The 164,517-nt window shown below is 50.4% G+C and carries 203 protein-coding genes, 4 pseudogenes and 1 riboswitch (1 of these 208 only partly in view); of the genes and pseudogenes, 35 read left to right on the forward strand and 172 right to left on the reverse strand.

The features are described 5' to 3' along the window. The 10 genes from NFS31_RS02035 to NFS31_RS02080 all read right to left on the reverse strand — a co-directional run. Positions 1-474 carry the 5' end (the start) of a DNA polymerase III subunit beta gene (locus NFS31_RS02035; protein ID WP_251491101.1) on the reverse strand. Its footprint begins 579 nt before the window's first position, so only the first 474 of its 1,053 coding nucleotides appear in the window; the start codon lies at positions 472-474; the stop codon falls past the left edge of the window. Then, positions 464-994 carry a Holliday junction resolvase RecU gene (locus NFS31_RS02040; RefSeq protein ID WP_331482424.1) on the reverse strand — a complete coding sequence of 177 codons (531 nt, stop codon included), beginning with the start codon at positions 992-994 and terminating at the stop codon, positions 464-466. The genes NFS31_RS02035 and NFS31_RS02040 overlap by 11 nt, the downstream gene beginning before the upstream one ends. Then, positions 987-1,259, reverse strand: a complete 273-nt coding sequence (locus NFS31_RS02045) for a hypothetical protein (RefSeq protein ID WP_160258690.1) — start codon at positions 1,257-1,259, stop codon at positions 987-989. Before NFS31_RS02045 ends, NFS31_RS02040 begins: the two co-directional genes overlap by 8 nt. A 59-nt stretch (positions 1,260-1,318) precedes the next feature. Continuing rightward, a complete protein-coding gene (locus NFS31_RS02050; RefSeq protein WP_160258611.1) occupies positions 1,319-2,371 on the reverse strand; it encodes a DUF5131 family protein in 1,053 nt (350 codons plus the stop codon). Further along, positions 2,368-2,604: a hypothetical protein gene (locus tag NFS31_RS02055; protein WP_160258610.1), complete on the reverse strand. Its 237-nt coding sequence runs from the start codon at positions 2,602-2,604 to the stop codon at positions 2,368-2,370. The genes NFS31_RS02050 and NFS31_RS02055 overlap by 4 nt, the downstream gene beginning before the upstream one ends. Next, complete coding sequence (locus tag NFS31_RS02060; RefSeq protein ID WP_160258609.1) at positions 2,597-2,797, reverse strand: hypothetical protein; 201 nt, start codon at positions 2,795-2,797, stop codon at positions 2,597-2,599. Before NFS31_RS02060 ends, NFS31_RS02055 begins: the two co-directional genes overlap by 8 nt. A 6-nt stretch (positions 2,798-2,803) precedes the next feature. Further along, positions 2,804-4,984: a PcfJ domain-containing protein gene (locus tag NFS31_RS02065; protein WP_160258608.1), complete on the reverse strand. Its 2,181-nt coding sequence runs from the start codon at positions 4,982-4,984 to the stop codon at positions 2,804-2,806. Positions 4,985-4,997: 13 nt separating this feature from the next. Continuing rightward, complete coding sequence (locus NFS31_RS02070) at positions 4,998-5,714, reverse strand: Cas9 inhibitor AcrIIA9 family protein (RefSeq protein WP_251491106.1); 717 nt, start codon at positions 5,712-5,714, stop codon at positions 4,998-5,000. Between the two features lie 289 nt (positions 5,715-6,003). Further along, complete coding sequence (locus tag NFS31_RS02075; protein WP_160258606.1) at positions 6,004-6,846, reverse strand: N-6 DNA methylase; 843 nt, start codon at positions 6,844-6,846, stop codon at positions 6,004-6,006. Continuing rightward, the gene (locus NFS31_RS02080) at positions 6,843-7,166 is read right to left on the reverse strand and encodes a hypothetical protein (RefSeq protein ID WP_120485136.1); all 324 of its coding nucleotides are present in this window, start codon (positions 7,164-7,166) and stop codon (positions 6,843-6,845) included. Before NFS31_RS02080 ends, NFS31_RS02075 begins: the two co-directional genes overlap by 4 nt. A 171-nt stretch (positions 7,167-7,337) precedes the next feature. On the opposite strand from NFS31_RS02080, the gene NFS31_RS02085 reads away from it, so the two are divergent. Continuing rightward, positions 7,338-7,565, forward strand: coding sequence for a helix-turn-helix domain-containing protein (locus NFS31_RS02085; RefSeq protein ID WP_120485137.1), 228 nt, complete (start codon positions 7,338-7,340; stop codon positions 7,563-7,565). Here NFS31_RS02085 and NFS31_RS02090 read toward each other — a convergent pair. From NFS31_RS02090 to NFS31_RS02155, 14 genes are all read right to left on the reverse strand, one after another. Next, on the reverse strand, positions 7,562-8,074 hold the full coding sequence (locus NFS31_RS02090) for a GIY-YIG nuclease family protein (protein WP_251491108.1): 513 nt from the start codon (positions 8,072-8,074) through the stop codon (positions 7,562-7,564). The two genes, NFS31_RS02085 and NFS31_RS02090, sit on opposite strands and share 4 nt — an antisense overlap. A gap of 24 nt (positions 8,075-8,098) precedes the next feature. Beyond that, a complete protein-coding gene (locus NFS31_RS02095; protein WP_251491110.1) occupies positions 8,099-8,728 on the reverse strand; it encodes a replicative helicase loader/inhibitor in 630 nt (209 codons plus the stop codon). Further along, the gene (locus NFS31_RS02100) at positions 8,725-9,528 is read right to left on the reverse strand and encodes a phage replisome organizer N-terminal domain-containing protein (RefSeq protein ID WP_251491111.1); all 804 of its coding nucleotides are present in this window, start codon (positions 9,526-9,528) and stop codon (positions 8,725-8,727) included. The genes NFS31_RS02095 and NFS31_RS02100 overlap by 4 nt, the downstream gene beginning before the upstream one ends. A gap of 45 nt (positions 9,529-9,573) precedes the next feature. Next, entirely contained in the window at positions 9,574-13,446 is a 3,873-nt protein-coding gene (locus NFS31_RS02105; protein ID WP_251491114.1) for an AAA family ATPase, read from the reverse strand. Next, positions 13,446-14,363: a hypothetical protein gene (locus tag NFS31_RS02110; RefSeq protein ID WP_251491116.1), complete on the reverse strand. Its 918-nt coding sequence runs from the start codon at positions 14,361-14,363 to the stop codon at positions 13,446-13,448. The genes NFS31_RS02105 and NFS31_RS02110 overlap by 1 nt, the downstream gene beginning before the upstream one ends. A 379-nt stretch (positions 14,364-14,742) precedes the next feature. Then, positions 14,743-14,901 (reverse strand): hypothetical protein, encoded by a 159-nt coding sequence (locus NFS31_RS02115; protein WP_251491118.1) that lies wholly within the window; start codon positions 14,899-14,901, stop codon positions 14,743-14,745. Between the two features lie 11 nt (positions 14,902-14,912). Continuing rightward, positions 14,913-15,116 carry a hypothetical protein gene (locus NFS31_RS02120; RefSeq protein WP_251491120.1) on the reverse strand — a complete coding sequence of 68 codons (204 nt, stop codon included), beginning with the start codon at positions 15,114-15,116 and terminating at the stop codon, positions 14,913-14,915. Positions 15,117-15,439: 323 nt separating this feature from the next. Next, entirely contained in the window at positions 15,440-15,595 is a 156-nt protein-coding gene (locus NFS31_RS02125) for a hypothetical protein (RefSeq protein WP_160258600.1), read from the reverse strand. Position 15,596: 1 nt separating this feature from the next. After that, positions 15,597-15,767, reverse strand: coding sequence for a hypothetical protein (locus NFS31_RS02130; RefSeq protein WP_160258599.1), 171 nt, complete (start codon positions 15,765-15,767; stop codon positions 15,597-15,599). Between the two features lie 22 nt (positions 15,768-15,789). Further along, on the reverse strand, positions 15,790-16,035 hold the full coding sequence (locus NFS31_RS02135) for a DNA-binding protein (protein WP_251491122.1): 246 nt from the start codon (positions 16,033-16,035) through the stop codon (positions 15,790-15,792). Beyond that, entirely contained in the window at positions 16,036-16,326 is a 291-nt protein-coding gene (locus tag NFS31_RS02140) for a hypothetical protein (RefSeq protein WP_160258598.1), read from the reverse strand. It abuts the gene before it with no gap. A gap of 3 nt (positions 16,327-16,329) precedes the next feature. Then, entirely contained in the window at positions 16,330-16,755 is a 426-nt protein-coding gene (locus tag NFS31_RS02145) for a helix-turn-helix domain-containing protein (protein WP_160258597.1), read from the reverse strand. A 10-nt stretch (positions 16,756-16,765) separates the two neighbouring features. Beyond that, positions 16,766-17,245, reverse strand: a complete 480-nt coding sequence (locus tag NFS31_RS02150) for a helix-turn-helix domain-containing protein (RefSeq protein ID WP_160258596.1) — start codon at positions 17,243-17,245, stop codon at positions 16,766-16,768. Positions 17,246-17,289: 44 nt separating this feature from the next. Next, a complete protein-coding gene (locus NFS31_RS02155) occupies positions 17,290-17,499 on the reverse strand; it encodes a helix-turn-helix transcriptional regulator (protein WP_160258595.1) in 210 nt (69 codons plus the stop codon). A 127-nt stretch (positions 17,500-17,626) separates the two neighbouring features. Between NFS31_RS02155 and NFS31_RS02160 the strand changes: the two genes are divergently transcribed. Beyond that, complete coding sequence (locus NFS31_RS02160; RefSeq protein ID WP_160258594.1) at positions 17,627-18,508, forward strand: helix-turn-helix transcriptional regulator; 882 nt, start codon at positions 17,627-17,629, stop codon at positions 18,506-18,508. A gap of 114 nt (positions 18,509-18,622) precedes the next feature. Then, complete coding sequence (locus tag NFS31_RS02165) at positions 18,623-20,002, forward strand: site-specific integrase (RefSeq protein WP_160258593.1); 1,380 nt, start codon at positions 18,623-18,625, stop codon at positions 20,000-20,002. 132 nt (positions 20,003-20,134) lie between these two features. On the opposite strand, the gene NFS31_RS02170 is transcribed toward NFS31_RS02165, so the two are convergent. The 3 genes from NFS31_RS02170 to NFS31_RS27325 form a co-directional block, all read right to left on the reverse strand. Continuing rightward, positions 20,135-20,392 (reverse strand): hypothetical protein, encoded by a 258-nt coding sequence (locus NFS31_RS02170; protein WP_160258592.1) that lies wholly within the window; start codon positions 20,390-20,392, stop codon positions 20,135-20,137. 107 nt (positions 20,393-20,499) lie between these two features. Continuing rightward, positions 20,500-22,041, reverse strand: coding sequence for a glutamine-hydrolyzing GMP synthase (guaA, locus tag NFS31_RS02175; RefSeq protein WP_251491124.1), 1,542 nt, complete (start codon positions 22,039-22,041; stop codon positions 20,500-20,502). 33 nt (positions 22,042-22,074) lie between these two features. Further along, entirely contained in the window at positions 22,075-22,191 is a 117-nt protein-coding gene (locus NFS31_RS27325; RefSeq protein WP_334303040.1) for a DUF6783 domain-containing protein, read from the reverse strand. Between NFS31_RS27325 and NFS31_RS27330 the strand changes: the two genes are divergently transcribed. Then, positions 22,141-22,305: a DUF6783 domain-containing protein gene (locus NFS31_RS27330; RefSeq protein WP_416389420.1), complete on the forward strand. Its 165-nt coding sequence runs from the start codon at positions 22,141-22,143 to the stop codon at positions 22,303-22,305. The genes NFS31_RS27325 and NFS31_RS27330 overlap by 51 nt on opposite strands. 739 nt (positions 22,306-23,044) lie before the next feature. On the opposite strand, the gene uvrA is transcribed toward NFS31_RS27330, so the two are convergent. The 9 genes from uvrA to moaC form a co-directional block, all read right to left on the reverse strand. Then, positions 23,045-25,888, reverse strand: coding sequence for an excinuclease ABC subunit UvrA (gene uvrA, locus NFS31_RS02180; protein WP_251491126.1), 2,844 nt, complete (start codon positions 25,886-25,888; stop codon positions 23,045-23,047). Positions 25,889-26,286: 398 nt separating this feature from the next. After that, positions 26,287-29,430: a hybrid sensor histidine kinase/response regulator gene (locus NFS31_RS02185; RefSeq protein WP_251491128.1), complete on the reverse strand. Its 3,144-nt coding sequence runs from the start codon at positions 29,428-29,430 to the stop codon at positions 26,287-26,289. Between the two features lie 101 nt (positions 29,431-29,531). Then, the gene (locus tag NFS31_RS02190; protein WP_331482427.1) at positions 29,532-31,817 is read right to left on the reverse strand and encodes an excinuclease ABC subunit UvrA; all 2,286 of its coding nucleotides are present in this window, start codon (positions 31,815-31,817) and stop codon (positions 29,532-29,534) included. A gap of 255 nt (positions 31,818-32,072) precedes the next feature. Further along, positions 32,073-32,663, reverse strand: a complete 591-nt coding sequence (locus tag NFS31_RS02195) for a TetR/AcrR family transcriptional regulator (RefSeq protein ID WP_251491130.1) — start codon at positions 32,661-32,663, stop codon at positions 32,073-32,075. A gap of 237 nt (positions 32,664-32,900) precedes the next feature. After that, positions 32,901-33,083, reverse strand: a complete 183-nt coding sequence (locus NFS31_RS27335; RefSeq protein ID WP_465223427.1) for a DUF6783 domain-containing protein — start codon at positions 33,081-33,083, stop codon at positions 32,901-32,903. 130 nt (positions 33,084-33,213) lie between these two features. Then, positions 33,214-33,711, reverse strand: a complete 498-nt coding sequence (locus NFS31_RS02200; protein ID WP_251491132.1) for a MogA/MoaB family molybdenum cofactor biosynthesis protein — start codon at positions 33,709-33,711, stop codon at positions 33,214-33,216. Between the two features lie 52 nt (positions 33,712-33,763). Next, a complete protein-coding gene (locus tag NFS31_RS02205) occupies positions 33,764-34,195 on the reverse strand; it encodes an MOSC domain-containing protein (protein ID WP_251491134.1) in 432 nt (143 codons plus the stop codon). A 230-nt stretch (positions 34,196-34,425) separates the two neighbouring features. Beyond that, a complete protein-coding gene (moaA, locus tag NFS31_RS02210; RefSeq protein ID WP_251491136.1) occupies positions 34,426-35,406 on the reverse strand; it encodes a GTP 3',8-cyclase MoaA in 981 nt (326 codons plus the stop codon). Further along, positions 35,403-35,879, reverse strand: a complete 477-nt coding sequence (gene moaC, locus NFS31_RS02215; protein ID WP_251491138.1) for a cyclic pyranopterin monophosphate synthase MoaC — start codon at positions 35,877-35,879, stop codon at positions 35,403-35,405. The genes moaA and moaC overlap by 4 nt, the downstream gene beginning before the upstream one ends. Positions 35,880-36,091: 212 nt before the next feature. Between moaC and NFS31_RS02220 the strand changes: the two genes are divergently transcribed. After that, positions 36,092-37,009 carry a trans-4-hydroxy-L-proline dehydratase activase gene (locus NFS31_RS02220; protein WP_251491140.1) on the forward strand — a complete coding sequence of 306 codons (918 nt, stop codon included), beginning with the start codon at positions 36,092-36,094 and terminating at the stop codon, positions 37,007-37,009. 79 nt (positions 37,010-37,088) lie between these two features. Next, positions 37,089-39,446 carry a trans-4-hydroxy-L-proline dehydratase gene (gene hypD / locus NFS31_RS02225; protein ID WP_251491468.1) on the forward strand — a complete coding sequence of 786 codons (2,358 nt, stop codon included), beginning with the start codon at positions 37,089-37,091 and terminating at the stop codon, positions 39,444-39,446. 245 nt (positions 39,447-39,691) lie between these two features. Here the strand turns inward: hypD and NFS31_RS26825 are convergent, their stop codons facing one another. Further along, on the reverse strand, positions 39,692-39,814 hold the full coding sequence (locus tag NFS31_RS26825) for a hypothetical protein (RefSeq protein ID WP_275563867.1): 123 nt from the start codon (positions 39,812-39,814) through the stop codon (positions 39,692-39,694). 101 nt (positions 39,815-39,915) lie between these two features. Continuing rightward, the gene (locus NFS31_RS02230; protein WP_251491142.1) at positions 39,916-41,280 is read right to left on the reverse strand and encodes an MATE family efflux transporter; all 1,365 of its coding nucleotides are present in this window, start codon (positions 41,278-41,280) and stop codon (positions 39,916-39,918) included. Between the two features lie 515 nt (positions 41,281-41,795). Here NFS31_RS02230 and NFS31_RS02235 point away from each other — a divergent pair. The 3 genes from NFS31_RS02235 to NFS31_RS02245 all read left to right on the forward strand — a co-directional run bounded on the left by NFS31_RS02235 (position 41,796) and on the right by NFS31_RS02245 (position 45,147). After that, positions 41,796-43,082 carry a 2-hydroxycarboxylate transporter family protein gene (locus NFS31_RS02235; RefSeq protein ID WP_251491144.1) on the forward strand — a complete coding sequence of 429 codons (1,287 nt, stop codon included), beginning with the start codon at positions 41,796-41,798 and terminating at the stop codon, positions 43,080-43,082. A 175-nt stretch (positions 43,083-43,257) separates the two neighbouring features. After that, entirely contained in the window at positions 43,258-44,334 is a 1,077-nt protein-coding gene (eutH, locus tag NFS31_RS02240) for an ethanolamine utilization protein EutH (RefSeq protein WP_251491146.1), read from the forward strand. 78 nt (positions 44,335-44,412) lie between these two features. Further along, positions 44,413-45,147 (forward strand): flavodoxin, encoded by a 735-nt coding sequence (locus NFS31_RS02245; protein WP_251491148.1) that lies wholly within the window; start codon positions 44,413-44,415, stop codon positions 45,145-45,147. On the opposite strand, the gene NFS31_RS02250 is transcribed toward NFS31_RS02245, so the two are convergent. From NFS31_RS02250 to NFS31_RS27345, 8 genes are all read right to left on the reverse strand, one after another. Continuing rightward, positions 45,062-45,565 carry a GreA/GreB family elongation factor gene (locus NFS31_RS02250; RefSeq protein ID WP_251491149.1) on the reverse strand — a complete coding sequence of 168 codons (504 nt, stop codon included), beginning with the start codon at positions 45,563-45,565 and terminating at the stop codon, positions 45,062-45,064. The two genes, NFS31_RS02245 and NFS31_RS02250, sit on opposite strands and share 86 nt — an antisense overlap. A 67-nt stretch (positions 45,566-45,632) precedes the next feature. Beyond that, a complete protein-coding gene (gene glmM, locus NFS31_RS02255) occupies positions 45,633-46,985 on the reverse strand; it encodes a phosphoglucosamine mutase (RefSeq protein ID WP_251491151.1) in 1,353 nt (450 codons plus the stop codon). A gap of 122 nt (positions 46,986-47,107) precedes the next feature. Then, positions 47,108-47,977, reverse strand: coding sequence for a dTDP-4-dehydrorhamnose reductase (rfbD, locus tag NFS31_RS02260; RefSeq protein ID WP_251491153.1), 870 nt, complete (start codon positions 47,975-47,977; stop codon positions 47,108-47,110). Next, a complete protein-coding gene (rfbB, locus tag NFS31_RS02265) occupies positions 47,974-48,999 on the reverse strand; it encodes a dTDP-glucose 4,6-dehydratase (RefSeq protein WP_251491156.1) in 1,026 nt (341 codons plus the stop codon). The genes rfbD and rfbB overlap by 4 nt, the downstream gene beginning before the upstream one ends. Before the next feature lie 73 nt (positions 49,000-49,072). Then, positions 49,073-49,966, reverse strand: coding sequence for a glucose-1-phosphate thymidylyltransferase RfbA (rfbA, locus tag NFS31_RS02270; protein ID WP_251491159.1), 894 nt, complete (start codon positions 49,964-49,966; stop codon positions 49,073-49,075). A 360-nt stretch (positions 49,967-50,326) separates the two neighbouring features. Beyond that, the gene (gene srtB / locus NFS31_RS02275) at positions 50,327-50,980 is read right to left on the reverse strand and encodes a class B sortase (protein WP_251491162.1); all 654 of its coding nucleotides are present in this window, start codon (positions 50,978-50,980) and stop codon (positions 50,327-50,329) included. Between the two features lie 276 nt (positions 50,981-51,256). Then, complete coding sequence (locus NFS31_RS02280; protein WP_251491165.1) at positions 51,257-51,745, reverse strand: deoxycytidylate deaminase; 489 nt, start codon at positions 51,743-51,745, stop codon at positions 51,257-51,259. Next, positions 51,729-51,845: a hypothetical protein gene (locus NFS31_RS27345; protein WP_334303039.1), complete on the reverse strand. Its 117-nt coding sequence runs from the start codon at positions 51,843-51,845 to the stop codon at positions 51,729-51,731. The genes NFS31_RS02280 and NFS31_RS27345 overlap by 17 nt, the downstream gene beginning before the upstream one ends. A gap of 627 nt (positions 51,846-52,472) precedes the next feature. Here NFS31_RS27345 and NFS31_RS02290 point away from each other — a divergent pair. After that, complete coding sequence (locus tag NFS31_RS02290) at positions 52,473-53,552, forward strand: hypothetical protein (RefSeq protein ID WP_251491168.1); 1,080 nt, start codon at positions 52,473-52,475, stop codon at positions 53,550-53,552. A gap of 316 nt (positions 53,553-53,868) precedes the next feature. Here the strand turns inward: NFS31_RS02290 and NFS31_RS02295 are convergent, their stop codons facing one another. From NFS31_RS02295 to NFS31_RS02550, 52 genes and pseudogenes are all read right to left on the reverse strand, one after another. After that, entirely contained in the window at positions 53,869-54,048 is a 180-nt protein-coding gene (locus NFS31_RS02295) for a hypothetical protein (protein ID WP_251491170.1), read from the reverse strand. A gap of 89 nt (positions 54,049-54,137) precedes the next feature. Next, a complete protein-coding gene (locus NFS31_RS02300; protein WP_251491173.1) occupies positions 54,138-54,944 on the reverse strand; it encodes a putative hydro-lyase in 807 nt (268 codons plus the stop codon). A 106-nt stretch (positions 54,945-55,050) separates the two neighbouring features. Next, a complete protein-coding gene (locus tag NFS31_RS02305) occupies positions 55,051-56,148 on the reverse strand; it encodes a 5-oxoprolinase subunit C family protein (RefSeq protein ID WP_251491175.1) in 1,098 nt (365 codons plus the stop codon). A gap of 2 nt (positions 56,149-56,150) precedes the next feature. Next, positions 56,151-56,879 carry a 5-oxoprolinase subunit PxpB gene (gene pxpB / locus NFS31_RS02310; RefSeq protein WP_251491179.1) on the reverse strand — a complete coding sequence of 243 codons (729 nt, stop codon included), beginning with the start codon at positions 56,877-56,879 and terminating at the stop codon, positions 56,151-56,153. Between the two features lie 17 nt (positions 56,880-56,896). Then, positions 56,897-58,123 (reverse strand): NRAMP family divalent metal transporter, encoded by a 1,227-nt coding sequence (locus NFS31_RS02315; RefSeq protein ID WP_160225731.1) that lies wholly within the window; start codon positions 58,121-58,123, stop codon positions 56,897-56,899. Positions 58,124-58,140: 17 nt separating this feature from the next. Next, positions 58,141-58,899, reverse strand: a complete 759-nt coding sequence (locus NFS31_RS02320) for a LamB/YcsF family protein (RefSeq protein WP_251491472.1) — start codon at positions 58,897-58,899, stop codon at positions 58,141-58,143. A gap of 347 nt (positions 58,900-59,246) precedes the next feature. Then, complete coding sequence (locus NFS31_RS02325) at positions 59,247-60,599, reverse strand: sigma-54-dependent transcriptional regulator (protein WP_251491182.1); 1,353 nt, start codon at positions 60,597-60,599, stop codon at positions 59,247-59,249. A 35-nt stretch (positions 60,600-60,634) separates the two neighbouring features. Continuing rightward, positions 60,635-61,966, reverse strand: coding sequence for a sensor histidine kinase (locus NFS31_RS02330; RefSeq protein WP_251491474.1), 1,332 nt, complete (start codon positions 61,964-61,966; stop codon positions 60,635-60,637). Then, positions 61,959-63,395 (reverse strand): sodium:solute symporter family protein, encoded by a 1,437-nt coding sequence (locus tag NFS31_RS02335; RefSeq protein ID WP_251491185.1) that lies wholly within the window; start codon positions 63,393-63,395, stop codon positions 61,959-61,961. Before NFS31_RS02335 ends, NFS31_RS02330 begins: the two co-directional genes overlap by 8 nt. A gap of 365 nt (positions 63,396-63,760) precedes the next feature. Further along, positions 63,761-64,495 (reverse strand): annotated as a pseudogene (truA, locus tag NFS31_RS02340) (tRNA pseudouridine(38-40) synthase TruA); the annotation flags it as partial. A 140-nt stretch (positions 64,496-64,635) separates the two neighbouring features. After that, positions 64,636-65,433: an energy-coupling factor transporter transmembrane component T family protein gene (locus tag NFS31_RS02345; protein WP_251491193.1), complete on the reverse strand. Its 798-nt coding sequence runs from the start codon at positions 65,431-65,433 to the stop codon at positions 64,636-64,638. After that, on the reverse strand, positions 65,430-66,296 hold the full coding sequence (locus NFS31_RS02350; RefSeq protein WP_251491476.1) for an energy-coupling factor transporter ATPase: 867 nt from the start codon (positions 66,294-66,296) through the stop codon (positions 65,430-65,432). Before NFS31_RS02350 ends, NFS31_RS02345 begins: the two co-directional genes overlap by 4 nt. After that, positions 66,296-67,207, reverse strand: a complete 912-nt coding sequence (locus NFS31_RS02355; protein WP_251491196.1) for an energy-coupling factor transporter ATPase — start codon at positions 67,205-67,207, stop codon at positions 66,296-66,298. The genes NFS31_RS02350 and NFS31_RS02355 overlap by 1 nt, the downstream gene beginning before the upstream one ends. Positions 67,208-67,789: 582 nt before the next feature. After that, a complete protein-coding gene (locus tag NFS31_RS02360; RefSeq protein WP_251491200.1) occupies positions 67,790-68,722 on the reverse strand; it encodes a hypothetical protein in 933 nt (310 codons plus the stop codon). Between the two features lie 107 nt (positions 68,723-68,829). Next, positions 68,830-69,294: a hypothetical protein gene (locus NFS31_RS02365; RefSeq protein ID WP_251491204.1), complete on the reverse strand. Its 465-nt coding sequence runs from the start codon at positions 69,292-69,294 to the stop codon at positions 68,830-68,832. Positions 69,295-69,298: 4 nt separating this feature from the next. Beyond that, positions 69,299-69,835, reverse strand: coding sequence for a hypothetical protein (locus NFS31_RS02370; RefSeq protein WP_251491206.1), 537 nt, complete (start codon positions 69,833-69,835; stop codon positions 69,299-69,301). 202 nt (positions 69,836-70,037) lie between these two features. Next, positions 70,038-70,631, reverse strand: a pseudogene (locus NFS31_RS02375) (IS66 family transposase); the annotation flags it as partial. A gap of 845 nt (positions 70,632-71,476) precedes the next feature. Then, positions 71,477-72,532 (reverse strand): N-acetylmuramoyl-L-alanine amidase family protein, encoded by a 1,056-nt coding sequence (locus NFS31_RS02380; RefSeq protein ID WP_251491208.1) that lies wholly within the window; start codon positions 72,530-72,532, stop codon positions 71,477-71,479. 16 nt (positions 72,533-72,548) lie between these two features. Continuing rightward, on the reverse strand, positions 72,549-73,787 hold the full coding sequence (locus NFS31_RS02385; protein ID WP_251491210.1) for an N-acetylmuramoyl-L-alanine amidase family protein: 1,239 nt from the start codon (positions 73,785-73,787) through the stop codon (positions 72,549-72,551). Between the two features lie 253 nt (positions 73,788-74,040). Then, positions 74,041-74,577 carry a bL17 family ribosomal protein gene (locus NFS31_RS02390; RefSeq protein ID WP_251491212.1) on the reverse strand — a complete coding sequence of 179 codons (537 nt, stop codon included), beginning with the start codon at positions 74,575-74,577 and terminating at the stop codon, positions 74,041-74,043. 274 nt (positions 74,578-74,851) lie between these two features. Continuing rightward, entirely contained in the window at positions 74,852-75,814 is a 963-nt protein-coding gene (locus NFS31_RS02395) for a DNA-directed RNA polymerase subunit alpha (RefSeq protein ID WP_160225744.1), read from the reverse strand. 179 nt (positions 75,815-75,993) lie between these two features. Then, a complete protein-coding gene (gene rpsD, locus NFS31_RS02400) occupies positions 75,994-76,587 on the reverse strand; it encodes a 30S ribosomal protein S4 (protein ID WP_160225745.1) in 594 nt (197 codons plus the stop codon). An 18-nt stretch (positions 76,588-76,605) separates the two neighbouring features. Beyond that, a complete protein-coding gene (gene rpsK / locus NFS31_RS02405; protein WP_160225746.1) occupies positions 76,606-77,007 on the reverse strand; it encodes a 30S ribosomal protein S11 in 402 nt (133 codons plus the stop codon). Positions 77,008-77,096: 89 nt separating this feature from the next. Next, a complete protein-coding gene (rpsM, locus tag NFS31_RS02410; RefSeq protein WP_160225747.1) occupies positions 77,097-77,465 on the reverse strand; it encodes a 30S ribosomal protein S13 in 369 nt (122 codons plus the stop codon). 127 nt (positions 77,466-77,592) lie between these two features. Next, positions 77,593-77,706: a 50S ribosomal protein L36 gene (gene rpmJ / locus NFS31_RS02415; protein ID WP_160225748.1), complete on the reverse strand. Its 114-nt coding sequence runs from the start codon at positions 77,704-77,706 to the stop codon at positions 77,593-77,595. Between the two features lie 193 nt (positions 77,707-77,899). Further along, entirely contained in the window at positions 77,900-78,118 is a 219-nt protein-coding gene (gene infA / locus NFS31_RS02420; protein ID WP_160225749.1) for a translation initiation factor IF-1, read from the reverse strand. A 6-nt stretch (positions 78,119-78,124) separates the two neighbouring features. Continuing rightward, positions 78,125-78,409, reverse strand: coding sequence for a KOW domain-containing RNA-binding protein (locus tag NFS31_RS02425; protein ID WP_251491214.1), 285 nt, complete (start codon positions 78,407-78,409; stop codon positions 78,125-78,127). 64 nt (positions 78,410-78,473) lie between these two features. Continuing rightward, positions 78,474-79,232 (reverse strand): type I methionyl aminopeptidase, encoded by a 759-nt coding sequence (map, locus tag NFS31_RS02430; RefSeq protein WP_251491216.1) that lies wholly within the window; start codon positions 79,230-79,232, stop codon positions 78,474-78,476. Positions 79,233-79,236: 4 nt separating this feature from the next. Further along, entirely contained in the window at positions 79,237-79,881 is a 645-nt protein-coding gene (locus tag NFS31_RS02435) for an adenylate kinase (protein WP_251491218.1), read from the reverse strand. Between the two features lie 257 nt (positions 79,882-80,138). Then, complete coding sequence (gene secY / locus NFS31_RS02440; protein WP_251491220.1) at positions 80,139-81,455, reverse strand: preprotein translocase subunit SecY; 1,317 nt, start codon at positions 81,453-81,455, stop codon at positions 80,139-80,141. A gap of 1 nt (position 81,456) precedes the next feature. Continuing rightward, positions 81,457-81,897: a 50S ribosomal protein L15 gene (gene rplO / locus NFS31_RS02445; protein WP_160225754.1), complete on the reverse strand. Its 441-nt coding sequence runs from the start codon at positions 81,895-81,897 to the stop codon at positions 81,457-81,459. Positions 81,898-81,918: 21 nt separating this feature from the next. After that, the gene (gene rpmD, locus NFS31_RS02450) at positions 81,919-82,101 is read right to left on the reverse strand and encodes a 50S ribosomal protein L30 (RefSeq protein WP_160225755.1); all 183 of its coding nucleotides are present in this window, start codon (positions 82,099-82,101) and stop codon (positions 81,919-81,921) included. Between the two features lie 15 nt (positions 82,102-82,116). Continuing rightward, a complete protein-coding gene (gene rpsE, locus NFS31_RS02455; RefSeq protein WP_251491222.1) occupies positions 82,117-82,626 on the reverse strand; it encodes a 30S ribosomal protein S5 in 510 nt (169 codons plus the stop codon). Between the two features lie 19 nt (positions 82,627-82,645). Continuing rightward, positions 82,646-83,014 carry a 50S ribosomal protein L18 gene (rplR, locus tag NFS31_RS02460; protein WP_160225757.1) on the reverse strand — a complete coding sequence of 123 codons (369 nt, stop codon included), beginning with the start codon at positions 83,012-83,014 and terminating at the stop codon, positions 82,646-82,648. A 17-nt stretch (positions 83,015-83,031) separates the two neighbouring features. Further along, on the reverse strand, positions 83,032-83,574 hold the full coding sequence (gene rplF / locus NFS31_RS02465) for a 50S ribosomal protein L6 (protein ID WP_251491224.1): 543 nt from the start codon (positions 83,572-83,574) through the stop codon (positions 83,032-83,034). 61 nt (positions 83,575-83,635) lie between these two features. Continuing rightward, entirely contained in the window at positions 83,636-84,037 is a 402-nt protein-coding gene (rpsH, locus tag NFS31_RS02470) for a 30S ribosomal protein S8 (RefSeq protein ID WP_251491227.1), read from the reverse strand. Between the two features lie 97 nt (positions 84,038-84,134). Beyond that, entirely contained in the window at positions 84,135-84,320 is a 186-nt protein-coding gene (locus NFS31_RS02475) for a type Z 30S ribosomal protein S14 (RefSeq protein ID WP_008396318.1), read from the reverse strand. 15 nt (positions 84,321-84,335) lie between these two features. Next, positions 84,336-84,875, reverse strand: a complete 540-nt coding sequence (gene rplE / locus NFS31_RS02480) for a 50S ribosomal protein L5 (protein WP_160225760.1) — start codon at positions 84,873-84,875, stop codon at positions 84,336-84,338. Positions 84,876-84,898: 23 nt separating this feature from the next. After that, positions 84,899-85,204: a 50S ribosomal protein L24 gene (rplX, locus tag NFS31_RS02485; protein ID WP_251491229.1), complete on the reverse strand. Its 306-nt coding sequence runs from the start codon at positions 85,202-85,204 to the stop codon at positions 84,899-84,901. Positions 85,205-85,216: 12 nt separating this feature from the next. Beyond that, positions 85,217-85,585 carry a 50S ribosomal protein L14 gene (rplN, locus tag NFS31_RS02490; RefSeq protein ID WP_160225762.1) on the reverse strand — a complete coding sequence of 123 codons (369 nt, stop codon included), beginning with the start codon at positions 85,583-85,585 and terminating at the stop codon, positions 85,217-85,219. Between the two features lie 27 nt (positions 85,586-85,612). Beyond that, entirely contained in the window at positions 85,613-85,867 is a 255-nt protein-coding gene (gene rpsQ / locus NFS31_RS02495; protein ID WP_160225763.1) for a 30S ribosomal protein S17, read from the reverse strand. 78 nt (positions 85,868-85,945) lie between these two features. Beyond that, entirely contained in the window at positions 85,946-86,146 is a 201-nt protein-coding gene (rpmC, locus tag NFS31_RS02500) for a 50S ribosomal protein L29 (RefSeq protein WP_251491231.1), read from the reverse strand. Continuing rightward, positions 86,136-86,573, reverse strand: a complete 438-nt coding sequence (rplP, locus tag NFS31_RS02505) for a 50S ribosomal protein L16 (RefSeq protein WP_251491234.1) — start codon at positions 86,571-86,573, stop codon at positions 86,136-86,138. Before rplP ends, rpmC begins: the two co-directional genes overlap by 11 nt. Next, positions 86,573-87,229 carry a 30S ribosomal protein S3 gene (gene rpsC / locus NFS31_RS02510; RefSeq protein WP_251491237.1) on the reverse strand — a complete coding sequence of 219 codons (657 nt, stop codon included), beginning with the start codon at positions 87,227-87,229 and terminating at the stop codon, positions 86,573-86,575. The genes rplP and rpsC overlap by 1 nt, the downstream gene beginning before the upstream one ends. An 11-nt stretch (positions 87,230-87,240) precedes the next feature. Continuing rightward, positions 87,241-87,627: a 50S ribosomal protein L22 gene (rplV, locus tag NFS31_RS02515; protein ID WP_251491240.1), complete on the reverse strand. Its 387-nt coding sequence runs from the start codon at positions 87,625-87,627 to the stop codon at positions 87,241-87,243. A gap of 30 nt (positions 87,628-87,657) precedes the next feature. Beyond that, positions 87,658-87,939, reverse strand: a complete 282-nt coding sequence (gene rpsS, locus NFS31_RS02520) for a 30S ribosomal protein S19 (protein WP_160225768.1) — start codon at positions 87,937-87,939, stop codon at positions 87,658-87,660. Between the two features lie 17 nt (positions 87,940-87,956). Further along, positions 87,957-88,796, reverse strand: a complete 840-nt coding sequence (gene rplB, locus NFS31_RS02525; protein WP_251491242.1) for a 50S ribosomal protein L2 — start codon at positions 88,794-88,796, stop codon at positions 87,957-87,959. Positions 88,797-88,889: 93 nt separating this feature from the next. After that, positions 88,890-89,189 carry a 50S ribosomal protein L23 gene (rplW, locus tag NFS31_RS02530; RefSeq protein WP_160225770.1) on the reverse strand — a complete coding sequence of 100 codons (300 nt, stop codon included), beginning with the start codon at positions 89,187-89,189 and terminating at the stop codon, positions 88,890-88,892. Further along, the gene (rplD, locus tag NFS31_RS02535) at positions 89,189-89,809 is read right to left on the reverse strand and encodes a 50S ribosomal protein L4 (RefSeq protein ID WP_160225771.1); all 621 of its coding nucleotides are present in this window, start codon (positions 89,807-89,809) and stop codon (positions 89,189-89,191) included. The genes rplW and rplD overlap by 1 nt, the downstream gene beginning before the upstream one ends. A gap of 29 nt (positions 89,810-89,838) precedes the next feature. Continuing rightward, positions 89,839-90,474, reverse strand: coding sequence for a 50S ribosomal protein L3 (gene rplC / locus NFS31_RS02540; protein WP_251491244.1), 636 nt, complete (start codon positions 90,472-90,474; stop codon positions 89,839-89,841). 153 nt (positions 90,475-90,627) lie between these two features. After that, positions 90,628-90,945, reverse strand: a complete 318-nt coding sequence (rpsJ, locus tag NFS31_RS02545; protein ID WP_251491246.1) for a 30S ribosomal protein S10 — start codon at positions 90,943-90,945, stop codon at positions 90,628-90,630. A 523-nt stretch (positions 90,946-91,468) separates the two neighbouring features. Beyond that, positions 91,469-92,863 carry a PspC-like choline-binding domain-containing protein gene (locus NFS31_RS02550; protein WP_251491248.1) on the reverse strand — a complete coding sequence of 465 codons (1,395 nt, stop codon included), beginning with the start codon at positions 92,861-92,863 and terminating at the stop codon, positions 91,469-91,471. Positions 92,864-93,051: 188 nt separating this feature from the next. On the opposite strand from NFS31_RS02550, the gene NFS31_RS02555 reads away from it, so the two are divergent. Next, positions 93,052-93,915 (forward strand): class I SAM-dependent methyltransferase, encoded by an 864-nt coding sequence (locus NFS31_RS02555; RefSeq protein ID WP_251491250.1) that lies wholly within the window; start codon positions 93,052-93,054, stop codon positions 93,913-93,915. A 58-nt stretch (positions 93,916-93,973) separates the two neighbouring features. On the opposite strand, the gene NFS31_RS02560 is transcribed toward NFS31_RS02555, so the two are convergent. The 5 genes and pseudogenes from NFS31_RS02560 to NFS31_RS02580 all read right to left on the reverse strand — a co-directional run bounded on the left by NFS31_RS02560 (position 93,974) and on the right by NFS31_RS02580 (position 99,611). Continuing rightward, on the reverse strand, positions 93,974-95,209 hold the full coding sequence (locus NFS31_RS02560; protein WP_251491252.1) for a S8 family peptidase: 1,236 nt from the start codon (positions 95,207-95,209) through the stop codon (positions 93,974-93,976). Positions 95,210-95,273: 64 nt separating this feature from the next. Continuing rightward, a complete protein-coding gene (locus NFS31_RS02565) occupies positions 95,274-97,382 on the reverse strand; it encodes an alpha-amylase (RefSeq protein WP_251491254.1) in 2,109 nt (702 codons plus the stop codon). 87 nt (positions 97,383-97,469) lie between these two features. Beyond that, positions 97,470-98,231 (reverse strand): exodeoxyribonuclease III, encoded by a 762-nt coding sequence (locus NFS31_RS02570; protein ID WP_251491258.1) that lies wholly within the window; start codon positions 98,229-98,231, stop codon positions 97,470-97,472. A gap of 266 nt (positions 98,232-98,497) precedes the next feature. Further along, positions 98,498-98,920, reverse strand: a pseudogene (locus NFS31_RS02575) (glycosyl hydrolase family 18 protein); the annotation flags it as partial. A 103-nt stretch (positions 98,921-99,023) separates the two neighbouring features. Next, entirely contained in the window at positions 99,024-99,611 is a 588-nt protein-coding gene (locus tag NFS31_RS02580) for an ORF6N domain-containing protein (protein WP_251491260.1), read from the reverse strand. Between the two features lie 264 nt (positions 99,612-99,875). On the opposite strand from NFS31_RS02580, the gene NFS31_RS02585 reads away from it, so the two are divergent. After that, complete coding sequence (locus tag NFS31_RS02585) at positions 99,876-100,166, forward strand: helix-turn-helix domain-containing protein (RefSeq protein WP_251491263.1); 291 nt, start codon at positions 99,876-99,878, stop codon at positions 100,164-100,166. 126 nt (positions 100,167-100,292) lie between these two features. Here the strand turns inward: NFS31_RS02585 and NFS31_RS02590 are convergent, their stop codons facing one another. Further along, a complete protein-coding gene (locus NFS31_RS02590; protein WP_251491266.1) occupies positions 100,293-100,460 on the reverse strand; it encodes a hypothetical protein in 168 nt (55 codons plus the stop codon). Between the two features lie 88 nt (positions 100,461-100,548). Continuing rightward, positions 100,549-100,767, reverse strand: coding sequence for a helix-turn-helix domain-containing protein (locus NFS31_RS02595; RefSeq protein ID WP_251491269.1), 219 nt, complete (start codon positions 100,765-100,767; stop codon positions 100,549-100,551). A 140-nt stretch (positions 100,768-100,907) separates the two neighbouring features. Here NFS31_RS02595 and NFS31_RS02600 point away from each other — a divergent pair, with 140 nt between their 5' ends. Genes NFS31_RS02600 through NFS31_RS02610 form a run of 3 tightly spaced genes read left to right on the forward strand, consistent with a single transcriptional unit; the run spans position 100,908 to position 101,664 of the window. Next, positions 100,908-101,135, forward strand: coding sequence for a hypothetical protein (locus NFS31_RS02600; protein WP_251491272.1), 228 nt, complete (start codon positions 100,908-100,910; stop codon positions 101,133-101,135). A gap of 46 nt (positions 101,136-101,181) precedes the next feature. Beyond that, positions 101,182-101,406 carry a hypothetical protein gene (locus NFS31_RS02605; protein WP_251491275.1) on the forward strand — a complete coding sequence of 75 codons (225 nt, stop codon included), beginning with the start codon at positions 101,182-101,184 and terminating at the stop codon, positions 101,404-101,406. A gap of 51 nt (positions 101,407-101,457) precedes the next feature. Next, on the forward strand, positions 101,458-101,664 hold the full coding sequence (locus NFS31_RS02610; RefSeq protein WP_251491277.1) for a hypothetical protein: 207 nt from the start codon (positions 101,458-101,460) through the stop codon (positions 101,662-101,664). Between the two features lie 19 nt (positions 101,665-101,683). On the opposite strand, the gene NFS31_RS02615 is transcribed toward NFS31_RS02610, so the two are convergent. The 47 genes from NFS31_RS02615 to NFS31_RS02845 all read right to left on the reverse strand — a co-directional run bounded on the left by NFS31_RS02615 (position 101,684) and on the right by NFS31_RS02845 (position 135,968). Beyond that, entirely contained in the window at positions 101,684-103,015 is a 1,332-nt protein-coding gene (locus NFS31_RS02615) for a phage tail tip lysozyme (protein ID WP_251491279.1), read from the reverse strand. A gap of 64 nt (positions 103,016-103,079) precedes the next feature. Beyond that, positions 103,080-103,301, reverse strand: coding sequence for a hypothetical protein (locus NFS31_RS02620; RefSeq protein ID WP_251491282.1), 222 nt, complete (start codon positions 103,299-103,301; stop codon positions 103,080-103,082). Between the two features lie 90 nt (positions 103,302-103,391). Next, positions 103,392-103,739, reverse strand: a complete 348-nt coding sequence (locus NFS31_RS02625) for a hypothetical protein (protein WP_251491285.1) — start codon at positions 103,737-103,739, stop codon at positions 103,392-103,394. Positions 103,740-103,764: 25 nt separating this feature from the next. Continuing rightward, entirely contained in the window at positions 103,765-104,049 is a 285-nt protein-coding gene (locus NFS31_RS02630) for a hypothetical protein (protein ID WP_251491288.1), read from the reverse strand. Between the two features lie 36 nt (positions 104,050-104,085). Next, positions 104,086-105,114, reverse strand: a complete 1,029-nt coding sequence (locus NFS31_RS02635) for a hypothetical protein (RefSeq protein ID WP_251491291.1) — start codon at positions 105,112-105,114, stop codon at positions 104,086-104,088. Positions 105,115-105,118: 4 nt separating this feature from the next. Then, positions 105,119-105,544, reverse strand: coding sequence for a hypothetical protein (locus NFS31_RS02640; protein ID WP_251491294.1), 426 nt, complete (start codon positions 105,542-105,544; stop codon positions 105,119-105,121). Positions 105,545-105,557: 13 nt separating this feature from the next. Continuing rightward, positions 105,558-105,950 carry a phage tail protein gene (locus NFS31_RS02645; protein ID WP_251491297.1) on the reverse strand — a complete coding sequence of 131 codons (393 nt, stop codon included), beginning with the start codon at positions 105,948-105,950 and terminating at the stop codon, positions 105,558-105,560. Positions 105,951-105,969: 19 nt separating this feature from the next. Then, a complete protein-coding gene (locus NFS31_RS02650; RefSeq protein WP_251491300.1) occupies positions 105,970-107,055 on the reverse strand; it encodes a phage tail protein in 1,086 nt (361 codons plus the stop codon). After that, positions 107,039-108,205 (reverse strand): baseplate J/gp47 family protein, encoded by a 1,167-nt coding sequence (locus tag NFS31_RS02655; RefSeq protein ID WP_251491303.1) that lies wholly within the window; start codon positions 108,203-108,205, stop codon positions 107,039-107,041. Before NFS31_RS02655 ends, NFS31_RS02650 begins: the two co-directional genes overlap by 17 nt. Before the next feature lies 1 nt (position 108,206). Then, a complete protein-coding gene (locus NFS31_RS02660) occupies positions 108,207-108,506 on the reverse strand; it encodes a GPW/gp25 family protein (RefSeq protein WP_251491306.1) in 300 nt (99 codons plus the stop codon). A 45-nt stretch (positions 108,507-108,551) separates the two neighbouring features. Continuing rightward, positions 108,552-108,947, reverse strand: a complete 396-nt coding sequence (locus tag NFS31_RS02665) for a phage tail protein (protein WP_251491309.1) — start codon at positions 108,945-108,947, stop codon at positions 108,552-108,554. Further along, positions 108,948-109,352 (reverse strand): hypothetical protein, encoded by a 405-nt coding sequence (locus NFS31_RS02670; RefSeq protein WP_251491311.1) that lies wholly within the window; start codon positions 109,350-109,352, stop codon positions 108,948-108,950. Positions 109,353-109,354: 2 nt separating this feature from the next. Further along, positions 109,355-110,584 (reverse strand): LysM peptidoglycan-binding domain-containing protein, encoded by a 1,230-nt coding sequence (locus NFS31_RS02675; RefSeq protein WP_251491314.1) that lies wholly within the window; start codon positions 110,582-110,584, stop codon positions 109,355-109,357. A gap of 3 nt (positions 110,585-110,587) precedes the next feature. Further along, positions 110,588-110,791, reverse strand: a complete 204-nt coding sequence (locus NFS31_RS02680; protein WP_251491316.1) for a tail protein X — start codon at positions 110,789-110,791, stop codon at positions 110,588-110,590. Next, positions 110,791-114,117, reverse strand: coding sequence for a phage tail tape measure protein (locus NFS31_RS02685; RefSeq protein ID WP_251491318.1), 3,327 nt, complete (start codon positions 114,115-114,117; stop codon positions 110,791-110,793). Before NFS31_RS02685 ends, NFS31_RS02680 begins: the two co-directional genes overlap by 1 nt. Before the next feature lie 174 nt (positions 114,118-114,291). Beyond that, positions 114,292-114,612 carry a phage tail assembly protein gene (locus tag NFS31_RS02690; RefSeq protein WP_251491320.1) on the reverse strand — a complete coding sequence of 107 codons (321 nt, stop codon included), beginning with the start codon at positions 114,610-114,612 and terminating at the stop codon, positions 114,292-114,294. A 13-nt stretch (positions 114,613-114,625) separates the two neighbouring features. Beyond that, positions 114,626-115,144, reverse strand: a complete 519-nt coding sequence (locus tag NFS31_RS02695) for a phage major tail tube protein (protein ID WP_251491322.1) — start codon at positions 115,142-115,144, stop codon at positions 114,626-114,628. Further along, positions 115,137-116,591 (reverse strand): phage tail sheath family protein, encoded by a 1,455-nt coding sequence (locus tag NFS31_RS02700; protein WP_251491324.1) that lies wholly within the window; start codon positions 116,589-116,591, stop codon positions 115,137-115,139. Before NFS31_RS02700 ends, NFS31_RS02695 begins: the two co-directional genes overlap by 8 nt. After that, entirely contained in the window at positions 116,584-116,850 is a 267-nt protein-coding gene (locus NFS31_RS02705; RefSeq protein ID WP_251491326.1) for a hypothetical protein, read from the reverse strand. The genes NFS31_RS02700 and NFS31_RS02705 overlap by 8 nt, the downstream gene beginning before the upstream one ends. Positions 116,851-116,862: 12 nt before the next feature. Next, positions 116,863-117,333 carry a hypothetical protein gene (locus NFS31_RS02710; RefSeq protein WP_251491328.1) on the reverse strand — a complete coding sequence of 157 codons (471 nt, stop codon included), beginning with the start codon at positions 117,331-117,333 and terminating at the stop codon, positions 116,863-116,865. Continuing rightward, positions 117,330-117,917 (reverse strand): phage tail protein, encoded by a 588-nt coding sequence (locus tag NFS31_RS02715; RefSeq protein WP_251491330.1) that lies wholly within the window; start codon positions 117,915-117,917, stop codon positions 117,330-117,332. The genes NFS31_RS02710 and NFS31_RS02715 overlap by 4 nt, the downstream gene beginning before the upstream one ends. Continuing rightward, positions 117,914-118,246, reverse strand: coding sequence for a hypothetical protein (locus tag NFS31_RS02720; protein ID WP_251491332.1), 333 nt, complete (start codon positions 118,244-118,246; stop codon positions 117,914-117,916). Before NFS31_RS02720 ends, NFS31_RS02715 begins: the two co-directional genes overlap by 4 nt. A 33-nt stretch (positions 118,247-118,279) precedes the next feature. Further along, positions 118,280-118,657, reverse strand: a complete 378-nt coding sequence (locus tag NFS31_RS02725; protein WP_251491334.1) for a DUF2190 family protein — start codon at positions 118,655-118,657, stop codon at positions 118,280-118,282. Between the two features lie 13 nt (positions 118,658-118,670). Then, positions 118,671-120,233 carry a phage major capsid protein gene (locus NFS31_RS02730; RefSeq protein ID WP_251491336.1) on the reverse strand — a complete coding sequence of 521 codons (1,563 nt, stop codon included), beginning with the start codon at positions 120,231-120,233 and terminating at the stop codon, positions 118,671-118,673. A gap of 1 nt (position 120,234) precedes the next feature. Continuing rightward, positions 120,235-120,855 carry an HK97 family phage prohead protease gene (locus NFS31_RS02735; protein WP_331482438.1) on the reverse strand — a complete coding sequence of 207 codons (621 nt, stop codon included), beginning with the start codon at positions 120,853-120,855 and terminating at the stop codon, positions 120,235-120,237. Then, positions 120,800-122,296 carry a phage portal protein gene (locus NFS31_RS02740; RefSeq protein ID WP_160306213.1) on the reverse strand — a complete coding sequence of 499 codons (1,497 nt, stop codon included), beginning with the start codon at positions 122,294-122,296 and terminating at the stop codon, positions 120,800-120,802. The genes NFS31_RS02735 and NFS31_RS02740 overlap by 56 nt, the downstream gene beginning before the upstream one ends. A gap of 7 nt (positions 122,297-122,303) precedes the next feature. After that, on the reverse strand, positions 122,304-122,546 hold the full coding sequence (locus tag NFS31_RS02745; RefSeq protein WP_251491338.1) for a peptidylprolyl isomerase: 243 nt from the start codon (positions 122,544-122,546) through the stop codon (positions 122,304-122,306). 9 nt (positions 122,547-122,555) lie between these two features. Next, the gene (locus tag NFS31_RS02750; protein WP_251491340.1) at positions 122,556-124,382 is read right to left on the reverse strand and encodes a terminase gpA endonuclease subunit; all 1,827 of its coding nucleotides are present in this window, start codon (positions 124,380-124,382) and stop codon (positions 122,556-122,558) included. 30 nt (positions 124,383-124,412) lie between these two features. Then, entirely contained in the window at positions 124,413-124,964 is a 552-nt protein-coding gene (locus tag NFS31_RS02755) for a DNA-packaging protein (RefSeq protein WP_160306215.1), read from the reverse strand. A gap of 325 nt (positions 124,965-125,289) precedes the next feature. Then, on the reverse strand, positions 125,290-125,487 hold the full coding sequence (locus NFS31_RS02760; protein WP_251491342.1) for a chemotaxis protein: 198 nt from the start codon (positions 125,485-125,487) through the stop codon (positions 125,290-125,292). A 550-nt stretch (positions 125,488-126,037) separates the two neighbouring features. Beyond that, on the reverse strand, positions 126,038-126,445 hold the full coding sequence (locus NFS31_RS02765; RefSeq protein ID WP_251491344.1) for a hypothetical protein: 408 nt from the start codon (positions 126,443-126,445) through the stop codon (positions 126,038-126,040). 13 nt (positions 126,446-126,458) lie between these two features. Continuing rightward, positions 126,459-126,749: a hypothetical protein gene (locus tag NFS31_RS02770; protein ID WP_251491346.1), complete on the reverse strand. Its 291-nt coding sequence runs from the start codon at positions 126,747-126,749 to the stop codon at positions 126,459-126,461. Between the two features lie 171 nt (positions 126,750-126,920). After that, on the reverse strand, positions 126,921-127,496 hold the full coding sequence (locus NFS31_RS02775; protein ID WP_251491349.1) for a hypothetical protein: 576 nt from the start codon (positions 127,494-127,496) through the stop codon (positions 126,921-126,923). Then, the gene (locus NFS31_RS02780; protein WP_251491351.1) at positions 127,497-127,904 is read right to left on the reverse strand and encodes a hypothetical protein; all 408 of its coding nucleotides are present in this window, start codon (positions 127,902-127,904) and stop codon (positions 127,497-127,499) included. Continuing rightward, positions 127,870-128,079, reverse strand: coding sequence for a hypothetical protein (locus tag NFS31_RS02785; protein WP_251491353.1), 210 nt, complete (start codon positions 128,077-128,079; stop codon positions 127,870-127,872). Before NFS31_RS02785 ends, NFS31_RS02780 begins: the two co-directional genes overlap by 35 nt. A 172-nt stretch (positions 128,080-128,251) precedes the next feature. Then, on the reverse strand, positions 128,252-128,455 hold the full coding sequence (locus tag NFS31_RS02790; RefSeq protein ID WP_251491355.1) for a hypothetical protein: 204 nt from the start codon (positions 128,453-128,455) through the stop codon (positions 128,252-128,254). Between the two features lie 109 nt (positions 128,456-128,564). Further along, positions 128,565-128,750 carry a hypothetical protein gene (locus tag NFS31_RS02795; protein ID WP_251491357.1) on the reverse strand — a complete coding sequence of 62 codons (186 nt, stop codon included), beginning with the start codon at positions 128,748-128,750 and terminating at the stop codon, positions 128,565-128,567. Positions 128,751-128,761: 11 nt separating this feature from the next. Then, positions 128,762-129,565, reverse strand: coding sequence for a DNA adenine methylase (locus NFS31_RS02800; RefSeq protein ID WP_251491358.1), 804 nt, complete (start codon positions 129,563-129,565; stop codon positions 128,762-128,764). 103 nt (positions 129,566-129,668) lie between these two features. Then, entirely contained in the window at positions 129,669-130,820 is a 1,152-nt protein-coding gene (locus tag NFS31_RS02805; protein WP_251491360.1) for a hypothetical protein, read from the reverse strand. Continuing rightward, positions 130,817-131,857, reverse strand: a complete 1,041-nt coding sequence (locus tag NFS31_RS02810; RefSeq protein WP_251491362.1) for a hypothetical protein — start codon at positions 131,855-131,857, stop codon at positions 130,817-130,819. Before NFS31_RS02810 ends, NFS31_RS02805 begins: the two co-directional genes overlap by 4 nt. Before the next feature lie 177 nt (positions 131,858-132,034). Continuing rightward, positions 132,035-132,775, reverse strand: coding sequence for a hypothetical protein (locus NFS31_RS02815; protein ID WP_251491364.1), 741 nt, complete (start codon positions 132,773-132,775; stop codon positions 132,035-132,037). A 61-nt stretch (positions 132,776-132,836) separates the two neighbouring features. Further along, complete coding sequence (locus NFS31_RS02820) at positions 132,837-133,277, reverse strand: hypothetical protein (RefSeq protein WP_251491366.1); 441 nt, start codon at positions 133,275-133,277, stop codon at positions 132,837-132,839. Further along, a complete protein-coding gene (locus NFS31_RS02825; protein WP_251491369.1) occupies positions 133,261-133,986 on the reverse strand; it encodes a putative HNHc nuclease in 726 nt (241 codons plus the stop codon). The genes NFS31_RS02820 and NFS31_RS02825 overlap by 17 nt, the downstream gene beginning before the upstream one ends. Positions 133,987-133,988: 2 nt before the next feature. Next, on the reverse strand, positions 133,989-134,579 hold the full coding sequence (locus NFS31_RS02830) for a hypothetical protein (RefSeq protein WP_251491372.1): 591 nt from the start codon (positions 134,577-134,579) through the stop codon (positions 133,989-133,991). Positions 134,580-134,671: 92 nt separating this feature from the next. Then, a complete protein-coding gene (locus tag NFS31_RS02835) occupies positions 134,672-135,034 on the reverse strand; it encodes a hypothetical protein (RefSeq protein WP_251491376.1) in 363 nt (120 codons plus the stop codon). 289 nt (positions 135,035-135,323) lie between these two features. Then, positions 135,324-135,497 (reverse strand): hypothetical protein, encoded by a 174-nt coding sequence (locus NFS31_RS02840; protein ID WP_251491378.1) that lies wholly within the window; start codon positions 135,495-135,497, stop codon positions 135,324-135,326. Between the two features lie 57 nt (positions 135,498-135,554). Then, the gene (locus tag NFS31_RS02845; protein ID WP_251491381.1) at positions 135,555-135,968 is read right to left on the reverse strand and encodes a hypothetical protein; all 414 of its coding nucleotides are present in this window, start codon (positions 135,966-135,968) and stop codon (positions 135,555-135,557) included. A gap of 154 nt (positions 135,969-136,122) precedes the next feature. Here NFS31_RS02845 and NFS31_RS28180 point away from each other — a divergent pair, with 154 nt between their 5' ends. Beyond that, complete coding sequence (locus NFS31_RS28180; protein WP_416389422.1) at positions 136,123-136,299, forward strand: helix-turn-helix domain-containing protein; 177 nt, start codon at positions 136,123-136,125, stop codon at positions 136,297-136,299. Here NFS31_RS28180 and NFS31_RS02850 read toward each other — a convergent pair. The 4 genes from NFS31_RS02850 to NFS31_RS02865 all read right to left on the reverse strand — a co-directional run bounded on the left by NFS31_RS02850 (position 136,232) and on the right by NFS31_RS02865 (position 137,993). Then, positions 136,232-136,453 (reverse strand): helix-turn-helix transcriptional regulator, encoded by a 222-nt coding sequence (locus NFS31_RS02850; RefSeq protein WP_251491385.1) that lies wholly within the window; start codon positions 136,451-136,453, stop codon positions 136,232-136,234. The two genes, NFS31_RS28180 and NFS31_RS02850, sit on opposite strands and share 68 nt — an antisense overlap. A gap of 610 nt (positions 136,454-137,063) precedes the next feature. Further along, positions 137,064-137,360: a glycerol-3-phosphate dehydrogenase/oxidase gene (locus tag NFS31_RS02855; RefSeq protein WP_251491388.1), complete on the reverse strand. Its 297-nt coding sequence runs from the start codon at positions 137,358-137,360 to the stop codon at positions 137,064-137,066. Positions 137,361-137,405: 45 nt separating this feature from the next. After that, the gene (locus NFS31_RS02860) at positions 137,406-137,567 is read right to left on the reverse strand and encodes a hypothetical protein (protein WP_251491391.1); all 162 of its coding nucleotides are present in this window, start codon (positions 137,565-137,567) and stop codon (positions 137,406-137,408) included. A gap of 147 nt (positions 137,568-137,714) precedes the next feature. Beyond that, positions 137,715-137,993, reverse strand: a complete 279-nt coding sequence (locus NFS31_RS02865; RefSeq protein WP_251491394.1) for a hypothetical protein — start codon at positions 137,991-137,993, stop codon at positions 137,715-137,717. A gap of 72 nt (positions 137,994-138,065) precedes the next feature. On the opposite strand from NFS31_RS02865, the gene NFS31_RS02870 reads away from it, so the two are divergent. Beyond that, positions 138,066-138,443 carry a hypothetical protein gene (locus tag NFS31_RS02870; RefSeq protein WP_251491397.1) on the forward strand — a complete coding sequence of 126 codons (378 nt, stop codon included), beginning with the start codon at positions 138,066-138,068 and terminating at the stop codon, positions 138,441-138,443. Between the two features lie 409 nt (positions 138,444-138,852). Here NFS31_RS02870 and NFS31_RS02875 read toward each other — a convergent pair whose 3' ends face one another. The 3 genes from NFS31_RS02875 to NFS31_RS02885 all read right to left on the reverse strand — a co-directional run bounded on the left by NFS31_RS02875 (position 138,853) and on the right by NFS31_RS02885 (position 139,695). Further along, on the reverse strand, positions 138,853-139,113 hold the full coding sequence (locus tag NFS31_RS02875) for a hypothetical protein (RefSeq protein WP_251491400.1): 261 nt from the start codon (positions 139,111-139,113) through the stop codon (positions 138,853-138,855). A 50-nt stretch (positions 139,114-139,163) separates the two neighbouring features. Next, positions 139,164-139,403 (reverse strand): hypothetical protein, encoded by a 240-nt coding sequence (locus NFS31_RS02880; RefSeq protein WP_251491403.1) that lies wholly within the window; start codon positions 139,401-139,403, stop codon positions 139,164-139,166. A 121-nt stretch (positions 139,404-139,524) separates the two neighbouring features. After that, positions 139,525-139,695, reverse strand: coding sequence for a hypothetical protein (locus tag NFS31_RS02885; RefSeq protein ID WP_251491406.1), 171 nt, complete (start codon positions 139,693-139,695; stop codon positions 139,525-139,527). A 122-nt stretch (positions 139,696-139,817) separates the two neighbouring features. Between NFS31_RS02885 and NFS31_RS02890 the strand changes: the two genes are divergently transcribed. Then, positions 139,818-140,162, forward strand: coding sequence for a helix-turn-helix domain-containing protein (locus NFS31_RS02890; protein ID WP_251491409.1), 345 nt, complete (start codon positions 139,818-139,820; stop codon positions 140,160-140,162). 388 nt (positions 140,163-140,550) lie between these two features. Here the strand turns inward: NFS31_RS02890 and NFS31_RS26830 are convergent, their stop codons facing one another. After that, positions 140,551-140,685: a hypothetical protein gene (locus NFS31_RS26830; protein ID WP_275563868.1), complete on the reverse strand. Its 135-nt coding sequence runs from the start codon at positions 140,683-140,685 to the stop codon at positions 140,551-140,553. An 86-nt stretch (positions 140,686-140,771) separates the two neighbouring features. On the opposite strand from NFS31_RS26830, the gene NFS31_RS02895 reads away from it, so the two are divergent. Both NFS31_RS02895 and NFS31_RS02900 read left to right on the forward strand, forming a co-directional pair. Then, complete coding sequence (locus tag NFS31_RS02895; protein WP_251491412.1) at positions 140,772-141,134, forward strand: hypothetical protein; 363 nt, start codon at positions 140,772-140,774, stop codon at positions 141,132-141,134. A gap of 256 nt (positions 141,135-141,390) precedes the next feature. Continuing rightward, positions 141,391-141,756, forward strand: coding sequence for a helix-turn-helix domain-containing protein (locus tag NFS31_RS02900; RefSeq protein ID WP_251491415.1), 366 nt, complete (start codon positions 141,391-141,393; stop codon positions 141,754-141,756). A gap of 16 nt (positions 141,757-141,772) precedes the next feature. On the opposite strand, the gene NFS31_RS02905 is transcribed toward NFS31_RS02900, so the two are convergent. Further along, positions 141,773-141,925, reverse strand: coding sequence for a hypothetical protein (locus NFS31_RS02905; RefSeq protein ID WP_251491423.1), 153 nt, complete (start codon positions 141,923-141,925; stop codon positions 141,773-141,775). A 329-nt stretch (positions 141,926-142,254) separates the two neighbouring features. Between NFS31_RS02905 and NFS31_RS02910 the strand changes: the two genes are divergently transcribed. The 5 genes from NFS31_RS02910 to NFS31_RS02930 all read left to right on the forward strand — a co-directional run bounded on the left by NFS31_RS02910 (position 142,255) and on the right by NFS31_RS02930 (position 146,295). Next, the gene (locus NFS31_RS02910; RefSeq protein WP_251491425.1) at positions 142,255-142,431 is read left to right on the forward strand and encodes a type II toxin-antitoxin system HicA family toxin; all 177 of its coding nucleotides are present in this window, start codon (positions 142,255-142,257) and stop codon (positions 142,429-142,431) included. Positions 142,432-142,465: 34 nt separating this feature from the next. After that, entirely contained in the window at positions 142,466-142,843 is a 378-nt protein-coding gene (locus NFS31_RS02915; RefSeq protein WP_160304401.1) for a type II toxin-antitoxin system HicB family antitoxin, read from the forward strand. Between the two features lie 323 nt (positions 142,844-143,166). Next, the gene (locus NFS31_RS02920) at positions 143,167-143,973 is read left to right on the forward strand and encodes a S24 family peptidase (protein ID WP_251491427.1); all 807 of its coding nucleotides are present in this window, start codon (positions 143,167-143,169) and stop codon (positions 143,971-143,973) included. Positions 143,974-144,022: 49 nt separating this feature from the next. Continuing rightward, positions 144,023-144,568, forward strand: coding sequence for a Uma2 family endonuclease (locus tag NFS31_RS02925; protein WP_160304403.1), 546 nt, complete (start codon positions 144,023-144,025; stop codon positions 144,566-144,568). Positions 144,569-144,714: 146 nt separating this feature from the next. After that, positions 144,715-146,295, forward strand: coding sequence for a recombinase family protein (locus tag NFS31_RS02930; RefSeq protein ID WP_251491429.1), 1,581 nt, complete (start codon positions 144,715-144,717; stop codon positions 146,293-146,295). 201 nt (positions 146,296-146,496) lie between these two features. Here NFS31_RS02930 and NFS31_RS02935 read toward each other — a convergent pair whose 3' ends face one another. The 9 genes and pseudogenes from NFS31_RS02935 to NFS31_RS28185 form a co-directional block, all read right to left on the reverse strand. Further along, positions 146,497-147,270, reverse strand: coding sequence for a LysM peptidoglycan-binding domain-containing protein (locus NFS31_RS02935; protein ID WP_251491431.1), 774 nt, complete (start codon positions 147,268-147,270; stop codon positions 146,497-146,499). 206 nt (positions 147,271-147,476) lie between these two features. After that, positions 147,477-148,124 (reverse strand): endonuclease III domain-containing protein, encoded by a 648-nt coding sequence (locus NFS31_RS02940; protein WP_251491433.1) that lies wholly within the window; start codon positions 148,122-148,124, stop codon positions 147,477-147,479. A gap of 88 nt (positions 148,125-148,212) precedes the next feature. Next, a complete protein-coding gene (locus tag NFS31_RS02945; RefSeq protein ID WP_251491435.1) occupies positions 148,213-149,136 on the reverse strand; it encodes an NYN domain-containing protein in 924 nt (307 codons plus the stop codon). A gap of 320 nt (positions 149,137-149,456) precedes the next feature. After that, positions 149,457-151,316: an amylosucrase gene (locus NFS31_RS02950; protein WP_251491484.1), complete on the reverse strand. Its 1,860-nt coding sequence runs from the start codon at positions 151,314-151,316 to the stop codon at positions 149,457-149,459. 99 nt (positions 151,317-151,415) lie between these two features. Continuing rightward, positions 151,416-152,492, reverse strand: coding sequence for an ABC transporter ATP-binding protein (locus tag NFS31_RS02955; RefSeq protein WP_251491437.1), 1,077 nt, complete (start codon positions 152,490-152,492; stop codon positions 151,416-151,418). Next, positions 152,492-153,526: a FecCD family ABC transporter permease gene (locus tag NFS31_RS02960; RefSeq protein ID WP_251491439.1), complete on the reverse strand. Its 1,035-nt coding sequence runs from the start codon at positions 153,524-153,526 to the stop codon at positions 152,492-152,494. The genes NFS31_RS02955 and NFS31_RS02960 overlap by 1 nt, the downstream gene beginning before the upstream one ends. Before the next feature lie 16 nt (positions 153,527-153,542). Further along, complete coding sequence (locus tag NFS31_RS02965) at positions 153,543-154,739, reverse strand: ABC transporter substrate-binding protein (protein WP_251491441.1); 1,197 nt, start codon at positions 154,737-154,739, stop codon at positions 153,543-153,545. A gap of 5 nt (positions 154,740-154,744) precedes the next feature. Next, positions 154,745-155,812: a sirohydrochlorin cobaltochelatase gene (locus tag NFS31_RS02970; RefSeq protein WP_251491443.1), complete on the reverse strand. Its 1,068-nt coding sequence runs from the start codon at positions 155,810-155,812 to the stop codon at positions 154,745-154,747. A gap of 337 nt (positions 155,813-156,149) precedes the next feature. Further along, a riboswitch (cobalamin riboswitch) is annotated at positions 156,150-156,355 on the reverse strand. 656 nt (positions 156,356-157,011) lie between these two features. Next, positions 157,012-157,158 (reverse strand): annotated as a pseudogene (locus tag NFS31_RS28185) (tyrosine-type recombinase/integrase); the annotation flags it as partial. Between the two features lie 421 nt (positions 157,159-157,579). Between NFS31_RS28185 and NFS31_RS02975 the strand changes: the two are divergent. The 6 genes from NFS31_RS02975 to NFS31_RS03000 all read left to right on the forward strand — a co-directional run bounded on the left by NFS31_RS02975 (position 157,580) and on the right by NFS31_RS03000 (position 161,197). Further along, positions 157,580-158,269: a replication initiator protein A gene (locus tag NFS31_RS02975; RefSeq protein ID WP_251491445.1), complete on the forward strand. Its 690-nt coding sequence runs from the start codon at positions 157,580-157,582 to the stop codon at positions 158,267-158,269. Between the two features lie 9 nt (positions 158,270-158,278). Then, complete coding sequence (locus tag NFS31_RS02980; protein WP_251491447.1) at positions 158,279-158,566, forward strand: DUF6017 domain-containing protein; 288 nt, start codon at positions 158,279-158,281, stop codon at positions 158,564-158,566. Between the two features lie 50 nt (positions 158,567-158,616). Beyond that, positions 158,617-159,075, forward strand: coding sequence for a DUF3846 domain-containing protein (locus NFS31_RS02985; protein WP_251491449.1), 459 nt, complete (start codon positions 158,617-158,619; stop codon positions 159,073-159,075). An 80-nt stretch (positions 159,076-159,155) separates the two neighbouring features. Beyond that, positions 159,156-159,842: a PcfB family protein gene (locus tag NFS31_RS02990; RefSeq protein ID WP_251491451.1), complete on the forward strand. Its 687-nt coding sequence runs from the start codon at positions 159,156-159,158 to the stop codon at positions 159,840-159,842. Continuing rightward, positions 159,839-160,177, forward strand: a complete 339-nt coding sequence (locus tag NFS31_RS02995) for a plasmid mobilization protein (protein WP_120390482.1) — start codon at positions 159,839-159,841, stop codon at positions 160,175-160,177. Before NFS31_RS02990 ends, NFS31_RS02995 begins: the two co-directional genes overlap by 4 nt. 66 nt (positions 160,178-160,243) lie before the next feature. After that, positions 160,244-161,197: a DUF3991 and toprim domain-containing protein gene (locus NFS31_RS03000; protein ID WP_251491453.1), complete on the forward strand. Its 954-nt coding sequence runs from the start codon at positions 160,244-160,246 to the stop codon at positions 161,195-161,197. Between the two features lie 2 nt (positions 161,198-161,199). On the opposite strand, the gene NFS31_RS03005 is transcribed toward NFS31_RS03000, so the two are convergent. Continuing rightward, positions 161,200-161,442: a helix-turn-helix domain-containing protein gene (locus NFS31_RS03005; RefSeq protein WP_010815304.1), complete on the reverse strand. Its 243-nt coding sequence runs from the start codon at positions 161,440-161,442 to the stop codon at positions 161,200-161,202. Positions 161,443-161,553: 111 nt separating this feature from the next. Here NFS31_RS03005 and NFS31_RS03010 point away from each other — a divergent pair, with 111 nt between their 5' ends. Continuing rightward, positions 161,554-162,966, forward strand: a complete 1,413-nt coding sequence (locus tag NFS31_RS03010; protein WP_251491455.1) for a relaxase/mobilization nuclease domain-containing protein — start codon at positions 161,554-161,556, stop codon at positions 162,964-162,966. Between the two features lie 35 nt (positions 162,967-163,001). Here NFS31_RS03010 and NFS31_RS03015 read toward each other — a convergent pair whose 3' ends face one another. After that, entirely contained in the window at positions 163,002-163,220 is a 219-nt protein-coding gene (locus NFS31_RS03015) for a helix-turn-helix domain-containing protein (RefSeq protein WP_010815302.1), read from the reverse strand. Positions 163,221-163,366: 146 nt separating this feature from the next. On the opposite strand from NFS31_RS03015, the gene NFS31_RS03020 reads away from it, so the two are divergent. The 3 genes from NFS31_RS03020 (at position 163,367) to NFS31_RS03030 (ending at position 164,211) form a co-directional block, all read left to right on the forward strand. Continuing rightward, positions 163,367-163,783 carry a hypothetical protein gene (locus NFS31_RS03020; RefSeq protein ID WP_251491457.1) on the forward strand — a complete coding sequence of 139 codons (417 nt, stop codon included), beginning with the start codon at positions 163,367-163,369 and terminating at the stop codon, positions 163,781-163,783. 69 nt (positions 163,784-163,852) lie between these two features. After that, positions 163,853-164,041 carry a hypothetical protein gene (locus NFS31_RS03025; RefSeq protein ID WP_251491460.1) on the forward strand — a complete coding sequence of 63 codons (189 nt, stop codon included), beginning with the start codon at positions 163,853-163,855 and terminating at the stop codon, positions 164,039-164,041. Further along, entirely contained in the window at positions 164,023-164,211 is a 189-nt protein-coding gene (locus tag NFS31_RS03030; protein WP_251491462.1) for a SymE family type I addiction module toxin, read from the forward strand. The genes NFS31_RS03025 and NFS31_RS03030 overlap by 19 nt, the downstream gene beginning before the upstream one ends. The last annotated feature ends 306 nt before the right edge of the window (positions 164,212-164,517 follow it).

Below are 164,517 nucleotides of genomic sequence, written 5' to 3' on the forward strand. Positions count from 1 at the left end.
TTTTCCTTCTTTAGCTTCTAGGTATAACGCTGTCATTGTTGTGTTTGTGCTTTTCTGCGGAATTGCATACAGCACATGAGCCATTGCCCCTTTCAGTTCTGTTGCTGGGATCTGGGCTTTCCCTCCGCCTTCGGGCGTATGCTCTGCAGAGTAGGGATAGGATTCTGCCGGAAAACTCTGGTATGAATTTTTGATTTTTCCCGTTTTTATAGTAATGACATTTTTCTGATTTTCTGTAATGCTGATCTCGCCTTCCGGCAAATTCTTTATCAGATCAAAAGCCTTCGCCGGGATAATAAAGGATTCCCCCTCCAAAGCTCCTATTTTGGCCTTGACTGTCATTTCACCATTGCCGGCAATCATTTTATCCCCGCATACGCAAATCCCCTGCAAAGCGGCTATATTGCTGCTTTTTGGCACAACGCTTTTTAATTTATCAATCTTCCTCGCAAGCTCTGACTTTTCAATCTGCATCCACTTCCACTCCTTCCAAAATCAATAATATACCCCGATACTGTTTTAACTTAAAAGGCTCCAGATCCTCTATCTGCATATATTTCCTTCCATACCGGCTTTTCATATCACAGAACACATTCCAAGGAACCCGGAAGAAGTCCCGGAACCCCATTGAAACCATAACAAAGCATCTGGCTCCCATCCTCTGAAAATCATTCAAATTCTGGCGCTGCGTTTCTGTAATAACCGATTCTTGTATCCTGTCTTTGTCCGTATGCTTCGCTTCAAAAATAATTGCTTTGCCGTCACACAGCACCCCTTTGTAATCCGGTTGTGCCTGTTTTACGAAACAGGCTATATACCTCCCTAGCTTTCGATCTCCATAGGGTTGCAAAGGACGCATTGGCTCTGGTGTTTTTTCGATAATCGCCACATTCTTTTCACGATAGTAACTACATGAAGCACTCAACATATTTTCAAACATAGCCCCTGCCACATTGGAACGCTTTCCTGAAATCTGTCTGTTTATATCATTCAAAGAATCCACCTTCCTCCGCATACTTTCTGACCTTATCCACAGTGGCCGGGCCAACTCCGGGGATAACACCTGGAGTTGCCAGCGATTCCAAAAATTTTTTCAGGCTTCCGCCCTTTTTAGCTGCATTTCGCCCTTCGCTCCTTGCTTTCTCAACCCGATCCTCCACATAATGAACCAACTGCTCATCCGTCATTTTGCGCATTTTGACCGCTTTCTCATGAATCTGACTTTCATCCTGAGTTCTGCGGCAATTTCTTTTTTTCATTCTCCTTACCTTCCTTTCCTGTCTGGCGGCTCTCTGTACTGCCAGAGCTGCCGTTGTATCTATGTATCCTTCTCTGTTTCTCCAGAGCATGCTGCTTCCTCCTTAAATGCCGCCAATTCTGGCATCTGTATTTCATATCTCCGACACATTTCCAGAAAACAGTTCCAGCACATAAAAGCAAACTGTTTGGGCTGTTCTCCCCGCTGTGTTCTTACGGATAAAGCTGCCATCTCACTTTTCTTTCCAAAAGTTTTGCAAACACAGCAGGTATCATACAGTTTCTTTTTCATTTTGGGACTTACCGCTTTGGCTTGGAGCTGTGGAGGGAATTCTCTACGCATATTTTTTTCTCCAACTATTGGAATTAAGCTGTCCTTCATGAATACAGGTATTTGAAACTTATCGCAATGTTTCAATATTTTATCTATCCATTCATTCTTTGGAATTATCTTTGTCTTATTTCTTCCGGTTTCTGCCCCTATAATTACCCACTTGCCCGCTGGACAAAGGATGTGTTCATCAAATAGTCGCAAGTCCTCAAGTAAGGGCTCAACACTCACAAAATTATTTTTATCGCCGTATTTGCTGGCCCAACCTTCGCTATCATTGTTGGTGTACGAAAATCCATACCACATATTCCTTGCAGCCGGAAGCATCCCTTTGTCCTCAAGTTCCCAATATCTTTTTGGGTTTTTTGTTAAAAACAGATAATTATGTATGGGATATTTCTGACAAATACCAAAAATCTCACTGATCCATTCATCTGGTACCCACTCTCCGAATATATCCGCCATAGCTCCAACAAAAATGTTATTTCCCATTTTCAGTTTCTCTAAAGTATTAAAGCGGTACCGATGAAGCGTTGGTTCAAAGCCAAAAGGATAGACCAAAGAATTCCCTGTTTCAGACAGCATAGCCTGATCCAAAATATACAGGTTCTTCCCATCTGGCGTCTGCTGGAGCCGATAGTCATTGACTGCCGCTTTATTCCGCTTAATGTCCCCCGAGAATCTCACTGACATTTTCCTGGCATAGCAATATGGGCACCCATGCAGGCATCCTGTTATAGGATTCCATGTGTGATCACACCATTCAATTCCGGACCGATTCATAAGCAGCCCTCCCTCGCAAAACCCAATTCCCTATCTTCCTTCCACTCAATTCCAGCAAAAGTGAGTTTCTGTCCGCACTGATCGCAATATCGTGGCTGATAGAGCGGACCAGCATTTAATACATGATTGCATCTGGGACAATGATGGTTCTCATGTTCTGTTATAACAAATCCATATTTCAAATAAGTGATTTTCCTTGCTATTGGCTTTCTTGCCTTTCTCTTTTTAACCATCTGTGGCTTCCTCCCAATATTCAATTACATATTCTTTCTGTGCGTTATTCCTGCCGGCCTGTTCAGGAACTACCCTGTGTGTGATTTTGGCAGCGTATCCGCACTTTAAAAGAAGTGCCGCTATCTGCAGGCGGTCGTCTTCATTCCATTGTACAGATCCTTTTCTTATGCTTCTAATCATTTGCCTTGCCATATAAAATTACCCTGCCTTTCTATGTTTCCTGACTTTACTGTGCCCCTGAACAGAATCCTGCATCTTCTTTTCAAAAACTTTCACAAAAGCTTTTACGTCCGGCGGCATATCACAATTATGAAGCCCTCTGCACTGAATAACCCTATTGTCCCTATACTCTAATGTAAAATATGATTCCCCCGGAGCTTCTGCCTTTCTGACGAAAAAAATATTGGTTTCCCCGCTTGCCACCCGGCTCACATATCCGCCTACACAATGGTGCAAGGCTTCCCCCTCTGCTTTAATTTCATCTCCGTTTTTAGGAACCATCAGAATCAATCCTTTCCCTTTAATAGAAAAAGCATCTGTCCCCTCATTCTTTTTAAAGATTTCCTCTATGGCCTTTTGTGTTTGCTCCATCCGCTTCCTAGCAAGGGTTTCCTGTCTTTTTCTTTCTGCGGCTGCTCTCTTATTCTGCAATGCCTGATATTCTTTTGCCGTTCTGTCATGAACCTTTTTGAAATTGGTGGGCATATAGATAAACAAGTTATCTAAATCATATTTCAATGCTTTGCACCAATCGAGATATTCCAGCCAATCCCTTGCCATGTTGCGCTTTCTTTCAACACGGGGATCTTCACGTTCCCGGTATCTCATACACGCATAATTGCCACATCCAAAGCTATCTCCCAACGGATACCGTTCACTTTCTTTTCCGATATATTTCACCAATTTGTGAAGTGACACTTTTCGATTTGCCTGTTTCAACAGGTCTGTATTGCACTCAAAGGTTTCATAGTATTCCCTCAGCTGATCCGGTTTTAATTGTAAGCCTATTGTTTGGGCCACCTGAAGCAAGCGTAATTCATCATAGTTGCCATCAATGGACTGCAAAATTTTAGTATTCACCTTATTCAGACCTAAAATTTTATAAATCGTTCCACCTTTCATATTGATTTTTCCGGTAGCTCCATGATATGTAGCGTTGATGATTCCCTTTGCCAGCTGGTTAAGCCCCATCTTGCAGATCCATTCTAATTCCGGGAACTCCAGGAAACGCTGGATGCCGCGCTCATATACAAGTGATATGGTCGGCATATTTTTAGAAAGCGTTTCCAGGGCGGAATATTTCATAGGGGTATGCTCCCATGCCTGTGGTAAATTCCCCGGATATAAAATACATTCTGCACAGGCAATTTTACCTTCATCATGGCACCAGCGCGTTTTTCCAGACTGCTTAAATACTGCGTACTCATACGGATCGCACTTTGGCTTTCCATCCGGAAAGGAGTAAAACTGTCTGGCATATTCCTTTATCCCCTGGGAAACACGCTTATGTCTAATCGTCTGTTCTGGATATTTATGAATCTCACGATAAACATGAAAATACCGCCAGATAAATCCTTCTTTTGTAGGATCTACATATGCAACCCATCTTTCATCCGTAATGCGGTAAGGGAGTTTTCCTTTGGCTTTTATGGTGACCTTGCTTCCACAGAAAGGGCATATTCCTTTTTCATTATTCCTCAAACGAATATCTTTCCTGTTTACCCGACCGATTTTACCGCAATGTGTACATTCGCATTGAGCAACCCCTTTTTCAATCTCCTGGTAAATAAGGTATCTGCTAAAACTCATAGCAGAATCAAAAGCCCATGACCGGAATTCTTCTGGCTCCTGTTTGACCGGATCCATTACCGCATCAATTAAATCTGTTTCTTTTTTATGCTTTGCAGCCAGTCTTATGGCTTTTACTTTTTCCTGGAATCTATGAACCGCATCCCACGGAACTGTTCCATCTTCCTGCCTTGTGTATTCTTTAAAAAATGTTGAGATAAGCTCCTGTTCCTCATTGGAACGAATAAAAATAAGCTCCTTTCGTACAAAGCAATTTTTTTCCTTATCCCACGTTGATTCATATACATTAAATTCGTTCATCATGGAAAAGGATGCCGTAAGCCACTTGACTTTTTCCACTCTCAAATCCTGAGTTATATAATCTTCGTGAGAGAGAAATGTTCTGAAAGCTGCTCCCTCCTTCCCCTTTGCAATGTCTGAAATTTTATAAAAAGTCAGAATTAGTATTCTGTTATCCTCAACCATTTGCGCCGTTACAATATGGCGCATTCCTTTCAGCCGTCCGGCAATCTCTATCATATCTTCACTGGCTTTTTCCCTTGCGATTGCAGATAATTTCCGTTTTTCCATACGAGCCGCCCCCTTACATACCCATCATGGAAAACATATCCATCTGGCCTTCCAAATCTTTATTGTTTCTTCGGGTTCGTTTTTCCTCCGCATTTTCTGCAGGAGCAGGAGATTTTCCCTTTTCCTGTGCTGCCTTATTTTCAGATTTAGGCTTGCCGGTACTGGCCTTTGATTTTGCAGCCCGTTCCGCCGCTTTCTTCTTTGCTTCTTCTGCTTTTTTAGCCTTTTCCGCTTCTTCCGCCTTATCGTCTTTATGGTAATAATCTTCAGCCCATTCATAAACCACTTCGTCACGGACAGCCGCACAATTTCCATTTGCCTGCTTCCTGGCAAGAGAATATACATAACTCAAACATTTCTCCCAAGTTTTATGCTTCTGCAGAATATCCTCCGATAAACCTTTATCATCTTCACACCGGCCCATAAGATATTTAATAATCGGATCCGCAAATGACTTATCCTTGGCATTTTTCAATTCATCTTTGAGCTTTTTTATCGCTCTTTCTTTTACAGCCGCAGCATTTTCAGAAATCTCCGCTGGTGCTGAATGCGTATGCTCCGCTTCCCCAGTTGCACCTTTGTTTCCCTCCGGCTCCCCGTCTTCTTCTGGTATTGATGGTTTATTTTCAGGAGATTCCTCCTGTTCTTCGTAAGTCAATTTTTCCTCTCCGGAAAGATTACTGCCCTTTTCCAGAGATTCATATTCCTTTGTCAATCGCTCATTTGTCACATCAAAAAGCGTATCCCCATCCGAATCATAAAATGCCGTAACCTTATCCCGCCGAAGCACTTTGTATATAACACCGCCTACTTCCAGATCGCATCCCTTGTCAGCCGCTTTGTACCCTATTTTGAAATACTCCTTGACAACTGCGCCCCATTCCGGCCCATATTCATTGCCAGCCTCAGCTTCTTCCGAGAAATGTTTAATCTCCCTTCTTGCCTTAATTCCTTCCCTAGCTTTCTGCCAGGTTTCGGACTGCAGGGCTTTCTTGCTTTCTTCTGACAAGCTGCTGTTTTCAATTCCGCTGATTCCCATATTCAACCTCCTGTTCTTTGAAATCGAAAAACATAAAATAACGCTCTTTTTCCACTGTTTTTTGAGTGGTTCCGGTTCCACTGATATTTTTCAAAAGGCTGAACGCCCTTCTGAAATGCCATACTTCGCTAAAATAAAGTGGTGTATACCAAAACTCCTGCCCCTCTTTCTCTATGGGCATAAGCGGCGATCCCACTATCGGATTTGTCATTGTGTTTGCAATGACGATATATCCGGGACACCCCAAAAGAGAAAGCTGTATATAAGCCATCATGCCAACCACCCGATCAATATCCTGACCAACAAAAAGCACATGATTGTGATAATATACATTCTGGTGCCGCAGCGTATGGACTGCCGCTATCATCATGGCCCCGCCGCCTATACATGGATCGCATATAGAAATCCAACCATCTTTCTCAATCGCTTTCTGGCAATCCCCCATTGTCATTTCAGACATAAGCTGGCAAATATTGTACGGCGTAAAAAACTGCCCTTTCCAATGGTTTCCCAGCTCTAAAGTCATGTACAACTCACCGAGGAAGTCCTGATCGGGTTTTGCCTCTAACTCTTCCACCAGAATGGCGAATAATTGTGCAGGCTTTTCCACACCGCCCAGGCGCTTTATGCACTCTGCATATTCCTTTTCGCGGTTCTCATGCCGCTTCGGTGACTTATCCACGGCATTTGCTATCGAGCAGGCCATAACCGTAATTACATCAGACCAAACCTCCCATGGCTGGCGGGAATAACATAACTCCCGGATGATTTTTACAAATTCCCCTTTGCTCCCCTGAAAGCTTCTTTTTGCATGCCTTTTCATGCCCGTATCTCCTGGCTTAAAAATTTATCAGCCATATTCTCTACTTTTTCCCAGGCTTCTTTTCCGCTAAGTGTTTCCAATAACTCCAAAACAAAATTCCTCTTTCTTAAACCTCCGTTCTCCCTTGCCTGTGTCATAAGATAATCAAACAGTTTATTTTGACTATCTGCATTCAGATAATCGAATTTCAGCAACATCCTGGTAAATGCATTTTCCCAGTAAGCCTCTTTCCGGTCTTCTGGAACCCCTTGCAACACCATTTCGGTAATCTGCTTTTTTCTTTCCTCCACCCCTGTGAACTGAATAATATTATTTTTCATTGCAATTCCTCCATCCGTCACAAAATAACGTGTTGCGTTTTCTTTTCTCCCTCAACATATCACAAATAACGCTATTCGTCAACACAAAAATAACGAATAGAGAGATTTTTTTCTTTTATTGCTTGACTAAATTCTTTTACACGTTATAATATAACGGAAGGGAGGTGCTCCATGCTCAAGTCAAAATTAAAGGTTTTACTTGCCATGCATGACATGAACCAAAAGCAACTTGCAGAGCTTACCGGGGTTAGACCTCAAACAATCACCAACATTGTGAATAATAAAATCAAGCAGATTCCAGTAGAAGCATTGGATTCTATCTGTGAAGTTCTTAATTGTGATGTGTGTGATGTATTTGAGCATATCCCCAACCCCAATCCTGAAAAGGCGGAGAATTAAAGTTCTCCGCTTTTTAATTTTAAGTACAACCATTCTGGAGTGATATTCAGCAACTTCAAACCATTACAAACCATATCCAGAAAAAATCTCCCTGTTTCTCCCAGTTCTATTGGCTCAATATGTTGCAAGAGCTTCTGTGCCATATCCGGGCTTATACACTGTTGAAATGCCTTCTCTTTATCGTTGAAACTCCCAATTTCAGTGTTATATCCTGTAAATGCGGTTCCAAAACGAATGATATACCACGCTTCCAGCAAGTCTATGATTTTGGATACTTCCTGCCTGACTTTTAACGATTTCATGTTAAAATCCTTAGAATCAATATCAAACAAAATATCAAAAGAGAATTTGTTTCCAGAATCATAATCTTTCTGCATATCCTCAATTTCTTTCCCCGCCTGGAATTTATATTTATGGGCTTCAATTCTCTTTTGCAGTTCCATACTCTTGCCAATGTAACTTTTGCCATTGCTTTTATTTTTAATCAAGTAAATCCCTATATCTCCCATATGTCCTCCTGAATAAATGCTTTTCTATGCCCTCCTTCCGGTTCCCATTGACTGATAGAGTTCCTCCAAAAGTTTGTTGATATGTTCCGGGGCTGCTCTTACCACGCTTTCGGGCGCCTGATTTTCTTTGCTCTCAATTTGGCGGACAGGCGGTGTATGGCTTTCAATCATCCGGGTTCTTTCATTTCGCACAAATTCCGGAATCTGTGTCTGCCTCTTTTCTTCTTTCACCATTCCTTCATACATTCGCTGAAAATGCGCCCGGTCTGCCACCGGATTATCGCTGCTGCACAAATTCTGAAACCCCATCCGGCGAACAGCAACCTCCGTCATTCGAGTCATTGAGGCCAGCGCTTCTTCCTCCCGGTAGCGGCCATACTTCCGGATAGCCCTCTGCACTTCTTCCCATGCCTCCCCCCAGTCAGTCACCATCGGAGATAGTCTGGCCGTACACTTTTCCCGAATTTCTGCAATACTGGGAGGAAACGGGGATGTGCCTATATGTTCCCAAACCGCATTTTCTACCACGGCGGATTCCAGATCCCCCAGCATCCGGTACCAGACTTTCATGGCATACTTATCGGGCAGAACGTTGGAATTGGGATAGGCTGCTTTTAATGCCAACGCAACTGTTTCAAACTCCTGATCAGTCACTCATTCCACCCCCTGATTGATTCCGCATATTGTTCTGTTGTCATGTTCCGGGCATTGTTACCGACAGCCCTTTTTCCTCCCTTGTCCTGCTCTCTCGCCAGCCAGGAGTTTATAAATCTGCCAATGCCTCGCTTGGTTTTCCGCTTTGTCGGATTCGTCATGAGCCACCCTTTCATACCCCTCATTGCTTGCAGTATATCTACCGCTGGATACAGTTCAGCAAATGCATCAATATCACGCTGAAAAATCAAGTGTTCTGCGCCTGTATTCAGAGGGAGCGTTATGATGGGTGGTTCCTCCGGTCCGGAGTTTAGCTCCGGGCAAATATCTTTTTCTTTCTCTTTCTCTGTGTCTTTCTCTATATCTTTATCTATATCTATATCTGTGTTACCACTTTGTAACAGCGGCGTTACATCTGTGTTACTTTGTAACGCTTTTTTCTCTCTATACCGTCTTACTCTGGCCGCAGATTCGCTCTCAGAGCCAACCATTTCATCGCACTGAAGAAGCAAAAATTCATCTTCTCCCATCACCCGAATTAAACCCTGGCGCTCCAAAAATGATAATGTTACTTTCACATTTTCCGGATCTTCATCAAGTTCTAATGCCAGTTCTTCCGGGAAGGTATCTTCCACTCCTTCAAAAAACAGTTTATTGCCCTGCTTTACCGCAGCCAGAAGCATTTTAAGGTAAATGACGGTATATGTATCACCTCCCGCAATTTTTCTTAGCTTTTTGATTTCTTTCTGCTTGAAAAATCCTTCTTTGAGCTGAATCCAGTAATATCTTTTTTCTGCCAATACAATTACCTCCTGCCCGGAGGGGGATAACCCTCCGGTTATCCCTTAATAAATTACCTTGCTCCCATGTTCCGTCTTCACCACGTCAAGGTTCTGCAGGAATCGAGCCTTCATAGTCGGATCATGGGTAATTGCCATGATTTTAATATTCCCATACCGTTCCTGAATCGTTTCCAGAGCGTCACAATATGCCTGAATGCCATCCGCATCCAAAAACGGCGGTTCATCAATGAACAACATGCCAAACTGGACACCTGCGGTTGTAGCTTTAATTTCCGCCAAGGCAAGTATAACCGAGAGGGAAGACTTCACTTTCTCGCCGCCGGACTTTGACAGGTAGGGAAGGCTGCTCTTTCCGTATTCCTCAATGAAAATATCCAGAGTAACCACTTCTTTTTTGCTGTTGCTTTTTAATATCTTCTCTGTTACAAAGTCCACACCAAGCTGTCCGCCGGTCATCTGTCCCAGGATATTATTGGCCGTGTTTGACAGCTTCGGAAGAATTGTCCGGATAATCTGATGGGGGATTCCGTCCTGGCTGAAGGAAAGTTTCAAAGCGTCATAATCTGCCGCATCCTCGGCCATATCCGCGATTTCCTCCTGAATAGCAGCTATTCCCTGCCGCATTCTCTGAATTTCACGGATCCTCTGTTCAAAACCACCGATTTTCACCTGAATTTCTTTGGCCTTCCTATCAAGACTGTCAATCTCTGTCTGAATATCCTTTACCTGCCGCTCTGCTTCCACAACCCCGACAGCAGCCTCCTTTTCCTTGCCGGCCTGTTCCCGTTTTCCTGTAAGTTCCGCTTCAAGCAACTGAATTTCCTCCGACAGCTCCTTTGCTCTCCGCTCCGCATTGGTACGCCTCTCACGAATAACCGGAATTTCATTTTCTTTCTGAAGCCAGATTTTCAGTCCTTCCATCTGGTTCCGTATCTTTTCATGCTCCAGATAACTTTCTGCATACTTCCCTCTCTCTGATTCTGCCTCCAAAGCCCTGGATTTCAATTCTGAAAGGTTTTTTTCGGTGTTGCCTATATTAAGTTGTATCCCTTCAATCCGAGCCTTAATTAAGGCAATCTGGCTTTCCTGGCGTTCCAGTTCTCTCAGCTTTTCCGTGTAAATTTCCAGAGAACCGCACTCTCCCCGCAGCGCATCCAGCTTTTCTTCCGAAAAATCCAATTCCCGGATCTCAGCCTCTGCCGCTTCAACATCTTTCTCAAGAGATTCCAGGGCTTTAGTACGTTCTTCCGCCAGAATTTTCAACTTTTCCGGATATAACGCAAGCTCTGCCTTTGCTTGTAGAGCATCCGCCAGAAATCTGCATGAGGCTTTTTCCATATCAACACATCCGGAATTATCCAGCAGCTCCATGCGCTTATTCAGAGAATTCTTTTCTGCCAGAAGCGCTCTCTCCTGTTCGTTAAAATATGCCTTTTTACTATCAAGTGCCCACGCGCAGCGGCTCCTTTTATCCTGCAGATCTGCAGCCTTTCGGGAAAGGGCATACATGGAATCAAGCAGCTTTTTCTTTTCCTGGTATTCTGCCGCTTTGCTTTTGATTTCTTCCTGGTCTTCCTGGGATTCAATGGACTTCAAACGGCTTTGGTACTCTGTAAGCGTCTGCCGATAATCCGCAATTACCTTTTCCACTTCGGATATTTGCCCATTTATCCTGTCAAGTTCCGCTGATCTGGCTTCATAAACAGCGGTTCCCTCAATCAACCCCTTTTCCTGTTCCACCAGCGAACGGTATTTCCTGGCATTTTCCAGAATCACACTTTCTTCCGCCAAACTCACATCACATGCCTGTACTGTAGCGTCCTCAGCTGTTTTTCCGCTCTCTGCAATCCGTTTTTTATTTTCCAAAGAGGAAATATCCACCATAATGGCATGATAACGTTCCTCCGCTGCCCTTGTGGTTCCCAGGTGAAGGTTCGCGTTTTGCAGCTCCAGCTTCTTAATCTGGACTGAACCCTCTACCCCTCGCAGGTCTTCCCTGGCCTCTGCCAGTTCTTCATCCGGCTTTCCAAAGGCAAGAATATTATCTGACTGGACTTTAATAGTCTGCTTCTTCCCGGCGATCCGCCGATTATAATCCGCCGCCTGGTCCTTTGCTTTTTCTTCCATACTGCCATAGATACCCAGCCCCAAAAGATTTGACAGAATTACCATGCGTTCCTCTTTTTTGGCCTGCAGAAACAATCCATACTGATCCTGCATAATAAGGGCGCAGCTCTTAAAAGTCATGCTGTCAACACCGATCAGCCGCTCAATGTCTGCCTGTGTATCATTAAACTTTTCCTGTGAACGATCTTCCCATTCTCCGGCCACCAGCTCCGCAAGGTTCAAAGTCCCTTTCCCGGATTTGGCCCTTGTTCTGGTTATGCGGTACACCTTATCACCGATGGAAAAAGTGAATGAGATGTACCCGGAGCGCACCCCTTCATCATTTCTCAACCACGGAACCTTTACCGATGTGCTTTTTCCTTCCCTGGGTTCCTCATAAATACAATCAATAATTGCATCCATAAAGAGGGAAGACTTTCCGGCTCCGTTCTGACCGTTTATGGTACAGAATTGAATATCCTCAAAAGAGAATTTTTCTTCAGCATATGCCCGGTAGTTTTTTACTTCGATTTCAATGGGTACAAACATCCCGGAGAAAGCTGCTCCGGTTTCTGCCGCCATTGCTTCAGCGATAATCGGCCGCGCTTTCAGTATCAGCCGCTCAATATCCTCCCGATCCATCCCCTTTTCTTCCAGATATGCTTTCAAATTTGCTTCCGGATCTGTTTCCTGTGACAAATCGGTTCGATCTGCAGATGCCTCTATTCTTTCCGGCGCAATACCGGACACCCAGAAAGCCCCGTCTTCATACAATGCTTTTTCCAGCAGGGCAGCATTGAAAGCCTTTTGCTTCTCAGCAGAGCATTCATATAATACCCGGACAATCTTATTTGCCACGGCACCATTCCAGCGCCAGTAGTTCATGGCCACCTCATCCACATGCCCGTAAATAATTGCCGTAATGTCAGTGTCAGTAAATTGAAATGTGATAAATTCACGATATGGAGTCTTTACAAATTCAGAATCACTAAAAACCATACCCTCATGGCCAAATGCCCTCCGTTCGGCATGATGAATCCAAAAGCCCCGTTCCTGCCCCTCGTCATTGAAATTATTGGCATTGATAGAACCGGAATAATATACATTGTCAAATCCAGACACTAACTGCGGACGATGTATATGCCCTAAAGTCACCAAATCATAATGAGAAGCGGATAAAGCCTCCGGCGGTATAATTGGCTCAAACTGAGTAAGAAGCTGTGACTGGCCGCTCTCCGTGTTACACCCTGGCACCGTATAATGCGCCATTAAAACCGCTGGACGATCCCCCCGGCAGTGCGCCCGGAGTCCCATCACAATTTTGCCAAGTTCCTGAGAAAACACTTCATTTTCTTCCTCTTTTCCCAATCCGGGAAACTTCGCCCGATACACGCCTCTGTCAAATCCCGGAAGAACGGCAATATCCGCGTATTCTGTCTGAATCACTTCCGGATTGATAACAATATGGACATTATAGAAGCTGGAAAAATGAGCTTCCAGAACTTTAAACTGGCCCTCCCCGTCATGGTTTGGAGTACCTTTCATGATAACCACATGACCGGAAACAGCGGCCAGACGGGTAATAATTTCAATCGCTGTTATCACTTCATCACAGCAGCGGTCGCTCCATGTTTTCCCGGTGTGAAAAATGTCCCCCGGCACCAGCACCAGCTCCGGGCGCTCCTGCTCCGCACGTTCCGCCATAAATTCAAGGCATCGTCTTGTGTCCAGGGAGCGGAGATTAACTCCCTCCCTTTCTGGCCCTTTAAAATTGCCAATATGCCAATCTCCTGAATGAATAATCTTCATTATCTCTGTCCCCCTCTCTGTTCACTCTTAACAATACGCTGGCACTTATAGCAAAGTGGCCGCCCAAAATTTTCACAGGAATATTTCCACACCTCTTTTGTTACAACAACGCCACACTTATCACAGCAAAAATCCGCTGCGCGGTCTGCTTCTGTCATTACCCGGCTTGCCCCTTGTGGCTGTGGCTGGCTCTGCTGCCGCTGTGCCGGCTTCCGATCTGTCGGCTGATGTGATTCTGTTGTCGTTTCCTTCTGTGGCTGCCCTGTTTCCTGCACATCTGCAGGAATTTCATCCTCTACCGGAGGAATGGAAAGCGTTTGCACAATTGGCATGGTATTCCCAAACAGATTTCCCACACTGTGCAGCGCTTGTTGTAATAATATCTGCTTAATCATTGGATCGTTATAATCCGGTGAGAAGGAAGTTCTTGCCACTGCAAAGGGCTTTTTCAGTTCATCAATAGTGTAAGTACCCTTAATGCCCAAAAGGTCCCTGATAACCCTCAGGATAGCTCCTGTGGCAGCTTTCTGCGGAGCATTGGCCCGTAACTGTGTCATGGCATCAAGCAGGCTGTTCTCGATATATTTCCCTCTTTCCTGTTCAACCACCATATATAATTTGATAGGGTATCCCTTGTCATTTGTCTGTCCAGTGTCCACCCACTTCCCTGGATACTTTTTGGAAGCCTCTGCAGCTGCTTTGTAATCTAAAATCCCTCTTTCTGCCTTTTCTTCGTAAGCCAGACGATACTTCTTTTCCTCTGTGGCCAAATCAATCACTTTGAAATTATTGCTGGTTCTCACACTTCCATCAGGAAGCCGGATCGCCCCGAATGCGCTTGCCTTCCATGTGTTTTCATCCATCTTTGTTACATCGCCGGCACCAGGACCAAACTGAATTCCTGCTTCCGTTGCCAACCTCTGCAGAAACGGTTTTGTCAGGGAGTACAAATCTTCCCACCGATTATTACCAAGGCTCCGGGAACCCACCTTAAAAATCTGTGACGCCCGTTCATCCGTGTCCACATAAAGCAGGGAAACACTCATTTTGTAAAAGGGATTGATCTGCTGAGTTTCCACAAACGGAATCGCAAGATTGTAGTTATTCCTCTGAGCGAGGACATTCTGAATTGATAAATCACTCACTTTTTTCAACCTCCATATTGATTTATTTGCATTTCCATGCTACAATATGGTTGCTTGGGGAGTGTTCTGGCAAATTGCCGAACGCTCTTTTTCCATATTTCGCATGTTCATTGCCACTAATTTCACGCTCCTTTACATAGCGCCTGTGTTTTTACCCCCCCACACACAAGGAATAGCAGTTGAGGTAGCTGTCATATGTAACCATATCCATCAAAGTCATACCCTCTGAATCCCCCACAATAGCATCCAGGCTGATGGTCTTAATTCTGCGATCCGCCTTTTTAAGCTCATTGCCGATATAAGAACGCATTGTCTGTTTCGCTATTGTGGAAAACTATACTCATGCAGTTCACTTCTTGTATGCCATGACTTGACCGCCTTCAAGTAGCCTATGGCAGCCACATCATAATACTCTGAAAGGTTATAATTACTGATCCGGAAAAACCAATCAATTACCCAGTGATTTTCTTCCGCAAACTTTTGTTCCTCCTGTGTCAGCGGTGTAAGTTTCTGATAAACTCTCATATGTAACACCCCCGTAAAATAATTTCTGAATCCACCCAAACACCTTATATATCCCATAAAACACAAACGGTATCACGAGATATTCCCCGCCGTAGGCTTTGTATCCCCTTTGGATAAATGCCTGCTCTATGGACCACACGGAATACAAATATGTCAGGGCAATCGCTCCAAACAGTCTGATTACATGCGGTGCCGCTTTCTTAATGAATCGTCGGGCCGCCTGCCATTTGCTCTTTCGCACTTTGGACAGATATACCCGGACTTTGGAATCTTCTGCAAGACACCGACATTCCATGATAATCCACACCTTACACACCGCGCCTTCATCCGACACCAGCCGTTTCCTCTTTATCAATCCGGTTAAGTTCCCGGACAATGGCAAGGATAAGGTCTTCTTCATCAATACAGTGCCAAGAAATAGGGGCTTTGGAATTATCCAGAGCTGCCAGTATTCGCTCCGCTTTTTTCCTGTTCTCCATCTCATACCTCTAACCTTTCCAGGGGCCAGTTGAACGTAAACTGATCGCTCCCTGCCTCCTTCTTATAAAAACTTTCCCTGCGCTCTGCTTCCCGCTTCGCTTCTTCTTCACAATCACAGTGCTCTCCAGGATCCAGACGAGCGCCGCATTTTTCGCATTGATACCGGTACATTCCGCACCTTCCTTCCATCGTTTTAATCAATCCCACATCTGGAGTCAAAATACCGCTTCGGTACCCGTCCGGCAGGATATTCTTCAATCAGCCGGCCAGAAGCAATCAGCTCTTTTCTCAGGCTCCGCATAATGTCATACGCCTTTGACTGCTTCACCCCCAGGAGATTCATCACATCCTCTACCGTGTAATAGTTCCTGTTCTCTTTGGTAAGCACTCGTATAACCCCATTCCTTCCCGGAGCAATCGGAGCAGCTTGTGCTTTCACTTAAATCTCTCCTTTCTCCACAAATACCATCACTTCACCTTCCGTAACATACGCATGACAAATGTCAATGCTGGAAAACATACCAATAATTTTCTTTATTTCCTCGTCCGCAGCTTCTCTGGTGAATTCCCCCATTTCGGCAATCAAATCCACCATTCCAATAAGCTGTTCTTTAAGATTTCCGCAAAGCCGTATACACTTTTCCAGATTGTCATATGGATGTTCTGGATCGTAAGCAGCCCTGCAGGATCGCAAGTACAAATCAAAAAAGTAATTGTACTTCTCTACCACGCTTTACTTTCCCTCCTTTGACAAATCCTTTTTCAGCAAATCATCTACGGTAATACCAAAAAATTCTGACACGTTTATTAAACCTTGGTTACTCAATTCGGCAGCGCCGCTTTCATATTTGCCCATATGGGCCTTGCTTATTTTGAGCAGCCTTGCCATATCACCTTGACTGAAATGCTCTCTATTTCGGAGATACTTCAAATTACGGGCAAGCATGGAACCTTGCGGCCGCAAATCCTTCAGGAGCAGGTCATCAATACTTACCGAAAAATACTCTGCTATTTTTATCAGATTTTTCAGTGATGGCTCCCGATCTCCGCTTTCATAAAGTCCTACTGCTGATTGTGTCAGCCCAATAACCTCCGCCATTTCTCCTTGTGTCAGTCCCCATTTCTTCCTAAGGAGTGACAAATTAGTATTCAGATACACTACAGTCCTCCTATTCCAGATTCTTTTCTGTCCATGCTTTTAAACTTTGTGCAATGGTAGAAATTTCATCAAGCGTTTCCAGAACCCTCTTTAATGACGGTTTTTCATCCTCGCTTATCACTCCGTCCTCGGTTATGTTCAAAAGAAGGTCTTTTGTTTCCTCCGCCTTTCTCAAAGTTGCCATAGCTCTTACTGTTATCCGATCCAAATCAGTTACTTCCAAAACCGGAACATGCTCGCCCAAAGGACACATTTCTCTGCAATAGAGATTCTTCAATTCTGGAGCCCGGTATAAATCCGCCATTCTCAGAATGTTATCCGGCGGAATACACTTTGTAATTCCCAGTTCATAATCCTGAAGCTGACTGGCTGAAATATGTAACTGCTCCGCAGCGTACTCCTTTGAAAAGAACTTCTCATTGTACTCTGCTGCCCTTAATCTGGCCTGACAGAATGGATTATCTGCTGCTTTTGTTGGACGTCGTCCCATTTAATATTTCACCTCCTTATGCTACAATTTTACAAAATACTACATTACGGCGAGTTTTGAGGCAAAAAAATATCAGGAAATAGCTTTTCCAGAGAAATCCCGTAGTAACTGCTGATTTTACAAGCTAATTTCATGCTGGGATTTCTGTGCCCAAGTTCCAATTTGCTTACATACTTCTGTGTAACTCCCAGATTGAGCGCTACTTCCTGCTGTGTTTTGCTCCCTCTAGCCTCAATAAGCTCTTTTCTTGTCAATATCTCACCTCCATTCGCCTTTATGTAGTAATTCTATACTACTTTTTGGCGATTGTCAAGTATAATTCGCCACTTAGTTCCTTTTATTTTACTCCTAGTTGTAGTATGATATATAAGGAGGTATTTTATGAACAGAATTGCAACCGAACGCAAGCGTCTGGATCTCACTCAAGAAGAATTAGCTGAAAAGCTGAATATTTCCCAAAAGTCAATAAGCAAATACGAAACCGGAGCCCGTAAGCCATCTTTTGAAACTTTGACGGAAATGGCGAAACTATTCAATGTTTCTACGGATTATCTATTAGGAATATCCGATTCAAGAACAGGAAATAGTGGGCTATTTGCCGACACGCCTTTCCCCAGAAGAACTATTGGCAGCGCTATCAGACTATGGATAGGAAAAACCGGCTTCGGTGATGATGAAATTGCTGAAATGCTTGGAATTTCAGAGGAATTATTAAAGAGCTATTATTCAGGTGAAAGTATGCCATTGGAAACGCTGGTGAAATTATCAGAAATATGCGAGGTTTCAACGGATTGTTTGCTTGGCCTGCGAGAAAAGACCAGGCCGAAACAAGATGGAGCATACCCATTCCGATTTGACCCGGAGATCTCCCGGCGTCTGAAAGACCAAATGCAGCGGATGGGAGAAAGCTATTCCCAAATAGCCGCTGCCATAGGAATTGAGGAAGAAGAAATGTTTGATTTTCTGGAATACGGCTTTGTTCCCCATATCTCTGTTTTTGCCCAGATAGTGGAGCATTTTCTGGTATCCTCTGACTTCCTACTCAACAGAACAGGCAGCACTATAACCATACAGGAAGATGAAGAAGAACTTTTGCTCTCATACCGAGCACTTAACTCCAAAAGCAAAACAATGGCTCTTTCACGAATTTACGAACTGGAAAGGGAAGAAGAATCCTTAGTTGCAGCTAAGAATCGTTACCTGGACAGAGAGGGAAAATCCTTGCCTTCGAGTGGTACCGGAGGCGGCACAATGGTGGGTTAAAAAAAATAGCACGTTTGTCGATTCAGGCAGTATAAGATAAAACCATGTGTTTTAACAGTACAATTTGACAGCGGGCGGCCATTGTGCCGCCTTTTATTTTAGGAGTGTGATCGCATGCCCGTATATAAGGACAAAAAACGGAATACCTGGTACTGCCAGTTTTATTATAAGGACTGGACCGGGAAAAGCAAACAAAAGCGGAAGCGTGGATTTTCCACCCAAAGAGAAGCAAAGGAATGGGAGCGCAATTTTCTCAACACTCTGCAGACGAATTCCGATATTACATTCGCTGCCCTGGTAAACAACTATATGGAGGATCTGGCAACACGTCTGAAGCCTACCACTATGGAAACCAAAAGGAGTATTATTGAAGATAAGCTGCTTCCCTACTTCAAAGATATGAAAATATGTGATATAGATGAACTGGCTGTCCGCCGCTGGCAGAACGAATTGCTGGATTACCGGAACGATAAAGGCAAACCTTTTTCCGATACCTATTTAAAAACCATCAATAATCAGCTTTCGGCCATACTGAATTATGCTATAGTCTATTATAAGCTGGCAAAGAATCCCTGCAGAGCAGTAGGCTCCATTGGCAAGTCAAACGCTTCCGCAATGCAGATCTGGACTCTCGATCAGTTTGAACAGTTCATTGGATATGAAAAAAAGGCAGCCGGCCGGCTGGCTTTCAATGTCCTGTTCTGGTCCGGCATCCGGGAGGGGGAGCTTCTGGCGCTTACCAGAAACGATTTCATTCACAGCGGCACCGATGAATACCGCCTCAATGTCAATAAAAATTTCGAGGTTGTAAAGGGAACTCAATATATTCTTACCCCAAAAACAGATTCCAGCAACCGCTGTATCACAATCCCCCAGTTTCTATACTATGAAGCGGTACACTATTTTGATTCCCTCTATGAACCAGATCCGGAGGAACGCCTTTTTTATTTCACAAAAAGTTATCTGCTGAATGAAATCAAACGAGTGGCAAAAGCTGCCGGACTTAATCCCATAAGAATCCATGACCTCAGGCACTCCCATGCCTCTCTACTGATCGAGATGGGCTTTAATATCCTGATGGTATCGCAGCGCTTAGGCCATGAAAAGGTTGAGACAACCTGGCAGACCTATGCACATCTGTATCCGGACAAAGAAAAAATGCTGGCCGCCCAGTTGGATACTGTGAAAGTACAGGGCATTACCGCCAACTTGACCATCGAAGATCGGCTTGCGGAATTCATGGCTCAGTTCCAAAGCCATCTGAAGGAGCAGCCGGCTCTTATTGACATAAACAGCGAGGAAATTATCCGATGGGATCCGGAAAAAAGAGAGAAGGCCACCGTTACCGCGGCGGAATTCGAGCAGGAGGCCCAGCTTGACGAAGGAATTGAAGCCGGCCTTGCCTCAGCAGAAATCTTCCAGGCCGGATACCTTGAACTGTGTGGCATAGTCTATTTCCTTGCCAGCCGGGGGCTGCCAGCGAAATTTCTTTAATACTTGCAAAATCCAAAGGCATAGTATATAATGAACGTAGAAAGAGCACCCACTCCAAAGCGGATGCTCCCAAGCGAGATTATCTACCTCTCAATGAGAGGTGCCTCTCCTGTGGACCAGACAGGAGGGGCATTATTTTTTTCGCCTGTTCTTCCTATCTCTGTCGAGAAAGGCAAGCAACGCCACAATCAAGCTGCCAAAGGACATTAACAGAGCCAATATCCCTATGAAAATCGAGATGATCTCATAAGCCGTCATAAACGCCACCTCCCTTCCTATGTATTCCGGCATGCCGGTTTCATTGGCTCGGGAGGCTACCACCCTGTCATGGGTACTCTTCCATGAGAGAATTATAACAGAGATCTGCAGAATTGGCAACCAGGCTTTCATGCTCCTGGCTCTATGCTGGCTCTGAAAAATAATGTCATAATAATGTCACGGCACAAAGAAAAAGCCCGGAAAGCCGCATAAACACTGGCTTTCCAGACTTTAGAGCGTTATTCGAACTCAATCGTAGCCGGCGGCTTCCCCGTGCAGTCATACAGCACTCGGTTCACGCCCTTCACCTCATTTACGATCCGGCTGCTGACCTTCCCCAGCACCTCCCAGGGCAGGCGGGCGGCTTCTGCTGTCATGAAATCGGAAGTCAGAACCGCGCGCAGCGCAACCGCATAGTCATATGTCCTGACATCGCCCATGCAGCCCACGGAGCGCATATTGGTGAGCGCTGCAAAATACTGTCCCAGGTCCTTTGCAATCCCGGCCTTATCGATCTCTTCGCGGTAAATCGCATCCGCATCCTGTACAATACGCACCTTTTCCGCTGTTATCTCTCCGATTATGCGGACACCCAGCCCCGGGCCCGGGAAGGGCTGGCGGTAGACCAGATTCTCCGGAATTCCGAGCTCCAGCCCGGCTTTCCTCACCTCATCCTTAAACAGCATCCTCAAAGGCTCAATAATCTCTTTAAAATCCACATGCTCGGGCAGGCCGCCGACATTGTGGTGGGACTTGATCACTGCTGATTTTCCCAGGCCGGACTCTATCACATCCGGATAGATCGTGCCCTGTACAAAGAAATCGACTGCGCCGATCTTCTTTGCCTCCTCCTCAAAGACGCGGATAAACTCCTCGCCAATAATCTTTCTCTTCTGCTCCGGATCCGTCACTCCCGCCAGCTTTTTGTAGAAGCGCTCCTGCGCGTTCACGCGGATGAAATTCAGATGGTAGGGGCCGGACGACCCGAATACGGCCTCCACCTCATCGCCTTCATTTTTGCGGAGCAGGCCGTGATCAACAAACACGCATGTGAGCTGCTCGCCGATTGCCCTGGCCATCAAAACGCCGGCTACGGAGGAATCCACGCCGCCGGAAAGCGCCAAAAGGGCGCGTCCATTTCCTACCTTTTCGCGGATAGACTGTATCGAGCTCTCCACAAATGCATCCATCTTCCAGTCGCCGGAGCAGCCGCAGATATTGTATACAAAATTCGAGAGCATCTTTGCGCCTTCAACGGTATGCATCACCTCCGGATGGGCCTGAATCCCGTACAGGGCTCTTGCTTCATCCTCCATGCCTGCAATCGGGCAGACCGGCGTATGGCTCGTCGTGCGAAAGCCATCCGGCGCTTTGGCGATATAATCTGTATGGCTCATCCAGCAGATCGTCTTTGGCGATACGCCCTCGTAAAGCCTGGACTGCGTATCCACCTCCACCTCTGTCTTCCCGTACTCGCTGACCGGCGCGGTCTCTACTTTACCGTCTAACAGATAAGCCATGAGCTGTGCGCCGTAGCAGATACCTAAAACAGGAATACCCATATTAAAAATATCTTTGGAGCATCTCGGCGAATCTTCTTTATAAACGCTGTTGGGACCGCCTGTAAAAATAATTCCCTTTGGATTCATTTCCTTAATCGCCTCTAATGGCATGCTGTACGGATGCACTTCGCAATACACGCCGCATTCCCTTACTCTTCTGGCGATGAGCTGATTATACTGGCCTCCAAAATCTAATACGATAATCTTTTCCCTTTCCACAAGTATTCCTCCTGCGCACTTTTCAAAACATTGTCATCCTGCAAGCTGACGGCTCTCTTTAAGGCCCGGAAAGCAAAGACGCCTAGAGCGTGTTTGAAAATTCATTCCTGGCATCTGCACGCCCCACTTCGCGGTATATTTGTGCCAAATTCACTTAACGTAGCCCACTACGCCGCGTTCATTTGGCACAAATCTCCCACAAAGTGGCACGCACAGCTACCAGAAAGCAATTTTCAAACACGCTCTAGTACAGCATTGCATTAATTCACGAGTAAACAGCACTCGCTATCCGCGCCCTCTGCACGCCTGCGAAGCTAGCTGTAGGCTCCACTACGCCGTCGCTTCGCAGACGTACAGATGACACGAATATCAAGCGATTTTACTCGTTAATTTATGCAACACTGTACTAGTATAAATGATTTTAATTAGCTTTATGTTATTCTGTCGAAAGAACAGGTACATCACTATGCCCAAGATATTTTATATCATAAAGTTATTTGAAATCACTTATACTAGAGCGTTGCTTAAATTTCAGTGAATACATTGCTTGATATCGGTGTCATCTGTGCGTCTGCGAAGCGACGGCGTAGTGGCGCCTACGTCTAGCTTCGCAGGCGTGCAGAGGGCGCTGATAGCGAGTGATTTATTCACTGGAATTTAGGCAATGCTGTACTAGTACAGCATTTTTTAAATAACCGGACTATAAAAACACTATATCTATAGGTGTTTTCGGCTATAATAAAGTCCAGTTAATTAGTGAACGATGTACTAGTACAGCATAAATTAAGTTCCTGATACATTCGTTTTCAGCAAGGCTTGATTTATCAACATTTATGGCTGTTCTCATGAGTCAGAAACTTATTATTCGATGTACTAGTTAAAAGGCCCGCCGCCTTCTTCCTGCTCATATCCTGTCATCAACAGGCTGTTTAGCGTCTCCCGCCTGTTCTTCTGTCAGCATGATTTTATTATAAAATATCAGAGGCATAATAACAAGCCATTTTTAACTGGATTCCTGCGCGCGTTCCAGATAACGCTTCACATACTGCCCCGTATATGAGGCCGGGTTTTCCGCCACTTCCTCCGGCGTTCCCTTTGCGATGACCGTGCCTCCCTGATCGCCGCCTTCCGGCCCGATGTCGATGATATAGTCTGCTGTCTTGATCACGTCCAGGTTGTGCTCAATGACCAGCACCGTGTTTCCTCCGTCGGACAGCCGCCTCAGTATCTCGATCAGCTTGTGGACATCCGCAAAGTGCAGGCCCGTGGTCGGCTCGTCCAGGATATAGATGGTTTTCCCGGTTCCCCGCTTGCTCAGCTCCGTCGCCAGCTTGATGCGCTGCGCCTCGCCGCCGGACAGCTCCGTGGACGGCTGGCCTAACCGGATATAGGAAAGCCCCACGTCGTAAAGCGTCTCGATCTTCCGGTGGATGGAGGGGATATTCTCAAAAAAGTGCAGTGCTTCTTCGACGGTCATATTCAGCACGTCATAGATGCTTTTTCCTTTGTATTTGACCTCCAGCGTTTCGCGGTTATAGCGTTTTCCGCCGCAGACCTCGCAGGGCACATAGATATCCGGTAGAAAATGCATCTCGATCTTGATGATGCCGTCCCCGGCGCAGGCTTCGCAGCGGCCGCCTTTTTTATTAAAGCTGAAGCGGCCCTTATTATAGCCTTTTGCCTTTGCGTCCGTGGAGGCGGCAAAGAGATCACGGATCAGATCAAACGCGCCGGTATACGTCGCCGGGTTCGAGCGGGGCGTGCGGCCAATAGGCGACTGATCGATGGCAATCACCTTGTCAAGCTGCTCAGTCCCCTCTATGCCCTTGTGCTTTCCCGGTATGGTATGGGCGCGGTTCAGCTTCTTAGCCAGGGCCTTGTAGAGTATCTCATTTACCAGGGAGCTCTTTCCGGAGCCTGACACGCCGGTCACACAGGTCATCACCCCAAGAGGGATGTCCACATTGATGTTTTTTAAATTGTTTTCCGCCGCCCCGCGCACCTTGAGCCAGCCGGCCGGCTTTCTCCTCTTTTCCGGGATCGGAATCCGGATGCGGCCGCTTAGGTAAGCCCCTGTCACTGACTCTTCACACTGCATGATCTCCTCTGCCGTTCCCACAGCCACCACCCTGCCGCCGTGTTCACCGGCTCCGGGGCCGATATCGACGATACAGTCCGCGGCGAGCATGGTGTCCTCGTCGTGCTCCACGACCAGCACGGAATTCCCCAAATCCCGCAGATGCATCAGGGTCTGCAAAAGCTTGTCATTATCCCTCTGATGCAGGCCGATGCTCGGCTCGTCGAGAATATACGCCACGCCCACCAGTCCGGATCCAATCTGCGTTGCCAGACGGATCCGCTGCGCCTCGCCGCCGGAGAGCGTGCCTGTGGCCCGCGAAAGGGAGAGATACTCCAGGCCGACGTTGATAAGAAATGACACTCTGGCGCGGATCTCCTTTAAAATCGGCGCTCCGATCGCCTCCTGCATGGGCGTCAGAGTCAAGTCGTCCATGAATTCACGGAATTTCACGATCGACATATTCGTCGCCTGAAAGATATTCTTGTCTCCCACTGTTACTGCCAGGGATTCCTTTTTCAGACGCTGTCCCTTACACGTCGCGCAGGGCGTAATCCGCATAAAGGTTTCATATTCCGCCTTCATCGTCTCTGAAAACGTCTCCCTGTATTTGCGGTTCATGCTCTGGATCAAACCCTCAAAGGAAATGTCATAGACGCCCTCGCCGCGCTGTCCCTTATACCGCACTTTTACGGATCTGCCGTTCGTCCCGTGCAGCAGGACATCGTGGATCTCCTGCGGGTAATCCTGGAACGGCGTGTCCAGATCAAAGCGGTACTCCTCAGCCAGAGCCGCGAGGATCGCTCCGGTAAAGCTTCCCTTGTCTGTACATGACTGCCACCCCATAGCCGTGATGGCTCCCTGGCTGATGCTTAAGCTCTTGTCCGGGATCAGCAGATCTTCGTCAAACTCCATCTTATACCCCAGTCCAAAGCAGTCCGGGCACGCGCCAAACGGGTTATTAAACGAAAAGCTTCTCGGCTCCACCTCGTCCACGCTGATCCCGCAGTCCGGGCAGGAGAAATTCTGGCTGAAGGTGAGCGGCTCGCCGCCGGACACATCGACGGTCATCAGTCCGTTTGTCAGGCCCATAACCGTCTCAATCGAGTCGGAAAGGCGTTTTTCAATGCCCTCCTTGACCACGATTCGATCCACCACGATCTCGATATTATGCTTTATATTCTTGTCCAGGGAAATGGTTTCCGTCAGCTCGTATAAGTTTCCGTCAATCCGCACACGGACGTAGCCGCTCTTTTTTGCCTGCTCCAGCACCTTTTCATGACGCCCTTTCCTTCCCCGCACCATGGGGGCCAGAAGCTGCAGCCTCGTCTTCTCCGGCATGGCCATAATCTGATCCACCATCTGATCCACGGTCTGCCGGCGGATCTCGCGCCCGCATTTGGGACAGTGCGGTATCCCGATCCGCGCGTAGAGAAGGCGCATGTAATCATAGATCTCCGTCACTGTCCCCACCGTCGAACGCGGGTTCCGGTTTGTCGATTTCTGATCAATGGAAATAGCGGGGGACAATCCCTCTATGCTCTCCACGTCCGGCTTCTCCATCTGTCCCAGAAACTGCCTTGCGTAGGAGGAGAGAGATTCCATATAGCGTCTCTGCCCTTCCGCATAGATCGTGTCAAACGCAAGGGAGGACTTTCCCGAACCGGATAAGCCGGTCAGAACGACCAGCTCATCCCTTGGGATATTCAGAGAAATGTTCTTTAGGTTGTGCTCATTCGCACCACGTATTTTGATATACTGCTTTGCCATCGCATTCGCTCCTGTAACCGCGGTCAGACTGCCAGACTATAAGCAGGAACGCGGCCTTCTGCACCAATTCATTCTCAAAGATTGACTGTGTACATTAGTATATCACATCTCATATATTTTTGCAAACATTTGTTCGTTTTGTTTTCAACTGATCATGGCCTAAAGTAACAGTTCAGACAGGTCAGCGCACCTGCTGCGCTGACCGTACGAAAACGCGGCGGCAGCAGACATCTGCCCCATCGCGAAGCGATTTTCATGGGCAGATGCCGTAACAGTTCAGGTTGTCTGAACTGTTACAGCCTAAAAGATGCGTGAACCGTAATCAGCGCTTATTTCAGAGCATCCATGAAACAACTTTCTAAAGGACTCTCAGACAAAACTCCCGGCCTTAAGCCCTCTCACTTCAATATCTGATCCAATGTCCAGAACAGCTTTTTAACATCAATCGGTTTGGATATATGGCCGTTCATCCCGCACCGCATGGCCTCCTGCTTATCTTCCTCAAATGCATTCGCTGTCATGGCAATAATCGGAATGGAAGCCAGAGCCCCGTTCTTCAATTTACGGATCTCCCGGGTCGCCTCATAGCCGTTCATGACCGGCATCTGCACATCCATGAGCACTAACTGATAGTATCCCGGACGGGACCTTTTTACCTTCTCAACCGCAATCTGCCCGTTATCCGCTACTTCGACAGAAAATCCTGCGTCCTCCAGGAGCACTGTGGCGATCTCCTGGTTCAATGCCACATCCTCTGTCAGCAGGATGCGCCCTGTATGGGCTTTCTGCTCATTCTCGGGCGCCTCTTCCTCTGCCTTATCATCCGCATGTATGACAGAATGCAGGCAGCTACGCAGCTCTGACAAAAACAGCGGCTTGCTGCAGAACGCCGTCACTCCGGCCTCCCTGCCCTCTTTTTCAATGTCAAACCAGTCATAGGCCGTCAGGACAATGATTGGCACATCCTCGCCCATCTCCTTGCGGATCCTCCGCGTCACTTCAATGCCGTTCATATCCGGGAGCATCCAGTCGATCACATATACACTGTAGTTATCCTTACGCATAGCCGCCTGGCGCGTGCGCAGAACCGCTTCTTTGCCGGATAAGGTCCATTCCGCGCGCAGGCCGATCTGCTGAAGCATATAGGACACGCTGTCGCAGGTATTAAAATCGTCGTCCACCACCAGCGCCCGGCAGTTTTTAAGCTCCGGTATGTCCACCGGCTCCTTTTCCCCGGAATCCAGCCGCAGGGTTAAGTAAACCGTAAACTCCGTGCCCACGCCCTGCTCGCTCTTTACATCAATGGCGCCGTTCATCATGTCCACGATATTTTTCGTGATCGCCATCCCGAGCCCGGTTCCCTGAATCTTGCTGATTGTAGAGTTCTTCTCCCGCTCAAACGGCTCAAAAATATGGGATACGAATTCCCGGCTCATGCCGATGCCAGTATCCTTGATATGAAATTCATAATTTGCATATCCCGCCGACGCTCCGGCTTTCTCAATGATCCGGACCGTGATAATGCCCCCGGCCTTTGTGTACTTCACGGCATTGCTCAAAAGGTTTAAGAGCACCTGGTTCAGCCGCAGCTTGTCGCAGTAAATATTCTCATTCATCACATCCACTGCGTCCATATACAGCTCAAGCTGCTTGGCATGGATCTCCGCCAGCAGGATATTGCGCAGCCCGTGCAGAATGTCCGGCAGCCTGCACGGCTTCTCCTCCAGATGCATCTTGCCGCTCTCGATACGGCTCATATCCAGAATATCATTAATAAGGCTCAGCAGGTGATTGCCGGACGCCATGATTTTTTCCAGATACTCTCTTACCTGTTCCGTCTGATCGATATGCGTAATTGCCAGCGCCGTAAAACCGACGATAGCATTCATCGGCGTTCGGATGTCGTGCGACATGTTGGAAAGAAATACGCTCTTGGCCCGGCTGGCTCTGTTTGCCTGCAAAAGCGCATCCTCCAGCAGGTTCTTTTTCTCCATCTCATCGCGGATTTCCCTGTCCACGCTGCGAAATCCCAGGACTGCGCCGTGATCCCCGTCCCACACGCCCGCCCGCACTGCCTTGAGCTGGTAGTAGACCGTCCCGCTGTCCGTCGTAATGCGGTAATTCACATAATCCGTCTTCTTTTCCACCAGCTCTTTTCTGAGGCGCTCGAGAGAGGCGAACTGCCGCAGCGTTTCCTGATCCTCTGCATGCACATGTTTTTCTATGTAACATCCCATGCTCTCTTCCAGGGAAATGTCTCCTTTGAACGAAATCTCACGCCCGCAGCTCTTGCTGTCGTTACTGCGGATCATCCGCCCTCTGCCCGAATCGAGATCAAAAAAGCAGACCACGCTGTAATCAATGCTCAGCGCCTGTACAAGCTCCATCTGGCGTCTCTCATTTTTTTCCTCTTCAAGCTTCTGCGCCGTACAGTCCAAAAGGAAGCGCTGGTAAAACAGCTTCCCATTTTCCCTTAAGAGCTTAACATTGCCCATCACATGCAGGATCTCCCCGGTTCTGTGACGCACGCGGTATTCCACGCTGACGCTGTCTCCCTCCTCCTGCAGCTCGCGGATCGCGTCCTGAAGCTCCTGTCTGTCCTCGTCCAGGACAGATGACGCGATCAGGAAAAATCCCTGATCCATCAGTTCATTCTGGGATTCATAACCCAGAATGTGCAGGGCGGCCCTGTTTACGCTGAGAATCTCGGAGCCGTCGAGGCTGTGGCAGATCACGCCGCAGTCCATGGTGGTAAAGATTGTCTCCAGCGTCCGGCTTTTCTGGATAATCTCCTGCTTATAGATGCGCTCCTGCGTCACATCAACCGCAATGCCCACGGTTCCCATCACGCTTCCGTCAGGATTATAGAGCGGGGACTTATACGTGGTGAGCATCCTTAAGCCCTCTCCGGTCACAATCGTCTCTTCCGTCACAACCGTCTGCCCTGTTTCCATAACCTTTTGTTCTGACTCTCTGCAGACCGGATCATCCTCCTCGACATCCCAGATATATGCGTGGCCGCGCCCTTCCACCTGTTCCCTGGTCTTATTCACGCTTTTACAGAAACTGGCGTTCACCTTTTCATGAATGCCGTCCTTATCCTTAAACCAGATGAGGTTTGGGCTGTTGTTAATGGCCGTCTCCAGAAAATGGCTGGCCTCCCAGAAATCCCTGCTCGTTTTCAGGGCCTGCTGCCATCTCAGAAAGCGGAAGCGCAGCTCCTCTTCAGACATCGGAAGCGTCCACACATCCTTTATCTCCGGCAGAGCGCCTGCCAGCAGCGGGATCTGGGCCTTATCCGCGAGCACAATCAGCTCCGCCTCCCCCTTCTTGGATGAACGCAGCGCCCCGAGCGTTTTCTCCACATCCATATCCTGTAACTCCGCCAGGATCACATCCGCTCCCGACGCCAGCGCTTCATCCGGTTCATCGCTTTCAGAAAACTCATGCGTAAAATGTTCAAGCGGCGGCATTTCCTTTATTATTTCAGCCATGCGCCGTTCATGGCCTGTCAAATAAATACGAATATGGCAATGATACATGAATCCGTTCCCCCCTGTGTGTTACAGATGATTAGTATAAATTTGCGAATAAATACATCCCTTTTTGCAGGCCGTAACTGCTCCTGTCACAAAAACTGCTGTTACAGGCCCTGCCTTAAATATTCTCCTGTCACGCTGCCTTCTGCCTCCAATGCGCCTTTTGGCGTCCCCGCATATAAAAGCCTCCCTCCGGCATTCCCGCCGCCAGGCCCCAGCTCAATCAGATAGTCCGCATCCTTCATCACATCCAGGCTGTGTTCGATGATAAACAGCGTATTACCCCGTTCCGCCATCTCATTAAACAGCTTCATCAGACGGCGGATATCGTCCAGATGAAGGCCGTCCGTGGGCTCGTCGAGGATAAAAATCCGCCCCTGCTCCTCAAGCCGCCCCGCCAGCTTTACACGCTGCAGCTCGCCCCCGGATAAGGTAGTCATGGACTGATTCAGATGGAGGTAGCCAAGCCCGACCTTTAAAAGAGTCTCCAGCTTTTTCACAAGCGGCTCGCCCTCAAAAAAGCGCGCCGCCCGGCGGACCGTCATATCCATCACCTCCGCGATATTCTTTTCCTTATACCGGTACTGCAGAACTTCCTGTGAATACCGGGTTCCCCCGCAGACCTCGCAGACCGTCTCGATCGCGTCCATGTAGGCCATATCGGACACGATCACGCCCTTTCCCTGGCAGGCGGGGCAGCCGCCTTTTGAATTAAAGCTGAAATACGCCTGAGCCACATGGTTTTCCTTTGCAAACAGGCTCCGTATCTCATCGGCAATGTCGAGATAGGTGGCCGGCGTGGAGCGCAGGTTGATCCCGATATCCTTCTGCCGGATGGAAATCACCTCCTCCGGACAGCGGCTCTGAAAATATTCCATCAGGGAGCTTTTCCCTGAGCCCGCCACGCCCGCGATCACGGTTATGACTCCCAGCGGCAGATCCACGGAAACCTGCTTTAAATTGTGCAGCGAAGCCCCTTCCAGATGGAACCATCCGGACGGCCTGCGCAGTTCTTCCTTAAACGGCAGACGCGTCCGCAGCATACGCCCGGTAAGCGTATCGGAGCGCAGAAGCTCATCATAACTGCCCTCAAACATGATCCTGCCCCCGTTCATGCCCGCTTCGGGTCCCATATCCACTATATGATCCGCCAAAGCGATCACTTCCCGGTGATGCTCTACAATCATAACCGTATTTCCATGATTTTTCAACTTAATCAGAGAATTTTTCAGATTTTGAATATCGCGTGAATGAAGTCCCACGCTCGGCTCATCCAGGACATACATCATATCCGTCAGCGGCGAGTTAATATACCTGGCAATTTTAATGCGCTGCGCCTCTCCGCCTGACAGGGTATCCGTCCCCCGGCTCAGGGACAGGTAACCAAGCCCAATCTCAATCAGGGCGTCAAGACGTTTTAAAATCTCCCTCTTCAAATCCACGGCCAGCGGATCCTCAATTCCCCGGATAAAGGCCGCCGCGTCCGGAATCGGAAGATCCGCCGCCTCGCAGATATTCAGGCCGCTTATCCGGCAGCTCCGGATCCGCTCGTTGAGCCTGGCCCCCTTACAGTCCGGGCAGGTAAAGACGCTGACAATCCGGTCCAGCTCCTTTTTGTGAAGCTGACCCTCTTTAGAATTGATAATGCTCCTGTACATCCTGGGATAGATCCCCTCATACTTCGCCGACTTCGGCCAGTTTGCGGGCGGGTTCTTCAGCCTTATCTGGGGAGAATATAAAAACAGCTCCATCTCCTCATCCGAATAATCGCGTATCTTTTTATCCAGATCAAAAAGGCCGCTGTAGGCGTAGCGCTTCCATCTCCACGCCCCTGTGGTAAAGGCCGGCCATTTGATCACGCCCTCGTCATTTAAGCACTTGTCAAAATCCACCAGCTTATGGATATCCAGCTCCGTCACGGTCCCCAGCCCCTCGCAGCGCCCGCACTTCCCGTTCGGATGGTTAAAGGAAAAGCTGTCCGAATACCCCACAAACGGCTTCCCCACCCTCGAAAACAGGAGGCGCAGCAGCGCGTAAATATCCGTGTACGTCCCCACCGTCGAGCGTGAATTCGCCGTCGGTTTCTTCTGATCAATTACAATCGTTACCGGAAGATTCTCAACCCGCTCCACCTCCGGCCTTCCGTATTTGGGAAGAAACTGCTGGATAAAGCTGGGAAACGTAGCGTTCAGCTCCCGCCTCGACTCTGCCGCAATCGTATCCAGGCACAGGGAAGATTTCCCGGATCCGGAAACACCGGTAAACACCGTGATCTTCTTTTTCGGTATGCGCAAGGATACATTCTTTAAATTATTCTCGCTCGCATTCGTAATCTCAATGTACGCCTGATTTTCCGTCCCCATCACCTTTCTCTTTCCCCGTTTCTTCATTAAAATATGCCGCGTGCAGCTCCGTAAAAAGGATCCCCCTGTCCGGGATCGGGCAGGGAAGGTTACTTCCCCTGCTCTCTGCGCCGGGCGTCCGTCAGCTTGCTGACATATTTCCTTTAGACGCCCGTGTGCAAAAAAAGAATCCTGCCCTGCAGGATTCTCCGCCTTCTGGCGCGCCGGCGCTTGAAACAGGCCCGCCGGACGCCGGGCCCATACATCCTCATCAACACTCACTGGCATTTGCGCAGCGACGTATCAGGCCCGCCCCGTCCCCCGGACGCCGCCGAAAATCAGGGGCATGGTTCTCCTCGTATACTCTCCCAAAGAATAATTCCCGTTGGAGATACAATAATCATAGATAATCGCCCTCTCACAGAGCGTGTACAGCCTGGCAACCTCATAGTAGGGGAGCTCCCTTGTGATCTGCCCCCTTCTCTGGCCCTCATCCACCAACTGGTTTATCATTTTGTAATAAAAGCGGTTCTGATCCAGCAGGTGCTTATCCCCTTTGGTCACCACCTGGGAGGAGTAAAGGGAGGCCAGAAGACCGACCGGAATCTCCTCTCCTATCATATCATGAATACTATAGCAAAGGAATAAAAGCTTTTCATAACTGTCCATCTCCGGATCCAGCGTCTGAATCACTTCTTCATATTTTGCGTCAAATATCTCAGGCAGAGAGGATAAAAGTTCATCCTTCCCGCTGTAATAGTGATAGAAACTCCCTTTTGAGGTTCCTGACTGGAGGATGATCTCATCAATCGTCGTATCTTCATATCCCTTTTCATGGAACAGCTTCCATGCCACACGGGCAATTCTGGCCTTTGTCTCACTTCCTTTTGCCATCTGTTTTTCCCTCGTTTCATCAAAAATGTGCCTGACTTCTATTGTATCATTAAATTGGAACGAAGTAAAGGCAAAGGTTGGATTCTTATTTGCGGTCTTGGTTGCGGGAATTACGTCATGTTTATATTTTGGCCATGGTTTAAGTGTGGGAAGGCCGCCATGGACGTATGCCGAAAATAGCGCATCCTTATATATGATATCAGGCGATCTCAGGGATAAATGATGCCTGCCGTCCTCTTACCCAGAGCGTGTTTGAAAATTGCTTTCTGGTAGCTGTGCGTGCCACTTTGTGGGAGATTTGTGCCAAATGAACGCGGCGCAGCGGGCTGCGTTAAGTGAATTGGGCACAAATATACCGCGAAGTGGGGCGTGCAGATGCCAGGAATGAATTTTCAAACACGCTCTAGTACAGTATTGCATTAATTCGCGAGTAAACAGCACTCGCTATCCGCGCCCTCTGCACGCCTGCAAAGCTAGCCGTAGACACCACTATGCCGTCGCTTCGCAGACGCACAGATGACACGAATATCAATCGCTTTTTACTTGCAAATTAATGCAACGCTGTACTAGCGCACTCCCCCGCCTCCCCCAGAAGGATTTCCAGCCCATGCCGTAATTCCGGCAGAATATATTCCAGACACTCGCGGACCGCCTTGGGGCTTCCCGGCAGGTTCACGATCAGGGAGCGCCCCCGGATCCCGCTGGCAGCCCTTGTCAGCATGGCGCGTCTTGTAAACTGCATACTGTACGCCCGCATCGCCTCCGGAATTCCGGGAACCATCCGCTCGGCGGCGGCGGCTGTGGCCTCTGGCATCACATCCCGGGGAGAACAGCCCGTCCCTCCGGTAGTCAGCACCAAATCTGCTCTCCCCTCATCACAGATCCGTATCATCGCATCGCGGAGCATCGCAAAATCATCCGGAAGGAGCTCCCTCTGAACCACCTCATAGCCCGACGCGGTCACAATCTCCTCTATCACCGGCCCGCTTACATCCTCCCGCTGTCCCGCATACCCGGAATCGCTGGAAGTAATAATTGCAACTCTCATATCCTGGCTCTCCTTATAATATTTCAATTTTCCTGAATCCATAGACCGCGCATTACTTAACAATCTCCAGCATATCCCCTTCTCTTATCGTCCCCCCGCTGATCACTCTGCTGAATACCCCCTCCCGGGGCATGATGCAATCTCCCATGGCCTGGAATATCGCGCACCCGTGATGGCATTCCTTCCCGATCTGCGTCAGTTCCAAAATCACGTCATTGCACTGGAAGCGCGTCCCGATCGGAAGCGTCTTAAAGTCGATCCCTTCCACGACCAGATTCTCCCCGAACGCGCCGTCCTCCACCTGCGCGCCGCGCTTCCTGAATTCCTCGATCCTGTCATGGGACAGCAAACTCACCTGGCGGAGCCATTTCCCCGCGTGGGCGTCGCCCTCGATGCCAAAGTCCTCGATAAACCTTGCCTCATGGACATTTTTTTTCTGAACTCCCTTTATATCGCTTGTACAGACTGCAATTACCTTTCCCATTTTTCCCTCCTGCTTTCTTTTTGCCTGCTGCGCCAGCCCCGGTAACCGGAACTGAGCCTCTTTCATGTTCTTTTTATTCTATCAGAGTCAACACCCCCGCTGCAGGCAACGGAGCGTCAAGCTTGCAGCGCTGCAGAGCAGCGGGGTATTTGACCCTCGCGGCAGTCGCCAAATGTGCATGCAAGCATGCCCACCTGGCTCGTTGCTCGCGGGAATAAATCCCCTGACGGTCAGCCGCCTATCTGCGACATGCCGCGGCGCTCTGCGCCCGCCGTCCGCGCGCAGCCTCCGAAATCGTGTCCTGACGGCTTGGCGCGCAGGGCTTTTTCGATGGCGGCTTTCAGCTCTTCTTCACTGCACCCGGCCGCCAGAAGGGGCTTTAGCTCCACGCCTGTATCGTACTGGAGGCAGGTCTTTAAAAAGCCTTCGGCAGTCAGGCGCACCCTGTTGCACTCAGAACAGAATTTGTGGGTGACTGCGCTGATAAAGCCGACCCGCCCGCAAAAGCCTTCGGCGGCGTAATATTTACAGGGGCCGTTTCCCTTTACGTCGCTGCACGGCGTTAAGGCGCCCAGATGCGCTTCCAGAAATTCCTTCAGCTCGTTTTCACTGATAAAGGGAAATTGGCTTCCGAGCCCGATAGGCATCATTTCAATAAAACGGACGTGGATCGGCTGGCTCTTTGCAAGCTGCAGCAGCTCCAAAATCCCCTGTTCACGCGGATCCCCCATCGGGACGCAGTTGATTTTAAGGGAAATCCGGTTCTTTAACGCAGCCTGGCGGATACCCCGTATCACACGCTCCGCCTCGTCGCGCCTGGTGATCGCGCGGTAGCGGGCCGGATCCAGGGTGTCGAGGCTCACGGTTACGGCGTCGAGCCCGGCGTCGGCCAGGCTGTCGTACATCTCCTCCAGAAGGACTCCGTTCGTGGTGAGCGTGATATTTTCAATGCCCGGCGTCTGGCGGATGCGGGCAATTAAGTCTGTGACGCCCCGCCGCACCAGCGGCTCCCCGCCGGTTATTTTTACCTTTTTAAGCCCCATGCCGGCCAGGACGCTGACAATCCGCAGGATCTCCCCAAAGCGCAGGATCCGATCGTGCGCAATGCTCTCCACCCCTTCCTCGGGCATACAGTACCGGCACCTTAAATTACACCGGTCCGTCACGGAAATGCGGATATAGTCAATGGTTCTGCCCATGCCGTCCGTCATCTCGCAAAATCCCCGCTTTTCCCACCTGATTTTGTTTCCAGATGTATTTCATTCATCTCCATGCGCTTATCAATGGCCTTACACATATCGTAGATTGTCAGAAGCGTGACGCTCACTCCCGTGAGGGCTTCCATCTCCACGCCGGTCTTTCCCTCCGCTGTCGCGGCGCAGATGACCTTGATCTCCATCTCTTCCTTATTAACCTCAAATTCAATGCTGCACTTGGAAATAAACAGCGTATGGCACATGGGTATCAGGCCGGCCGTCTGCTTGACCGCCATGATTCCCGCCACCCTGGCCACGCCCAGGACGTCGCCCTTTTTTACGGTCCCGGCCATGACCGCTTTCATCACAGCCTCATTCACGCGGATCTTTCCCGTGGCTACTGCAGTGCGGGTGGTGACATCCTTATCCCCCACATCCACCATCACGGCGTTTCCCTTTGTATCAAAATGAGTCAATTTCTTTTCCATGAATTTTCCTCGCTTTTTTAATAGTCCTGTTTAAAAATCACTTTATTTTTTTCATATTATATCGCTTATCGTTCTGGCTGTCATCTCTTTTTAGGAAAGTTTTGATTTCTTTATATTTTTTTCAAATTTCTATTGTATTTCAGAGCAATTTGTAGTATTATAGACTCATAACTAGAACGTAGTCTAGTTTTCAAAAAAGGGGGGCGGGGATTATGGAGCATCCTTATGTATTTAACATTCAGAAATTTTCCATCCACGATGGGGATGGCATCAGAACCAGTATATTTTTTAAAGGATGCCCGTTATCCTGCCTGTGGTGTCATAACCCGGAAAGCCAGCGGCGTCCAAAGGAGCTGATGGTCTTCCATGACCGCTGTACGCTCTGCGGAGAATGTGTAAAGCGCTGCCCCGCGCAGGCGATCTCGCTTACGCAGGATAAGGTTGTCCTGGACCGCGATGCGTGTACGGCCTGCGGCGTCTGTACCGACTGGTGCTTAAACAATGCCAGGGAGATCGCCGGCAGGGAGTATACGGTGCAGGAGCTGGTAAAGGAGGCCGAAAAGGATCGGATGTTCTATGAGAGCTCCGGCGGCGGCATTACCCTTTCCGGCGGCGAGGTGATGATTCAGGACATGGATTTCATCGAAAAGCTGTGCCGCATTTTACACGACAAGGGCTACAGCGTGAATATTGACACCTGCGGCTATGCGCCTTACGGGAATTTCAAACGGATCCTGCCGTTTGTCGATACGTTTTTGTACGACATCAAGGCCATGGATCCTGAGATACATAAGCATTTCATGGGCGTTGACAACGCGCTCATTTTAGAGAACTTAAAGAAGCTGAATGAGGACGGCGCTTCGATCAGCATCCGCATCCCAACCATCGATGGGGTCAATGCCGACGAAGCTTTTATGAACCAGGTTATTGATTTCCTGCGGGAGAACAACATCCGCGTAAAACAGGTCAATCTTCTGCCCTACCACAATACGGGCAACCACAAATACGGGAAACTTGACAGAGCCTGCGACGAAGAGAATATACTGAAGACGCCGGACAAAGAGCGTATGGAGCTGTTCAAAAATATGTTTATGCAACATGGTTTCAATCATACAAAAATAGGAGGGTAAAAACATGGCAAACGAAACAAGCTGTTGCTGCGGTGGAAGCGGCTATGAAAAGGATTACACCGGCAATCAGGAACGCGGTATGAACGAGCGTATCAGAAGGCTCAGAAAAATAAGCACGACCACCCAGCCCCACATCTATATCGAGCGCGCTGTGCTGGAAACAGAGGCTTATAAGATGTATGAGGGCTCTGTCTCCGTTCCCGAGCTGCGCGCCCTGGTATTAAAGCATTTCTTCACCAACAAGACCATCAGCATTGACGACGGCGAGCTGATCGTGGGTGAGAAGGGCGACGGCCCGCAGTCCGCTCCCACATTCCCGGAGCTGTGCTGCCATACACTGGAAGACATGCACAACATGAACGATCGCAAGATCGTGAATTTCTCTGTAACCGAAGAGGACTTAAAGATTCAGGAAGAGATGATCATTCCCTTCTGGGAGAATCGTTCCACGCGCCACAAGATCTTAAACAGCATGACCGATGAGTGGAAAGAGGCTTATGCGGCCGGTATTTTCACGGAGTTCATGGAGCAGCGCGGACCGGGCCACACGGTTGGCTCTGAGAATATCTTCAAGCAGGGCTACCTGGATTATCAGAATGAGATCAAAGAGGCTATCGCGAACCTGGATTTCATGAACGATCCCGAAGCGCTGGAGAAGAAGAATCAGTTAAACGCCATGAGCATCTGCTGTGACGCCATCATGATTTTAGGAAAGCGCTACGGCGATCTGGCCAGAAAGATGGCGGCGGAATGCACAGATGAGCAGAGAAAGAAAGAGCTTTTACAGATCGCCGCCAACTGCGACGTCGTTCCGGCTCACAAACCCCAGACCTATTACCAGGCGATCCAGCACTACTGGTTCACCCATCTGGCTGTTACCACGGAATTAAATCCCTGGGACGCTTATTCACCGGGACATTTTGATCAGCACTTAGGCCCGTTCTACGCAAAAGATGTGGAAGACGGCGTTATCACAAGAGACGAAGCGCTTGAGCTGATGGAATGCTTATGGGTGAAATTCTACAACCAGCCGGCTCCGCCGAAGGTAGGCATCACCTTAAAGGAGAGCTCCACCTACACAGACTTTGCCAACATCAACACCGGCGGCGTGACACCGGACGGCAAGGACGGCGTAAATGACGTGTCCTATATCATTCTTGACTGCATGGATGAGATGAGGCTGGTTCAGCCCAACTCCAACGTACAGATCAGCCGCAAGAACCCGCAGAAGTTCTTAAAGAGAGCCTGCGAGATCGCGCGCGAAGGATGGGGCCAGCCCTGCTTCTACAATACGGAAGCCATCATCCAGGAGCTCATGAACGCAGGAAAGACCCTGGAAGACGCCCGCAAAGGCGGTTCCTCAGGCTGCGTTGAGACCGGCGCATTCGGAAACGAGGCTTATATCCTTCAGGGATACTTCAACCTGCCCAAGATTTTCGAGCTCACCCTGTTTAACGGCGTGGATCAGATGACCGGCAAGCAGTTAGGCCTTCAGACCGGCGACGCAAGGGATTTCAAGACCTTTGACGAGTTATGGGACGCTTATACAAAGCAGATCAACTACTTCCTTGACATCAAGGTAAGAGGCTCCAATGTGATCGAGCAGATCTTTGCGAAATATATGCCGGTTCCGTTCCTGTCCATCCTGACCAATGACTGTATCGCCAAAGGCAGGGACTACAACGCAGGCGGCGCGCGCTACAACACCAGCGTTATCCAGGGCGTGGGCACAGGCACCATCTCCGACTGCCTGTCCGCTGTAAAATACAATGTATATGACCACAAGAAATTCACCATGGCTGAGCTTCTGGACGCGCTGAAAGCCAACTTTGTCGGCTATGAGTCCATCCGCAACCTGGTTCTTAATAAGACGCCGAAATACGGCAATGACGACGACTACGCAGATGAGCTGATGCAGAAAGTCTTCAACTACTATGTTGACAACGTATCCGCAAGACCCAATATGAGAGGCGGCTCCTACCGCGTTGACATGCTTCCGACTACCTGCCATGTTTACTTCGGCAGCGTCATGATCGCGAGCGCCAACGGACGTCTGGCTGAGAAGCCCGTATCAGAGGGTATCTCTCCGGAGAAGGGCGCTGATGTGAATGGGCCGACCGCTGTTATTAAGTCCTGCGCGAAGATGGATCACTTAAAGACCGGCGGCACCCTGCTGAACCAGAAGTTCACACCTGATGTCCTGGAGGGCGAGGAAGGTATTGACAACCTGGCTAACTATGTACGCGCTTACTTTAATATGGACGGACATCATGTGCAGTTTAACGTTGTAAACCGCGAGCTGCTGCTCGAAGCGCAGAAGAATCCGGAGGAGTACAAGGATCTGATTGTGCGCGTGGCCGGATACAGCGACCATTTCCGGAATCTGGATAAACCGCTTCAGGATGAGATTATTGAGCGTACGGAGCAGAGTTTTTAGGAAAAATGTTCTGAAGGCTTAAGCTAAGGATATCTGATTTTATACCTCTTATGACAAAGCAGGGGAGTATGCCTCTCATGCTTATATCATAAGAGGTATTATATTTCTGATAATTGAATGCACGCCATCCTGTAACATAAAGGATTTTTCTTAAAAAAGCCTGCCGGACGGCAGGCTTCACATGTAAAAATGTTAATCATTTTTGAGCGGAGGCTGTTGATACAGTTTTCTGTTGATTTCGTTTTTTAGGATCTCAATCTCACTTTTGCAGCTTCTGCGCCGCCGCTTTCTAATTGACGTTCGATCCGCTCAACTATCGTAAGCTGGTCAAAAAAGACACTGTTTAATTCTTTTTCATCTGATGGCATCGCGTCTCACCTCTTTCCTCATTAAATAAAGATTGCCGTTATACTTACTTGTATTATACATACCATAGCGTAACCTGCGGCTGCAATCAAATTCCAATCTCTCAACTGCTGCGCCCTACCAAGCTGCGCTTCGCCCACCTTCCGCTGCGGTAACGGGAATAGGAAATGAGGCTGCCGACAAGCCAGCCGATGGGAATCGACCACCAGATCGCCCCGGGGCCCATCCGGCTTGCCAGCGTATACGCTACCGCAACCCTGCAGAACAGGTTCCCAAGCGAGCTCAGCATGAAGAATCCCATATCTCCCGCTCCCCGTAAAAGCCCGTTGCTCACAAATAAAATGCCCATCAGTATGTAAAAGGATGACACGGTACGCATATAGGACATCCCGTAGCCGATGGCATCCACATTTGTGTCGGAGTCCATGAACAGGTTTAATAAATTCGGGCCGAACAGGAAGATAAGCGTTGTCAGCGCCAAGCTGAATACCACGACCATAAAGAGGCTGGCTTTGTAGCCTTCCCTGACCCGTTCCTGCTTCCCGGCCCCGATATTCTGGGCTGTATAGCTGGACATGGCGTTGGAAAAGTTCATATTCGGCAGCATAGCCAGGCTGTCGATCTTGGTCGCCGCCGTGTAGCCCGCAATAAAGAGGGCGCCATAGCTGTTTACAAGCCCCTGCATAAGCAGCATGCTAAAGGAGACGATCGACTGCTGAATCATGGAGGGCACTCCCACGCGGGCGATCCGTTTCACAGCGGAAAAATCAAACAGCCTCGCGTTCAGCTCCGGCGCGTCCTCCTCGTCCGGCAGTTTCTTTAACCGGATTAACAAAATCAGAAACGACAGGCCCGCGCAAATGCCCTGCGCGATCAGAGTCGCCCAGGCCACGCCTGCCACCCCCATCTGGTAGCGGATGACAAACAGCAGATCCAGCGCAATATTAGCCAGTGTCGAAAACATCAGAAAATAAAGCGGCGTTTTGCTGTCTCCCAGCGCATTATATATTCCATTCAGGGTATTATAAATAAACAGGAACACTGCTCCGCAGAAATAAATCTGCAGATACGTCCTGGAATCTGCCATTATATTAGCCGGCGTTTTCAGAAGCCTTAAAATCGCTGGCGAGAGAAGTCCCCCTGCGATCATAATGGCAAGGCTTAAGAAGAACTGCCCGAGCAGGGCCGTTGATATCGTGACCTTCATCTCACGGATCCGGTTCGCGCCGAAAAGCTGTGAGATCACTACATTACAGCCCATCGACAGGCCCGCCGCCAGCGCCACGGCCAGAAATACCACCGGAAAAGAGGCCCCCACCGCCGCCAGCGCCTCTGCGCCGACGAAATTGCCGACCACGATTGAATCTACCATATTATAAAGCTGCTGGAAAAGATTTCCCAGAAGCATGGGCAGAGAAAAGAAAAATAAAAGCTTAAGCGGCCTTCCTTCCGTCAGGTTTTTAATCATAATTGTCCTTCCTCCTTTTCTGAAATAGCGGTTTGGAAATGCAGTTTTGGAACTTTGGGCGGAAATATGTGAATCTTATAATTATAATGCGGACGGACGGAAAACACAAGCGGGAAAATTTTTTATGCTGTGGGCGGCCCTCTCACGGTGTAACCGTTCAGACAACCTGAACTGTTACCTCACGGTTACTGTTCACACGCCGGCCAATCCGAGGTGTTTTTGTGAGTGCAGCGCAGCGAAAGTCACCGACAGCGGGTCCCCTTGGGTCAAACCCGGGAGCAGCAGCGCCAAGCTGCATTTTTTGCAGTTTGTGTGCATCGCGAAGCGTGTTACCGGGCACAGCCCGGCAGGGGTGCGAACAGTAACCTCTCACGAATCCCCCTTCACGAATAATCCCCCCATTTACAAACCAACTGCTGGAAATACCCGAGACTCTATGCTATGATAAAGAAAACAAACCGCAGTTCATCCCCCATTTTACTGCGGCAACAATATTTCACGAAAGGAATGATACGATGACAGGGAATTTTAAAACCAGGATATGGGCGGCAAATGTAGCGGGGTTCCCGCTTCCCGTCTATCTGGGCGTCCTGATCCTTGTGATAGCGTGTATGTATGCAGACTGCCTCCCGGCCGGGCTGGTCGGCGGCATCATTGTCTTGATGGTCGTGGGCGAAGGGCTGAACGCGATCGGCAATTCGCTGCCGGTGGTACGCACCTACTTAGGCGGCTCGGTGATCTGTATCCTGGGCGCGGCGGCGATTCAGGCGGCAGGGCTGATTCCGGCGCAGACGCAGGATATTCTGAACCATTTCGTAAACCAGCAGGGCTTTCTGGTCTTTTATATATCCGCCCTGATCACGGGAAGCCTGTTTAATATTGACCGCAATCTTCTTCTGCGGGCCACGGTCCGGCTGCTTCCGACAGCCGTTGTCTCCCTGGCCGCCGGAGTCATTCTGGCGGGGATTCTGGGAATGTTTATGGGCAATTCCTTTTTGGAGGGCATTCTGTATATCGGGATCCCCATGACCAGCGGCGGGATGACGGCAGGCTCGGTCCCGCTGTCCGCCATGTACTCCTCTGTCCTTGGCACGGACGCGGGGCAGATCCTCACAAGGATTGCGCCGGCCACGGTGCTCGGTAACTGCGTGGCCATCGTGCTGGGCGCTCTGGCCAACAATGTGGGAGAAAAACGTCCTGAGCTGACCGGCCACGGGCGTCTGGTGAATGACGGGACAAAACCGCCTGCAAGGCCGGCCATGAAACCGTCCCTGTCCCTCTTATGCACCGGGCTGATCATTTCCCTGGCGTTTTATGAACTGGGAGCTCTCTTTCACCGCTTCATCTCCCTGGTTCCTACTTATGCCTGGATGATCATTGCCGTGGTCATCGTCAAGGGCACGGGCATTATGTCCGAGCAGCTTGAGGAGGCGGCCCGCCAGTGGGGACAGCTTGCCATCCATAGCTGGACTGCCGCGGCCTTAACCGGGATCGGGGCCACACTGATTGATCTGAAGAGCATCCTGCGCGATATTACCCCGTTTTACCTCCTGACCGTCGTCCTGGTCGTCCTTGCCATTACGCTGACCGCCTCGCTGGTGGGCAGGAAAGTGGGATTTTACCCGCTTGAATCAGCGATTGCGGCCGGGATGTGCACCACCAATATGGGCGGTTCCGGCAACGTGGCGGTGCTCAGCAGCGCAAAGCGGATGGAGCTTCTCCCCTTCGCGCAGATCGTGACGCGCTCCTGCGGGGCGCTGATGCTGACGCTCGGCGGAGTTCTGGTGCAGTTGATGCTTTGAGGCTTTGAAGGATGGCGGCTTTAAAGGCTGACAGTTTATACAGAAGAGAATACTGCGGATTATACCGTCTGCAAATCCCCGTAACATACAGATAATGCCGAAGATTTGCAGACGCCGGAGAAGGAACCGTCCATGCTGTCTGAGCGGCCGGAACGCAGGATATTGAGGAAAGATTATGAATGTATTTGTTATTTTGATGCTTGTATTTGCCGCGCTGGGCCTTCTCGATGAAATACTGGGCGGCAGGCTGGGCTTTATGCCTGATTTTGAGAAGGGCCTTTCCACGATGGGCGGCCTTGCCATGTCTACGGTCGGCTTTTACGCGATCGGCATTTCTTATGTGCAGAGCCATGCGGAGGCGTTCGCAGCCGCCGCAGAACATATGCCTTTTGATCCGTCTCTTATTGTGGGATGTCTCCTGGCGCCTGATATGGGGGCCATGGGCATTGCGCAGAAGCTGGCGGCTTCGGCTTCGATCGCCATCTTTACCGGTTCCATGGTTTCCGGCGGGCTGGGGGCCACAGTCGGGTATCAGCTCCCCGTCTTCCTGGCCGCTGTCAAAAAGGAAGAGATCCCGGAGCTGATGCGGGGTTTTATTTTTGGGCTTATTATGCTGCCCTTCGGCCTCGCGGCAGGTGGCCTGATGCTCGGCCTGACTGCATCCGAGCTGTCTGTCAATATGATTCCGGTGCTGGCGCTCTGCGCGGTTCTGATTGCCGCCTTTCTTCTGATCCCCGCGCAGACCACCCGGTTTCTGATTATCCTGGGAAATGGGATCCGGATCCTCAGCTTCCTGTTTTTCGGCATTGCGATATTCAGCGTCTTTGTCCCCAGGTATGCGGTCGTGGACAGCGCTCTGGTAACGGAAATGCTTGATATGGTTCTCCGCATGGTCATCGTCGCCTGCGGCGGGCTTGTCATGTCCCACATTGCCCTTGACAAGCTCAGGCGGCCGATTGAGGCCATCGGGCGCTTTCTCGGCGTGAACAATGAGTCTGTGGTGGGACTATTCCTGAGCTGTACCCAGAGCCTTGCCATGCTGCCGCTCTTTACAAAAATGGATCGCAGAGGGCGGATCTTAAACGCGGCCTTTTCAGTGGCAGGCGCGTATGTAGTCGGCGGCCAGATGGCTTTCGTGGCCTCTCTTATACCGCCTAAGGCGCTGACGGCTTATATGGCCAATAAAATGATCTCAGGTATATTAGCTGTGGCGCTTGCGGTTTTTTGTGATAAAAGGCAGAGCTTATCGTAGAGCGTGTCTGAAAATTCATTGCTGGCTGGATAGAACACTGGTCCATCCGGACAGTATTATGGAGGCCCTGAATGGGAAGTGGAATGGCAGTGGCTGGACGGAAACGAAGACGGCATTGCAGAATGCTATGCGTTTGACAGAGAGGGATGGATGTATGCGGATACGGCCACACCAGACGGTTATACCGTAAACACAGATGGGGCATGGGCTGTAAACGGCGCGGCGCAGACAATGGCAGTGCCTGCCGGATACGCCGGAACAATGGCGCAGACACCGCAGGCGAACACGGATGGAAAGCGGATCCTGATCGCGTATTTCTCTCATACCGGTACGACACAGGAAACCGCAAAGGAGATCCAGGCGGCAGCCGGAGGCGATCTGTTTGAGATCACGGTAACCAATCCGTACCCTTCAAGCTACCAGAGCGCCGTTGACCGGGCCTGCAGGGAATTGGATCAAAACGCCAGGCCGGAGCTGTCCTCCCGCGTAGAACATATGGAAAACTACGATGTGATCCTGCTGGGCTACCCGATACGGTGGCATACAGCGCCTATGGCAGTTGATACGTTCCTTGAATCCTATGATCTGAACGGAAAGACAGTGCTTCCCTTCTGCACCAGCGGAGGCAGCAGCATTGAAGAAAGCATACCGGACATCCGCAGCCTTGGACAGAGCCGCGGGGCATCGGTTGGAAACGGGCTGACGGAATTCTGCGGCCGGGAGCAGTTTAATAGCTCCGGATGCGGTCATTTTCATCTTCGCCCGTTTTTTCAATCGTTTTTATCACCACCGTATACCCGGCCTTATCGCTGATCCGGACCTGGACGCGATCCCCGGCGCGGTGTCCCTTAATCGCCTTTCCAAGAGGCGATTCGATACTGATCAGCCCTTTCAGAGAGTTTCCCCGGATGCTGGTGACAAGGCGGTAGGTTTCCTCCTCCTCCTCGTCCTCAAAGTAGAGAGTCACCGTGTCGTTGAGGCCGATCTCGTCCGGCGCGGACTCGTCCGATACCACTCTGGCGTGCTTTAACATGTTTTCCAGATAACGGATCCGGCTCTCATTGCGGTTCTTGTCCTTTTTTGCGGCGTAGTATTCAAAATTTTCGCTTAAGTCCCCCTGCGCCCGGGCCTCCTTGACGGCCTCGATGGCTTCCCTGCGCACTACCAGCTTACGGTGGTCGATCTCTTCCTGTATCTTCTTTATATCGCTCTGCGTCAACTGTTCTCTCATCCTGTCACCCCATTAAATATCCAAACGCCATGCCGCGGCAGATACCTCCGCCGCGGCGCAAAAAGCATTACAGAATATGTCCCTTTGCCTTCATCACGTCAATCACCTGATCCACATATTTCTCGCACACGGCGTCGGTCTCGGCCTCTACCATCACGCGTATCACCGGCTCTGTGCCGCTCTGGCGAAGCAGGATGCGGCCTGTGTCGCCGAGGGCGTCCGCAACCTTCTGAACCTCGGCCTGAACGTCCTTATCCTCCTGGGCCTCAGCCTTGCTCTTTACCTTTACATTCTTAAGCACCTGCGGGTAAATCTCAATTTCAGAGGCCAGCTTTCCAAGCGTCTGCTTCTTCTCCAGGATCACTTCCATCACCTTCAGAGAGGTGAGGATCCCGTCTCCTGTGGTGGCGTTTTTGCTGAAAATGATGTGCCCTGACTGCTCTCCGCCCAGGCAATGGCCGTTCTGGGCCATATTTTCATACACGTATTTGTCGCCGACCGCGGTCTTTTCATAGGCGATGCCCTCTCTCTCCAGCGCCTTGTAGAGGCCGAAATTGGACATAATGGTGGTGACGATCGTATTGTTCACCAGCGTTCCCTGCTCCTTCATGTATTTGCCGCAGATGTACATGATCTTGTCGCCGTCCACCAGCTCGCCCTTCTCGTCCACGGCCAGGCAGCGATCCGCGTCTCCGTCATACGCAAAGCCCACGTCAAGCCGTTTTTCCTTTACAAACTGCATCAGCCTGCCGATATGGGTGGATCCGCAGTTCGTATTGATATTCAGGCCGTCGGGCTGGTTGCTGAGCACATAGGTCTCCGCGCCCAGGGCGTCAAATACATTCTTGGCAATGGAAAAGGAGCTGCCGTTCGCGCAGTCCAGGCCGACCCGCATATTTTTGAAGGAACGGGTGGCAATGGAAATCAGGTAGCCGATGTAGCGGTTCCGGCCCGCTGAGAAATCCACCGTGCATCCGATGTGATCCCGCTTTGCAAACGGAATCTCCCCGATTTCGCCGTCCAGATAGCTCTCAATCTTTTCGATCACCTCTTCCTCCAGCTTTTCGCCCCGCTCATTGATGACCTTGATGCCATTGTCATAATACGGGTTATGGCTGGCGGAAATCATGATTCCGCACTCAAAGCCCTCGGTGCGCACCACATACGATACGCTGGGCGTGGTCGTCACATGCAGGAGATATACGTCCGCGCCGGACGCGGTCAGCCCGGACACCAGAGAATACTCAAACATATAGCTGCTTCGTCTCGTATCCTTGCCGATCACGACGCGGCAGCGGTGATCCCCCGCCTTCTGCCCGTAATACCAGCCCAGGAAACGTCCTACCTTATACGCGTGCTCCACCGTTAAATCCACGTTTGCTTCTCCGCGGAAGCCGTCCGTGCCAAAATATTTTCCCATCCGTTCCATCCTCTCCTCGCTAAAATTTCCCTGAATTTAAATCATTCAATCGTTCACATAAAGGCTAATGTACCGATGCGTTCCTGCTTCACCAAATCAACGCAACGCGCCGGCATGCCAGGTTATTTGTTCTCTCCCGCTATTTCCTCTAAATACCGCCTCAGGGCGTCCTGCCACGGCGGAAGCCGCTTAAAGCCCTTTTCCTCCAGCTTATCCTTGCTGATGCGGCTGTTCATCGGCCGCCTGGCCTGGCCCGGGTACATGGCCGTGTAAGCCTCTGTGCTGACCGGCGTCACGGAAACATGTTCCATGCCCGCCTGCTTAAAGATCTCCGCCGCAAATTCATACCAGCTGCACAGCCCCTCATTGGTGGCGTGATAACGCCCGTACTGCTCTGTCTGAATCATATCCACCAGAAGCCGCGCCAGGTCAAAGGTGTAGGTCGGGGAACCGATCTGGTCGTCAACCACGCTCACCGCGCCCCGCTCCTTTCCAAGGCGCAGCATGGTTTTGATAAAATTCCTGCCGTTTACGCCAAATACCCAGGCGATGCGGACAATGAAATATTTCTCAAGCAGCTCCTCGATCGCCAGCTCGCCCTCATATTTTGCCTGGCCGTAGACATTCAGCGGATCGCGCGCGTCGTCCGGCTCCCAGGGGCGCGTCCCCTGCCCGTCAAACACATAATCTGTACTGATGTACATCATCTTAATATCCAGCTCGCGGCAGACTTTCGCAATATTTCCCGTCCCCTCTGCATTCACCTTCATGCAGAGCTTTGGATGCCTCTCTGCTTCATCTACTGCAGTATATGCGGCGCAGTGGATAACGGCGCCTGGCCGGGCCTCTGCGATCACGCGCCTGCAGGCTTCCGGATCCGTTATGTCCATCTCATCCACATCCGCGCCGATCCCCTCGATCCCGCGCCTGGCCAGCTCGTTCATCACATCGTGGCCAAGCTGTCCCTTTGCTCCTGTCACAAATACCTTCATTCTAATCGATCTCCATACATTTTTTCAAAATAACGGCTGTATTCCCCGCTTATAATGTGCTTCCACCAGCTCTCATTTGCCAGATACCACTCGATTGTCTGGCGGATGCCTGTGTCAAAGCTGTACATCGGCTTCCATCCAAGCTCGCTCTCAATTTTTGTCGGATCAATGGCATAGCGGCGGTCATGCCCCGGACGATCCTTGACAAAGCGGATCAGGCTTTCCGGCTTATCAAGAGCCGCCAGGATCGTCTTCACCACCTCCAGGTTCGTCCTCTCGTTGTGGCCGCCCACATTATAAATCTCGCCCACGCGGCCTTTGTGGAGAATTAAGTCAATCGCCCCGCAGTGATCCGATACGTGAAGCCAGTCGCGCACATTCGCCCCGTCGCCGTAAACCGGAAGCTCGCCGTCCGCCAGGGCCCGGCTGATCATCAGCGGGATCAGCTTCTCCGGGAAATGGTACGGCCCGTAATTATTGGAGCACCTTGAAATGGTCACAGGAAGCCCGTAGGTCCTCTGGTACGCCAGCACAAACAGATCCGCCGCGGCCTTTGACGACGAATACGGGCTTGATGTGTGAAGCGGCGTCTCCTCTGTAAAGAACAGATCCGGCCGATCCAGCGGCAGATCCCCGTACACCTCGTCCGTCGATACCTGATGGTATCTCTGAATCCCATACTCCCGGCAGGCGTCTAAAAGCGTTGTAGTTCCCATCACATTGGTGCGCACAAAGGCTTCCGGATCCGTAATGGAACGATCCACATGGCTCTCTGCCGCAAAATTGACGATCATGTCCGGCCGCTCTTTCTCAAACAGCTCAAACACAAATTTCCGGTCCGCGATGTCCCCTCTCACAAACTGGTAATTCGGCCTGTCCTCCACAGGCTTTAATGTCTCTAAATTCCCCGCGTACGTTAAGAGATCCAGGTTCACGATCTCATAATCCGGATATTTATTCACCATGTGATGCACAAAGTTGCCGCCAATAAATCCGGCTCCCCCTGTTACTATAATTTTCATCCTGCTTTCTCCTTTATCATTTCCGCGCCGGGCGGACAGCCTCTCTTAGAGCCGGCGCCGTGCCGCCCTGCTTCTAATCCTGATGCAGCCTGTCCACGTATTTACCGTCCAGGACATCCTTTAAATATTTGCCGTACTGGTTCTTTTTATACACCTCATACGCCGCCAGCACCTCTTCCCGGCTGATCCAGTCGTTCAGATAGGCGATCTCCTCCAGGCAGGCAATCTTGCGGTGCTGGTGCGTCTCCACGGTCTTCACAAAGCTCGTGGCCTCCACAAGGGATTCGTGTGTCCCGGTATCCAGCCATGTAAAGCCCTGCCCCAGAAGAATTACGTCCAGCTCCCCGTTTTCCAGATAAATCCGGTTCAAATCTGTAATCTCCAGCTCGCCTCTCGCCGACGGCTTTAAATTCTTTGCGTATTCCACCACACGGTTATCGTAAAAATACAGGCCCGTCACACAGTAATTCGATTTAGGATGCGCGGGCTTTTCTTCGATCGAAACCGCCTTGCCCTGATCGTCAAATTCCACGATGCCAAAGCGCTCCGGATCGTCTACATAGTAGCCGAATACCGTGGCCCCGCTCTTCTTTGACGCGGCCCTTAAAAGGCGCTTTTTCAGTCCCTGGCCCTGGAAGATATTGTCGCCCAGAATCATGGCGACCGAATCGCTTCCGATAAAGTCTTCCCCGATAATAAATGCCTGCGCCAGCCCGTCGGGGCTCGGCTGCACGGCATAGCTTAAATGAATCCCAAACTGGCGGCCGTCCCCGAACAGCTCCTCAAACCGGGGCGTGTCATCCGGCGTGGAAATAATCAGAATATCCCGGATCCCCGCGCTCATCAGAACTGACAGGGGGTAGTAGATCATCGGCTTATCATAAATAGGCAGAAGCTGCTTGGACGTTACCTTTGTCAGCGGATACAGGCGCGTTCCCGAACCGCCCGCCAAAACAATTCCCTTCATGGTTTTCTCCTTGTAATTTTTGTTGTATCATTTGCTGGTGTTGCGCTACACGTACTATAGCATATTGAAAAGAGGATTGTAAACTGGTTCTGGGGGAAAATTATTAAATTTTTATTACAGGAGGGAGAGTTGGAGGAATGTTTTTTATTTTAGGGGGGGTGGAGCGAAGGGGATGTGGGATGTGAGTTGCCGTGAAAGGGCAGCCAGTGTCAGATTTGATATCCATAAGGAACCCCGCTTCCGCCCGGAGAAAAAGCGCAGCGGTACTAAGATCGAAAAGCCCCGCTAAGTGCCGGCGGTTTTCTATGGGTTCCTTAAGGATATCGAATCTGCCTCTGGCTGCGTTATTGGCAATGAATTTCAGTATTCCTCTACCGCATAAACAATGGTTCTTGCGTCCGGGAACTCGTAGCTGCAGGTTACAAACGAATATAGCCTTTGGGGGGCGTTCACGGGAAGCTCCCGAAAGGCGCAGTTTTTCGTCATTTCATCTATGTACTGCCGAAACCCTTCCTCTGAAGGGAACTCGGTTCTCCTTTTTTCCCCGTCCGCATTCCCGTACAGGGCTGCCACCGTGCGCAGGCGCAGCTCCCTCTGCGGCGTATAGAGGATAATCTCCCTGTGGCTGTTAAAAAAGTCCTCTTTTTTGAATTTTACCAGCTCTGCGAACATGCTTCCGTCTCTCATGTGATGTCCATAGAAAATAGAATGCTTCCCTGTCAGCGCACCGTCGCTGTCGCAGTCCAGGTAAATCGCGCCCGACGCGCTCGCGTTTTTGTCGAAGCCTGTTGTCAAATACGTGTCATTATTGTCGGTCTGTACGATCGGATAGTCAATCTCCGTTCCCGGAATCGTCAGCCAGGCGATTGTCTCCGGGTTGATTTGGCGCAGGGCGGTGAAATCAATTGGCGGCTCGTATTTTTCTGATTCTCCTTCCTGCCTCATCCCCTGTGCTCTCTGCCGGCGTTCCCCGTCTCCTGCCGCCGTTTCCCGCTGCCGGTCTCCCCCTTTCACCCTGTTTTCCCACTGGCGCCCGGCCGGTCTCCGGTCAGGGGAATGGGCGGAGGAATAAAGGAACTGGGACAGAGCCAGAAACGCAAGCGACGCTAAAATGGCGGGTCCTGCTGCGCGGCTGCGTTTGTGACTGTCCCTGGCAGTTCCTCTTTTTTTATGTGATCGCGTATATGTGTCCTCCTTAATGAAATCTCTGTCATTATTCATGCTGTCTGAGCTGTCACAAATTCAAGCCATTGCAGGCTCATATTCCGTACAGCTTCGCATCTTTGTTCTTTAGTAGCCGAATCTTCCCTCCAGCGACTCGTCCTGTTCGATCCAGTCCTTTACCTCAATCACCCTGTAATCGTTCTTATTGTCGCGGATATAGACGCGTTCAATCCCGGCGTTTATAATCATCCGCTTGCACATGGAGCAGCTGCATGAGGACTCCACATAGTCCCCGGTGCGGGCGTCAATCCCTGTGAGGTATAGCGAGGCACCTATCATCCGCTCCCTGGAGGCGCTGATGATGGCGTTTGCCTCTGCGTGGACGCTGCGGCACAGCTCGTAGCGCTCTCCTCTGGGCACTTTTAACTCTTCCCTGATGCAGCGGCCGATATCCGTACAATTCTTCCTGCCCCTGGGGGATCCGACATAGCCTGTGGAAATCACTTCGTCATTATTTACAATCACACTTCCGTAATGCTTGCGCAGACAGGTGCTGCGCTGCGACACCATCTCCGCCAGATCGAGATAATAATTTACTTTATCGCGTCGTTCCATACCTTTTTTCCTCCTCATGCCGGTTTATCTTAAGTCCGGCAAATAATTCCTCAGAATGGCATCCTTTGCTGTAATATGCCGCAGGCATGGTTACAGCCATTGTTTTTCCAAATCTTCTTGGCCTGCTCGAACAGATAAGCGGTCTGTCTTTTCCAATACGGCTGTTCGCATATTTTATAAAATTCTGTCTTATTCACATATAATTCAGAATTGACAGAAACTGCAAACTGCTCATTTCCAGGATTTCAGTAGATTCCCATGTCTGTACGCTCCTCATTTTCCGGCAAAATCAACTGCATTCATATGGACTCATCTGCTTCAAGTTTACTAAATAAATATATCTTTTGCAAGCCATATTCTAAATATTCACTACCCTTCCTCCGCATCCGCTGCAGCCCGGTACAAACTTAGGAACTGTCAAGAAATAACTTTTCATATTGCTTGTCTTTTTCTCCGATAGTGCTGCTCAAAAATCAGTTACATAGCCCACTATGCGCCTGATTTTTGAGCAGCACTCTCGAAGAAAAATCCTGCGCACTATTGAAAAGTTATTTCTTAACAGTTCCTTACTTTCTCACAAAAACATCCGATATATTCATTAAGCAGGGAAAATTTCCCTGGCTGCCGCGCGCCATATTAGCGTCATACTTTCGCTGCACGGGGCTGTACATATAAAATCAATTCATAACACGAAAGAAAAACAGTCAATAAGGAAGGAGAAGATGAAATGACAATTGGCGGATGCAATCTTTTTATGGGCGCATATGCGGAACGCATGGCTGGCAGAACCCCCGGTTCCCGGCTTCCAATCAGTGAGGACAGGGAAAAGGAAATTACAAATCAGGTAACCGAAGCATGGAAACAGATAAAATCCTCCGGGAATAAACAGGATTCCGTATCCATTTCAGAGGAAGGAAAAGCTTTTTTATGCAGCGATGCGGTTAAGGATAATATGCAAAAATCCAGCGCATTGGTAGAAAAAATGTATACGGACAATGCGAAGCTCCAGGAAAAGCTGCAGCAGACTGACCCGGACGATCCGTTCTGGAGCAATACCGGGAACCAGTGGCTGGTATTCAGCGGGCGTCTCCACAGCAATGGCTTTTACGACGCCATGTCCGATGAAGAGGTGATCGCAGTTGAAACACTTCTCGATAAACTGACCTGCGGCATGGACGGGGTGAGCAGCAGTCTGTATCATACCGGACTCAACATTTACGCCGGCAATGAGCCGGGCAAAATCAATACCTCCGGATTTGATCTGTTTAATGAAACCAGCGGAGCGCTGACCATGGATCTGGAATCATCCGCCGCTGCGCTGAAATATTTCGGCGAAACACACATTGCCGATGAAGCATTGCGGGATGAGTTTAACGGGCTGGTTGACAAGTATTATTCCCACAACGCGGAGATATTAAAAGGATATCAGTCCCCGGCTGAAAAGATGCAGAAGGCGATCAGCAATATACACAGCGGCAAATATCCAGACTCTGCCGTTTTCAATAAGAGCAGCCAGAATGCAATTGAACAGTATTCCGAACGCTTAAATGCACACAGCCATTTAGGCGGCGTCTCCCATGCCACCGAAGAGGAAAACCAGTATAAAAAGGATATCTCCATCCTGTTTGAACAGTTAAAACAGGGAGCTTCCGGGTGGGATGATATGTGGAAAAAGCTGGAGAATGCGCTTGTGGACTATACTTCCGACAACAGTGACAGCGAGAGTGTCCGGCAGGCTGTGTCAGAGCAGGCGGATGTGACATTTGATCGCATGAAAGGTTACTGGTCGCTTTTAATGAACCGGTAAACTGATAGCTGTTCAGGCTGTCTGAACGGTTACTTAAACTATAGCGGACAGCAATGGCCTGCTTTCAGTAAGTGCTTATATGACAGGGGATTCTATGAGGGGATGGAGAAAGATGAGATCTTGGAGATAGAATCCATGTTGTCAAAGCTCACAAATTCTATGGATATATTGAACTACACCACTATAAGCAGCCTGGCTCCTGACAGGTGCTGCTTACGGATATTTTTTATGGAGGCGTCTATGCGCCCCGTGATTACGATGAAAGCGCGGAAACAATGTTATAATGCCAGGACTGAACGCTTACCAGCTTTTACCATCACATTAACGAGCGGGATTCCTTATGGATATAGAAGCTGCCACAGGCGGCCTTTTCATCCCCCATCACACACAACCCGCGAAAAAGGAGAGCGCCCCGTTCCCCGGAGCCTCTCCCCTTTTCCATGCCGCTTGTAATGAACTTTTTTGCCTTCCTGTCTCTATCATCAAAATAAAACATAAAGGCCCGTCTCATGCCCGGGCCGCCGCCGTCCGCTCCTTTTCAGGCATCAGCATCCCCCGGCAGCGCCCCCTGTCTCTATCTTGTTTCTACCTCTTCTTCGCCTCCAGAAAATCATTCAGCTCCGTATTGAGAACATTTGTGATAAACATATGCCCCGGCGCGTGCGTCACAACCAGCGGAAGCTTTGCATTCTCTATCGCCGCCTGCGGCGTTACCCCGCAGGCCCAGAATACCGGGATCTCGCCCTCGCGGATCTCCACGCTGTCGCCGTAATCCGGCCTTTTGATATCCCGGATTCCGATCGCCTCCGGATCGCCGATCTGCACCGGCCCGCCGTGTACATTTGGATACCGCTCCGTGATCTCCTTCGCCTTTTTCGCATTCTCCGGCGTCATGGGCCGCATGCTGACTACCAGCGGCCCCTCAAAGACGCCCGCCTTCTCGCAGGCGATATTCGTCTTGTACATGGGCACATTGCACCCCAGCGCTATATGGCGCACCTCGATCCCCCCGCGCATCAGCGCTTCCTCAAAGGAAAAGCTGCAGCCAATCAGGAAAGCGACAAAATCCTCCTGCCAGAGCGCGGATGCGTCTGTAACCTCCTCTGTCCGGATTCCGTTTCTGTATACAAAATACCTGGGTATATCGGTTACAATGTTCGCGCCCTCTCCCATATCATGGATATCCGGCGTCCCCTCCACTACCTCCAGAATCGGGCAGGGTTTGGGGTTTTTCCTGGCAAATTCCTTAAAATCCTCCGCGTACCGTTTCGGCAGAATCACCAGGTTCGCCTGCGCATAGCCGGCGCACATGCCGGCAGTCGGATAATCAATCTCTCCGGAGCGGATGAGCTTCCATATCTCCTCCGGAGCGGTCTTGCTGTAATCCTTCATCCGTACTTCCTCCTTTTTTACGGTTCGCGCTCCGGTACAGCATTGCATTAATCCGTGAGTAAACAGCACTCGCGAATTAATGCAGCGCCGTACTGGCCCTCTCCGCCTACCTTAAGCCGACGGTCTCCTCCTCGAGCTCCACAATAAACTCGCTCCCGTCAACCACAACCTTATATTTTCCGGCGCGGCTCCAGTATTTGCCCGCCTCATGCGCGACCGCCGTATGGATCGCCGCGTCAAGCTCTTTACATGGCTCGGGCGCTTTCTCAAAGCGTTCCTTAAGAGCTTTATAGTTCGCTGCCTGTTCTACATAAAGCCTCTGCGCCTCTTCGATGGAAACACGCTCAAATTTTACTTTATATCCCGGCCTCGACTGGGCGATCTTCGGCAGATCCACGGAAATAACGGCCGCGATCTTGGTGTAGCCGCCCGTGGTCTGATGATCGGCCATCATGATGATCGGCTGCCCGTGGGACGGCACCTGAATCGCGCCGAATGCGATCCCGTCTGTGATGATGTCCCCGCCGTTTTTGTGTTCAATCACCTCGCCCTCGAGACGGCAGCCCATGCGGTCTGATTCGTTTGTAAAGGCATAGGAGGCGCTTAAAAAGGTCCGGATACCCTTGTCCGTAAAGCAGTCGTCCTGGGGGCCCATCACGACGCGGATGGTCTGTTCCCCGGATACGAATTCCTCCGGAACAAGCGTTCTCTGCCGCATATTCGGAAGAACCGTCTTCGGCGCGCTAAAGCCGATCTCGTCGCCGCTCCCGAGCTTTCTCCCCTGATAGCCGCCCACCTTTGACTTCAGATTCGTGGACTTGCTGCCCATCACGAGCGGGATATCGAGCCCTCCGGCAAAGGCAATGTACGCCCGGCTTCCGCTTACCATGCCCGTAAAGCTTAAGCTGTCGCCCTTATGGGCCAGAACAGCCTGGTACATCGGCAGGTCTTTTCCGTTCAGCTTCGGTCCCAGATTCCCGCCGGTTACTGCGATGATATTGTCCTCCGTAAAGGAGATCATGGGCCCCATGAGGGTTACTTCGATAACTGCCTCGTTTTCATCGTTGCCCACAAGGATGTTCGCCAGCGCGGCGGAGCGCTGATCCATCACGCCGGATACGGACATGCCCGCTTCCTGAAAGCCGATGCGCCCCATATCCTGAACCGTTGTCAGGAAACCGCCGTTTGCAAATTGAATGCCCATCCCTACACCTCCTTATCGTAAACGACATATTGGTACGTCTTCTCTGCGACTTCGCGCTCAATCCGGTCGTACTCGGCCTGCGTCACGGACTTAAAGCGGATGTACTGGCCCGCCTCTAAGAGAACCGGCTTTTCCCGGTCCGCATCATAAAGCTTTAAGGGCGTTCTTCCGATCAACTGCCATCCTCCCGGGGAATCTACCGGATAAATTCCTGTCTGTTCTCCGGCAATGCCCACGGATCCCCCGTCGATCCGGACTCTCGGGCTTTTCAGCCTCGGAGTCGCGATCTCCTTGCTCATGCCGCCCAAATAGGGGAAGCCGGCTATAAAGCCCAGCATATAGATCAGATAATCCTCGGATGTGTGGATCCGGATGACCTCTTCCACGGTCTTATGATTGTGGGATGCCACATTTTCAATATCCGGCCCCATCTCCCCGCCGTACAGAACCGGGATCTCGATCACGGTCGGCGGCGGAATCTGAATGCTTGAAAGAGAGCTCATCAGGCTTTCAAATTTTTCCGTGAGCGCCTTAAAGCCGATGATTTCCGGCTTATAATGCACAAGCAGCGAGCGGTACGTGGGAACCGTCTCCACGATCCCGTCGATCGCGCTTTGCTCCACCGCAATCTTAAACGCCCTGATCCTGGTATTGATCTCCGGGCTGATCGCATTGCCGAATTCCACGCACACCGAGCAGTCGCCTGATACAAGGTATCTTACTTCGCTCATATTTTTCCTCCACTGTCCTACCCAAAAATAGTTAAAATGTTGGGAACCGCCTTGATTCCCGAGTAGCCGGTCAGAAGCACCACGCATAAGCCCAGCACAATCAAAACCGTCGGATGCTTATAGTCCTCGCCCACAATATCCTTTCTTCTGCTCGCCAGAAGGATTACCAGCAGCGTCAAAGGCAGGATCAGGCCGTTTACAGAGCCTGCCAGCACCAGAAGCGTGGCCGGCTGTCCAAGCAGTGTCATAATAATCGTCGATACAGCGATAAACCCGATCACGAACCACTTCTCATTCTCCATGATAAACGGATGCAGCGTCTTTAAGAAGGAAACCGAGGTATATGCTGCGCCGATAATGGAGGTGCAGGCGGCAAAGAATATAACCATTCCGAAAATGAAGTAGCCGATATTCCCTGCTCCGCCCTTAAAGGCTGCCGCCGGCGGGCTGGCCACCCATTCCGGGCTGCCGACAATCTGCGGCATGGCTGTGACAACGCCTAATACGGCTAAAAACAGCAGGATCCTCATGGTTCCGGACACGCCGATTCCCATCAATACAGACTGGCGCACCTTCGGAAGATCCTTCTTTCCCGAATAGCCCGCGTCCAGAAGACGGTGCGCGCCGGAGAAGGTGATATAGCCGCCGCAGCTTCCGCCAAGGAGCGTAATCATCGGGAATACGAGCCCCGGCGCCTCGCTGAACTTAAAGAGGCTGACCACCGCCTCGCCGACCGGCGGCTTGGAGCGGAAGGCCACAAACAGCACCACCACTATCATAATACTTCCCAGGTATTTTGTCATCTTATCCATGCCGTTTTTTGCATCCTTGGATAAGAAAATGAGAATACCGATTGCGCCGCCGATGATGGTGCCGGCCTTTAAGGGAAGTCCAAACATTACATTCAGCCCCGTGGCCGCGCCGCCGACATTTCCGATATTAAATACCAGGCCGCCGAGGGATACCAGGAATGCGATGAAATATCCCAGTCCCGGAAGCACTTTATTGGCAATATCCTGTCCGCGCATGCCGGACACGCCGATAATGGACCATATATTGAGCTGCGTCGTGACATCCAGAAGAATGGTACACACGATAACCATTGCAAAGATTGCGCCGTACTGCCCCGTGAAGGTGGCTGTCTGGGTTAAGAACCCGGGGCCGATGGCGGATGTCGCCATCAGGAACGCCGCTCCAAAGAGCGCGGTCATATTATTTGAAGAGCTTTTTTTCTTTTCTGACATAACGATATCCTTTCGTGTTAAAACAGGTTTTTAATCTCTACGCCCTCAGAAACAAGCGTCTCACGGATATTTCTTACAAACTCCAGCGCCTTGGGGTTGTCGCCGTGTACGCAGATTGAATCCGCCTTGATCGCGATATCATTCCCATTGACGCTCTCCACCCTGCCTTCCTTAACCATGCGCACCACGCGCCGGATCGCCAGATCCTTGTCCTTAATCACTGCGCCCGGAAGCTTCCTTGAAACCAGCGTTCCGTCATCGTTGTACGCGCGATCCGCAAACACCTCGCTCGCGGCGCGAAGACCTGCTGCCTCAGCGGCCTCAATCATCTTAGAACCGGCAAGGCCCATGAAAATGATATCCTTGTCTACCTCATAAACGGCCTCGCACATGGCTCTTGCAAGCTTCTCATCCACAGCCGCCATGTTGTACAGCGCGCCGTGCGGCTTTACGTGCTGGATTTTCACGCCCTGGCTCTTTGTAAACGCATATAATGCGCCCAACTGGTATTTCACATACGCCTTGGCCTCTTCAGGCGTCACTGCCAGATTCCGGCGTCCGAAGCCCATCAGATCCGGAAAGCCCGGATGCGCGCCCACGGCTGTCCCGCACGCTTTTGCCAGGGCAATCGTCTTCTCCATCACCAGCGGATCCCCCGCATGCCATCCGCAGGCCACGTTGGCGGATGAGACATATTTTAAGATTTCCTCATCCATCCCAAGCGTGTAATTACCAAAGCTCTCCCCTAAATCACTGTTCAGATCCACGTAAAACATATACATATCCTCCTCTTCCTCGCTGCGGCAGTTCATGGCATACAGCGCCCGGATTGACCGATTCGCCGGCTTCACCGGCTGCCACCCCTCTGATTCACGAGCCGTTTTGGCCCTGTCCTCTATATTTTATCTGTCTTTTTTTATTATTTCAAGATCATTTTGTATTATTTTTTATATTTTTTTATTTTAACTAAAAATTCGTGCAAATTCGCTCGCTTTTGCTGTGCGAATTTGCACGATGTGAGTTTTTGCACTGTTTATTATGGCAGATCCGTCTCTTTGAACGGCACAATCCAATGAGGACGCAAATGAATATTCCGGTCTGGAGCAGAGCCCGATATGGAATATTACTCCCTCTCCATCCTCCTCTTCATAGAAAACCGCGTCGTCCCCAAAAGAGCCGCCGCCTTTGTCAGATTATTATTGCACAGCTTCAGCGCCTGATCCATATACCTCTTTTCCAGAGCCGCCACCTCCTGCTCCAGGCTCACAGGGCCCTGCGTCAGATCCTTCAGATAATAGCACTCCCCTCCGGGCGGCGCTGCCTCTTTGGAGGCCGGAACCAGCTCCACATGCTTTTCCAGCGTATTCCCCTGGCTGAACAGGAAACAGCGCTCGAAAATATTCTTCAGCTCCCGCACATTCCCCTTCCAGTCATAAAGGAGCAGCTCGCGCATAAAATCCGGATCCACCCGTTCAATGCCTTTGGCAAACGCCTTATTATAATAATCCAGATAATAGTCGCAGAGCGCCGGAATATCCTCCCTGCGCTCTCTGAGCGGCGGGATCACGATCTGCATCACATTCAGTCGGTAAAACAGATCTTCGCGGAACGCCCCTTCCTTTATGGCCTTTTCCAGATCCCGGTTCGTGGCTGCCATGACCCGCACATCCACCTCCGTATCCTCCAGAGCGCCGATCCGCTTAAACCGCCTGTCATCCAGAAAGGTCAGGAGCTTGGCCTGCATGGACATAGGCAGCTCGCCGATCTCATCCAGAAAAACCGTTCCCCCGTTCGCCAGCTCAATCAGCCCCTTTTTGGTCTTCAGCGCTCCCGCAAAGGCCCCTCTCTCGTATCCGAACAATTCGCTCTCCAAAAGGTTTTCCGGAATCGCCCCGCAGTTGATCCGCACCATCAGATTATCGCTCCGGTCGCTGTGCGCATGAATCAGGCGCGCCACAATCTCCTTCCCGGTTCCCGTCTCGCCGCGCAGCAGCACATTGACCGTCGAATTCGCCCCCAGCACGCGGATCTCGCTGCGTATCTGACTGGCGGCCTGGCTGACGCCGGTAAATTCCTGGGGCTTTCCTTTCAAAAATTCCAGGGAATCGCGGCTCTTCATCTGATCCAGGCAGCGCCTGACCATGAAATCCACCTCATCCATATCAAACGGCTTGAGCACATAGTCGCACGCGCCTTTCTTAATGGCCTCCACGGCCTGCGAGACAGAGCCGTAAGCTGTCATCAGGATAATCTGGATATCCTCGTCTATCTGTTTAAAATCCGGAATCGTTTCCATGCCCACGCTGTGCTCCAGCAGATTATCGAGAAGCACCACCGCGGGGTGATACTTTTTCACATACTCCAGCGCTTCCTCCACCGACGCCACAGAAGCCGTGTCGTGCCCCCTGTCCCGCAACCCCTCCTCCAGGGTATAGCGTATCAGAAATTCATCATCTACTATTAAAATCCGTTTCATCACGCCTCCTGTAAACGGCAGCCTGTCCCGGGTGTTCAGGCAATGCTGTGCCCGCTTTCTCTGCCGCCGCTCTTCCTGAATGTGAGAATGACTCTCGTCCCCTCCCCGGGACGGCTCGCCATCTCGATACTCCCCTCATTTTGCTCCGCCAGACGCCTGACGATCGAAAGCCCTAAGCCGATTCCATTTATGCTCTTTGTATAAAACGGTTCCATGGCCTTTGAGAGCTCCTCCTGCGTCATGCCTTTCCCGTTATCCTCAAACACGATGCGCGCCGTATGTTCCGTTTCCTCGCCCGAGACACGGATTTTCCCCTCGCGTCCTGGTTCCATGGCCTTTAAGCTGTTCCCGGCCAGATTGTGAATCATCTGACGGAATTCATTCTCATTTACATAAGCCTTAAAGCCCGCCGGAACCGTACACTCAAAAACCGCGCCCTGTTCTCCGGCCCCTCTGGCATAAATCATGGCGATTTCCTGCAGCGTCCGCCCCAGATCCACCTCCTCCCGGACCGAATCCTTTTTCACAGACAGCGTAAACAGGTTCATGATCAGCGCATTTACCCGGTCGATCTCCTTGATCATACTCTCGCAGAGCATCCGGTCCCCGTCCTTTTCGGCCCTGCCATGCAGGAGCTGAATGCCGGAACGGATGCCTGCAATCGGATTCTTGATCTCGTGCGCCAGAGTCGCCGACATCCGGCTCGTGTACTCCATCTTTGTATAATTGTCCATATCGTGCAGGAGCCGTTCAAAGGTCACAGCCAGCTCCCCCAGCTCATCGCGCCGCTTTACCGTATCAAAATGATAGCTTCTGTAGCTTCCTTTATTAGCATTGATCGCACGGCAGGTCCGGCTCATGCTGCGCACCGGCCGCGTGATATTTTCGGAAATAAAAATACTGGCCTGGATGATGATTAAAAGCGCCGCAATGGCCCCGACCACCACATAATTCTGCTTTTCCAGAATCTCCTCGGCAAATTCCTTTTCATCAATCAGAAATTCCAGCTTCCAGCCAAATGCGTTCCCTCCCTCATTGGTCTGGAATACCTCCATCCGCTCCCGGTCCTCCCATTTTGTCACCCGGTTTCCGTCCGCATCCGTGATCCGCACCATTCCCCGCCCATAGTAGCGGTATTTCCCCCGCACCGCATCCTCGTGAAGCTTTCCGTGCAGAAAATTCAGATCCCGGTTGATCTCATCAAACATTACCAGGGCAAGCGTTCGCCGGCTGTCCCTCTGTATCGTATAGCCGCTGTAATACGAAATCACCCCAAACCCGCACAGCACCACGATCCCCACGATCAGAAACGGGATCATCACCTCATTTTCGATCTGGAAAAACCACCGCTTGACCCGTTTAATCATCCCTCTCACGCTTCTCCTCCTTCCTCCCCTCAATCAGGGGAATCACAAGAAAGACCGCGCTGGAAATGACCGTGGCCGGAAATGCCCAGTACACGGGAAGCTCCCTTCCCCACAGCGCCGCAATACACACAAGGCCCGCCAGAAACGCCCCCCAGGCCCCCTTTCTCGTCCCTCTAGGATACAGAAAGGTTCCGTAAAAGAGCGGCGTACACACCACGGAAAACACGCCCCAGATATCCGCCCCGAACAGCAGCGTATTTTCAGGCGGGTTTAAAGACAATACAAGGGACAGCGTCCCTCCCAGAAAAATAAAGCCGCGCGCCAGCCTCAAAAGCGTCTCCTCCCGAATCGGCTTTTTCGCCATCTGTCCCGCCACATCATAGGAAAGCATGGAACCAATCAGAAGGAGCTGCGAATTAGCCGTGGAAACACAGGCCCCGATCACGCTGATCAGAAAAAAACCGCTGAACCTGGAGCGGATCAGATGATGAATGGCATAGATAAAGATATCGTCCGTGCCACAGTATGTATCCAGATGGGGAAACAGGATCTTAAGCCCCAAGCCGATCTGCGTCAGCAGGAAATAAAAGACAGCCAGGAAGCACAGGGCATAGATGATCATCCGTTTTGCCGTCCTCTTATCCTTTGCCGCTGATAAGCGGATCAGGTACTGAGGATTCGTCGCCAGGCCCATTCCCCAGCCAAAAAACATGGTTGTATACATAATCCCCGAATAGCCGCCGAAAAAGCCGCCGTAGCTGACCGAAACGCCGCCCTCCATCATCCTCTGTTCAACCAGGCGCGTCGTCATAAGCCAGCTTCCTTCCACGCGCCCCATGATCACAAAATAGATGACCCCGATACTGACGGACAGCATGATCAGATTGCACGCATCCGTTTTTGTCACAGAATTAAAACCGCCAAAGGTGGAATAGAGGATAAACAGATAAACAAGAAATACAGCCACTTTATAGTCGATATTCAGAAGGCTGGAGGCCGCAATCCCAAAGCCCTTGATCTGGATGACCAGATACATCACATACCCGCAGGAAAAAAGAACCGCCGAGGCCGCCTGAAGGCCCTTTGAGCGGTAGCGTTTCCCTATCAGCTCCGGGATCGTAAAGACCTGGCGGTCATGCAGACGGTCGCTGACGGCAAACAGCATAACCGCCCCGATAAACCATGGGATCACTGAGGTGGCGATCACCGAGGTCCCCTCCAGATAGACATTCCCCGTATAGCTCAGGATCGTCGCCGCCGAAATCCAGGTGCCCACAAATGTAAAAAAGAGGCGCAACAGGCCGATATTCCGCTCGCCCACAAAAAACTTGGAGACAGAATCGCTTTCCCCCAGCGAGGACTTTCCGATGAAGAGAATGACCAGAGAATAGACGCCGAAATACACCAGATACTCAAATGTTTTGCTCATACCTGCCCTCACCCCTCATGTTTTTCATACGCCGCCAGCAGCCATTTTGCCCCGCCTTCTTTACCGCCCGCCGCGCTGTCCTCCTGTCCCTCAGGCAGACGCCCGTCCTGACGGCCCGGCGCTTCAAGCCGGTAAAAGCCATACCTCTGCCCCGCCTCCAGGCGTCCTCCCGCATCCGCTATGCGCACCTCCTTCGCCCCGTTGCGGTATGCCTGATGGATCACCCGTCTTGCCAGACCTGCCAGCTCGCTCTCCTCACAGCGCAGGATCGTTAAGTACGCCGGGCCCCCGCCCGGAACCTCCTCCTGATTCAGGATATAGCTCCAATGCCGGTTCTCTCCCGCTATCTGCGGCGCCAGCTCTTTCTCGTACTCCAGTCCGACCAGCGTAAGCCCTCTGGCCGGAATCGTCGGCCCGGACGCCGCCCGGTCGCGCGCCTCCAGAATCTCCTCCACATGCTCCGGCGGGTAAACGCCCATCCCGACTTTCACAAGCGTTCCGGCAATGATCCGGACCATATTGTAGAGGAAACCGCTCCCGCTGATCCGAAGCGTGAGCATATCCCCGTCCTTTTGCAGATCCAGGCTGTAAATGGTGCGCACCGTCTCCTCCGCCTGAGACCGCGCCGTACAGAAGCTTTTGAAATCGTGCTCTCCCACAAGATAGGCCGCCGCCTGCCTCATCTTGTCCACATCGAGCTTAAAATAGCAGAAATGGCTGTACAGGCGCTGCAGCGGCATATCGATCTTCCGGTTCAGAATCCGGTATTCATACGTCTTCACACAGTTCGCCTTGCGCGGATGAAAGGTCAGGGGAACTTCCCTGGAGGACTGGATGCGGATATCGTCCGGCAGCCTCTGATTCAGGGCAAAACAAAACTTATCCCCCGGGATCCGGCTCTTTGTGTCAAACACCGCCACATTCCCCATGGCATGAACCCCGGAATCGGTCCGGCTCGCGCCCGTCACCTGGATCGGCTCCTTTAAAAGCGCGGTCAGAGTCTGATTCAAAACCTCCTCAATCGTCACCCCATTCGGCTGGAGCTGCCAGCCGCAGTAATTTGTGCCGTCATAGGCCACAACCAGTAAAATCCGTCTCATCGATCCCCCCTGTATACTCAGCGTGCCGCGGGTATCTGAATCGCCGCCCCGCCATACTCCGTGCGCCGGCCCCGAGTTTCCAAAATGCCGCCGCGCCATATTCAGCGTGACGGCCCCAGGCTTCCAAAAGCCGCCTTCCCTTACAGCCGGCTCAGCACGATCACGCCCGCCAGATAACACACGCATATCCCATACGCCGTCCAGTCGCGCGGCGCGTAGCGCAGCGGCTTCATCTTCGTCCGCCCCTCGCCGCCCCGGTAGCACCTGGCCTCCATCGCCATCGCCAGATCCGTGGCCCGGCGGAAGGCGGATACAAACAGCGGCACCAGAAGCGGAATCATATTTTTAGCCTTCTGAATCAGATTTCCCGACTCAAAATCAGCGCCCCTCGCCATCTGGGCCTTCATAATCTTATCCGTCTCCTCCACCAGTATGGGGATAAAACGAAGCGCAATGGACATCATCATAGAGATCTCATGCACCGGAACGCCGATCCGCTTTAAACCGCCCAGGCTCTTCTCCAGGCCGTCTGTCAACTGATTCGGCGTTGTACACAGCGTCATGATTGACGAGCCGACGACCAGATACATCAGGCGCATGCCCATAAAAAAGGCCAGCGCCGCCCCCTCTCTCGTCACCCGCAGAAAGCCGATGCGAAACAGCTCCTCCCCGTCCGTCAGAAACAGGTTAAAAGCGATGCTGATCAGAAGCAGGAGCACAATCGCCTTTAAGCCCCTGACAATAAAGCGGAACGGCACCTTCGACAGCTTCACCGCCGCTCCCATAAACACCGTCGCCGCCAGATAGCACAAAAGACTGTTGGCAAAAAACAGCGAAATAATAAAAATCATGGTCCCAAACAGCTTTGTCCGCGGATCCAGACGGTGAATCACCGAATCCACGGGATAATACTGCCCGATTGTAATGTCCCGTATCATTGGGTCTTATTTCCCCCTTTATTTAAAAGCGACAGGATCGCATCCCTCGCCTCTTCCACGGTCGTGATCGAATCATCAATGGGAATTCCCCGTTCCCTCAGCCCCTGGACCACGTACGTAATCTGAGGCGCGGCCAGGCCCATGGACTCCAGCTCCCGGTAGTGGAGGAACACCTCCCTCGGGGGCCCGTCGAACACCTTTTCACCGTGATTCATCACCATGATCCGATCCACATACCTGGCCACGTCCTCCATACTGTGTGATACAAGAAGGATCGTAAGGCCGTGCTGGCGGTTCAGGCGCTCAATCTGGTTCAGGATCTCGTCCCGGCCTCTGGGATCCAGCCCCGCCGTAGGCTCATCCAAAATCATCATCTCCGGGCGCATGGCCAGCACTCCGGCGATCGCCACGCGGCGCTTCTGGCCGCCGGACAGCTCAAAGGGCGACCGCCCGTAAAAGCTCTCGTCCATCCCCACCAGGGACAGCGCGTGCCTGGCCCTCTTCTTAACCTCCTCCTCCGAACAGCCCAGATTCTTCGGCCCAAAGCAGACATCTGAAAATACGTCCGCCTCAAATAGCTGATGCTCCGGGTACTGGAACACCAGCCCCACCCTGCCGCGCAGCTCCCGAAGCTTATACCCCTCGCTGTAAATGCTCGTCCCATGGTATAAAATATCGCCGCTGTCCGCCTTAATCAGCCCGTTCAAGTGCTGGATCAGGGTGGACTTGCCCGACCCGGTATGGCCGATCAGCCCCACAAACTCCCCGTCCTTTATCTCAAAATTCACATGCTTCAGCACATGATGCTCAAAGGCCGTGCCGGGGCCGTAGGTGTAATCCAAATCAATTGCTTTTATTGACATCATTCATTCCCTTCATCCCGAGAATAACAGTTCAGGTTGTCTGAACGGTTACTCCCGCGCTCCAAAAGCGGAACCAGCGCCTCTATCAGCTCTTCCCTGGTCAATATCCCGTCCGGAAGCGCCACGCCCTCCTTCTTAAGCTCAAACGCAAGCTCCGTCACCTGCGGAACATCCAGCCTCCATTCCTTGAGCCGTTCCACGCATGAAAAGATCTCCCTCGGCGTCCCGTCCATGACCACAGAGCCGCCTTCCATCACGATCACGCGATCCGCGTCAATCACCTCTTCCATATAATGGGTGATCAGAATCACCGTGATCCCCTCGGCCCGGTTCAGATCATGTACGGTCCGGATCACCTCTTTGCGCCCGTTCGGATCCAGCATGGCGGTCGGCTCGTCAAGGACAATGCACTGCGGCTTCATGGCCATCACGCCCGCAATCGCCACCCGCTGCTTCTGTCCCCCGGACAAACGGTTGGGCGAACGCTTGCGGTACATGGTCATCCCCACCTTCTCAAGGCTTTCATCCACCCGCCTCCAGATCTCCTCTGTCGGGACGCCGATATTTTCCGGGCCGAAACCCACGTCCTCCTCCACCACATTTCCGATAATCTGGTTGTCCGGGTTCTGAAATACCATCCCCGCCGTCTTTCTGACCTCCCACAGAGCCTCCTCATCCGATGTGTCGAGATCGGAAACCCAGATTGTCCCCTCTGTCGGGAGCAGAATCCCGTTCAAATGCTTGGCCAGCGTCGATTTGCCGGAACCGTTATGTCCCAGCACAGCGACAAAGCTTCCTTTTTCAATCTCCAGATCCACATGGTCAATAGCCCGTTTTACCTCCTCGATCCTGTCTTCTTCATCGCGCTTTATATAATCATATACAAGATTTACTGCTTTAATAATGTTCATCGCCGCTCCCTTTTGCCTCTCGTACTGTGCTGATCCGTTTTGTTCTGTTTTGTCCTGTCCGGGTTGGGTTGATTACGTGAATGCCAAAGCCACGCCGCTTCCCGGGCAGTGTGTGGAATTGGAATGCTGCGTATTTGTGTAAATTGTAGATGAATTTTCTGATGGCGTCAAGTAGAAACGAATGAAACGTTTAAGAAAGGTGGGGGATACTGTGGTGGGGCGTTGTTCAGAGTAGAATTGACGGGCTGTTGGTAAGTTATGCTTACAAAAAAGAGTCGTGAAAGGGACGCCGGAAGCAGGCGGTATATCCAACGAAACCGCGCTTTCGCTCAGAGAAAAGCGCAGCGGACGCCTTGTACAGCCCTGTGTATACAACGATAAATTTCAGGGCCCGATCTTTGCGCCAGCGGTTTTCTATGGGTTTCTTATGGATATACCGCCTGCTTCCGGCTATGTGGCTGGCAGGCCGGGAATCATGCAGAGGAGCCGATCTTCTATATGAATGAACGATTGTCAATGTTAATACATCTCCGCCCAAGCTGGACTGGAATATTCATTCCCGCCCTCATTGGGATTGATTTTTCATTTTATAAGAGAGCTCTGTGTTATAACATAACATGTTTCGTGATTGGCATTCTGAACAGCCTGAACAATGTGCAGCCTCCGGCTGAGCAACTCCTCCTGGCTGAGCGCGGTCGGCGCGATATAAACCGGTATTGAACCCTTTTCGTCCGTCAGCACAGCCTTTTGATAAAAAGACATATTGGCAGGCAGGTTTGAGGAAGATGGTGAGAAGCGAAGGCGAAAGTCGCCCGCTCCTTCAATCCGGGAGAGCATTCCATAGAGGAAATATGTTTTCCTTCGTTCTTCTCTCCCGCCGCCCTCCTGATTTTTCTCCGATTCGGCCTGGCTCAGCATTGCAGATTCCGATAACTCCCACTGTCCCGGCGCAGGGCCGGCGTTATATTCCGCCTCGTCGGTCAGCCTGATCTGATACCACATCGGCTGGCTCCCCGCATCCTGCTTTACCACACGGGCCGTTGCATAGATCCCCGAGCGCTGCGCGCCCCATTCACTGAACCAGGACAGCCGCCCGCTATATTGTTCCGGCTCAATTACCTGTCTGTAACCGGCCTGTATCTGTTCCTGTAAACCAGACGCCGCCTGCGGATCGCTGCACAGGTCTGAGGCCAGCCGCCATATTTCAGGCAATTCCCTTTCCAAAAAATAATTGTACTCCTGCTCTGTCAGCGTAATCCCATTCTCAGGCAGGAAATGAATATTCAAACCGATTGTCTCCACATGAGAGCGGTAAAGGAGGAACTGGCAGCATATCCGCTGCCCCTGATTACATAGCTCATAACGCCGCGCCTCCGAATATATCGATTCTGCTGACCCCTCCAGTTCTGTTCCCGCATCCTTTAATGTCCACTGTTCAAGGCCGGAGCGGGAAATAATGTCAGCGAATTGTTCTGGCGTCGGATACAGAAATGCCGCCGCTTTTTTCACTGACATGAAACAGATTCCAAGAAAGAAGAACAGCGCGAAACATATAAGGGATAAATATCTCTTTTTCATTGGCATACACCTTTTGGAAAAGGTAAAACTATCGTATTATGAAATTAACAATACCCTTCACAATATGCCATCGCCATATGTGAAATTACTGAGCGGAACACTAAACCTTCGTTGTTATATTCATCTTGTGAAACACCAGATGCTAATTCCATTTCGAGAAACAGTTTATTGCTATTTGAACATATGTATCTGGTATGTTCTTCGATAACAACAAAAATAAAATCTTTAGTTGTACCTACATTATACTTATCACTTTTTTCGTTTTCAATGACTCTAAATATGCGAAACCGCATTTCATCCGGCTTTATTTGCAATTCCATATTTTGAACACAATGTGTTGCATTATTAGTCAACATTTGCAAATTATAATAGGGAAAATTTTTAAAAGAAATTTCCTCAACATCCACCTTACTTTTTAAAATATTTATAAGTTCAAAGGTTGATTTTATCCCTATTGGTATCATTTTTTTAAACTTTTTTACTTGTTCAGCATATGTCATTAAAGTCATTTCCTTAATTAATTTCTCCTAATTTTCCTACTATAGCTGCGGATAACCATGATCCAGAGCCCAAATTATAGCCTTTTAATCCTGAAAATTTTACTCTTGCTTGTGTTTTGTCAGTAGGAATATCAACGGTTCCTATTAATACAGAGCCAATACTGGCAGCTGGAACATTTATCGTTTGCCCGGCGATATTACCATATTCTTTTGCAACTAAAGCACTCCCATTATCTACAACAACTTTAGTAAATTTCCATGCATTATATAAATCGGAACCAGACCAATGCAGATAAATCTGACACTCTTCTGATGTACCATTTCTGTGTATTGTAGCATAGAGTACAGATTTCTCTCTAGTCTTATTATCAGATATCTCACCAATTTTCACCCAACTGTTCTCTGAAATCTCTACGCTATTAATTGGTAATACAAAAGTTTCTCCTTGCCTCTGCCGATTTGATACATTGTCCGTATCTGCAAAGGCTGAGATAGACACAGCAAATACAACAATAGTCGCTAATAAAAATGTAGAAACTCTTTTTAACATTCATTCTCCTCCTTTATATATTCAATATTTATAATACACATTTAAATATTGCCATATATAACGCCAAATGTCAATTAGTACATGATTCTCATTAGGGCTGTTTCACGAATGATGTTACTTTTCACGGGTCGGGGAAATTAAGGTATGACAACCAAGGGCTCTTGTGAGCCCCTCATTTTTCTATATCCTCAGATAGAACCTCTTATGAAGCTTCCGGTTTTTGGACTTTCGGTTTCGCCGTTTTCTTCCTATTAAATATTTCTTTTACCGACTGGTAAAGATTCTCTCTATTCTCGATCCTAAAATGATCAAGCATGCTTAAGCATTCACAAAAGTAGGCTAACTGCTCAAAACTCCTCAGAGAAATTGCCTGGTTTATTTTTCCTTTTAATACCCTTGCCTTTCGTTCGCACAGATTATTATCCGGATCCACCAGGGAATTTGACAGGAACAGCAGATGGTTATGCCGGTATTCCACCATCCGCAGATACAGATTGTATCCGTCACGGTAATAATCGGATGGCGGGCTCTCTTCATATTCTTCCGCTACTGTCTGGACAATGGCGTCATACCTTTTTTCAAACTCTGCTGTCTTTTCATACGCGCTCCCTTCTTCCGGCGCGCGATTGTTTTCATGGATCATTTCCTGTATGAGCTCCAGCATCTGCCTGTTCCATGTAAACCCCAGCTCATTCTCCATACTGTCCCTGAGGTGACGCTCTATGTGTACCATACACTCCTGATGGTCTGAGCCATATCTGTAAAAACACGCCTCATGATCATGGATCAGTATCCCTGCGAACGTCTCTGCCGGGGTTCACCTCTGTTTTATGACGACTTTAACCAGGGGGGCCCATTTTTAATTATTGGACACCAGCCCGTCGGATATTCTTTTCAGTCTCTGGACTATGCTTTTGGGAATACTGGTTTCAGCAAATATTTCCTAATCTTTTAAATATGGCTCTGCTGTGCACTTTCTGTCAGATTCCCGTGCTCAGTCCGCTAAGAACTTTATTCAGGTATTCCTGGTCGTAGCCGCATTTTTTCCTCTTGCTCGCGATTCCCATACGGCAGCTTTTTTCCTGCTTCAGCAGATTTGTTCCTATTAGCAGTCGAGATGAGCTATATTATATGTTGTTTTTATTATAGCGTGGCGGGTATGTAGCCAGAGTCCGATTCCAAACCCATAAGGAACCCGTAGAAAACCGCCGGCGCTTAGCGAGGTCTTTTCGAGCTTAGCGTCCGCTGCGCTTTTCTCCGAGCGGGAGCGGGGTTCCGTTGGGTTTGGAATCGGACTCTGGCGGCCCTCTCACGACAGACAACGCCCCGCAACAATTCACTTCGCTTAACTAAATACCATTGCCGGCTGAACTACAACAAGTCAACACCCCCGCGGCTCTGCAGCGCTGCAAGCAACGGGGCATCAAACTTGCAGCGCTGCAAGCAACGGGGTTGTTGACCCTCGCGGCAGTCGCCAAATGTGCATGCAGGCATGCCCACTTGGCTCGTTGCTCGCGGGAATAAACACCAAAAGCCCACAGGAATCACACACTCTTTTGGATGTCTGGTTTTCGCAGCATACCGTACAGCCGCCTCCACCGCGATGTTCAGCAAGGAATTCTTTTTTCCAATTCTCCACCCCTACTGCCTCTTCCCATCCGCCCCCAACTGATACCCGTCAATCACCACATCCGAAGCCATGCTCCCATCCTCATAAAAATAATACCATTCCGCCGGCGAAGCCTGATACCACCCTACCGCCACAGCCCCTGTGGAATCAGCGAAATACCGCTTCCCGTCCAGCTCCAGCCATCCGGTCTGCATCCGGCGTTCGCTGTCCATATAATACCATTTCCCATTGATCTGACGCCATCCGGTCACGGCAAAGCCATCATGGTCGAAATAATACCAGATTCCCTGGATATAGCGCCACCCGTCCGATACCGCCGCCCCGCTTTCGTCCATATAACAATATCCGTCATTCCGGCGGAACCATCTCCCCGCGGCCTGCTTCCCGCCGCTCTCAACCAAAACCGCTTTGGAAGCCACATACTCCCCGTTTCTCCGAAATGCCGCGTCTGCGCTGTTCTGGGAGGTTGCACGCACTTCAAAATAATAGCTGGCCTGACCGGGCATATAATGGCTCAAATCAACGCTTGTGCCTCCCATAGTGAGAGTCGTGACATATTCCCCCTCGCCCCGGTACAGCCGGATCTGGTAGGCCGTGGCATAGGGCACGCTGTCCCAGACGGCCATTGTCTTTGCGTCATCGCTCCATCCGGCATGCTTCGTCTTTCCAAGCTGCACCACCGGGACATAGGACGCCTCTACGGTCACTCTCCCATCCGTCTCCCGTCTCGCCTCCTCAAGCATGGCCCCGCTCACCGCCTCCGGCGGCAATGCGCCATCCGCAAAGGAATATCCCGTTTCAGGAGACAGCGTCACCTTCGCCGTAACCGCCTGCCCCGGCTGCCATGTCCCCGGTTCTGCGCTCCAGGCAAGACCGTCCACCCGATATCCCTCTCCGCCCGTCACAGACGGCTCGAGCACCGCGCCCGCCTCCGTATCATAGCAGTCCCGGAACGTAATCCGGATATCCGATATCACCGTATCCGCAAAAGCGCATAAACTGCCCCCAAGCGCCATAATGCCTGCCGCCGCGCCAATCAAAAGAGCGTTTGCCCTCCCTCTCAACATATATCAACCCCTCCCTTTATTTACGCCAAATCCCGTCCTCTCCCACATAAAACGAGCTGATCATCGTATTCACCGCCATATGCCCTTCTCCGGGATAAAAATAATACCAGTTTCCGTCCGCCTCAGTCCAGCCCTCGCACATCTTCCCTGACGCGTCCAGGCGGTATCTCCTGTTATTATAGTCCAGCCACTGATTCCGGTACGCAGCGCCCAGCGCTCCATTCGGATCCGGGTTCAGAAAATACCATCCGTCCCCGGTCTGGAGCCACCCGGTGCGCATCGCGCCGCTCTCGTCCAGAAAATAGCGGTTCCCGTCCTTCTCCTGCCAGCCCGTCAGCATCCACCCGTCCTTATCAAACAGATACCACACATCGCCCACGAAAATCCAACTGTCCTTCGGAAAGCTGCCGTCCGGATAGCGGTACCACCAGCGTCCCTGTTCCTGAATCCACCCCACAGCCCCTGACGCCTGATTTCCGGCGCTGTTCTCATTATTATAATCAACCCGCCCCGAACCGTTTGACACAGATTCCTGGGCAATATAAAGCTCATCCGACTCGAGCCACTCGCTGTTTTTCGCATAATCCTTCGCAGAATCACTCGCCGGCACAGAACGGACCTTAAACCGGTACGTTCCCGCGCTCGTCATATACGGATAAAAATCAATCCTCGTCCCATTATATCCCTTTACCTTATAAACCTCATTCTTCCCCCTGTAAAGGCTTACATCATACGCAGAAACACCATCCGCCTTCTTCCACACCGCCAGCCCGAGCTGGCCGTCCTTCCAGTACGCATCGTCCGGGGCCTCATACTCCCCTTTCACCGGCTTCGTCTTCACTGTCACCACCAGCGACTCATACCCCTTCCGGGAAGCGGACACAAACGTCCCGCCCTTCACCGTCACATTACTGGCCTTATACGTCCCCGAAAACCCATACGCATCCGAATCCACCGCCTCCAGCGTAACCTTAAGACTATACGTCTTCCCGATCTCCGCCTCCTTTGACGAAGAGCTTACCCACTTCGCCTCTGTCGCGGCATACCGCTCATTCCCGGCCCTCACATTAAACCCGCTGTCCCTGCCCGCCTCCAAATCCGGCAAAGCCTCCCCCGGCTCCAAATCAAGATCAAGCTGGATCGTCACCTTACTGATCGACTTCCGGGAAGCCGCAAAAGATAAAAAAGTCCCGCCAACAACACAAAAAAGCAGCACAAACCATGTAACACTAATAATCGCCTTTCCCTTCCTCATCCTTTTGCCTCCCCGAAAAAGTATCTGCCTATTTAACAATCTAATTATAAAACGCCTCGCTACGACCGTCAACTTACGATATTCTTGAGAAATGCCATGAAATTGTAAGATAGTTGCCAAATATTAGCTATCAATTCGCATCTGCATTAAGAATCTGAAACAATTACAAAAAACCCCGCAAAAAACGATCTGCCAACCGTCTTTCACAGGGTTTTCTCTTACATTTTCTTTCAGGCTCTGTCATTCACAGACCTTACACAAGCTCCAGCAGAACCTCCATCGCGCCATCGCCCTTGCGCTGCCCGATCTTCACAATCCTCGTATATCCGCCATTCCGGTTCACATACTTCGGAGCGATCTCATCAAACAGCTTTGCCGGCAGATCAACCGATTTTGTATTCTTCTTTCGTCCCGCTCTCTGAACCGGAACCTCTGTCACAGGGTAGAGAACTCTCAGCATCTGCCTTCTGGCATGAAGTCTGGAAGGCTTATCCTTCTTGATCTCCTTCTCCACCTCATCATAGAGAGTAACCTTCTTGCCGTCAACGACTTCCTTTACTCTCTTGCCGTTCTCATCCTTGCGGGCAACCTTGGCCGTTACCTTTACTGTCTCGTAGTTGTCCTTTTCCCGTACGGCCATTGCAATTAATCCCTCTGCAATCTTGCGCACTTCCTTTGCTCTTGCCTCGGTTGTCACGATCTTGCCGTTATATAACAGACCTGTCACAAGGCTGCGCAGCATCGCTTTTCTCTGGTCAGATGTTCTGCCCAGCTTTCTATATCCTGCCATGATAATACTCCTCCATTCGTGGAACACCCGGCCATGCGCTTCGGGCTTACTGACCGGCTGCTGTTAATCCATTCGGGTTATAACTCACTGCCGATTTTATCGGCGGCGGGTAATTTATGAATCATCTTACAGTTCAGCCTTCCGGCTAAACTGCAACAAATGATGCACAGAAATTGTGCCTTCTGCACAATTTCGCGCTTGCTACCCTCGGGTTTTCTGTGACCTTCGCTCACAAAAAACACCTCGCAGAGTCGAAGACTGAACTGTTACTGAATCATACCTCTTCGCTGGGATTTAGCTGAAGGCCCAATTCCTTTAATTTTGCAAGCACCTCTTCGAGGGATTTCCGGCCTAAGTTTCTGACCTTCATCATATCCTCCGGCGTCCGGTTGCAGAGCTCTTCAACCGTATTGATGCCTGCGCGTTTTAAACAGTTGTATGAGCGCACGGATAATTCCAGCTCATCAATGTTCATCTCAAGCACTTTTTCCTTCTCGTTGTCTTCCTTTTCCACCATAACCTCAGCCGTTCTGGCATTTTCAGAAAGATCAATGAAGAGATTCAAATGCTCGCTCAGAACCTTTGCCGCCAGACTGACTGTCTCGTCCGGGGCAAGGGTTCCGTTCGTGTATACATCCAGGGTCAGCTTATCGTAATCCGTCACCTGACCCACACGCGTATTCTCTACTGTCATGTTGACGCGCTCCACCGGGGTATAGATGGAATCCACCGCAATCACGCCGATGGGAAGCTCATCGTTTTTATTCTTGTCCGCGCTGATATAGCCGCGGCCCTTTGTGATGGTAAGCTCCATATAGAACTTACTGTCCGTACCGCCGCTTAAGGTCGCAATCACCTGCTCCGGATTCATGATCTCAATATCCGAATCAGCCTGGATATCAGCGGCTGTTATCACGCCTTCACCCTCAAACTCAATGTAGGCCGTCTTCGGCTCATTGGTCTCGCTGCTGTTTCTAATGGCCAGACTCTTGATGTTCATTATAATCTCAGTCACATCCTCCTTCACGCCGGGGATGGAGCTGAATTCATGCAAAACGCCATCGATTTTCACTTGACTCACTGCTGCGCCGGGCAAAGATGAGAGCATAATTCTTCTTAAAGAATTTCCTAACGTAGTGCCATAGCCTCTTTCCAGCGGCTCCACTACAAACTTGCCGTATCGTTTGTCTTCCGTAATCTCAGCAATTTCTATTTTTGGTTTTTCAAAATCGAACACGATAGCCCCTCCTTTTAGGAACTTTGCCGGTTAGCGGCCACAGGCGCAGACGGCCTGTGGATGATAACCTTTCTTGAGGGTCTGCTGCACTTTCATATCATAACCAAAAGCAGATTTCAGGCAGCAAAGAAACCCTGCCGCCCCGTTTTTACATCAAACTGACTAAATCAGGCTCTTAATTATTTGGAGTACAGCTCGACGATAAGCACTTCATTTACAGGAACATCAATCTCGTCTCTGGTCGGCAGCTCTTTCACGGTGCCTCTTAAGTTCTCGGCGTCTGCCTCTAACCAGGCCGGCACCATCCTTCCGCCGGTCACTTCTAAAACATCTTTATATCTCTGTGAAGATTTATATTTCTCTTTGATCTCAATTACATCACCGGCCTTCACAAGGTAAGACGGAACGTTTACCGCCTTTCCGTTCACCAGGACATGCTTGTGATCCACAATCTGTCTGGCTTCCTTTCTTGTGCGGCCAAAGCCAAGCCTGAACAGCACGTTATCCAGTCTTGTCTCCAGAAGAATCATCAGGTTCGTACCAACCTGTCCCTTCATTCTGGATGCCTTAGCATAATAATTTCTAAACGGCTTCTCTAACACACCATAGATAAACTTTGCTTTCTGCTTCTCCCTCATCTGAAGGCCATACTCGCTGATTTTTCTGTTGGCTCTTTTTAACTCTCTTCTGGATTTCTTGTCGATTCCCAGATAAATCGGATCCAGGCCAAGAGATCTACATCTTTTAAGTACAGGAACTCTATCTACTGCCACTTTATTGCACCTCCTAAATTAGACTCTTCTGCGTTTTGGCGGACGGCATCCATTGTGCGGAACCGGAGTTACGTCGCGGATGCTGGTTACTTCAAGACCACATGCCTGAAGGGCGCGGATTGCTGCTTCACGGCCGGATCCCGGACCTTTTACCATAACGTCTACTGACTTTAAGCCATGGATAAGAGCTGCCTTCGTCGCAGTTTCCGCAGCCATCTGAGCTGCATATGGAGTAGATTTCCTTGAACCTCTAAATCCCAGACCGCCTGCACTCGCCCATGATAAAGCATTACCCTGTGTATCTGTTAAGGTAACGATTGTGTTATTAAAAGATGACTGGATGTGCGCCTGTCCGCGTTCAACGTTTTTCTTTACACGCTTTTTTGTCACTTTTTTACCAGTTGACACTTTTTTAGCCATTTTAAACTAACCTACTTTCTTCCTTAATACGAATCCTGTCACTGAAAATATAGTTCCATCAACCTGATTCTGACTTCATTACCTGTAATTTACTTCTTCTTGTTCGCTACTGTCTTTCTCGGACCCTTACGCGTTCTTGCGTTTGTCTTGGTCTTCTGGCCGCGGACCGGAAGGCTCTTTCTGTGACGGATTCCTCTGTAGCATCCGATCTCCTGGAGCCTCTTGATGTTCATGGCAATCTCTCTGCGCAGATCGCCTTCCACAACCTGAGAGTCAGCGATGATCGTGGAGATCTTCTTAACCTCTTCATCCGTCAGATCCTTAACGCGTGTGTCAGGATTCACGCCGGCTTCCGCAAGAATACGGTTTGAACTTGCCCTGCCAATACCGTAGATGTAAGTCAATCCGATCTCGACACGCTTTTCTCTTGGTAAATCAACACCTGAAATACGAGCCATGTGTGTAGTACACCTCCATTAGTTTTTTTTGCTTCGTTAATGATGTATTATCGCTTAAACTATTAAACAACTCATCCGAGTGGTTCATATAGAAAGCCGTGCGAAAATTGAGGCAGGCAAATCCTCATCAGCCCTGTCTTTGTTTGTGCTTCGGATTTTCACAGATTACTCTGATACTGCCTTTTCTTCTGATGATCTTGCATTTTTCGCAAATTTTTTTAACTGATGATCTAACCTTCACAGTAATTCTCCTTTCCGCAATCATCCGTCCTGTATCCGGACATGCAATACGCTTCACAGCCTGTTGCAGTCCGCTGTCCGGCCCTGCAGGTATGACAGGCAGCCGCCTCCAAAAAGGCGGATCTCGCCTGTTGCTTCAACAAAGTTCGCTAGTGCATTATAACACTTCCGATTCTATAATGCAAGCATTATTATTACTTATCTCTCCAAATAATCCTGCCCTTGGATAAATCGTAGGGAGACATCTCCATGGTAACCTTATCTCCCGGCAGGATCCGGATATAGTTCATGCGGAGCTTCCCGCTGATCGTGGCCAGTACGATATGGCCGTTCTCCAGCTCGACCTTAAACATGGCGTTGGGCAGCTTCTCGGCCACGATCCCCTCAATCTCAATTACATCTGCTTTGGACATACAACTCTACCTCCCTGGATTCGTTTCCTCTTTCATACAGCAGCGGATAAAATACCGGATCTGCTCATCCGTGACGGCCGCGCCGCCTGTCAGCGCTTCCATGATCGCCTCATCCCCGATCCGGGATATCTGGACATGCTTTTTTTTCTTGCGTTTCGGTTTTGCCGCGGTCCGGGTCCTGCCGTCCGCCAGATAAACATACTCCGCTTCTTCCCTTACTATGATAAATAAGCGTCCCCTGTCATGTCCGGCCAGGGACTTAACCAGGCGCCCTGCCTTATATTCTGCCATTCTACCACCTCAAAACAATGCTGTTAAGCGCAATCCGCAGGCCCCGCCCGCGGCGCGCGGCGGCTCAGGCATGCGTAAGAGACAGGATCTCCGGCCCGTCCCCGGTTATAAGAATCGTATTCTCGTAATGAGCCGACAGCGAACCGTCCCTTGTCACAACCGTCCATTCATTATCCAGCCATACCACTTCGTAACGCCCTGCATTGATCATCGGCTCAACCGCCAGCGTCATGCCGGGCTGGAGGCGGATCCCTTTTCTCCGCCTGGAGAAATTCGGGACCTCCGGATCCTCGTGCAGATGAGAACCAATCCCATGGCCGACCAGATCTCTCACCACGCCGTAGCCAAAGCTCTCCGCATATTTCTGGATTGCCGTGGAAATGTCATTAAGATGATTGCCGGGTTTTGCAAACTTAATCCCTTCGTAAAAACTTTGCTTTGTCACCTCAATGAGCTGTTCTGCCGCTTTGCTGATCTCGCCGATCCCGTGGGTCCTGGCCGCGTCGGAGTGATAGCCCTTATAGATCACCCCGGCGTCCAGGCTCACAATATCTCCCTCTTTTATATAATGCTTTTTATCCGGAATCCCATGGACGACCTCGTCGTTTACCGACACGCAGATCGAAGCCGGATAGCCGTTATAATTTTTAAAAGAGGGCTTACAGCCATAGCTGCGGATAATTTCCTCTCCCAGATGATCGATCTCCCAGGTCGTCATCCCGGGCCTAAGCTGTTTTCCCAGCTCCTCATGCGTTTTGGCGAGAATCTTTCCCGCCTCCCTCATCAGCTCAATCTCTCTGGGAGATTTAATTGATACTGCCATATTCCTATGCTCCCAGGATACCCGTGATGCTCTCAAACACAGCTTCCATAGCCTGCGTCCCGTCCACGGAGTGGAGAACGCCCTGGCCCTTGTAATACTCAATGAGAGGCTGCGTTTGGTCATGGTACACGGTCAGGCGCTTCTGCACCGTCTCCGGCTTATCGTCGTCGCGCAGAACCAGGCCGGATCCGCAGGCGTCGCATACCCCGTCCGCCTTCGGCGCAGCGTACTCCACATGATAAGTCGCGCCGCACTTTAAGCAGGCCCGGCGGCCGCCCATACGGTTTACGATATTCTCGTCCGGAACGTCCACATCGATCGCAAAATCAATGGCCTCTCCCATATCGGCCAGGGCCTTGTTAAGGCTCTCCGCCTGCGGGATCGTCCTCGGGAAGCCGTCCAGGACATAGCCGTTTTTGCAGTCCGCCTGATGGATGCGGTCGAGAAGCATGCCGATCGTCACCTCGTCCGGAACCAGAAGGCCCTGATCCATGTATTCCTTTGCCTTTAAGCCAAGCTCTGTGCCTTCTTTGATATTGGCCCGGAAGATGTCTCCTGTTGAAATGTGCGGAATTCCATACTTTTCCGCGATACGCTTTGCCTGTGTCCCCTTGCCTGCGCCCGGCGCTCCCAGCATAATAATCTTCATTATCTAACCTCCCCCTTATATAGTAAATTAGAAAAGAATCGCCTCTATGCAGGATCTGCCGTCTACGGGTAGCTCCTGCACAGTACAGCATTTCGCAGATACTCATACACTAAGCACCCGCTATTTGCGCCATTGCCGCGTTGGCTTCAATCGACGATGCCACCGCATCGCCTCATTCAGCCGCCTTGCACTGACACAAATATCAGGCGCTTAGTATACGAGTATCTACGAAACGCTGTACTGGAAAGCGAATCATTTTAATCATTCAAAAATCCTTTGTAATTACGAACCAGCATCTGTGATTCTACCGCCTTGATCGTCTCAAGCACAACTCCGACAATGATAATCAGGGAAGTGCCCCCAAACGACAACTGATTGACAGTAAATAAACCGGATATGATAATCGGAATCAGGCAGACCACGATCAGGCCGCACACGCCGATCAGCACAATATAGTTCAGAATATTGTTCAGATAATCAGAGGTCGGCCTGCCGGGACGGATACCCGGTATAAAGCCGCCGGATTTTTTCATATTATTGGCAACCTCAAGCGGATTAAAAGTGATAGATGTATAGAAATAGGCGAATACAATAATCAGCGCCACATATACCACCATACCGATCGAGTAAAACGGCATCTCCGGACGGAACCAGGAGTCAGAGCGCAGCACCATCAGGATCTTCGCTCCGATCGAGCTCGGATCCATCGGGAAAAAGCCTGCAATCACCACCGGGAAGGACATCAGGGACGAGGCAAAAATAACAGGGATAACGCCTGCTGTGTTTACCTTCAGCGGAATATTGGTGGACTGTCCGCCTACCATCTTCCTGCCCTGCATCTTCTTGGAATACTGAACGGGGATGCGCCTCTCGCCGTCCTGAAGAATAATCACAAATACAACCATTGCGAGAATCACGGCTATAATAATGATCGCGGATACAACCTGTACCGCTACAATCTTCCCGGACAGGAACCGCTCATAGAGCGTGATCATATCATTCGGCATGCTGGAAATAATATTAAACAGCAGAACAATGGATATGCCGTTTCCAACGCCGTGCTCCGTGATCCGCTCGCCTATCCACATCAGCATCGCGCTTCCGGCTGTCATCGTGGCTACTGCGACAATCACGCTCATCGCATTGAAATTGAGCAGAAGTCCCCTGCCGCCAAAGCCCACGGACATGGCCACAGACTGCATCAGGGCCAGCCCTACCGTCAGATAACGCGTATATTCCGCAATCTTTTTTCTTCCGTCCTCACCCTCGCGCTGCATCTCCTCCAGCTTCGGAATCGCAATCGTCAGAAGCTGCATAATAATGGAAGATGTGATGTAGGGCGTGATGCTCAATGCGAATACCGACATATTCGTAAGCGAACCGCCGGTAATCGTATTAATGAATCCAAAAGCATCGTTGGACTGTCTCTCAAACAGTTCTTTAAAAAATGTCGTTTGTACTCCGGGAATCGGCAGTTGTGATCCGATGCGGATCACAATCAGCATAAAGAAGGTATAGAGAAGCTTCTCCCTGATCTCCTTTATCTTAAATGCATTCTGGAGCGTTTTTAACATATCAGATCACCTCGCAGGTTCCGCCGGCAGCTTCGATTTTGGCCTTCGCGCCCTCGCTGACCGCGTCTGTCTTCACTGTCAGTCTCTTTGTCAGCTCGCCGTTGCCAAGAATCTTAACGCCGTCGCGCGGGTTTTTCACAATCCCTGCTTCCATTAAGGTTTCTACCGTTACTACTGTGTCGTTCTCAAATCTCTCTAAGGCGCTTACATTGATGCCAATGATGGTCTTAGAATTCCGGTTCTTGAAGCCTCTCTTCGGAATACGTCTGTATAAAGGCATCTGGCCGCCCTCAAACCCCGGTCTCGGAGCTCCGGAACGGGCTTTCTGTCCCTTATGGCCCTTACCGGCAGTCTTACCGTTGCCTGAACCGTGCCCACGCCCTCTTCTGAAGCTGTCGCTGTGCTTAGAACCTTCGGCAGGCCGTAAATTAGATAAATCCATGACTGCACCTCCTTACAAATCTTAGCTCTCTTCCACTTTTACCAAGTGCCTTACTCTCTGAATCATTCCCTTAACCGCATCGTTGTTCGGCAGCTCCACTGTCTTGCCCATCTTTCTAAGGCCAAGGGCCTCGACAGTCGCTTTCTGCTTCGGAACGGCGCCGATAGGAGATTTTACTAACGTGATTTTTAATTTCTCTGCCATGTCCTCTTCCTCCTATTAGCTCATGATTTCTTCTACCGATTTTCCGCGGAGTTTTGCAACCTCCTCAGGCATCTTGATCTCATTTAAGCCTGCAAGGGTCGCTAAAACAACGTTCGTCTTATTATTGGAACCTAAGGACTTTGTACGGATATTCTTATATCCCGCAAGCTCCAGCACCGCACGGGCCGGGCCGCCTGCGATGATACCGGTACCTTCCGGAGCTCTCTTAAGAAGCACATTGGCGCTTCCGAATTTGCCGTTAAAATCGTGCGGAATGCTGCTGTTGTCATCCAGCGGAACCGCCATCAGATTTCTCGCCGCAGCCTCTTTTCCCTTGCGGATCGCTTCCGGAACTTCAGCGGCTTTGCCCATACCTGCTCCAACGTGCCCGTTCTTATCGCCAACCACGACCAGCGCGGAGAATCTCATGGTACGTCCGCCCTTCACAGTCTTAGATACACGTTTGATTGCCACTACCTTGTCTTCTAATTCGAACTGGCTGGCATCAATTTTTGTACGTTTCATGTGTATGTTCTCCCTCCTACTAGAATTCCAGACCAGCTTCTCTGGCTGCGTCTGCCAATGCCTGAACCTTACCGTGATAAATAAATCCGCCTCTGTCAAAAACAACCGTCTTAATTCCCTTTTCCAGAGCCCTCTTTGCAATGACTGTTCCGACGTAAGCCGCCGCCGCCACATTGTCCGTCTTCTCAAGCTCAGCCTTTACAGCCTTCTCCGTCGTGGATGCAGCCGCTAACGTAACGCGGGCTGTGTCGTCGATAATCTGGGCATACATATGATTATTGCTTCTGAATACTGCTAAACGCGGTCTCTCAGATGTGCCGGAAAAACGATTACGTAATCTGGCGTGCTTTTTCTCGCGGACTTCGCTTCTTGACTTTTTGCTAATCATCTTCACACACTCCTTAATTATTTCTTACCAGTCTTACCGACTTTACGTCTGATAACCTCATCAGCATATTTAATGCCCTTGCCCTTATAAGGCTCAGGTCTTCTCTTATCCCGGATCTCAGCGGCGTACTGTCCGACCTTCTCCTTGCTGATTCCCTTAACGGTGATCTTGTTCTGGCCCTCCAGAACCGTCTCAATGCCCTCGGGATCCTCCATCTCAACCGGATGGGAGTAGCCTAAGTTCAGCGTGAGCTTCTTGCCCTGCTTGGAAGCCCTGTAACCGACGCCGTTTACTTCCAGAACCTTCTCATAACCCTCGGTAACGCCGTGAACCATGTTGTTAATCAATGTCCTGGTCAGGCCGTGTAAGGATTTCATCCTCTTTAAATCGTTCGGTCTTGAAACGACGATATGGCCGTCCTCTTCCTTGATTTCCATCTCCGGAGCCAGCGCTCTCTCAAGCGTTCCCTTCGGTCCTTTTACAGTCACTACATTATTTTCTGCGATTGTTACAGTTACTCCTGCCGGAATCGCAACTGGCATTCTTCCGATACGTGACATGCCTGTTCCCTCCTACTTAAATTCTCGGAGAAGCCGTCCGCGGCTTCTCTGTTTTCAGTTTTTACCAGACGAAGGCCAATACCTCTCCGCCTACGCCCAGCTCTCTGGCCGTTTTGTCTGTGATCACGCCCTGGTTTGTGGAAACAATCGCCACGCCTAAGCCGCCCAGAACCTTCGGCATCTCATCCTTATTCGCATACACGCGAAGACCCGGCTTGGAGATTCTCTTAAGCCCGGAAATGATCTTCTCATTCTTGTCCTTGCCATACTTTAACTCAATGCGAATCGTCTTAAAGCTGCCGTCCTCAACGATGTCATATTTCTTAATATATCCTTCTTTCAAAAGGATATCAGCGATTGCTAATTTCATTTTGGAAGACGGAATATCTACTGTATCATGTTTCCTAATATTTGCATTGCGGATTCTTGTCAGCATATCTGCAATCGGATCGCTCATAGTCATCTTGAGTTTGCCTCCTTTTCTTTTTATCAAGTTTCTGCAGCCACACCCAAAAGCATCGCTTTCCGGTGCAACAAAGGTCCATTCCGCACGCCAGATCTTACCAACTGGCCTTCTTTACGCCCGGGATTTCACCTTTATAGGCTAACTCACGGAAACAAATACGGCAGATGCCATATTTTCTTAAATACGCATGTGGACGGCCACAAATCCTGCAGCGGTTGTATTCTCTGGTGGAGAATTTTGCCGGACGCTGCTGTTTAATCTTCATCGAAGTCTTAGCCATTGATAAATCCTCCTATTATTTCGCGAACGGCATGTTGAACAGCGTCAGCAGTTCACGCGCCTCTTCATCAGTCTTTGCAGTGGTTACGAAGATGACATCCATGCCTCTCACCTTATCAACCTTATCGTACTCGATCTCCGGGAAGATAAGCTGCTCTTTGATACCAAGGGCATAGTTGCCTCTGCCGTCAAATGCATTCGGGTTTACACCGCGGAAGTCTCTTACACGCGGAAGCGCCAGGTTGATCAGGCGGTCTGCAAACTCATACATCTTCTCGCCGCGCAGCGTCACCTTACATCCGATTGCCATGCCCTCTCTGATCTTGAAGTTTGCAACGGATTTCTTAGCCTTTGTCAGAACTGCCTTCTGGCCTGTGATAATCTCCATATCCCTTACGGCAGAGTCCAGAACCTTAGCGTTCTCTTTCGCCTCGCCGACACCCATGTTGACAACAATCTTCTCAAGCTTCGGCACTTCCATAACGTTTTTATATCCGAATTTTTTAACCATAGCGTCTACGATCTCGCTACGGTATATCTCCTTTAATCTGGCCAACTCAAACGTTCCTCCTCTCCGTATTAATCAATCACCTTACCGGTTGCCCTTGCAACGCGGACCTTTTTGCCATCTCTTACCTCAAAGCCGACTTTCGTCGTCTTCCCGTCAACCATCAGCATTACGTTGGAAATATGGATCGGGCCCTCCTGGTGGATGATGCCGCCCTGCTGATTCACCGGAGAGGGTTTGGTATGCTTTGTGATCATGTTGCAGCCCTCTACGAGAACGGTGTTCTTCTTTAAATTAACGGAAAGAATCTTTCCGGATTTATCTTTGTCCTTGCCTGTAATAACCTTTACCAGGTCGCCTTTTTTAATTTTATGCACAGTCGCCACCTCCTACAGCACTTCCGGAGCCAGGGAAACAATCTTCATGAACTGTTTCTCACGCAGCTCTCTCGCCACCGGCCCAAAGATACGGGTTCCTCTCGGATTCTTGTCATCCTTGATGATAACAGCCGCGTTCTCGTCGAACTTAATATAGGAACCGTCCTTACGGCGCGCGCCCTTCACAGTGCGTACAACAACCGCCTTTACAACGTCGCCCTTCTTTACAACACCGCCTGGCGTTGCATCTTTAACGCTGGCAACAATAATATCGCCAATATTCGCATATCTTCTTGTAGAACCGCCCATCACGCGGATACAGAGTAATTCTTTAGCACCGGTATTGTCGGCAACCCTTAATCTGCTCTCCTGCTGAATCATGCCAATACTCCTTTCTGATTTCCGAAATTATCTGGCCTTCTCGATAATCTCGACAAGCCTCCATCTCTTATCCTTGGATAATGGCCTTGTCTCCATCACCTTTACGGTATCGCCGATACCACACTCGTTCTTCTCGTCGTGTGCTTTTAATTTATATGTCTTTTTAACAATCTTACCGATTAAAGGATGTTTTACATGGTTCTCGATAGCAACTACAATGGTCTTATCCATTTTATCGCTTACGACTTTACCAGTACGTGTCTTTCTAAGATTTCTTTCCACGGTAGATATCTCCTTTCCCTATGTTTTAGGAATCCAATCTATATTAAAATGATCCTTGCCAGTGAAACCGCTTCCGGACTACTCAGCCTTCTGTGTGATCACGGTCTGAATGCGGGCGATATTTCTGCGAACCTCTTTGATGCGGCTCGTATTATCAAGCTGGTTGGTTGCATTCTGAAATCTTAAGTTGAAAAGCTCTTTCTTAGCAGCTACTAATTCTTCATTCAATTCTGCAGCTGATTTTGCCTTTAAATCTTCTACATACTTATTAATTTTCACTGTTATCACCGCCTTCTAAATCTGCTTTAGACGCAATCTTACACTTGCAGGGAAGCTTGTGCATGGCAAGACGAAGCGCCTCTCTGGCCGTCTCCTCTGGTACACCTGCGATCTCGAATAACACGCGGCCCGGTTTTACAACCGCTACCCAGTATTCGAGAGAGCCTTTACCGGAACCCATACGAGTCTCAGCCGGCTTAGCGGTAACCGGCTTATCCGGGAAAATCTTGATCCATACTTTACCGCCACGTTTGATATAACGGGTCATGGCAACACGGGCTGCCTCTATCTGATTGGACTTAATCCAGCACGGCTCCGTAGCGACTAAACCAAATTCTCCATAGTTGATCATATTGCCTCTTGTGGCCTTGCCCGCCATGGAACCACGGAACTGTTTACGACGCTTTACTCTTTTCGGCATTAACATTATTTATCGCTCCCTTCCTTATTTCCCTTAGCAGGAAGTACCTCGCCCTTGTAGATCCAAACCTTAACGCCAGTCTTGCCGTAGGTTGTATCTGCCTCTGCGAAACCATAGTCAATATCTGCTCTTAATGTCTGAAGCGGGATTGTGCCCTCGCTGTAGAACTCGGTGCGGGCAATATCAGCGCCGCCGAGACGTCCGGATACGGATGCCTTAATGCCCTTGGCTCCGGCCTTCATGCTACGGCCCATAGCGGATTTCACGGCGCGGCGGAAGGACACGCGGTTCTCAAGCTGCTGCGCAATATTCTCTGCCACAAGCTGCGCGTCTCTGTCCGGACGCTTTACCTCTTTGATGTCCACAAACACCTTCCTGGCTGTCAGCTTCTGAATCTGCGCCTTTGTCTTCTCAATCTCAGCGCCGCCCTTGCCGATCACAACGCCGGGCTTTGCGGTGTAGATGATGATCTTTACTTTATCGGATGCGCGTTCGATCTCGATCTTGGAGATGCCTGCGCTGAATAATTTCTTCTTTAAAAATGTTCTGATCTTGTGATCCTCAACCAGGTTATCAGCAAAATCAGCTTCCGCATACCATCTGGAATCCCAATCCTTAATAACGCCGACTCTCAAGCCGTGTGGATTAACCTTCTGTCCCATATTTGCCTCCTTTATTTCTCATCAAGCACAACTGTGATGTGGCTCATTCTCTTCTCGATCCTGTAAGCTCTGCCCTGTGCTCTCGGTTTTACTCTCTTCATGGTCGGCCCTTTATTCGCATAGCACTCGGCTACGTAAAGGTTTTCCCTGTCCATCTGATTGTTGTTCTCAGCATTTGCGATGGCTGATTCGAGTAATTTTTTGATTAAAGTAGAAGCATATCTGGGATTGTAAGTTACAATACCGAGCGCTGTCTCAACATCCTTGCCTCTGATGGCGTCCAATACGAAACATGCTTTCTGAACAGATACTCTGGCGTAAGACAGCTTTGCTGACGGTCTCGTATCCTTCTGAGCATTTCTTTCTCTCTTAATCTGGGATCTATGTCCTTTAGCCATTGGTGAAACCCTCCTTTCAAAAGCCTAAAATTACTTACGGCCTGCCTTCTTCTCGTCTTTTCCATGGCCTCTGTAGGTTCTTGTGGCCACAAACTCGCCGAGCTTATGTCCAACCATGTCCTCCGTAATGTATACCGGAACGTGTTTTCTGCCATCATGAACTGCGATTGTATGTCCAACCATCTGCGGGAAGATTGTGGAACGGCGGGACCAGGTTTTGATAACCTGTTTCTGTCCTGCTGCGTTCATTGCATCCACCTTCTTTAAAAGGTGAGCGTCTGCAAACGGTCCTTTTTTTAATGAACGACCCATTGATATACCTCCTTAGATTACTGCTTACCGTTTCTTCTTCTTACGATCAACTTGTTCGACTGCTTATTCTTCTTTCTGGTCTTTAAGCCAAGAGCAGGTTTGCCCCAGGGCGTGCACGGACCCGGACGGCCGATACCGGTCTTTCCTTCGCCGCCGCCATGCGGATGGTCGTTCGGGTTCATAACCGAACCGCGGACCGTAGGACGGATACCCATGTGACGTTTTCTTCCTGCCTTACCGATGTTGATCAGGTTGTGATCGCCGTTTCCGACAACGCCAACGGTTGCACGGCAGATGATCGGAACCATTCTCATCTCGCCGGACGGTAATCTGAGGGTTGCATATTTTCCTTCTTTTGCCATTAACTGAGCGGTATTCCCTGCGGAACGCACGAGCTGACCGCCCTTGCCCGGATAGAGCTCAATATTGTGAATCTGCGCGCCGACCGGAATATCGGAAAGCGGAAGGCAGTTTCCAACCTTCGCCTCTGCCTGCGGGCCGCTCATAACCTTCATGCCAACCTGTAAACCGGCCGGGGCAAGGATATAAGCCTTCTCGCCGTCTGCATAGCAGATCAGGGCGATGTTCGCGCTTCTGTTCGGATCGTACTCAATTGCCTGTACGGTTGCCGGAATGCCGTCTTTTTTATTTCTCTTAAAATCAATGATTCTGTATTTTCTTCTGGAGCCGCCTCCGCGGTGCCTTACTGTGATTTTGCCCTGATTATTACGGCCGGCGTTCTTCTTTAAAGATACCACTAAGGATTTCTCTGGTGTCGTCTTCGTAATCTCAGAGAAATCAGAGCCGGTCATATGTCTCCTGGAAGGTGTATATGGGGTGTATGTTTTGATTCCCATGACTCTAACTCCTTTCGTCAACGCCTCCTGGCGTTTCTAAAAACGTTATCGCGGCATAGGGTTCGCCGCTGCTTCCTGCAATTTTGCCGCGGCCTACAGGCCCGCGAAAATCTCGATCTCCTTGCTGTCTGCCGTAAGCTGGACAATCGCCTTTTTGGTCTTCGCCGTTTTTCCGAAGGTCATGCCGCGTCTCTTGGTCTTGCCGTCCAGATTCATGGTATTAACCTTCTCAACCTTTGTTCCGGGGAACATCTTCTCAACCGCCTCTTTGATCATGGACTTGTTCGCTTCTGTGTGAACTAAAAAGGTATATTTCCTCTCGTTCATCGCGTTCATGCTCTTCTCGGTCACAACCGGCTTGAGGATTACGTCGTAGTACTGAATGTTTGCCATTATGCATACACCTCCTCGATAGAAGCCACAGCGGCCTTGGTCGCCACTACCGTGCTGTATTTTAAGATATCGTATACGTTGATGGTGCCCGCTGAAGCTGTCTTAACGGTCGGGATGTTTCTCGCGGATAATACGGTGTTCCTGCAACCCTCGTCCAGTACAACCAGCGCCTTGTCAATCTTTAAATTGTTCATGACAGACACGAATTTCTTTGTCTTGATCTCGTCAAAATTCATGGCGTCAACAACAATGAATTTATTCTCGTTCACTCTGCTCGTCAGGGCGGATTTTAATGCGGCCCTCTTTTCCTTCTTATTCAGACGGATGGTGTAGTCGCGCGGAGTCGGGGCAAATACCACGCCGCCGCCCTTCCACTGGGGCGCTCTCGTTGAACCCTGCCTTGCATGTCCGGTTCCTTTCTGTCTCCACGGTTTTCTTCCGCCGCCGGAAACTTCGGAACGTGTTTTTGCCTTCTGTGTTCCCTGACGCTTGTTGGCGAGCTGCGCCACAACAGCCATGTGAACCAGATGTTCGTTTACTTCTACACCGAATACGGCGTCATTTAACTCTAATGTGCCGACTTCGTTGCCTTCCATATTGAAAACAGATACGTTTGCCATCTGTATGTTCCTCCTTTCCTGTAAAAACCCTATTTGCCGGCCTTTACTGTCTCTTTGATTGTTACTAAGGATTTCTTAGGTCCGGGTACAGAGCCCTTGATGAGGATGAGGTTATTGTCAGCATCCACTCTCACAATCTGCAGATTCTGAACCGTAACTCTCTCATGCCCCATGTGGCCCGGCATTCCTTTACCCTTGAACACGCGTCCGGGTGTGGTAGCGGAACCGTTGGAACCCTGATGACGATGGAATTTGGAACCGTGTGTCATAGGTCCTCTGTGCTGGCCATGTCTCTTGATAGCGCCCTGAAAGCCCTTACCTTTAGAGATGGCAGTCGCATCAACCTTGTCGCCCGCAGCAAAGATATCCGCCTTGATCTCGTCCTTAACGGAATATTCCTCGGCGTTCTCAAGACAAAACTCTCTCACATATCTCTTGTACGAAACGCCCGCCTTGTCAAAATGTCCTTTTACCGGCTTGTTCACAAGCTTCTCTCTCTTGTCAACAAAACCAACCTGTACTGCTTTGTAGCCGTCATTCTCCTCTGTCTTAACCTGTGTCACCACACACGGTCCTGCCTGAAGGACGGTTACCGGAGTCAACACTCCATCTTCGTTGAAGATTTGAGTCATTCCGACTTTGGTAGCTAAAATCGCTTTCTTCATTTTTTGACCTCCTGTCTTTTTCTACAGCGGAACGCGCTTTGCACATGTGCTCCCCGCGCTCATCCTAGAACAGTCCAGAACCGAAAGCCGCCGGCTTTCTATGTCTATCTAAACCTTTTAGGATTTGCATGAATTATAAGCCGCTTTGGCTGCTTATTTCGCCTTCATCTTTACGTTGATGCAAACGCCAGCCGGCATCTCCAGTCTCTGCAATGCATCCACTGTCTTCTGGCTGGGGGCAATGATGTCAATGAGCCTCTTATGTGTTCTCTGCTCAAACTGCTCTCTCGAATCTTTATACTTATGAACTGCTCTTAAAATGGTCACTACCTCTTTCTTCGTCGGCAGCGGCACCGGCCCGCTCACTTTCGCTCCGTTTTTCTTTACCGTCTCAATGATCTTTGCAGCGGACTGGTCTACCAACTGGTGATCATAAGCCTTCAATGTGATTCTCATAACTTGACTTGCCATAAAAAAAGTCGCCTCCTTTTCGTACTACACGATAGAACTGCTCTCTGCAATCGTTCTACCGCCATAAATAAGCACGACAAGCGGTGACTGTACACATGTCCGTGTGTGTCCCTGCGGGATATACACGAAATCCCCTGGTTCGGGGGATATCCTTTGAAATTGTACAGTGACTTGTCGCCAGTTTCCTAACTTGACATTCGCTCCGCGGAAAACCTGTTTCTTCTATATAATATATAGGGAACAGCAACCTCACGCTTCATTGCTATCATGCCACAGCTTTGATAGCATATCACATTTTTGGGGGGATTGCAAGATGTTTTTGCATGTTTTTCTCAGGTTTTTCTCTGGTTTTATGATTTTTCGGATTTGGTGTTATTCATAGAATGTGCCGCGGGATAAAGGGATGGCGGCCCTCTCACAACTACTTTACCCAACAACCAAAAAAGCGAATCCGCATCAAAGCTTACGCCTTCTTTCTGCAAATTCGCTTTTCTTCTATAATCAATTACGGCTTACGGATGCCCTATTCGTCCCAGTAAACCGGCTCAACCGGTCCTCTGGCCAAGGATTTTCCATCGTTATCTTCCCCGTCCACCTGCGTAACCTGCCCGCTGGTATTGGTTTTATATTTGGTCCCGCTGGAGTCCTTTACACTTCCGGATTTCACGATCTTTCCGGATGTATTCACCAGATAAATCTTGCCTTCGATGTTGATCGCTTCATATTTCGTGCCGCTCTCGGCTTTCTGGAGCTTGCCCATATAGTACAGGTAAGTGTCTTTCACGCCGGTAAAACCGCGGCCCATTTTGTTTCCGGTTTCTGTGAAGTAGAACTGGCTCTTGGAGCCGTCGCCTTCTTCTACTGTGCCTTTCCCTTTGATGACAGAGCTGGTGGCTTTGTCCGGGCCGAAGTAGTAGCAGGCGTATTCGCCGGTGTTGCCTACCTGGAGCTTTCTTAAACCGTAAACGGGGTTTCCCTTTTCATTGAAGAGGTAGGTGATTCCGTTGATTTTCACTAAATCGCTTGTGGATGCTTCCTCGATGGGGGGGCCTACCTTCGGGGTGCCGTTACTGGAGAAATAGTAATATTCCACATCGCCGCCCAGATCCATGTTTAAGTCATTGTCCTCCGGAGGGGTGGTCGTGTACCAGCCGGTCTGTACGCTGCCGTTATCCTGGAAGAAACGGTAGTTTTCAAAGCTTCCGTCTCCCTTGTCGCCCATATCCACCCAGCCGGTATGCATCGCGCCGTTACCGTCAAAGCAGTAGTAAACGCCGTCAATCTTATAGAGCTTGTAGTCTCCGCTTGATATGCTCGGCGCATATTTCTTTCCGGAGCTTAAGAAATAGTACCAATGGCTGTCCTCGTCATCTCCGAACGGAACCACCTCATTGCTAAAGGAATCGTCGTCCGAATCCGGATCGCGCAGGAACATCCATCCGGTGCGCATCGCGCCGTCCTCGCCCAGGTAATATGTGTCGTCGTCCACCCAGCCCGTCTGCATAATGCCTTCGGAATCAAAGAAATAATATTTTCCGTCTATCTTGGACCATCCGTCTGTCACGGCTTTTCCGCTGTTGGAAAAATAATACCATACCAGATCGTTCTGCTCATCCCAGTTCGGATTCTTGACCGGCAGCTTCATCCACTTGTTGGTCACCATGATGCCGTTGTTGTCAACGTAATAATCGTCGTCCGCCCAGGCGTTTACAGCCATAATGCCCTGGCTGTTTAAGTATCTCCAAAGGTTGTCCGCCCCTTTTCTCCACTCATTTGTAATTTTATTACCATTCGCATCCGTGTAGACCCAGTCCGCGCCTGACTGCTGCCAGCCTTCCGCCGCATACGACGTATAAGTCATGGTTCCAAGCGCCAGCACAGCGGAAACAGCCAGCGCCGCGATTCGTTTCTTCCTCATATAGAGCCCTCCCTCATGTATGCAATAACCTATAGAACATTTTATCAAGGGAGTATTAAATGTTCAAGCAGAATAATCTTTCAATTTGATTACGATTTAATGCCAGTCCGAATTCCCTTGACTTTTCCCCTTAAAGCCTTCAAAATAAAGGTATTATCATTCAGAAAAAATCGGAGGAATACAAAATCATGTGGATAGCCGACGGCTGGAAAGACTATAAAGTAATTGACTGCTCCAAAGGCGAAAAGCTGGAGAGATGGGGGGACTATACCCTGGTCCGCCCGGATCCCCAGGTTATCTGGGACACGCCCAGGAAGCACCGGGGCTGGAAACGGATGAACGCCCACTATCACAGGAGCCCGCGCGGCGGCGGCGAGTGGGAATTCTTTGATCTGCCGCAGCAGTGGTCAATCCGCTACAAAGAACTCACCTTTCATTTAAAACCGTTCAGCTTCAAGCACACCGGGCTGTTTCCGGAACAGGCTGCGAACTGGGACTGGTTTGGGGAGCGCATCCGCACAGCCGGGCGGCCGATCCGGGTACTGAATCTCTTTGCCTACACGGGCGGGGCCACTCTGGCCGCTGCCAAAGCCGGGGCTGCTGTGACCCATGTGGACGCCTCAAAGGGCATGGTTTCCTGGGCAAAAGAAAACGCCCGCTCGTCCGGACTTTCGGACGCCCCCATCCGCTGGATCGTGGATGACTGCGTGAAGTTCGTCGAGCGGGAAATACGCCGCGGAAACCATTATGACGGTATCATTATGGATCCGCCGTCTTATGGGCGGGGACCAAAGGGCGAGGTATGGAAGATTGAAGATTCCATCCACCCCTTTGTCAGGCTGTGCGCACAGCTTTTATCCGATCAGCCCCTGTTCCTCCTGATCAATTCCTATACCACGGGACTCGCGCCTTCTGTGCTGACCTACATGCTCTCTGTGGAGCTGATGCCAAAGCACAGGGGACATGTGTGCTCCGGCGAGCTGGGACTGCCGGTTGAGGAGAGCGGCCTTATCCTGCCCTGCGGCGCGTCCGGGCGCTGGGAATGCCGCTGATATTCCTGCGCGGCATAACCCGGATCCGGCTCCTTTGGAGATATCCTCATATAACATGTCAGCCGGAAAATGCCATAGCCGCTGTCACATCCAGCATGCCGCCTGTGGCGACCTTCCCCTCCAGCGTCTCCAGGCGGCGGACGGAGCTTAAAATCCGGCTTTTGAGATCCATAGCTCCAAGAGACGGGTCATAGGAGGCCATCATAGCCGCCGCCCCGGTAACCATCGGCGCGGCCATGGACGTACCGCTCATGTAATTTACGCCGCCGCCGGATACCGTGCTCAGTATGTAGCTTCCCGGCGCCGCCAGATCCACATGTACGGCGCTGTAATTGGAAGCAGGATCAAGCTGGCCGTCAAACTGTAAGTTTGCCACGGCAATGATATTTTCCAGGTCAAAGCTCGCCGGATAGACCGGGCTGCTTCCGATGTCAATGCCGTTTCCGGTCTGATCCCCGTTTCCCGCCGCTACCACGAACAGCATGCCCGACTCCTTCATCGTGCGGTAGAGCTCCTCGCTGTAGTGAACGGTCCCGAAGCTCAAATTACAAATCTGAGCGCCGTTTGCCTCCGCATACCGGATCGCGCGCGACACATTGCCCGCGGTGCCAATGCCCGCCTCTGTTCCCAGTGTTTTCAACACCATGATCTTGACATAGGCCGGATCACAGATACCGGCGATCCCTTCCGAATTTCGCGCCGCCGCGATCGTTCCCGCGGAATGCGTACCGTGATCATCCTCTTTTCCGGAAAAAACAGCCGCGTTATCGTTATAAAAATTCCAGCCGTAGTAATCATCCACGTATCCGTTACCGTCATTGTCAATCCCGTCTCCCGGTATCTCATCTTCATTGAGCCAGATGGAACCGCTCAGCTCCGGATGGCTGATATCCACTCCTGTATCGATCAGCGCCACCGTAACCGGGCGTTTGCCCTCTCTTGCCGCATATTTCTCCCAGGCGGGAAGGATATGAATGTCAATGCCTTCCACAGACAGCACATCGGTACTGCCTCCGTCAGCCGGGCCGTCCACTCCGCTTTCGTTCCCCGCGGTAAGCTGTCCGGCGGACACCAGTCTGAAAAATCCGTTATTCTGCAGAGCCCACTGATAGCTCCCGTAGTAATCCGACCAGGGCATCGTATTATAATTGGGCCCCAGAAAATAAGACTGCTTGCGGATCGTCTCCCTGTCCGCCTCAGCGCTTCCGGCCATACATAAAAGCGCCCCGGCCAGCGTCAGCGAAACGGCTGACTTTAATCTGCTTCTGATTCCTGCTGCTACCTTCTTTCTCATGTATCTCCGCCTCTTCCTCCGCCATTTTCACTCTTTTTCCTGTAAGCGCTTCAGGTATAAGCGTTCAGATGTCTGTGTCTTTACCTTCACCTTTGCTCTCAGCGCCCGCTTTGGCTGCTGTCTTTGCGTCCGCTTTGGCTGCTGTCTTTGCGTCCGCTTTGGCTGCTGTCTTTGCGTCCGCTCTGGTTGCGGATCGTTTTTCTCCGGCGGCGTCTGGCTTTTGTGCGCCGCCTTCCGGATGGGCTTTCTGGCTGTACACCGCCTCTCCGCCTTTTCCGGCGCGAAGGCCGATAAATACGACAATGCTTCTGGCCGGAATCAGACAGCTCTTCTGATTTTCCAAAACCGGCTCGCCGCCCTCCGGGTAAATTCCATTCACTTTGGCGTCATCTGTATTGAATGACACATGCCAGCGCATTCCCTTCGGAAGCTTGGGAAGCGCAAACTCATGCGGCTCCCAGTGCATATTATATGCGACAAAGAAATAGTCGTCGGGCGTCTGATCCGCCTTTCTCCCGTATTCTCCGCAGTACATAATCCCAAGCTGACGCCTGAAGCCCTCAAACTCCGGACACCAGGCCCTGACTCCGTGATATGATACGTCCGGATGGCCGCAGACCAGATAGTCAATATTTTTCGGCTCTGTCTCCATATGAAATACAGGGTGCTTTTTCCGGAAAGCGATTGCATATTTGACAAATTCCAGCAAATCCTGATTGCTTTTTACAAGATTCCAGTTGAGCCAGGAAATATCATTGTCCTGGCAATAGGAGTTATTGTTGCCTCCCTTGGAATTCCCGAATTCGTCGCCGGCCATGATAAGCGGTGTTCCCTGGCTCAGCAGCAGCAGAAGAAACGCATTACGCAACTGCCGGCGGCGCATCTGCCGGATCTTCATCTTCCTGGACGGGCCTTCGACCCCACAGTTCCAGGTACAGTTATAGTCGCTCCCGTCCCGGTTATCTTCCCCGTTCGCCTCATTGTGCTTTTGCTCATAAGAAACCATGTCCATCATGGTAAAGCCGTTCGTATTGGCCATATAGTTCACGACTCCGTATCCGCCGGGATTTCTGCGGGTGCGGAAAATCATCGGATTAATCTGGCCCTCGTCGCCTTTCAGCGCCCGGCGCATATCGATCATAAAGCCGTCGTTGTACTCAGCAAAGCGGCGCGCCGCCCACTGTCCGGCCTCTATTTCCCGCGATCCTGCCTTTACGGGCAAAAGGCCGTCCCAGGAAACTGCAAACAGCTTTGTATCCGCCAGCAGGGGATCATCGGCCAGAAGGGCTGTCGGGGCCGCTCCCACCAGGTGAACGCCGTCCACATGATATTCGCGAACCCAGAAACGAACCGCCTCCTGTACAAGGCCGGCGCTCTCCTTTCCCGTAAAATACAGCTCTATAATCAGCTCTATCCCGTTTTGGTGCAGCGCCTTAACCAGATCCTTAAATTCGCGGCACGGCGACTTTCCACCGGGGACAGCCTTTCCGGACGCATAAGCCGCCTTCGGCGCAAAATGCCAGCTTTTCGCATATCCCCAGTAGTTCAGCTTCCCCTCCGGTATCGGAGGGGCATACGGATTCTTTGCCTCGTCCGTCTCTGTCATCCGCTCTTCAAATTCGTTGGGAGGCATCAGCTCAAGCGCCGTTATCCCCAATTCCTTCAGGTACGGAATTTTTGCCAGAATGGCCCGAAAGGTTCCACGGTCCTCCACCTTAGAAGAACCATGCATCGTAAATCCTCTTGTGTGAATGCGGTAAAGAATCATATCCGAAAGGGGCTGCTTCAAAGGCTTATCGCCTTCCCAGTCATAGGGGACAGGCTCGAACAGGCATCGGACCGGCTGTCTTGCCGACGCTCCGGCTCCCCACCGCTCCCGGCCCGAGTAAGCCCGGCCATACGGATCCGTCTCCTCCCTTCCATCGACTTTTAAGCAGTATTCCAGATCGGCAAAATCCTCTGCCAGTAAATCCATGGACCACACGTTCCCAATCCTCTGCTCCGGGGGAAACGGGATCTCTCTCCCCTTTTTCCCGCCTTTCTCATAAACCAGCAGGCTGCAGCTTTTCCCGGAAGCCACAGTACAGATACGAATTCCACCCTCAATTCCGGTAATGCCCGGCACATAGCATCCTCTGCTGTGCTGCGCCGTCTTAATTTTGTCTGCCTTCATTCGTCATCCCCCATCTTCTGTAGCCTGGCGCAGCGCTGCGCAAATTCCACTTAATTCACCGTTATTTACACAATGCTGCACAAATCTCTATTCCGTTTTCAGCAACAGCTCCACCGGACAGTGATCCGAGCCGAAGATTTCCGTATGGATCGACGCGCCGTACAGGCGATCCTTTAAGCGTTCGGAAGCGCAGAAATAATCAATACGCCATCCCGCGTTCTTCTCTCTCGCCTTAAAGCGGTACGACCACCATGAATAAACCCCTTCCTGCTCAGGATAGAAATAACGGTACGTATCAATATAGCCCGCATTCAGAAGCCTGGTAAATTTCTCCCTCTCATCATCTGTAAATCCCGCATTCTTCCGGTTTGTCTTCGGGTTCTTCAAATCAATCTCCTGATGCGCCACATTCAAATCCCCGCAGAAAATCACCGGCTTTTTTTCTTCCAGAGAACCCAAATACGACCGGAAATCATCCTCCCAGCGCATCCGGTAAGGAAGCCTTGCAAGCCCCTCCTGGGAATTCGGCGTATAACACGTCACGACATAGAAGCGATCGTATTCGGCCGTGATGACGCGTCCCTCCTGATCATGTTCCTCCATCCCTATCCCGCGGCACACGGAAATCGGCTGTTCCTTTGTAAACAGAGCCGTTCCTGAATAACCTTTCTTCTGTGCATAATTCCAGTATTGATAATATCCGTCCAGATCAAGCGTAATCTGCCCGTCCTGAAGCTTTGTCTCCTGTATACAGAATACATCAGCGTCCAGCTCCCTGAATCTGTCCAGAAAACCCTTAGAAACGCAGGCCCTAATCCCATTCACGTTCCAGGAAATCAGTTTTTTCATCCTTTTTCTCCTTATGCAGCCCACAGAAAACATGTAACAGTTCAGATAAGCTCTGAACTGTTACGAAAAAATCCCGCAAAGCCGCATACTGAACCATAATTCTTCTTTTCCTATGTATTTAGTATATCATTTCATATGGAAATATGGAAGAGAAATCGTACGACAATCCATAAATTCCGTTTCCCGGATGTAACCGTTCAGGCAGCCTCTGAACGGTTACTCCCGGATACTGTGTATACATCAGCATCAGCCGGCCCGGGGCGCTCTTATAAAATCTCAAATTCCGCCTCGGCCAGCAGCCAGTTCGCGCGGAACAGCCGCATAAGCTGCCAGTACCCGGCTCCGGAAAGTCCGAGCTCCTTTATCAGATCAAAGGTCGCCTGCATGCTCCGCACATCTTCAAACCATACCTCATGCAGAATTCCATACTGCCAGTACCGGAAAAACGGACATTTTGCGATCTCGTCAAACTGAATCGGCACGCCGTGGTCAATCGCCAGACGGATCGCATCCGTATAGCCCAGACTCACGGCCTTTGTCACCCCCCGCTCATAGGGCAGAGCCCAGTCATAGCCGTAATTCGGCACTCCCAGCCGGATCTTCTCCCTGGGAATCTCGGTCAGCGCATATTCCGCCACGCGGCGGACCATGTTTAAGGGGGCCACGGCCATTGGGGGGCCGTATGTATATGAGCCGATAGATTTATGGTAATATTAATCACAGCCATACGGCTTGACCACCGGCTCTGTCGGTGGTCTGGATAAGCCCCTCCAGGGCATTTTTCGGTACCGCCTATAGGCGGTGTCTAAGCAACCTCTTTTTCGGTTCTGCCGTAAGATCCGGTAAAATAACGGCGGCTGTCATTATTTCATATCCTAATGTTGAATATAGGCGTTTTACCTCCGCCGCTATGTACGCGGGTTCTACCCTTGCGCATTCCAGGCTTCCTATAACATTTTTTACCATTATGCTTGCGGAGGACAGGGAAAGACGCCCGGACTGAACCTTCCGCTTTGTCTCATTCTGCTGAACGGCTTTAAAATAAGATTTCACAAGCTGGCGCTGAACATTCCAGGCTAAATCATCAGTAAAAGACTTTACCAGCATGAGGTAGCCGGATTCTGTGACAAGGGTTACTTTTTCCGGAACACCACCTTGTGGTCTTTCAATACCAAGTGTCCGAATTTCGGACGGCTGGGTTAAAACAAAGAAATCTTCGCCTTCAACGAAATGATTCTTGTTATCATTAAATCTCTTTCTGGCTGTTCCATCTGCTCTTTCATGTACGGTATCAATATCCTTAAAAGTAACTACTCTCTGCCCGTTGAAATCCTTGATGGCTACATTCTGATTGTTCACTTTTACTACTTTTCCCGACATAACAAAATCTTCCTTTCTAAAAAATTCTTGTTTTTCCAGAAAAGAAATGTTATACTGAATATATAAGTCCTTTCTGGATTTGTTGATTGAGCAAACGCATTGCCGGTCAAAGCTTCTGTGTTTGCTCTTTTTTAGTTTCAAGTTCCTTTTTCACAAGATCAGATACATACTGTGTCAACGACTTATTCTGTCGTATCGCCTCAATTTTGGCTTCTTTCTGTAACTCATCTTCTAATTTTACACTACTATTAAGGAGTTGAACCTATGGCTATTGGCGAAAAAATTAAAATTATTCGCAAGGCACGCCAAGTAACACAGAAACAGCTTGGCGTAGTGACTGGATTGGCTGAAATAACAATACGGCAATATGAAGCAAATAAATACGCTCTCAGTGTAGAAAACCTGAGAAAAATAGCATCTGCTCTCGGCGTTAGTTTATCCGAGTTTTTGGAGGCCGGTCAAATATTGCGAGAATACAATCCCGATGATGACACTTGGAACTCTCTTATTATGGATGAACATGGCAATTTAACCGAGTTAAGCAGGCTACTATAATAAAACGGCAAGTTTCCCTGCCGCCTTGTATCACAGAATCTTCTCGTGAGGAACGGCATCACTGCCGCCTCTTGTCGTGGGAGATTTTTCAAAAGAAAAGAGCGGTGGCAAGTCCCGCTCTCATTTTTATTCCTTTTCTTTATCTTCCTTTACTGCTAAATCGATCAGTCCATCTGAATGTTTTCTGATCTCCCGATTCAGTTCGTGTACTTCCTCAATGGATGTGCATTTATCTGTTGCTGTGGTTATTAACCATGTTAAAAACCTTACCTGTTTATCTGTCATTATCTCCATTCCTGCCTCTCTTTCCGTATTTCAGATTTACTTGCCCCATCTGATAATATCATTATAAACTAATTTTGGTTTATTGTCAACGAAAAAATTAAATTTTTTTTGGTTTATTTTCTACATACTTTATTATATTTCCCGGTTGCATATCTAATAATTCACAAAGCTGTTCCAATGTCTTTATTCCTATCATTTCCCCTTTTCTCAACTTCTGCATAGCGGATTGACTAAGTATATTTTCCCTTAATATTCTAGTGCTATTATACCCTGATTCCTTCAGCGTTTCTATCACATCTATTTTATATGCCAGCATAAATGAACCTCCTTTCTTCCATTCTAATTTGATATTAAATAAAAGTCAAGAAAAATAATCCAAATAAAGTTTAAAAGTATTTGACATTAAACCAATATTGGTTTATAATAGATTTATCAAAGGAATGGAGGACATGGAAAATGACAAGAAAAGATTTAGCAAAAAAGAAAATTGATAGATTGGAAAACATGCAGCAAGCGCTGGAAATGATAAATATCCTTAACTACGATGAATGCTTAGCCGTTCTTAACGGTGTACATAGGATGCCATCCGTAATGCACAAAGCTCTTATAGACAGGGCAAAGTCATTAAAAGGAGTCACTTATGAGCTGATAGTTGCAGGGATACAGGCGGTTGTAAATTGTTAGATATCATCCACCCGGCAGGGTTGCGCCGGGAGAAAGAAGGTAAGAGATGAAGGCAAAAGATGTTTTAGAAGTCTGGACTGGATGGGATTCACCTGATATTTTCGAGATTAGGGAAACAACGCCAAAAAGGAAAATTATTTCTCGCCACTTTATGTGTGGAGCGGAACTTATAAAAAGCCCTTTTGGAGAACGCGAATTAAAGCGATTTGGGTCTTTTGGTAAGAAGGCAGACGGAACCTGGAAACATTACATTGAAATTGTTGCTGATTGATTAATTCCATCCCGTCCCTGCCGGGTAATGCAGGGAGAAAGCGAGGGAGATATGACAGATAAAGAAGTATGCAAAATTTTAGGGGATAGGGCGGCAGAACTGACCGAAAAAGAGGAAGTCCAGAAGAAAATGCTCGAAATACTCCAAAAAGAAAGCAAAGAAGCGGCAGAGAAATGGGTTTACAGTCTTGCTATTGCGACTCTTTGTATAACACCAAAAGAATTTGAACAATATGTAAAGGAACAGGCGGCAGGATAAAACCTACCGCCCTTTTTTACTATTCCTTCACATCCCATACACGCAGGGCCCCATAATCCGTACTGTGCCAGCACGCGCCCTCCAGCGGCCCGCCCGGCGTATTGTCCAGGAAATACCATTCCCCCGGATCGTCCGGCCCCAATACGTGGCTGCCGTCCCAGCGCTGCCAGCCAGTAAGCATGTACCCGTCTTTTCCAAACAGATACCAGTGATGATTGATGAGCAACCATTTATTTGCTGCCCACAGGCCGTTATCCTCTTTATACCTGTATTTCCCCTGTGCATCCTTTTCCCATCCTGTTTCTGCAGGTCCTGGGGCTTCCGGGGCCGTTGCTTTGGATGCATAGTCAGGGATGCCGTAGCCCCTGATATACCGTCCGTTTACATCTATCTCCCTGTACTCAACAGCATCGTTTTTATTGCCCTCAATTACCTTGGCTTTACCCCCTGATACCGTTACCACGATGCCAACATGATCCGGCCAGCCCGCGCAGTCCCCCGCGCCGCTGTCGTCCCAGTCATAAAAGACATAATCCCCCGGCGATGGAATATAAGCGTCATCCTCCACCCACCGGCCCATCTTACGGAACAATTCGATCATCTGCCCGCATCCGCACTCCACAGGGATAATATCCGTATATCCGGCAGCGATGGCCGCAGCTGATCCAAAAGTTGCACACCAGGCGTCTGTGTACTTTACCCTGTATCCCCTGGCGAGGGGAGCATGTCCATTGTAGATGTCTATAATCTCCCGGTGCGAGCCGTCTGACTCTTTGCGGCCATACCATTGTGTGGCAACTGAGACTAATTTCTGCCTTGCCTGCGCTTCTGTTATGCCGCCTCCAGCCATTTTTCCGGAACAACGCCTGTAAATCTCCCGGCCATAGCCTGCGCGTTTTTGTTTTACCGGCTCTGACTGATCGGCCGGCATCTCATACTTAGTTAAAACAATGTCCGACGCTGCCCTGATATCAACTGCTGTTTTCAGCGCATTAAAGACATCTTTATAGTCTCCCTTCAGCTCATAAAGCGCAAATTTAAGCTGCATAGCGGCATCGCCGACAGACTTGCCGGCCGCCTGTGCAAACTCCAAAAGCCCTTTCTTCCGCGCCCGGTGTGTCCACTGTGCCAGCCCGTACCCCGCGCAGTCCCGGACAAAGCCTGCGTAGCTTCCGGAATCCACCGCCGCCGTATAGGTATCGTCTGTAAATCCCAGCTTTTTCTCGTAACTGTTCTGCAGGTTCCGGGGATTCAGCCCGCTTTCCGCCTGGAAATGTCCGAGGAGGGCGGCCGCCCCGTGTTCGGATAAACCTTCCGCTACAAGCAAATCAAACATCTGTTTTTCTGTCATAATTTTTCCTTTCCGGATCGGAAAAAGCCCGGGCTTTTACACCCGGGCTTTATATCTGAGTATCCTACTGTCCTTTTCCTTCTTTCGCCGGCCCTTCTGCCTCCGGTGTCTGCGGGTGCAGGAGCGGAGGCTGCGATTTTGCCGTCAATGCCGGATCCGTAGCCGGGCCTCTTCCCTGGCCGCGCTCTGAACCGCCCTCCCCGGCGCATGTGCAGTCGGTGTCGGGTGTCCTGTGGGTGTAATGGTTTACATCGTTGATTTTGTGTTTTCTGCAATTGTCTGCCATGGTTTGGTTCTCCTTTTCTCTGTTAAAATTTTATATAACAAAGGGGAGCGGATCCTTCGCTCCCCCGGGTTACCCTGCTATACAGCCTGTTCAGGCATTTTTCCGGTTTTCCCGCCGGTCTTTCCTGTACTGCGCCCTGTCCCAGATTTCCTTAACGCGCTCCCAGCCGTCCATGGCCACCAGCGCCACAATAAAGGCGGCCATGACACATGCAAACATCATGTGCCATTCCACCGTCTGCCCCTGCCAGCGCATCACCGCCATAAAGGCAGCCGGGCAAAGCGCTATGGACAGGACGATGACCACGCAGGAGGTGGGGAGCTTCTCCAGGCCCGGCCAGGACTTAACCACCTCCGTAATCACGGATACGAAAAAAGCCATCACCCCGATGGCCATTAACGCATACGATATGTACTTCATCATTTCATTGATATCCATTGTCTTTTCTCCATTCCCTAAAACTCTACTTAAAAATCAGGGCCGAAGCCGCCCCGGCCACAGCCCCGAGCGCGGCGTCCACCAGGTTTTCCCAGCGCGCTGCCGGCTTTGCTTTAAGCTCCGCCACATCCGCTTTCACCTCCCCCACGTTTTCGCTCAGGTGGTGGATTTCCGCGGTCTGCGCCGCCATCTGTTCCGCCAGGCTGTGGACGGCATCCGCAATTCTTTCCATGTCGTCCACCCGGTGCTTAAGCGAGCCAATCTCTTTCCCATGCTCCGCAAGGGCAACTTCTATTTCGGTCTGGTTCATAGCGCCTCCTTTCTTTATAATCAACATGTATGCGGTTTAAGTATTTGCGAGGAATAACTCTTCGTATGATGTAGAGCCGCCTATTATTATTTCATGATTACCAGCATTGCTATCATGACACGAGGTCAAATATATATAATAATTTCCTGAAACAGATGAAACATCTAAAATGGCAACTCCTACAGTCAACTCTCCCGAATATTTCGTCAGGGATGTAAGGGCTTTAATATCTGCTGCCGTGCCGATCCCTATCCGGCCGGCAGTCTTCCCGGTCTTAATCTTTGCTTTTATAAATTTATAATTTGTCAGGTTAAACGTCTGGTTAAGCCTGGCCATTCCTGATTCAGTATTAGAAAGAGCCGGATAGATAATCAGGGTACCGTTCGACACTACTGCTTTAGTGCTGCCATTTGTCGTTGTCACCCCCGTCGTCTGCAAATTACTCCATGTACCATTTCTAAACAGGTACAGCGGGGATGAAGCGTAGCCCTCATACGTCCCGACAACGCCTCCCACCGTAACGCCTTTTTTGATATTGGCCGCCGTCAGGTTTGACACCGCGCTCACGGTAACGTTCCCTGTCATATATTTCCCGGAGCACGAAACAGTTTTTGCGGAGGCCCCCGGCGTGACGGTCTGCCCGTCCAGGCTGGCTATGTTCCCTGTCACCTTTGCCCCATTCACCCAGGCAGTCTTCCCGGACAGGATATGCCCTGCAGCCGCGTTCGCTGATGTCTGGCTGGCAAGGCTGTTTGCCGTCACTTTCCCGGCCCCGTTGTGGTATCCGGCGGGAATCGTGTAGGAGCCTCCCGCGTTCAGCGCCTGGCTCACAGCGCCCCGGTTTGCCATGTTCCCTGTCCGCTTTGTCTTTGCATCCGTATTGTAATAGGTCTGGCCGGAAAGCACATGGCTGTCGGCCGCCGTACCGGTAAGGGCCAGCGTCCCGGTAAGGGGCTCCCCGTCCTTATCCACAATCACCTTCCCGGAGAGGACATCGCCGGCCCCTGCTGTTATCACGTCCAGATCCGCCCCTCCCGCCCCGCCCGGAAGCCAAATCCTGCTCATCTCCTTATACCCCCTTTAAGCCGACCGTGATATCCGAGGCCGGCTTTTTGTATACCTTAAACGTGGCTGTCCCATTCCCCAGCTCCGCTGTCCCGCTGCACACGATACCATACGCTTTTATGTATGCCTTCTGCGCCGCCGCAGACGCCCCGTCCGCCAGGCCGCTCACTACCATTGGCTCCATGCCGTCCACTGCCCCTGAAACCGCCACGGTCTGCGTAAACGGGGCCGTGGTCCCCGTCCACCCGGAGGTCGGGAGCATAACCGGCGTCACATGTTCCAGGCGTTCTGCAACAGCCTTTAAATAAACCTCATTGTTAAGCAATGCCTCCGGGACTTTTGCCATTTCTATTCCGTCCCCCAGCGAATCCCTGTCCCATTGGGGGATCTCCAATGTAAATTCCGGGGGATTTTTAATTGTGAATGCCATATTCCGTCCCCCCTTAAAAGATTTCATCCATGTCATAGATCTGCGGGATGTCTTCATCCTTCCCTTTCCGCATAAACGAACGGTACGCAATCAGTTCCCCGTCTTCGTCAAACAGCCCCATTTCCGAGATTTCCTTCCCGGTCAGCTCCCCTCTCTCCAGGGTGGCCGTATAGCGGCAGGTTGTCTTCTCCTCATTTGCGTATACGTGCGATTCGATGTCCTTTTTTAACAGCTCATTATAGAGCCCTATTTCGTTTCCGGTTGCCAGCTTCGGAACCCCGTTTTCATCCACGCCGCCGTCTCCCCAGGCCATCTTTACAATCGCCGGGAGGGAAGCGTCGCCGGAATGGGCCATGCAGATCTTTTTGCGCCCGACTACTGTGATTACTCCCTTGTTTTCTGCCATCTTTTTTATCCTTCCTTTTTTATAAAATATAGCGGCCGCCGTCCAGCTTCCGGCTGCCGTCTAATTTCCATGTCCCGTCAAGGCGGTTCAGTTTCGTCATATAGCTGTGTGTTTCCACAGAAATACCTGCGCCTGACCGAATCCGCAACTGCTGTTTGGCCTGCATTTTCTCCGCTGCCTCTGTCTGTAGCTGTACCCCGCTCCCTGTCGCCGCATCCGCCCGCGCTGTCTGAATAAGATGCAGCCCGGAACCGGATGATACGTTTGTCCCTACAGCGCTGCCCACCTTCAGCCGTTCCCCTGTCTCAGGCCCTGCGGGAGTTTCCGCCTGTATCCGGAGAGAGGTTTCTGTCTTTATATCCGGTTCCGCCCGGCTGGCAAAACACAGTTGTCCCGCGGCCTGTACATCTTCCGAAGCCCCCATCCATATCCGGATTTTTACCGGGTAGAAGTCCAGGGAGCTGGCGCTGTCATAGCCGTTCAGCCTCCGGGTCCCATCGAGCTTCCAGCTACCGTCCAGCCTCAAATAAGCCAGGTTATAGCGCGGGAAGAATTCGGCCCTTAAACGGACAAAATTCCCGTAACTGACTGCAACCGCATAACTGGCATGAATACAAAAAATCAATGCCTCCAGCCATGAACGCACGTTTTTATAAGCATGGATCTGCCGGATGATTTTTTTCCCGTCTCCCGGGCGTATCTCATCATCCAGCTTTAAGTTGACCAGCGCCTTAAAGTAATATGGCCTGCCGCCGTAATCGTACCATTCCAGCAATCTTCCGCCCTCGAACAGCGTGGCCAGGTATTCCGTAAGGACAGAATTCGTGCCGGCGTGCAGATACCATGCCAGCGTCTGGCGAACCAGCCCCTCCCGTACCGCCCGATCCGCCGATGCATCATAATACTGTGTCCTCAGCTCCAGGGCCATTACATGTAAGATTTCATCCGGAACGCTGCTTAAATCTGCGTACAGCGAAATGGTTTGCGCGAACCCAAGCATTTTTTTAAGCGCTTCTGTCACCGCATATCCGATTGCTTCATGTTCAGGCGTTTTTAAGCTATCCGGTAACAGTTCGTAAGGGCCTCCGTCATAAAGCATTCGCATCGTTCAGCCCCCCATCCTGTAAGCCTCCATAATCGAGCCGCACAGTTCCCGGCCTGGAAATAACCGCCTCTGTTATCTCCTGCCATGCAGGGCTTCGGATTATAGCATTGCACGCGCCTGCATGGATCATCCGGTACATGAGCTGGGCAGGATTTACGTCTCTTCCTATCGCCTGACGCTGCCACCCGATATATTCCTGGCAGGCCGCCTCCACCTGTTTCCGGATTGCCGGCACATTTTCCCGATCCGAATCGGCAATAAAGTATGTGGCATCTATTTCATATTCGTTTAAAACCGGGGCTTTTATCACCACCTTGTCTGTACAGGGCTTGCGGTTTCCATCCTCCAGATAGCGCTTCAACGCTTCCAACTGCCCTTCATCCGGAATCTCCCCGTCTTTATACAGCACATAGATATCAACCTCGCCCGGGGCCTCAGAGACGATATAGCAATCCTCTACGGCCTGGCTCCATGTCTTTACCCAATACCGGTACGCATCCTCAGCCCCGGCTGTCGAATACCCGGATGGGGCCAGAAAAACTCTGGCTGCGAGCTCATCGTCGGATTCCTGTTCCGCACCCCCATGCGTTTCCACCGTGTTCCGAACCGATTTTATATAATTGATGGGATCCACCAGCGTGCTGATCTCTCCAATCCGGAACCCGTTCCCGGCCGTGCCCGGCGTCAGGCATACCGCAGGGACACAAGCCCCGTTTTCCCCGGCCGGGATGGCTGCTTCCCTGTCTGTGGCAAAAAACAGGCTGTTTCCTCTTACCCTTGTCCCCGCGGGGATGTACACCGGGAAAGCCTGCTCTTTTGAAAGGGAAAATTCCAAAATGGTAGACGCTGCCTTTTCCGGATTCCTCCAGACTCTTTTGAGGGCTGCCAGATGATCCAGGAATTCTCCCGTACTGTATTTTAACAGCCCGTTTTTTCCCGCCCTGTCGATATACTGCATCCCCTGGTAAAGGACCAGCGCGCAACTGTACAGCAGAAGCCTTTCCGGGGACGCGGCGGCCAGATGGATCTCCTTTCCGGTCAGTTCCCGGTACTTTTTTTCGTAATTGCCTGTCATTTCGTCCAGGAGCTCCCCAAACATCAAACCTCCGATAAAGCTGACGTCCGGATGATTTTCCAGCTCTCCCCTCATGTCACTCCTCCTCCCTTCCGGCACAGTGGACATGTACCTGAAGCGTCCCGTCGTCCAGGCGCTCCATTTCTGCTTCCATAAGCTCTGCCCTGGGCTCATATTTCCTGATCTTTTGTTCCAGTTCGACCATCAAAACGGCTTCCGCCGCCTCCGGGGCCAGATCAAGGCATTCCCAGGAGATCCCAAGCTCCCGGTCCACCGGCTGCGTTCCCGCCCGGATCCCCAGGAGGGTATTTAAATTTCTTAAAATCTCCTCCCGGTCCTCTCTGCCTGACATCAGATCCACTGTAACACCATTCATCTAACATTCCCCCGCTGACATGACATTTTTCAATTACGCCCGCCTTTATATATATTCCTGCAGAGTCAGGCCCACCTTTGCGCGGAGCAGCTCGCCTCTTTGCAGAACCCGAGCCCATGACTCGGAACTTTTTTTAATCACCCAGGCATTTTCGCCGACCCTCTTTTTTCCGATGACCAATATCTCCGCCGTTCCGCGCTCCACAAGCTTCTCAATCTTTTTAAGCATTGCCCGCGGCTTTACCCCCAACGAGGCGTCCAGCACAATTTCCAGCGTCATGGTCTGGAGGGCCGGCCCCTGAAAAACAGGGAGAGGTTTCTTTCCTATCCTCTCCATGCTCCCCCACTGGCCTGTGATCTCCCGTTTCATATTCTGAAACGTCAGCACTTTTCTGTCGCTGACGCGGAACACAAGGGAGGAACCAAACGCGCCTACCTTCATCTAACCGTTCCTTTCCAGCCGTTCTACCCGATCTTTTAATGCGATTAATTCTGACGCGGAAATCGATCCGCTTCCTGATATAAAGTATATCTCCGGCGCTTCTATATACAGGGCCTCCCCGGCCAGTTTAAATGCCGCGGCCCCGGCCTGCTTATACCATTCCTGCTGTCTGGGCCGGTTCTCCTGGTTCCAGTACGTTCCCAGGACAAACCCGGAGCTCAGATCATTGCTTAAATGAACGGCCAGCACCGGATCGTTAATCTCCGGCAAGTGGTATTCACCCCCGAAACACAGCACCGGAAAATGCCCGGTTACCATCTGATCCCGGTCTGCGTACGTCACCTGCACTGTCCCGGCCGCTGTGTCCACGCTTGACACAAACCCTGTCCTGATCATATCTTCCATACTTATCCCTCCGGTATCTCCAGCTCCGTTCCCGGAAAAATCCAGTACCCGTTTCTGGAATCCGCTTTTCCTCTTCTCTTTGCCTCCCGATCAATGACTTCCCTGTTTGCCTGATACAAACGGCCATACAGTTCCGGAGAGCCATAAAACCGCTCTGACAGCTCCCACAAAGTATCCCCGCTTTGTACAACATATGTCCCTTGCCCGGCTGTCCCCTGCCCGTCCTCTTTTGGTTCATCCGCAGCCTCCTCCGGCAGCCTCCATCCGCTTATCTGCAGGCTGTAATCGCCGGTTCCCACCTGATGGAGCACCTTTCCAATCTGATATCGCCCATCCATCTTTCCAAAACCGGAAAGATTCACGTTTTCCCCTGCGTACAGCTCTGTAACGGGAAGCATGCAGGCCGAAAATGTCGTCTCTTTCCGGTTTGCATTGCGCAGCGCGTTTTGGCCAATGCGCTCCGCATCCGCCATATTGTCGGCTTTCTCATTCGTCTTATAAAGGCGGCCCTCTTTTCCCACCAGAATCTCTACCGTCTCCTTTGTTCCCGGGTTTGTGTAGCTGACCTTTGCCCCTGTATACGTCCCCAGCATTGTGCTTTTGTAATCCCACTTTCTGACATCTGATTTTCTGATAATCTTTTCCGCTGCCTTTGATTCATACAGCGCATACTCAAACAGAATAATCCTTCCGGAATACGTCTTCATGCCGAATCCATATTTCTGCGCTGTCTTTTTTAAAAAGTCCCCGTCGGCCTGCCCGCTCTGCTCCGCTTTCAAAATCGGGATATCCGCGCCTTCAAATACGCATTCCAGTCCGTAGCGTCCGGAAATCTCTGACGCGATCTGGAACAGCGTCGCCTCCGCCCAGGTCTTATATCTCCTGGTTTCCTTAAAATCCAGGTTAAGCGGGGAGGAAATCCCGCTGATCGACAGCATATCCGGCGGCCCGGAAAAGCGGAAATCATCCACCATAAAATCGCCGCAGGAGATTCTCTTCTGTTCTTTCCCCCCGTTCCAGTTCTCTGTCACAATTTCTGCGCTCAGCCTGTCCTCCTTCTGCGGAATCCAGCCCGCCGCCCAGCGGCCCTCCCGGTCGGTCAGATTCAGGGAAACAGTATCTGACTCGTCCAGCGCGTCGGTATAAGTAAAGGAATTCAGGTACGGACTGATTTCACTTGTGGCCTGTACTCCGTTGTAAATCAGATTCACCGCGTATCTTCTCGTAACCACAGACTACCTCCTCCAGGACGGCATATCGCGTTCCGTCTGCGAAAGCTCCTTCGGGCAGCGAAGCCGGATTCCTGCCGGGAACACCAGATACTCCAGAAAGGACGGATTATTCTGCATCAGGATATCGAGCTTCTTCTCATCACCGCAGACCTTTTTTGCAATGAGATCCCATGTGTCTCCCTGTATGGTTGTGTATGTGTCCGCCATCAAAACGCAGCCCTCTTCCTCTCATAGTCGTAACGCTCTGCCCACTCGCAGAACTGCTCATACGTTTTCATTCCTGCCGCTTCGACATCCTCACGGCTGGTATTTCCATAAAAATTCATGTTTGGCGCATAGACCGGGGAAAATGAAGAGCCGGCGCTGCCGCCATTTTCCCCGGCCGCGCCATGCTCCGCTATCCTTTCAGATGCGGTTTTATAATTATCCTCCTGATATGCCCCCAGCATCCGGCCCGTTTCCTCCCACAGGGACAGGCTGCGCTCCGTCCGTTCTATGGGAATCGCCATCTCCGGCGTCTTCTCAGCAAACCACGAAAGAGTCGGTTTTGTCATAAGGCCGCCAAAGGCATGCTTTTCGGGCTGCGCCGGCAAGCCCCCGGCTTTATAGGTTCCCACCGCTGCAAGGGACAGGGAAACCGGAACCGTTGCCGAAAAACCGCCCTCCAGGGATGTCCGCATGGCGTCCAGCATGCGTTTCGCCGCCGCCTGCACATCCCCATGGCGCTCTTCCAGGGCGCTGATGGCTGATTCCGGAATCTGACCGGTCTGCTGCTGGACTGCAGCCAGAAGGAGCGCGTGATCCTCTTCATTTGCCGCCTCTTTCCCAATCAGGGCCCAGATGCTTTCCTTATCGCCGGTCAGCGCTTCCATATACTGCATGTTCTCCAGCGCCTCGCTTACAGCTTCCGGAATCTCCTGACCCATGGCCTCATACTGTCGTTTTAGCTGCTCCAGCTCCTCCTGCGCAGGGGCTATTCCCTGTAACAGCATCCTGACCGCATCCCGCGCGTCGGCTCCCATACCTGTGGACTGCGCCGCGTCCATAATCAGCTTATCAAAGGACTGCATGAAGAGCTCCGGCGTTGTCCCCTGCTCCAGTATCTCAGGCAGTCCCTCTGCGATCGCCTGGTTTAAGGATGCCAGGGCCGGCTCAATCTCATCGCCGTACGTGGCCAGGATCGTTTCCTCCATGGCCTTATAACCGTTCTGGATAATCTCTGCCTGTCTTTCGTAATAGCCGGACAACGCCTCCGCCGCCTGGGCGTCATATTCCGCCTGCGTAATTCCCCCGGCCTTTCCCTTTTCCCCTGCAATCCGTTTGGCATTTAACCCTGTGAGAACTGTCTGGTACGCCTCATCAGCGCCAGTCAGGCCCTCTTTCGTATATTCCGCAACAGACTGCTGAAGATTTTCAAAAGAATCCGCTGTCAGGGCCGCCCCGCCGTATTTATCCTGGATGACCTGCAGCCTGGCCGCATCCTGGGCCTGTGTTATCATGGAGGTAATATCCGAGATATCTGACAGGTACCCGTCCACCAGTTTTTGTTTATCCAGCGTAAGGCCGTTTTCCGTGATGTCTGCCATCACTTCTGAAAGGGCCTCCTGCATTGGCGTTAATTCCTCATACAGGGACTGGTAAAACGCCTCGCTGTCCTCTGCCAGCGCTTTCCCTTTTTCGCTGTCCCCCATGACAATTCCCACAGCCACTTTCAGCTCATAGCCGCTGCTTAAAATATATTCCTGTGCGTCTTTTATAAAGCTGTCCACCTGGGCAGTGTACGATTCCGTATCATCCTGTGTAAACTCGATTCCCATAGACAGCTTCCACCCGGACTTTTGGATCTCCTTAAGCGCATCGCTCATAGAAGCGCGGAAGCGATCGGTTACATCCGATGCTTCCCGGAAGGTATCCAGCTCCCCGAACAGCCTTCCGCCTCCTACAATGTGGCGCGCCGTCTCATCCAGCTCTGCCATTGAGAGCGTGATATCTCCGAAATGCTCTGCCAGATTGGCCCTCGCCGCGCTCTCCTTTGCCGACTGGATGGCGGTCCCGATCCCGATAATGCCGCCTGCCATGGCCCCCGCGGCCGCTACCGGCCACGCCCCGGCCATCCCGGAGAGAGTCCCCAGGATTTTCACTGCCGAAGCCGCTCCCTTTGCCGCCTTAAAAGTCAGAAGCGCGGAGCCGATCCCGGTGATGGAGCCGGACAGCGCATCCGGATGCTTTAAAAACCATTTCCCGGCTGACAAAAGGGGATCCATGGCGCTTTTTACCGTTTTCCCGAACTCCTTTGCCTCCCGCCGCACGGACGGCATGTCACGGGCCATGGCCTCCAAAAAACCGGATTCTGTAAATTCTCCCAGAAGCCCGGTCCCGCCCTGTACAATCTCCCGCATAATACCGTCAAATGCTTCAAAAATACCAATCCCGGCTCCTTCTGCGGCGCTTTTTAGCAGCGTCACATCCCCGGCCAGGTTGTCAAGCCGGATATCCGCCATCCGTTTCGCCGCGCTCGTTGAATGGTCAATCGCGTCTGTAAGCTTGTCAAAATCATCCGGGGCCGCGTTGGCGATGGCAAGAAGCCCGGACATGGCCTCCTGTCCGGCCAGGGACGCCGCCACGCCGGCCTGCTCTGCGGTAGAAAGCCTGGCAAATCCGCCCCGGATATCAGACATCACCTCATAGAGCGATTTCATGCTGCCGTCTCCCCTGGTAAGCGAAAGGCCCAGTGTGTCCATGGCTGCCCTCACTTCCTTTGTGGGCTTTGCCAGCCTTGTAAGCATGGAGCGGAGCGCCGTGCCGGACTGGCTTCCTTTGATCCCGGCATTGGCCATCAGGCCGATCGCCACCGCTGTATCCTGGACGGAATAATTCAAAGCTCCAGCCACCGGGGCCACATACCGGAAAGTCTCCCCCATCAGCCCCACGTTGGTATTAGAATTGCTGGAAGCCTGGGCCAGGACGTCTGCAAACATGGCCGTATCCTCTGCCTGCAGGCCAAATGCAGTCAGCGCGTCCGTGACGATATCCGATACGGAGCCCAGATCCTCCCCGCTTGCCGCAGCGAGATTCAGAACCGACGGAAGGCCCTCTGCCATCTGATCCGCCTTCCATCCGGCCATTGCCATGTACTCCAGGCCCTCCCCGGCCTCTGCCGCGGAAAACTGCGTCGTCCGGCCCATCTCCTGGGCGAGCTGATCCAGTTTCTGCATGTCGGCGGCCGAGGCATTGGCAATGGACTGTACAGCGCTCATCTGCGCTTTGTAGCCGCTCCCAACCACCGCAGCCGCTGTAACGATTCCCGCCGTACCGGCTGCCGATGCCTTAGCCGCCTTGGCGATCATGGCAAAGGTTCCGTCTGCAAATCGGTTCAGATTGTCAATACCCGCCAGCATTCCCCCGTTTTCCCGTCTGGCCTGCTGGTAAAGCCCCCTAAGCTCCCTCTCCGCCTTTGCAACCGCATTTCCAAAGGAATTTGACAGCTCGCCGGAAATCTTTATTTTTGTTTCATAGCTCCCTTTATTTGCCATGCTGCCCGCACTCCTTCCTCCTGCGCGCATCCTCCTGCGCCGTCTCGGCAATCTCCCCGATGAGCGTCCATAGCCTTGACAGCTTCATCGAATAAAGGGCCGGCAGAGGCGTATTACTATACCTTGCCGCACGGATGCAGCTCTTCCTGGCATCTTTTAAGTCTGACAGGCTTCCTATTTTGACAGATAGAAAAAACGGTATACCCGCGCTTTCAGCCTCACCGCATCCCGCATCCCGATTTTATTCAGGGCCTCCAGAGGATACCCTGTCGCTCTCTGCATCAGAAGACGCACAAATTTCAGGTTACACTCCTGCATCACCCCTTCACCCTCCCCAAACACTGCATATGTATCATAGAGCTCCGAAAGATCCTCCAGCGTCATTTCCCTCAGCTTTCTCAGATCAATCTGGGAAATGTCTGCCTGCTCAAACGTAATCGGCTTCTCCAGCTCGTAAAGCAAAAAATCTTTTTTCTCCTTTTCTTTGTCTCCCATCCTGCAAACCTCCTCAGCACATGTCCCGTACTTCCTTCAGTACGTCCTCTCCGTTTACAATATAAACTCCGTTCAGTTTATCAATCTCAATGGCCGTCTCCCCATCCAGGGTAATCTTATAGTAATTCAGAGTCAGGGTAATGCTGGACTCCATCTTGGCTCCTGCTTTTGCCTTGCCGGGAACGAGCTCCTTCACCGTCCCTCTCACATAAATGGCCATGGAAGTATAAACCACCTTCCCTGTCGCCGGATCCATGCCCTGAATCGAGCCGCGCAGTGTCAGATCCGGCGAATCATTGGGATTCGCCATAGAGAACATATCTTTTGAAAGTGACATGAATGGGATCTTCATCTCCATGTTCTCAGTCAGGCCGATGATAACGACTTCCATCTTTCCACCGGTTCCCGCGCCCTCCATCTCATCCGTGAGCTGGGTGACAGAAGGAAGCTCCACTTCGCTGGTAATCCCAATCAGCTTTTCTGACTTTTTATACATATTAAAGCGGTTGACCGCCTGCGGTATTTTAGTCACGTTCCTCCTCCTCTCCGGCTACTGCGTTTCTCAGAGCCTCCATGTCAAACTCTGCGACTGCCTCAATCGCTTCCAGCGGCGTATACGGGGCCATATAGATCCGCAGCTTTACATGGCCATTCGCCAAATCTTCGCCAGGGTTTTCCTCCCTTAGGTATACCATGCCCAGGCCTGCGCACTGCCCCTGGCTTTTTAAGCTGTTGCCCCAGATATTAAAACTGTTGACAATATCATCGATCGTGTTCCGGTTCATACTCTCATCCAGACGGCTTCTGAACTGTGTGATAAAATAGTTTGCCGCAAAGGAAAACATCCTCCGGCAGCCAATAAAGCGATCCTTCGGATCCTCCGTTCCCGGATAAGCGCCGGTATTATTCCCCCACGCCTTCCATCCGCCGTCATTTAAAAGGGTTACAATCCCGTCCCCGTTCAGCTCCGCAGCCTGCGGCTGATCCAGAATGACCTCCCCGCCGTCCGCTAAGACCGCTCCCTGAATCCCCAGAAGCTTATTCGACGGATAGATATACGGGACATCCCCGTTCACAGCAGTATAATAGCTGGCCATTGCGCCGTAAACCGCGGAAAAATACATCCTTTTTCCCTCATAAAGCGCCATGGGCCACAGGACAGCCGCATGGGGATCCGTATATCCGGCCGCCTCCTTCCACGCCCTGCACTCCGTATATTTCCGGTTTTCGGCAGCTATGTCAAGAATACATTCACAGCGGTAAACCCCATTTAAGCCTTCGCATTTCCCCATCAGGGCAGCCCCCACATTCGGCTTATGGCTCCAGCCAGGCGCGAGAAGAAGGGCCGGGGTAAGGCCATACCTTGGATAAACCTGGCGGATCACCTCAAGCCCCGTTTCCTCCCATGTCTCCATATTCCGCGCCCCAATGATGTCCTCTTCCGTGACAGCTTTGGGATCCAGCTTCGTATAGGACACATTCACCGTATTGCTTTCATACAGGCTCCCGCTGCTGAGCAGGGTTATAAGAAGCCTCCCGTCCTCCGCAAAAGAAAGGATATAATCCTTGTCCTCTGACGCCGCCTCTGCCTCTGCGGATGCTTTGACTGCCACGCTTCCCTTCAGCGTCCCTGGCTCCAGGCTGGCCTGATGGTTTACCACATCATAATCCCCTGCCTCCACATCTTTTTTATGCTTCTTCGGATCCAGGACATTGATAAAGATGACCGGATAAACCTTAAAAATCTCAAAGCATGCCTTCATACTCTGGCACAGCGTATAGCTTTCCCAGTCGTCGCTGTAGCCCAGCGCCGCTTTCGCCTCGTCAAAAGAGGATACCTTAACCGGCTGGTTTACAGCCCCGTTTTCAACCAGATTGACCGGGGCTGTGCCTGTCACTACCTGCACGCCGTACCTGGTCGCCAGGGGGCGCTCATAGGCTGTCCCTTTTTCGCTGACTTCTATTCCATGCTTATACATGCTTTCCTCCCTTCTCCACCGCCCGCTGGTAGAGTATCTGTTTCTCGCTCCCCAATGTCTGAAGCTCCTTTCTGGCCCTGGCAAGCCCGCTCACCGGAACCAGAAGCTCCTGTATAAAGGGGAGTTCCTCTGACAGCTTTTTAAGCCTGGGCGGCAGGCCGGAGCAAAAAACCGTATTCTTCTCCACTATGCCGTAAAAGGAAGGCCCGATATAAGCCACCGCCTCCTGTCCTGTTTTTTTGTAGTCCGCCTTTCGCATTGCATCTCCTTTCTATTCCGGAAGATTCCAGGTCATCTCAATCCCCGCAAAGAAATGAGGCCAGTCCCCTTTCTCCGGGTAGGCAGCCTTCATGCCCCGTTCGCAGGAATAATAATCCTCCAGGACCGGATTCCTCCGGAACCGCTCAATCAGGCGCTGCAGCGCATTGTTAATATTTTCCCAGCCGGACATGTCCTGCAGCCCGTCATACACTGCCAGGAGAATCCATACCCTTGCCCTGGCTCCGTCCCTGTCCTCGCTGTACTGGATTTCATCTATCTGCGCCAGGAAATACGGAAACCGCTCCTCCTCTGTTTTGGCCGGCCCCTCATCTCCCCACCCCACCTGCGCCATGAGGAGGGGCAGCTCCTGGGCATATCCTTTGATCCTCTTTGGCTCGCCTTTATCATTTACAAAAGAAATATCCTTTAACAGCTCTTCTGTCTCGTGAATCAGGCGCCTTAAAAAATCATTAACCGTCATCCCATTACGCTTTCCGCCAGAGCCCATATACGGCGCTCCAGCTCCGTTTCTTTCTTTTCCTTCAGTTCCTGGAAGACTTTTTCTGACAGCTTGGCGCGGCTTGGGCCGCTCAGCGTCTTGATCGGCAGGCGGCCGTCATATTTTTTGCTCCCCGTGTCTCTCTGGAAAATATCATAATGCGATATCCCCTTATGACCTGTCTGCACCCCTGTGACAAACGCCTTTATGGTTCCGTTTTTCATTTTCAGCTCTTTGAGCCCGCCGCCGCGCAGCACCTGGGCGCGGGCCGCCATTTTCCCGCTGTTTTTTCTTGCGCTGAATCCTTTCCTCAGGGAAGGCGTCTCTCCCTCAACCGTCAGAACCGCCATCAGGCCGGCGTTCGCTGCCGCCCTAAGCCGGATATCCTTTTGGGCAAATTGTGAACCGCGCAGAGTGTAGCGCTGCCGGACGCCCTGGTAAATATCGCGTTTTACCTCCCTGGCCATCCCATTTACCGCCTGCTTCAGGCCGTTTTTCAGTTTCTTCGGCGCGCCCTCCAGCATCGGCAGCACATGGTCCGATGCCTTAATTTCCATTATAATCATGCTCTTCCCGCCTCCAGGCTGACGCTGTAAATGCCATCCTCATCGACAGCCTCCTTCACCAGGTACTTTGCCCCGTCCAGGAGAATCACCTGCTCCGGGGATGGAAGCGGCCCAAAGTCCTTCCCTGATACATAAAAGAGCAGGGACTTATGATATATGCCGTCCCTGCCCCGTCCAAACTGCTTTTTTTCCCGCTCTGTCAGCTCATTTTCATCAATGATAATGCACATGGGCCTTTGATTGACCATATGCCTGGTTCCAAATTCCCCCGGATTTAAAAATACATTCTTTATATCCTGCGAAACCAGATCCTGAAAGCTCATTCCCATCCTGAAAGCCTCCTCTCCGTTACAACCTCTGCGTCATCCCAGAAGCTTTACCTTTATAACCCTGGCATCCGCCGCTGCGGCTGCGGCCGCATAGCCGGCTTTAACAGGGGCCTCTGACTCTGCCATACCCGAAGCCTCTGTATCAGCGCCTGCCCCGGCCTCTTTGGTATCTGTGATGCCTGCGCCGTCAAAATATACATACGCCCCCATCGGAATCTCTGCCGTCCCCGTCTTTGGGAATTCAAAGACGCCTTCCACAGCCACGGCTCCCATTTCTCCCGGGGCAATGCTGCAGGCCGCCACCCCGATCCGTGTTTCCATGGGTATAATGGTTCCCGCTTCTATCAGTCGATCCGATGTATTCCGATAGTCTAAGGACTCCCCTGTTTGCCAGTATACTGCCTTACTCATTCCTCTCTGCCCCCTATTCGATTACAACGCCCGGGTTCTTCGCGATGCCCCGGAAATCTCTTACCGCAATGCCCCAATCCAGGTAAATGTCCCAGGTAAATCCCAGAACGCCCGGCGCTTCCATCCGCCGGAAGGTCGGCATCTCCTGTCCGTTCAGGTAATCCACCTGGATCGATTTCGCGCTTGCCGGGTTCGCCGCCATGAACCATGGAACCTCTTTGCCCTTTGCCAGGGCGTTTAATACCGGCGTCTGAATGACATGGATCGGATAATTATAAAGCGGGTTAATATCATTATGGTTCGATCCGGTAACCTGCGTAGAATGCAGGATTACGGCCAAATCAAACTCATATCCCACAGGGACGATAATATACTGCGGCGTCACATAAATGGCGTCTCCAAACGGATCCTTTTGTTTCTGCATCTGGAGTATCATCTCCTGAAGCGAAGCCTGGGAAGGCTTTGCCCCGACGGCTATCAGGTTATTGTGGTCTGCGTGGAACAGACTTTTTTTATCAAACACAGGTTTATTGTCATAAAGAATCCCGTACACCGCCTTGTCAATCGTCTTTTTTGCCTTCGTGGCATACAGGCCCGGGATCTCTGTCAGAAAACCAATGTCGTCATTGATAAACGCCTGACGCGTCATGCTGAACTGACGGCCATAGGTTTTCAGACTCCGGCTCGGGAGCAGCTTGGTATCCGGCGTATCGGCCTTCAGCTCCCCGTTTTCCGGAACCTCTAAGAAATCCCCGACTCCGCCAATCACATATTCATGATCCTTTGTTTCCTTAAAATCGCTTAAGCTCCCTTTCGTAGTCCATGCCTGGAACGTCGTAGGAACCAGGTTATACTGATGGGTAATGCTCTTACGGATCGTATTGTCCAAAATCGCCGGAAAAGCCGCTGTCGGGTTATAAAACTGGCGGCAAAGATCCGCGTACAAATCCGTCATATCCATCCGGAGAAGGGACATCGTATCCTTCCCCTCGCGGGCAAGACATTCGATGGCCAGATCCCGCAGGCTCATTCCCCGCATCTGTCCCGCCCCGTCCGCAACGGATGAAAGTGAAATGCCGGCGCGCATCATCAGGCCGTCCGAAGCCCGCTCCCTGAATTTATCCCCTTCATCTGCCGTCACACGGGCATTAACAGGAGCCCCTGTCCTCTGAAGCTGCTCTAACACAGCGGCCCTTACCGTCTCCAGGCTGCTTCCGTTCTGGATATATTCATCAGGCGAAATCTGGAAGGAACGGCAAAGACTTGTAATCTGCGCCATTCTCTGGCGTTCCGCCTCAATCGCTCTCCGGGCCGCCTGTTCCGGGCTGACCGGCGCGCCTGCAGCCTGCTCCCTCCCCGCCAGGTCCTCTCCCGGCTGTGCCCCGGCGCCTCTGCTCTCCTGGAAGGCAGCCGTTCTCTGCCCGTATCCAGATGCCCTATCCTCTTCCTCCATAGCCTCCAGAGACCGCTGCAGTCTGTCAAATTCGGCCTGCTCCTGAACGGTTAAATCCCTGTCTTCGTTTCTCGCCGCGCGGATAAGCTCCTGCTGGCGCTGTAAAATCTGTTCTTTGGTCATATTACCTCCTGTGCCTGTTCACATTTATTTGAAACTGCCGCCTGAAATAGTCAAGCGTCCTGCCCGCCGCCATTGTAGGGACGCGCTCCAAGGCGCGCCCTACGCCTACCGTTGGATCCGCAGGTACGGATACAACGGAAATTTCATACGGCATCCACCTTTTTGCGATATCGCAAGGCCCTGTAAAGCGTCCGTCCGCTGAGCTCTTATTAGCGGCTACGGATTCCCAGTTATCCACCATGTATCCGGTTGACACTCCTTTTAGGGTCCCTCCTGCCACCTTTTTATAGATGGTATCCGACGCCTCGTCCTCATCAAATCGGATCCTTGCATAGCCCCGGTTCCCTTCTACCCAGGCTTTCTCAATTCCGGCAATCACCATATCACGGTTATGGTTAAACAGGACGCAGCCGATACGGTTCAGCCGCTCCAAATCGACGCAGCCTTCCGAATGATCCAGTATCTCCACGCCCCACCATCGGATATAGGGTTCTTCTGAAGAAAAAGAGAGCTCCACCGTCCGCTCCGTTCCCTCGACGGCCCGCAGGGAGGAAATGGGAAGGGCTCTACTTAAGCTCCTCCCCATTTCCTCCTGTTTTTTCTGCTGTCCCGTATGTTCCAAACATCACACCTCCCATATCAATCCCTCTGCTGTTCCCATACTTTAAAATCTCTGCCATCTCATCAATCTGCTCCTTCCAGTCCTTTCCGTTCTCCGCCGCCAGATCCGCCCACGTTTTCTGGCCGGTATTCAGCGCGATCCGGCTGGCATTCGCCTCCTTTAAGGGATCAATCCATTTCTTCGGGGCCTGAATCCAGGAGTGCTCAAGGTAGGATTCCCGGTTTTCCCAAAAATCCCTGATTTCAACCTTCCCGGCCAGAACAGCGGAAATGACAAAGCTTTCATAAATCTCATCCAGAACCTCTATCAGAAGCTCCCTGTCGTCCGCATAGGTCATCTCATCCTCAATAATCCCCTGCCTGGCAGAGCTGTAGTTGCTCTCGGACATGTCCCGGCTGACAGTCTCATAGCTGAGTCCCTGCCCGGATCCAATCAGGCGGATTTCCTGTTTTATATAAGACGCCGCATCCGTCGCCTGTCCGCTGGGATTGACCACAAACACATCGTCTCCGGGATTTAAATACTGGATCATCCCGGGCGTCAGCGTTTTCCCCTGATAATTATACTTCTTATCCTCTCCGCCCCCATAGCTCCTGACGCCCCTGCCGGGAACCCCGGAAGCCGGCGGCAGCTCCCTTTTGACAAACACGGACAGGCACGACAGGATCCGTTCCTTGACTGACACAGCCCGCATAAATTCATTAGTATCCCGGATGCGGGTGATAGTAGGCGTCATATCCGATATCTCCCTGAGCTGCGAGGGCCTTGTTTTTGTAAAAAAGAAGATTACATCCTTTGCTTCCACATAAACAGGCTCCGGAATGGCAGTTCCGTCAATGGTATACTGGCGTATAAAGTAACCCACCGGACGGTTAAACGCATTATACTCAATTCCTCCCACTACCTTATTCCCCTTCTGTCTCGGTGCCGGGGCGGTAAGATCCAGTTCATCCACCTCCAGCGCCTGCAGTTTGAAGGGAAGGACGCCTCCGGACGTATACCGTTTCAAAAAAAGGATACCCCCGTCAATCTTTTTTCTCTGAACCGCCATGCGCATCATGGATGCAAAGCTTTGAAGCCCTGTCACATCACAGTTCTGCTTTTTGCACCAGATTTTCCACAGCTTTTCCAGCTTCTGATCCAGCCCTTCATCCCCGCTGGCCGCCCTTAAACGGTATCCCGCGCCGAATACGTTCCGTTTATAGGCCCCTGTGACGGAATTCAAGATGTCCGAATTCCGTTCCAGATCGCGGGCTCTGGCCCGGATGATATCGCGGCTCATCCGATCCGTCATCTCCGCCGGCTCATTGAGCACCCGCCAGTTTACATTCGGCCGGTCATAGGACGCCGCGTCATAGCCGCGCAATGCTTCCCGGAATGCCCCGCGCCGATAACCGGCCTCCGGGGAAAACCATCCGATGATCCGATCCAGCCAGTTCATATATCCCTTACCTCCCATCAAACACCGCCACCACAGTATCCGCAAACAGGCTGGAGCCGCCCTCCTCCTCTGCCATTACCTGCGACTGCAGCTTTCTCTGCATATCGTACAAAAGAGCCAGATCCGCCCTGGTCAGATGGCGCGTGCCAATCCGGTAAGACTGTCCGCCCTTCAGGATCGCATAAATCGCCTCGTTGACTGTAAGAAGCTGTTCCTTTTTCGTTCCAAATAACCCCATCTGTTCTTCCATCTGTTCCTCCTATAGCCATTCTTTCTCCCGGAGCCACTCCTCCTCCGGCGTTTCCGGCTCTTTGGCCGGCAGTGCTTCCGGCTCTGCTTCGCCATCCTCTTTCCCCTGCAGGTGAAGCCTTCTCACTCCCAGGATTTCTGCGGCCGCCATGGCGTATACCTCGCAGTCCAGATAATGGTTATCCCCATGACTCTGCTTTTTCTTCCATTTCATCCGCTTTGTCCCGTTGGCCGAACGTTCCAGAACTTTGTGTTCTGACGTCACCTGGCTGGCATATTCCGAATCACAGCCTTTGTATACCATCCAGCTTCCTCTCCCGTTTTTCCTCTGCATCCGGGAGGCGATAGTATCTTTATATTTGTCTCCGTCGATAATAACAAGCTGCATCCCGTCAGCCCTGGAATTCACACGGTCCACTTTGCTGATCTTATAGCGATCCCTCATCGGATTACTCGCCCCCTTGCACGGAAGCGCCCATTCCGCATTGTCCACGCAAAAGTCATAGGTATCGTCCGGCTGGTACCCGGAATCAATTAACGCAAGGTTTACAATCATCCGCCCTCCGTCTTCCCTCTCCCACTCTGCATTCATAACCTCCTCAATCTCCCTGAATGAAAGCGCCTGGCCATGAATGACGTTCTGGCTGGTCGTAAATTCCCCAAATGCCCGGATGCTGTAATACAGGCATGTCTCCTGCACATCCACGCCGCCTGTAAGGATCCGGCACCAGGACGGCACCACCATCTCCGGGAGATCGGTCTGCCTCTCCATCACCAAATCCGCTGTTGTCTTAAGCTTTGTATCCTCCCATGGCTCCGCCAGCCAGGAGTTTACAAAGTTCTGAAGAAGCTCCGGATCATCCTTTGATTTCAGATATTCCTCCGCCGCATCAGCCCAGGTGATAAAAATGCTGTAAAGAGAGCTGATCCAAAAGCCGATGCTTTTCGGTCTTCCCACTCCCCGCTTTTTCACTGTCTTCCATGTTCCCTCCCGCAGCATCCTGGGCTTCTCACCGTCCGGAATCACGCAGCCGCATTCCTGGCATACATAGACTGAGGTCTTGGCCCTGTCGTAGGGGCTCAGCTTTTTCTCTTCATCCTTCACAAATTTAACCTGGTTAAACAGGAGCTCTATCATCTCCCCACAATGAGGGCAGGGCACAAAGTAATGGCGCACCTCATCCGCATTATCATGCAGGTTCCAGATATAGTTAGTCTTTAACGTCGGGGTGGAACAGGCGTATACCTTGCTCTGGGATTTATAGGTCTTGATCCGTTCCATGGCAAGATTATAGGGAGACGCCTCCTTTTTGGAAGCGCCTCCCATCTTGTCAATCTCGTCAAAGAACAGATATTTAATCGCCTTTGACGCCAGCTTTGCCGGGGAACCGGAGCCCCTTAAATACAGTACCATGGTCTTAAACTTTAAACGCAGCTCCTTTGAGCTGTTCTCATAAAACTGCTTCCGGATCTGGGGAACCAGCCGGAAAGCCGGCTTCAGCTTATCATTGGAAATATCTTTTGCCAGATCATCGGACGGATACACAATCATGGCCGGCCCCGGATCCTCAGAGATCAGATAACACAGGATATTAATCAGCGCCTCTGTGCCGCCGAGCTGGGAGCCTTTGCACAGATACATTTCCCGCACATACGGATCGTTAAACGCATCCATAATCCCCACCAGATACGGCGTAACGCTGTTGGACCATTTTCCGGAGATATTGCTGGAATCATCCAGCACCCGGTATTTTTCCGCCCACTGGCTGACCGTCAGCTCCTCCGGCCGCAGTAAAAGCCGTTTCATCGTCCGCTGGAACAGCCGTTTTGTCTTCACCCGGGAGCGACTCCTCTGGCTCATCCGTTATCATCCGCTTTCATCGTCTTCCTCGTCTTCATCTTCCTCCTCATTCCCATCCTCTTCGCTGTCTTCCCCCTTATCATAACGATTGTCCCGGTCAATCTCGTCCGGCTCATACCCTGATAACTCCTCCAGTGTGTCAAGGAGATTTCGCTGAATCACCTGGATAATCCGGTTTATGTCTGTCTCTCCGGCCGTCTCCAGCGCAATCTTGGAGGGAAGAGCTAATAAGCGGTTCTTAAAACGAACCAGCATATCAGACAGGTAATATTCCACATCCGCCGCCTCATGCAGTTCTCTCCGAAGCTTGCGCAGCTTGAGAAGTGAGATCTGTTTCTTCACCTCCTCGTGCTCTGCCTGTACCTTTTCCTTAGAGATCGATGCACTCCTCCCCAGTTCCGCATTGGTCTTGTATTCGATGTACTCCTGAACACAGATTTCCAACTGATATCCGCGGCCCTTTTCGATAGTCTGGAACAGCCCCTCCTGCCGGAGCGCGCGGACTCTGCGGCTTGATATTCCAAGGCACTGGGCCAATTCCTTCTGATTAACTACCATGCTCCCATCGCTCCTTTCCGCTGTCCGGCCGCGCTCCCCCGCAGCCCTTTATAAGGCCCTATAAAAGCGGAAGGAAGTACCCTGAAAAATTTTTTCAAAAAGAGAAAAGCACTGCGCCTTCCCCGCCCCGCAGTGCGGGGCGCCCCCTGGGAAGTACCTTGCTTTGCTCATGGTTCGTGTGTTAATGGGGGACTGCGTTTTTATTGTTTGCCAATAGCCTCATCTTTTTATCTGACTAAACTAAAAAAGACGAATTGTCTCATCTTCCTGTTCTGCATTTTGCGTAAAGAAAAGAGGCCCACACTGTGGCCCCTTTCATGCTCATTCATTTCTTCTGCTGCTCAATAAACTCATTCATCATTTTGGTCAGTTGGGCGGCCTGGCTGATTCCTGCTTCCTGGCATGCAGCGGCAAACCGTTCAACCAGCTCCCGTTTGAGTTTGTAGGACTTGGAGATCCATCCGGCCTTTTCTTCATATTTCTTTGTTGCAATTGTTTGCGGCTTAGGGCTTCCTACTGGCATTTCCTGTCCCTCCATTTTCTGTAAACAGAACGCCCGATAAATCCGGCGGTTATTGATATTACTGCTATAATTGCTATTTTCATTGTTGTGTATGATGACAATTTGTGTTATTCTTGTATCAAGGAAGGGCTTTCGCCCTCCCACTTGCTATGGTTTCCATAGCTTGTCGATTATCAGTAAGATAATCCCTGTGATGAGTCCTGTCAGGAATTGAACCGCTATTTCAATCCAGTTGACAGGACTTTTCTTTTTCTTACGACTTCGACGTTTTGTCATCCTTTTCTCACCTCCTTATAAATTAATTATATCATATGGTGTACCATATGTCAACATCTTATGTATAATTATTTCAGATTATTTAAAGGAGGGGCCGGCCGCCCTGAATTTCATGCGGCCAGCAATGTGAAACAAGCGTATGCATTAGAAAACGCCCAGCAACAGCCAGGCGCTCTCCAAAAGGAAATGCTATGTGGATAAGCCTCCAGCCAACGCCTTCGGCTTCGATTATATTGTAAAACGATATTTCCGATATAAACGATATTTCCGATATTTATTTTATATTATTCATCTTGAAATATCTGTCCCTTATGTACAATCGGGGATAATCCGGATTCCCTCTATATCCCATCCGTTTTGCCACCTCTGTCCATCCGCATCCGTCTATGTAATACAGCTTAAACACCTGCCTGACCACAGCATCCTCAATTTCCTCAATCCACTCCCGGACGCCTGCTGCCTCTGCCTCCTTCTTGTCAAGCTGCCGGCGCTTCCTGTCATAGCGCTCACCGTCGAAGCCGACCACAGCCTGCGGCCTCGGAAAGCCGTCCCGGTAATCAAAAATAACGCTGTGCCCCAGGCCGGAATCTGTAGTGATCATATCATCCAGCTCAAGGCGCAGGATTTTTATTTCTTTTATAACCTTCTGATACCCTTCCAGCCGCTCCCTTGTCATCTGCATCGGCCCCGCCTCCTTACTTTATGTATCTGCCATTTCTGTTCTGCCTGTAATACAGGGCAATCTGTACATAGGTTACAGAATGCCCGCAGTCCAATGTCACCAGATGCTTATATTTTCCTGTCACCCGGCTCTTACGTATAACCGGGCGGACATCCTTCCGCGTGCCGCTACCTCTCCGGACATCCCTCACCCGGAAGACGTCCCCGATCCGGACGTTCCTCCGGCAATGCGCCACCTCCTCCTGCGTAACCGCGCCATTTGCGAGCGCATGAAGATACTTCACCTTTTCTAAACTTATTTCCATCACTTCCTTTTTCTGTCAGGAATTTGTAAGGCATTTCAGAAATCCTTTATCTCCCGGACAATCTTTTATCACATTTCCCCTGTATAGTAATCTTCAACAGGGGCAAACCTTTCATATAAACTTTTTCATACCCATGCCGGCCAGGAGAAAACCCTGGCCGGCGCCTCCTTTTTAAGCCTGGGCATTCTTACCCGCCCACTGTTCGGCCATGGCTTTTGCGATGCCGGGATACGTCTTACTCCGCGTTTTCGCCCTGTCCTTACCCGGCGGCATTTTCCATATCCTTTGTTCCCTGCCCGGGACAATATCCACAGGCTTCAGCTTCGGAAGGCCCTTTAACCACAGGCATGTCCTTTTTGTTTCGCCGTGTCCAAACTGCCATGGCTGGATGATCTGATCAGGTTTCCGGTATATACCGGACATAATCCCCACCGGGTTTTCGATTGCTGTCTTCGGGCAGCCACAATTCGCAAACATCATAAAAAACTCAATACTTTTCTGCTGGCGTCCATCCTTTCTTTTCTGTTCAAAATACCTTGCCCCGGATACAGCCAGATCGGTACATGGAGGGAAAGCGATAACCATATCCCATCTGATTTTCAGAAGCTGTGTTACGTCCTGCTGTAAGTGCCGCTCCGGATGCCCGCCTGAACAGGGCTCTATGTCGCAGGAGTAAGCCTCATGGCCCAGCCTGCGCAGTTCTTTTGTGACTGCCTGCGATTCCTCGCAGGCTACTAAAACCCGCACTCATGCATCGCCTCCTTTTCTCTCTGCTTTCAACGCGGATTCGGCTTCTTCTCTGGTGAGGAATACGGTCTTGCCAAAATCATCATCATGAAATTTGAACCAGCAACCTTTATTTCCAGTAAATTCCATTTGATACACCTTTCTCTTGCTTTCGTGTATCTCTATTTTCTTTAATTCCATTTTCCGTATTGGATTTTGTCCCTTTTTCTGCCATACAACGAAAGATCTATCTCCCACCGCACAAGGCAGTTCCAGCAGTTTCCCCTGCTCCTCTAAGTCTTCGTATTCAGCCAGTTTATTAAGCGCCTCTCTGATTGTGACATCGGGCTTTGCTTCTTTCGTTCCGCTTATTGTCAGTCGCTCCATATCTCCTTTAAATTCCTTTCTGTAATATGGCAATCCATTCATCCATTGTTATCTGCTTTTGCCTGTGAGACTCTTCAACCTCAGATCTTACTTTTCCAATCACTTTTGCAAGCAGGTTCATCCCACACCTTACGCCCTCATCATGATAATTATTATATTGCTTTGCTAATGCCACCCATGCATTATGAAGGCTTTCCACGACTTCCGTGTCTGTCATTTTCTTTGTAACCCCCTGCTTTCACACTGATAAATGTACCAAAAAAGAATAATCCCTATAATATCGTCAACGATCCTGTGCTGTACAACCCCGTAAAATATCAGCTCCAATGCCTGCCATAAAATAACAATTAAAATATATTTTATGCTGGCAACAAACAATAGCCTCATCCTTACTGCCTCAACTGTTTTGCTGCATCGTCAGCGCTCACGCAGACCTTATCCTCCGGAAAAATGTATACATCAATACCGTTTTCCTCCATACTCTCAATACACATCTCCTGAAGCTGGCCGGCAAAGTCATTTTCCAGGCCCGAATATTCCGGACATACAATCACATATCCATTACACAGGCCATGAATAAATAGCCGCTGCAATCCTCCCCTGTATCCTCATCCCCGCTGATACAATAAACCGTATCCCCCGGTTTCATGTAGCCAAATTTACCCATCCTTATCTCCTTCCTGACGCCAATCTACATTCCTGTCAAAAATAGGGATATAAAGCTCTTTTCGGCTTCTGTTCCGGCTCCTGTTTTTGGTTCCCGCATGTATATTTAAGCTCTATGGCTTTTATGCCGCCCCCATCGTCTGTATGGACCTTCATTTCCACAAGCTCCATTTTCTCCAGCGCCTCCTTCAGGGACTGGTTATATAGTTCATCCAGTTTCATTCTGTTCCTCCTCAGACCTTCATGCTCATCTGCCGCTCCGTCTGCTCAAAATTCATCCACAATGTTTCCACCCTCCTGTCGCCGCTCTGCGTCCTCGCCATCGTCTGTACTTTCCTCCATCCGCTCAGATACTCGCTGTACAGCTCGCAGTCATAGCCTGACAGCATTATCATCGCCTGGCTGCGGCACAGCTCCTCCAGGAGTTCCCTGTGTTCCTCATCCGTCATCTCATGCCGGTACTGCTTCCGGCTGCGGGTAGAAAGCACATAGGGCGGATCCGCGTATATCAGCACATTTTCGTGGTTAAATGCCTTTATCAGCTCCAGCGCCGGCCGGTTCTCGATCTGCACCTGCTTAAGCCGGGCGGCTGTCTCTCCGAGTGATTCCGGGAGCCGGTTCCAATTGCGGAGCGCATACCCCGCTTCCCGGCCGTGGACATCCTTTTTCCACCCACAGTTTTCATTCAGCCGGAACCCGTGGCTCTGCATGGAGCGGACTGCAAAATACCCGGCCCGCTCTATCTCATCCCGAGGCTGCCGCTTAAAACTCTCCTCATACGCCTCCCGGGCATACGGTGTATACCTCAGCCAGTCCACAAGCTTCCTCCGGCTCTCCTCATCCCGAACCACCCGGAAGAAATTCACCACATCCCCGTCCAGGTCATTTATGGTTTCGATGGGCGCCATAAGCTTTTCAAACAAAACCGCCCCGCCTCCGAAATACGGCTCCAGGTAGCTGTGATGCTCCGGCATTTGGGACACGATCCAGGAGGCAATCCGTTTCTTCCCGCCAGGGTATTGCAGGAGTGTTTTCATTCAGCCCCGGCCTCCTCTCCATACGCTGCCATATGCTGGCATTCAGCGAGCAGGTCTTTAATCTTGGCGATATACCCGGTTTCATCCCCTTCCCTTTCCCGCCTCACTTTATCGTCCCCCATCGTGCCATTATTTCGCAAAGGCCGATGTGTCCAATATTCTTTCCCCACCAACTACAGGCTTCGCAATCCTTTATTTCTTCGTTCAGCTCCTCCATGCCCCGGATGCATTGCCTGAAGTCCTCTTTCATCTTTTCTGATACCTGCACTGAAAGCTCCGCATTTTTGCAGGTTGTAAACCGTATTACGTACGGCTCCTGCTGCCCCGCCTCTATTTCCGGACAGTCCTCACAATCTTCTGCTTCGTTCTGCCTGTCATGTTCCTCCAGAAGGTTCTCATAAGCCCTTAACATCATCGCATGGGCGGTATACGTATCGGCCATATGTTCCCTCCAGTAATCCCCCATAAGCGCCAGCGTCTCCTTTTCGTCCTGAATTATACCGTCCAAAATCTCCCTGCTGTACTCTGCCGGCCCTGCATCCGTGTATCCCTTTATTGGCTGGCTTAAACAAGTGTCAACGCATACCTCTGCGAAAACAGGTTCCGCTTCCTCACCTGTTTCAAATTGCGGCGTCGCAACTGTCCCGCCCTCGTCTTCTTTACATTCGCCGCAAATATCGCTGATACAAAGCGTCGCTCTGCCTGGCTGCAGTATCGGGAACAGCTCTGCCTCCTTCGCTTCCTCGCCGTTCTCCTGCGGCAGTACGGCGGGGAAATCTGCGATATTCATCTGGCCCGGAATCTCTACATACGGAACCTCCTTTTCTCTGCGCAACTCACGTATTTGCTGGACAGTCATATCCGGCGTAATCCTTTCCATCTGCTCTTCATCCAGGCTCAGCATCTCCTGAAGCTGCGCTTTTCCGTAACCCCTGTAGCGTTCATCCAGAACCGGACTGTTGCCCCCTGCGGAAAACTTATCATTCCGGGACATGTACCGGGAGGCAGTGGACATGCTGAACCCATACCGTTCCCGGGCATACTCCCAGATATTTTGATATCCCGCCGCTTCAAAAAGCCGGTTATCCCGGATGTGTTTCAGGTAATACCCCACCGCTATCACATTGCGGGCCGCCTCCTTCAGGCATTGGGAAATACATGCCTCCGCGCCCTCCAGGCTACCTTCCGGAGACAACAATCCCATCTCCCTGTCCTGCTGCTCCTGGAACGTTATCGCATGATCCTGCATTTTCATTTCACCTCACTCCCTCTCATTCCCATCATGTCCCAGACCATCGCGTCATAGTCATAGCCATGCTCCTCCAGGTTGTGAAACCGATTTTTAGGCGGGGCTTTCCCCTGCTGCCCCTGTCTCCCTCTGGCCTGAAGGATTAAGGTCTCACACTTTTCCCTCAGCTTTTTTGCGCTCCGGATATTGCACTGCCAGAAAGGATTCGTAGTTGCATACTCCAGCGCCTCCAGAATCTCCTCCTCGCTGCGCTTATCCAGGCGCTTCATGCGCTCGATCTCATCCGCCCATTTCTCCCTGGATGCAGCCGTTTCAGGTGTCTTTGCTCCTGGGTACTGCCGTCTCAGGGAATCAATCAGACGTTCTACACAGCGCAGCTCAAAGGAACCGGCCCCGTATTTCGGTTCCGGCGGCTTTTCTGGTATGTCGTTAGACATACTCTTTTTATTGTCTTTTAGTCTTAGTCTTATTATGTCTGGAGTTTGTACTGTACTTTGTGCTGGAGTTTGTACTGTACTTTGTGCTGGAGTTTGTGCGGTACTTTGTGCTGAAGTTTGTACGGAATCCTGCGCCGGAATCTCCAATGTATCCTCTTTCGCCTCTGTACTGTACGCCATTTTCTCCTCTGCAACGCACGCCGATGACGGAGCAGCGCTCCGTTCTGCCTCAGAGACAGCTTCCGCCGTAATCCCTGCGTGCTGCTCAGACGGCCGCACTTTCTCCGCGCAGGCGCCCGCACAGGCCGCCTCTCTGCTGCCTGCCGGATCCACAATATGATATCTTGTACACTCGCCCCTCTTTTTCGATGCAATGACACGAATCAATCCAAGCTGTATGAGCTCTTCCCTCGCGTTTAAAAACGTCTTCTCACTGATTCTCATCATGCTGCTAATGCTCACATTCGTCCGGGGAAACCACTCTGCCCAGCCAGCCTTATTATTAATCGCCAGCAGGGTATAATACAGCAATTGCCCATTATTCGTGATATGGCTGCACTGGAGCCTAGCATAAAAGGAGTTGAGTAAATCGATATATGTAGTCATGCGGCCTGTACCTGCCTTTCTCTTTCCCGCAACAGCTCATATTGCCTGAACTGCCGTTCTTTTCAGCCTTTCATAAGGGACAGAAGGCCGTTTTCTGCCCTCCGCCCCATTTCACCCAATGGCATTTAAAGGTTTCGTGATATATTAACTGCCGCTTAGGAGGCCGGTTTCTTTTTCCTACCCAATTACTACTATCCGCCCGGACAGCGTTTCAGGTATATGCTTCTGGAAATACTCCTTGATATGCTCAATCGCCTCATTCTTCCATATGCCGCCTTCGGCCTCCACAATCTTAAAGGCCGGATCATCCTTATCCCCGATACGGAAGACGAATTTGCCTGCCGGCTGCTCTACCTCCTGGAAGGTCCGGTATGGCACCAGCTCCACCGGATTCGGTACCAGCGCGTCTGCCTTTGACGCCACGCCTACTGTGATGGTCGCTACCTGGCTCACCCCGTCGTCGGAATAGGTCTGGCCGTTCTTTTTATCGATATTCCCGGCCATCCGCATCACAGCCGCCAGATCATCGTTCGGCTGGAAATTTGCCTGCAGGGCAATCATGAAATTCTCCTGATCATACCATTTGCCAAACTGGTATTCCGAAGTTTCAGCCTGTGAAATAAACAGCGTCTCCCTGCTCCTCTCCTCATCCAGAGAAGACATCAGGCGCACCTCCTTCGGATTTACGATATGTATCATCATCTTCCGGCCCTCCGGAAATTCATCGCTCAGGTTTTCGATATAATCAACCATCGCTGATAACGTGGACGCTTCCACTGCTCTCGCCTTTTCTGCGCTGTCATACCGGGTCAGACTGCGGTTTGCATAGGTCTTCCCGCAGATCTCAACTATCTCCGTCTTTTCATTCTGCCTCGCCAGCTCAGCCGTATACTGTAACGCTTCCTTTAATCCTTCCATTCTTTTACTCTCCTTCTGTGAAAATAACTTCATCGTCGTCCTCCCTGTCCGGGAAGAATCCCTACCGTCCTGCTGCCATCCGCCGTAAATCCAGCGGCTTTCCGGAACTATGGAATATCTCGCCTGTCTCCCGGTCAAACTCCGGGGCCTGTACCATCTGTTCAGGCCCTTCCATCCCGGACACTGGCGGAACAGGTTCATAAGCCGCCACCTGGATCCGGCTGCTGCCATACTCTGACATCTCAATCCGCCCCGTATGTGCGTCCTGCCCTATCAAAAATACGGTTTCCGACTTTTTAGGGCCGGCCAGCTTTGACTTAATGTCATAGACCGACGCAATCGTCCCGTTTTTCCCCGGCTTAAACCGGATATTTATGCTCATACTGCGGACTGCCTCCGGATCCGTGTTCGGATCCAGAATGTTCTTTCCTATCTTTGCCAGCTCCATCTGGAACATCGCGGCCAATTCCCCATTTCCAATGCTGTCAAATGTAATTGCCACCGGTATTCCCTCCTTTCCCGCAAACCTCCCCCGGGCCGCCATACCTGCCCTGGCGTCTGCCGCTGTCCCCCGCTTCCTCTGTCTGGTACTTCCGGATCCCATAGACCTTGTACATGGCCTGGAAGCGGGGCCAGCCCATCTGATGCGCCATGCCATGATGGATCCGGCACAGCGCGCATATCTGATGGGCGCTGTCGTCATACCTGCGCCGGTCGTTGCCCATGCCGATGGCGTCCACATGATGGATATCCGCATCCCGCCCGCAGACGCAGCATCTCCGGTAACGGATGCACTGGAGGAGGTAGGTGTTGATATCATCTGTCCGCTTCAGCCCCTCCTCATCCAGGATAATTCCCTCCCGCAGGGCATACTCCATCAAAGTATTGATAAATTCCCGGGCTGTCGTGACAGAACATGTCCCAAGCGAAAAATACTCATAATCCCCGATGCGCATCATGTGTTCAATCTTCATGATCTGCTTCATCGCCTCCGGGGGATAGCCCGTGTGTTCGCTGATATCGCGGATCATGGCATGCGCCTTGCGGAGCTGCAGCGGCGTGATATGCCGCCCATCCTCCAGGCCGACCGCAATATGCGTAATATGCCGCTCCTTTATAAGCCCAGAAAGCGGCGTATCAACCCGGATTTCCAGGCGGGTCCCGTCCCCTTCCTCCGCCACACGCCTGATCTCTGCCGTTACATGATACATGATTACCACACCCCATACTCTAAAGAAACATTATCTGATGTCCCCGCCATGCGCGCGGCGACCTCCAGGAGCTTCCCATAGGGCCGGGAATCCGGTACTGCTATCTTAGATTCTGTTGTCTTCGGCGTTGACATAATAAGACGCTGGCATTTCGCTTCGCAGCCGCTCTCCCGGCAGACAAAGCCCACGATCTGATACAGGCTTAAAAACTCGTTCCCTCCCGGCAGGATCTCCGCCCCGGCCAGAAGGCAGCCCTGATACACCAGGCATTGCGTATGGCGGCCATTGCGCTCCTTCATCGTCCGTATCACCTTTAAGGGCCTCAGATCCCAGCCTGCTGCCACAGCCGCTTCCCCCTTCATCTCCTTCTCCGAAAAACCGCCGCGGTTCCAGAATGCAAAGCCCTCTTTTACCAGCTCCACAGGGAAATAATGGTACGGTTTTACCGCCTTTTCATATGCTTCCTCCGCCTGCGCAATCTTCATCTGCCCTTCTGTCAGCGACTTCTGGATGATATCCCGCTGCCCCTCTGCAAGATCCATGTTGGTTTCGATTGCCATTAAGAGAATCTGAATTTTCTCTTTCTGCGTCAATTCACTCCTCCCTTTCCTTCCGGCAGTCACATTTCTCTTCCGGATCCAGGTTTGCCCCGCACCTGGGGCAGACTCTGTAATAGCTCATCTTCTCATTCCCCCTCTCCCTCACCTGCTGCCATGCTGTACGCCGGAGGACGGTACGGCTCCGGCAACGGACGCCAGGCATAGATACGGCGCGCTACCTCTGTTTCCTCCGACTCATCCCAGAACCACTTTTTAAGCGACGGGTTATAAACAGCCGAATCGCAGTGCAGGCCTGTCCTGTTCCCGTAGGTGATGTTATATGTTTCATGGCCTGCGGGAGATGCCTCCTCAACCGGGATCCATCTCCCCCCGCTTCTTAATCCTTCCAGCTCCCGGAGCCAACCTGCAAGCCTCCTGTAAGCTTCCATCCGGCGCGCGCTGCGCTCCCTTTTCCTCTCATATTTCTCAATCGCCATTTCAAGTGTCATATAAAACAGCCTCCCTTCATGTAAGATGTATAATCAGAATACCGATTACAGCCCCGGAGAGCATAGCCAGAACGGTGCAAAGTCCGGCTAACTGCCACACCAATGACCATACGGCGGCATTCTCTTTCCTGAGCCGCTCAATCGGATGAGCCAGCCTACTGTGCTGAGGCTGGTACCGAAGCCCCAGCCGCGGCGGATACCTAAAAATCCTGTAAAAACAGTACATCCGCAACCTGTTTTCCCCCTTTTGCACAATCGGTATAACATTGCCTGTCCCACGCTACCGGCCTTAGCCGGTTTTTTCCTTCTGTTTCCTGGCCAGCGCCGCCCTTACCTGCGGCAGCGCTATCTGCGCGATGCGCTTCATGGTTCTCTCAACCTCTTCCGGAGTGGTATCCTTACAATAATCGTCATGGAATATGAATGTCGTCTCCCCGTCCTTAATGATATCAACAACTGCCATATGTACCTCCTCTCTCGTTAAGTTTATGAATAACGGTTTGTACCTGTTTCCATTTTTTTAATCAGCTTTTGCCGCGGAAAAATGTTTAATCCCATTCATCAGGCTCTTACATGCCGCCTCGCAGATAACCTCGTAATCTTTCATGTCCTCATCCGTCTTCACAAGCTCAGACAAGCTCGCGCTTCTTGATGCCTGCCCCCGGGAATACTTAAACAGTAAGCCTGACGTCTTGGATATAATCTGCATAATAGTGTCATAGTCGGAATAACTCTTTCCTGATGGGCCGTACTGCGTTTCCCCTTTCCGCATCTCTTCCCAGGAACCAAAATACTGTTCTCTGTAATTCCTGCGTATCTCTTCCAGCCGTTTTGCGGGGGAAAGCGGGCGTTTATTTGCTTGCATAAGTAAATCCATTTGAGCCTGTAGGGCGGCGATCTGCTCTTCCAATGTCATTGTTTTGCTAATTCCCATGAGTGTTCCTCCTTTATGGTGTCATTTAATGGCACTGTTTTGCATTGATATTATAGTGTATTATTATGGCACTGTCAATATTTTTTAGGAGGTACTTATGTTTTCTCAGCGTCTGAACGAAACTCGCAAAGCCAAGGGCTTTACAGCACAATTTATGGCCGATTCACTTCAAACAGGCATACGAAATTACAGAAAATATGAAAGTGGCCATGCCAATCCAACACTCGAAGGCTTAGTCAAGATAGCAGATATACTGAACGTTTCTACAGATTATCTGCTTTGTCGGGATGACTTTCTGAAATCTGCCGTAGCTGCCTCTGATGAACACTGAAAAGATCTTCCATTATATCCCACATTTCAATGCTCCCTAATGTCTCTCCGCTCTCGATCTTCTTATAATGTCGTAGTCCCACGCCCAGCTTATCCGCCATCTGCTGCTGTGTCATGCCCGTCTTTTGGCGGGCTTCCTTCAAGTTACTTCGCATTCTATCTTCCTTTCTGATAAATCAAATTCTTTTGAGTAGATAAGTCAAAATTTTTTTGCTATAATATACTAAATAAAATTTAGGAGGTTAATAGGTACTATTTTATTGGTATCATTTCAATATAATTAAGCTCTATGCCAACCAGTATGAGTACCACTTTTTAGCAACCTCCCCTGTTTTACATAGCTTCCACGCAAACCTATTAAAGAAAGGAACTCTCCGTATGACGCAATCCTGTATACAACTACTATCCCGAGTTTATAATTTCCAAAAAAATTCAACCAAACCTTTATGTATTGAGCTCGAATCCCCTGATCTTTTATACGATGCTGAGTATCTGACTCAAAATGAATACATCATCCAGCCCATGAACGGGGCAGGAGTCCTATGCCTTTCCATCACTGAAAAAGGACGTCTATTCGTTGAAAACGGATATCACACCCCGTCCCCCGCCCCGGTCACTAATAGCTTCAACTTTAGCGGAGCAACCCTTACAAATTCCCTTGTTGGAACCGCAATATCCGGAACCAGCTACACATTTAATACAGGCGCATCTTTCTCTGAGTTAAAAGAACTGATTGATTCTAAACCGGCCTTAGATCAGGGACGCTTAAACGCTCTCCTTGCGGTTCTTGAGTCTGTCGAGAAGTCCGATGAGCCGGTTAAAAAGGGCATCCTGGTCGGCTTTTCGGATCTTCTCAATAAATACTCTGACCTCGTTGTTCCTGTAGGAAAGATTCTTCTGGACATCTTCGCTGGCATCCATTAGCAGGCTATTCTCTCTGGCCCACTGTTCCACAGCTTCCAATCCGATATCCATGACCAGGAACATAAATTCCTGGTCTCTTTTTAACTGTGCATTTTCAGCCTTTAGCATCTCAATCTCTTTACAATGTTCAGTATACATTTTTGTCTCCTATCGCCTCTCTGTTGTTTATTTTTACACGAACTTTCAATACGCTATACTAATCTCTGAAAGTCTTATCCTTGAGCTGTGTTTTTCCATCTCTGTTAAAACACAGCTCAGTTCTGTTGCCAGTAATCTGCCCTCAAGTAATGTATAATTTTCTTTTTTCAGTTCCTCGATGATCTGCATTGTTTTTCTCTCAATCATCTTAATGCGAACGCCTTCGTTTTTAAGTTGACGTTCTCTTCTTTCTCCAATATGCATATATGTAATCTGCCTTTCTAAGATACCGATTGCTAATGATATGCCTTGAATTTAAAATTCGGATATGTCCAATCATATCCTCATAGTAAATTAAGATAACAGCCCCCCAAACTCCGCGACCTTTTGGATACTGGTATTCTCCATAAGGTCGTGGCCTTTTTCTTCATAATTCCTTATAATCTCATACAATGTGTATATAACTTCTCTATAAGTGTATTTTGGTTCTTCAATTACACTTATAACTTTTCTAATAAGCTCTGCTATATGCTTCGCTTCTTTTGGTGTTACTCTTTCTGTCATTTTTTCCTTGTCCCTCTTTAATAATGTTGTACCTTTGTCTCTATTCCCGTTGTTAATGTCCCTTGCCATTTTCTTCTATCTGCCCTATACTGGATGTACAGGCCACTGCCATGACCAAATATATAGGAAAGGCGCATATTTATGGACATCACTTTAATTGTCGCTCTTATCACAGCTCTGGCTGCTATCATTGCCCCGGTACTTACAGCTCTTATTACTCAGCACGGAGAATATCGATTAAAATCGCTTGAACTATTCTTCAATGCAAAATCTAAAGCATATTTGGAACTATTGGATGCAACCAGTAACTTTCCAAAATTTCCAGAAGAAAGTAAGATCATTGAACTTTATGCTCTGCTAAATCGAGCTTTTCTTCTGTCAACTGAAAACACTCGTTCAAAACTTTCTCTTTATGTTAAGCTCTTAATAGAGTCTTCTGCAGATTCTGAATTGCTTACTCTCGCCTACCAGGATGCCGTCTTAGCTATGCAAAATGAGCTTAAAAATTATCGCAAGTAAAACTACTATGCCTAAGCACTGCCCCGTTTTTTGCAGAACGGGGCGATCTATAATAATTCCTGTAATGGATATCCCTAATGCAATAAGTGAAAATGCTAATAGTAATAAACTCTCCATTTTTATTCTCCTCCTATTCCGTTATTAATTCCTCTTGCCGCTTTCAAACATCTGCCCTATACTGGATATACAGGCTCCCGCCAGGGCTGAGTATAGAAGAAAGGAAATAGTTGTATGGATAAAACTTATATTTCCGGCGGAACTTTGCGCACGTGCCCTTACACGGACGATCCGGAAGTCATCACTTTCAACGATTATGGAGAGAATTTCGACAGAACCCAATGCCCTCATCACGCGGAATGTACAGATGATTCCTGCCCGCTTTGCAACCATCTAAAATACTGAACTTATCTTACGGGGTATCGTTGGATACCCCATAATCCATATAAATTCTGCGGACAAGGAACTTACCATAATTCCTGTCATAATCAATTATTACCCTCTGGCTCTGTTCTGTCCCAAACCCTGCCATATCAGATGTCAGTTCCTTTATGTCACATTCATTCCCGATTTTCCAGTCCAGACCCTTATATCTATAAAACAGTTCTGCCATTTCCTGCTTTGTGCAATAATGAAGCACTGTTTCATCTTTGAAATTATTCAAGCATTCCATCTCAATCTCCCGATTTTCCTACAATGTCATTTACTTAAGCCTTCCCTCTGTTAAGTTAAGGCTTTTCCCTCTCTAAAATTTCTGTTGCAATTCCTTATATACTCTTTGTCTGTATTCATAAAATATACCGTCATGTGGTTAATCTCCATGAACTCTGATTGCGTTAAAACTTCAAGCTGTCTTGCCATCTGTGCTTTTCCATAGGTCTGATACAATAGCTCCGTGGAAAAGGAACGCTGTGCATAAAGTGCTTCACGCTTCAACTGCTCAAAAATCGGGTTTTCGTCCATATTACACTCCTACCTCTGTAATTGGGCCATCTGCATTGGGGGATTGCGGGGCTGTTCATATCCTAACTCCCTTTTCGGAAAAGTGTTCCCACTGTATATTTGAACTACTTTTCGCGTATGTTTATACGAGTTGCTTTGTCGGGTTACGCTGTCGATTATCAGCCAATTCCGCTTTCTGCAAAAGACAATGAATCCAACCCTTCAAATAAAAGTAATCTTCTGGATGCTGCGTCCGAATTTCGTCCAATTTCAATGCAGTGTCTTTTACATCCTCTGCTTTTTGTACAGTCACCTATATTCCTCCTTTCTTTGATTTCTTTGAAAACAATATATCATTCTTTGAAAGCTTTGTCAATATTTTTTGTTTACTTTGAAAACAAATTGTGGTATAGTGCTTTCATGGAGGTGAAAACAATGAATATCCATGAACGCTTGAAGCAATTAAGAGATGAATTAAACCTTACCACCCGTGCTTTTGGTGCTGCTATTAACATGTCGGGTGGTGCCATTACAAATATGGAGAAAGGTACACGAAATATTACCGAACGTACTATTCGTGACATATGCCGTGAGTACGATGTTAATTTCGATTGGCTCACCAATGGTATTGAACCCATGTTTACAGATGTAACCAGCGAATTAGATATTAATGATGAAGTCAAGCAACTTGCACAGCAATATAGTCTGCTCAATGATTCAGATCGCGAGTTAGTTAAAAAGATGATTAATTCATTAGCCGAAAAATCCAAGTCACCTTAATAGTAAAAATCAAGGGAGGTCATCCTCCCTATCTTTCTGCATATTTATAGGCCCTTATTCACTGGGTACACAATTCCGAAAAGGGGGTTCAGTTAAGGCTTTTCCCTCTCTAAAATTTCTGTTGCAATTCCTTATATACTCTCTGTCTGTATTCATGAAATATACCGTCATGTGGTTAATCTCCATGAACTCTGATTGCGTTAAAACTTCAAGCTGCCTTGCCATCTGTGCTTTTCCATAGGTCTGATACAGTAGATCTCTGGAAAGGGACACTGTGCGTAAAGGGCTTCACGCTTCAACTGCTCTAAAATTGGGTTTTCGTTCATGCTAAACTCCTACCTCTCCTTATCAATTTATTTTTTTGGAGGGGCAGATAACTCTACTCCGTCTACTGCATCTTATTGGATTCACAATCCATAAGAGCCCTATACATATAGCCAAGAATGTACATTTTATCTTTTTCGGAAAGCTTCTTGTAGTCATCAATCGACCTGATGATAAGTTCCTTCTTTTCGTTTGGCATGTAGAACCTCCTTTCTTAAATTATGGTTTTGTGGTATCCTTTCTATACAGGCGTGCAGCGCCGAGTACAAATAAAAGGATAATTTCATGAGCAACCTATCTTATAAAGATATATTACTTTCATTTTCAGAGCATATAATACTTATAAAAATACGCTTCTTCGGCGCAAGTTCTAAATATGCCCTTAGCGATAACCGTAGATTTTTAAGAAGATATGGTTTGGTTGAGCTATCGCCACATTTTAAAAACAGATACCGTCTAAGCGATAACGGAAAAATGTATTTAAGATACCGTTTCCACTCATTCTGGAAATTTGCCATACCCACCATCATATCAGTAATTGCACTATTCGGAGGATATGACGTATACACCAATCCAGTATTGAAGGAACTATTAGAAGCAATAGCGTCATTGTTTGCACACATAATGGAAATTCTGGGTATCGGTTAATAAATGGAACTCCGTTTAACCGTCCGTATTAATCAGCTCCTTATGTAAAACCCGCAGCTCTTTTGGCTCCATCTTTGTGCCCTGTTCATGCAATGCGTCCAGAAGCTCGTAATAGCGGTCGTCTGGTTGTTTTTTTATTTTCCTTACTCCCTTTATTCGTTATACGATTATTGTATACCGTTATACGGATTTTGTCAATACTTTTTCTTGACTTGTTTGTCGTTCTACGATATAATCCAAATAGAAAGGAGGGGCTATGGAATCTATAGGTAAACGCATTAGATATTTAAGAAAAGAGATATTAGATATAACTCAAAAGGAATTTGGTTCTCAAATAGGGTTAAAACCGAATTCGGTCAGTGATATAGAAAGCGGAAAGAATACCGCAACAGAGCAAACAATTAAAGCTATCTGCCGGGAGTTCAAGGTCCGTTACCAATGGCTTACAGAAGGCATAGAACCCATGTATGAGGAATTAGATTCCGACTGTATGAACCGGATAGATGCTATCATGACTGGGGAGAATGAATTCGCCAAAAACCTATTCAAGGCATTCTCGAAGCTTGATACGGACGAATGGAAAATGCTTGAGAAAATAATTCAAAGTTTAAAGGGGGGATAAGGGCGTATAATCGCCCCTATCTGTGTATGTAAAGATATTCTGATAAATCATAGATACGCTTTAGCGATTCTACATCTTTAACTTTATCCAAAATATTTACAATTTTTTCCCTGTGCCATTCTGCGGAGTTACTAACAATCTTTTCCCGATATTCATTTTTACCTTCCATATCTACCTCCTTCATATTATCATTATATGGATATTAACTGGAGACGGAGACCGGTATAGCACCCAAGCCAATATTCCCGAATTATCCCCTGCAAAAAGGGTGATTGCAGAAATCAAGAAAATGTCAGAAGCAGACCTGATGCTGTAAAAGTATTTATCAATTCCCTAGGCGAATATAAAAAAGCATTCAATACATCTGACAAAATCTCCTCACACAATTCTGAAGATTGATGCAGGTACATCCTCTTGCCTGCTTTTTTCTATATTTTTAAATCCTCCCTTGACAATACGTGTAATACGTGTTATACTATTTTTGTAAGGAGGTGGAACATGAAAGACAAAGAGCTGCTAAAGCTTTTGAAGAAAAATGGATGGAACATAGTCAGAATCAACGGCAGCCATCATGTTCTTCAAAAAGATGGGAAAACTACTGTGGTTCCCTTACATGGTAAAGATGTTCCTATCGGCTTACTCAATAGTATTCTTAAGGAGACAGGGCTGAAATAGCCCTCCTCTCCTTAAACCATAAGGAGGTATGTTTATGCTGTTTGTGTATCCCGCAATCTTCCACAAAGAAGAGAACTCATATTGGGTTGAATTTCCCGATTTGGAGGGCTGCCACACCTACGGTAGTTCTGTCAATGAAACCATGGAAGCGGCACAGGAAGCTTTAGCCGCGTATCTTCTCACTCTATTGGAGCAGGAGAAAGCGATTGCCACTCCCTCTGATATTTCTGCAATTCATACGGACGATGGTTTTTCCTCCCTTGTGTCTTGTGACATTAACCAGTATAAGGACACGAAGGCGGTAAAAAAGACTTTAACCATACCGTCATGGCTGAATGACCGCGCCATTTCTATGGGGATAAATTTTTCACAGGTATTACAGGAAGCTCTTCTCTCCAAAATACAAGCATAGTATTTAATCACCAGCCCCGATTTCACATGGAATCGGGGCAACTCCTTATCTGATTATAAAAAATCTGTTTTCCAAGCCAAAATACCCATTTTTGCGGAAAATAATCCTTCTATTGTGCTTCTTGTCTATCTTTCTCACTTCCTATTCTATTGTAATGTGCCGAGTGTTATTCATCACCCCTTATTTACTCCTATGAGTGATTTATATTATTATAATACACTCATAGGAGTTTATTGTCAACCATTTTTTTACTCAATCGAGTAAAATACTCCTTGTTTTTTTTACTCATATATGCTATTCTTCATTTAGAGAGGTGGTGTAATATGGATTTTTTAGAAAAACTAAATCTTCTAATGAAAAGAGACAACTATAATAAAAATTCATTATCAAAGGCCAGCGGTATACCTTATACGACCATAGATAACTGGTATAAGAGAGGATATGATAATCTCCAATTACCTACTGTAAAAAGACTTTGCTCTTTTTTCAATACATCTTTAGATTTTTGGTTAAAAGAAGAAGTTACGGATCCAGACTATGGCAAAGCTATGGGATTTAAAATAACTTTAAAAGAAATGGAACATATTAAAAAGTATCGTACTCTTGATCCCCGCAGTCAATCCCATGTAGACACAGTGTTAGAATGGGAAGCGGAGCGGGTAAAACAGCTTCAATTAACAAAAAAACCGCTTGGAAGCCCCACCGCCACTATTATAGAAATTCAGCCCCGCCCCATTACCAATGTCAGACTGACAGAATATTTCCACAGCGTATCTGCTGGAGCAGGGGTATTCATCCTTGGGAATGAATCGACTGAAAAAATATCCGTCCCAGCCACACCTGAAAATGAAATTGTGGATTATGTGATTAAGGTATCTGGCAATTCCATGGAACCTGATTATCACGACGGGGATAATGTAATGGTTTCACAGAAACTTGAAATGAATCGGGGGGATGTTGGGATCTTTGTTGTCAACGGAAATGCCTATATCAAAGAATACGGCGAGACAGAATTAATCTCACGCAATCCTGACGCAGATAATATCCGGATAGCCGAATACGATAATATCGTTTGTATGGGAAAGGTTGTCGGGAAACTTGAAGAGCCTTATGAAATCACCAGTGATTAAACTGTTATGGAGCTATGATTAAACTTATCAGGAAAAGAGGAGATTATCCATGGCGCTAACACAAAAAGAAATCTATACAGTCAAAGACATCTACGCTTTGCCCGAGGGACAGCGGGCGGAGCTGATTGATGGGCAGCTCTATAATATGGCTCCTCCAAAGAGGATACATCAAAAGCTTATAAACCGCCTGTCTCAAACGATTACAAATTATATTGATTCAAAGCATGGTAGCTGTGAAGTCTATCCCGCTCCATTTGCGGTCTTTCTAAATGCTGATGATACAAACTATGTGGAACCAGACCTTTCCATAATTTGTGACAAAGATAAGCTGGATGAATACGGATGCAATGGAGCCCCGGATTGGGTTATTGAGATCGTCTCCCCCAGCACGGAACGTATGGACTACGGGATAAAGCTTTTTAAATACCGATCCGCAGGCGTACGGGAATATTGGATCATAAATCCTATAAACCGTACCGTCAACATCTATGATTTCCAAAGTAATGAAAAGACCGGCCAATACAGCTTTGATAATACTATCATTTCTTGTATTTATGATGATTTGAATATTAGAATAGCTGATTTGCTTTTATAGAATGGAGAAATCCGTTTGATAGAAAGCCAGCACAAAAATACTATACGGAATTTATAAAAAACAACAGACATAAGATTTAACAGCAACTTCCGAAGACATATCGCAATCTCAACTTGCATATGCTATCATTCCAAGGAGATGATCCCATGTATCTGATTTATCTGAGAAAAAGCCGCGCCGACCGTGAATCAGAAGCCCGCGGGGAAGGTGAAACGCTGGCCCGCCATGAAAAAGCGCTCACCGAGCTGGCCGCCCGGATGCACCTCCCTGTCGGCGCCGTCTACAAAGAAATCGTTTCGGGCGAGACGATTTCCGCCCGTCCGTGGATGCAGAGGCTTCTGATTGAAGTCATGCAGGGCCAGTGGGAAGGCGTGCTGGTGATGGAGGTGGAACGTCTTGCCAGAGGCGATACAAAGGACCAGGGAACCGTTTCCGAGGCTTTTAAATTCAGCAACACCAAAATCATAACCCCATCAAAGACCTTTGATCCGTCTAATGAATTTGACGAGGAATATTTTGAATTCAACCTGTTCATGTCCCGGCGCGAATACAAAACAATTAACCGACGGATTCAGCGCGGAAGAATGGCCGCCTTTCAGGATGGATGGTACATCTCAGGAACTGCCCCCTATGGCTATGAAAAGGTAAAGAAAAAAGAAAATAAGGGCTATGTTCTGGAAATTGTTCCGGACGAAGCCAAGGTAGTACGCCTGATCTACCATCTCTATACGCATGGAGAAGCGCAGAGTGACGGAAGCCTTCAGCCCCTTGGCTCCTATCAGATTCGGGACCGGCTCAATCATCTTTGCATCCCCTCCCGGAGCGGCGGCGCATGGTCCGCCTCATCTGTACTGGATATCCTTCGCAACCCGGTCTATGCCGGCTTTCAGCGATGGAGCTGGCGCAAGATACAGAAAAAAATAGTTGACGGCCGGATCGTAGAGACCCGCCCAAAAGACGACGCCTGCCTGAAAGTCCGGGGCCGCTTTGAGTCCATCATAACCGAATCGCAATACGCAGAGGCCCAGCGCATCCGAACCGAAAAGCCGCTCCCAAAGAATGGAAGCAATACCCTTCAGAACCCTCTGTCCGGCCTGATTTTCTGCTCCAAATGCGGTTCCCTGATGACCAGGGCTTCCAGCAACACAAAGACCAATTATCACGTACTTCGCTGCCCCAACACACAATGCAACAATATCTCCGCCCCTCTTCTGCTGATCGAAAAGAAACTGCTGGCCAGTATTGCCTCGTGGATACCAAAATATGAGCTGGAGTGGCCGGAGGAAACGCCAAAAAATTCTGCGTCCATCATTTCCTTCAGGGAAAATGCCTATAAAAATATCCTGCAGGATTATACACAGGCCGAGAAACAGCTCTCTAATACCTTTGATCTTCTGGAGCAGGGAGTATACGATATTAAGACCTTCCAGGAACGCCGGCGGGTACTTGAAGAAAAAAAGAGCGCCCTGGAGACGGAAATGACACGCCTGAAAAAGGACTACGACGATGCCAAAGCCAGAGAAAAAGCACGGCAGGACTTCATCCCCAAGGTCAAAAGCCTGATAGAGGTTTACTGGACCGTTGAAGACGCTCCCACCCGGAACAAAATGCTTAAGGAGGTTTTACAGAAGGTTGACTATCTGAAAGAAACCCGAAACAAAAAAGGGCAGGGGAAAACAGCAAATTTTTTTCTCCATCTGTATCCGCGTATCCCAAAAGACCTGTAAATCGAATCCAAAATTAAAAAATTTCAAACAGGGCATATTGCAATCTCAATTTGCATATGCTATAATGCCAATAGGCAAAAAGACAAGATAGCTCTGCGTGAGCAAAAAGGACGAGTCCCCGAATGTACGGCTATACAATCGGGGACTCTATTTCTTTTTGCATCCGCGCATCCCAAAAAGCTTGTAAAATCAATGGATATTTTACCATAAAGCTATCGGTTCATATGTATATCCCCACTCATACGTCATCAGCAGCACGCTGTCCGCCGCCTCCCCCAGCCCGCGGTAATCCATCCCCTCATACAAAAGCCCTCTCTGCTCCCCGGACGTCTTTGGCGCCAGCGCCACAGTCACGCGGATTCCAAAGACATGCATCACCGTGCGCAGCCGGCGGACAAATTCAACATACCGATCCCGATCCTCAGCCAGCACATACTCAAAGTCCACATCCACGCTGCCGTACCCCTTTTGCTGGACCTCCTGCCAAACCGCGCGGATCACCCGCTGCTGAACCTCCAGGCTGCCAAGCAGCGTGCTGACAAGATGATTGTTAAAACGGCCGTCCGCGCCAAGTGGCGTCAGAACCAGCTCCGCCATCACACCCCGGCGCTTTGCCTCCTCCAGGATCTGCCTCTCGCCCGCCTCCTGCGGGTGAATCAGCTCCCCCTCTTCTGTAAAACCATATGAAAACACGGAAATACTGGTCAGATATTCACATGTTTCGCTCAGCACCCCGCTGTCAATCCAGGGATACGCATAGCCTCCCATCCAGATCCCGCGCCGGGGACGGCGCAGGAGGCCGTCCCCGGCGCATCCTCCGGACCGGCCCTCGTCAGGGACAAAAAGAGCCTGGCCGACAGCCAGGCGGTAGGGCGCTTCAATCTGGTTCGCCCATGCCAGATATAACGGGGAAACTCCATACAGCGCGGCGATACGGTCAATCGTATCGCCCTCTTTTACCACATAAATTTCCATACAGGATCCGATTTCCCTGCAGCTATCCTGACTCCCGTATCCTGAACCGTTCAGGCGGCCTGAACGGCCCCGGCATCTTCGCAGCCGCAGTCTTCTTTATCACTATATATTATATTCCTCCTGCGCTGCGGATTTCCTTTTTATGTAAGAACTGTCCGAAAATAACCTGTGAACAGCGCGCCTGACTTTTCTTCGGCAGCGCCGCTCTAATCCTGCCCGGGAACGCCGTTTTTAGCGCAGACATCCCGCAGGCAGCACACATCGCACCGCGGTTTTGTCCGCGCTGTACAGACATCCCGGCCGTGGTACACGAGCCGGTGGCAGAAATCGCTGCCCTCTTCCCCTGGGATCAGCTTCCACAGCGCCATCTCCACCTTCTTCGGCTCCTTTATGTTGTCCGCCAGGCCAATCCGGTTGACAAGGCGGATGCAGTGCGTATCCGTGACAATCGCCGGCTTGCCGAATATATCGCCCATGATCAGGTTTGCGCTCTTCCTTCCCACGCCTGGCAGCTTTAAAAGCGCGTCAAAATCATCCGGAACCATGCCGCCGTGCTTGTCGCGCAGAAGCTTCATGCATGCGCTGATATCCCGCGCCTTGCTGTGGCCCAAACCGCAGGGCTTTACGATCCGCTCGATCTCCTCAACCGGAGCGTCGGCCAAAGCGTTTACATCCGGATATTTCTCATACAAATCCTTTACGACCACATTAACCCTTGCGTCCGTACACTGGGCTGCCAGGCGGACGCTCACCAGAAGCTTCCACGCCTGATTATAATCCAGGGTACACCCCGCGTCCGGATACTCCTTCTTAAGCCGTTCAATCACTTCCAGCGCCAGTTTTTCTTTTGTCATTCCGCCATCCTCCTGTTTTTGCCGCTCCTTTTTTCAGATGCCTTTTCCGATGTTTTTCAGACGCCTTCCTTCCGGTCAGCCCTTCTTCTCATCCCGCTTCCCCGGCCTGCTTGCGGCGGCGCTTTTTACGCTTCTGCCGGATCTGAACCGGCGCTTCCTCCTCCTGCTTTACGCGGACATAAATAATGGAGAGAATCTTATTATGCGGGTTCCTCGCCGAGCGCACCTCCACGGAATCGAACAGCTCGATAAACTGTTTCAGCTTGGAGCAGTTGTAATTGCGCGGGTCAAAGCCCGGGACGCGCTTGGGCAGGCTGTCCCCCAGCTCCGACAGATCCACCCATCCATCCTCGCCTGCATTGGTGTTGATAATGGAAATGATCTCTTTTTCCATCTCGCTGATATCCGGAATGCTGCTGACGCCATTCGCGGCTTCGGCCGATTTTTTGCGCCCTTCCGCGCTGTCCGGCATCTCCGCTCCTTCCGGCGCGGCTTTTCTGGCTGAGGACGACGAAGCCTCAGACGCGTTCTCCTCGGATGCGTTCCCCTGCTGGACAGCCGCGGCGCCTCCGGTCCCGTCATTGTACAGAATATCAAGGAATTTAAAGCTCTCACAGGCTGACACCAGGGCATTCGGCGTCTTCCTCTCCCCCATTCCCAAAACCGTCATGCCCGACTCGCGCAGCCGCATGACCAGCTTTGTAAAATCACTGTCCGAAGTCACAATGCAAAAGCCGTCCACATTTCCGGAATACAAAATGTCCATTGCATCAATGATCAGCGCCGAATCGGACGCATTCTTCCCCTGCGTATAATTGTACTGAAATACCGGCGTAATCGCATAATCCTGCAGATTCTTCATCCATGCCTTTACGCTCGAATTCTGGAAATCCCCATACAGACGCTTGTACGTCGCCGTGCCGTAATTGCTGACCTCGTCCAGAATTAATTTTACATACCGGCCCGACACATTTTCCGCGTCAATGAGAACTGCCATTTTCCTGTCACTCATTCACTCTGGTTTCCTTTCTTTGCCCGCTTTTTGTAAGAGCTCAGGCCAATCCGGGCCCTTACCGATTCTTGTGCATGTCCCGCCAGACGGGCGATTTTTATCTGCCTTTCGCGCCTTTCCCCAATTGCCCCATATGCGCGGCGGCGAAGGAACCGCTGCTGTTCTGGCATTTCGCACGGTTCCTGTCATGTCAGCCTGCGCAAAAAACGCCCCGGCAGACATACGCGTTCCGGAATCCTTTCTACCCCTGCCGGGCTGCAGGCCGGATTCCGGAATCTACTGTAAGTGTATCATGCCAGGACGCTTTCATCAAATGTTTTTCACGATTTCTTTTTTAAATAGTAGAAACCATACGCCGGGATATTCACTCCGCGGGGCTGCATATGCGCGCCGGTAAACAATTCCTCATATTCCTCCCCGCCCTCATCGATCCATGCGGTCTTATCAAACTCGCTGAAATTAAAGAGCCCGATGATCGTCTCGCCTTCATAATGACGTCCAATGCACAGAACGGAAGCCTCCCATGTCTCAATCGTCCATGTATCCGCATCGCATACAAACGCCTTCTCCCTTTTCCTGATCTCCTCCAGGCGTTTCAGGCGCGGGAATAGCTTTCCTTCCACCGTATCCGGATCCTTTATCTGCGCCGCCAGCTCCCAGCGCATCGGGCCGCGGTGCAGGTAGCGGGAATCCGCCGCCTTGTTCGGATCCTCCTTGTACGTATAGTCATTTACCTGCCCGATCTCGTCGCCGCTGTAGAGAACCGGAATGCCGGACTGCATAAACATATATGCGTGCAGCGTCACATCAAAGCGGATCGCCTTCTCCATGGCCTCCGGATCGCCCTCAAAGCCGGCCTTTTCAATTCCGCACATGGATGCCGTCGTCCCGCAGAACCGGGCGTCCCCGGTGACCGGATCCGCATTGTAAAGCTCTCCGCGGCTCACGCTGCCCTCCGTAAAGCCCTGGAAGAAATCGTTTAAATATTTCTTATGGGAGCGCTCCCCAATGCCCTCCTGCATCAGAGTCCCATAGTCCAGCCCCCAGCCGATATCGTCATGGCAGCGCAGATAATTTAAGAACACATATTCTTTGGGAAGGCCGTTTACAATATCAAGCTGCTTCTTTAACAGGCTTACATCCCGTGTCGCCACCGTATGCCATGTCGTCGCCATAGTTGTCACATTATAAAGCATATGGCATTCCGGTTTCTCAACGGTTCCAAAATACGGAACCACCTTTTCCGGCTCCATCACCACCTCGCCCAAAAGCAGCACGCCGGGACACACAATCTCACAAATCATGCGCATCATACGCACAATCGTATGTACCTGGGGCAGGTTGCGGCACTGGGTATTCAGTTCCTTCCATATATAAGGAACCGCGTCGATACGGATAATGTCAATTCCCTGATTGGCGAGGTAGAGGAAATTATACATCATCTCATTAAACACCCTGGGGTTTTTATAATTTAAATCCCACTGATACGGGTAAAAGCTGGTCATCACAAAATGTCCCGCGTCGGGAAGCCATGTAAAATTGCCCGGTGCCGTCGTGGGGAATACCTGCGGAACCGTTTTCTCATACATAGCCGGAATTTCATAATTATCAAAGAAGAAATAGCGGCTCATGTACTCCCCGTCCCCCTGGCGCGCCCGTTTTGCCCACTCATGATCCTCCGAGGTATGGTTCATCACAAAATCCATGCAGATATTGATTCCCCTTTTGTGGCAGGATGCCGTCAAATGGGCCAGATCCTCCATGGTTCCCAGCTTCTCCTGCACCTTCCTGAAATCAGCCACCGCATAGCCGCCGTCCGAGCGTCCCTCTACTGTGTCAAGAAACGGCATCAGATGCACATAGTTCACATTACACGCTTCCAGATAATCAAGCTTCTTTTCCACGCCCCTGATCGTGCCGGCAAAATTGTCGATATAGAGCATCATGCCCAGCATATCGTTCCGTTTATACCAGTCCGGATGCTGTTCCCGCTTTTCATCCGACTCCTTCAGCGCTTCGCCCCGCTCTGCGTAATACCGGCGCATCTGATCGCACAGCTCAGCAAACATGGAGCTGTTGTCATAAAGCTCCGTATAAAGCCATTTCAGCTCCTCAAAATGACGTGAGAACCGCGCCTCGTAAATCTCTCCTTTCGCCTTGCTTTTTGAACCCGTTTTCATCATTACCTTCCTCTCCTTTTACTGTAAATTCCAGCTTATTATGTGATCGATTTCATATAGAATCCTAGCACACCTTTCAGAGGAATACAAGACCTCCTGTTAAATTTTTATCTGTGCGAGCCTCCTGTTCGCCTCATTCATCGCCCCAAATTCTGTGAGGCAGCATATCACTTCCTCACAGGAGCGCGCCAGCTTCTCCGCCTTCCTGTACGTCTCCTCGCGGATCGGCTCAAACGCTTCTTCTGTTACCGTCTCTGCGGCCAGCGCCCCTGCGACTGAGTAATCGATATCATTTTCATGCAGGATCCCGGCCGCAAACGGGATATTCTGCCTGTGCAGCCTCCTGTAAACCGCAATGCCGCTCCCGTTTCCACCTATGACAAACACCTTCGGCTTCCCCTTTACAGGAGAGAACTCCGCTCCTCCCAAAAGGGCGTCATAGCTTCCGGTTTCGATCCCATAGAGCGCTTCAATATAAGAGGATGTGAGGATCTCCTCCGGCGGCCCCAAACGTCCGATGCGATCCCCGTCCACACAGACCACGTAATCTGACAGCCGCAGAGCCAGATCAAGCTCATGCAGGGAGATAACCGCCCCGATTCCCCGATTCCGCACAAGCTCCCTTAAGATCGTTAAAAGCTCCAGCTTATGGCGGATATCGAGAAATGTGGTCGGCTCGTCCAGCACAAGCACCTTCGGCTCCTGGCAGATGGCGCGGGCCAGAAGGATCCTCTGCCTCTGCCCGTCGCTGAGCCTGTCAAACCGGCGTCCCGCCAGATCAAGCGTATGCGTCAGCTCCATAGCCCCGTACACCTTGTCCCAGTCCTCCCCGGAAAGGATTCCCAGACGGCCGGTATAGGGATAACGGCCGCACCCCACCAGCTCCTCACACGTCATGAGCTCAGGCCGTATATTCCCCGTTGTCAGAACGCCCATCTGCCTCGCCGCCTTTACGGGTGAAAGGGATGCGAGGCTTTCTTCCCCCAGATACACGCTGCCGCCCAGCAGGCGGAGCTGTCCGGCTATACTTTTCAGAATAGTCGATTTGCCCGCTCCGTTGGGGCCGATCAGCGTTACAATCTCCCCCTGCCTTACATGAAGCTCAACCTCGCTAAGCAGCGGAACATTCCCATACCCGACCGTCATATGCTCCGCCCGCAGCAAATCACGCCCCATCACGCCTCCCTCCCGCCGCGCGCGCGGCTCCCGCGCAGCATCAGATAAATCACCACCGGCGCGCCAAACACGGCTGTCACGGAGCTGATATTTAACTCTGTGGGGGCGAACGCTGTCCTTGCAATGAGATCACAGAGCAGGCAGAAGACCGCGCCGCCCAGAAAGCAGCCCGGAATCATGACAAGCGGCCCCGTTGTCCGAAACAGACCTTTCATCAGATGGGGAACCGCGATCCCCACAAACGAAACAGGGCCTGCAAAGGCCGTCACGCAGGCGGAAAGAATGCTCGAAAGAAGCACCAGGCACACCCGGAAGCGCCGGATATTTACGCCCACGCTCTGCGCATACGCCTCCCCCAGGCGGTACGCCCCGATCGGCTTTGCCAGGGCAAGGGCGCCGGCCAGCCCCGCCATGGCCACAACCGCCATAGCGCGCACATTTTCCCACGAAATCCCGGAAAAGCTGCCCATGGACCAGTTATGCAGGTTCACGATATTCGCGTCGTCAGCAAAGGCCGCCAGAAAATCCGTTATGGCTGAGCACACATAGCTGAGCATCACCCCGCAGACGACGAGAACCGACATGCTCCTGACCCGGCCCGACAGGGCAAGCACAAAGCCCATGGAAACCAGCGCGCCCGCAAAGGCCGCCAGAATCATCGCGCCGGATCCCGTAAAAATGCCCTTTTCCACAGACACAATCAGCAGCAGGGATACGGAAAGCTTTGCCCCTGACGAAATCCCCAGCACAAACGGCCCTGCGATGGGATTCGCAAAAAAGGTCTGTAAAAGATAGCCCGACACGGACAGCGCGCCTCCCAGCAGCGCGGCTGCGAGAATGCGCGGCATCCGGATATCCCGGACAATGCGCCCCGCCGCGCCGGAATCTCCCGTCCCCTGAAACAGAGCCGCCCGGATCTCCCCCGCCGAAAGGCGGACGCTGCCGTAATGTAAGCCTGCCAGAAACAATGCAGCCAGGAGCACGCCTAAAAAAGCAAAGGAACACGCAAGCTTCCCCGCCGCCTTTCCTCTCATCCGTCCAGTCACTCCTTTATTTTAACGGGCGCAGATACGTCATCTCTCCCGGATCCGGCCCGTCCCCGCTCAGCATCCGGTGAATATCCAGTATCATATCCCCCAGTCCCATGCTCTCCTGAAACATATTTTTGCCCGTACACCACACATGTCCTTCACGTACGGCCTTAAAATCAGCAAGCAGGCTGCTTTTGTCCAGAAGCTCTGCAAGCGAATCCAGCTCCCCGTCAATCGTGTTGTTGTAAATGATATAATCCGCATCCCTCGCTGATTCATAAAATGCCTCCATCTGCATGTTCACAGACGACAGCGCGTTTTCTTCCTCTGCGGACACCTGAGGGACATAACGCCCTCCGGCCATCTCAATCATCCTGGCCACATAATCCCCGGGCTTTCTCACATTCACCGCCCCGTTCGCACTGATATAAAAAAAAGCTGCGGTCTTCCCGGAAGGCGTCTGATCCATCACCGGCTTCAGCGCGTCCACGCAGGCCGCAAAACGCGCCTCTGCCTGCTCCTCCCTGCCTAAAAGCGCTCCGTAAAGCCGGATCCATTCCATCCGGCCCAGAGGATGGCTCTCATAGCTCGATCGCTCTGCCAGCACCGGGATACCAAGGCGCTCAAGCTGCTCCTTTACCTCCGGCACATGGTAAATCATCGTAGATTCAACCGCCAGATTACATCCGTTCTCCAGAATCAGCTCATAATCCGGAGCGCTGTATTTGCCGGCATAAAGCATCCGCCCCTCTTCCATCGCCTCTCTCGCCTCGTCGATATACCACCCCGGCGCATCCGTGCCGGACAGCGTAATCTGATCCACCGCGTCCAGGCTCCGAAACAGATCCATGGCAGAGGTGGCCGCCAGATAGATGCGATCAAGCGGCCGGCAAAGCGCTGTCACATCCTCCGGAAGCCCTGCCGGCACAGCCGCGCCCTCCGGCACGGCCAGGTAACGGCCGCTCTCCGGAATTTCCGCCAGTACATAGCCATTTTCATAGTAATCCACGGAAAACTGATCGGCATATAAAAGCTCCATTGAGCCCACGGGCTTCAAATCCGCCCACCGGACAGCAGCGGACGCCGTCTCCGCCTTTGTCTCCACTGTATCCACATCCGCAGAAACCGGCGCTCCTCTGCCGCATCCCGCCGCCGCGATGCTGATTCCCACAGCAGACAATACGGCTGGGAGCGCCCTTTTTCCAAAATTCCCCATCGCTTCTACTCCCGGCCTTCCAGGCTGCGGATCGCCGCCTGGGCGTGCTCCACAAAGATCTGCTGCACTGCCTCCAGCTCCCCGATACCGCTGAGCAGGCATGATACCTCATATCCGGCCCCTTCAAATACGCTTTTCCACGAGTCTTCATCATCCCCGGCCATATCATTATTCGCATGATCCCCGGCGACAATCATCAGAGGCGCCAGAACCACCTTCTTATAGTTTCCGGCCCGGACTGCCTTCAAAACCGTCTGCACATCCGGCTCCGCCTCCACAGTCCCGACAAAGTAATTTGCAAATCCCTCCCTGGCGAGCATGTCCTGCATCCGTGTATACACCTGGTTCGACTCTGCCTCCGTCCCGTGTCCCATAAAGCACACCGCCGTATCCGCATTGTTATACTCCGCCGTACTCTCCGCAAGCGCCCGGATGACGGCTTTAAAATCCTCATCCGACGACAAAAGGGGCTCTCCCACCGCAATCCTGTCAAACGCATCCGCATATTCGGCCGCTTCATTCACCAGATCCGTATACTCCAGCCCGTTCATCAGATGCGTGGGCTGAATCACCAGGTTTTTCACTCCGTTTTCCACCGCCCGTTCCAGCGCCTCGCCCACATTATCAATCGTCACCCCGTCGCGGGACTTCACATGATTAATAATGATCTGGCTTGTAAACGCCCTTCGGAGCGAATATTCCGGAATTGCATCCTCAAGCGCCTCTTCAATCGCGCCGATCGAAAGGCGGCGGCTGTCATTATAGCTTGTCCCAAAGCTCACCGCCAAAAGCTCATTCTCGCCAATCCCGTCCTGGTTTCTCGGATTATCCAAGGTAGCATCCCCCGTCTCATAATTCTCTTCGTCTGCGCTGCCTTCTGTCTCCCCCACAGAAGCCGTCTCCCCGGAGCCGCCGGATTCTGAGGAAGCCGCCGTTTCCGTCTGTCCCCCGCCGCCCTGCGGCTCTGTCTCCGCCACAGCGCCCGCCGGTTTGCTCCCGCCGGAACATCCTGCCAGCACAGCCGCCGATAAAGCCGCAGTTACAAATACCACTGCCACGCGTCTTAATTTCATCTTCTCTTTCCTCCTTCGCAGCCGGATACGCTTCGTATCTCCTCCGCTGCCCTGCATTATATTTATCGGGTATCCGATTCATACAGGCACAGAAATCCAAATCTGAAATTATGTCGAACAGCCGGCAATGGTATACCTTACAATTCTTATAAGTGATCAGCAAAGACCAAACCCTCAGTTTTTGCCACAGCAGAATAAGCCTGCAAAAGCCGCCTCCTACAGAGCCTTCTAATCACTGTTTGCCGTCTGAGTCAGAAATCAGCGCATCCTGAAACATGCCGTCCCAAAAACACCGCTGACCGGTACAATCAATTCCTCGTGATCCGGATCTTTACTGTTCCCATACCAACAGCCGGCAGGTTTCCTGGCTTGCCTCTCTTCACGCATAACCGCCTTCCCAACCGGAAATCCGATCAGTGACTGTTCTCCTAGTTCCAAACTCAGGTCATGCGCTCCTGGCTTACAGTGACGGGATCGCACAGGACTTTCACCTGTTTCCCTTTTAAGAACGGTTAAGAAATAACTGTTAAATAGTGCTGCCGGAGAAAACGACAAGCAATATTAAAAGTTATTTCTTAACCATTCCTTACCCCCTGCCCGCATAACGGACAGCGGCACCGGATGCTCTTTACTCGATATTGTATTATATCCTATCATATGGGTGGGGAAAAAGCAAGAAATTGTTCTGTGACGACGGCCAAAGGTCAAAGGGGAAGAAATCTAAAGGATAAAATTGCTTGAATCATTCTGCCCAATGTGCTACATTATAGACATAAGGAAAGCAACTGCCCACAAAGTGGTTAGCCTACATGATATGCGTTAAGCCTACCCGGACTCGGCCAAGTACAAGGTAGGCTTATTTATTTTCGCCTGTTTCCCCTATCTATATAGGCAGGCAGCGCTATGAGAAATGTGCCGCCTGAAAACAGCCGGATAGAGCACTAGTACATCATTGCATTAATTCGCGAGTAAAAAGCGCTTGATATTCGTGTCATCTGTGCGTCTGCGAAGCGACGGCGTAGTGGAGTCTACGGCTAGCTTCGCAGGCGTGCAGAGGGCGCGGATAGCGAGTGCGGTTTACTCGCGAATTAATGCAACGATGTACTAGGCACTTCATATGTACTCATTTGCACCACCTCCCTCTTCCTGTATTTCCCATGACGGGATATTGCCGAACGGCAACGCGGCGGCTGCCGCTTTCAGAAAGGCGGGAGGCTTTCCACCTTGTAACACGGTTGTTTCCTGTAACATATTATAACACGGGCAGCATTATTTTCATGTCCGGCAAGGTACTGAACCGTCTTAGGGTCAACACCGGAATACAGCAAGTTGGTGATATAGGTATGCCCTTACGGTATAATAAGGACAAATCGGAAAACCCATTATTACCAAGGTTGCTCAGGTGTTGTAAAGCGCGCATATGACACTAAATACAGAAACAAATAATGTATACAATACTATATGTTGTTGTTTTCTGAAAGTAAAGAAATCCATGAGCAATCTTAATCAGAGAGGATTTTCGGATTTGCCACCATTCTTTTTCCATTACAATACGCCCTTTGGTGGGGGCAGACTGGGAGGTGATAAGGAACCATTTCACATAAAGGACAAACGGGCAGCAACCCGGTAATACCGATTTTAATTCATATCAGCCGCACAGTAACTGACGGATGTTCAGCTACTGCGCGGCTTTTTTTGTTATAGATAACTCTGCCCTGGTGACGTAGATTACCGGGGCTTTTTTCAGTTAGACAGGAGGCTTTCAAAATGCCGGAAACTTTGAATCTGAATTACTACTACGGGAATGAAGCCGACCAGTACAGCTTCTACCGCATCCCGAAAATCCTTTTGACCGACCGCCGCTACAAGGGCGTATCGCTGGAAGCAAAGGTGCTGTATGGCCTGCTGCTTGACCGCATGGGGCTGTCTGCCCGCAATGGCTGGCTGGACGATAACGGGCGCGTGTTCCTCTACTTCACCCAGGAGGAAGTCATGGCCATGCTGGACTGCGGCAAGGACAAGGCGACGAAGCTGTTCCGCGAATTGGAGGGCATCGGCCTTGTGGAACGGAAAAAGCAGGGCCAGGGACACCCCGCCCGGATTTACGTTAAGAACTTCATTCTGGAGCCGGAACACTCTGCGCCGGTTCAGACTGCGGAAAACCAGCAGTCAAGACCGCTTGACAGTGCCGCAGTCAAGACTGCTGAAAAACCGCAGTCTGCACGACGGAAAACCAGCGGTCAAGAGTGCGGAATTTCCGCCCCTAATAATACTGATATAAATAAAACTGAAAAAAGCGATACGGATCTATCCATCACACCCCCTGCCCCCTCAGCGGTTTCTTCCCCTGCTGGTAAACGCGCTCCGCGCAGGATGGGATTGGATGAGATGGAAAGCTACCGCGAACTGATTTTAGAAAATATTGACTATGACATTCTTCTGGAACGGAACCCCTAGGACAAGGACTTGCTGGACGGCTATGTGGAGTTAATGCTTGAAATCTGCTGCTCCACACGGGAATCTGTCCGTATCTGCGGGCAGGAAGTACCCACCGAGGTTGTCAAAAGCCGGTTCCTGAAGCTGAACAGCGAACATATTGGCTACGTCATGGACAGCCTGAAAAGCAATACTGCCAAGATTGGCAATATCAAGGCATACACGCTGGCAGCACTCTACAACGCCCCCGTCACGATGGGGCAGTATTACACATCCCTTGTCAGCCACGATATGGCGCACGGGCTGCTGGACGGTTAAGCCGCCCGGCGCTTTGCAATACATCAATCAAACCAAAGGAGGACTTTTGCATGGAACATGAAATCAACATTCTGGTGGTGGAACCGGGCAGACCGCCCAGACCGGCGCGGGTGGATAACTCGCTGGAAACTTTTTCACAGCTTGTTGGCGGTGAGCTGTCAATGGGCTGTTTCCTACCCCAGCGGGTCATGCTGCTCTACAACGAGGACGCCAGCCGCCAGGGACTGCCGCCCAACCGCTGCAATCCCTTTGTGAACGAGTGCATCAGCGGTACATTCCTGATGTGCGGGCTTTCAGACGGGGAGGGCTTCTGCTCCCTTTCCCCTGCCCGGCAAGCCGAGTTTCAGCGCCTTTTTGCCAGCCCCGGCGAGTTTATGATGCTGGGGGCAGACCACATCTGCGCTTCGCCTGCCGAGTTTGCCGAAACCGCTGGCAGGCTTTGGGGCGGCATGGCAAGCGGCGAATCCGTGGTGCTGACCAAGTGGGGCGGAAAGGAGGCCGGCGCATGAAATACCTGCTCCGCCGCCTGCTGGTTCCGCCTTAGCGCACACCAGTTTAGTCCCAGCCTGCAAAGAGAGGAGGTTTTACCATGCAGGATGAAGTACGCGAAAAATCGGTGGCTCTCACCATCAAGGTCGGCAAAGCAGGCGGCAGGCTGACCGCCGGCCTGCTGAAATGGGCCATTCGGAAGTATCTGGCGCAGGCCCAAAACCCCAAAATCCACCACGGCAAGCAGACCGTGAAGCAGCTTGTAAGCCAGGGCGCAGGTGTTCAAAACATCGAGATCACCGGCAAAAATATCAAGTCCTTTGAGCGTGTGGCGCGGAAATACGGGGTGGGCTTTGCGCTGAAAAAAGACCCGGCGCAAGGGAAATACCTTGTCTTTTTCAAGGCACGGGACGCGGACGCGCTGAACGCCGCCTTTGCCGAGTATGCCGGGAAAAGCCTGAACCGCTCCGCGCAGAAGAAGCCGTCACTGTTAGAAGAAGCCGACCGGCCATTCCCAAAAGAAGAAGAACTGCGGGAAAAATCCGCCCGCTTAAACCAGCTTAACCGGGAGCTGTCCAGACCGGACAAAAAGGAGGATGAGCAGGAGCAGGAGGTTGAAGAAAGCCCTGATTTGGAGGACGCCGGAGAACCCGCGCCGGTTGTGCCGATGCCCGCTGCGGCGGCTGGCCATAAACCCTCTATCCGTCAGGCACTCCGTAACTATGAACCGCCCGCGCCGGTACAGTCCGGCATGGAGCGCACCCCGCGAAAGGAGGCGGTGCTGTGAGGGCAAAGGAGGGGCGCACGGTGGGGCTGTTCACCAAAGTTTCCCCGGAAGAAAAGGCGGCGATTGACCGCAAAATGGAACTGCTGGGGACTTCCAACCTGCGGGCATACCTGCGGAAAATGGCGGTGGACGGCTACATTGTGCAGCTTGACATGGGCGCGGTGCTGGAACTGGTAAAGCTGCTGCGCTCCGTTTCCAGCAACGTCAACCAGATCGCCCGCCGCTGCAACAGCACCCACAACCTGTATGAGCAGGATGTGGAGGACTTGCGGCAGGGCTACGCTGAAATCTGGCAGGGCGTGAACGACCTGCTGAAGAAATTTGAAGCACTGTAAACAACTGCGGCGGGAGCGATTTTTCTTTTGCTCCCGCCGCTTATTTTTATATCTGGAGGTGATTACTTGGCAGGCGTAACCAAAGAGCAGATTGCAAAAGCAAAGGAATGGGACTTGCTCTCTTATTTGCAGGCTTATGAGCCGCAGGAACTGAAAAAAAGCGGCCCCCGCGAATACTGCACCAGAACCCATGACAGCTTAAAAATCTCCAACGGGAAATGGTGCTGGAACAGCCGGGGCATCGGCGGGCGCACGGCGCTTGATTATCTGATTAAGGTGCGCGGCATGGACTTTGTGGGCGCGGTGGAAACCCTGTGCGGGTACTCTGCGCCGCCGCCCGTAAAGCAGACGTTCACAAAACCCACGAAGCCGCAAAAGCCGTTTAAGCTGCCCGAAGCCAGCCGGTGCGCGTCCGCCGTGGTGGGCTATTTGCAGGATCGCGGCATTGACCCGGAACTGCTTGGCGTGTGCATGGAAGCCGGGATTTTATACGAAAGCCGCCGGTATCAGAACTGCGTCTTTGTGGGGCGCGATATGCAGGGGAACGCCCGCGCTGCCAGCCTGCGGGGGACGCGGGACGGCTTCCGTATGGATGTGGAGGGAAGCGACAAACGGTACAGCTTCTGCCTGCCCGCCAGCCGCCCGGACTGTCCCCGGCTGGCGGTGGCGGAAAGCCCCATTGACGCGCTCTCTCTCGCCACGCTGGTGAAGCTGTCCGGTGGCGAACCACGGGACAGCCACTACTTATCCCTGGGCGGAACCGGCCCCCGCGCCCTGATGCAGTTTCTCCACGACCACCCTCATGTTACACAGATCAGCCTTTGCCTGGACAACGACAAGGCCGGCTTGAAAGGTATCGAACGGCTCACGCAGGAAATCCAGAACGACACGGAACTTTCTGGGCGGGTAAAACTGGTTTACCCCAACCCGCCGAAGCAGGGCAAGGACTACAACGAGTTTCTCTGCATCCACGTGAAAGCGGCACGGACGGCACAGCGGCAGCGGGACGGGGCGCGGTAATGCTATTTAATTTCCGGCTCTAAATTTTCAAATTCGGGCGCATCGAAAAAATCTATCAGCGTCATATCCAAACCGTCGCATATTTTCTTGATGGTTGAAATTTTCGGGTCGGTACTCTTGCCATACAAGATGTTTTTGACGGAGGATGGCGGCAGCGCCGACATCGTAGCCAGTTTGTTAATGGTAATGCTGCGCTCCGCACATAAACGGAGTATCCGGGTCTTAATCGCTGAAATCGTATCCATAGCTGTATCCTGCCCCCTTTTTTATCAAGCATACAAAATATGGCTTGCAAAAGTAGGCTACCCATGCTACTATTTAGGCTATGGATAGCCTTTTTTAGAAAGGAGGAACCTTTGGCTATTTCCAACATTTTACCACGAAAGATTATGAAAAACCGCACCCGTCAGCAGTCAATGGCAGAACGCCACGACTATGACCAAGAAGAAGAAAAGATAGACGGCGGCGAACTGGTTTCCTCCTATATGTGCAGCCCGGAAACTGCCGCCGAAGAATTTGAAATCAGCAAAAAACTGTACGCCCAGCTTACCGGGCGCAGCCAGTCAGAAAAGCACGACATTATTATGTACCGCATTATCCAGTCATTCAAGCCCGATGAAATCAGCCCGGAGGAGGCGCACAAAATCGGCTGCGAGCTGGCGATGAAATTTACCGGCGGGCAGCATCAGTTTGTGGTGGCCACCCACACGGATAAGCGCCACATCCATACCCACATTGAATTTAACAGCACCAACCTAAACTGTGACGCAAAATTCCAGAACGTGAAAAACTCCGCTTTTATCCTGCGGCGCATGAACGATGAACTGTGCCGCGCCCACGGCCTTTCGGTAATTGAGAATCCGAAGAAAAAAGCCAAGTCCCAAAAGGAAATGGCGGCGGCGCAGTATGGCATCAGCCACAAGAAGCAGTTACAGCAGACCATTGACAAGGTGCTGCCGGAGTGCAATCATTATGAGGAGTTTCTGGCAAAGATGCGGGCTGAGGGATATGAGGTTGTGGACGGCAAAAATCCCGGCTTCCGTCTGCCCGGATGGGATCGCCCTGCAAGGGTGAACCGGCTGGGCGGCGATTATACCAAGACCGCCCTGCGCGCCAGAATTACCAGCCAGCGCGGGCGTTTGGCGGCAGGAAAAACAGCGCCGAAACGAACCGGCAGAAAGGTCAATCTCCTGATTGACATTCAGGCGAAACTTGCCGCCGGAAAAGGCGCAGGCTATGAACGCTGGGCGAAAATTTTCAACCTGAAAGAAGCGGCGAAAACACTGAATTTCCTGATGGAAAACGGACTAACCGATTATGACGAACTGGCGCTTCGGGCAGCGCAGGCCGAGGACGGTTTCAATGCGGCTTCACAAAAAATCAAACAGTTGGAGGCGCGGATGGCAGGCGTGGCAAAGTTAAAAACCCACATCATCCAGTATTCCAAAACGCGGGAAGTCTACGCGGCTTATAAGAAGTCCCGCCACAAGAAAGAATTTCTCGCGGAGCATGGCGCGGAGATTGCCCAGCATGAAGCCGCGAAGAAAGCCTTTGACGCTCTGGACGGCAAGGCCATTCCCAAAGTGGCGCAGCTTTCAGCGGAATATGCCACGCTGCTGGAAGGAAAACGGGAACAGTACGAACAGTACAAGGCGCTGCGGCAGGATATGATTACCTACCAGACCGCACTCCGCAACGTGGATAAGATTTTAGGATTGGAACCGCCGGAGCAGGCGCAGGAAAAAGAACAGCCCAAACCGGAACGGTGACGCAAAAGTGCCGCCCCTTTCCAACCGGGACGGCACTACTTTTTTTGAATATCTTCATCGGGGACATACTCCGCAATGTCCCCCAGGCCGCAATGTAAAGCGGCGCACAATTTGTTTAAGGTTTTTGTTTCCATATTTTCATTTGCCCGCAGCCGCCGGATGGTCTTGCTGTCGATGCCGCACTTCTCTCTTAGCTGGTAGGTTGACACATCTTGTGCCTGCATAACCGTCCATAATTTATCGAACACTATCATAAAAGCACCCCCGTTTGACGTTTATTAGTATGGGGGTTATAATCTTTTTTATTAAGGGGATATAACCCCCATATTCATATTGGACGGCTCAATTTGTTTCGCTGCCAAGGGACTGCTTTTTCAAATCCAAGAAAGGTTGTGGCATTATGATTTATACAGATGAAGTAAGAAAAAAGCTGGACGCGATTTTGAAAGCGTTTGGGGAATACATTGATGGACAGAGTTATTTTGATATAGTCTACTCAAAGAAAATCGGCTATGTCTGGATTTTAGCTGAATGTCCCGGCGATGCCGGCGCGGTGCTGCTGGATACGCCGGAGAAAATGCTTGACCAACTGTTTAACGAGGTTATCAATGATGTAGTCAATGCGGATGAAAACAAGACGCATATCCTTAACGCTCTCATTCTTTCCGAGTGGGAGGAATACGAAGTCCGCCGCCGGATTGCAATACTGTTGGAGCCGCTTGCCGAGGACAAAGACTGCTATCTGCAATTCATGGACAGATACCTGAAAGCCTATCAGAAAAACAACGGATATATCGGGGAGCCGGACGAACTTTGAATTGCAAAAGTGAATTGATTTATTTTAAGTATCAGCCAATAAACTATAAAATACGAAAGGGGAACAGAAATGGAACTGAACTATTTTAGGGACAGGCTTTTTGATTTACTGAATGACAGCGAGGGGATGGGGATTACCGACCTGAACACAGACGAGCGGAACGGATTACTTACTGTCATGACTGAGGACGGGAATGTATTTGAAATCGTATGCCAGCAGGCAGCGGGAAAGGGGGACGGATGGATGACCGCAAGCTGACTGTGTGTTACGGGCGCGGCAATTACAAGCAGGCTCCGCCGCAGATTCTTTTACAAGGCAAATGGCTGGAACAGACCGGATTTTCCGCTGGGGACAAAATCATCGTGAAATGCCAGCAGGGACAGCTTATCATCACAAAGAACGGAACAAAGAAAGATTCAGAGGAATAAAATTTTCTGTCAATCTCGGAAACCTCCTAACGGCGCAAAATGCGCCGCCCCTCTCCTGCGCGGATGTGCAGGAGAAAGCGACCGCAGGGAGCGCAAAGCCACGCCGATAGGCGTGTTCGGTCGGACGCGCAAGCGGACGCCTGGGGCTTGGGGGAACCCCAACAAGCGAGCCGGAATATCCCAAAAGGATATTCCGGCTCATTGCTTGCCACGGTTATAGGAACATTCCTATAATTGTAGTTATAGGAACAAAATTTTTATCGGAACAAGTTACAAGAATCCTTGAAAATACAAGGATACAGCGGT

The sequence above is a fragment of the Otoolea muris genome (assembly GCF_943193115.1).
In the GTDB taxonomy this organism is placed as follows: Bacteria; Bacillota; Clostridia; order Lachnospirales; family Lachnospiraceae; genus Otoolea; species Otoolea muris.

What these genes read in the sequence shown, in the direction of transcription:
- rplW (WP_160225770.1), bottom strand. Translation starts at nt 89,189, where the DNA reads ATGGCAAACATTCAGTACTACGACGTAATCCTCAAGCCGGTTGTGACC.
- NFS31_RS02115 (WP_251491118.1), bottom strand. Translation starts at nt 14,901, where the DNA reads ATGCGTTCTTATATCGGCAATGAGCTTAAAAAGGCGGATCGCAGAATT.
- NFS31_RS02660 (WP_251491306.1), bottom strand. Translation starts at nt 108,506, where the DNA reads ATGAATGGTGTTACAGTGGATCTGATGTCAGGCAGAGAGGACCGGGAG.
- NFS31_RS02640 (WP_251491294.1), bottom strand. Translation starts at nt 105,544, where the DNA reads ATGGCATTCACAATTAAAAATCCCCCGGAATTTACATTGGAGATCCCC.
- NFS31_RS02160 (WP_160258594.1), top strand. Translation starts at nt 17,627, where the DNA reads ATGAACAGAATTGCAACCGAACGCAAGCGTCTGGATCTCACTCAAGAA.
- NFS31_RS02085 (WP_120485137.1), top strand. Translation starts at nt 7,338, where the DNA reads ATGCTCAAGTCAAAATTAAAGGTTTTACTTGCCATGCATGACATGAAC.
- NFS31_RS02615 (WP_251491279.1), bottom strand. Translation starts at nt 103,015, where the DNA reads ATGACAGAAAAACAGATGTTTGATTTGCTTGTAGCGGAAGGTTTATCC.
- rplP (WP_251491234.1), bottom strand. Translation starts at nt 86,573, where the DNA reads ATGTTAATGCCGAAAAGAGTAAAGCGTCGTAAACAGTTCCGTGGTTCC.
- rplO (WP_160225754.1), bottom strand. Translation starts at nt 81,897, where the DNA reads ATGGATTTATCTAATTTACGGCCTGCCGAAGGTTCTAAGCACAGCGAC.
- NFS31_RS02335 (WP_251491185.1), bottom strand. Translation starts at nt 63,395, where the DNA reads ATGAGCAAAACATTTGAGTATCTGGTGTATTTCGGCGTCTATTCTCTG.
- NFS31_RS02985 (WP_251491449.1), top strand. Translation starts at nt 158,617, where the DNA reads ATGGAACATGAAATCAACATTCTGGTGGTGGAACCGGGCAGACCGCCC.
- NFS31_RS26830 (WP_275563868.1), bottom strand. Translation starts at nt 140,685, where the DNA reads ATGCCAAACGAAAAGAAGGAACTTATCATCAGGTCGATTGATGACTAC.
- NFS31_RS02555 (WP_251491250.1), top strand. Translation starts at nt 93,052, where the DNA reads ATGTGGATAGCCGACGGCTGGAAAGACTATAAAGTAATTGACTGCTCC.
- NFS31_RS02195 (WP_251491130.1), bottom strand. Translation starts at nt 32,663, where the DNA reads ATGGCAAAAGGAAGTGAGACAAAGGCCAGAATTGCCCGTGTGGCATGG.
- NFS31_RS02360 (WP_251491200.1), bottom strand. Translation starts at nt 68,722, where the DNA reads ATGTCAGTGAAAAAAGCGGCGGCATTTCTGTATCCGACGCCAGAACAA.
- NFS31_RS03015 (WP_010815302.1), bottom strand. Translation starts at nt 163,220, where the DNA reads ATGATAGTGTTCGATAAATTATGGACGGTTATGCAGGCACAAGATGTG.
- NFS31_RS02250 (WP_251491149.1), bottom strand. Translation starts at nt 45,565, where the DNA reads ATGAGAGAACAGTTGACGCAGAGCGATATAAAGAAGATACAGGAAGAG.
- NFS31_RS26825 (WP_275563867.1), bottom strand. Translation starts at nt 39,814, where the DNA reads ATGCCATCAGATGAAAAAGAATTAAACAGTGTCTTTTTTGACCAGCTT.
- NFS31_RS02170 (WP_160258592.1), bottom strand. Translation starts at nt 20,392, where the DNA reads ATGAAAGCCTGGTTGCCAATTCTGCAGATCTCTGTTATAATTCTCTCA.
- NFS31_RS02860 (WP_251491391.1), bottom strand. Translation starts at nt 137,567, where the DNA reads ATGATTGAGAGAAAAACAATGCAGATCATCGAGGAACTGAAAAAAGAA.
- NFS31_RS02970 (WP_251491443.1), bottom strand. Translation starts at nt 155,812, where the DNA reads ATGAAATTAAGACGCGTGGCAGTGGTATTTGTAACTGCGGCTTTATCG.
- NFS31_RS02205 (WP_251491134.1), bottom strand. Translation starts at nt 34,195, where the DNA reads ATGGGAAAGGTAATTGCAGTCTGTACAAGCGATATAAAGGGAGTTCAG.
- NFS31_RS03005 (WP_010815304.1), bottom strand. Translation starts at nt 161,442, where the DNA reads ATGGATACGATTTCAGCGATTAAGACCCGGATACTCCGTTTATGTGCG.
- rfbB (WP_251491156.1), bottom strand. Translation starts at nt 48,999, where the DNA reads ATGAAAATTATAGTAACAGGGGGAGCCGGATTTATTGGCGGCAACTTT.
- NFS31_RS02890 (WP_251491409.1), top strand. Translation starts at nt 139,818, where the DNA reads ATGAATATCCATGAACGCTTGAAGCAATTAAGAGATGAATTAAACCTT.
- NFS31_RS02600 (WP_251491272.1), top strand. Translation starts at nt 100,908, where the DNA reads ATGACAAGAAAAGATTTAGCAAAAAAGAAAATTGATAGATTGGAAAAC.
- NFS31_RS02975 (WP_251491445.1), top strand. Translation starts at nt 157,580, where the DNA reads ATGCCGGAAACTTTGAATCTGAATTACTACTACGGGAATGAAGCCGAC.
- NFS31_RS02580 (WP_251491260.1), bottom strand. Translation starts at nt 99,611, where the DNA reads ATGTCGGGAAAAGTAGTAAAAGTGAACAATCAGAATGTAGCCATCAAG.
- NFS31_RS02620 (WP_251491282.1), bottom strand. Translation starts at nt 103,301, where the DNA reads ATGGCAGACAATTGCAGAAAACACAAAATCAACGATGTAAACCATTAC.
- NFS31_RS02560 (WP_251491252.1), bottom strand. Translation starts at nt 95,209, where the DNA reads ATGAGAAAGAAGGTAGCAGCAGGAATCAGAAGCAGATTAAAGTCAGCC.
- NFS31_RS02800 (WP_251491358.1), bottom strand. Translation starts at nt 129,565, where the DNA reads ATGAAAACACTCCTGCAATACCCTGGCGGGAAGAAACGGATTGCCTCC.
- rplD (WP_160225771.1), bottom strand. Translation starts at nt 89,809, where the DNA reads ATGGCAAACGTATCTGTTTTCAATATGGAAGGCAACGAAGTCGGCACA.
- hypD (WP_251491468.1), top strand. Translation starts at nt 37,089, where the DNA reads ATGAACGAGCGTATCAGAAGGCTCAGAAAAATAAGCACGACCACCCAG.
- NFS31_RS02680 (WP_251491316.1), bottom strand. Translation starts at nt 110,791, where the DNA reads ATGGCGGACACATACACAACCATACAGGGAGACACATGGGATCTCATT.
- NFS31_RS02045 (WP_160258690.1), bottom strand. Translation starts at nt 1,259, where the DNA reads ATGAAAAAAAGAAATTGCCGCAGAACTCAGGATGAAAGTCAGATTCAT.
- rplV (WP_251491240.1), bottom strand. Translation starts at nt 87,627, where the DNA reads ATGGCTAAAGGACATAGATCCCAGATTAAGAGAGAAAGAAATGCTCAG.
- NFS31_RS02185 (WP_251491128.1), bottom strand. Translation starts at nt 29,430, where the DNA reads ATGTATCATTGCCATATTCGTATTTATTTGACAGGCCATGAACGGCGC.
- NFS31_RS02200 (WP_251491132.1), bottom strand. Translation starts at nt 33,711, where the DNA reads ATGAGAGTTGCAATTATTACTTCCAGCGATTCCGGGTATGCGGGACAG.
- rpsM (WP_160225747.1), bottom strand. Translation starts at nt 77,465, where the DNA reads ATGGCTCGTATTTCAGGTGTTGATTTACCAAGAGAAAAGCGTGTCGAG.
- map (WP_251491216.1), bottom strand. Translation starts at nt 79,232, where the DNA reads ATGGCAGTATCAATTAAATCTCCCAGAGAGATTGAGCTGATGAGGGAG.
- NFS31_RS02770 (WP_251491346.1), bottom strand. Translation starts at nt 126,749, where the DNA reads ATGGAAATAAGTTTAGAAAAGGTGAAGTATCTTCATGCGCTCGCAAAT.
- NFS31_RS02805 (WP_251491360.1), bottom strand. Translation starts at nt 130,820, where the DNA reads ATGAAAATGCAGGATCATGCGATAACGTTCCAGGAGCAGCAGGACAGG.
- rpsJ (WP_251491246.1), bottom strand. Translation starts at nt 90,945, where the DNA reads ATGGCAAGTCAAGTTATGAGAATCACATTGAAGGCTTATGATCACCAG.
- NFS31_RS02690 (WP_251491320.1), bottom strand. Translation starts at nt 114,612, where the DNA reads ATGGGAGACAAAGAAAAGGAGAAAAAAGATTTTTTGCTTTACGAGCTG.
- secY (WP_251491220.1), bottom strand. Translation starts at nt 81,455, where the DNA reads ATGTTAAAAACGCTCCAGAATGCATTTAAGATAAAGGAGATCAGGGAG.
- NFS31_RS02475 (WP_008396318.1), bottom strand. Translation starts at nt 84,320, where the DNA reads ATGGCTAAGACTTCGATGAAGATTAAACAGCAGCGTCCGGCAAAATTC.
- NFS31_RS02835 (WP_251491376.1), bottom strand. Translation starts at nt 135,034, where the DNA reads ATGACACTTGAAATGGCGATTGAGAAATATGAGAGGAAAAGGGAGCGC.
- NFS31_RS02585 (WP_251491263.1), top strand. Translation starts at nt 99,876, where the DNA reads ATGGCTATTGGCGAAAAAATTAAAATTATTCGCAAGGCACGCCAAGTA.
- rplC (WP_251491244.1), bottom strand. Translation starts at nt 90,474, where the DNA reads ATGAAGAAAGCGATTTTAGCTACCAAAGTCGGAATGACTCAAATCTTC.
- NFS31_RS02280 (WP_251491165.1), bottom strand. Translation starts at nt 51,745, where the DNA reads ATGGAACGACGCGATAAAGTAAATTATTATCTCGATCTGGCGGAGATG.
- NFS31_RS02905 (WP_251491423.1), bottom strand. Translation starts at nt 141,925, where the DNA reads ATGGAAGGTAAAAATGAATATCGGGAAAAGATTGTTAGTAACTCCGCA.
- NFS31_RS02550 (WP_251491248.1), bottom strand. Translation starts at nt 92,863, where the DNA reads ATGAGGAAGAAACGAATCGCGGCGCTGGCTGTTTCCGCTGTGCTGGCG.
- NFS31_RS02130 (WP_160258599.1), bottom strand. Translation starts at nt 15,767, where the DNA reads ATGTACCGGTATCAATGCGAAAAATGCGGCGCTCGTCTGGATCCTGGA.
- NFS31_RS02050 (WP_160258611.1), bottom strand. Translation starts at nt 2,371, where the DNA reads ATGAATCGGTCCGGAATTGAATGGTGTGATCACACATGGAATCCTATA.
- eutH (WP_251491146.1), top strand. Translation starts at nt 43,258, where the DNA reads ATGAATGTATTTGTTATTTTGATGCTTGTATTTGCCGCGCTGGGCCTT.
- rpsK (WP_160225746.1), bottom strand. Translation starts at nt 77,007, where the DNA reads ATGGCTAAAAAAGTGTCAACTGGTAAAAAAGTGACAAAAAAGCGTGTA.
- NFS31_RS02080 (WP_120485136.1), bottom strand. Translation starts at nt 7,166, where the DNA reads ATGAAAAATAATATTATTCAGTTCACAGGGGTGGAGGAAAGAAAAAAG.
- NFS31_RS02305 (WP_251491175.1), bottom strand. Translation starts at nt 56,148, where the DNA reads ATGGGCATTCAATTTGCAAACGGCGGTTTCCTGACAACGGTTCAGGAT.
- NFS31_RS02935 (WP_251491431.1), bottom strand. Translation starts at nt 147,270, where the DNA reads ATGGAAATTTATGTGGTAAAAGAGGGCGATACGATTGACCGTATCGCC.
- NFS31_RS02315 (WP_160225731.1), bottom strand. Translation starts at nt 58,123, where the DNA reads ATGTCAGAAAAGAAAAAAAGCTCTTCAAATAATATGACCGCGCTCTTT.
- NFS31_RS02865 (WP_251491394.1), bottom strand. Translation starts at nt 137,993, where the DNA reads ATGGCAAGGGACATTAACAACGGGAATAGAGACAAAGGTACAACATTA.
- NFS31_RS02940 (WP_251491433.1), bottom strand. Translation starts at nt 148,124, where the DNA reads ATGACAAAAGAAAAACTGGCGCTGGAAGTGATTGAACGGCTTAAGAAG.
- rpsE (WP_251491222.1), bottom strand. Translation starts at nt 82,626, where the DNA reads ATGAAACGTACAAAAATTGATGCCAGCCAGTTCGAATTAGAAGACAAG.
- NFS31_RS02090 (WP_251491108.1), bottom strand. Translation starts at nt 8,074, where the DNA reads ATGGGAGATATAGGGATTTACTTGATTAAAAATAAAAGCAATGGCAAA.
- NFS31_RS02355 (WP_251491196.1), bottom strand. Translation starts at nt 67,207, where the DNA reads ATGAACATTATTAAAGCAGTAAATCTTGTATATGATTATATAAAGCGC.
- NFS31_RS02755 (WP_160306215.1), bottom strand. Translation starts at nt 124,964, where the DNA reads ATGGTAGTTAATCAGAAGGAATTGGCCCAGTGCCTTGGAATATCAAGC.
- NFS31_RS02795 (WP_251491357.1), bottom strand. Translation starts at nt 128,750, where the DNA reads ATGAAACTGGATGAACTATATAACCAGTCCCTGAAGGAGGCGCTGGAG.
- NFS31_RS02630 (WP_251491288.1), bottom strand. Translation starts at nt 104,049, where the DNA reads ATGAACCAGACCGAAATAGAAGTTGCCCTTGCGGAGCATGGGAAAGAG.
- NFS31_RS02965 (WP_251491441.1), bottom strand. Translation starts at nt 154,739, where the DNA reads ATGGGGAATTTTGGAAAAAGGGCGCTCCCAGCCGTATTGTCTGCTGTG.
- rfbA (WP_251491159.1), bottom strand. Translation starts at nt 49,966, where the DNA reads ATGAAGGGAATTGTTTTGGCGGGCGGTTCGGGAACGCGCCTGTATCCG.
- NFS31_RS02930 (WP_251491429.1), top strand. Translation starts at nt 144,715, where the DNA reads ATGTATCTGATTTATCTGAGAAAAAGCCGCGCCGACCGTGAATCAGAA.
- rpsC (WP_251491237.1), bottom strand. Translation starts at nt 87,229, where the DNA reads ATGGGACAGAAGGTTAATCCACACGGCTTGAGAGTCGGCGTTATTAAG.
- NFS31_RS02925 (WP_160304403.1), top strand. Translation starts at nt 144,023, where the DNA reads ATGGCGCTAACACAAAAAGAAATCTATACAGTCAAAGACATCTACGCT.
- NFS31_RS02745 (WP_251491338.1), bottom strand. Translation starts at nt 122,546, where the DNA reads ATGGAAGAACAGATGGGGTTATTTGGAACGAAAAAGGAACAGCTTCTT.
- NFS31_RS02645 (WP_251491297.1), bottom strand. Translation starts at nt 105,950, where the DNA reads ATGGCAGAAAACAAGGGAGTAATCACAGTAGTCGGGCGCAAAAAGATC.
- NFS31_RS02635 (WP_251491291.1), bottom strand. Translation starts at nt 105,114, where the DNA reads ATGAGCAGGATTTGGCTTCCGGGCGGGGCGGGAGGGGCGGATCTGGAC.
- NFS31_RS02950 (WP_251491484.1), bottom strand. Translation starts at nt 151,316, where the DNA reads ATGAAAACGGGTTCAAAAAGCAAGGCGAAAGGAGAGATTTACGAGGCG.
- rplR (WP_160225757.1), bottom strand. Translation starts at nt 83,014, where the DNA reads ATGATTAGCAAAAAGTCAAGAAGCGAAGTCCGCGAGAAAAAGCACGCC.
- NFS31_RS02990 (WP_251491451.1), top strand. Translation starts at nt 159,156, where the DNA reads ATGCAGGATGAAGTACGCGAAAAATCGGTGGCTCTCACCATCAAGGTC.
- pxpB (WP_251491179.1), bottom strand. Translation starts at nt 56,879, where the DNA reads ATGAGCGAAGTAAGATACCTTGTATCAGGCGACTGCTCGGTGTGCGTG.
- NFS31_RS03030 (WP_251491462.1), top strand. Translation starts at nt 164,023, where the DNA reads ATGGATGACCGCAAGCTGACTGTGTGTTACGGGCGCGGCAATTACAAG.
- rpsH (WP_251491227.1), bottom strand. Translation starts at nt 84,037, where the DNA reads ATGACTATGAGCGATCCGATTGCAGATATGCTGACAAGAATCCGCAAT.
- NFS31_RS02855 (WP_251491388.1), bottom strand. Translation starts at nt 137,360, where the DNA reads ATGTATACTGAACATTGTAAAGAGATTGAGATGCTAAAGGCTGAAAAT.
- NFS31_RS02810 (WP_251491362.1), bottom strand. Translation starts at nt 131,857, where the DNA reads ATGACTACATATATCGATTTACTCAACTCCTTTTATGCTAGGCTCCAG.
- rpmD (WP_160225755.1), bottom strand. Translation starts at nt 82,101, where the DNA reads ATGGCAGAGAAATTAAAAATCACGTTAGTAAAATCTCCTATCGGCGCC.
- NFS31_RS02595 (WP_251491269.1), bottom strand. Translation starts at nt 100,767, where the DNA reads ATGCTGGCATATAAAATAGATGTGATAGAAACGCTGAAGGAATCAGGG.
- NFS31_RS02880 (WP_251491403.1), bottom strand. Translation starts at nt 139,403, where the DNA reads ATGGACGAAAACCCGATTTTTGAGCAGTTGAAGCGTGAAGCACTTTAT.
- NFS31_RS02785 (WP_251491353.1), bottom strand. Translation starts at nt 128,079, where the DNA reads ATGACAGACACGGAAGTCGTGGAAAGCCTTCATAATGCATGGGTGGCA.
- NFS31_RS02710 (WP_251491328.1), bottom strand. Translation starts at nt 117,333, where the DNA reads ATGACGGTTAATGATTTTTTAAGGCGCCTGATTCACGAGACAGAAGAG.
- NFS31_RS02780 (WP_251491351.1), bottom strand. Translation starts at nt 127,904, where the DNA reads ATGAATGGATTGCCATATTACAGAAAGGAATTTAAAGGAGATATGGAG.
- NFS31_RS02330 (WP_251491474.1), bottom strand. Translation starts at nt 61,966, where the DNA reads ATGATTAAACGGGTCAAGCGGTGGTTTTTCCAGATCGAAAATGAGGTG.
- NFS31_RS02685 (WP_251491318.1), bottom strand. Translation starts at nt 114,117, where the DNA reads ATGGCAAATAAAGGGAGCTATGAAACAAAAATAAAGATTTCCGGCGAG.
- NFS31_RS02900 (WP_251491415.1), top strand. Translation starts at nt 141,391, where the DNA reads ATGGAATCTATAGGTAAACGCATTAGATATTTAAGAAAAGAGATATTA.
- NFS31_RS02385 (WP_251491210.1), bottom strand. Translation starts at nt 73,787, where the DNA reads ATGAGGAAGGGAAAGGCGATTATTAGTGTTACATGGTTTGTGCTGCTT.
- rfbD (WP_251491153.1), bottom strand. Translation starts at nt 47,977, where the DNA reads ATGAAGGTATTTGTGACAGGAGCAAAGGGACAGCTTGGCCACGATGTG.
- NFS31_RS02605 (WP_251491275.1), top strand. Translation starts at nt 101,182, where the DNA reads ATGAAGGCAAAAGATGTTTTAGAAGTCTGGACTGGATGGGATTCACCT.
- moaA (WP_251491136.1), bottom strand. Translation starts at nt 35,406, where the DNA reads ATGACGGACGGCATGGGCAGAACCATTGACTATATCCGCATTTCCGTG.
- uvrA (WP_251491126.1), bottom strand. Translation starts at nt 25,888, where the DNA reads ATGGCAAAGCAGTATATCAAAATACGTGGTGCGAATGAGCACAACCTA.
- NFS31_RS03025 (WP_251491460.1), top strand. Translation starts at nt 163,853, where the DNA reads ATGGAACTGAACTATTTTAGGGACAGGCTTTTTGATTTACTGAATGAC.
- NFS31_RS02390 (WP_251491212.1), bottom strand. Translation starts at nt 74,577, where the DNA reads ATGGCAGGATATAGAAAGCTGGGCAGAACATCTGACCAGAGAAAAGCG.
- NFS31_RS02725 (WP_251491334.1), bottom strand. Translation starts at nt 118,657, where the DNA reads ATGAGTAAGGCAGTATACTGGCAAACAGGGGAGTCCTTAGACTATCGG.
- NFS31_RS02320 (WP_251491472.1), bottom strand. Translation starts at nt 58,899, where the DNA reads ATGTTTTACGTGGATCTGAACAGTGATTTAGGGGAGAGCTTTGGTAAT.
- NFS31_RS02870 (WP_251491397.1), top strand. Translation starts at nt 138,066, where the DNA reads ATGGACATCACTTTAATTGTCGCTCTTATCACAGCTCTGGCTGCTATC.
- NFS31_RS02610 (WP_251491277.1), top strand. Translation starts at nt 101,458, where the DNA reads ATGACAGATAAAGAAGTATGCAAAATTTTAGGGGATAGGGCGGCAGAA.
- NFS31_RS02955 (WP_251491437.1), bottom strand. Translation starts at nt 152,492, where the DNA reads ATGGGGCGTGATTTGCTGCGGGCGGAGCATATGACGGTCGGGTATGGG.
- infA (WP_160225749.1), bottom strand. Translation starts at nt 78,118, where the DNA reads ATGTCCAAAGCAGATGTAATTGAGATTGAGGGGATCGTGGCCGAGAAG.
- NFS31_RS02290 (WP_251491168.1), top strand. Translation starts at nt 52,473, where the DNA reads ATGACAATTGGCGGATGCAATCTTTTTATGGGCGCATATGCGGAACGC.
- NFS31_RS02910 (WP_251491425.1), top strand. Translation starts at nt 142,255, where the DNA reads ATGAAAGACAAAGAGCTGCTAAAGCTTTTGAAGAAAAATGGATGGAAC.
- NFS31_RS02945 (WP_251491435.1), bottom strand. Translation starts at nt 149,136, where the DNA reads ATGAGTGACAGGAAAATGGCAGTTCTCATTGACGCGGAAAATGTGTCG.
- rpsS (WP_160225768.1), bottom strand. Translation starts at nt 87,939, where the DNA reads ATGGGTCGTTCATTAAAAAAAGGACCGTTTGCAGACGCTCACCTTTTA.
- NFS31_RS02565 (WP_251491254.1), bottom strand. Translation starts at nt 97,382, where the DNA reads ATGAAGGCAGACAAAATTAAGACGGCGCAGCACAGCAGAGGATGCTAT.
- NFS31_RS02120 (WP_251491120.1), bottom strand. Translation starts at nt 15,116, where the DNA reads ATGAGAGTTTATCAGAAACTTACACCGCTGACACAGGAGGAACAAAAG.
- NFS31_RS02345 (WP_251491193.1), bottom strand. Translation starts at nt 65,433, where the DNA reads ATGATACGGGACATTACAATCGGGCAGTATTATCCCGTGGATTCGGTG.
- NFS31_RS02765 (WP_251491344.1), bottom strand. Translation starts at nt 126,445, where the DNA reads ATGCAGATGACAAGGGAGCGGCTGGAAGGGTATCAGAAGGTTATAAAA.
- NFS31_RS02815 (WP_251491364.1), bottom strand. Translation starts at nt 132,775, where the DNA reads ATGGAAGGATTAAAGGAAGCGTTACAGTATACGGCTGAGCTGGCGAGG.
- NFS31_RS02365 (WP_251491204.1), bottom strand. Translation starts at nt 69,294, where the DNA reads ATGACTTTAATGACATATGCTGAACAAGTAAAAAAGTTTAAAAAAATG.
- rplN (WP_160225762.1), bottom strand. Translation starts at nt 85,585, where the DNA reads ATGATTCAGCAGGAGAGCAGATTAAGGGTTGCCGACAATACCGGTGCT.
- NFS31_RS02760 (WP_251491342.1), bottom strand. Translation starts at nt 125,487, where the DNA reads ATGCCAGTAGGAAGCCCTAAGCCGCAAACAATTGCAACAAAGAAATAT.
- NFS31_RS02235 (WP_251491144.1), top strand. Translation starts at nt 41,796, where the DNA reads ATGACAGGGAATTTTAAAACCAGGATATGGGCGGCAAATGTAGCGGGG.
- NFS31_RS02875 (WP_251491400.1), bottom strand. Translation starts at nt 139,113, where the DNA reads ATGGAATGCTTGAATAATTTCAAAGATGAAACAGTGCTTCATTATTGC.
- NFS31_RS02915 (WP_160304401.1), top strand. Translation starts at nt 142,466, where the DNA reads ATGCTGTTTGTGTATCCCGCAATCTTCCACAAAGAAGAGAACTCATAT.
- NFS31_RS02295 (WP_251491170.1), bottom strand. Translation starts at nt 54,048, where the DNA reads ATGTTTTATTTTGATGATAGAGACAGGAAGGCAAAAAAGTTCATTACA.
- NFS31_RS02125 (WP_160258600.1), bottom strand. Translation starts at nt 15,595, where the DNA reads ATGGAGAACAGGAAAAAAGCGGAGCGAATACTGGCAGCTCTGGATAAT.
- NFS31_RS02850 (WP_251491385.1), bottom strand. Translation starts at nt 136,453, where the DNA reads ATGCGAAGTAACTTGAAGGAAGCCCGCCAAAAGACGGGCATGACACAG.
- NFS31_RS02075 (WP_160258606.1), bottom strand. Translation starts at nt 6,846, where the DNA reads ATGAAAAGGCATGCAAAAAGAAGCTTTCAGGGGAGCAAAGGGGAATTT.
- rplB (WP_251491242.1), bottom strand. Translation starts at nt 88,796, where the DNA reads ATGGGAATCAAAACATACACCCCATATACACCTTCCAGGAGACATATG.
- NFS31_RS02895 (WP_251491412.1), top strand. Translation starts at nt 140,772, where the DNA reads ATGAGCAACCTATCTTATAAAGATATATTACTTTCATTTTCAGAGCAT.
- NFS31_RS27335 (WP_465223427.1), bottom strand. Translation starts at nt 33,083, where the DNA reads ATGCAATACTGTACTAGAGCGTGTTTGAAAATTCATTCCTGGCATCTG.
- NFS31_RS02065 (WP_160258608.1), bottom strand. Translation starts at nt 4,984, where the DNA reads ATGGAAAAACGGAAATTATCTGCAATCGCAAGGGAAAAAGCCAGTGAA.
- NFS31_RS02720 (WP_251491332.1), bottom strand. Translation starts at nt 118,246, where the DNA reads ATGGGAATGAGCTTTCAGGATCTGGTTTCGCAGGATATAAAGAATGTA.
- NFS31_RS02435 (WP_251491218.1), bottom strand. Translation starts at nt 79,881, where the DNA reads ATGAAGATTATTATGCTGGGAGCGCCGGGCGCAGGCAAGGGGACACAG.
- NFS31_RS02920 (WP_251491427.1), top strand. Translation starts at nt 143,167, where the DNA reads ATGGATTTTTTAGAAAAACTAAATCTTCTAATGAAAAGAGACAACTAT.
- NFS31_RS02230 (WP_251491142.1), bottom strand. Translation starts at nt 41,280, where the DNA reads ATGATTAAAAACCTGACGGAAGGAAGGCCGCTTAAGCTTTTATTTTTC.
- NFS31_RS02665 (WP_251491309.1), bottom strand. Translation starts at nt 108,947, where the DNA reads ATGAAGGTAGGCGCGTTTGGTTCCTCCCTTGTGTTCCGCGTCAGCGAC.
- NFS31_RS02060 (WP_160258609.1), bottom strand. Translation starts at nt 2,797, where the DNA reads ATGGCAAGGCAAATGATTAGAAGCATAAGAAAAGGATCTGTACAATGG.
- NFS31_RS02650 (WP_251491300.1), bottom strand. Translation starts at nt 107,055, where the DNA reads ATGCGAATGCTTTATGACGGAGGCCCTTACGAACTGTTACCGGATAGC.
- NFS31_RS02840 (WP_251491378.1), bottom strand. Translation starts at nt 135,497, where the DNA reads ATGGCAGTTGTTGATATCATTAAGGACGGGGAGACGACATTCATATTC.
- NFS31_RS02960 (WP_251491439.1), bottom strand. Translation starts at nt 153,526, where the DNA reads ATGAGAGGAAAGGCGGCGGGGAAGCTTGCGTGTTCCTTTGCTTTTTTA.
- NFS31_RS02105 (WP_251491114.1), bottom strand. Translation starts at nt 13,446, where the DNA reads ATGAAGATTATTCATTCAGGAGATTGGCATATTGGCAATTTTAAAGGG.
- NFS31_RS28180 (WP_416389422.1), top strand. Translation starts at nt 136,123, where the DNA reads ATGGCCGATTCACTTCAAACAGGCATACGAAATTACAGAAAATATGAA.
- NFS31_RS02700 (WP_251491324.1), bottom strand. Translation starts at nt 116,591, where the DNA reads ATGTATAAGCATGGAATAGAAGTCAGCGAAAAAGGGACAGCCTATGAG.
- NFS31_RS02570 (WP_251491258.1), bottom strand. Translation starts at nt 98,231, where the DNA reads ATGAAAAAACTGATTTCCTGGAACGTGAATGGGATTAGGGCCTGCGTT.
- NFS31_RS03020 (WP_251491457.1), top strand. Translation starts at nt 163,367, where the DNA reads ATGATTTATACAGATGAAGTAAGAAAAAAGCTGGACGCGATTTTGAAA.
- NFS31_RS02670 (WP_251491311.1), bottom strand. Translation starts at nt 109,352, where the DNA reads ATGGAAGATATGATCAGGACAGGGTTTGTGTCAAGCGTGGACACAGCG.
- NFS31_RS02625 (WP_251491285.1), bottom strand. Translation starts at nt 103,739, where the DNA reads ATGGATATCAATGAAATGATGAAGTACATATCGTATGCGTTAATGGCC.
- NFS31_RS02590 (WP_251491266.1), bottom strand. Translation starts at nt 100,460, where the DNA reads ATGGAGATAATGACAGATAAACAGGTAAGGTTTTTAACATGGTTAATA.
- NFS31_RS02740 (WP_160306213.1), bottom strand. Translation starts at nt 122,296, where the DNA reads ATGAACTGGCTGGATCGGATCATCGGATGGTTTTCCCCGGAGGCCGGT.
- NFS31_RS02655 (WP_251491303.1), bottom strand. Translation starts at nt 108,205, where the DNA reads ATGAGGGGAGAGCTGGAAAATCATCCGGACGTCAGCTTTATCGGAGGT.
- moaC (WP_251491138.1), bottom strand. Translation starts at nt 35,879, where the DNA reads ATGGAAAAGAAATTGACTCATTTTGATACAAAGGGAAACGCCGTGATG.
- NFS31_RS02350 (WP_251491476.1), bottom strand. Translation starts at nt 66,296, where the DNA reads ATGTCAATAAAAGCAATTGATTTGGATTACACCTACGGCCCCGGCACG.
- NFS31_RS02055 (WP_160258610.1), bottom strand. Translation starts at nt 2,604, where the DNA reads ATGGTTAAAAAGAGAAAGGCAAGAAAGCCAATAGCAAGGAAAATCACT.
- NFS31_RS02190 (WP_331482427.1), bottom strand. Translation starts at nt 31,817, where the DNA reads ATGAAGAAACGGGGAAAGAGAAAGGTGATGGGGACGGAAAATCAGGCG.
- NFS31_RS02220 (WP_251491140.1), top strand. Translation starts at nt 36,092, where the DNA reads ATGGAGCATCCTTATGTATTTAACATTCAGAAATTTTCCATCCACGAT.
- NFS31_RS02380 (WP_251491208.1), bottom strand. Translation starts at nt 72,532, where the DNA reads ATGTTGAGAGGGAGGGCAAACGCTCTTTTGATTGGCGCGGCGGCAGGC.
- NFS31_RS02705 (WP_251491326.1), bottom strand. Translation starts at nt 116,850, where the DNA reads ATGCGAAAGGCGGACTACAAAAAAACAGGACAGGAGGCGGTGGCTTAT.
- NFS31_RS02825 (WP_251491369.1), bottom strand. Translation starts at nt 133,986, where the DNA reads ATGTATCATGTAACGGCAGAGATCAGGCGTGTGGCGGAGGAAGGGGAC.
- NFS31_RS02370 (WP_251491206.1), bottom strand. Translation starts at nt 69,835, where the DNA reads ATGTTAAAAAGAGTTTCTACATTTTTATTAGCGACTATTGTTGTATTT.
- NFS31_RS02325 (WP_251491182.1), bottom strand. Translation starts at nt 60,599, where the DNA reads ATGAAACGGATTTTAATAGTAGATGATGAATTTCTGATACGCTATACC.
- NFS31_RS02730 (WP_251491336.1), bottom strand. Translation starts at nt 120,233, where the DNA reads ATGACCAAAGAACAGATTTTACAGCGCCAGCAGGAGCTTATCCGCGCG.
- glmM (WP_251491151.1), bottom strand. Translation starts at nt 46,985, where the DNA reads ATGGGAAAATATTTTGGCACGGACGGCTTCCGCGGAGAAGCAAACGTG.
- NFS31_RS02300 (WP_251491173.1), bottom strand. Translation starts at nt 54,944, where the DNA reads ATGAAGGATTACAGCAAGACCGCTCCGGAGGAGATATGGAAGCTCATC.
- rplF (WP_251491224.1), bottom strand. Translation starts at nt 83,574, where the DNA reads ATGTCACGTATCGGAAGAATGCCAGTTGCGATTCCGGCAGGAGTAACT.
- NFS31_RS27345 (WP_334303039.1), bottom strand. Translation starts at nt 51,845, where the DNA reads ATGGCTGTAACCATGCCTGCGGCATATTACAGCAAAGGATGCCATTCT.
- NFS31_RS02165 (WP_160258593.1), top strand. Translation starts at nt 18,623, where the DNA reads ATGCCCGTATATAAGGACAAAAAACGGAATACCTGGTACTGCCAGTTT.
- NFS31_RS02845 (WP_251491381.1), bottom strand. Translation starts at nt 135,968, where the DNA reads ATGGGAATTAGCAAAACAATGACATTGGAAGAGCAGATCGCCGCCCTA.
- NFS31_RS02150 (WP_160258596.1), bottom strand. Translation starts at nt 17,245, where the DNA reads ATGGGACGACGTCCAACAAAAGCAGCAGATAATCCATTCTGTCAGGCC.
- NFS31_RS02715 (WP_251491330.1), bottom strand. Translation starts at nt 117,917, where the DNA reads ATGATTATAATGGAAATTAAGGCATCGGACCATGTGCTGCCGATGCTG.
- NFS31_RS02425 (WP_251491214.1), bottom strand. Translation starts at nt 78,409, where the DNA reads ATGGCAGAATATAAGGCAGGGCGCCTGGTTAAGTCCCTGGCCGGACAT.